Annotated in this window: 195 protein-coding genes and 10 pseudogenes (2 of these 205 only partly in view); 95 read left to right on the plus strand and 110 right to left on the minus strand. The window is 65.4% G+C overall.

The genetic code is table 11. The annotated features are described in order from the left end of the window. Positions 1-501, plus strand: the final stretch of a protein-coding gene (locus E7T09_RS08200; RefSeq protein ID WP_136388697.1) for an O-antigen ligase family protein. It extends 1,041 nt beyond the left edge of the window; 501 of the gene's 1,542 nt are visible here — the last part of the coding sequence; the start codon falls outside the window, past its left edge; the stop codon is at positions 499-501. After that, positions 498-1,337: a hypothetical protein gene (locus E7T09_RS08205; RefSeq protein WP_136388698.1), complete on the plus strand. Its 840-nt coding sequence runs from the start codon at positions 498-500 to the stop codon at positions 1,335-1,337. Before E7T09_RS08200 ends, E7T09_RS08205 begins: the two co-directional genes overlap by 4 nt. A gap of 28 nt (positions 1,338-1,365) precedes the next feature. Here the strand turns inward: E7T09_RS08205 and E7T09_RS08210 are convergent, their stop codons facing one another. From E7T09_RS08210 to E7T09_RS08260, 11 genes are all read right to left on the minus strand, one after another. After that, positions 1,366-3,183 (minus strand): nucleoside-diphosphate sugar epimerase/dehydratase, encoded by a 1,818-nt coding sequence (locus E7T09_RS08210; RefSeq protein WP_136388699.1) that lies wholly within the window; start codon positions 3,181-3,183, stop codon positions 1,366-1,368. 164 nt (positions 3,184-3,347) lie between these two features. Continuing rightward, on the minus strand, positions 3,348-4,559 hold the full coding sequence (locus E7T09_RS08215; protein WP_136388700.1) for a DegT/DnrJ/EryC1/StrS aminotransferase family protein: 1,212 nt from the start codon (positions 4,557-4,559) through the stop codon (positions 3,348-3,350). Beyond that, complete coding sequence (locus E7T09_RS08220; protein ID WP_136388701.1) at positions 4,556-5,179, minus strand: acetyltransferase; 624 nt, start codon at positions 5,177-5,179, stop codon at positions 4,556-4,558. Before E7T09_RS08220 ends, E7T09_RS08215 begins: the two co-directional genes overlap by 4 nt. A 3-nt stretch (positions 5,180-5,182) precedes the next feature. Continuing rightward, positions 5,183-5,779, minus strand: coding sequence for a sugar transferase (locus tag E7T09_RS08225; protein WP_304990887.1), 597 nt, complete (start codon positions 5,777-5,779; stop codon positions 5,183-5,185). 2 nt (positions 5,780-5,781) lie between these two features. Next, a complete protein-coding gene (locus tag E7T09_RS08230) occupies positions 5,782-6,900 on the minus strand; it encodes a glycosyltransferase family 4 protein (RefSeq protein ID WP_136388703.1) in 1,119 nt (372 codons plus the stop codon). Next, entirely contained in the window at positions 6,897-8,123 is a 1,227-nt protein-coding gene (locus E7T09_RS08235) for a glycosyltransferase (protein ID WP_136388704.1), read from the minus strand. Before E7T09_RS08235 ends, E7T09_RS08230 begins: the two co-directional genes overlap by 4 nt. Further along, positions 8,113-8,712 (minus strand): hypothetical protein, encoded by a 600-nt coding sequence (locus E7T09_RS08240; RefSeq protein WP_136388705.1) that lies wholly within the window; start codon positions 8,710-8,712, stop codon positions 8,113-8,115. Before E7T09_RS08240 ends, E7T09_RS08235 begins: the two co-directional genes overlap by 11 nt. 675 nt (positions 8,713-9,387) lie before the next feature. Next, on the minus strand, positions 9,388-10,524 hold the full coding sequence (locus E7T09_RS08245; protein ID WP_136388706.1) for a glycosyltransferase family 1 protein: 1,137 nt from the start codon (positions 10,522-10,524) through the stop codon (positions 9,388-9,390). Further along, positions 10,521-11,756 (minus strand): lipopolysaccharide biosynthesis protein, encoded by a 1,236-nt coding sequence (locus tag E7T09_RS08250; RefSeq protein ID WP_136388707.1) that lies wholly within the window; start codon positions 11,754-11,756, stop codon positions 10,521-10,523. Before E7T09_RS08250 ends, E7T09_RS08245 begins: the two co-directional genes overlap by 4 nt. After that, on the minus strand, positions 11,753-12,712 hold the full coding sequence (locus E7T09_RS08255; protein WP_136388708.1) for an SDR family oxidoreductase: 960 nt from the start codon (positions 12,710-12,712) through the stop codon (positions 11,753-11,755). The genes E7T09_RS08250 and E7T09_RS08255 overlap by 4 nt, the downstream gene beginning before the upstream one ends. Before the next feature lie 17 nt (positions 12,713-12,729). Next, complete coding sequence (locus E7T09_RS08260; protein ID WP_205746963.1) at positions 12,730-14,049, minus strand: nucleotide sugar dehydrogenase; 1,320 nt, start codon at positions 14,047-14,049, stop codon at positions 12,730-12,732. Positions 14,050-14,225: 176 nt separating this feature from the next. Here E7T09_RS08260 and E7T09_RS08265 point away from each other — a divergent pair. The 7 genes and pseudogenes from E7T09_RS08265 to E7T09_RS08295 all read left to right on the plus strand — a co-directional run bounded on the left by E7T09_RS08265 (position 14,226) and on the right by E7T09_RS08295 (position 26,055). Beyond that, positions 14,226-15,290: pseudogene (locus E7T09_RS08265) on the plus strand (IS4 family transposase). A gap of 259 nt (positions 15,291-15,549) precedes the next feature. Further along, positions 15,550-16,658, plus strand: a protein-coding gene (locus E7T09_RS08270) for an IS3 family transposase (protein WP_136388709.1) whose coding sequence is annotated in 2 segments (ribosomal slippage) — positions 15,550-15,802 and positions 15,802-16,658 — 1,110 coding nt in all. Because the reading frame shifts where the segments join, the coding sequence is not laid out codon by codon here. 117 nt (positions 16,659-16,775) lie between these two features. Then, positions 16,776-19,145 carry a hypothetical protein gene (locus tag E7T09_RS08275; RefSeq protein WP_136388710.1) on the plus strand — a complete coding sequence of 790 codons (2,370 nt, stop codon included), beginning with the start codon at positions 16,776-16,778 and terminating at the stop codon, positions 19,143-19,145. 16 nt (positions 19,146-19,161) lie between these two features. Continuing rightward, a complete protein-coding gene (wzy, locus tag E7T09_RS08280) occupies positions 19,162-20,589 on the plus strand; it encodes an O-antigen polysaccharide polymerase Wzy (protein ID WP_136388711.1) in 1,428 nt (475 codons plus the stop codon). Between the two features lie 187 nt (positions 20,590-20,776). After that, a pseudogene (locus tag E7T09_RS22075) lies at positions 20,777-21,784 on the plus strand (IS630 family transposase). Positions 21,785-22,017: 233 nt separating this feature from the next. Beyond that, positions 22,018-24,339 (plus strand): tetratricopeptide repeat protein, encoded by a 2,322-nt coding sequence (locus tag E7T09_RS08290; RefSeq protein WP_136388712.1) that lies wholly within the window; start codon positions 22,018-22,020, stop codon positions 24,337-24,339. Between the two features lie 675 nt (positions 24,340-25,014). Beyond that, positions 25,015-26,055 (plus strand): kelch repeat-containing protein, encoded by a 1,041-nt coding sequence (locus tag E7T09_RS08295; protein WP_240741689.1) that lies wholly within the window; start codon positions 25,015-25,017, stop codon positions 26,053-26,055. Positions 26,056-26,466: 411 nt separating this feature from the next. On the opposite strand, the gene E7T09_RS08300 is transcribed toward E7T09_RS08295, so the two are convergent. The 18 genes from E7T09_RS08300 to E7T09_RS08390 form a co-directional block, all read right to left on the minus strand. After that, complete coding sequence (locus E7T09_RS08300; RefSeq protein ID WP_136388714.1) at positions 26,467-26,772, minus strand: hypothetical protein; 306 nt, start codon at positions 26,770-26,772, stop codon at positions 26,467-26,469. Between the two features lie 920 nt (positions 26,773-27,692). Next, complete coding sequence (locus E7T09_RS08310; RefSeq protein WP_136388715.1) at positions 27,693-29,810, minus strand: ADP-ribosylglycohydrolase family protein; 2,118 nt, start codon at positions 29,808-29,810, stop codon at positions 27,693-27,695. Further along, positions 29,807-30,634: an esterase family protein gene (locus tag E7T09_RS08315; protein WP_168734759.1), complete on the minus strand. Its 828-nt coding sequence runs from the start codon at positions 30,632-30,634 to the stop codon at positions 29,807-29,809. Before E7T09_RS08315 ends, E7T09_RS08310 begins: the two co-directional genes overlap by 4 nt. Next, a complete protein-coding gene (locus E7T09_RS08320) occupies positions 30,627-31,835 on the minus strand; it encodes a CaiB/BaiF CoA-transferase family protein (protein WP_136388717.1) in 1,209 nt (402 codons plus the stop codon). Before E7T09_RS08320 ends, E7T09_RS08315 begins: the two co-directional genes overlap by 8 nt. Continuing rightward, entirely contained in the window at positions 31,832-32,698 is an 867-nt protein-coding gene (locus E7T09_RS08325; RefSeq protein ID WP_168734760.1) for a CoA ester lyase, read from the minus strand. The genes E7T09_RS08320 and E7T09_RS08325 overlap by 4 nt, the downstream gene beginning before the upstream one ends. An 11-nt stretch (positions 32,699-32,709) precedes the next feature. Beyond that, positions 32,710-34,020: an ADP-ribosylglycohydrolase family protein gene (locus E7T09_RS08330; protein WP_136388719.1), complete on the minus strand. Its 1,311-nt coding sequence runs from the start codon at positions 34,018-34,020 to the stop codon at positions 32,710-32,712. Then, positions 34,017-35,174 (minus strand): ADP-ribosylglycohydrolase family protein, encoded by a 1,158-nt coding sequence (locus E7T09_RS08335; protein ID WP_205746964.1) that lies wholly within the window; start codon positions 35,172-35,174, stop codon positions 34,017-34,019. Before E7T09_RS08335 ends, E7T09_RS08330 begins: the two co-directional genes overlap by 4 nt. A 15-nt stretch (positions 35,175-35,189) precedes the next feature. Further along, on the minus strand, positions 35,190-36,482 hold the full coding sequence (locus E7T09_RS08340; RefSeq protein ID WP_136388720.1) for a sugar ABC transporter substrate-binding protein: 1,293 nt from the start codon (positions 36,480-36,482) through the stop codon (positions 35,190-35,192). Between the two features lie 79 nt (positions 36,483-36,561). After that, entirely contained in the window at positions 36,562-37,395 is an 834-nt protein-coding gene (locus tag E7T09_RS08345) for a carbohydrate ABC transporter permease (RefSeq protein WP_136388721.1), read from the minus strand. Further along, the gene (locus E7T09_RS08350) at positions 37,392-38,309 is read right to left on the minus strand and encodes a carbohydrate ABC transporter permease (RefSeq protein ID WP_168734761.1); all 918 of its coding nucleotides are present in this window, start codon (positions 38,307-38,309) and stop codon (positions 37,392-37,394) included. The genes E7T09_RS08345 and E7T09_RS08350 overlap by 4 nt, the downstream gene beginning before the upstream one ends. After that, positions 38,306-39,463 (minus strand): LacI family DNA-binding transcriptional regulator, encoded by a 1,158-nt coding sequence (locus E7T09_RS08355; RefSeq protein ID WP_136388722.1) that lies wholly within the window; start codon positions 39,461-39,463, stop codon positions 38,306-38,308. The genes E7T09_RS08350 and E7T09_RS08355 overlap by 4 nt, the downstream gene beginning before the upstream one ends. Positions 39,464-39,717: 254 nt before the next feature. Continuing rightward, complete coding sequence (locus E7T09_RS08360; RefSeq protein WP_136388723.1) at positions 39,718-40,653, minus strand: glycoside hydrolase family 43 protein; 936 nt, start codon at positions 40,651-40,653, stop codon at positions 39,718-39,720. Next, positions 40,650-41,657, minus strand: a complete 1,008-nt coding sequence (locus tag E7T09_RS08365) for a glycoside hydrolase family 43 protein (protein WP_240741690.1) — start codon at positions 41,655-41,657, stop codon at positions 40,650-40,652. Before E7T09_RS08365 ends, E7T09_RS08360 begins: the two co-directional genes overlap by 4 nt. After that, complete coding sequence (locus E7T09_RS08370; protein WP_136388724.1) at positions 41,654-42,931, minus strand: family 1 glycosylhydrolase; 1,278 nt, start codon at positions 42,929-42,931, stop codon at positions 41,654-41,656. The genes E7T09_RS08365 and E7T09_RS08370 overlap by 4 nt, the downstream gene beginning before the upstream one ends. Beyond that, complete coding sequence (locus tag E7T09_RS08375) at positions 42,928-43,827, minus strand: carbohydrate ABC transporter permease (protein WP_136388725.1); 900 nt, start codon at positions 43,825-43,827, stop codon at positions 42,928-42,930. The genes E7T09_RS08370 and E7T09_RS08375 overlap by 4 nt, the downstream gene beginning before the upstream one ends. Then, entirely contained in the window at positions 43,824-44,759 is a 936-nt protein-coding gene (locus E7T09_RS08380) for a carbohydrate ABC transporter permease (protein ID WP_136388726.1), read from the minus strand. The genes E7T09_RS08375 and E7T09_RS08380 overlap by 4 nt, the downstream gene beginning before the upstream one ends. A 42-nt stretch (positions 44,760-44,801) precedes the next feature. Next, the gene (locus tag E7T09_RS08385) at positions 44,802-46,097 is read right to left on the minus strand and encodes an ABC transporter substrate-binding protein (protein WP_240741691.1); all 1,296 of its coding nucleotides are present in this window, start codon (positions 46,095-46,097) and stop codon (positions 44,802-44,804) included. Positions 46,098-46,747: 650 nt separating this feature from the next. Further along, entirely contained in the window at positions 46,748-47,992 is a 1,245-nt protein-coding gene (locus E7T09_RS08390; RefSeq protein ID WP_136388727.1) for an MFS transporter, read from the minus strand. Positions 47,993-48,034: 42 nt separating this feature from the next. On the opposite strand from E7T09_RS08390, the gene E7T09_RS08395 reads away from it, so the two are divergent. Further along, positions 48,035-48,730 carry a helix-turn-helix transcriptional regulator gene (locus E7T09_RS08395; RefSeq protein WP_136388728.1) on the plus strand — a complete coding sequence of 232 codons (696 nt, stop codon included), beginning with the start codon at positions 48,035-48,037 and terminating at the stop codon, positions 48,728-48,730. A 248-nt stretch (positions 48,731-48,978) separates the two neighbouring features. Here the strand turns inward: E7T09_RS08395 and E7T09_RS08400 are convergent, their stop codons facing one another. The 3 genes from E7T09_RS08400 to E7T09_RS08410 form a co-directional block, all read right to left on the minus strand. Further along, positions 48,979-49,851, minus strand: a complete 873-nt coding sequence (locus tag E7T09_RS08400) for an L-dopachrome tautomerase-related protein (protein ID WP_136388729.1) — start codon at positions 49,849-49,851, stop codon at positions 48,979-48,981. A 147-nt stretch (positions 49,852-49,998) separates the two neighbouring features. Next, the gene (locus E7T09_RS08405) at positions 49,999-51,138 is read right to left on the minus strand and encodes a glutathione-independent formaldehyde dehydrogenase (RefSeq protein ID WP_136388730.1); all 1,140 of its coding nucleotides are present in this window, start codon (positions 51,136-51,138) and stop codon (positions 49,999-50,001) included. Between the two features lie 92 nt (positions 51,139-51,230). After that, complete coding sequence (locus E7T09_RS08410; protein ID WP_136388731.1) at positions 51,231-51,530, minus strand: putative quinol monooxygenase; 300 nt, start codon at positions 51,528-51,530, stop codon at positions 51,231-51,233. Between the two features lie 843 nt (positions 51,531-52,373). Between E7T09_RS08410 and E7T09_RS22425 the strand changes: the two genes are divergently transcribed. Both E7T09_RS22425 and E7T09_RS08415 read left to right on the plus strand, forming a co-directional pair. Then, complete coding sequence (locus tag E7T09_RS22425) at positions 52,374-52,496, plus strand: hypothetical protein (RefSeq protein WP_255578413.1); 123 nt, start codon at positions 52,374-52,376, stop codon at positions 52,494-52,496. Continuing rightward, the gene (locus E7T09_RS08415) at positions 52,496-52,897 is read left to right on the plus strand and encodes a DUF2726 domain-containing protein (protein WP_136388732.1); all 402 of its coding nucleotides are present in this window, start codon (positions 52,496-52,498) and stop codon (positions 52,895-52,897) included. The genes E7T09_RS22425 and E7T09_RS08415 overlap by 1 nt, the downstream gene beginning before the upstream one ends. Positions 52,898-52,947: 50 nt before the next feature. Here the strand turns inward: E7T09_RS08415 and E7T09_RS08420 are convergent, their stop codons facing one another. Together E7T09_RS08420 and E7T09_RS08425 are read right to left on the minus strand one after the other, a co-directional pair. After that, complete coding sequence (locus tag E7T09_RS08420) at positions 52,948-53,742, minus strand: ATP-binding protein (RefSeq protein WP_136388733.1); 795 nt, start codon at positions 53,740-53,742, stop codon at positions 52,948-52,950. Between the two features lie 187 nt (positions 53,743-53,929). Next, entirely contained in the window at positions 53,930-54,151 is a 222-nt protein-coding gene (locus E7T09_RS08425; protein WP_136388734.1) for a hypothetical protein, read from the minus strand. A gap of 466 nt (positions 54,152-54,617) precedes the next feature. On the opposite strand from E7T09_RS08425, the gene E7T09_RS08430 reads away from it, so the two are divergent. After that, a complete protein-coding gene (locus E7T09_RS08430) occupies positions 54,618-57,740 on the plus strand; it encodes an HD domain-containing phosphohydrolase (protein WP_136388735.1) in 3,123 nt (1,040 codons plus the stop codon). 425 nt (positions 57,741-58,165) lie between these two features. Here the strand turns inward: E7T09_RS08430 and E7T09_RS08435 are convergent, their stop codons facing one another. Next, the gene (locus E7T09_RS08435; RefSeq protein WP_168734762.1) at positions 58,166-58,570 is read right to left on the minus strand and encodes a S8 family serine peptidase; all 405 of its coding nucleotides are present in this window, start codon (positions 58,568-58,570) and stop codon (positions 58,166-58,168) included. Here E7T09_RS08435 and E7T09_RS08440 point away from each other — a divergent pair. From E7T09_RS08440 to E7T09_RS08450, 3 genes are all read left to right on the plus strand, one after another. After that, complete coding sequence (locus E7T09_RS08440) at positions 58,545-59,141, plus strand: GGDEF domain-containing protein (protein ID WP_136388737.1); 597 nt, start codon at positions 58,545-58,547, stop codon at positions 59,139-59,141. The two genes, E7T09_RS08435 and E7T09_RS08440, sit on opposite strands and share 26 nt — an antisense overlap. Positions 59,142-59,621: 480 nt before the next feature. Further along, entirely contained in the window at positions 59,622-59,870 is a 249-nt protein-coding gene (locus E7T09_RS08445) for a hypothetical protein (protein WP_136388738.1), read from the plus strand. Positions 59,871-60,802: 932 nt separating this feature from the next. Further along, positions 60,803-61,123 (plus strand): hypothetical protein, encoded by a 321-nt coding sequence (locus tag E7T09_RS08450; RefSeq protein ID WP_136388739.1) that lies wholly within the window; start codon positions 60,803-60,805, stop codon positions 61,121-61,123. Positions 61,124-61,775: 652 nt separating this feature from the next. Here E7T09_RS08450 and E7T09_RS08460 read toward each other — a convergent pair. Further along, a complete protein-coding gene (locus E7T09_RS08460) occupies positions 61,776-61,982 on the minus strand; it encodes a hypothetical protein (RefSeq protein ID WP_136388740.1) in 207 nt (68 codons plus the stop codon). Between the two features lie 29 nt (positions 61,983-62,011). Here E7T09_RS08460 and E7T09_RS08465 point away from each other — a divergent pair, with 29 nt between their 5' ends. Further along, positions 62,012-62,248 (plus strand): hypothetical protein, encoded by a 237-nt coding sequence (locus tag E7T09_RS08465; protein WP_136388741.1) that lies wholly within the window; start codon positions 62,012-62,014, stop codon positions 62,246-62,248. 2 nt (positions 62,249-62,250) lie between these two features. On the opposite strand, the gene E7T09_RS08470 is transcribed toward E7T09_RS08465, so the two are convergent. Next, a complete protein-coding gene (locus tag E7T09_RS08470; protein ID WP_136388742.1) occupies positions 62,251-62,499 on the minus strand; it encodes a hypothetical protein in 249 nt (82 codons plus the stop codon). A 50-nt stretch (positions 62,500-62,549) separates the two neighbouring features. Between E7T09_RS08470 and E7T09_RS08475 the strand changes: the two genes are divergently transcribed. Next, positions 62,550-62,987: a hypothetical protein gene (locus tag E7T09_RS08475; protein WP_136388743.1), complete on the plus strand. Its 438-nt coding sequence runs from the start codon at positions 62,550-62,552 to the stop codon at positions 62,985-62,987. Positions 62,988-63,066: 79 nt separating this feature from the next. Here E7T09_RS08475 and E7T09_RS22430 read toward each other — a convergent pair whose 3' ends face one another. From E7T09_RS22430 to E7T09_RS08485, 3 genes are all read right to left on the minus strand, one after another. Then, positions 63,067-63,201 carry a hypothetical protein gene (locus E7T09_RS22430; RefSeq protein ID WP_255578414.1) on the minus strand — a complete coding sequence of 45 codons (135 nt, stop codon included), beginning with the start codon at positions 63,199-63,201 and terminating at the stop codon, positions 63,067-63,069. Between the two features lie 225 nt (positions 63,202-63,426). Continuing rightward, on the minus strand, positions 63,427-63,909 hold the full coding sequence (locus E7T09_RS08480) for a hypothetical protein (protein ID WP_136388744.1): 483 nt from the start codon (positions 63,907-63,909) through the stop codon (positions 63,427-63,429). After that, the gene (locus tag E7T09_RS08485) at positions 63,896-64,939 is read right to left on the minus strand and encodes a hypothetical protein (protein ID WP_136388745.1); all 1,044 of its coding nucleotides are present in this window, start codon (positions 64,937-64,939) and stop codon (positions 63,896-63,898) included. The genes E7T09_RS08480 and E7T09_RS08485 overlap by 14 nt, the downstream gene beginning before the upstream one ends. 52 nt (positions 64,940-64,991) lie before the next feature. On the opposite strand from E7T09_RS08485, the gene E7T09_RS08490 reads away from it, so the two are divergent. Beyond that, entirely contained in the window at positions 64,992-65,423 is a 432-nt protein-coding gene (locus E7T09_RS08490; RefSeq protein WP_168734763.1) for a hypothetical protein, read from the plus strand. A 20-nt stretch (positions 65,424-65,443) separates the two neighbouring features. Here E7T09_RS08490 and E7T09_RS08495 read toward each other — a convergent pair whose 3' ends face one another. Beyond that, entirely contained in the window at positions 65,444-66,031 is a 588-nt protein-coding gene (locus tag E7T09_RS08495; protein WP_136388747.1) for a hypothetical protein, read from the minus strand. Between the two features lie 775 nt (positions 66,032-66,806). Between E7T09_RS08495 and E7T09_RS08500 the strand changes: the two genes are divergently transcribed. From E7T09_RS08500 to E7T09_RS08540, 9 genes and pseudogenes are all read left to right on the plus strand, one after another. After that, positions 66,807-67,310: a helix-turn-helix domain-containing protein gene (locus E7T09_RS08500; RefSeq protein WP_168734764.1), complete on the plus strand. Its 504-nt coding sequence runs from the start codon at positions 66,807-66,809 to the stop codon at positions 67,308-67,310. Between the two features lie 108 nt (positions 67,311-67,418). Then, positions 67,419-67,748 (plus strand): hypothetical protein, encoded by a 330-nt coding sequence (locus E7T09_RS08505; protein ID WP_136388749.1) that lies wholly within the window; start codon positions 67,419-67,421, stop codon positions 67,746-67,748. After that, positions 67,727-68,469, plus strand: a pseudogene (locus tag E7T09_RS08510) (IS5 family transposase); the annotation flags it as partial. The gene E7T09_RS08505 and the pseudogene E7T09_RS08510, both read left to right, overlap by 22 nt. Positions 68,470-68,766: 297 nt before the next feature. After that, entirely contained in the window at positions 68,767-69,033 is a 267-nt protein-coding gene (locus E7T09_RS08515; RefSeq protein WP_136388750.1) for a helix-turn-helix transcriptional regulator, read from the plus strand. Next, on the plus strand, positions 69,030-69,431 hold the full coding sequence (locus E7T09_RS08520) for a hypothetical protein (protein ID WP_136388751.1): 402 nt from the start codon (positions 69,030-69,032) through the stop codon (positions 69,429-69,431). Before E7T09_RS08515 ends, E7T09_RS08520 begins: the two co-directional genes overlap by 4 nt. Next, on the plus strand, positions 69,428-69,829 hold the full coding sequence (locus E7T09_RS08525) for a hypothetical protein (RefSeq protein ID WP_136388752.1): 402 nt from the start codon (positions 69,428-69,430) through the stop codon (positions 69,827-69,829). Before E7T09_RS08520 ends, E7T09_RS08525 begins: the two co-directional genes overlap by 4 nt. Continuing rightward, entirely contained in the window at positions 69,826-70,233 is a 408-nt protein-coding gene (locus E7T09_RS08530) for a hypothetical protein (RefSeq protein WP_136388753.1), read from the plus strand. The genes E7T09_RS08525 and E7T09_RS08530 overlap by 4 nt, the downstream gene beginning before the upstream one ends. A gap of 24 nt (positions 70,234-70,257) precedes the next feature. Further along, positions 70,258-70,659 carry a hypothetical protein gene (locus E7T09_RS08535; RefSeq protein WP_136388754.1) on the plus strand — a complete coding sequence of 134 codons (402 nt, stop codon included), beginning with the start codon at positions 70,258-70,260 and terminating at the stop codon, positions 70,657-70,659. A 54-nt stretch (positions 70,660-70,713) separates the two neighbouring features. Next, positions 70,714-70,896, plus strand: a complete 183-nt coding sequence (locus E7T09_RS08540) for a hypothetical protein (protein ID WP_136388755.1) — start codon at positions 70,714-70,716, stop codon at positions 70,894-70,896. A gap of 749 nt (positions 70,897-71,645) precedes the next feature. Here the strand turns inward: E7T09_RS08540 and E7T09_RS08545 are convergent. Further along, entirely contained in the window at positions 71,646-73,520 is a 1,875-nt protein-coding gene (locus E7T09_RS08545) for a GAF domain-containing protein (RefSeq protein ID WP_168734765.1), read from the minus strand. Between the two features lie 650 nt (positions 73,521-74,170). On the opposite strand from E7T09_RS08545, the gene E7T09_RS08550 reads away from it, so the two are divergent. Then, complete coding sequence (locus tag E7T09_RS08550) at positions 74,171-75,874, plus strand: ATP-binding protein (protein ID WP_240741726.1); 1,704 nt, start codon at positions 74,171-74,173, stop codon at positions 75,872-75,874. A gap of 769 nt (positions 75,875-76,643) precedes the next feature. Here the strand turns inward: E7T09_RS08550 and E7T09_RS08555 are convergent. Next, on the minus strand, positions 76,644-76,853 hold the full coding sequence (locus tag E7T09_RS08555; RefSeq protein ID WP_136388758.1) for a hypothetical protein: 210 nt from the start codon (positions 76,851-76,853) through the stop codon (positions 76,644-76,646). Between the two features lie 571 nt (positions 76,854-77,424). On the opposite strand from E7T09_RS08555, the gene E7T09_RS08560 reads away from it, so the two are divergent. Both E7T09_RS08560 and E7T09_RS08565 read left to right on the plus strand, forming a co-directional pair. Further along, positions 77,425-78,687, plus strand: coding sequence for a carboxypeptidase-like regulatory domain-containing protein (locus E7T09_RS08560; protein WP_136388759.1), 1,263 nt, complete (start codon positions 77,425-77,427; stop codon positions 78,685-78,687). A gap of 10 nt (positions 78,688-78,697) precedes the next feature. Then, positions 78,698-80,116 (plus strand): DUF1565 domain-containing protein, encoded by a 1,419-nt coding sequence (locus E7T09_RS08565; protein ID WP_136388760.1) that lies wholly within the window; start codon positions 78,698-78,700, stop codon positions 80,114-80,116. A gap of 44 nt (positions 80,117-80,160) precedes the next feature. On the opposite strand, the gene E7T09_RS08570 is transcribed toward E7T09_RS08565, so the two are convergent. After that, positions 80,161-81,654: a sialidase family protein gene (locus E7T09_RS08570; protein ID WP_205746965.1), complete on the minus strand. Its 1,494-nt coding sequence runs from the start codon at positions 81,652-81,654 to the stop codon at positions 80,161-80,163. Positions 81,655-82,150: 496 nt separating this feature from the next. On the opposite strand from E7T09_RS08570, the gene E7T09_RS08575 reads away from it, so the two are divergent. Next, positions 82,151-83,365 (plus strand): alpha/beta hydrolase, encoded by a 1,215-nt coding sequence (locus tag E7T09_RS08575; protein ID WP_240741693.1) that lies wholly within the window; start codon positions 82,151-82,153, stop codon positions 83,363-83,365. 631 nt (positions 83,366-83,996) lie between these two features. Then, a complete protein-coding gene (locus E7T09_RS08580) occupies positions 83,997-84,254 on the plus strand; it encodes a hypothetical protein (RefSeq protein ID WP_136388762.1) in 258 nt (85 codons plus the stop codon). Positions 84,255-84,572: 318 nt separating this feature from the next. On the opposite strand, the gene E7T09_RS08585 is transcribed toward E7T09_RS08580, so the two are convergent. Both E7T09_RS08585 and E7T09_RS08590 read right to left on the minus strand, forming a co-directional pair. After that, positions 84,573-84,776, minus strand: a complete 204-nt coding sequence (locus tag E7T09_RS08585) for a hypothetical protein (RefSeq protein WP_136388763.1) — start codon at positions 84,774-84,776, stop codon at positions 84,573-84,575. Between the two features lie 293 nt (positions 84,777-85,069). Next, positions 85,070-85,579: pseudogene (locus tag E7T09_RS08590) on the minus strand (DDE-type integrase/transposase/recombinase); the annotation flags it as partial. 477 nt (positions 85,580-86,056) lie between these two features. On the opposite strand from E7T09_RS08590, the gene E7T09_RS08595 reads away from it, so the two are divergent. From E7T09_RS08595 to E7T09_RS08625, 7 genes are all read left to right on the plus strand, one after another. Continuing rightward, positions 86,057-87,379: a hypothetical protein gene (locus E7T09_RS08595; protein WP_136388765.1), complete on the plus strand. Its 1,323-nt coding sequence runs from the start codon at positions 86,057-86,059 to the stop codon at positions 87,377-87,379. After that, a complete protein-coding gene (locus tag E7T09_RS08600; RefSeq protein WP_136388766.1) occupies positions 87,376-95,244 on the plus strand; it encodes a PKD domain-containing protein in 7,869 nt (2,622 codons plus the stop codon). Before E7T09_RS08595 ends, E7T09_RS08600 begins: the two co-directional genes overlap by 4 nt. 60 nt (positions 95,245-95,304) lie before the next feature. Beyond that, positions 95,305-97,248 carry a fibronectin type III domain-containing protein gene (locus E7T09_RS08605; RefSeq protein WP_136388767.1) on the plus strand — a complete coding sequence of 648 codons (1,944 nt, stop codon included), beginning with the start codon at positions 95,305-95,307 and terminating at the stop codon, positions 97,246-97,248. A 395-nt stretch (positions 97,249-97,643) separates the two neighbouring features. Then, a complete protein-coding gene (locus E7T09_RS08610; protein WP_168734767.1) occupies positions 97,644-98,321 on the plus strand; it encodes a MerR family transcriptional regulator in 678 nt (225 codons plus the stop codon). A 182-nt stretch (positions 98,322-98,503) separates the two neighbouring features. Then, a complete protein-coding gene (locus E7T09_RS08615; RefSeq protein WP_136388769.1) occupies positions 98,504-99,754 on the plus strand; it encodes a VWA domain-containing protein in 1,251 nt (416 codons plus the stop codon). Positions 99,755-100,022: 268 nt separating this feature from the next. Beyond that, positions 100,023-100,400, plus strand: coding sequence for a helix-turn-helix transcriptional regulator (locus tag E7T09_RS08620; RefSeq protein WP_136388770.1), 378 nt, complete (start codon positions 100,023-100,025; stop codon positions 100,398-100,400). Then, a complete protein-coding gene (locus E7T09_RS08625; protein ID WP_168734768.1) occupies positions 100,397-100,771 on the plus strand; it encodes a type II toxin-antitoxin system PemK/MazF family toxin in 375 nt (124 codons plus the stop codon). Before E7T09_RS08620 ends, E7T09_RS08625 begins: the two co-directional genes overlap by 4 nt. 370 nt (positions 100,772-101,141) lie before the next feature. On the opposite strand, the gene E7T09_RS08630 is transcribed toward E7T09_RS08625, so the two are convergent. The 7 genes and pseudogenes from E7T09_RS08630 to E7T09_RS08660 all read right to left on the minus strand — a co-directional run. Further along, on the minus strand, positions 101,142-102,056 hold the full coding sequence (locus tag E7T09_RS08630; protein ID WP_136388771.1) for an ROK family protein: 915 nt from the start codon (positions 102,054-102,056) through the stop codon (positions 101,142-101,144). After that, positions 102,053-103,030: an SIS domain-containing protein gene (locus tag E7T09_RS08635; protein ID WP_136388772.1), complete on the minus strand. Its 978-nt coding sequence runs from the start codon at positions 103,028-103,030 to the stop codon at positions 102,053-102,055. The genes E7T09_RS08630 and E7T09_RS08635 overlap by 4 nt, the downstream gene beginning before the upstream one ends. Continuing rightward, the gene (locus E7T09_RS08640; RefSeq protein ID WP_240741694.1) at positions 103,027-103,872 is read right to left on the minus strand and encodes a carbohydrate ABC transporter permease; all 846 of its coding nucleotides are present in this window, start codon (positions 103,870-103,872) and stop codon (positions 103,027-103,029) included. Before E7T09_RS08640 ends, E7T09_RS08635 begins: the two co-directional genes overlap by 4 nt. Continuing rightward, positions 103,869-104,765, minus strand: coding sequence for a carbohydrate ABC transporter permease (locus E7T09_RS08645; RefSeq protein WP_136388773.1), 897 nt, complete (start codon positions 104,763-104,765; stop codon positions 103,869-103,871). The genes E7T09_RS08640 and E7T09_RS08645 overlap by 4 nt, the downstream gene beginning before the upstream one ends. Continuing rightward, a complete protein-coding gene (locus tag E7T09_RS08650) occupies positions 104,765-106,003 on the minus strand; it encodes an extracellular solute-binding protein (protein WP_136388774.1) in 1,239 nt (412 codons plus the stop codon). Before E7T09_RS08650 ends, E7T09_RS08645 begins: the two co-directional genes overlap by 1 nt. Before the next feature lie 28 nt (positions 106,004-106,031). Next, the gene (locus tag E7T09_RS08655) at positions 106,032-107,033 is read right to left on the minus strand and encodes an ROK family protein (protein WP_136388775.1); all 1,002 of its coding nucleotides are present in this window, start codon (positions 107,031-107,033) and stop codon (positions 106,032-106,034) included. 281 nt (positions 107,034-107,314) lie between these two features. Next, positions 107,315-107,683 (minus strand): annotated as a pseudogene (locus tag E7T09_RS08660) (IS6 family transposase); the annotation flags it as partial. A 106-nt stretch (positions 107,684-107,789) separates the two neighbouring features. Between E7T09_RS08660 and E7T09_RS08665 the strand changes: the two are divergent. From E7T09_RS08665 to E7T09_RS08695, 7 genes and pseudogenes are all read left to right on the plus strand, one after another. After that, positions 107,790-107,978 (plus strand): hypothetical protein, encoded by a 189-nt coding sequence (locus E7T09_RS08665; protein ID WP_136388776.1) that lies wholly within the window; start codon positions 107,790-107,792, stop codon positions 107,976-107,978. A 27-nt stretch (positions 107,979-108,005) separates the two neighbouring features. Continuing rightward, positions 108,006-108,239: pseudogene (locus E7T09_RS08670) on the plus strand (acyl-CoA dehydrogenase family protein); the annotation flags it as partial. Positions 108,240-108,261: 22 nt separating this feature from the next. Beyond that, positions 108,262-109,029: a hypothetical protein gene (locus E7T09_RS08675; protein ID WP_136388777.1), complete on the plus strand. Its 768-nt coding sequence runs from the start codon at positions 108,262-108,264 to the stop codon at positions 109,027-109,029. Then, a complete protein-coding gene (locus tag E7T09_RS08680) occupies positions 108,953-109,966 on the plus strand; it encodes an asparagine synthase-related protein (RefSeq protein ID WP_136388778.1) in 1,014 nt (337 codons plus the stop codon). The genes E7T09_RS08675 and E7T09_RS08680 overlap by 77 nt, the downstream gene beginning before the upstream one ends. 595 nt (positions 109,967-110,561) lie before the next feature. Then, the gene (locus E7T09_RS08685) at positions 110,562-111,092 is read left to right on the plus strand and encodes a DinB family protein (protein ID WP_168734769.1); all 531 of its coding nucleotides are present in this window, start codon (positions 110,562-110,564) and stop codon (positions 111,090-111,092) included. Between the two features lie 263 nt (positions 111,093-111,355). Then, entirely contained in the window at positions 111,356-111,667 is a 312-nt protein-coding gene (locus E7T09_RS08690; RefSeq protein ID WP_136388780.1) for a cupin domain-containing protein, read from the plus strand. Between the two features lie 172 nt (positions 111,668-111,839). Further along, positions 111,840-112,226 (plus strand): annotated as a pseudogene (locus E7T09_RS08695) (DDE-type integrase/transposase/recombinase); the annotation flags it as partial. 158 nt (positions 112,227-112,384) lie between these two features. Here E7T09_RS08695 and E7T09_RS08700 read toward each other — a convergent pair. Beyond that, on the minus strand, positions 112,385-113,395 hold the full coding sequence (locus E7T09_RS08700; RefSeq protein WP_136388781.1) for an aldo/keto reductase: 1,011 nt from the start codon (positions 113,393-113,395) through the stop codon (positions 112,385-112,387). Positions 113,396-113,775: 380 nt separating this feature from the next. On the opposite strand from E7T09_RS08700, the gene E7T09_RS08705 reads away from it, so the two are divergent. After that, positions 113,776-114,711 carry a diacylglycerol kinase family protein gene (locus E7T09_RS08705; protein WP_136388782.1) on the plus strand — a complete coding sequence of 312 codons (936 nt, stop codon included), beginning with the start codon at positions 113,776-113,778 and terminating at the stop codon, positions 114,709-114,711. Positions 114,712-114,816: 105 nt separating this feature from the next. Here E7T09_RS08705 and E7T09_RS08710 read toward each other — a convergent pair. The 6 genes and pseudogenes from E7T09_RS08710 to E7T09_RS08730 form a co-directional block, all read right to left on the minus strand. After that, a pseudogene (locus E7T09_RS08710) lies at positions 114,817-115,588 on the minus strand (IS3 family transposase); the annotation flags it as partial. A gap of 424 nt (positions 115,589-116,012) precedes the next feature. Then, entirely contained in the window at positions 116,013-116,135 is a 123-nt protein-coding gene (locus E7T09_RS22435) for a hypothetical protein (protein ID WP_255578416.1), read from the minus strand. Continuing rightward, a complete protein-coding gene (locus E7T09_RS22565) occupies positions 116,096-116,332 on the minus strand; it encodes a LuxR C-terminal-related transcriptional regulator (RefSeq protein ID WP_136389010.1) in 237 nt (78 codons plus the stop codon). Before E7T09_RS22565 ends, E7T09_RS22435 begins: the two co-directional genes overlap by 40 nt. A gap of 117 nt (positions 116,333-116,449) precedes the next feature. Next, positions 116,450-117,568 (minus strand): annotated as a pseudogene (locus E7T09_RS08720) (IS3 family transposase). Between the two features lie 327 nt (positions 117,569-117,895). After that, the gene (locus E7T09_RS08725; RefSeq protein ID WP_136388783.1) at positions 117,896-118,732 is read right to left on the minus strand and encodes an alpha/beta fold hydrolase; all 837 of its coding nucleotides are present in this window, start codon (positions 118,730-118,732) and stop codon (positions 117,896-117,898) included. A 122-nt stretch (positions 118,733-118,854) separates the two neighbouring features. Beyond that, positions 118,855-119,651, minus strand: a pseudogene (locus tag E7T09_RS08730) (IS5 family transposase). A 707-nt stretch (positions 119,652-120,358) separates the two neighbouring features. On the opposite strand from E7T09_RS08730, the gene E7T09_RS08735 reads away from it, so the two are divergent. Continuing rightward, the gene (locus E7T09_RS08735) at positions 120,359-122,137 is read left to right on the plus strand and encodes a family 43 glycosylhydrolase (protein ID WP_240741695.1); all 1,779 of its coding nucleotides are present in this window, start codon (positions 120,359-120,361) and stop codon (positions 122,135-122,137) included. 173 nt (positions 122,138-122,310) lie between these two features. On the opposite strand, the gene E7T09_RS08740 is transcribed toward E7T09_RS08735, so the two are convergent. Beyond that, the gene (locus tag E7T09_RS08740) at positions 122,311-122,766 is read right to left on the minus strand and encodes a globin family protein (protein ID WP_136388785.1); all 456 of its coding nucleotides are present in this window, start codon (positions 122,764-122,766) and stop codon (positions 122,311-122,313) included. A 128-nt stretch (positions 122,767-122,894) separates the two neighbouring features. On the opposite strand from E7T09_RS08740, the gene E7T09_RS08745 reads away from it, so the two are divergent. Continuing rightward, positions 122,895-126,449, plus strand: a complete 3,555-nt coding sequence (locus E7T09_RS08745) for an AAA family ATPase (protein WP_136388786.1) — start codon at positions 122,895-122,897, stop codon at positions 126,447-126,449. Positions 126,450-126,546: 97 nt separating this feature from the next. Here the strand turns inward: E7T09_RS08745 and E7T09_RS08750 are convergent, their stop codons facing one another. Continuing rightward, positions 126,547-127,308 (minus strand): hypothetical protein, encoded by a 762-nt coding sequence (locus E7T09_RS08750; protein ID WP_136388787.1) that lies wholly within the window; start codon positions 127,306-127,308, stop codon positions 126,547-126,549. A 793-nt stretch (positions 127,309-128,101) separates the two neighbouring features. Between E7T09_RS08750 and E7T09_RS08755 the strand changes: the two genes are divergently transcribed. Beyond that, a complete protein-coding gene (locus E7T09_RS08755; RefSeq protein ID WP_255578423.1) occupies positions 128,102-129,043 on the plus strand; it encodes a class I SAM-dependent methyltransferase in 942 nt (313 codons plus the stop codon). 349 nt (positions 129,044-129,392) lie between these two features. After that, positions 129,393-129,692, plus strand: a complete 300-nt coding sequence (gene yidD, locus E7T09_RS08760; protein ID WP_136388789.1) for a membrane protein insertion efficiency factor YidD — start codon at positions 129,393-129,395, stop codon at positions 129,690-129,692. A gap of 59 nt (positions 129,693-129,751) precedes the next feature. Here yidD and E7T09_RS08765 read toward each other — a convergent pair whose 3' ends face one another. Then, a complete protein-coding gene (locus E7T09_RS08765; protein ID WP_168734771.1) occupies positions 129,752-130,285 on the minus strand; it encodes an alpha-amylase family glycosyl hydrolase in 534 nt (177 codons plus the stop codon). Positions 130,286-130,599: 314 nt separating this feature from the next. After that, complete coding sequence (locus E7T09_RS08770) at positions 130,600-131,808, minus strand: hypothetical protein (RefSeq protein ID WP_136388791.1); 1,209 nt, start codon at positions 131,806-131,808, stop codon at positions 130,600-130,602. 222 nt (positions 131,809-132,030) lie between these two features. Between E7T09_RS08770 and E7T09_RS08775 the strand changes: the two genes are divergently transcribed. Next, complete coding sequence (locus E7T09_RS08775) at positions 132,031-132,840, plus strand: GNAT family N-acetyltransferase (RefSeq protein WP_240741696.1); 810 nt, start codon at positions 132,031-132,033, stop codon at positions 132,838-132,840. Between the two features lie 127 nt (positions 132,841-132,967). Here the strand turns inward: E7T09_RS08775 and E7T09_RS08780 are convergent, their stop codons facing one another. The 3 genes from E7T09_RS08780 to E7T09_RS08790 all read right to left on the minus strand — a co-directional run bounded on the left by E7T09_RS08780 (position 132,968) and on the right by E7T09_RS08790 (position 136,131). Continuing rightward, on the minus strand, positions 132,968-133,726 hold the full coding sequence (locus tag E7T09_RS08780; protein ID WP_136388792.1) for an META domain-containing protein: 759 nt from the start codon (positions 133,724-133,726) through the stop codon (positions 132,968-132,970). Then, positions 133,723-135,330: a carboxylesterase/lipase family protein gene (locus E7T09_RS08785; RefSeq protein WP_136388793.1), complete on the minus strand. Its 1,608-nt coding sequence runs from the start codon at positions 135,328-135,330 to the stop codon at positions 133,723-133,725. Before E7T09_RS08785 ends, E7T09_RS08780 begins: the two co-directional genes overlap by 4 nt. Positions 135,331-135,843: 513 nt before the next feature. Continuing rightward, positions 135,844-136,131: a hypothetical protein gene (locus E7T09_RS08790; RefSeq protein ID WP_136388794.1), complete on the minus strand. Its 288-nt coding sequence runs from the start codon at positions 136,129-136,131 to the stop codon at positions 135,844-135,846. A 612-nt stretch (positions 136,132-136,743) separates the two neighbouring features. Here E7T09_RS08790 and E7T09_RS08795 point away from each other — a divergent pair. From E7T09_RS08795 to E7T09_RS08820, 6 genes are all read left to right on the plus strand, one after another. After that, a complete protein-coding gene (locus E7T09_RS08795; RefSeq protein ID WP_240741697.1) occupies positions 136,744-137,466 on the plus strand; it encodes a DUF72 domain-containing protein in 723 nt (240 codons plus the stop codon). Between the two features lie 273 nt (positions 137,467-137,739). Continuing rightward, positions 137,740-138,897 (plus strand): N-acetylglucosamine-6-phosphate deacetylase, encoded by a 1,158-nt coding sequence (gene nagA, locus E7T09_RS08800; protein ID WP_136388796.1) that lies wholly within the window; start codon positions 137,740-137,742, stop codon positions 138,895-138,897. A 297-nt stretch (positions 138,898-139,194) separates the two neighbouring features. Then, complete coding sequence (locus E7T09_RS08805; RefSeq protein WP_136388797.1) at positions 139,195-140,169, plus strand: succinylglutamate desuccinylase/aspartoacylase family protein; 975 nt, start codon at positions 139,195-139,197, stop codon at positions 140,167-140,169. 536 nt (positions 140,170-140,705) lie between these two features. Then, complete coding sequence (locus tag E7T09_RS08810) at positions 140,706-141,266, plus strand: dihydrofolate reductase family protein (RefSeq protein ID WP_168734772.1); 561 nt, start codon at positions 140,706-140,708, stop codon at positions 141,264-141,266. Positions 141,267-141,341: 75 nt separating this feature from the next. Further along, complete coding sequence (locus E7T09_RS08815; protein ID WP_136388799.1) at positions 141,342-141,833, plus strand: hypothetical protein; 492 nt, start codon at positions 141,342-141,344, stop codon at positions 141,831-141,833. A 353-nt stretch (positions 141,834-142,186) separates the two neighbouring features. Then, positions 142,187-142,405, plus strand: a complete 219-nt coding sequence (locus E7T09_RS08820; RefSeq protein WP_136388800.1) for a hypothetical protein — start codon at positions 142,187-142,189, stop codon at positions 142,403-142,405. Positions 142,406-142,422: 17 nt separating this feature from the next. Here the strand turns inward: E7T09_RS08820 and E7T09_RS08825 are convergent, their stop codons facing one another. Next, entirely contained in the window at positions 142,423-142,689 is a 267-nt protein-coding gene (locus tag E7T09_RS08825) for a hypothetical protein (RefSeq protein WP_136388801.1), read from the minus strand. 131 nt (positions 142,690-142,820) lie between these two features. Between E7T09_RS08825 and E7T09_RS08830 the strand changes: the two genes are divergently transcribed. Beyond that, complete coding sequence (locus E7T09_RS08830) at positions 142,821-143,330, plus strand: hypothetical protein (RefSeq protein ID WP_136388802.1); 510 nt, start codon at positions 142,821-142,823, stop codon at positions 143,328-143,330. Here E7T09_RS08830 and E7T09_RS22570 read toward each other — a convergent pair. From E7T09_RS22570 to E7T09_RS08850, 4 genes are all read right to left on the minus strand, one after another. Next, positions 143,314-144,134, minus strand: a protein-coding gene (locus E7T09_RS22570) for an IS5 family transposase (protein WP_370293801.1) whose coding sequence is annotated in 2 segments (ribosomal slippage) — positions 143,314-144,095 and positions 144,095-144,134 — 822 coding nt in all. Because the reading frame shifts where the segments join, the coding sequence is not laid out codon by codon here. The genes E7T09_RS08830 and E7T09_RS22570 overlap by 17 nt on opposite strands. A gap of 36 nt (positions 144,135-144,170) precedes the next feature. Continuing rightward, positions 144,171-144,458, minus strand: coding sequence for a hypothetical protein (locus tag E7T09_RS08840; RefSeq protein WP_136388803.1), 288 nt, complete (start codon positions 144,456-144,458; stop codon positions 144,171-144,173). A gap of 354 nt (positions 144,459-144,812) precedes the next feature. Next, positions 144,813-147,734, minus strand: coding sequence for an EAL domain-containing protein (locus E7T09_RS08845; protein WP_136388804.1), 2,922 nt, complete (start codon positions 147,732-147,734; stop codon positions 144,813-144,815). Positions 147,735-148,458: 724 nt separating this feature from the next. Beyond that, on the minus strand, positions 148,459-149,196 hold the full coding sequence (locus E7T09_RS08850; RefSeq protein WP_136388805.1) for a hypothetical protein: 738 nt from the start codon (positions 149,194-149,196) through the stop codon (positions 148,459-148,461). A 373-nt stretch (positions 149,197-149,569) separates the two neighbouring features. Here E7T09_RS08850 and E7T09_RS08855 point away from each other — a divergent pair, with 373 nt between their 5' ends. The 14 genes from E7T09_RS08855 to E7T09_RS08920 all read left to right on the plus strand — a co-directional run bounded on the left by E7T09_RS08855 (position 149,570) and on the right by E7T09_RS08920 (position 167,782). Continuing rightward, positions 149,570-150,163, plus strand: a complete 594-nt coding sequence (locus E7T09_RS08855; RefSeq protein ID WP_136388806.1) for a TetR/AcrR family transcriptional regulator — start codon at positions 149,570-149,572, stop codon at positions 150,161-150,163. A gap of 82 nt (positions 150,164-150,245) precedes the next feature. Further along, a complete protein-coding gene (locus E7T09_RS08860; protein ID WP_136388807.1) occupies positions 150,246-151,670 on the plus strand; it encodes a TolC family protein in 1,425 nt (474 codons plus the stop codon). Then, positions 151,667-152,710, plus strand: a complete 1,044-nt coding sequence (locus E7T09_RS08865; RefSeq protein ID WP_136388808.1) for a TolC family protein — start codon at positions 151,667-151,669, stop codon at positions 152,708-152,710. The genes E7T09_RS08860 and E7T09_RS08865 overlap by 4 nt, the downstream gene beginning before the upstream one ends. A 2-nt stretch (positions 152,711-152,712) precedes the next feature. Next, entirely contained in the window at positions 152,713-153,960 is a 1,248-nt protein-coding gene (locus E7T09_RS08870) for an efflux RND transporter periplasmic adaptor subunit (RefSeq protein WP_136388809.1), read from the plus strand. Then, positions 153,957-157,379, plus strand: coding sequence for an efflux RND transporter permease subunit (locus E7T09_RS08875; protein WP_136388810.1), 3,423 nt, complete (start codon positions 153,957-153,959; stop codon positions 157,377-157,379). Before E7T09_RS08870 ends, E7T09_RS08875 begins: the two co-directional genes overlap by 4 nt. Before the next feature lie 124 nt (positions 157,380-157,503). Next, positions 157,504-158,037 (plus strand): MarR family winged helix-turn-helix transcriptional regulator, encoded by a 534-nt coding sequence (locus E7T09_RS08880; RefSeq protein ID WP_136388811.1) that lies wholly within the window; start codon positions 157,504-157,506, stop codon positions 158,035-158,037. Beyond that, positions 158,034-159,959 (plus strand): MDR family MFS transporter, encoded by a 1,926-nt coding sequence (locus tag E7T09_RS08885; RefSeq protein ID WP_136388812.1) that lies wholly within the window; start codon positions 158,034-158,036, stop codon positions 159,957-159,959. The genes E7T09_RS08880 and E7T09_RS08885 overlap by 4 nt, the downstream gene beginning before the upstream one ends. A 127-nt stretch (positions 159,960-160,086) precedes the next feature. Further along, positions 160,087-160,569: a hypothetical protein gene (locus E7T09_RS08890; protein WP_136388813.1), complete on the plus strand. Its 483-nt coding sequence runs from the start codon at positions 160,087-160,089 to the stop codon at positions 160,567-160,569. 107 nt (positions 160,570-160,676) lie between these two features. Next, positions 160,677-161,129 carry a DUF1775 domain-containing protein gene (locus E7T09_RS08895; protein ID WP_136388814.1) on the plus strand — a complete coding sequence of 151 codons (453 nt, stop codon included), beginning with the start codon at positions 160,677-160,679 and terminating at the stop codon, positions 161,127-161,129. 47 nt (positions 161,130-161,176) lie between these two features. After that, positions 161,177-161,575, plus strand: coding sequence for a copper resistance CopC family protein (locus E7T09_RS08900; RefSeq protein ID WP_136388815.1), 399 nt, complete (start codon positions 161,177-161,179; stop codon positions 161,573-161,575). 4 nt (positions 161,576-161,579) lie between these two features. Then, positions 161,580-162,416 (plus strand): copper resistance D family protein, encoded by an 837-nt coding sequence (locus E7T09_RS08905; RefSeq protein ID WP_136388816.1) that lies wholly within the window; start codon positions 161,580-161,582, stop codon positions 162,414-162,416. Between the two features lie 257 nt (positions 162,417-162,673). After that, a complete protein-coding gene (locus E7T09_RS08910) occupies positions 162,674-164,083 on the plus strand; it encodes a S8 family serine peptidase (protein ID WP_240741700.1) in 1,410 nt (469 codons plus the stop codon). Between the two features lie 14 nt (positions 164,084-164,097). After that, on the plus strand, positions 164,098-166,596 hold the full coding sequence (locus tag E7T09_RS08915; protein WP_136388817.1) for an HD domain-containing phosphohydrolase: 2,499 nt from the start codon (positions 164,098-164,100) through the stop codon (positions 166,594-166,596). 28 nt (positions 166,597-166,624) lie between these two features. Beyond that, the gene (locus E7T09_RS08920; RefSeq protein ID WP_240741701.1) at positions 166,625-167,782 is read left to right on the plus strand and encodes an O-antigen ligase family protein; all 1,158 of its coding nucleotides are present in this window, start codon (positions 166,625-166,627) and stop codon (positions 167,780-167,782) included. 10 nt (positions 167,783-167,792) lie between these two features. Here the strand turns inward: E7T09_RS08920 and E7T09_RS08925 are convergent, their stop codons facing one another. The 13 genes from E7T09_RS08925 to E7T09_RS08985 form a co-directional block, all read right to left on the minus strand. After that, complete coding sequence (locus tag E7T09_RS08925; protein WP_240741702.1) at positions 167,793-168,527, minus strand: NAD(P)-dependent oxidoreductase; 735 nt, start codon at positions 168,525-168,527, stop codon at positions 167,793-167,795. 1 nt (position 168,528) lies between these two features. Continuing rightward, positions 168,529-169,077 (minus strand): dTDP-4-dehydrorhamnose 3,5-epimerase family protein, encoded by a 549-nt coding sequence (locus tag E7T09_RS08930; RefSeq protein ID WP_136388819.1) that lies wholly within the window; start codon positions 169,075-169,077, stop codon positions 168,529-168,531. Next, positions 169,074-169,970, minus strand: a complete 897-nt coding sequence (gene rfbA / locus E7T09_RS08935) for a glucose-1-phosphate thymidylyltransferase RfbA (protein WP_136388820.1) — start codon at positions 169,968-169,970, stop codon at positions 169,074-169,076. The genes E7T09_RS08930 and rfbA overlap by 4 nt, the downstream gene beginning before the upstream one ends. Continuing rightward, positions 169,967-171,010, minus strand: coding sequence for a dTDP-glucose 4,6-dehydratase (rfbB, locus tag E7T09_RS08940; RefSeq protein WP_136388821.1), 1,044 nt, complete (start codon positions 171,008-171,010; stop codon positions 169,967-169,969). The genes rfbA and rfbB overlap by 4 nt, the downstream gene beginning before the upstream one ends. Positions 171,011-171,023: 13 nt before the next feature. Beyond that, positions 171,024-171,500, minus strand: coding sequence for a hypothetical protein (locus E7T09_RS08945; protein WP_136388822.1), 477 nt, complete (start codon positions 171,498-171,500; stop codon positions 171,024-171,026). Positions 171,501-171,542: 42 nt separating this feature from the next. Further along, the gene (locus E7T09_RS08950) at positions 171,543-172,511 is read right to left on the minus strand and encodes a glycosyltransferase family 2 protein (RefSeq protein ID WP_136388823.1); all 969 of its coding nucleotides are present in this window, start codon (positions 172,509-172,511) and stop codon (positions 171,543-171,545) included. Next, the gene (locus tag E7T09_RS08955) at positions 172,508-173,281 is read right to left on the minus strand and encodes a glycosyltransferase (protein WP_168734773.1); all 774 of its coding nucleotides are present in this window, start codon (positions 173,279-173,281) and stop codon (positions 172,508-172,510) included. Before E7T09_RS08955 ends, E7T09_RS08950 begins: the two co-directional genes overlap by 4 nt. Next, on the minus strand, positions 173,256-174,599 hold the full coding sequence (locus tag E7T09_RS08960; RefSeq protein ID WP_136388825.1) for an O-antigen ligase: 1,344 nt from the start codon (positions 174,597-174,599) through the stop codon (positions 173,256-173,258). The genes E7T09_RS08955 and E7T09_RS08960 overlap by 26 nt, the downstream gene beginning before the upstream one ends. Further along, positions 174,583-175,245, minus strand: a complete 663-nt coding sequence (locus tag E7T09_RS08965; RefSeq protein WP_168734774.1) for a DapH/DapD/GlmU-related protein — start codon at positions 175,243-175,245, stop codon at positions 174,583-174,585. Before E7T09_RS08965 ends, E7T09_RS08960 begins: the two co-directional genes overlap by 17 nt. After that, a complete protein-coding gene (locus tag E7T09_RS08970; RefSeq protein ID WP_136388827.1) occupies positions 175,242-176,420 on the minus strand; it encodes a hypothetical protein in 1,179 nt (392 codons plus the stop codon). Before E7T09_RS08970 ends, E7T09_RS08965 begins: the two co-directional genes overlap by 4 nt. After that, positions 176,420-177,856 carry an undecaprenyl-phosphate galactose phosphotransferase WbaP gene (wbaP, locus tag E7T09_RS08975; protein WP_136388828.1) on the minus strand — a complete coding sequence of 479 codons (1,437 nt, stop codon included), beginning with the start codon at positions 177,854-177,856 and terminating at the stop codon, positions 176,420-176,422. The genes E7T09_RS08970 and wbaP overlap by 1 nt, the downstream gene beginning before the upstream one ends. A gap of 3 nt (positions 177,857-177,859) precedes the next feature. Further along, positions 177,860-179,488, minus strand: coding sequence for a succinoglycan biosynthesis protein exop (locus E7T09_RS08980; protein ID WP_136388829.1), 1,629 nt, complete (start codon positions 179,486-179,488; stop codon positions 177,860-177,862). 379 nt (positions 179,489-179,867) lie between these two features. After that, positions 179,868-180,251 carry an HU family DNA-binding protein gene (locus E7T09_RS08985; protein ID WP_136388830.1) on the minus strand — a complete coding sequence of 128 codons (384 nt, stop codon included), beginning with the start codon at positions 180,249-180,251 and terminating at the stop codon, positions 179,868-179,870. Between the two features lie 238 nt (positions 180,252-180,489). Between E7T09_RS08985 and E7T09_RS08990 the strand changes: the two genes are divergently transcribed. Together E7T09_RS08990 and E7T09_RS08995 are read left to right on the plus strand one after the other, a co-directional pair. Next, positions 180,490-182,175: a long-chain-fatty-acid--CoA ligase gene (locus E7T09_RS08990; protein ID WP_136388831.1), complete on the plus strand. Its 1,686-nt coding sequence runs from the start codon at positions 180,490-180,492 to the stop codon at positions 182,173-182,175. Between the two features lie 192 nt (positions 182,176-182,367). Beyond that, complete coding sequence (locus tag E7T09_RS08995; RefSeq protein ID WP_136388832.1) at positions 182,368-183,057, plus strand: hypothetical protein; 690 nt, start codon at positions 182,368-182,370, stop codon at positions 183,055-183,057. Between the two features lie 353 nt (positions 183,058-183,410). On the opposite strand, the gene E7T09_RS09000 is transcribed toward E7T09_RS08995, so the two are convergent. The 4 genes from E7T09_RS09000 to E7T09_RS09015 form a co-directional block, all read right to left on the minus strand. Beyond that, the gene (locus tag E7T09_RS09000; protein ID WP_136388833.1) at positions 183,411-184,214 is read right to left on the minus strand and encodes an IS3 family transposase; all 804 of its coding nucleotides are present in this window, start codon (positions 184,212-184,214) and stop codon (positions 183,411-183,413) included. A gap of 44 nt (positions 184,215-184,258) precedes the next feature. Then, a complete protein-coding gene (locus E7T09_RS09005) occupies positions 184,259-184,525 on the minus strand; it encodes a transposase (RefSeq protein ID WP_136388834.1) in 267 nt (88 codons plus the stop codon). Positions 184,526-185,079: 554 nt separating this feature from the next. Continuing rightward, complete coding sequence (locus E7T09_RS09010; RefSeq protein WP_136388835.1) at positions 185,080-185,970, minus strand: ParB/RepB/Spo0J family partition protein; 891 nt, start codon at positions 185,968-185,970, stop codon at positions 185,080-185,082. Further along, a complete protein-coding gene (locus E7T09_RS09015; RefSeq protein WP_136388836.1) occupies positions 185,967-186,743 on the minus strand; it encodes a ParA family protein in 777 nt (258 codons plus the stop codon). The genes E7T09_RS09010 and E7T09_RS09015 overlap by 4 nt, the downstream gene beginning before the upstream one ends. A 748-nt stretch (positions 186,744-187,491) precedes the next feature. Between E7T09_RS09015 and E7T09_RS09020 the strand changes: the two genes are divergently transcribed. Then, positions 187,492-188,907, plus strand: a complete 1,416-nt coding sequence (locus E7T09_RS09020; protein WP_136388837.1) for a replication initiator protein A — start codon at positions 187,492-187,494, stop codon at positions 188,905-188,907. A gap of 83 nt (positions 188,908-188,990) precedes the next feature. Here E7T09_RS09020 and E7T09_RS09025 read toward each other — a convergent pair whose 3' ends face one another. Together E7T09_RS09025 and E7T09_RS09030 are read right to left on the minus strand one after the other, a co-directional pair. Further along, positions 188,991-189,446, minus strand: a complete 456-nt coding sequence (locus E7T09_RS09025; protein WP_136388838.1) for a MerR family transcriptional regulator — start codon at positions 189,444-189,446, stop codon at positions 188,991-188,993. Beyond that, complete coding sequence (locus tag E7T09_RS09030; protein ID WP_136389014.1) at positions 189,443-190,420, minus strand: NADPH:quinone oxidoreductase family protein; 978 nt, start codon at positions 190,418-190,420, stop codon at positions 189,443-189,445. The genes E7T09_RS09025 and E7T09_RS09030 overlap by 4 nt, the downstream gene beginning before the upstream one ends. A 152-nt stretch (positions 190,421-190,572) precedes the next feature. Between E7T09_RS09030 and E7T09_RS09035 the strand changes: the two genes are divergently transcribed. Then, on the plus strand, positions 190,573-192,369 hold the full coding sequence (locus E7T09_RS09035) for an acyl-CoA dehydrogenase (RefSeq protein ID WP_136388839.1): 1,797 nt from the start codon (positions 190,573-190,575) through the stop codon (positions 192,367-192,369). A gap of 13 nt (positions 192,370-192,382) precedes the next feature. Here the strand turns inward: E7T09_RS09035 and E7T09_RS22080 are convergent, their stop codons facing one another. The 8 genes from E7T09_RS22080 to E7T09_RS09075 all read right to left on the minus strand — a co-directional run bounded on the left by E7T09_RS22080 (position 192,383) and on the right by E7T09_RS09075 (position 202,988). Further along, positions 192,383-193,219, minus strand: coding sequence for a response regulator (locus E7T09_RS22080; protein WP_136388840.1), 837 nt, complete (start codon positions 193,217-193,219; stop codon positions 192,383-192,385). 9 nt (positions 193,220-193,228) lie between these two features. Next, positions 193,229-193,954 carry a hypothetical protein gene (locus E7T09_RS09045; protein WP_168734775.1) on the minus strand — a complete coding sequence of 242 codons (726 nt, stop codon included), beginning with the start codon at positions 193,952-193,954 and terminating at the stop codon, positions 193,229-193,231. Positions 193,955-193,965: 11 nt separating this feature from the next. Next, positions 193,966-196,737, minus strand: a complete 2,772-nt coding sequence (locus tag E7T09_RS09050; protein ID WP_136388842.1) for an Hpt domain-containing protein — start codon at positions 196,735-196,737, stop codon at positions 193,966-193,968. Between the two features lie 11 nt (positions 196,738-196,748). Then, positions 196,749-198,995, minus strand: coding sequence for a methyl-accepting chemotaxis protein (locus E7T09_RS22210; protein WP_240741703.1), 2,247 nt, complete (start codon positions 198,993-198,995; stop codon positions 196,749-196,751). Between the two features lie 36 nt (positions 198,996-199,031). Then, positions 199,032-201,245 carry a methyl-accepting chemotaxis protein gene (locus E7T09_RS22515; RefSeq protein ID WP_136388843.1) on the minus strand — a complete coding sequence of 738 codons (2,214 nt, stop codon included), beginning with the start codon at positions 201,243-201,245 and terminating at the stop codon, positions 199,032-199,034. Between the two features lie 85 nt (positions 201,246-201,330). Beyond that, on the minus strand, positions 201,331-201,756 hold the full coding sequence (locus E7T09_RS09065; RefSeq protein ID WP_136388844.1) for a chemotaxis protein CheW: 426 nt from the start codon (positions 201,754-201,756) through the stop codon (positions 201,331-201,333). Between the two features lie 7 nt (positions 201,757-201,763). Continuing rightward, on the minus strand, positions 201,764-202,126 hold the full coding sequence (locus E7T09_RS09070) for a PleD family two-component system response regulator (RefSeq protein WP_136388845.1): 363 nt from the start codon (positions 202,124-202,126) through the stop codon (positions 201,764-201,766). Between the two features lie 58 nt (positions 202,127-202,184). Beyond that, positions 202,185-202,988 carry an MHYT domain-containing protein gene (locus tag E7T09_RS09075; RefSeq protein ID WP_136388846.1) on the minus strand — a complete coding sequence of 268 codons (804 nt, stop codon included), beginning with the start codon at positions 202,986-202,988 and terminating at the stop codon, positions 202,185-202,187. A gap of 200 nt (positions 202,989-203,188) precedes the next feature. Between E7T09_RS09075 and E7T09_RS09080 the strand changes: the two genes are divergently transcribed. The 4 genes from E7T09_RS09080 (at position 203,189) to E7T09_RS09095 (ending at position 206,305) form a co-directional block, all read left to right on the plus strand. Next, entirely contained in the window at positions 203,189-203,965 is a 777-nt protein-coding gene (locus E7T09_RS09080; protein ID WP_136388847.1) for an SDR family oxidoreductase, read from the plus strand. A 299-nt stretch (positions 203,966-204,264) separates the two neighbouring features. Beyond that, positions 204,265-204,714 (plus strand): MaoC family dehydratase, encoded by a 450-nt coding sequence (locus E7T09_RS09085; RefSeq protein WP_136388848.1) that lies wholly within the window; start codon positions 204,265-204,267, stop codon positions 204,712-204,714. Continuing rightward, complete coding sequence (locus E7T09_RS09090) at positions 204,711-205,073, plus strand: hypothetical protein (protein WP_240741704.1); 363 nt, start codon at positions 204,711-204,713, stop codon at positions 205,071-205,073. Before E7T09_RS09085 ends, E7T09_RS09090 begins: the two co-directional genes overlap by 4 nt. Continuing rightward, the gene (locus E7T09_RS09095) at positions 205,070-206,305 is read left to right on the plus strand and encodes an acyl-CoA dehydrogenase family protein (RefSeq protein ID WP_136388849.1); all 1,236 of its coding nucleotides are present in this window, start codon (positions 205,070-205,072) and stop codon (positions 206,303-206,305) included. The genes E7T09_RS09090 and E7T09_RS09095 overlap by 4 nt, the downstream gene beginning before the upstream one ends. On the opposite strand, the gene E7T09_RS09100 is transcribed toward E7T09_RS09095, so the two are convergent. Then, on the minus strand, positions 206,298-206,639 hold the full coding sequence (locus tag E7T09_RS09100) for a cytochrome c (protein WP_205746967.1): 342 nt from the start codon (positions 206,637-206,639) through the stop codon (positions 206,298-206,300). The genes E7T09_RS09095 and E7T09_RS09100 overlap by 8 nt on opposite strands. Before the next feature lie 93 nt (positions 206,640-206,732). Between E7T09_RS09100 and E7T09_RS09105 the strand changes: the two genes are divergently transcribed. The 3 genes from E7T09_RS09105 to E7T09_RS09115 are packed head-to-tail and all read left to right on the plus strand — an operon-like array spanning position 206,733 to position 209,336. Next, entirely contained in the window at positions 206,733-207,527 is a 795-nt protein-coding gene (locus tag E7T09_RS09105) for an SDR family oxidoreductase (RefSeq protein WP_136388850.1), read from the plus strand. Beyond that, positions 207,524-208,648 (plus strand): phosphotransferase family protein, encoded by a 1,125-nt coding sequence (locus E7T09_RS09110; RefSeq protein ID WP_136388851.1) that lies wholly within the window; start codon positions 207,524-207,526, stop codon positions 208,646-208,648. The genes E7T09_RS09105 and E7T09_RS09110 overlap by 4 nt, the downstream gene beginning before the upstream one ends. Next, on the plus strand, positions 208,641-209,336 hold the full coding sequence (locus E7T09_RS09115) for a histidine phosphatase family protein (RefSeq protein WP_136388852.1): 696 nt from the start codon (positions 208,641-208,643) through the stop codon (positions 209,334-209,336). Before E7T09_RS09110 ends, E7T09_RS09115 begins: the two co-directional genes overlap by 8 nt. Before the next feature lie 85 nt (positions 209,337-209,421). On the opposite strand, the gene E7T09_RS09120 is transcribed toward E7T09_RS09115, so the two are convergent. From E7T09_RS09120 to E7T09_RS09140, 5 genes are all read right to left on the minus strand, one after another. After that, the gene (locus E7T09_RS09120; RefSeq protein WP_136388853.1) at positions 209,422-210,129 is read right to left on the minus strand and encodes a hypothetical protein; all 708 of its coding nucleotides are present in this window, start codon (positions 210,127-210,129) and stop codon (positions 209,422-209,424) included. Continuing rightward, a complete protein-coding gene (locus E7T09_RS09125) occupies positions 210,126-211,715 on the minus strand; it encodes a PQQ-binding-like beta-propeller repeat protein (protein WP_136388854.1) in 1,590 nt (529 codons plus the stop codon). The genes E7T09_RS09120 and E7T09_RS09125 overlap by 4 nt, the downstream gene beginning before the upstream one ends. A gap of 115 nt (positions 211,716-211,830) precedes the next feature. Further along, positions 211,831-212,208 (minus strand): cytochrome c, encoded by a 378-nt coding sequence (locus tag E7T09_RS09130; RefSeq protein ID WP_168734776.1) that lies wholly within the window; start codon positions 212,206-212,208, stop codon positions 211,831-211,833. Then, positions 212,208-212,822 (minus strand): TetR/AcrR family transcriptional regulator, encoded by a 615-nt coding sequence (locus E7T09_RS09135; protein WP_136388856.1) that lies wholly within the window; start codon positions 212,820-212,822, stop codon positions 212,208-212,210. The genes E7T09_RS09130 and E7T09_RS09135 overlap by 1 nt, the downstream gene beginning before the upstream one ends. Before the next feature lie 243 nt (positions 212,823-213,065). Then, a complete protein-coding gene (locus E7T09_RS09140; RefSeq protein WP_136388857.1) occupies positions 213,066-213,728 on the minus strand; it encodes a nucleoside/nucleotide kinase family protein in 663 nt (220 codons plus the stop codon). 118 nt (positions 213,729-213,846) lie between these two features. On the opposite strand from E7T09_RS09140, the gene zwf reads away from it, so the two are divergent. The 5 genes from zwf to E7T09_RS09165 all read left to right on the plus strand — a co-directional run bounded on the left by zwf (position 213,847) and on the right by E7T09_RS09165 (position 220,124). After that, positions 213,847-215,331: a glucose-6-phosphate dehydrogenase gene (gene zwf, locus E7T09_RS09145; RefSeq protein ID WP_136388858.1), complete on the plus strand. Its 1,485-nt coding sequence runs from the start codon at positions 213,847-213,849 to the stop codon at positions 215,329-215,331. Further along, positions 215,328-216,113, plus strand: a complete 786-nt coding sequence (locus E7T09_RS09150) for an ROK family protein (protein WP_136388859.1) — start codon at positions 215,328-215,330, stop codon at positions 216,111-216,113. The genes zwf and E7T09_RS09150 overlap by 4 nt, the downstream gene beginning before the upstream one ends. Continuing rightward, positions 216,110-218,455 (plus strand): glycoside hydrolase family 15 protein, encoded by a 2,346-nt coding sequence (locus E7T09_RS09155; protein WP_205746968.1) that lies wholly within the window; start codon positions 216,110-216,112, stop codon positions 218,453-218,455. Before E7T09_RS09150 ends, E7T09_RS09155 begins: the two co-directional genes overlap by 4 nt. Before the next feature lie 131 nt (positions 218,456-218,586). After that, positions 218,587-219,081: a hypothetical protein gene (locus tag E7T09_RS09160; protein WP_136388860.1), complete on the plus strand. Its 495-nt coding sequence runs from the start codon at positions 218,587-218,589 to the stop codon at positions 219,079-219,081. Next, complete coding sequence (locus tag E7T09_RS09165) at positions 219,078-220,124, plus strand: YncE family protein (protein ID WP_136388861.1); 1,047 nt, start codon at positions 219,078-219,080, stop codon at positions 220,122-220,124. Before E7T09_RS09160 ends, E7T09_RS09165 begins: the two co-directional genes overlap by 4 nt. 10 nt (positions 220,125-220,134) lie before the next feature. On the opposite strand, the gene E7T09_RS09170 is transcribed toward E7T09_RS09165, so the two are convergent. Then, a complete protein-coding gene (locus tag E7T09_RS09170; RefSeq protein ID WP_136388862.1) occupies positions 220,135-220,842 on the minus strand; it encodes a TetR/AcrR family transcriptional regulator in 708 nt (235 codons plus the stop codon). A gap of 105 nt (positions 220,843-220,947) precedes the next feature. Here E7T09_RS09170 and E7T09_RS09175 point away from each other — a divergent pair, with 105 nt between their 5' ends. From E7T09_RS09175 to E7T09_RS09185, 3 genes are all read left to right on the plus strand, one after another. Next, positions 220,948-221,823 (plus strand): aldo/keto reductase family oxidoreductase, encoded by an 876-nt coding sequence (locus tag E7T09_RS09175; RefSeq protein ID WP_136388863.1) that lies wholly within the window; start codon positions 220,948-220,950, stop codon positions 221,821-221,823. Between the two features lie 69 nt (positions 221,824-221,892). After that, positions 221,893-222,693, plus strand: coding sequence for a hypothetical protein (locus E7T09_RS09180; RefSeq protein WP_205746969.1), 801 nt, complete (start codon positions 221,893-221,895; stop codon positions 222,691-222,693). Between the two features lie 194 nt (positions 222,694-222,887). Next, positions 222,888-224,048, plus strand: a complete 1,161-nt coding sequence (locus E7T09_RS09185) for an MFS transporter (RefSeq protein ID WP_168734777.1) — start codon at positions 222,888-222,890, stop codon at positions 224,046-224,048. A 181-nt stretch (positions 224,049-224,229) separates the two neighbouring features. On the opposite strand, the gene E7T09_RS09190 is transcribed toward E7T09_RS09185, so the two are convergent. The 3 genes from E7T09_RS09190 to E7T09_RS09200 all read right to left on the minus strand — a co-directional run bounded on the left by E7T09_RS09190 (position 224,230) and on the right by E7T09_RS09200 (position 226,984). Continuing rightward, on the minus strand, positions 224,230-225,246 hold the full coding sequence (locus E7T09_RS09190; RefSeq protein WP_136388866.1) for an NADP-dependent oxidoreductase: 1,017 nt from the start codon (positions 225,244-225,246) through the stop codon (positions 224,230-224,232). A gap of 66 nt (positions 225,247-225,312) precedes the next feature. Next, positions 225,313-225,813, minus strand: coding sequence for a nucleoside deaminase (locus E7T09_RS09195; protein ID WP_136388867.1), 501 nt, complete (start codon positions 225,811-225,813; stop codon positions 225,313-225,315). 1 nt (position 225,814) lies between these two features. Beyond that, positions 225,815-226,984 (minus strand): BMP family ABC transporter substrate-binding protein, encoded by a 1,170-nt coding sequence (locus E7T09_RS09200; protein ID WP_136388868.1) that lies wholly within the window; start codon positions 226,982-226,984, stop codon positions 225,815-225,817. A 230-nt stretch (positions 226,985-227,214) separates the two neighbouring features. Here E7T09_RS09200 and E7T09_RS09205 point away from each other — a divergent pair, with 230 nt between their 5' ends. Both E7T09_RS09205 and E7T09_RS22225 read left to right on the plus strand, forming a co-directional pair. After that, entirely contained in the window at positions 227,215-229,332 is a 2,118-nt protein-coding gene (locus tag E7T09_RS09205) for a molybdopterin-dependent oxidoreductase (protein ID WP_136388869.1), read from the plus strand. A gap of 153 nt (positions 229,333-229,485) precedes the next feature. Next, positions 229,486-229,869: a plastocyanin/azurin family copper-binding protein gene (locus E7T09_RS22225; RefSeq protein WP_240741705.1), complete on the plus strand. Its 384-nt coding sequence runs from the start codon at positions 229,486-229,488 to the stop codon at positions 229,867-229,869. A 43-nt stretch (positions 229,870-229,912) separates the two neighbouring features. Here E7T09_RS22225 and guaD read toward each other — a convergent pair whose 3' ends face one another. Next, on the minus strand, positions 229,913-230,686 hold the 3' portion of the coding sequence (gene guaD, locus E7T09_RS09215; protein ID WP_136388870.1) for a guanine deaminase. The gene runs 531 nt beyond the window's last position; only the last 774 of its 1,305 coding nucleotides appear in the window; the start codon falls outside the window, past its right edge; its stop codon occupies positions 229,913-229,915.

The raw sequence follows: 230,686 nt of genomic DNA on the forward strand, positions 1-230,686 counted from the left end.
GACAACACGCTCCTGGTGCCGGGGCCCTTTGTCGGGGAGCTGTTCTGGATCACAGCCGGCACGGTGCTGGTGCGCCTCCCGGCCGTCTCTGCGGCCGTGGGTTGGGCGGGGGGCGTGGTCGCCACGGCGCTGCTCGGGGCCTTGTCAGCGCCGGTGATGAGCACTGCGTTGCCCCGCCTACCGTTGCCATCCTTTCGATTAAGCGCCTTGATCGCTCCCCGCACGGTGAAAGACCCGCAGGATTACGCAGCCTACGTGCGCCTGAATATACCGCCCGGACACTACCGCCTGGCTTTACAGGCATGCCAGATCAGTTGTGCCTGGGTTCAAATCGTTCCAGTCACAGTACCGGAAGGTGGGCCGGCCCCGGTGACCCGTCTGAGCGGACACCTGTACCGGGTGCCCCAGCAGCGCGTAGAACTCTCGCTTTATCCGGGGAAATCTGCCATACGCCCAGAGCCACTGGCGCAGTCCAGCTGGACGGTACGGTGGACGCCATGAGCACCACGACCCGCGCACTATCGCTGGGAGCGTTGCCATTGGTCGCAGTCCTGGGCCTGGCCGTACTGACTGGACGCTCAATTCAGCCCAGCGAGCTGAAGGTGGGGTCGCCTGCCGTGGCGGCCTGCGCCCAGCCCCCCGTGTTCAAGCCGGGTTACCAGCGCGGCAAGGATTACGTGGTTCGGCAGGGCAAGGGGTATCACTTCGGCGGCGAGGCGTGGGTGGAGGCTACAGTCTGCTCGGCAGGCACCCTGGCTGTGACGGCCTATGGGGAACTAGGTGGCGTCGAGGAGCCCCAGCTAACGGTGGCCCTCAACGGTGACATTCTAGCCTCCATTACTTTTGATCACGAACGCACCGTACAGATCCAGCTTCCTGAAGCTGGTGAGGTCATCGTGGCTTACCTCAACGACTTTTATGCCACAGATTCACGGGTGATTTTCCTGCGGGACATCAAGCTCAGCGGCACGGGTTGTCAGGATCTTCAGAAGATTCAGTTCGTTAAGGGTAAGGGAATTGACCTGGATCCGGCGGCTCACACTGCCTCGCTGGCTAGTGGAGTGCCGCTGACCTTCACCCCATGCCGCGCTGGGGAATTACAGGTATTGGCACTGGGTCGGAAGGGGAGAAGTGCCCTGCCCATCCTTAAGATTAGCGAGGGAGGTGCGGTGCTGTACCAGCGGCCTGTGGGAACCACATGGCGTCCTCTGCGTCTGAACGTGCAGCAGCGACCCCTTACCCTGCAGCTGGTCAACCCTTACTGGAAGACCCTGGCTGACCGGAACCTCATTGTCTCGAAGCTGAATTTTACCCCGAACCCGCCTTCAGCTAGGTAAAATAAGGAGATGGAGAGTTCATGGAGCGTTAGAGCTTCAACTGACTTTCGTGAATAGCTTCGTGTAACGTCCGGCGAATCCGACGGCCATCTTCGTGATTCGCGGCATCTTGGAGCTCTGCAAGCAGGCTACTCAGCGCAGCAGGCTCCAGTTGTTCCAGCTGCGCGCTGAATATCTCGCTGTGCTGCGTCGTGACGGTACCCTCGCTACTCGTCAGCAGTTCTTCGTAGAGTTTCTCGCCTGGCCGCATCCCGGAGAACACCACATCAATATCTCGCGCTCCCGAGAGGCGGATCACGTCCTGTGCAAGATCCACAATTCGTACTGGCTTGCCCATGTTCAGTACGTACACCTTGCCATTGTCAGCCAGCGCACCTGCCTGCAGCACCAGCCGACTTGCTTCCGGGATGGTCATAAAGTAACGGGTCATGTCAGGATGGGTCACGGTAATTGGACCTCCTGCACGGATCTGCTGCATGAATGTAGGCACCACACTGCCACGGCTGCCCAGTACGTTCCCGAAGCGCACGGAAACAAAGGATTGGTCGTTGCGCGCACGGCGCGCCGCATCGGCGATGATCATCTCGGCCACCCGTTTGCTGGCACCCATCACGGATGTGGGATTCACGGCCTTGTCTGTCGAGATATTCACTAGGCGCTGCACGCCGTGCTTCAGGCAGAGGTCGGCCACATTCCGCGTGCCGAAGATGTTATTCCGAATGGCCTCGCTCGGCGCGGCTTCCATGAGGGGCACGTGCTTGTGCGCTGCGGCGTGAAACACCACAGCGGGACACTGTTCACTAAAAATGGTGTCCAACCGCCCAAAGTGCCGGACATCTGCCACCAGGGCCAATACATCAATTTCTGGCCAGTCCCGCCGCATTTCCTGCTCGATCGCGAAGACCGAGTTCTCGCCACGTCCCACCAGGATCAGGCGTTGCGGATGAAACCGTGCCAGCTGACGCACGAGTTCAGAGCCGATTGACCCACCCGCGCCCGTGACCAGCACCGTCCTTCCCCGCACATACAGGGCAATACTGGCCTGATCGAGTTCGACCGGAGGCCGGCGGAGCAGGTCGTCCACACTGACTTGCCGCAGTTCGTTGACAGTCACGTGGCCGCCCAGCAGCTCGTAGAGGCCAGGTACCGTACGCGTCGGGAGTCCAACAGCACGGGCCGCATCGGCATACGCCCGGATCACCGCCCCTCCTGCGGAGGGCATGGCGATGATCAGCAGTTCCGGTCTGACCTGCTCCATCGCGTGCGGCAGATCCGCCCGGCCTCCCAGCACCGGCAGGCCCATCAGCTGCATGCCCAGCTTCGCGATCGCATCATCAATAAATCCGACCGGCTTCAGGCCATTCTGAGGGAAGCGGAGCAACTCTGCCGCCATGAGACGGCCGGCATCACCCGCCCCAGCGATGAGCACGCGCGTTCCAGGATTGTTCGTTCCCACTTGGTTGGATCGTCCGAACCACCAGCGGGTCACAAAGCGCAGTCCCGCCAGCAAAGATAAAGCGATAATGCCTTCACTGACCGCCAGGAACCAGGGCACATGCAGTCGCAGCCGCAGAAAGGGCGTGAGGCCTAGCATGATGACCGTCACCAGTCCCACCACCCGCGTCAGTCGGAACAGATCCTCGAAGGTGACGTACCGCCAGATCTGGCGGCTTTCACGTGATCGGGCCAGCGCCAACGCCTTGATCGGCAATCCGATGACCATATAGAGCAGGATGTCTCCCGTCACCGGTTGCAAGAACTGATCGACGCGCAGAAAGTAGGCGATTACCGCAGCCATGCAGTACGCGGTGATATCTACCAGTGTTTTCAGGACGGTTGTATTCATGAGTGAAACGGTGTATCGGTCGGTATGGCCATGAGCACCTCAGAACGAGTCCGCGTCAATGTAGCAGCTTCAGGTACACCCAGACGCTGAAAATCGCACATCCCTTGCCCCACGTGCAGCACAGGCAGGACTACCTGATCACCACACGGTGGGGGCCGGAGCCCTCACGACCCGCGTGCCTCCCGCGTCGCCTCGCCAAGCACGTCCACCACCACGTCCGCCACTGCCTGCATATCCTCCACGGACAGGGTCGGGTGCACCAAAAACATCAAGGATGTTTCGCCCAGCTCGCGGGCCACCGGCAACCGCTCGGCCGGGCCCAGGCCAGCGTCCGTAAACGCTCGCTCCAGGTAGACTTCCGAGCATGATCCCGTGAAACACGGTGCTCCCCTATCCACGATCTCGGCCATCACTCGGTCGCGCGTCCAGCCGTCTCTCAGGTTCTCCTGACGCACGTACACATAGAACTTGTACATTGCGTGCTGCTGCCCCTCACCGACCCTCGGAACGCGCAGGGCCGGCTGGTCGGCCAGACGCGAGATCAGAACCGCCGCGTTCCGCTGCCGCTGGCGCGTCCACCCCGGCAGCTTGCGAAGTTGCAGGCGACCGATCGCGGCCTGCACCTCCAGCATCCGCCAGTTTGTGCCGAAGGAATCATGCAGCCAGCGGAAGCCCAGCGGGTGTTCCCGGTGATACACGGCGTCGTAGCTCTTGCCGTGATCCTTGAACGACCACGCCCGGCTCCACACACCCTCATCCCGCGTGACCAGCAGCCCTCCCTCGCCGCCTGTGGTCATGATCTTGTCCTGGCAGAACGAGAAACAGCCCACGTGCCCAATAGTCCCCACGTGCTGCCCATGATCCATGGCTCCGTGTGCCTGGGCACAGTCCTCGATCACGAACAGGTCATGCTCGCGCGCCAGTTCCATGATCGGATTCATGTCCGCCGGCCAGCCTGCCAGGTGAACCACGATGATCGCCCGCGTACTCGGCGTGATCACCGCACGGATGGTCTCGGCTGTAATGTTCCCGCTGTCACGGTCGATATCCGCAAACACAGGTACCGCCCCGCGCATGACCGCCGCACTCGCCGACGCGATAAACGTCCGAGGTGTGGTGATCACCTCGTCACCTTCACCGACGCCCAGCGCCAGCAGCGCCAACTCGAGTGCCTGGGTACCATTGTGCAGCGCAATTGCATACGGCACACCCAGCACCGCCGCATACTCCCGCTCGAACTCGCGGCCCTCGGTGCCCGTCCAATAGTTTACCTTGCCAGAGCGCAGAACTTCCGAAACGGCCTCGACCTCTTCGGGTTCGAAGACCGGCCAGGCACCCAGTGCACGATCAAGTTTCCTACCGGCAACCTCAGTCATAGCTCTATTCTGCCGTGTTTTATCCGCGCTGGCAGTCCCATCGCCACAATGCCTGCCGGGAGTGAGTGCACCACTACACCTCCCGCCCCCACTGTTGACCACGCACCGATCCTTACACCCGGCACGGCCACCGACCCGATGCCCATGAAAACACCATCCTCCAGATGAACATTTCCTGCCAGATGCGTTCCCGGCGCGACGTGCACATAATCCCCAAGAACCGAATCGTGATCAACCGTCGCGCCGGTATTTACGATCACGTGACATCCTACGCTCACATCCGGCTGCACTACCGCTGAGGCAAACACCACACTCCCAGCACCTAAGTGCACACTCGCATCCACCACGGCCGTCGGGTGGCACACGCTCATCCAGGTCACCCCCGGGTACCGGGCAGCAATATCCCGCCGTACCGCATTGCTACCAATCGCGATGACCGCCCGAACCCCTGGCCTGCTCAGCAAGTTCACCCCACCGAGCACGTCTACGCCCAGCACCTGTTGTCCCCAAAGCACGCTCCGGTCGTCCAATATCCCGCGTACCTCCAGGCCAGCAGCCTGTAGTGTGGCAAGCACGACTTTCGCGTGACCACCCGCTCCTACTATCAAAGTCCCACTCATTCGTTATTCGGTCTGGGAACCAAGAAACTTCGGCATAGTCGCGTCACCCGCTGCACTGATGTTCTCACGTCTGACAACCTTCAAGATAGTCAGCCACAGTATATTCATGTCCAGCACAATACTGCGGTTGTCGACATACCACACGTCCAACTTGAATTTCTCTTCCCAGGAAATCGCATTGCGTCCGTTCACCTGTGCCCAGCCGGTAATGCCGGGCTTGACCTCGTGCCTCCGCGCCTGCTGGGGGGTGTAGCGATCCAGATATTCCATCAATAGCGGCCGTGGCCCCACCAGACTCATATCACCTCGTACAACGTTGAACAGTTCGGGAAGTTCGTCCAGCGAGGACGACCGAAGAAAGCGACCGAGCGGCGTCAACCGTTCACTGTCCGGCAAGAGCTGACCTGAGCTGTCTACTGAGTTCCGCATTGTGCGGAACTTGTACATGGTGAAGGGCTTTCCATTGAGCCCTGGACGTTGCTGAGAAAAAATAACTGGATATCCAAGGTGTAACAGGACTAATACGTAGATTAGCACAATAATAGGAGAGAACAGGGTGGTAATCACCGTTGCTAATAATTTGGTGGGCAGCTCTTTCATATTCATCGTTGACTCGCTATGGAAAGTAGTTGTAGGTAATATTTAATTGTGTTATTCAATGAATAATCTTGTATTTTTTCTAGCGCCTTTACGGATATGATGGATGCGAGATCAGCATCGTGCATCAACTGTATCATTTTCTCTGCTAAATCCCCCGGATTATCGACTTCGAATAGAAGACCTGCACCGTCCGTTAGCAGATCCCTGGTGCCTCTGATAGCTGATCCTATTACGGGCACCCCCGACGCCATTGCCTCTAACACGCACCGAGGCATGCCTTCTTGATTCGACGCCAGTATAAGGGCGTTTGAGTTCGATAACTCTTCTGCAACATTCTGCTTGAATCCCACAAACAAACAAAAGCTGCTAAGTTTCTCTAGATCGGCATACGCTTCCATCTCTTTAAGGAGCGGGCCATCACCGATAAAAGAAATTGTAAAATTTAAGCCAGCATTGGCACAAATCTTGGCGGCCTTTAGGATAATTATTTGGCGCTTCCGGGGTATGAACTCTGCAACCACGACGAATTTAAATGGCAGCCGTGTTGAATCCGGTATATTTCTCGATTTTGCATTATATTGATCAAGACTAATGCCGATCCCTGGCATATTGATGACGCGATCCTCCGGTATGTAATTGAATTTCCGAGCAGCAGCAAAGTCATCCTGATTCATTGTGATTATGTAATCAGTAAATCTTGAAAGAAGTTTTTCAACTGCAAAGAATACGGTGTTATTAGCTTTTTTTCCATATTGGTGAAAATGAAATCCGTGAGCAGTGTAGATTACAATTGGTCTCTTACGTTTTGGAATAGTAGCAATTGCCAATCTTGATAGAAATGAAGCAATTGGCGTATGGGTGTGCACAATACTGTATTTATTCCTAATTACTATGCTTCTCAGGAGATATAACGCTTTAATATACTTTATTACCGACTTGCCAGTTCTGTCCCACGGAATGGAGTGCACATCATTATACACTTCGTCCAAGTCACCAGCTTCTTCGAAAGAACTAGCGGCTGCATCAACTACCCATCCCTGCGATCTCGCCACTTCAGCATAAGGAGTCAGAAAAGCAGTATGGGTTCTAGCAACCGTTGTAATAACCAACATTGATTTCATTTTCTACCCTGGCTTTTGCTACGCGTTTCGCCCTGCCACGCCTCGGTTTCCAGGGCCAGGCATTCGTAGAAATCCTGCCGCTGCCGAGCCAGAACACTATCAGCATAAGAATGCGCAGTTTCCAGGTTACGATGCGACATCTCGCGTAAACGCTGCGGCGATATCGCGACCTCTTGTAATTTCTGCGCTAAGGCTGGTGCGTCACCCGGCGGCACCATATCCTCGGCAGGCAGCAATTCGGGAATACCACCCACGGTCGAACCGATACAGGGCATCGCGCGTGCCATCGCCTCAATCATGGCACGTGGTAATCCCTCGGTGCGCGAAGGCAAAACAAAGATATCTGCACGATCCAATTCCTCCCTGACGGCATCGCCGGAGGACAGTTGCCCAGCAAAGGTCACTTGATCCTGTACCTTCAGCTCACGTGCCAGGTTTTCCAGCTCAGAGCGATGTCTTCCATCGCCCACAATGGTCAGGTGGAGATGTAGGCCTTGATCGGCGCAGATAGCTATGGCACGCAGGATGACATCTGGGCTCTTATACAGTTGGGCCAGCGAGCCCACCAGAATCAGCCGGTAAGGCTGCTCAAGTTTTCCCAGGCCGTCCCAGTTGCTTCTAGGCTGATCCACAAACGCACCTGCAGGAAGTTGGACATTTGAAAATGAATTGCTAAACCTTGCCTGGCTGGGATACCGCTCTTGTAGAGACACACGAGTGACATAGCTAATGACGCTCGCGTGGCGGGCCTGAGTTTTAAGCTGTCGGGTAAACCACCAGCGGAAGAGAAACCGCAACGGATGCCGAACTCCTCCAGGAGCGAACACTTGATGTGGATCGGCGACGATCTGTGCGCCGTAGGGCTGGCCACTGGCTTTGAGGACTCGGTAGGCCACTGTACCCAGTGTGCCGGGAATTCGGAGCAGTACCGCTGAATCTCCATTGAGCGAGTTTTGCATTGCTCGCCGAACCTCGCCAAATTTCAGCAGGAACTGACGGGGACCGATAAAGTAGGGGACGGCGGTGAATGTGACTCCAGGGCCGCTTGATAGACTTAAGTCAATTGAGACCTGATCTATATTGTGTATACGAGCAATCACATTTACAGACGTAAATCTCTTCAAGTAGGGCTGCCATACGGAATAGGGAAGTGCTGCTTCAGTCCAGACACTGCCATCAGGTGTCCTAAAAAACCGATGTTCAAGGATGATTTTAAGTTTCATTAGTGTAATCCATTTTCAGGCTGCCTACACTAACATAGCGGTTTTTATAGATCAAATATATAAGATACGCAACAATTATAGGGTAAAAAGATACAATCTGGACAGCCAGTAGGAGGCTGGCTACTAGTACCGTTGACATACTTAGAATTAGATCACCCGGCCTATCGTCGTAGATACATAATACAAGTATCAACAAGGGGGCTAATACCATCCCAATCCAGCTAAAATTGCTTATTCCTTCTTCTAAAATGCTAGTTGTGATTCCGTACCCCCAAAGTTGGGGCGCGGCAAAAAATATGGCTGAAGTTACATATAGTGCATAAGGAAGAGGTTTTCCTGGCCAGGTACTTTTAGATATGAACGGAAGAATTGTAAAAACCGCACGCTGACCACGATACTCTAGAATTTTCACCTGATTCGGATGCAGCTCTGCATAGATTGCCAATTTCGTCACGCTGTTTATTCCATAATCGATGCGCTTGCCCGCGTAGCCATCTTCAGGGGACGTTGCATTGCTATCTATCGCTCTTACTGAGACCTGATAGATATCTGAATAACCGATAAATGCAAAAACCAAGACGAAGCCCACTATGACCATTTTATTTCCCCTAATTAATTTCTTGTAAATTAGCGAAGCTGCTAACCCCATAATTGATATTAGAACTTTATTTCGCTTACCGTTTAGCCAGATCGATAGTATAGACCATGGAACGAGTGAAATTAAACTGAAATACGAATTTCTCTGGGTCAGGAATATTAATATAATGGCAAATATACTCAAAAAGGTCAATATATTTACAACAGTACTAGTAGTCGACTCTAATTCTCCCGCTACCACTAGGTCATAGTCCGTTTGCGACAAAGAGTTGGGAAATACTATAAGTAAAAGGGCGGGCATTATGATTATTGTGTATTGGCAGTAGCTAAGAATAATACTGAAACTCGGTAATGAAAACCCCAGATGAGACTTGTGTCGCCTCGCATATACCAACCAAAGAGAAGCAATAAAACACAGAAAAGCTATATAAATGATGTTTGCAAACGAATCATCGCGTGATAACATAAGGCCGGGATACTTTTTGTATTCAGGTAACCCGTAGGTAAGGTCGAACAACATAGGCAATATGAAAAGAGCATAGAAAATAATATATACAAAATAGATTGATTTTAGATTTTGCCTAATAATATTAAATGTGGCGACAGATAAACATAAGGTTGTATACATCAATGCAGCGATCTTCAGTATCTCCACGGTCATGTAGAACTACGACCTACGCTTAGGGGTATAAACTCTAAGTAGCGCGTTTATGTTATTTTTGAGGCTAAAATTATGATTTTCACTGTGTAAGTTATCCGATGACATAGATAAAATACAATTACACCATTCTTCCGCGCTAGACTTCAACGAAACGAACTTGCAGTTCTCACTGATTTTAGCTTCGACGCTCACTTTATCTGAAGCAATACATGGAAGATTGGCAGCCTGGGCTTCAACAAGCGCTAAACCCAGACCCTCATGTTTAGATGGAAAAACAAATACGTTCATGGCACCTATCATGATTCTGGGAACATCGCTTCTAGAACCTGCAAAAATAACATGGTTTTGCAGGTTCATGGTATTCACTTTGTCTCTGATTTGACTTTGCAACTTACCGTCTCCCACAAGCAGCAATAAAGAATCCGGCACCCTTTTTTGCAAAACTGCAAAAATATCAATTAGGAACTGGTGGTTTTTAACTTCGTCAAATCTACCAACGTGACCAACAACGAACGTGCCTACAGATATATTTAATTCGCGCCTAACCTCGCTCTTGTCTACTGTTTCCTTGAAAGGATCGAAGTCAATGCCACAAGGTATTACGTCCCAACGATCATCTTTATTCCAATCTGAGCCGAATTGAGACAGAGCAGAGTTTATACTTACGGCTATGCCATTAGTAGCGAACCGGTTAATCATCCTCTTGGTAGATGCGACATAAAACCTACGCACGCCACCATAATCGCCCCTACTGACCAAAGTATCACTATGACTATGCGCTACTCTGATTGGAATATTTGCTATCTTTGCCAATAGCAGAACCATGCCGTTGAAATGATGGACGTGGCTATGAACTACATCGTATGGCCCGTTTTCTCTCAATATTTTTAGAAAGTTTCTCGCGTAAATCACGGGATTGTCAGGCCATTTACAGACATATCGTCCCGCGCCCAGAGCCAGCAGTTCTTCATCGTAAGCAGCTGCTTCCGCCTTATGCACCACAAAATCGAAAGCCAGCTCGTCACGCGAAACGTTTCGCAGCACGTTCATCAGCCATGTTTCCACGCCACCCCGGTTCATGGTGCCCACCACGTGGAGTACACGGATCGGGCGTCTGGACGGTTCAGGTGAAGCTGCACTCATGGGGTACTCCTCGATCTGAAGGCTAGGAAGAGAATCAGCACGCTCCCCAACAACTGAAAAACATTAGCACCCATCGTGGCCCACGCGGCTCCCACCAGCCCATACGCTGGGATCAGCCAGCGGCACAGTAGCCACAGCAAGACCACCATCAGCGCAAACAATGGAACCTGTTGCTTGAATTGTCGGGCGGCCGTCATGCCGAACCCCATGAACGAGGCTAGGTAACTGAAGGCTGCTGCGCCCATTAGCCATACGAACAGTGGCAGATCCTGGGCATAGTTGGGGCCATACATCAAGAACAGTACCGGGCGTCCCAGTCCAGCCGCGCCAAGCACGCCCGCCACACCCAGACCCAGCCCGGCCAGAAGCATCCTGCCCATCAAAACCCAGAAGGACTTCTGATTTCCGCTAGCAACGTATCTCGCCAGACGGGGACTGGCCGCTTGGCCCACCGCGCCCACCACGATGCCGAGCGCCACCATGAGGTACGCCAGCGCCGAGTAGATGCCCAAGGCACTGGTGCCAAGCGTGGCCTCGATCTGGTAACGCGGCAGATTCGCGCTCAGCGATACCAAACCCATCACCACACCCAGGGGCAAAGCAGTCCTGAGCAACCGTCCCATCACGGGCAGACCCCCTCTCCGTGAGTCTTCCGACGTGCTCAGTCGGCGAGCATTGGGCAGATCGTAGGTCAGCAGCAAAAGGAGCCAGCTAGTCGCCAGCAACCCTGCAGCCCCTGATAGACCGGCCCAAATAAAGCCAAGTAAGAGCGATAATAGCGACAGCGGTCCTTTGATCAGGGTGGATCGCGCGATCCGATCCATGCGCTCGCGGGCCTGCATACGTCCGTACAGTACGTCGCTGATGGACTCGAAGGCCTTGGCCAGCCCGATGAGGCCAATGACAAGGTGGGTTTCGGGGGCATAATTCTGGATCATGGCGACCAGCACGATCAGTGCCAGAACGGTGGTGATCAGCCTCAACGTCAGGTAATCCCCGAAACGGAAGTCCTGTGCCGCGTCGGTAGCCTGGACGCCACGCAGTTGTAGGTTCAGGGCCATGAACACCGGAGCACTGACCGCCAGCGCCAGCGAATACTGCCCCACGACCTGAGGCGTGGCCAGACGGGCCAACACCACCAGCATGCCCCACTGAGAGGCGGCGTACACCACGTTGCCCACCAGGGTCCATGAGATGTTTCGGCCCAGGCTCAGGCCCGCTGCGGCGCTCATTCGCTGCTTGACTCCTTCACCGCTTTCCGGCTCTGCTCGACGGTTACGCGAAGACCATCAGCAAAAGTCACTCTGGGTCCATAGCCCATAGCTGCTGCGGCCGCAGTTACGCCGGCCCGCGAGTGCTTCACGTCGCCGGCCCGCTCAGGCCTGAATTCTGGCTCGAGCGTGGTGCCCAACAGCGTATTCAATTCGGCCACAAGTTCCAGCAGGCTCTGCTGGTCGTCGCATGCGATGTTGAACGCGCAGCCCGCGACCTGATCAGCCGGGGCGGAGAACGCCAAGAGGTTGGCTTGCACGTTGTTGGACACGTACGTGAAGTCACGCGACTGCTGGCCGTCGCCGTTAATCACGGGCCGCTGGCCCTGGCTCATGGCGTCGATGAACCTGGGAATGACCGCCGCGTACTGGCTGTCCGGGCGCTGACGCGGGCCGAACACGTTGAAGTATCGCAGAGACACCGTTTCCAGGCCGTACACGCGGGTGAAGATCCGGCAGTATTCCTCGGCGGTCAGCTTGCTCAGCGCGTACGGCGAGATCGGCCGGGTGGGCATCGTCTCGACTTTAGGCAGGGTAGGAGTATCACCGTACACGCTGCTGCTGCTTGCGTACACGACGCGTTTGACTCCCGCCTGCCGGGCCGCCTGCAGGACGTTCAGGGTTCCAGTGGCATTCACGTCGTGGGTGGTTATCGGGTCTACCACTGAGCGTGGAACGCTGCCCAGCGCACCCTGGTGGCTTACATAGTCGATTCCGATCATAGCTTCCTGCACGGCAGTGAAATCGCGTAGATCACCTTGAATAAATCTGACACTGTCGCCGTGATGGGCAATGTTCTGAAGACGTCCGTTGGACAAGTCGTCAAAGACGGTGACGTGATCCCCACGTTGAACGAGGGCATCAACGATGTGACTCCCGATGAATCCGGCGCCACCAGTGATGAGATAGCTGGGCATTGTTAATATCCTTGGGGCTAAAGCAACGTGAGCTTGGGCGAGACGAGGCCTTTGGTGGCATTGCGGGTGTCGAACACCAATTTACTGTGCTCCAGCACCCAGCTGTAGTCCAGGCTTGTGTGGGGAGTAGTGATGAGAACGAGGTCAGCATTCTGAAGGTCGGCTGCCGTGAGTTCATCCAGGCCTTCGATTCTGAGAGAACCTTCCTCAACGACACGGACGTGAGGATCGTAGAAGCGGATGTCTGCGCCGAGGCTGTGTAGCTGTTCGTATACGTGTACGGCTGGGGACTCGCGGTAGTCGTCAATGTCCCGCTTATAAGCCATGCCGAGCTGAACGATACAGCTACCTTTGATGGACTTGCCTTGCTCGTTTAGTAGACGTGCCACTTTATTGACCGCAAAGTCCGGCATGTGCCTGTTGATCTCGCCAGCCAGAGTAATAAAGCGCGTTTCGAACCCGTACTCCCTGGCTTTCCATTCCAGATAATGAGGGTCAAGCGGAATGCAGTGACCGCCGACGCCGGGGCCGGGGTAGAACGGCATGATGCCGAAGGGTTTTGTGAACGCAGCGTCGAGTACTTCCCACACGGAGAGATCCATACGGTCGCACAACATGGCCAGTTCATTCACGAGGGCAATGTTGACGGATCGAAAGGTGTTCTCGTACACCTTTACCATCTCCGCTACCTTGGCACTGCTGACTGGCACGACATGTTGGATGGATTGCCGGTAGAACGCTGTAGCCACCTCTAGGCTGGCTGGATCATTGCCCCCGACGACCTTATTCGTATTGGTGGTGCTAAAGAGATGATTGCCAGGGTCGACGCGCTCTGGCGAATGGGCCAGGTAGAAGTCCACACCGGCACGTAAGCCACTCGTCTCTAGGATGGGTTTCATAACTTCTTCCGTCGTGCCTGGATAGGTGGTGCTCTCCAAGCTGATGAGTTGGCCAGGCCTCAGGTAACGAGCGATCTCCTGAGTAACGCTCCGCACGATGTTCAAGTCGGGACTGAGGTTCCGGTCGAGCGGCGTGGGAACGCAGATCACGATGACATCCATCCCGGGCACTGCGTCGAACGTCGTGGTAGTAGACACGAGGCCAGCATTGACAATATCGCGGAGATCCTGATCCAAGACATCCCCGATGTAGTTTTCTCCACGTGCAACCATTCCTGCACGTTCAGCGCTGAGGTCAATGCCGGTGACTTGAAATCCAACCTTGGCCTGCTCAACCAGGAAAGGCAGGCCGACATAGCCAAGGCCGACAATACCCACTCGCACCGCGTGTGCTTCAATTTTCTCAACGAGAGAAGAGACGGAATCGGTCTTGATCACCGCAGTATCATACTGGCACCAAAAATCGGTAGAGTTAGATTTTTCAAACTGTCGGTCAGTTGTCCAATTCCTCATCAAGTGCAACAGCCTGCTAAGAATGCCCTGGCGCACCCCTGACTACCCTTCAAAACTCGTGACCTGAACGAAAAGTCGGCTCCTGTAGCGTGTTTTCCGCGATGAAGACACACCAGCGCCGACCCCCTCACGATACCTTGCAGACCGCCCTGCGGTCTGCCTTTCCAATTGATGCGCGCCGCCTCGCCGTCCTGGCCGCACTCGTCCTGGCGATGATCCAAGCGCGTACCGTCGTGCTGTACGCCTTGAAATCCCACGTTCAGTTGCCAGGCGCCCTGGACATGCGCTACCAGCAGCTTCGCCGTTTCGTCCAGTTCCAGCTCCCAGACGGGCTGTTCACCCGGTTCGCGCTGGGCGTCCTGCCTGAAGGCGACCTCGAACTGATACTCGACCGCACCAATTGGCAACTCGGCCAGCAGGACATCAACATCCTGCTGCTCTAGGCCGTGTGGAGCGGGTTCAGTCTGCCCCTCATGTGGACCGTGCTGCCGCACGGCGGCAGCAGTTCCCAGCTGCTGCGGGAAGAGTTGCTGGCACGTTTTCTGTCGGTCTGCTCCGATCGCAAGATCACCGGTCTGCTCGCAGCCCGGGAGTTCGTCGGCAAGACCTGGTTCGCGTTTCTCGACCGGCACGGCATCAACTCCTGTAGTCGCTTACCGGCACGTGCGACGGTGGGAACCAGCACGATGCCCGTCTGGGCCTGCTTCAAAAATCTCCAGCCAGGCGAAGTTCGCCAGTGGCACCGAAGGGTTCGGGTCTATGGCGTCTCAATGCGCGTCTGTGCCACAAAAAACATGGCCGGCGAGATTCTGTACTTGGCGTATCGCGGGCGGGCCGACATCAATCTGGAACGGTATGCTCGCCGCTGGCAGGCAGAAAATCTTCATTCGGCTTTGAAGTCCAGAGGGTTTAATCTCGAGGACACGGGGGTCACGCAGGCCGAACGGATCTCGACGTTGCTCACGGCCGTGTCGATCGCGTTCACCTGGGCGTGTTTGACTGGCGAGCTGCTGGCAGCAAAGACGCCACCCAAGCTCAAGAAACACGGACACCGCACGGTGTCCGTGTTTCGGCTGGGGCTCGATCACCTTCAGGATCTGCTGTTGCACCCATCACGAGCGTCCTGGCGGGCCTTGAGCGGACTCATGCCGAGTTTTGGCTGGTAGTCAGGGCGCACCCATACCCAGCATGGATCTGCGAATCACGAGCCCTTCGGTTCGTATTGTACCGATTCCGCTCCTCACGGCCTATCCCCTGTGGAGTATCCACCGCCGCAACACCTCTCCCATGAAAACTGACCTGCTCCCCGCGATCAGTTCCGAACTGAATCGAAACATCTGGCACACTTGACCTGAACCCGGAAAACCTGGCCACGTGAGAATGCAGGGTCTGGCACACTTGGGGCATCCCCCCTGGAGGCCAGCCATGCGAGGAAAACGCTTTACCGAGGAACAGATCGCTTTCGCCCTGAAACAAGCGGAAACCGGCGTGTCCGTCACGGAAGTCTGCCGGAAGATGGGCGTCGCCGAGTCGACGTTTTACACCTGGAAGCGGAAGTTCAGTGGGCTGGGGGTCAGCGAGTTACGCCGGCTGAGACAACTCGAAGAGGAAAATAGGAAGCTGAAACAGCTGGTGGCGGATCTGAGCCTGGACAAGGTGATGCTCCAGGACGTGATTCAAAAAAAGCTCTGAAGCCGGCCCAGCGCAGGCAACTGGTCAACCACCTGCGTTCGGGCTACCGGGTGAGTGAACGGCGCGCGTGCGCCGTTCTGAACGAGTGGCGCAATGTCTACCGGTATCGGGGAAAACCGCGACTTGAAGAACCAGTCATCCTGGCCAGGATGACCGAGATCGGGCACACCCGGATTCGGTATGGGTACCGCAGAATTCACGTGCTGATGGCTCGCGAGGGCTGGCATATCAACCACAAGCGTTTCTTCCGGCTGTACCAGCTGGCCGGTCTGAACCTGCGGATGAAGCGACCGAGACGTCATGTGAGTGCGGCACGTCGTGCCGCACAGCCACCAGCACAACATCCCAATGAGGTATGGTCGATGGACTTCGTGTCAGACGCGCTCTTTAACGGGAAGCGGTTTCGGACGTTGACCCTCTTGGACGTATTCACGCGGGAATGCCTGGCCATTCACGTGGACACAAACATCACGGGCGAGCGCGTTGTCGCAGTGGTGACCGAGGTCAGCCGGCACCTCGGGGTGCCGGCGCGGATTCAGGTCGACAATGGCAGCGAATTCATCAGTAAGGTGCTTGATCTCTGGGCATACCAGAATGGCGTGACTTTAGGTTTTTCTCGTCCTGGGCGGCCTCAGGACAACGCGCACATCGAGTCTTTCAACGGGAGTTTCCGCGATGAATGCCTGAATATCCACTGGTTTTTGTCGCTGGACGATGCGGCCGAGAAGATCGAAACCTGGAGGGGCGACTATAATGATCTGAGGCCGCACTCCTCGCTGGAAAATCTTGCGCCCAGCGCATATCGAGCCAGGATTGCCTCGACCCTTCGCCCGCCAACCTGACCTGGCCACAATTCTGGGATCGGCTCAAGTGTGCCAGATTTTCCGATTCAGTTCGGAGCCGTTTGCGGGGAGCAGGTCAGTTCAGGTCAGGTGCTGACCGGAGCGGAGGCGTCGCGGGTGTTCGTTCGGGCGGTGGCAGGTGGAGCGCTGGCCCGGTCGCCCGCTCTGGAGGCGGTCAGCAACAGCACCACGGCGGCCATCAGCGTGGATTCCCTGGCTGCTCTGCGTGCCCGCGTGAACACCGGAGCGCCCGTGCGTACCCGCGGCTACTACGCGCCCAGGGACGGCGGCGGGGCCATCTACGACCCCATCCCCGGCGACACCACCAGCACGGACGACGGCCTGGGCCTGATCGTTGCCGCAGACGGCACCCGCTATCAGTTGCGGGACGCGGTGACGGCCCGCCGCGCCGGGGCAAAGGGTGATCTGCTGACGGATGACACGGCGGCGTTCCTGCGCCTGAGCCGCTACCGGCAGGTAACCATCGAGGCGGGGCGCTACCGGATCACGCAACCCATCCCGGTTGGGTACTATGGAGGTGTCACGCTGGCGGGCTGCGTGTGGATGGGGGAATCCCGCGCCAGCACCACCATCATCGGAGATTTCGGGGCGGGACAGGCAGGCCGCGCCGTGCTGGAAGTGGGCGACGGCGCGAGCATTCACAACTTCGGGCACCGCCTGTTGGACTTCCTGATCCGGCACGGGGCGAACACCCCGTCCAACTGCTGGGGTGTGCGCATCTACAACGCCTACGGCGGCAGTATCGCCCGCGTGGATATCCGCGCCCGCAACTGCCTCAATCTGGCGCGTCCGGGTGGGCAAGGGTTCACGTTCCTGAACTACCTTGTGGATGACTGCCTGCTGTACGCGAAGTACACAACCAACCTCACGACGGGCGATGAAATCTCACTCGGGCCGAGTGACAACGGCGTCAGTGTCGCCAATACGCCATACCTCGCGGGCATCCCTGGGCACCGCTGGGATGACGTGACGTTCCGCTACACCCGGCACAACGCCCTAGTGGATCTGGCCGGGAGCATGGTCACGTTCGAGTCCCCGCAGTTCTACAACGAGAAGAAAACCACCTGGACATTCGCCCAGGCCGGGTATACCCTCAGCGACCCGTCCACCATCTCCGTGTACTTCCGGGACGGATCCCTGGTGATGCGCTCCCCGAACTTCGAGGTCTACCAGACGGGCCTCGCCATCGGAACCTACAATCGCAAGGTGGAGAGCGTGCTGGTGGAGGATGCCCTGTTCAACGGCATTGTATACAGCAACGCCGAGGAGATGGCCGCGAACGCCGTGGTGCTGTACACCGGCGGGGTCGGCACCACCCGGAACGTGAACATCGTCCGCCCACGCTTCCTGCAGAACCGCACGGACGTGACCCTGGACAACGGCGGCGTGAACACGAACGGCGACCCCTCCGTGGACGGCGTGAAGATCATCGACCCGGTGGTACTGAAGAGTGAGTTTGCCATCTACCACACGGGCCTCACGGTGTCCGGCTCGGCCATCATTGACACCGGGGATGACCGGCTGCGCAAGGAATTCCGGCCCTTCACGACGGGCGCACGCATCCGCATCGCGGGTGATCTGTACAGCGTGGTCGCGTACTCGGGCTCGACTGGCCTGATCCTTGACCGCGCCCTGACGGTCACGAACGAGCCTTACATGCGCGTGAATACCGTCCCGGTGCGGCGGGTCATCACGGGCAGCTTCCGGCCTGGGCAGGAAATGGTGGAGTACACCGCCGACCTGAGCACCCAGCTCGAGAACTTCCTTCAGGGGGATCGGATCATCAACCCCACGCCCACCTCCGGTGGCGTGTACGCCAGCGTGGTCACGCGGGGCGGGCGCTACCATGGCAGCACCGGCAACCTCACGAGCGGCAGTCAGACCGTGACGAGCGTGACGCGGATCGAGACGTGGACGGCAGGGGACACCATTCTGGGGCCAGGGATTCCCGGCACTGCCGTGGTCAACAGCGTAAACACGATGGCGGGCACCCTGAACATCTTCCCCGCCCCAACGTCCAGCGTGACGGGCGCCATGCTGTTTGATGCGCTGCCACAGGCCATCGGGGCGATTCCCGTTGATCCGACCATTGTTCCCGCCGCTGCCCCCATGACACCAGCCGCGCCTACCCTAGCGTACAGCGGCACGGGCGTGAGCGGCACGCTGGTCACGAACCTGACGGAGGTGACGGACAGCGACCCGGCCCGCCCGCGCTACCACATCAACGCGACGTGGACGCCGGGCAGCAGCACGGCGACGTACACACGCTTCCGGCTGAGCGGGCCGACGAGTCCGGCGGGCGGGAAGGTCACGAGTATCAGCGTAGCGGCCATCAAGGCATCGGCGGCGCCGCGCACGGTGGCATTCAACGCGACAGGCGCCCCGGACATGTACATCTACATCGCCAACCCTGCCGGGGTGCTGACGGCCCTGACGCTGGATATCTACGTCGGGTACAAGTTCTGAGCCGGTATGGTGAGGTATGACCGTCCTCTCGGCCGGGGCTCCCCGCCCCCTCTCCCTGCCTGCCGTGCTCATGACGGCGCAGGCCGCTTGGCTGGCCGCCCTCCTGATCCCCCTGATGACGCACACGCCGGACTGGACGCTGCCGCTCGACACCGTGAGCCTGCTGGCGCTCGGGAACGCCGCGCTGGGCATAGGCGTGACAGCGGCCGTGACGCGTACCATCTGGGATGCGCGCATGCTGCTGTACATCTCCCTGACTATGTTCAATGTGGGCGCCCTTATCGCGCACGTGTTCGACCCAGCCGCGCCCATCGTCATCCGGTACTTCACGGACGTGCAGCTCGCGCACGCGGGGTACTACCTGACGGTCTGCCTCGCCGCGTGGACGCTCGCCACAGTGCTCACGGCCATCCTGATCCCCAGAACGGACGCCACCGCGACACCCACGCAGCTCCAGCGGTTGCGGACGGTGGGTATGCTGTTCCTGCTGGCGGGCACCGTGCCCGCCCTGCTGGAACTCATGGAGGCCGTACAGATCGTCCGGTCTGGCGGGTACATGGCGCTGTACCAGCAGGATGTGGTGGTGGGGGTGGGGAACTGGCGGGCCGTCCTGGCCGTGTTCTTCATTCCTGGCCTGCTGTTCCTGCTGGGGAGCGGTACGCTGACCGCGCGGGGGCGGCGGGGGGTGCTGCTCACCATCCTGCTGTACGTGGGCGTGCGGATCGCGCTGGGGCACCGGAGCGGCGCGCTGATGCCCCTGATCGCCACGTGGTTCCTGTGGCACCGGCTGGTGCGGCCCATCCCGGCGAGACTGACCGTCACGGTCGGCCTGCTGATCTTCATGGTGCTGCTGCCTGCCGTGGCCATCCTGCGGAACACGGCAGGCATCGTGGATCTCAGTCCGGACGCTGTGATCACCACCGTGACGGGCCTGCAATCCCCGCTGCTCAGCACGCTGTTTGAGACGGGCGCCAACATCATGCCGACCGCGTACACGATGGACTACATTCCTGGCGCGAGGACGTTCGGGTATGGCCTGAGCTACCTGACCTCCCTGTGGACGGCGCTGCCCAGCATCGGCGGCCTTAACCCTGGACTGGCGGGGGATGGGCCGTATGCCGTGTGGCTGGTGCGGGCGGTCGATCCTGGCGTGGCGAGCCTCGGTGGTGGCTACGGCTTTTCCCCGATGGCCGAGGCGTACGCGAACTTCGGCCTGGTGGGCGGCGTGATCGGGTTCCTGGCAGTCGGCCTGCTGGTGCAGGGCCTCCTGACGCGGTTCAGCCGCCCCACCAATGCGCTGCACGTCGTGCTGATGGCGGTCACGCTGAGCTTCCTGCTGCTGTGGGCGCGGGGCGAGAGCGTGTCCTACGTACGGCCCATCGTGTGGTTCGTGCTGCTGCCCGCGTTGTACGTCATGTACCGGCGCCGTGACCGCCTGACCTGATCGTCACCTAACCCCGCTGCCCCGCCTGAGTGCGGGGCTTTGTCATGCCCTGGAGGTCATTCACGATGCCCAACCCGACCGATTCACAGATAAAGCTGACGGCACTGCTCGCGCAGCTGTTCAACCTGCGGGGCACCGTCCCAGATTTATTGATGACGACGTAAGTCTGGGCTGATAGGCTGGAGGCGTGGCCGAATGGCATCCTTCCAAGTATTCCCGAGCCCAGCTGGAAGAACGTCGGCTGGCGGCGACGCCATGGCTTCAAGGGGGCCAGCATGTACAGCAGGAGATTGCCCAACACTTCGGGTGTCTGTGCACACGGTCAGGAACTGGAAGAAACGCCTGAAGCGCACCGGCAGTCTTCAGGCGACGGTGACCAGCGGACGCCCCTCCCGACTCACTGCCACTCAGCGTGAACAGGTTCGCACCCTCCTGCGGGAGGGTGCTCTGCAGCACGGCTTCCCCGACCAGACGTGGAGCACAAAGCGGGTCACAGACGTGATCGGGCGGCAGTTCGACGTGTGGTACCACCATGATCACGTCCGGAGACTGCTTCGGCAGTTGGGCTTCACGCCCCAGATGCCGGATGGGCATGCAGCTGAGCGCAATGAACTCCGGATCGCGTCCTGGCGGGAACAGGTCGCGCCGGAGCTGGGAAAAAAAGGTCGCTGAGGGCGCGACGCTCGTCTACGTGGCTGAGGTCGGCTTCTCCCTGAAGGGCGTTCGCCGACGAACCTGGTCGACCAGGGGCGTGACGCCCCTGGTCACGCTCCCAGCCAACTGGGAAAAGCTCTCGACCATTGGGGCGATCACGTCAGGTGGCAACTTCTTCCAGCAGACGAAGTCAGGGGCAATCCGCAGTGGGGATGTGATCCGGTTTCTCCAGCATCTCCTGCGTCATGTCCAGGGAGAGCTCGTCGTGGTGCTCGACAATGCCGGAATTCACCGGGCCAAAGCGGTACAGGCGTTCGTGGAGACCCACGAACGCCTGTCGGTGGTGTATCTGCCGCCCTATGCGCCAGAGCTCAACCCGATTGAGCTCGTGTGGGCGTACGTGAAACGGAATGTGCTGGGGAACTTCTGCGCCCGTTCCCTGTCGATGCCGAAGGAAAAACTCGTGGGGGCGTGGCAGCGCGTCAGGAACCTTCAGCTGCCCCGCCGATTGATGGACTCTAACTTATGCCGGAATCAATAAGGCTTGCCGATTTTGTTTGTGTGACGCTGGAGTTCTGGTGGGGATACCGCACATTTGAGGCCGTTGAGGTCTTTACAACCGGCAGCATAGCCAAACGCCACCGGCCGACTTGACATCCCACGAGTTCGGGCGCGAAGCTCAAGTAACCCGACCGAACATCCGAACAAGCGATCCAGTATCCACGTTGATACCCAGCAATTCGTTTTCTTGTGGACTTTGCACGCAAGGAGATCATGAAGCAGAGCAGCGTATGTGGTTGGCGTCGCCCGTCAGGCCTTCTAGTAGGCTGCCTGCTGCTGAGTACGGCAGCCAGCATCTCTGTGGTTCACGGCAACACCGATCTGAATAGCATTGCTGCCGCCTCGAGTCTGCCCTGCCTGACGTTCCAGGGGACAGGCGGTTCGCTCCCGACAGGTGCCGCTCCCGTCCCAGCAGCAGCAGCGACGGGGGACCTGGCCGAAGCCCAGACTCAACTGGCCACCCTGGAGCAGGAACTGCAACAAATGAAGCCCGGATCGGATGAATATGTCCAGTTGCAGGGCATGCTGCAACAGCTCAAGCAGGCCCTGGGGGCGGCCAGCGCTCAACTCCCGCCACCCATCCAGGCAGGAAAGCCGACAGAAGCCAAAGCGTTAAGTGTCAACCAGGCGCTGGGCAACCTCTACACGTCTCTGGCGTACCGGGTGTCGCCTCAAGCGTGGAAAGAGTTCCTGACTGCAGACGCCTTACAGGATCCGGCCAAAGCCAAAGTCGAGGCGTTGACCGCCGTGGCGCGCGGCCGTCCACTTGCCGCTGTCGCCACGTATCTCAAAGTCCTCGAGCAGCATCCGAAAGATGCCGACGCCCTGTACAATCTCGGGTCACTAGCCGCCTTCCTGAACGCCCCAAACGAAGCGTTGGCCCTGCTGGGCGCCTCCGAGGCGGCGGGTGGGCCCAGCAGCACCTTTTATCCCGCGAAAGCGCAGGTGCTGACCACCCGTGGATACGCCCTGATGCAGCTGGGCAACTCCTCGGAGGCGGAACGGGTGCTGAATCAAGCGGTGAGCCTGGCACCAGAGTTGCCGGAAGCCCAGCGCAATCTGGCCGCCGCGTTGGGGAACCAAGGCAAATGTGAAGCGTCGCGAAAAGCCCTGGTACGTGGCCTGCGCCGCAATCCCACCCCTCCACCCAGCAAACCTGTCAAGACCACGACTTCAATACCACCGACTGTCCCGATGCCGCCTCCACAGGGCACGGACATTGAGACCGAGGTGATGGCCCGCGATTTTCTTGATTTCAGTCGGGGTGTCGTCGGGAAATGGCCTTACTTTCCGGTGATCGCCGAGCCTGAGGAGAAAGCAAAACTCAGCCGCCTGACCACCGCCTACAACGACTGGATCCACAAGAACGAGCCGCAGCTCGCTGACGCCGAACGGTTGCGGGATGCGCTGTTCGACGCCTCGGCGTATGTGATCTCCCTCGCTTCCGCGCCGGGGCAGCAGATCAACCACCGCATGGCAGTCGCTCTATTTGCTGCCGTTTCTCAGATGTACCGCGATCCAGTCTACGCCCCTCTGTTCCAGAAGCAGTTCGAAGCCGACACCAACTATGCCAACACTGAAGAAGAGCGTCTGACCAGACTGAAAAGTAAATTCAGCGCCTCTCAAGCGCTGCTTGAAAAAGACCTCACCGCGTGTAGCACAGCAAAGGATCAGGTCTTCTGCCAGAAGAAAGCAAAGTACGACGATATGAACCGCCAGTGTACTGACCTCAAGGACTGGAACCACCTGTGGCAGGGCTCGATTTCGTATCTGGAAACAACCACACGCGCCAATGTGACGGAACTCGACCGCTATCTCAGCACCGTCAGTTCTTACATCTCCGAGCCTCGCTTGCTGCGCTTTGTGCAAGCGCACCATCAACTGATGCGGAAGCTGTGGATGGGGATGGTGCCTGACGCCATCAACCGCCACCTGTCCACCTTGATCGTCTATCAGCAGCCGTGTCTCTTCGTGGCTGGCACGCCCACGCCAACGCCCGACGAAACGGTGGGGGCCTACGAGCCTCCGGCAGACGCTGGCTGTCAGCCGACCGCCACGTTGAAAGCCAAGGCACTGATCTTTGAAGTGTCCGGCAACTGCGAGAAAGTGGGTTTGGAAGTCAGCGGCGAATTGCCGTGGATGGATATCGGCGTCTTTGTCAGCGTCGAGGAACAGTTCTCCGCAGGGAAACAGACGCCGCCCACCCCCAAGGACAAATTTCTGTCCAGCCAGGGGATCATCCGCCCGGAACGCATTCCGCAGTTTGGCGAGAGCCAGGGAAGTTTAAGTACCTTCGGGGTGAGTGTCGGGGTGAAGGAAAGTCTCGGCGTCGGCGGAACGGAAGTAGAAACCAAACAGGGCTTTTACCTGACCAGTGACGGGAAAGGCAATCTGGCCGACGTTGGCGTGAAGCTCGAGACGTCCGCCAGTGTGGGGGCAGAAGTCGATCTTGGCGTTGGGGAAATCGGGATCGGACTGGAATTCGAGGGGCCCGGCACCTCTCTCAGCTTCGTCCCGAGCACCGTCGTACCGTGAAGTGTGGAGACCAGCACGCGTTCGGGATCTTCATCTCGCGTGCTGGACGTCATTGTCGTACACACGCCAGGTGCGGCAGGAACTGATGCACGTGGCATCGTGGTCAGCGCCCTGCTGCCCGCCGCCGCGGCGCGTGACGGGCCCAACGCCCCCATGTTCACTGGTCAGTGACCAGCCAGCGACTGGGACTCGCAACCTCCGGGTGCCGTGGGCAGCAGCGAGAGCAGGGATGACCACCCAGCCCGCCTTACATCCGACCTGCCAGTCCAGGATGCGGATGACCGAGATCAGGAGTCATGGGTCAGTGGCACCGACCCGTCAACGGGTGGTGTGAGCATCCGCTGAAGTTCCCGTCCCAACCATCCGAAGGGTGGCCACGTTCACGCACCCGAAATTTCGAGGCCAGCCGACTACACTTCGCAATACCGGTAAGCTCTTCCAGCCGACGTTTGGTGAGGGTCAGAGTTGCTGGACATTGGTGAGGGCCACACTGTTTGGGCGCTTCTAGCCCCGGGTCATCGCCCGGCCGCCCACAGATCATGGTGCCTAGAGTCATGATCAATAACTTCAGGTGCAGTCTCATCCAGCGGAGGCACCGATTTTTTACACTCCACGCATCCTGGAAGCCGTTCCAGATGCTTTTCACCGGTGGTTACACACCGGCAGAGGTTCTCTGTGCCGACACGACTCCTGCCGCTTCATCAGTCCGCCTGCATTCTCCTGACCCTGCTGCTGACGGCCTGTACCACGCCGTCCAGTCCGGGCGCTGCACCTGGCCCTGCCGGCACGCTGACGTGGACGCCTGCCACACCCAGTCCCACACCCCTGTATGAAGGTCAGGGCGCCGTTGTAGACGGCAAACTCTATGTCTTCGGGGGATTTTCCGAGAACCGGGACGACAAGCCGATCGTCACCCGGGCTGCGCACGTCTATGACCCGGCCAACGAACACTGGGCGGCACTCAAGGACACGCCGGATCCCGTCACCCACGCCGGTACGGCGGTCGATGGCACGGACATCTATATGGCCGGGGGGTTTCTCGGCAACCATCCAGGCCCGCAGACCGACCACGTCTGGCGCTATGACACCCACACCGATACCTGGACGGCCCTCCCTCCCCTTCCAGGCGCGCGCGGGGCCGGTGCGCTGGTTCGGGTCGGCCGCGACCTCCACTATTTCGGAGGCACCGAGCGTACCGATGCGGGTCTATACCTGCGCGACGACAGCGACCACTGGGTGCTGAACCTCGATGTCCCTACAGCGTGGCAGTCCAGGGCCCCCCTTCCAAATGCGCGTAATCATATTGGAGCGGTGGTCCTGGACGGACTGATCTATGCGGTGGGTGGACAGCACCTGGGGGACGAGGCCCACGGTGACCTGAGGGATGTTCACCGCTACGATCCGGCGACGGACAGTTGGACATCAATAGCACCCTTGCCGCTGCCACTGGGGCACATCACGGCCTCGACGGTGATATGGAACGGCCGGATCGTGGTCGTCGGCGGCGTGACACTGGCAACGAACGGCGGCGCCATCGAGGGAAAGGAAAGCAACACCGTCCTGACCTATGATCCGTCCCTGAACAAATGGTCAGCCCTGACGTCCTTGCCAGGGCCCCGGCAATCCCCGGTGGCCGGAGTGATCGGCGGAAAGATGATCGTCACCACCGGCTCCACCACTGCGGGGCCGGTCGCCACGACCTTCATTGGCCATTGAGCCCACAGACACGGCAGGCGACTTGAGTGGCTAACCGCGCCGAACCGTTCGCCTCGCCGAGAACGTCGTGTAGGCTTGCCACGAGTGGTTCGAGGCCCATTGCAACGAACCGAAAATCCCCTGCTACCCGGTACGCGTCAGGGCGCCCGAACGGCAGGGCTGGAGCAGCCCTGCCACGTTCCTGAACCACCTTGCTTGAAGAACGTCGGCCGCACTCGGCCACGCCAAGACCTGCTTGAACTCCAGCCCAGGCGCGCTAGAGCTGGAATCGCTGGGGTCGCCACTCCCCTGCACCATTGCCCCTCCGGCACCTTCCTTAGGCCGGGCGACCTACCGACCCTGCTGCGTCGCCAGCCCCCGCGTGACTTCCATCACCTTGAGCCGCCTCCGTCCATCCGGCACCGACACGGACTACCAATCACCGCCGATGGAGATAGTGGGGATATTCACTCCATCGTAGTCACCGAAAAGACTCGCTCCACTGGCAAGGAAACCGACGTGTCGATTGGAATTCTGACTGACGAATGCCATCAGCGCGACCAGTTCCTCTACGGTGTTCAAGTCCACCGCCTTCAATTCAGCGTCATAGCTTTTTTGGATACAGTGAAGCGATTGTTGCTCAAGAACCATCTCCGTCCTGGTGACCGCAAGGTTGCTCACCGAGAAATGTTTCGCTATGCCAGAGGCCGCCACCTGTGGGTGAATGAGAACCTTCATCAGTCCATTCTAGAGACGGTGCTGTCAACTTGACCTCAGCGTGGCACAGGAGGTCAGCAGGCGGCTTCAGCGTCAGGCCCGTCTCCCCCAGCGGGGAATCGCCGCGGCTTGAGTGCTCCTGCCCACCGTGGCTGGGACGGTCATGCCGATATGGCGGTGAAGGTTCGAGACTCGGTCATTCAGGACGAGGAATTCCCGGGTGGGCCGTCGTCGTTTGATGCCGAGTTGCGTTCCCGCCGCCGTGCCGGTTGATGGAGCGCTCGATCAGATTCTGGCCGCGGGCAACAGAGACCACTTGACCGTGCTCCACCTTATTGGGCACGGGAGGTTGCCATTGAGCCGCCCGGTGGTTCCAGAGCTTGACCGTGCGGTTGATCTCTGAGACGTCCTTTCCCCAGCAGCCGCACGACGCAGGACTCAGCTGCGCCAGTAAGGTGATGGTGCTGAAGAAAGCTGTCAGGGACACCCCTCTGATCATCCACGGCCCTCCAGCGCCCAGGCTTCATCCCAGCGACCTCGACACACCCTTCATTGAGGTGGCGCCAGGGTTCCTGAAGCGGCGGCGCGGTCGTGGTGTTTCACGGCCGAGGCGTCTCGTGGCTGACGTCAATGCCACGCTCTTGGAGCAGTGCCCGGCCGTCCTGCGAGTTGAGCAGCAACCGGCGATCGAGCCGCAGGGCATGGCTTATGACGCTCAGAGCGCGTTTGGCTGTTGAGAACTGCGGCCGAGTTCAGGGCACGGGATTTGGCATGCGACGCCACGCCGGTACCGAGCAAGGTTGGGGAGCCAGTCGAGGTACGAGTCCGGCGGTCGCGCGGTGTTCAAAAAGTCGGCGTGCAGTGGCCACCGTGTACGTCTGAGGTGGCACATGGACAGAGTGGACGACCTGCTCCATACCAGTCAGCAACATGAAGAATCATCAGGTCACGGGAGAAACCGTCACATCGCCGCTCGACAGCCAGCCCTCGTCAATCAGGAGCGCGATCCCGCCAGACAGAATCGGTGCCTCGCCGTCGCGAGCCTCCACCACCAGCGTGCCGTCGACAAATCCCTGGACGTGCGGGCCGCTTACGACAAGCCGGAGGTGACGCCGCTCCAGATCCCCGTCCAGCGGGGCCTCAGCCAGGAGGCGTTCCGCCTGGCCTGGACGGGCCCGGATCAGGGTGACGGCGCCGCGCTGAATGAAAAGGGCATAGTAACTGTGCAGGCCCCGGAAGCGGGCGGCCAGCCCAGCGCGACGGCCCACCGGCACCGTCAGTTCTGCTGACACCTCATAATCCGTCCACTCCCGGCTCCCGGTGGAGACTGCCCCCCCAGTGCCGGCATGCAGCAGTCGGTACGGCTCGGGCGCGCGTATGTCGATCTTTTCCACCGCATTGACCCAGGCGCGACGCCACATGCGTCCCTCCCCGCCGCCAGAAGGACGCCCCAGCGTGACGGTCGGCGCTCCGTGCCAACGTACGCTGTCGAGGTACACGGTGCCGGGCTGACCGCTGGACACCTCCAGCCCGAGTTCGGCGATGGGCAGTCCGTCCAGGTCAGGCACGCGCCAGCTCACCGTCACGCGCTCACCGGGCGCGGCGGTGACGGAGGGTCCCGGGAGCGCCACCAGGGTATCGTCCCCGTCGTACTGCCTCACCATCAGGTGCATGGTGACCGCTTCCGCGTTCGTGGTGTCCGCCTCCAGTTCGGCGTGCACCTCCTGGCCGGGGTACACCCTGGGTGAGGCCAGTAACGTGTAATTGAAGCCCCCGCCCGGCCCCCTCGCAAAGGGCGTATCCGGCGGTTCGGGCACCTCAGGCGGCAGGAACGTGGCCACCCGTGCCCACGCCGACCGCCCCGGATAATGCAGGGCCAGGCTTCGTGAGCCCAGCCGGCTGTGCCCCGCGACGTTCTCAAGCGTCAGGCCGTCGCCCAGCCAGCCCTGCACCGCGCCCGGCGCGCAGAAGTGGAACTGGGCGCCGTCCTTGAAGGCGAGCGGTGCCTCCCCAGAAAGCGCCAGGCCATGGGATGCCACCTCGACCGCGACAGTGAGGGCGTCGGTGATGGCCCGGCCACCTTCAGGGCCAGGCAGGTAGAGTCGGTCGGCCAGGGGATCACGCCAGTCCCGGACCGCGTTGAGGGCAGCCAGGCCGCCCCGGATGGCGAGCAGGCAACCGACGTTGCCCGCATTGCAGTCGGTGTCCCATCCGCAGGTATTGGCGATGACCAGACTGCGCCGCAGGTCGCCGGCCCCGTAGAGCAGCGCCAACAGGATCACGCCGTGGTTCGGGATCACATGCACGTTCCCGGGGTACCGGTCATACCCATAGCTGGCCTCCAGCCGCTGCCGGGCACGCGCCCACTCGGGTTCCTCCCGGTGCCAGGCGCGCACCTCCCGGTACAGCCGGGCCAGCACGCCGCCTTCAGGCAACGCCGCTTGTGCAGCGTCGAGCAGGGTGTCGAGATCCGATTCGACAAACGCGAGCGCTTCCATGGTCGCCAGTGCCACGGCGGCGTCGACGGCCGCGCCGTCGTGGCTCACCTGCGCCGCGGCGCGGGCCAGCCGCGCGGCCAGGTCGGGACGACCGGGAGCGACCATGGCCCAGCCGTCGATGAAGATCTGCGCGCCGATCTGCTCGGCGACCGTCCGACCGTTTACCTCAGCCGAGCCGCTCAGCGGGGCGCGGAGTCCGGCGGTGAGCCGGTGGTAGGCGGTCTGCTCCGTCGAGTTGCCGAAGCCGCCCCACCACAGGCACGTGCGGCCCTCCACGATCTGGTCGAGCCAGGTGTCCCCGATGTCGGCGGCCGTCACGGCTTCGGCCGCGACGCGCTCCAGGGTCCGGAGAAAGGTGAAGGTGCCGGTCAGGTCATCGTCTGGCAGGATCAGCGGCCAGTCGCGGTGACCATGGACGTACCGGTCGAGTTCGCCGAAGGTCTCGGTGATGCGGGCATACGACCAGCCCTCGACGGGACGGCCCAGGCTGACGCCGATGATCTTGCCGAGGACACCCGCATAGACACGTTCAAGATAGTCGGCTGGGACAACGTGGTTCACAGGTCAGCTCCTGGAGTGAGGACACACCCGAGACCCTCAAGGAAGGCGGGGTGCCACACGTCCCAGTCGTGACCCCCCCGAACGATACGCAGGTGCGACGAAGCGCCGCGTCCGGTCAGGCGGGCGTGCAGAAGCGCCGCCTGAACCTCGGCGTTGGCCGCAGGGGACGGGTGCCGGAACTCCGAGTCCCCCGCGGCGATAAAGAAGCGGGTGGGCACCGTGGAGAGGCCAGACAGAACGCGCGGATAGTTCAGCGCTTGCCAGCGTGCGTCCCGAAAGGGCGTCCCGAATGCCGGCAGGCGGCGGGCGCTCGACCCGGCGGGCGGGAGCCCCGCGTAAATCGCCGGACTCAGCAACATGGCCGCGCCGAACAGGTGCGGACGTGTCAGGGCGTAGCGCAGCGCTCCGTAGCCGCCCATGGAGACCCCGGCCAGGATGCGTCCGGCGGGCGGGCCGACCTGGGCCTCGACGTGGGGCAGCAGGTCAGCGAAAAAGGCCCGCTCGAGAGGCTCGTCGGCGTCGACGTACCAGCTCGACCCGAAGTCCGGCATCACCGCGCGAACCGCGGGCAGGGTGCCGGCCCGGATCCGGGCGTCCATGGCCTCCAGCACCTTGCTGTTGTCCGCCCATGAGGTGTGATTCCCGCCGCGGCCGTGCAGGAGGTAGAGCAGCGGCAGGGGCTCCTGCACCGGCCCGGGCGGCTGGTACAGGCTGTAGTGCCATGCCCGGCCGAGCAGCGAACTGTCGACGCTGTGAACCGTCAGGCCGGGGCCACCGTGGGGGTCCCGCGTGTCGACGGTGACCAGCCCCACCGGTTCATCCATCCGTCCGCTCCGGCGGCTCCCGGTGCAGGATGTCGCGGTAGATCTCATCCGCGTCGGCCCCGATGGCCGTGCGGCCGGTGTGCCGGATGCGCCCCGGCGTCGCGGAAAGCCGGGGAAGCACGCCAGGCATCAGCACCGATCCGAGATCGTCGTCCGGCACCGAGACCACTGACTGCCGGGCCAGCACATGGGGATCCGTGACGATCTGATCGATGCTGTAGACCGGCGCGATGGGGGCCTCGATCTCGCGGAACCGGCCCAGGACGGTGTCCAGGTCGTGGGCCCCGATCCAGTCGGCGACCAGGGCATCGAGTTCGTCGGCGTTCGCCCGGCGCGCGGCGGCGTTGGAGAATCGGGGATCGGCGCGCAATTCGGGACGGCCGATCACGACCAGCATGCGGTCGACGATCTGCTGTGTTCCCCCTGACAGCGCGACCCATCGACCGTCGAGTGTCTGGTAGGCATTGCGCGGAGACGTGCGGCGCGAGCGGTTGCCCATTCTTGTCTGGACCGTGCCGGTCTGCTCGTACTCGGTGGTTTGCGGTCCCAGAATAGAGAACAGAGGCTCGTACAGGCTCAGGTCGATCACCTGCCCGCGACCGCCACGCGCATCTCGCCAGTACAGCGCCATCATCACGGCCGAGGTGCCGGCCAGCGCCGCCACGCCATCGGCCAGACCGAAGGGGGGGAGGGTCGGCGGGCCGTCCGGCTGCCCGGTGATGAACGCAAAGCCGGAAAAGGCCTCCGCGAGCGTCCCGAAGCCTGGCTGGGCGCTCAGCGGCCCGGTCTGGCCGAAGCCGGTGACGCGGACGAGCACCAGCCCGGGATTCACGGCGCTGAGTTCGTCGTAGCCGAGGTTCCAGCCCTCGAGCCGACCGGGGCGGAAGTTTTCAATGACCACGTCCGCCCACGCGCAGAGCTCCCGCGCCGTCTCGCGGTCGGCCTCGAGATGCAGGTCGAGCGAGAGCAGCCGCTTGTTGCGCGAGATGACCTTCCACCACAGCGGAATCTCGCCGCGCTCGGTGGCCTTGGACAGGCCCCAGCGCCGCGCGTCGTCCCCGCGGGGATGCTCGACCTTGATCACGTCCGCGCCGAAATCCCCGAGGTTCGTGGCGATCAGCGGCCCGGCATACAGACTCGAGAGGTCAAGGACACGCAGGCCCGCCAGCGGGAGCGGTGTGTCCGATCCGGCGCCGCTCACCGGGACGCCTGCCGTAAGGCGCGCCGCAGCAGGGCGCGGGCCCGCGCCGCGACTGGAGCATCGACCATCGTGCCCTCCAGAGCAAACGCGCCGGTGCCCTCCGCCGCGTGTACCTCGTACCCCTCGCTGACGCGTCGGGCCCACTCCAGTTCGGCGGCCGACGGAGCGAAGACGTCCTCGATCACGGGCAGTTGGGCTGGATGGATGGCATGCTTGCCGCTGAAGCCCAGGGCGCGCGCTGCCTCGGCCTCACTCCGCAGCCGCTCCAGATCGCGGAAATTTCCGGACGCCCCATCGTGCGGGGGTTCCAGCCCGGCGAGTGCCGACGCCTCCACCAGGGCCACCTTGGCGTGGAGCACCGCGAGGCTCAGCTGCCCGTCCGGGGGAGGCCAGGCCAGGCCAAGATCACGGCTGTAGTCGGCAGCGCCGAAGCAGAGCCCTACCACCCGTGGACTGGCGGCCGCAATGGCATCCGCCGCCCGCACGCCCCGCACCGTCTCGAGGGTGGCCATCAGCTGGATGCCCCCGGGAGCAACGCCCCGGCGCCGTTCGAGTTCGCCGATCAGCCAGTCCACCCGCCGGAGCTCGTCAGGCGACTCGACCTTCGGCAGGTTGATGCCCTCCACACCCGGCTGGATCACCGCGTGCAGGTCGTCGTACAGGTCCGGCGAGTCGGCCGCGTTGACCCGCACCCAGACATGCAGGCCGGGCGGGGCGGACTGCAGGGAGCGGGCCACCTGCTCGCGGGCCAGGGCCTTGGCCGATGGCGCCACGCCATCCTCCAGGTCGAGCAGCAGCGCCTCGGCGCCCAAGGTGCCGATCTTGGCGAGCTTGCGCTCATCACTGCCGGGCACGAACAACATGGTGGGCCACATCAGCGGATCACCGCCACTGGCTGCGGAATCACGGCCAACGTTCGGGCCGCGAGGTCGTCGATCCGCGCGTGATCGAAGCCCCGCAGGCTGGACCGCACCTCGCCGCGCAGGGGGTCGCTCCAGCGTGCAGGAACCTCGCCGGTCAGCGTGCCAACGATCGACCCCACGGTGGCCCCGTTGCAGTCGGTGTCCCAGCCGCCCATCACGGCAAGGCAGATGGACGTGGAATAGTCCCCGTCCCCATAGAGCAGGGCCGCGGCCACCAGCGCCGCGTTGTTGATGGCATGCACCCAGTGGTAGTGCCCGTAGCGGGCCTGCAGGAGATCGAGCGCGCCTTCCCAGTCCTGAGTCTGCCCCGGCAGTTCCAGAGCAAAGCGCACGGCCTCGGCCAGGCGGCTGCCATGCGGAATGACGCGCAGGCCCGCTTCCACCACCGCGCGGACGTCGGCGTGGGTGAAGGCCGCGGCCACCATCGCGGCCACCCACATCTCCGCGTAGACGCCGTTGCCGGTGTGGCTGAGCTGGGCGTCGCGCCGCGCGAGCGCCGCCGCGAGCGCCGGATCCCCCGGCGCGGCCCAGCCCCACACGTCGGCCCGGATCTGCGCGCCGATCCATTCCCGGTATGGATTGCGGTGCCGCGCGGTTTCGGGCGGCTCCCGCTTCTCGAGCAGATTCTGGTACGCCACGCGCTCGGCCGTGAAGGTGGTCAGCACCGGCATCATGGACAGCCACGCCGTGGCGACGTCCTCGGTCGTGAAGTCCAGGCCCGCGCCCTCCAGCACGGCGAGGTTCAGCATGGCGTAGTTGATGTCGTCGTCCTCGGGCATGCACGTGATGGTCTCGCGCAGGCTGGTCGGGGCGCTCGCGCGGTTCCAGGGCCAGCGCGCCAGCACTTCGTGCGGGATGCCCCGCGCGGTGAAGTAGTCGTCGAGCGGCCACTGCCCACCGGACTGCAGCAGTTCGCGGATCCCTTCGCGCGGGATCTTCTCGACCGGTTTGCCGAGCAGGCACCCGGCCATGCGTCCCGTCCAGCCGGCGTGCAGCCGGCGGAGCAGGTCGCTGCGGTCGAGGGACGGTGCCGGTTGCCCCTCAAGCAGGAGCGGAGCCTCCCCGTCATCGTGGACGGACGTGAGTTCCCTTGCCCGGTCGAGCAGCGCCCCGGCACCCTCGCGCCGGGTGGCGGCGGGCGCACCCTCCAGCTCGGCCCAGGCCCGCTCGAGCTCGCCCGGATCCAGGCCTTCTTCCCGCAGCTGCCGGAACTCATGTTCCAGACGCTCCTCCAGCGCGAGCCAGGTGATCCGGACGCTCACACGGGCACCGTCCCGGCCACCGGGGGGCCCGGAAAGGCGGCCACGCGACGGGCAAACTGCGCTTGATCCTGCTCGAACACCTCGCGGGCGACCGCAGCGAGCGAGACGGCCACGGCCCGCAGATCCTTGCGGCTGCGCTCCTGGATGTGCGCGGCCCAGTGGGCAGGGATGGCCTGCTCACCGTGCAGGGCTCCCGCGACCGCGCCGCCCATACTCGCGATGGAATCCGAATCCCGCCCGTAGTTCACGCCGCCGAGCACCGTGTCCAGGTACGTGCCGCGTGTGGCGACCAGCATGCCCAGTGCTACGGGCAGTTCCTCGATGGCGCGCTTGCGGCTGGGCTTGCGGGCGTCCAGGTCAGGATCGCGGTAGTCCTCGCCCACACTGTCGAAGGGACGCACGGCGTCGCGCAGCACAGGGATCGCGGCCCGCCAGTCGTGCACGTTCCGCGCCGCGGCGGTGACGGCCAGGATGGCCTCGCGGGTGCCGTCCCGCGCCAGGGCCACGCAGGCGGCCACGACCGAGTCGACCGTGGCGCCCGGCCGCAGCGCCTCGGCCACTGCCGCGGCCAGCACGCCGGCCGCCTCCCGCCCATAGCTGGACTGATGGGCCCCGGCGATCTCGATGGCCTCCTGATAGGCCCCGGCGGGATGCCCGGCATTGACGATGCCGACCGGCGCCATGTACATCGCCGCGCCGCAGTTCACGACGTTGCCCACGCCGGCCTCCCTGGGATCCACATGGGCCTGGCGCAGGCGCAGCAGCAGGTACTTTTCCGCGTAGAACAGCCGATTGACCAGCACGGTGTCCCGCTCGAACTCGGGCACGTACGTCACCACGTCCGCGATCTCGGCGACGAGGTGATCGGCCATGTCGTAGGCGCTGAGGTGCCCCCGCACCTTCCCGTAGACGTTGGCCAGCGCCATGACCATCAGCGTGTCATCGGTGACGTGCCCGTCACCCTTGTGCAGGGGCGACAGCGGCCGGGCCGTCTGCCAGTCCTCGTGGAAGGGACCCACGAAGTCCACGACGTCGCCGCCGTACCGGGCGCGGATGGCCTCAGGCGTCCGCCCCTCGGTCGGCCCCCCCAGCGCGTCACCCACCGCGCCGCCCAGAATGCAGCCCATGGCTCCGTCCTCAATACTCGTGGCCACGCCGCTCCTCCTGACTCACTTGTAGTACTTCGCGAGGATCTCGTTGCCCTGCTGCTCGATCTGCTTGGCCGCGTCATCCAGCGAGATGCGGTTCGCGAGGAGCTGCTGGAAGGTGGGCGTGAGCACCTTGCTCTTGACCTCGGTGAAGCCCTTGACCTCCTGGAACGGCGCCATGGTCAGGTACTTCGCCGACTCGGTCGCGGTCTTCCAGCCGTTGGCCTCGGTCTGGAAGGGCACGCCCCGCAGCGAGGACATGCGCGTCGGGAAGAGCCAGTCGCCGGCCGCGAGCTTGCCGTTGTTCACGCGGTTGACAAAGCAGCTGATGAACTGCATCGCCTCTTTCTTGTGGGTCGATACGGTCGGGATGCTCAGCGTCTGGGTGGCGGAACCCTGATCCTGCGTCACCGCCTTGATGGGCGGCAACACACCCCAGTTCAGGCCGGGGGGGCCACTTTCCGCGATGGTCTGCCGCGCCCACACGCCGATTCCCGGCAGCATCGCGTACTTGCCGGTGAAGAAGCCGTTGAACAGTTCCGGACTCTGCGCCGTCAGACCGTCCGGCGACGCGGATTTATCGGTGTAGTGCATGTTCAAGAGAATCTTCAGCAGCGCTTTTTCCTTGTCGCCGACCTTCACGACATATTTGTTGCCGCTCTTGTAGAAGTAATCGCCGCCGAAGCCCAGCGCGAGGTTCAGGATGCGGTTGGTGGGCGAACGCAGGCCGAAGGCCGAACCAAACTGGTCGGTCTTGCCGTCGCCGTTGGTATCCAGCGTGAGCTTCTTCGACGCGGCCTGGAATTCCTCCCAGCTCCACGGCTTGGCCACCGTGGGAGGGCGGATCCCGGCTTTCTTGAAGAGGTCTTTGTTGTACAGCGTAATCAGCGACTCCCACAGGAAGGGCACGCCATAGACCGCGCCGTTGTCGGCCGTCACGGTGGCCCACGCGCCCTTGGCGACGTCCGCCTTCATTTCCGCCGGGATTAGCTTCGACAGGTCCGTGAGGTACCCGCGGTCGCCGAATTCCATCACCTCGGTGGACTCGTAGTGGAAGATGTCCGGCACGTTCTTGGCCTCGAAGGACGTGGTGAGGTAGTCCTGGATGGAGTCCCAGGAGACCTGCTGGTAGTCGATCGTGTACGCGGCGTCCTTGGCGTCACACTCCGCGATCGCGGCCTTGGTCGCGGCGATCGCCTGCGTCTGCCACGCGAGGCTCACAAAGCGCAGTTTCACGGGGGTCTGGGCCTGGGCATGGATGCCCGGTTGAACGGCGGTGAGCAGGACGGCAGTGATCAGGGTCAGTCGTTTCATGGGAGGCCTCACGGAAGGGAAGTCGGGGAAACCAACAACGGGGAGCACACCGGTGGACGAACTGGGCTGGGCACACCTCCTAGGCTTTGACGCCGCCGGCCAGCAGCCCGGAGACCAGGCGACGCTGCATGAAGGCAAAGAGCACGAGGGTGGGGATGGTGGCCAGAACGCTCCCAGCCGCCAGCGGGCCCCAGCGGGCGAGGCCTTCGACGCCGCGCAGCCGGGAGAGGTTGACCTGAATGGTGGTGAGCTCCGGGGACTTGAGCAGGATCAGGGCGAAGAAGAACTCGTTCCAGGCGTTGATGAAGGCGTACAGTCCCGTGGCGACCAGGGCGGGCACGAGCAGCGGGACGAGGATATGCCGGATGGCCTGCCCCTGCGAGGCGCCGTCGACGGCGGCGGCCTCTTCCAGCTCGACCGGAATGCCGGCGATGTAGCCCTGCAGCATCCACAGCACGAAGGGCAGGCTCCACACGACGTACACCAGGATCAGGCCCGTGTGGGTGTTCACCAGGCCGGCGCGCGCCAGGATCAGGAAGAGCGGCACGATGATCAGGATCACCGGGAAGGTCTGCGTGACCAGAATCCAGACCATGACTGCGCGGTTCACGCCGGTGGCGCGCCGGGCGAGGGCGTACGCGGCAGGCGTCGCGATGCCAAGGGTGAGCAGGGCAGAGATCACGCTGACCTTGAAGGTGTTCGCGGCGCTGCGCATGATCCCCAGGTCATTGATGGCCACCGCGAAGTTGTCGAGCGTCGGAACTTTTGGGAAGAAGGACGCGACCGTAAAGATCTCAGCAGTGGGCTTGAAGGCCGTGGAGAGCAGCCACACCACCGGAAACGCCAGGAAGAGGACGAACAGCAGCAGCAGCGCCGACATGGCCAGCCGCGCCAGGGATCTCCGGGGCTTCATGCCTGCTCCTGCACGGCCGTGCGGAACTGGCTGCGGACGCTGTAGAAGAGCACCAGCCCGATGATCACCACGATGGCCATGCCGAGCGCGGACGCGTAGGCGATGTTGCCGTACTTGAAGGCCTCCTCATACGCGAAGAGCATGGGCAGCCGCGTCGTGCCGGCCGGCCCACCCTCGGTGAGGGTGTACACCAGGCCGAAGGAATTGAAGTTCCACATGAATTCCAGCGCACTGACCGCCAGCACCACCGGCATCATCAGCGGCAGGGTGACGTGCCGGAACTGCCCCCAGGCGCCGGCGCCGTCCAGCGCGGCCGCCTCCTTGAGCTCTCCGGGAATGGTCTGCAGGGCGGCCAGCAGCACCACGGTGGCCTGCGGGAGCCCCGTCCAGATGCCGACCACGATCACGGCGGGCAGCGCCCACGCGAAGTCGTTGAGCCAATCGACCGGCGAGTCGATCACGCCGGCCCACAGCAGGACGCTGTTCAGGAACCCGCTCGTCGGGTGGTACATCAGGCGCCAGATCATGCCCTTGATGACCGGTGGAATGGCCCAGGGGATGAGCACCAGCACCCGCGCCACCGCCTGGCCGGGCAGCCCCGCGTTGAGCAGCAGCGCCAGGCACATTCCGAGCACGATCACGCCGACCGTCACGCTGACCGTCCAGATGGCACCGATTTCGAAGGATGTCCAGAACTGACGGTCGGACAGCATCTTCGAGAAGTTGCCGAGGAAGATGAAATGCCGCTGCGCCGCGCCGAGGGTGTAGTCCGTGAAGGCCAGGTACACGCCCTGGAGCAGCGGCAGGATCGAGAGGATCACGACCGGCACCAGGGTCGGCAAGAACAGCCACCAGTTCGGCCGCGCGTACCCGCTGCCGCCAGGCACGGTCGCCTGCTCGCGCGGCATGGTCATGGGCGTTTCCCGGCCACGCGACTGGACTCGCGCACGATCAATGTGGGCGCCACCATGACGCTCTGCACGTCGTGTTCGCTGCCGCCGGTCAGTCGGTCGAGCAGCATGGTGGCCGCGATTCGGGCCCGCTCCGTGGCCAGGAGGGACACGGTGCTCAGGGTGGGCGTGCAGATCAGGCCCTCGGGGATGTCATCCATGCCGACGACGGCCACGTCATCCGGCACCCGTCGGCCAAGTTCGCGCAGGCGCTTCATGGCTCCGATGGCCATCAGGTCGTTGGCACAGAACAGAGCGTCGAGATCCGGGTGCTCGTCGAGCAGTGTTCCCGCCGCCTGGTGGCCCCCGGCCACGCTGTACTCCGCGTGGCACGTCCTCGGTCGATCCAGGCCGTGGCGCCTGAGCGCCTCGGTGTATCCCCGGCCGCGAATGGTCGCCGGAACCGTGTCCGCGGGGCCGTTGAGAAAGGCGATGCGCCGTCGGCGTTGCTCGACCAGGTGATCGATTGCCAGCGCGACACCATATTCGGAGTTGACCTGCACGTTATCGGTACGAATCACCTCAGCCAGCGCACCGATCACCGCGACCGGCCCTGGAGCACTCTTCAGGGCGGCGACCAGCGGTTCGGTCATCCGCAACGAACACAGGATCATGCCGTCCACGCGGCGCTGCGAGAGGGTACCCAGGGCGTGCACCTCCTCCTGGACGTGACCATCCGTGCTGATCAATGACAAGTGATAGCCGCGGGATTTGACGACCTCTTGCACCGCCCGGGCCATAGCCACGTACACGGGGTTCCCGATATCGGGGATCACCAGCGCGATGGTTTCGGTGGATTGGCTCCGCAGGCTTCGCGCGGCGTGGTTGGGCAGGTAATTGAGCGCCTCGGCGGCTTCCCGAACCCGACGCGCGGTCACGGGGGAGCAGCGCGTGCTGCCGTTGAGCGCCAGCGAGACGGTACCAATCGAGACCCCGGCACGCCGGGCCACCTCGTGAATAGTTGCCTTTTTTGCAAAGGCATCACTCACCTCAGACGTCATTTCGACCCCCGACACTTTGTTTTTGAAACGTTTTAACAGTAATGGTATGGAGCGCGGGAAGTCAAGCCCTGCTGGCGCGGACGGGCGGACGGTGAGGCCATCTTTGACCTCCCTCATCACGAGCCCTCACGGCCCGGCGGGCCGTGACATTCGCAACCGAACAGGGCATGCTGACCCCTGAGACGGTGAGCACCAGATCCGCCCGAGTGCCTCTGAAGGCAAGGATCCGCCTGGTTGGCCCAGGCGGATCCTTCACCGCGCTTCTCGCCGACCGGTCCGCGGAAGGGTCTGAGCAGAACAGTCGGGCGAAGCACAGTGCGGCGTCCATCACGCGGACGGCAAATCCCAGGCCGCCCAGCAGTCCCTTCGCCTTACTGCTTGTCCCCACCCAGATCCAGCTGGGGCGTTCCGTCGACCGTCCAGACCAGCGGCTCGATATGGAGTTCCCGCTGCGTGCCCAGAGCGTTCCAGGCATGGAACACGAGGTGATCGTGGCCCTGAGCGTCCTGCACCACACTGTTGTGGCCTGGCCCCCGCAGGCCTCCCAGGCCGGATGCCAGCACCACCGGCCCCTCCTGCGGCTCCTGCCAGGGGCCCAGTGGATGGTCGGCGACCGCGTGTCCCACGCCGTAGGTCTCATTCGTCCAGGCCCCCCCGGAATAGAAGAGGTGGTACTGCCCGCGCCGCTTCACGACGAACGGGCCTTCGAGGGTGTACCAGTCAAGCACCCGCCCATACATGGGGCGATCCCGCTCATAGCGTTGCCAGTCGCTGCTGGCGACCAGGACAGGCACAGGCGGGCCCACCAGCCGGGTCATGTCCTCCAGGCGCTGCACGGCCAGCACGGTGCCGGGGCGCTCGCCGGTCAGGTCATCGCGGGCGTAGTACAGGTACCAGCTTCCGTCCTCGTCCCGGAACGGGTGAGGATCGATGGCGAAGGGCTCGTCCGGCGTCAGGTTGAGCCCCTGGTCGAGGAAGGGGCCCAGGGGACTGGCACTGACCGCCACGCGCAGGTGATGCCCCTTATCCTCGATCCCCACCGAGTAGTACATGTAGAACGACCCACCGTGTTCAGCCACCTCGGGCGCCCAGTACGCGCGGGGTTCATCGGTGATGGGCACGAGCGCCCCGCCGTGCGACACCCACCTTCGGAGATCGGAGGAACTGAGCACCTCGAAGGCCATCCCGCCAAGCTCCTGACGGCCGTCCAGGCCCGTGGCGTAGGCATAGTACTGGTCACCGCTGCGCAGCACGAAGGGATCGGCAAAATAGCCGGGATGAACCGGGCCGATACTCGCGCGGCTCATGGGGTGGGCGCGGGCTGCGGGGTCAGGGTCACGCCGCCGAAGATGACCTTGCCATTCTTGAAGCCCACGCGGTCGAGGCGCATGCTGCGCTGTCCCCTATTGCCGTCCCCCACCGCGCCGAGCGTCCAGGCGTGGTACACCAGCCACGTCTGCCCCGCCCCGTCCTGCACCACCGACTGGTGGCCCGGCCCCACCACCCGGCCGCTCGTGACCACCAGCGGATCGGGGGCCTTGGTGTACGGCCCGGTCAGCGCCTTCGAGGTCGCGTACCCGACCGCGTAGGTCTCGTTGTCGTAGCTGCCGGCGGAGTACAGCAGGTAGTAGTACCCGTCCGAGTAATGCAGGGTCGGGGCCTCGATCACGGCGCCCTCCCAGAGGGCGCCGTTGCTGATCAGCAGGGTGTCCTGACCGACCACGGCCAGCCCGTCGGCGCTGAGCTTCTGCAGGTAGATGCCGGTGTTGAGGTTGCAGCAGTTGCCGTCGTTCTTCCACAGCAGGTACCGCTGGCCGTCGGTGTCCCGGAAGGGGCTGGCGTCGATACTGCCGCCCAGATCCGCCTGGCACACCAGGGGCCGCTCGCTGGCATCCGTGAACGGGCCCTCCGGGCTGCTGGCCACCGCCGCGCCCACGCACTGGCGGTCACTCAGGACGTCGCGGGTCGTGTAATACAGCACGAAGCGCTTTGGGCCGAAGGCCATGACTTCCGGGGCCCACGTGAGGCCGCCGCGGGCCCAGCGCGGTTGACTGGCGAGCGCGTCGCCCACGTACGACCAGTGCACCAGGTCGCGTGAGCGGTGCACCGGCACGTCGCCGCCGCTTCCATTGGTCACGTAGGCGTAGTACCAGTTGCCCACCTTGAGCACGAAGGGATCGGGAACATTCGCGTCGATCACGGGATTGGTGTACGTCCGGGTCACGGGGGGGCCTCCTCCACCGGCACGGGCACCCAGGCTGGCCATGACGGTCAGGCACAGAACGAGGACACAGCGGGCGATCCGGGTCATGACGAACTCCTTGGTGGGGCGGCGCGGCCGAGGAAGGGGAGCGCGTCCTGCGGAACGGGGGCCGGTTCAATGGTCGGGGCCAGCGGCTGCCGGATGAACTCACGGAAGGAGGGCACCACGGGATCCGGTTGACGGGCCTGGATGTCGGGCGTGAGGTGGTACAGGCCGCTGGGGCACACCCGGCCCTCCAACCGGGTAAGGCCGGTATGCCAGTCCACGTGATCGAAGAGCGGCCACCAGGTCGCCCCGAGCACTGTAGCTCCCAGTTGCTGCGCGCTGAGAATCTCGCTACCCAGCCAGCGCAACCAGGCCTCGCGGTGGGTGTCCGTGCTGGTCTCCGCCACGTACAGCGGAAGGCCGTAGCGTGCGTGGTATTCCAGCAGCGTCCGGGCCAGACCAGGGGGCTGCGGGTCGGGATAGAGGTGGTAGTCCTCCCGCCGGCCCCAGTCGCCCGGATGCGCTGGGGCGTCCGGCGGCAGGATCAGGTGCTCGCTGCCGGGATAGTAATCGAGGCCGATCACATCCGGCGGAGTGGGATCGCCAAGAACGGCTGCCAGGGTGGCCGGGCTCGCCACCTCAGCCAGCGCCGCATACAGCGGCGTGGTGGATTCCAGTCGGCCGCACAGGACGTCGAAGGCCACGTACCGCCACTCGGTGAGCTCGGCGGCCAATGGCATCAGTTCCGGGGTCGTGGCCCGGAAGCGATCGGCCCCATCGTTGAGCCAGATCTCCGCGCGGGGGTTGACCGCCCGAATGGCCTGGATGCTGCTCCGCAGGCCCGCGAGCACCGGCCACAGGCTGCGCGCGAACTCCTGAACCGTCTGCCCGTGGGGGGGCCAGGTGCCGTTGCCTCCAGTGAAGAACGACCAGATGTACGGCTCGTTGAAGGGCGTGATCTTGGTGATGTCCGGATAGCGGGCGCAGAACGCGTGGGCATACGCCGTCACGGCGGCCGGATACCCGGCATCCCGCAGCCCGCCGGGCAGCCACGCGGGCGTGCCGAAGTGCAGCAGATCCCAGATGGGTTCCAGGTTCAGGTCGCGCAGCAGGGTCACCACCTGGTCCGCCCACGCCCAGTCGAAGGTGCCCGCGGCCGGATTGAGATCGGGCCACGGCAGCCCATAGCGCAGGTGGGTGACGCCCAGACCGGCCGCGAGCCGCAGATCGTCTTCCCAGCGCTGCCGGTGGGCCGTCCAGGCGTACTCATCCCAGCCCAGCGCCGGATTCACCGTGTTCTCGATGCCCACCGCCCAGAAGAAGGCGGGCCCGCTCATTCCTTGAGTCCGGTCACGGCGATCCCCTGCTCGAGGTACCGCTGGGCCAGCAGGTAGGCCACCAGGACGGGCACGGCGGCAATGGCGGTGCCCGCCATCAGCTTGCCGTAGTCGGTGGTGTAGCGGCTGGAGAAGGAGTTGATGCCCACCGGCAGCGTCTGCAGGTCACCGTGAACGACGAACAATGGCCAGACGTAGTTGTTCCAGGAGGCCATGAACGAGAACACCGCCAGGGTCGCCAGCGCCGGGAGGCTGAGCGGCAGGATGACGAACCACAGCACCTGCAGGTGGTTGGCGCCGTCGAGCCGCGCGGCCTCCTCCAGCTCCCGTGGAATGCCCACGAAGAACTGCCTGAGCAGGAAGACCCCGAAGGCCCCCGCGACGCCAGGCCAGATCAGGGCGTGGAAGGTGTCGATCCAGTTGAGCTGGATCATCATGATGTACGTGGGGATCAGGGTGACGATGCCGGGCACCATCATGGAGCTCAGCACGAACCAGAACCACGCGTCGCGGCCAGGAAACGACATCCGGGCGAAGGCGTAGGCCGCCAGCACGCACACGGTCAGGTGGGCGGCGGTGAAGGCCAGGGACGTGAACAGTGAGTTCCACGCCCAGCGCAGGATGTTGCCGTCCGGCGAGGTCAGGATCTCGCGGTAGTTGTCCACGGTCGGGTGAGCGGGAATCCACTGGACGGGCACCGCGATGGTATCGGCTTCCGGTTTGAAGCTGGTGCTCACCATCCAGTACAGCGGGGCCAGGAACAGCAGGGCCAGCAGCAGCAGCAGCGCGAAGCGCGGCAGGTCGCGCGGGCCTCGCCGCCGCGACTGGCCGACCCGGGTGTCTGTCACGGGGAGCGGCGTGGTGGGCAGCCGCGTGGCTGGCAGCGGATCGGTCATCCCTTGTCACCGCCCCGGATGTCCCGCGCCATGGTGCGGAACTGAATCGCGGTGAACACCAGCATCAGCAGACCGAACACGAAACTCATGGCCGTGGCCGACGAGAACTGGTTGTTGCTGAAGGCCTCCTCGGTGATGTACATGATCACGCTCTGGGTGCCGCGCGCCGGGCCACCCCCGGTAATGACCTGCGTCTGCCCGAAGAGTTGGAGCGAGGCCAGCACCGTTGTCACGACCACGAACAGGGTGGTGGGTTGCAGCAGCGGGAACGTGATGTAGCGGAACTTCTGGGTACCGCTCGCGCCGTCGAGTTCCGCCGCCTCGTACACCGAGGTCGGGATGTTGCCCATCGCGGCGAGGTACAGGGTCATGTTGAAGCCGATCGTCCACCACACGGTGCCGACGGTGATCGGCACCCAGGCCCAGCCGTCCGTGGTCAGGAAGGGAATGGTCGGCTGGCCCATTTGGCCCAGGACGTTGTTCACCAGTCCACTCTGGTTCTCGAACATCCACTTCCACAGGATGCCCATCACCGAGACGCTTAGGATGCCGGGCATGAAGAAGATCGAGCGGAACACCGTGCGCAGCGCGATGGGCCGGAAGAGCAACTGTGCCAGCCCCAGGGCGGTCGCCACCAGCAGCGGCACGCTGATGACGGTGAACAGCAGCGTGTTGACCAGGGTGCGCCAGAAGAAATCGCGCTGCGGCGTGTCCCGGAACAGGTTCAGGTAGAACTCGGCGCCCACGAAGGGCTGGGTGTCCGACAGCGGATCCCAGCGGTGCACGCTGATGTAGAGCCCGAAGACGATCGGGTACACCAGGAACACCAGGAAAAAAAGGGCGTGCGGCAGCAGGAACAGGTACGGCACCAGCGGGTGGTTGTCGTGCAGGCCCCGCCGGCCGCCCGGAGCGCGGGGGTGGCTGGTCGTCATCGAATACCTCCGGGAAGGGCGGACGCGGCGCGGGGCGCGTCGTTACTTGATGGCCTTGCGGGCCTGCTCGATCTGCTTGGTGGCCTCTTTCTGCGCGTCACCCAGGGCCTGCGCGACCGTTTTCTTGCCCAGCACGGCCGCCTCGACCGCGCCGTCCCACGCGCCGCGCACCTGGCCGACCCAGGGGTAACCGCTGGTCGCGTAGACGTTGGGCAGCCCCTCGAACAGGCCGGAGACCGGGTTGTTGTCGTAGCTCTTGTCCTTGGCCACGGCCGGCTGGGTGGGCAGCCCGCCCGCGGCCGTCCAGGTCAGGTTCTGCGCGGGCTGCGTCATCCAGGAGACGAACTCCAGCGCCGCCGCCCGCTTGTTCTTGTCGTAGTTCGCCCGCTGCCGGGGCAGGGTCAGGTGGCTGGAACCGCCCCAGGCGGCGTTCATCTTGGTGCCCAGCTGCGGCACCGGCGTGACTCCGAAGTTCAGGCCGGTCTGCCCTTTGTACTGCTCGAGCATCCACACGCCGTTGAAGTTGAAGCAGGCCTTGCCCTGACGGAAGGCCGCGATCTCGCTCTGCTCGGTGGCGTTCGCGGGCGACACGTGGTACTTCTGCACCTGATCGACCAGGAACTGCAGGGCTTCCTGCGCACCTGGGCTCGTGAAGGCCGCGTCCTGGGCCTTGTCCACCAGATCGGCCCCGTTCTGCCGCGTCACCGAGTACGCGATGGTGCCGCCCATCCAGCCGTTGACGACCCCGGCCGCCCAGGTGTCCAGGTTCTTGGCATCGAAGCCAGCGTCGCCCGGATGTTTGCCGCCCTTGTCCACCGTGCACTTCTGCGCGGCCGCGAGGTACTCGCTGCGGTTGGTGGGCACTTTGGTCACCCCAGCCTTGGTCAGCAGATCCTTGTTGTAGTACATCGCCAGCGCCACCGAGTGAACGGGAACCCCATACGACATTCCCTTGTAGTCGGCCGTGGCCCACAGCGGCCCGTAGAACCGCGCCTTGTCGATGCCGGCAGCCGTCAGCTCGGCGGGCGTCAGGGGCGTCAGGGCGCCACGCGCGATGAACCCGGTGACCTGATCCTCGTTGATGGCGACAATGTCCGCCGCGCGCCCTGAGGCGACGAGTGGCCCCAGCTGCTGCCAGGTGGTGCCCCACGGCTGGGCCTGCCCTTTGACCTCGATGTTGGGGTGGGACGCGTTGAACTGGGCGATGAGCTTTTCCATGATCGGCCGATCTGGGCCGGTAAAGCCGTGAAGATACGTGAGCTGCACTTTCGGGCCGGTGTAGGCCGCCAGGGACGTGCCGGCGGAGAGCAGCAGGGCCAAACTCAGGGTACGCATCATTGTGAGCCTCCTTGTGAACCAGAGGACATGCCTCTGTGGAACGATGTCTGGAAGGTGCCAGGCACCTGAGGAGTGCCTGGCAACGTGAGTGTCAGGCCATGGGCCTCCTCTGCGCCCCTCCAGGCAAGCAGCCGGACGACCGGGCCACCAACACGATCACCCCTACCAGCTTGACCATCACGAAACCACTGGAGCGTTGAGCACTGTCAAAACCATCGATAGAAAATGACGACGATGTGTGCGGCGCAAACATAGAGCGCTCCTGACCGGATCTCGAGAACGGGTGCTGGAGGGATGTTTCGTGCTTGGTGCCGCGAATATAACCGTCGGCTCCCTCCAGCAGTGTTTTAACTCAGGTTCACATGATCTTCACGTTCAGAACCTCGCAGAGACAGGGAGGAGATCCACCAGGCCTGCGACCGTGTGGATGTCAGGAAACGCTCCCGTAGGCTGGGTGGCAAGGAGGTACTGCCGGAGTCGTATCACCCTGCGCTCCGCGCAGGTTCATCCCCCTATCAGTCTGTCCATCACGCTCGAAGTCGCCCGACGCGCCGACGGCGGATCCACCCACGGCGGGGCGGGCAGGATGGGCTCGACCGTTGCGTGATCAAGCCCTACTGCATTTCCCCGGACGCCGCTGAGGGCCGTGCTCACCCACCGCTGGGCACGCCGCCAGTCGCACGAACGCGCGCCGGCAGCAGCAGTATCGCCAGCACGCCCCCGAGCACTGTGATCGCCCCGGCCAGGATCAGCAGGCGCACCGGGCCCACCTGCGCCCCAACCAGCGCTGCCCCGCCCGTCGCCAGCACGCCCACCAGGGCGTTCGTGGTGCCCACCGTGCCGTACACCCGGCCCCGGTACGCGTCCGGCGTCGCCAACTGCACCATCGTCGAGGTCGCCACATTCGACACGACCATGGGGATGCCCAGCAGCGCGGTCAGCGCCACCACCACCGGCAGCGACGTCTGCGTGTAGATCAGGAGCATGAGCGCGCCGACCAGCAGCGTTCCACCCGCAATCTGGGGCCGCAGGGGCAGCCGATCCACCGCCCAGCCGGCGATCAACCCACCCAGCAGCGTGCTGACCCCCATCACGCTGCGGAGCAGGCCGATGGTGGCTGCGTCCGCGTGCAGCACGGCTTGCATCCACGGCATCGAGGCGGGATCGACCAGCGTCCCACCCAGACTCGTGAGGCCCAGCACCACCAACAGCGCCAGGATGACGCGGTCGTGGCGGATGATGCGCAGGCCCGAGAGCCACTCCTGGCCCAGGCGCTGCCAGGAACCCACCAGCGTCGTCGCGGGCGTGTCCTGCTCCTCTACCAGTGCTGGTGTGCGCGGCAACCGCATGAAACACAGGGCGGCCACGACAAAGGTCAGGGTATCGACGACCACGACGCCCCGCACCCCCACCCACGCCATGAGCACGCCTCCCAACGGTGGTCCCAGCAGGCGGGCCACGGTGCTGCCGATTGCCAACGTGGCGTTCGCGCGCCCCAGCCGCGCCTCCCCCACCAACGACGGCAGCAGCGCGGCCCCCGCGGGCAGGGCAACCAGACTCAGCGTGAGTTCCGCGAAGGTCACAGCGTACGCCACCCACAGCCAGCCGGGCCGGTCGGCGAGCAGCAGGAGCAGCATCACGGCCCCTTGCAGCACCTGGCTGATGACCAGCACCTGCCGGCGGTTCCAGCGGTCGGCCAGCACCCCGGCGACCGAGCCGAACAGCAGGCCCGGCAGGTACGTGGCCAGGGCCAGCAGCGCTGTGGCGGTGACCGAACCCGTCTCGCGGTACACGTAATACCCGAGGGCCAGGCCCAGGGCGCGGTCGCCGACCTGCGAGATGACCTGCCCGATCCACAGCGCCGCAAAGGACGGTACGCCCATCAGCCGGAACATCTGATCTCCATACGGTGCAGCGTGGCCGCTACCCTGGTGAACATGACACGCCCTGATTCACCTAGCTCCTGGCAGCGGCTGGACGATCCCCAGGCGGCCCGGGTGCTGGCCGACGCCTACACGCGACAGTTCTTCGAGCCCTTTATTTGGCGGGAGCGCCGGGTCTCGGAGGTGGCGCGCGAGGTCGGCGTGACGACGAACGCCATGCTCTACCGCGTGCGGCAGTTCCTGCGCCTGGGTCTGCTGGAGGTCACGCGCACCGAGGCGCGGGCCGGACGGGCCGTGCGGCACTACCGGTCGACGTCCAGAGGGTATTTCGTGCCGTTCTCGGCGACCGACGCGGCGTCCGTCCAGGCGCTGTACGAAGCGTCGCTCGACAACACGCGGCGCTCCGTGCTGGCGGAGCTGACGCGCGCGTGGAGCGACCTGGCCGAGGATCCGCGCTGGTTTGGGCTGTACACGTCTGGGGATGCGGATGGCCTGCACAGCCACGTGCTGCTGCCATTCCCGCCAGTGCTGGCTGCGCCCGGTGAACGCGTGAGCCTGATGGCGCCCTTGCTGGCCGACGGGCAGCCGGCCATCTGGGACAACACGACCTCGCTGCGCCTCTCACCGTCCGATGCCAAGGCCTTGCAGCGGGACCTGCACGACCTGCATCAGCGGTACCGTGCACGGGTCACGGCGTCGGGACGCGACCACCTCGTGCGCCTGACGCTGGCACCGCTCAGAACCGACTGACGCGGCACGCACGGCCAGCAGGGGCCAGGCAGCGTCGGCTGACCGCCGCCTCGAGACATCACTCAGGGTGGGGCGAAGCAGATCTCGGCTCCTGCTGGGCAATAAATGCTCCGGCCCGCTCATACACCGGCCCTGAACGCGGGACAAGTCCCCGAAACCGCTTGACCGCTGGGCCCCGCCGCGTCCCGCGAGCATCCCAGCGCAGTACCCAATGGAACACACCGATGGTGAACGTCTCACACCCGAAGTCATGGCCGTGTGCCGGGTCGAGATCCCCATACCAGTCCCAAGTTGCGCCGCAGGATGGCATTGTGTTCGTAGTTCCCGGAGTAGATATACCCGTCCGCGTCGGATTCCAGCCCGTCCGAGGCGCCGCCCCGATCTCCTTCGTCGCGGACGGTGGCGGAAACCTCGGTATCGTCCAACGCGCGGTTCGCGAGGGCATCTGTGCTCACGCTATACAGCCACCGACTGCCGAGCGGGCAGTAGTACAGGCGGGATCCGTCGGCCGAGATGGCGATGCCGTCCGATCCCATCCCCGCCCCCTGCTGGATCTGGCCGTCCTTGCGTTCCAGAAACGGCCGCCCCTCAACGAAGGGGAGAAAATCGTTCAGGTGCTGCGCCTTGGTGGAAATATGGTCATGCAATTTTCGCCAGCTCTCACCGCTGGCGAGGTCCACCACGACGAGGCCATTGGGGCCCTGTTGTGCCGAGTCGGTGATGAAGGCCATTCCCGCCTCACCGCGCCTCAGGTCGAAGCGCACGTCGTTGAGGTACGAGGTGGGCAGGGCCACGTCCTGTGGAAAGAGAATCTTCTGGAGCGCCTGATCCGTCTCCAGATCCACGCACAGGAGCTTTGGCCCTCCGTACTGCGTGGGCTGGAACATCGGACTGCCGGTGTCGAGGATCCACAGCCGGTTCGCCGGATCGACCACGACACTCTGCACCGATACCAGGGCGGCGGCAGGATCATCTGGATCGGTGTCGTTCGTCGCTTGATCCGGATAAGCCACCGGTTGGCCGTCCCGTACTTCTGCGACCGTGAATTGCACTTCGTCACCCCACTTGGGGAAGTTGATGAAGATGCGCCCCGTGTGGGACACCGTCACGCCGGTGGGCATCGCCCCGCTGAAGGTCGCTACGACCTCCAGCGTTGCAACGGGCTCGTCGGTGGCCAGGTTGTCCGCTTGATTCTCCTGATGAGTAGATACGGGTAATAGGAGGCGGGGCAGCAGAATCCCTCTGCTGCCCTCACCTTCGGCCTGAAGTCAGGCAGGGTGGAGGATCACCTTGGTCCACCCATCGTTGCGCTCGTCGAAGTTCTTGTAGGCGTCGGGTGCCTCATCCAGCGACAGATGGTGCGAGACGATGAAGGACGGTTGGGCCCGGCCCACCGCAATCAGATCCCGCAACTGCCGGTTGTACGCCTTGACGTTGCACTGCCCGGTGCCCACATGCTGTCCCCGGAACCATAACATGCCCCAGTCGAAGGGAATTTCGCCCTTCTTGGCAAGCTGGGTCGGGCCGCCCGGATCCTGCGGCACGAACACGCCCACCACACCGATTCCCCCGGTGAACTTTACTGACTTCACCAGGTTATTCATGGTCAACCCAGGAATTTCCTTGCCGTGATGGTCGTGGCACTGGTACCCCACGCACTCGCACCCCCGGTCGGCCCCCATGCCGTTGGTCAGTTCCAGCACTCGATCCACCGGGTTCACCTCTGCGTCGTTGATGGCGATGGCCCCAATGCTCTCGGCGAGCCGCAGTCGGTCAACGTGGCGATCGACCACCATTACCATGCACGCCCCCTGAATGATGGCTGAGTAGGCCGCCATCAGGCCGACCGGACCGGCACCGTAGATCACGATCGACTCGCCAGGACACAGCCCCGCCAGCCGCGTCGCGTGCCAGCCCGTTGGGAAGATGTCGGCCACCATCACGTAGTCAGCCTCTTTTTCCCGGGCGTCCGGGGGCAGCCGCAGGCAGTTGTAATCGCCGTACGGCACCCGCAGGAGTTCTGCTTGCCCCCCCTGGTAGGGCCCCATGTCGGCGAAGCCGTAGGCTGCACCGGCCATGCCCGGGTTGGCGGTGGTCAGGCAGTAGGCGCTCAGTCCCTTCTCGCAGTTCTTGCAGAACCCGCAGCCGATGTTGAAGGGCAAGACCACCAGGTCTCCGACCTTCACCCGGTCGACGGCCTGGCCGATTTCGATAACTTCGCCCAGGTTTTCGTGTCCGAAGGTGCGGCCTTTCTCGAAATCGGTGCGGCCCTCGTACATGTGGAGGTCGCTTCCGCAGATGTTGGTGCTGGTGATTCTGACCAGGACATCGGTGGGACGCTCGATCTGGGCATCCGGAACCTTCTTGACCGCGACGTCGCGGGGGCCGTTGTAGACGACGGCTTTCATCGTGATGCTCCTTCTGAACACCGCTTCTGATGAGGGCGTTGGAGAGGCTGCCTAAGGGCCGCTGTCTCGTCTGCTCTTCTTCGGGGCCTCCTCTAACCGGGGAGCTTGGCCGCCACGACATCAAGCTTCTCGATGTCGGGTGCCTGTGCGAACAGGTCGGCGTTCTCCTTGAGTCCCGCTGCGACGCGGCCCGACAGGTGCGCTTCCCGGCCTGACTCGTCGGGAAATACGTCGAAGATGCCGAAGGTCGAAGGTCCCAGGCGGATTGCGAACCAGGCGGTCGTTGCCGATTCCTGCTCAACCAGCGGCAGCCCTCCCTTCAGGAAGTTCTCGACGTCCTCCTCTTTTCCAGGCTTGGCCTCCAGCCGAACAAACAGTCCCAGGGTTACCATGTCCTCCCTCCTTTCTCAGCCTCATGCTGACCATCAGGGTGTGAAGACCGCGCACCATGCCGTCTTGCTTGGTCTTGAACATGTCACGCGCGGCCCGTTCTCCAGCGAGGAAACGAGCGGCGTTAGAGGCCGAGCGTCACCAGAACCTGCCGAGGATCAGGGTGACTCGGCGCTGCGCTTGACTTGCCTGGGCGACTCGCCAAGGAGGCGCCCCCTTGAGCGCGTCCGCAATCCCGCTTGTGGCCGGCCCTCCTACTGGGCTCCCCGCGTCCAAACCGCCTCCTCTGTGATGGCTTGCCCGTGCGCGAGGGCCACCAGCATCGTTGGTCTCGCACCACGCCCTGGGTTCCGCGCGGTCGCCCGAAACGGTCTGGGGAAGGTCACCCCCTGTGGTCGGTCATTCCTGAGCGAACCTGAGTTCTAGGCGGGCAAAGGAGGCAAGGCACCAGGACACCCTGACCAGTATGGGCAGCGGACGTTATGGCGCGACGTTGACCCGGTAGGTCTAAGGTGTTGGCCCCCCGATCTGTATTAATCCTTTCAATTGTTGGAAGCCTGTAGGTGCTGTTCAGATGAATTTCGGTTCACCTCTCCAATTCTGAAATCACCTAAAGGAAGTACATCTCACCTATAAAGAGTCGTGATGCTCAGGCTCTGCCGGGTGGACGATGAAGCTGTCTTGGAGCGGGAACACGGGGGGTGAGCAGGAGAAGCTGCGTCTGAAACGCGTCGTCCGTCCGGCCAAACGCACGGATTAACGCTTCATACCTGGATCCCGCCCGGCTGATCGCCGGGCGACTGCGCTTCATGCTGAGGACAGGCTGCTCCGCTCGCCAGCCACCGATGCGAACCATCGTCGTCAGCAAACCCATGACGCCCGAGGAGTTCGCGGCGACCGTGAATGCGGCCAGCCACTTCTGGTCGAACCTGTCACGCACCCGTTTGCCCCGCCCGATCCTGATTTGATGCCCCGGCGTCACGTGCTGCTGGTGGACGACCACAAGACGGACGTGATACTCGCTCAGGCCGCGCTTGAACTCTCCGCCCTGGACGCGCAGGTGACCGTGCGTCTGAACGACATTTTCTACAGTGCCACCCGACATCCCGGTCAGCAGCGCGCCGCCTACGCCCGGTTGCGGGACAAACACGTCGACTTCTTGGTCGTGGCCCTACCTGAACTGCGGCCGGTGCTGGCGCTGGAACTGGACGGCGACAGCCACGATAACGACGCACAGCGCTACCGTGATGCGGTCAAGGACGTAGCGTTTGCAAGTGCGGGCCTGCCGCTGATCCGAGCACGCGCGGAGACGGTCTGGACGCCGGAGGCGATCCGCTCCCACATCGAAGGCAGCATGGCCAGGCGATAGGCAACACGGAGAACCGTTCCGCCCCACCCATCAGGTAGACCCCACCATGTTCACGCCGGGACAGTTGGCGGCAATGCCTTGGGCCACGCCAGCCACACCGTCGCCCCTCGTCCCACTTCACCCTCGGCCCACGCCCGACCGCCGATCCGCTCCACCACCTGTCGCACAGTCACCAGGCCCACCCCGACCCCCTCATACTCCCTCGACGGGTGCAGGCGCCCGAACAACTGGAAGAGGCGGCCCACATGCCGCATATCGAAGCCCACCCCGTTGTCGCTCACGCCGATCACATGCTCCACGTCATTTTCCAGCACGTGGATGTGAATGCGCGCCGCGCTACATGTCCGCGTGAACTTCAGCGCGTTGGACAGCAGTTCGACCAGGATCCGCGTCAGGGCATGCCGGTCACCACTCAGGGTGGGCAGAGGATCGTACGTACACCGCACCCGCGAACCGTCCGGGGGCATCCGCACCTCGGCCAGGATGCCCGGTAGGAGGCGCGCGAGGTCGACGTGCTCCTCCCAGATGCTCCAGTGACGCAACTGCATGTAGTCATCCACCGAGCCCAGGACAGTCATGAGCTGGTCGAGGGTGTGCTCCACGTGGTGCGCGGCGTGCTCGGCGGCGGGCGGGGGTGTGCCCCAGGTGCGGCGCGTGACACCCAGAAAGTTGGTGGCCCGGGTGGTCATCATCCGCAACTGGTGGATCAGGGCATCGATGACGTGGGTGAGATCCTGATTGAGGCGCTGCACCCGTCTGAGGTGCAGCTGACTGGCCAGCAGGGCCATCTCGAGCTCGGCAATTCGGAGCGAGGGAGTGATCGGGACAGAGGAATGCTCCGTCATGACGCCTCCAGAACCCTGGGGCCAGGGTGAGGTGAGGGTACCGGAATCCGGAACGGTAGCATGACGGTGCCGTGGGGCGTCATGTGGCCTCGGAACGAGGCACCAGAGGCACGAGGAGATCGTGTGTCGGGCACCTCAGGATAGCGCCCCCTGGGGCACAGGGTGGACACCTCCAGACGAGGGCTGGTCACCTGTCAGCCCGGGTGAGGAGTGTTTCAACGGTGTGGAGTTGCCAGCTGAGGGTCGTGACGTGGGCCTGTATTTCGGCGCCGGTGCCGTGACGGATGGCGGGGATCAGGTCAGTCTGGGCCTTGAGCCATTCGGCCTGCAGGTGTTCAAGGATGAGGCCAAGTTCATCACGATCAGTGGGAAGGGTGCCCTGCCACTGCTCGAGCGCCGCAGCGTCCATGGCTCAGTGTAGGAAGCGGCCCAGCCACCCTGGCGCTCCATGAAGCAACGCTCCATTGCCCTCTGCAAGGAGACACGGCGGGAGTAGCGCCACCCAGCCCATCGACAAGCGGCTCAGCTGAGGCCGGGCCAAGGCGGGGCAAATCAGGTAATGCTGTTGCCCACCGTCACGTGACTGTCACGCACTTCGCGTTGTGGTCACTCCAGGCATCAGCGCAGCCAAGCCCATGAAGCCCGGTTCGAGGTCGCTGTCCTCCGTCGTCAGCACCCCCGAGGCAGGTCGATCCGGTATACCTGCCGCCGCTGAACCAGGACTGCGACCAGCATGACGACGGCTGGCAAGACGCCCCATGGGTGCCATTCTTGTGAGAGGACCTGACCTATCGTGCCCGTACCCCTACCGGCGGTTGACCTGTGCGCCAACCGCCGTCGGTATTCCTGTGAGGGAAGGGTGACGGGAGCAGGACATGAACGAGGCCGAACATCACTTTGAGTTTTTCCTACCAGTTCCCCACTGGTTGAGGGACTTTGTAAACGATGAGGTGGCCCGGATTACCCGCATCGCCGCCCAGTTGTTCAAGGTGCAACGGGCACACATCAGTCTGTCCGACCCGATCACGCAGGGGTTCGATCGGGCGGTTGACGCCGCTCCCCTCATGCGTCCTCAAGGGCTCCCCTTGGCCATGCCCTTTGAAGCTGGAGCCCAGCCGTCGTTCCTCGAGGTGCCCGACCTGGCCCTCCATGCCGACGCTTCCACACTTCCTCTCATAGACGGGTCAGCCACCGTGCGGTACTACGCAGAGGTGAGGCTGATGACGGATACCGGTGCGGCGCTGGGGACGTTGACGCTTATCGATGGTGCACCTCGCGCCCCGATGACGCCCGACCAGCAGGCCGTCCTTCGTGACGTTGCCGGAATGGCGGTGGATGTCCTGCAGCGCTACCGTACCCAGGCAACCCACACAGCCGAGGTTCAGCAGATGGCGTACGAGGATCACCTCACCCGTCTGCCCAACCGCCGGGCCTTCGAAGGCCACTTTGAGCACGACGTCACAACGGGCACCGAATTTGGTCTGGTGCTGCTTGACCTCGATGAACTCAAGCGCGTCAACGACGAGGACGGTCACGGGGAGGGGGATCGCCTGCTGTCCAGCTTTGCCCAGGCTCTGCAGGACGAGTTCTGTGCATATGGCCGCGTGTACCGGTGGGGCGGCGATGAGTTCGTGGTGCTCCTCACAGGACACCAGCTTTCCCTTCACGAGGTGCGTACGAAGGTCGACGACATCGAGCAGCGGCTCGTGAAGGCGGGGCTTCCCGGCACACTCGCCTCGCTTGGCATGGTCGAGTACCCCCTGGATGCGCTGGCTCCAAATGACCTGATGCGGCTGGTGGATCAACGCATGCTGCGGGAGAAGACCGCCCGCAGGGCGGCGCGTGGTCTCCGCACCCAAACACCGAACAGTCAGGCGACGCCCTGGGCGGGTGAGATGCTGTGGCAGGTGTTGCGCGCGACCGCCGCCCTCATTACTGCCGACGACGTGATGGGGCAGGCCGGGTGGCAGGCGTTCCTGGAGGCGGCGGTCGCTGCCCTCCCTGGCGCGGAAGCGGGATCCCTCTACGTAATCGACGACAAGCTGTTTGTGATGCAGGCGCAGGTCGGATACTCCGCCGCCCTGCTCGGCGCAGGACGTACCCCGGCCACCATGCAGCAGTGGCACGGAACAGCCGAGGGTTGGCGACACGGGGAGGCGCGGATGCTGCGCGGTTCGGCGGCCATACAGGCGCGAAGATATGAATACGACCGAGCACCTGAGTTGAGTGCCGCGCTGATGGATGACCTGTGCGCCATTCAACTCATCCAGGCCAACCTGCTGGTTCCGGTCATGGTGCGCGGTCGGGTTGTGGCCGCCTTGAATCTGGACAACCTGCGCTCCGCACAGGCCTTTGAACCGTACGAAGTGGAGATGGCCGAGGAGTTCGCGCGACAGGCGGCGGCAATCCTGGCCGCCCATGAGCGGCGTGGACGGGAGGCGGCCCGCACGCAGGAATTAGAGGTCATGGCGCATGCGACCGAAGCCCTGGCCGGCGTGCATACAGCCGAGGATATCGAATTGCTCCTGGTGGCAGAGAGCGTGGCGCTGCTGCGCACGGAGCATGCTGTCTACGCGCGTCACGATCCCGATGGGCTGCGTCTGGTGGCACCGTCGGGCATCTACGCCCACTCCTCCTTACATCAGATCCCCCCCGGCCAGGGCCTTGCTTGGCATGCGCTGCAGATCCAGCAGGTGATCCACGTTCCGACGATCTCGGATGATGCTCGGGTGTACTGGGGTACGGACCTGATCGACGGCGCCCTCATCCTCGCCCCTCTGCTGTCGGCAGCCGGCACGCCGTTGGGTGTGCTGGCCGCTGTCCGCGCCGCGCCGCAGTCCTTCAGCGATCTCGATAGCAGGTTGCTGCGTGCTCTGGCGTCGGCAGGTGCAACCGCCCTGGAGCGGTTGCAGGTGACGGCGCAGGAGCGCCGTCGTTCCCAGGAATTTCAGATGCTCGCAACGCTGTCCGAAAAACTTGGACTGGGTGATGACACCCGTGCTGTGGCGGAGGAATGCCTGGCAGCCTGTCGCTCCTTTCTGGACGCTGATTTCGCAGTCTTTCTGCGTCCTGACCGGCCCCTGGTGGTGACCCAGGGAACCAGACCCGTAGCGTTTATTGGCCTCCCACCCGAATGGCTCGCGGCGCGGGTTCATGAGCTGCGCGCCGGCGGCAAGGCGGCGACCTACTGTGCGACCCACAACTACCGGGCGACAGACAGTCCGCACGCGCCCCTCGTGGACGCGGGCGTGCACGCGCTGGTGAGTGTCCCCGTACTGGAACGGGGCCAGCCGGTCGGACTGGTGGCGCTGTTGTGGTTACGGCCCCTGTCCGCCCTGCCGGAATCGGCGGTGCCTCTCTTGACCCGAAGTGCGGAATTGATTGAGCAGGTCATGGATCGGGAGGCACATATTGCTGATCTGACGGCCACCCGGGAGGGGGCGCTCCTGGCGCTGGGCCGATCGCTGGAGCTGCGTGATTTCGAGACGGCCGGGCACACCGAACGTGTGGTCGCCCTCGCCCTGAACATCGCTGAGCGCCTGGGGGTGGATGAAGGCGTTCTCGCGGATCTGCGCGTGGGCGCTTATCTGCACGATATTGGCAAGCTGGCGGTGCCTGACGCCATCTTATTGAAACCAGGGAAACTTGACCCCGGCGAGTGGGCCACCATGCAGCGGCACACCACGATCGGGGACGAACTCGTGGCGCGGATTCCGACAGTAACGGCGCGGGCGCGGAGTGTGGTTCGGTCTCACCACGAACGGTGGGATGGGACGGGCTATCCGGATGGCCTGGCTGCGGAAGGTATTCCCGAGGGGGCGAGGATCTTCAGTGTGGCAGACGTGTATGACGCCCTGACCAGCGCGCGGCCGTATAAGGCCGCGTGGACGCCCGAGGAGGCATTGTCGGAATTGGTGGCCCAGACGGGTCGGCAATTTGATCCGGAGGTCGTTCGTGCAGCTGTTGAGGTCTTGACGCTTCCTCCCATGGAAGGCTGAACGCCTGGAATGGCTGTGGTCGTGGGCAGTGGGTGCCGTGCTGGTCGTCGAATGGGTACGCTCGCATCCCAAACACAAATACGCCCCCTGCTCCCGGCATAGGCCAGGGCAAGCGGTGTTTGGCCAGAGATGTCCGATAAATGGGAGCGCCCCCCACTGATTGGGTATCGTGGGCCCTTAAGAGAAGAGCTGTTCAGGTGTCTCTCTGGCGCCGCACAGAACCTACCGAATGACGACCGGCCCCGCCCTGGTATCGGCCAGGCGGGGCGGTCATCTCTGGTGGTTACGCCGCCAGGGGTTTGGTGCGGGTGTCCTTCCAGATCCCACGGGTACCCGCATGCACACTGCCAGGACGAGGAGCATGCGGCGCAGCGGGAAGCTTCAGACCAGGCTTCGGTCGGGTCGGCAGCACGAGTGTCATCATCTCACCGGTACCAGTTGGCAAGTGCACCCACATTCACGGTGCCCGCCCCCAACTGCGCATTGAACGTCGAGTCCTGGTTCGCCGTGGCGGTGGATTTCACGGTGGCGGCCACACTGGCGCTGGTCGCGCCAGTCGAGAGCGCCAGGGCCAGCGCGCGACTCACCGCGGGGGCCGCGAACGACGTCCCGCTCGCCTTCACCAGCCGGGCATCCGGGTACGACGTCAGCACCAGTTCCCCCGGTGCGGTCAGCGACAGGTTCTTGGCGTACTGCGTGAACGAGGACTTCTTCAGGCCCATGGTCACGCTCCCCACCGAGAACAGCCCGCTGTTCACGGGGAAGGTGCTCCCCAGTCCCGCCCCCGGATACACGAGCCCTTGGGTGCCCGCGTTCCCGCTGGAGTTCACGACCAGGATCCCCTGGGCCAGCGCGGCCGAGATGGCCGTCGTTCAGCGTCTGGCCATCACCGATCCCCTGACGGGTCTGGACAACCGGCGGGCAGCGTTGGAGCGCCTGACCAGCGCGTTCAATCATAGATCGCCCCTATCGGCCGTGCTGGTGGATGTGGATCATTTCAAGGACGTCAACGACATCTACGGTCACGACGTCGGTGACGAGGTGCTCCGCAGCGTAGCCCGCGCACTACGCCTGGCCGCCGGCCGAGGTGGGCACGTGGCCCGCTGGGGTGGTGAAGAGTTCCTGGTGACGCTGATTGCCGGCACCCAGGATCAGATCGGGGACGTGGCTGAGCACCTGCGCGCAGCGGTGAGCCAGATGGCCACAGAGGTGCCGCAGGTGACGGTCAGCATCGGCGCGGCCCGGCCGGAGGAGGCCACCACAGTGCGGGAGGTGTTGAAGCTGGCGGACGCGCGGCTGTATCAGGCGAAGGCAGGAGGACGGGATCGTGTGGAGTCGGGAACGACGGCTGGGCCGGATCACCTTCGGGGCCATCCTCAACGTGTGGACTTGTCCGCGTAGCCGTCGGATGTCTGAAAGGAGCAGGTGAGCCAGGGTGGTAACAGTCATCGGTCAGACTTCTGGGTCAGCAGTGGTACACGCCACCGAATGATGGTCAGGTCAAGGGCCAACCGTACGCCCTGACACATAACGTCAGAGCGCTGGTTAAGGTGACTCCGTGGAGGAGTCGGCGGCAGCCAGCCAGGTCTGGCGGTATCTGGAACGGCTGGGCTGTACCCGCGTCTTCAGCACCTTCGCTCCGTATGGGCAGGCCATGCATTGCGTACAGATCTGGCGTGCAGGAGTGGTGATCGCCTCCGGTCAACACGCCCAGATGGGCCTGGCACACTCGGAAGCCTTGCTAGCGGCCATGCGATCCCTGGGCCCACCAGACCGCACGCGCGAACCATCCCTACCCCGGTATGACCGCCCCGCCGACCGAAGCACGTTGCACCCGCACCACAACGACCCCTGCAAGTTCTGCCTCCCCACCCTGCGGGCATGACCTGCCGGGATGCCATCCTCGACGCCATCCGCGACCTGCTCCGAGGCCGGGAGGATCCGACGTTCACGCCCGTCGAGGTGGCTCAGTTCATGCGGGCCCAGGGCACGCCCTACCAGGAATTGACCATCCGGGGGCACCTCTCCCATCTCATGTGCGCGGACGAGCCGAACCCGGCAGGCAAGCACTCCCAGGATCTGCAACGGCTGGGCCGGGGCCGCTACCGACTGCGTGATGGTCACCTGTAACATCCCCGAGCGATGGCATTCGCCAGGGGCACCGTTGGGATTTATGCACCGCAAGACCACGGTAAGACCGCCGCGCGCAGCATCTGAACATGAGCTGCCGAGATGATTTACTGGACGTTATCTGCGAGCTTGTCGCGGATCGGACAGATCGGACGTTCTGGTTCTCCGAACTCGTCGAACACATGTATAAGCGGGCCTCGCCGCACTCCGCGACGACCATCCGCGGTGTCCTCACGCAGCGGATGTGCGTGAATGCGCCGAATCCACGAGACCGAAGCGGAATGGACGTGGAGCGCCTGGAGCGGGGACAATACCGGCTCCTCAGCAGCATCAGCACCCCTGATAGGGCCGAGAGATAACGTCATTCAGACCGAGCTCCCACAGATAGAAGGGCTCTTGGATGCGAACACGACCCAGCGTTTCGCGCTGGCACTCTGCGGTCAGCCGATCATGCTACTGCGGATCTGGCCCCTTTACGTTCTGCGGTTCCTGCCTACGTTTGCTGATGCGCTGCTGTGCGGCCTGACGGTCAGGGCGGCTCACAGCAGACCATCCAACTGCGCGGTGATGCGGTTGATGACCTCGATGGGCTTCGCCCTAGCCTCTGGCGTCACATTCTTTCCACGCGCCTCTCGTCCCGCAGCGCTTCGAGACCCTGCCGAAGGGTAGGCTGCGCGGGCCGCAGGGTGTTCGCCTCCTCGGTGATCATGGCGAAGTACTGCAGGCGCGTGAGGTTGTTGGCGAGCTCTCCAATAGGGCAAGTTCATCCGGCGTGGCGTCACGCGCGGCCCGCTGCCGACGCTACGTGGCAAGACGGTTATGACGGAGTAGGGAGGTCACCTCTGTCCCCAGAGCGAGTCGTCCGAGGTTCGGTGAGGGCAATGTAAGCCCCGATTACACGCCGCGCGCCAGAAAAGCCGCAGAGTGGACACATGAGCATCGTGAGTCACGTTGAATTGGGTGCAGACGCACCCCTCGATGTGCATGCGGCGCTGCTGCACGACATGGTGGCCTCGAAGGGCAGTGATATGACGGCCTGTATTCAGACGTTCCACCGCCTGTTGTTTGCCCTCGCAGCGCGGTATCCGTTCCCCGATCCGGAAGAAGCCGTCTACCTGGCGCTCTCGGATATCCGGCACTGCTGCCCAGGGTGGACGTCCTCACGGTTGCCAGCGAAGGTCTGGGTACTGGCCGTAGCCAAGCGCCGCTTCGACCAGGTGGCACGCGTGAACCCAAGCGACGAACGCTGCTGACCCTCCGGCGCGGGTGTCACGCCTGGTCATGAGGTTCTCCCCTCGAAGGGCATGCTGCTCAAGGATGTGATCACCACGTCCACCAGCCCGCCTGAGACCACCGGGCCACGCGTGACGCGCAGCCCGTCGACCAACGAGTCATCCGCCCATATATGCGCATGGAGTCAGGGCATCCACCAGAGCCTTCGGGAGATTGCTCAGGTCACGGGCGCAGTTGTCTGGCGGGCACACATACAGTCGCAGCCAGGCGGCGTGCCGGGATGACCGAGGCTGGAGATCACGGCCGCCACACTCCGGTGGTAGTCCCGCTCGTTCTGGCTGAGCAGAATTCGCGCCGTGGGCTTGCCCTCGACTGTGATCACAACGGCGCGCCAGATGCTGTAGATGCTGGTGGGTATGGCAGGGTGAAGTGCAAGGCGCCGGCGAGGCGGAAGGGCGATCGACCGTCTACATCCAATGGTGGGAGATTGCACCGGATGATGCCTGGGCCGTACGGTGGACGGGATCGTTGCTGATCGGGGGGTCAGCAATGCTCTGCCGCGTTGGGTCTTTCGGCATATCAAGTCTGAGTTTGCTCTCGTCGCGGCACGTTGGGAAGGACAGGGGATGCGGGTAAGGCAAGCCTCTCCAGCTCCCACCGAGGGGAACGGGTTCACGCGGTCACCGTCCGGAGCACACCTGCCGGCACGCTGGCCGCGTACCCGTCTGGCCACCGCACCAGCACGGTGCTGACCACACCCGGCCGGGGCCCGGTCACGACCTGACACACCGGACTGCACCGGACATCGTCACCCTTGCCGACCTTCGCGCCGTAACGGGAGGACTGGCCCCCCGCCAACAAGTGGTACAGGGAACTCATACCTGCCCCGCGGAGGTAACTATGGAGCCATGACGTACCGGGATGAGATCTTGAACGTGGTGCGTGATCTGGTTCGAGACCGGCCCACACGGCAATTCACGCTGGCCGAGGTCATATCGGGAATGCAGGCGCGCGGCTCGACGTGCAAGGTACAGACCATCAGGACGTACGTGTCGAACATGATGTGCGTGAATGCGCCACCCCAGCGCCGGAAACACTACGAAGATGTGGAACGTATCGGCCCTGGGAGGTATCGGCTGCTGTGACTTTATACCTTCACTTCCTCGGCGAGGTTCAGCACGGCCCGCTTCAGATACGGTGCCGGCTCTCCAAACGCGAAGGTCTGGTGCGGCTTCGTATCCTCGCCAAAGGTACGGTGCACGTCGCGGTACAGGCGCTGGTCGCGGATGGTCAGCAGGGCCTCGCCGACGTCAATGAAGTCCTGCCGGACGACGGCCTCTGGCTGGTGCAGGGCCTGCTGCTCTTCAGGCGTGATCGATTCGAGCACCGGGGTCACGCGCGCTCCGTACGGCTGGGCCGACGGAGCAGTGCCGAGTAGGCTGGGGCATGACCCTCCCCGAAGACGTCCGCGTGTTTGGCGTCACCCAACGCGGCAGCATGCTGCTCAGCCGGGTGGAACGTCAGGAAGACCGCGCGCGTCCTGGCACCACCGCCATCCGCCTGCATCTGGTGAACCTCGGGACGCAGCCCGTCACCGTTGACTACGTGACCTTTCACCATGAAACCTTGACGGTGACCCTGCCCATCAACAGGCGCGTTGATTCTGCGAGGTACCTGGTCGTCGTCGGCCCGGAGACGGCGGACACCCTGACTTTGCAGGCGAGTCGGCAGGGGCAGGCGGCCCACTTCAAGGCCAGCGTGCCCTTCGAGATGACGGTGTCGGTCACGACGCCGTACGGCCCGATCGCGTTGACCCAGCGGCTGTCCTGGGGCTTCTGGATAGAGGGTGGCTACGGCTTCACGCTGCTGGATCAAGACGACTGACGGCCCACGGTGTCGTAGGAACCGTTTCACTCGTTGATGGGTGGGGATCCATGGATGGTGAACGGCGAGTGCTGATCGGTTATAGCTCGACCTTGCGTTCCTCCCAGACACCAGGCATGAACGCCCACTTGCTCTCCGCGACCCAGCCGGTATCCCAGTCGTCCTTGATGCTCATACCGCGCGGGATTACTGCGAAAATGCCGTAGGTCTGCATAGTCGATCTCCTGCCCCGGTACGCTGGCCGGGTGGGTAAGTCAGGACTTCTTGCCGCACCAGTGGTCGGTCAGAATCCAGGCGATACCGTCCCGCGCGCCCGCCTTCACGGAGTGGTGCCTGCGGCGCTCCGCGCCTGGCGTACTCTGGCGAGTTGAGTTCGAGCGGCTGCCCGTCGCGGGTTCCGAGCGCCTCGCCGAAACTCACCGGGCGGTTCAGGCGCTGGTCACTGGAGAACACGGCCCACCTCCACCGTCCTTGGCAGCGCCGGGGTACTGTGGCGGGCCACGCCGCTCAGTTGCGCGGTGCGGCGCTCGATGAACTCCTTGCGCGCGAAGGCCAGGTCGCGTGCCGGCACCATGCCAAGTTGCTCGCCGTTGCAGACACTCCGGATCAGGTCGCGCACCAGGCCAGGAGCTTCCGTTGAGGGCAGTCCTCGCGCGACGCGGCTGATCGCCTCATCCCACTCCACGATGGCCCGCTCCTGGAAGTCGCCCTTCCCGAGGCCATAGTCCACGAGCTTCTGCGGCGTCGGGAAGAACGTCTCAAAGCGGAACGCAGCCCGGCACGCTTCCCCGAACTGGTCAGCGGTCAGTTCAGCATCGAGGATCTCACGGTAGATCTTGACCGTCTGGGAATTGTGCTTGCGGTTCCAGCGGTCTTCGAGGATCGTCCAGGCGGCGGCGAACTGTTCGTCAGAAAACGGCACGGGTGTCCTCCTGCAAGGCGGCGTAGATGTCGCTGGCCCGCTGCGCGGCCTGCTGGTTGGCGGCCTCGGTCGTCTGCGGGCGGGGGGTGAATCTCAGGACGTGGGGCCGTTCCTGCCGGGCCGGAAGTGACCCCCGCTGCCGGGCCCGCCACGCTGGCGCCTCGGCCTCGATGACGCTGGGCGTGATGCTGTCCCGCCACTGCTCCTGGCGCAGCTCCGCCACGATCAGACCGACGTCCTCGGCGGTGTATCCGGCCTTCGCCAGACTCTTGCCGACCTTGCCGATCCGGCTGCGGGTGATGTCCGTCAGGCCGTCGTGTCCGCCGTAGCAGGCGAGTGCAACTGCGCCGAACATGGCATGGTCTGCACTGGGCGCGGCGCGCGCCGCCGGAACTTTGTCCGTGCTCGTGGCTGGTTCAGTACGCCGTGTGGCGGCTGAAGTGGGAACCTGGAGAGGGTCTGGCAGGTCGGCGACGGCCGCGACAGCGGCCCCGCCGTCAGGCGGCTGAAGTGGTTCGGAGTTCTGAGCGGCGATCTGATCCTGACCCCCCAGTGCGGTGCCGTTCCGCGCCTCCCCCTGGGGGGTAGGGGGGTTCTTTGTCATCTCTTCTTTCCTTTCTTCATCACTTCCTTTCTTCAGAGAACCGGGAAGTGCGTTCTGATCGGTCTTTTGTGCCTGTCGGGGCGAGTCTTTTTGCAGACCCTTTGCAGAGGGCTTGCGCACCCCTTGCACACGCGTACTCGCCTCGGACGAGCAGAAGTGCCCGTCGATCCCCAGGATCAGACCCTGCACGATCAATCGTCCGGTGCTGGCCTGGATCGTGCGGAGGTCAATCTCCAGGGCGATGGCCAACTGTCGGGTGGTGTAGGTATTGCTCCGGTACTGCCGGTGCCGGGTCAGGAAGGTCAGCACGCGGATGTCCGCAGCCAGGATGAGGCGCTCGATGGCGTCCAGGGCCCAGTTGGGAATGACGGTGTCCTCGCCACGGCGCAGGGTGGTGTGGACACCAGGGATTTGGGTGGTGTCCATCAGGCCACCGCCTCAAAGGGAGTCACGGTCTGGCCTGCCTATGATGGTGCAGATGGTGACGTGGTCGCATCTTGAAGACGCCCAGCGTGACGGGCGCGTGACGGTCGAGGTGCCCTGTTACCGAATTGGCACCACGGGAACGGCGGTGGATCGCATCACCCGTGGTTCTTCGCGGGCGTATCTCACGCTGGCGCGTGCCACGCCAGCGGCTCCAAGGGTGTCTGTCGACGTGATCCTGTTGACCGAGGTCGTCGAGCGGGCGCCCATAGTGGTGAGCGAGATCGACCTTCCCTCCGAACGGGTGCATCCAGTGTGGCAAGTGATCGCGCTGAACCGGGAGACCGTGTTGATGCTGCTGTTGGCCCTCTCGACAGGGCTCGACGTGCAGTTTTTGTTCCACGAGGATCTGGTGTGGCTGCGGCCGATCCCGGAGGTGTGGTCGGCAGGATCGGAGGCGTGGGCCTTGGTGGCCGTGTACCGGTAGGTGGTGCGGCTGAGCACGCATCAGATCGGCGCGTCCTCTTCCGTACCGGTTTCAGGAGTGTTCAGTGCGGTCAGGCGACACAGCAGGTCGTCGGCCTTGACCAGATCCATGCGCCAGCCCTCGAACTCCTGGCCCAGCACCTCCAGGTCATGTCCCGCCCGCCTCGCCGCGTTGTAGGCACTGGTGAGCTCACCCTTGCGCTTCGTCCATTCCTTCACGCAGGCCTCGGCGGTCAGAACCAGGGCGCCCAGCAGGTCATCCCAGGTGCTGTAGTTGCCGGTGGGCGCGTTGTACCGCACGGTGGCGCGGCCCGTGGCCTTGCTGCGGCGTTCCTTGCGGATCACGGGGAACTCGGCGCGCTGGCCGTCACTGTGGCGGATGAGGGTGACGCTGTACTTCGCGGTGGGGCTCAGGGTGTCGAAGCCGCCAGTCTCCAGGCGTTCCACGCTGTAGGTCTCGCCCTGGTGGGTGAAGGTCTGCAGGGGGTGGAGGGGGAGCATGGGGCGGGCCTCGATGCGGGCCTGCAGCGCCTCGAAAGCCATGCGGCTCTGGAAGCGGCTGCGGGCGTGCTCGGCGGCGTGATCGAAGGTGAAGGGCTGTGTCATCATGGTCGTATCTCCACTCCCCCACCCGAGCCGTACGACCGGCGTTGATGATGGGGGTTTTCGTGCTTCAGAGAGCTTTGCGCTGCCCATACCCGGTATGGGCGGTCAGGATGGAGTGAGGGGAGCCACGTAGCCAGGCATCGAGGGCGGCGTGGTGGATCGTGTACTTCGCGCGTTGCCTCCCAAACAGGCTGGGCAACGCGCCGCGGCGGATGGCGGTGCGGATGTTCCAGGTGGTGCAGCCACTGATCTCGCCGGCTTCGGAATGATGTACGCGAGCTTCAGAGGGGTAGGTGCTGTGCGGGTTACCTGGATGCGCTGGGCGATCTGGTCAGCCAACTGCTCGGGCGAGTGAGTGACAGCGAGGCTCATGCGGTAGTGACCTCCTGGTTTAGCGTAAACTCGGAACCTTCCGATTAGGCAGGTAAAAGAGAGTCTGAGTCGCGACTTTGAGTGCTGCCGTAGGCGACTCCAGCGTTCGCCCAGAATGTCCAGAGCCTCCGCCTGCTCGAGCTTTAACATTGTCGCAGACGATATTCCCGCAGTAGCGGCCAACAGTTCCTGAGTCAGCCCAGCACGTATGTGGGCAACCTTGAGACTAGGTAGCAACATTGGCATGCTGATACAATACGGAATCTCCACCAGTAACGTCAATACGATACGGAGGTAACGTTTTGAAACGGAGGATCGACCACTCAGACTGTCCGTATAATGCGGCATGCTCCTAGTTTCGTCCTTGTGTCTCAGGCACACCATGCCTCGCGGGCCTGAGCCGAAAATGCCACGGCCCGCGTGGAGCACAGCTCTCCGCGCACGACGTGTCGCATTAGATCTGCGTCAAGAGGACATCGCGGCTCGTACGGAAGATGCCATATCGCAAGGAACAATCAGTGATCTGGAGCGGGGTAAGGTGCTCATCTCGAACCTTACGAGTACCCGCGTGAGTCACTTGGCAAGCGCCCTGAATTGGACGGTCGCAGAAATGCAGGAGGCCTTAGGCATCCGGCTGACTGCAGAAGTCGTCAAGCATGGCGGCTACCTGATCAACGAAGTTCCCGCGTCGGCTGTGCGAACCACGACGACCACGCCTCGCCGTGCTCTTCCGGAGGAACTGGAGGACATGATCCGCATGCGCCGCGACGACAATCCCGAACTAAACGAAGAACGCTGGCAGCAATACCTCGCCGGCCAACGCTTCGGCACCGGATCCGTCAGCGCCGAACGCTGGTGGCGCCTCTATCTCCTCCTCAAGGCAGAGGGCATCGAACCCGGAGGTCACTGACGTGAACGGCGACGGTCAACCCTGCATCACGCCACAGCCCACCACGGCATCCCTTCCACAGGGCGTGGCCCACCGCCTGAGATTCCTCCCCTGGCGTGCAGCCTTCTGATGGACGGCATCATCAGCGACCTGATGGACTACGGCGCCCAGTTGCACGCCCAACACGACCACCCAGATACCGCGCTCGCCTTCGCCCGGCGCATGGGCGTGCACGTTATCCCCGGCAACCTGCACAGTGCCAACGGTGGCCCACCCGCCCTGATCACCTACACCGCCGCCCTGGGCACCCACCGCCACCGCTTCGGCCTGTGGCATGAGGTGGCGCACGTGGTGATGCCCTGCCATGGCATCGATCGACATTACGAGTCTGAGCTAGGTTGTGTCCGCAAACTGCCATCTAGAGGCAAGAATGATGTGTGGTACGACGCTACGAACTGACGGATGAGCAGTGGAGCCATTTGGCTCCACTGCTCCCACCTCAACGCCAGCAAACAGGACGTCCCTCCCTGGATCATCGCACTGTCCTGAACGGCATCCTGTGGATCAAGCGCTCCGGAAGCGCGTGGCGTGACCTGCCCGAACGCTATGGGAACTGGAAAACAGTCAGTTCCCGGTTCTACCGGTGGCAACACCAGGGGCTGTGGGCACAGTTGCTCGCCCGGGTGCAGGAACGTGCCGATCATGCCGGACAGGTCGAGTGGGAGATCCACATGATCGACAGCACCATCGTGCGCGCCCATCAAAGTGCGGCAGGGGCAAAAAAGGGGACGGTGACGAAGCGCTTGGTCGCTCGAAGGGGGGTTTCGGAACCAAAATCCACCTGAAGTGTGACGGGCGGGGAAGGCCGCTGGCCTTCCTGCTCACCGCTGGACAGCGAAACGAGATGCTGATGTTCGAGGCGCTGTTGGATGCCGGCAAGGTCAAGCGGCGGAGTCGGGGCCGGCCCCGACTCCGCCCCACGAATGTCCTGGCGGATCGGGCGTACAGCAGCGACAAAGCCCATCGGCTGTGTCAGCGACGAGGGATTCATCTGGTCGTCCCTCCGAAGCGGGATCACAAACGGCCACGGTCGTACGACCGTGGCCTGTACCGACGTCGGAACGTCATTGAACGGTTGGTGGGCCGCCTGAAGCGCTCTCGAAGAATCGCCACCCGGTTTGAGAAGCGGGCGTGTTACTACGGGGCGATGGTGACCATCGCCTGCATCATGGAATGGCTGTGATGGTTTGCGGACAGACCCTAGGCGATGAGGCGGGGCCGGTGAACGAGCGCATCGCGAACCTGCTGGCGGTGGGGTTCATGTTCCGCAGCCAGTCATGGCGGATGCCGTCCAGATGTACGGGCACTCCATTGCAAAGCGGCCGTGGCCGGCGGGTTGTTGCCGTGTGGGAGGGGTCATGCTCGACACGAAATTGGATTCCGCGTTGGCTGCTGGGCGTGGTGGGGTGGTGAGCGCGTGACCCTCACGCCCCACGAGTGGCTGCGCTCCAAGCGCATGGGCCGTTACCTGCGGCAGAGCGACATCGAACAGCGCACCGCCATCCTCAATGGGAGAATTCACAAAGCCCAGGTCTCCCAGCTCGAAAACGGACGCCTTGCCCTCACTGATCTGCGACCCAATCAGATCGATGCCCTGTGTCACGTGCTCGACATCACCCCGCATGAGTGGCGAACGCACGCCACCTCGTCCGACCCCGCCGTCCGGCCAGGGGCAGACCTATGACGATCCCACCCCCGCTTGATGCCTGGGCGATCGAAGCAGACGCCGACCTGATCAAGGAGCACGGCCAGGAAACCGACTACCTCGTGACTGCCTGGCTCCGCCGCCACGTCCTGCACGACCGGGTCACCTACAGCACCGAGCACGTGATCGGGTCACGCAGCACGGGCCAGCAGGACACCATTACCCTCCCAGGTGAGGCCACCTACGAGCAGGTGCAGCAGCTCGCGCACACCCTGGGACGTGTCTACGATCTGAAGCTCGCCGTGCGACGTGTGCGCCTGCTACCTGGGCTGAAGGTCGACCCGTTGACGTTGCAACCCACTGGGGAGTACGAATACGTGGAAGCGGCCCTGAGCGACCATGGGACGCGTCAAGAATTGGATGAGGAGGAAGTGTGACCTATCCACCCTCCATTGATGCCTGGGTGATCGAAGCAAACGCTGACCTGATCAAGGAGCACGGTGAGCAAACGGACACCTTCGTCACCGCGTGGCTGCGCTCCCACGCGCTCCCCAACCTTGTGGTCTACAGTACCAATCACGTGACAGGCCCACGTCTCCTCGGCCAGCAGGACGCTATCAAACTTCCAGGCACAGCAACTTCCGACCAAGTGATGCAACTCGTTCTGGAACTGGAGCGCGCATACGACGTTCCGGTCATGGTTCGACGCGTTCGGCTGGGGCCATTTGCGTGGCTCGACCCCATCACCCGGCAACCCATGCGTGAGTACGCGTGCGTCGATGTGGCCAGTTGTGAGCTCGCGAGGCGTGGAGCGGCTGGTGGCACAGCCTCGTGACGCACCCACCTCTCATCGATGCCTGGGTATTGGAAGCCGATGCTGACTTGATCATGGCCCGCTACGACGACACGACCCAGACCGTGCGTGCGTGGGCTGCACAGCTGGGTCTGGCCGATGGCGGGTCGTTCAACATCCAATACTCCGGAAGCACGGCGGCTGGCGCGTTCGACGCCTTTTCCGTGACAGGTGAGGCCACTGCCGATCAGATTGAGCAGCTGGCGTCCCGCCTGAGCCGTGTGTATGACACGCGGATCTTCGTGAGCCGAAGGCAGTTGATTGCCGTGCCACATGTTGGGATGATGGATGGTCGGCTGACAGGGAAGTATTCATATTTTGACCCGGAGGTTGGGGAGCGTGCCCAGCGGCGGCTGGAGCGGGAGGAGAAGCGTGACCTCAACTGAGTGGTGGGGTGGGGTGGTGAATCCGTGACGCCCCCACTCCCTGTTGATGCCTGGATTCTCGAAGCGGATGCCGATCTGGTCATGGCTCGCTACGACGACACGACCCAAATCGTGCGTACCTGGGCTGCACAGCACAGCCTGCCCGACGACGCCTGGTTTGTCTTCCAGTACTCCGGGCTGACGGCCACTGGCCCGTTGGACTCGTTTTCCGTGAGCGGTGATGCCACGCCGGATCAGGTGTCGGAACTGGCGTCCCGGCTGAGTCGGGCGTATGACACTCGGATTGTGGTGCGGCGGACGCAGTTGATCCCGGTGCCGCAACTGAACATGACGAGTGGCCAGCCGAGGGGGAACTATTTGTATTTCGACCCAGAAGTAGCGGAACGGGCCTGGCAGCCGGAAGGAGACAAGCATGAACTCAACTGAGTGGTGGAGTGAGGTGATGATGGAAGGATCCACCAACCGCCCAATTCCGCCTGGGTGATCGAAGCAGACGCCGACCTGATCAAAGAGCATGGCGAGGAAACCGACGATCCCGTGACCGACTGGCGCCGCTTCGGCCTACTCAACTGGGTCAGTTACGGCACCAATCACGTGACCGGCCCGCGCCATACGGGGCAGCAGGACACCATCACGCTCCCAACTGAGGCGACCTTCCAGTAGGCGCAGCAGATGGCCCACACCCTGGAACGCGTATATGATCTGAAGCTCACCGAGCGGCGCGTGCGCCTGGTGTCGGTTCCAGAGGTCGATCCGATCACCCACACCCCACTGGAGCGTACGAGTACGTGAAAGAGAATCTGAGCGGCCGCACGAAGCGCCTAGAATCGGACGAGGACGACCTATAAGCCCTCCACCCTCCAACGACGTCTGGATGCTGGATGAGGGTGACCAGGTCAGATTCAGATGGAGACAAGCCTCGAAGATTTGAGGCGTCATGACCCCCGAGCTCTAGCGTTATGGCCGGGCATCTCGCGCGTACCAGCGGCAACTTTCAGGCACTGCCCGTAACCCGGGCATTCAGGTGTCCCTCGTTCGGCAATGGATGAACGCCAAGCAAAACGAGGGCAACGCTGCATCTCCAGGTCACGAACACCAGGTGTTGACGGTGGAGCAGCAGGAAATGCAGAACCTCCGCAAAGAGACCAAAATCAGGAGCCACGAGCGAGGGCTCCTGAATACAGCCACGGCCTTCTTCTTCAACAACACGCTGAGGGATCAGTTCATCAACGCACACTGGACGTCCTGTCCGGGTCTTGGACGTCTGGGCGAGCGGATACCGTAGCGGGCGAGGAAGGCCGCGTTCAACCCGCACCAAGCAATGCGTCCGAATTCTGGCAACGTTTTGACAACCCCGTCAGCGCCATGTCCAGCGTCCCAGCTGGTTGGGCAGGGCACGCTCGGGCACAGCGTCAGTCGGGAAGGGTGAAGGAAAAGACTGCGCCCTGGCCTGGCACACTCGCGGCCCAGACCTGTCCGCCATGACGCTGGATGATGCGCCGGACATTCGCGAGGCCCAGGCCTGTGCCCTCGAACTCGTTGGTGTGGTGTAGCCGCTGGAACGGCTGAAAGAGCTTGTGGGCGTACTCCGGGTCAAAGCCTGGGCCATTGTCCTGAACCGTTATGGTCGTACCCGTGTCCGAACGGGTGGCAGTCACTTCGATCACAGGATGCTCAATGCCCCTCGTGAACTTCACCGCGTTGTGAAGCAAATTCTGCACCACCAGGGTGAGGAGGCCGGCGTCACCTGCAACGGTAGACAACCCAGAGAGCCGCCATTCGACCGGATGGGTGGTCGTTTCGATGTTGAGGTGACTGATGACGCTGCCCACCACCTCATCCAGGCATACCGCGGTTCGAGCCAAGGGTTGCTGACTGGATCTGGAAAGGGTCAGCAGCCCGTCGACCGTGGCGCTGAGGCGCTGCGCCCCATGTTTGATCTGCATCAGGGCCTGAGCGGCACGGTCATTCTCAGATGGGAGATGACGGGTCAGCAAATCCGCGAAACTGGCGATGTGGCGGATCGGCGTGCGCAGGTCGTGTGAGACCGAGTGCGCGAAGGCCTGGAGTTCGTCGTTGAGCTGCTGGAGTTCCTCGGTGCGCTCGCGCACGCGGTCTTCCAGGTGGGCATTGGTGTCGTCGAGGGCCTGCTGCATGGCCAGGCGGGCGTGCAGTTCCCGCTCGAGTTCCTGGTGCAGTCGGGCGTTCTCGACGGCCTTACCGGCGCGGTTGGCCACCTGCTGGGCAAACTCCAGGTCGGCGGCGGTGAAGGCACGGTCTAGATCCGTGCGGCCCAGGCCAAGCACCCCGACCACGTGTCCGGCCGCGATCATCGGGACGGTGATGATCGACCGCAGTTGCAACCGGCGGACTTCCGCCTTCTCCGTCGCGTCCATCGGGCTGGCGTCGTACATCTCGTCCGTAATGGCTGGAAGCAGTTCCGCCTGCCCAGTCAGATACGCGCGACCGACGCCGCTGTCCGACGTGACATGGGTGGGGTGGGCGTGGGTGTACGCCTGCAGCAGGGCCACCATGGAGGGATCCTGATGGGCGATCGTGACGGGTTCGAGCTGGCCGTGATCCGGGAGGTAGATGACGCACCAGTCGGCCACCTCCGGAATGGCGAGTTGCGCGATGCTGGCCAGGATCTCGCTCAGGTTCAGCGAGCGGCTGAGGATGGTGCCGGCCTCCGCGAGAAAACGCAGTTGGGCGTTGAGCCGCTGGGCGTTCTCCAGGGCCGCGTTCCGCTGGAGGGCCAGGGCGCACTGCGACGCCAGAAACAGCAGGAACGCCCGGTCGGTGGGATCGAAGGTGCGTGGCCGGTGAAAGGCGAGGGACAGCACGCCGAGGATCTCATCGCCCGCCAGCAGGGGCAGGGCGGCGAGGCTGCCAGTGGTGGCGCCCAGCACGTCGCCCAGCGCGGGATAGGTGTCGATGGCCCCACGGATGGACTCCGAGTACACGGGTTGGCGGGTTCGGTAAGCAGCGGTGCTGGGCAACGATCGGCTCAGGGGGATGGTGTGCCACCCGTCGACGTACTGGGGCTCGTAGCCACGGGTACCTTTGACGATCAACGCGGTGTCGTCCGCGTTCGGCAGCAGGACGGTGCCGGCGTCGGCACCCAGGACGTGGACGCCCTCGCGGACGACGCTGTCGATGACCTCGTCGCGCGTCGTGGCGTGGCCCAAGGTTTGGGACAGACGCCACCAGGTCTGCATGAACGTCGCCGCGCGCGTTGCGTCGATCACCCCGTCAGTGAGGAGGGGCGGCAGATCAGGCGTCGTCATGTAGCCGAGCATACAGTCCGGCTCCAACGTGGCGAGGCTGGGCTCCAGGTCAGGTTCGCTGTCAGCTGTGCCGGATACCCACCCCCCATCCCATTATGTTATCGACGTAACTCCCAACCCACGTCATCCTGCCCAATAGAGTCGCGCCGCAGGCAATGCCCTCGACAACCGACCTCCGTAGCTACCCAGTCGACCTAGGGTTCCGACCTCATGGGACTCCATCTGCGCGACACCTCCTTCCCTGCCAGCGCCGGGCGCACCCGGAACCTGAACAATGCCCCGACGACCAAGGAGTTGCCAGCGCCTGCACCGTCCTGATTGAGATCGCCCTCAGAGGCGAACTGCCGCCCTCTCCCGCCGATCAACCCTCCCCTGTCTCGGTGGCCGCGCCAGCCCGAGCTGGCACATGCCAGGAGAGCCACAATCGGCCTGTCCTGCATCAAGCATGAACAGACCATCGTCTCCCATGGCCGTCAGCGTCAGAAAACGGCGCTGTGGAGTCGAATCCGCTATTTTGAGGTGTGACGTCTTTGCCCGGTGCTGATCTCGGGCCCTTCTCTCCCCTCGCGGAGGATCTGCAGGGCATCACCGAAACGCTCTCAGCGTCCCGCACCCACCGGGACGTCGTTGAGATCGTCCTGACCTCCGTTGTGCAGGCTGTCGGGGCCGCCGTGATCGTGCTCCTTGTCGACCAGACCCACCAGGAGTTGAAGATCGCCGGCAGCCAGGGGTACGAAGACGCTTCCCTTCCCTGTTGGCAGGAAGGGTCGATTGACAACCACCCGCTGATCTCGGATCTCCTGCGCACGCAGGAGGCGGTGTACTTCGAGCATGCCGGTGCCCTTGGAGCGGCCTACCCGGAACTTGAGAGTCGGATCGGGGGGCGTACGGCCAGCGCCAGCGCAGCGCTCCCCATGGTTCTGGATGGCCGTCCAGTCGGGATCATCGTGCTGGACTTCAAGGAACCGCACCACTTCACCCCGGCGGAACGGCGCTTTCTGGAGAGCCTGTCGGCCCAGTGCGCGGTGGCGCTGGGCCGTGCGGAAGCCAGCCGAGTACTCGAGGCCCGGGTCGTGGAACGGACGCGGCAGCTTGAAGAACGAACCCAGCAACTCGAGGAGGAACGGGCGGCCCTGGAGGCCTTCACCCGCTTCACAGAGCTGGTGGGCAGCGAGACCGAAGTTCAGGCGTTGGTTCACCAGGCCATCACCCTGCTCCACGAGACCTGTGCCGTGCAGGTCGCCCACTTCGAGCGTGAGGGCGAAGTGTTCAAGCTCGCAGCGTGGAGCCCCTCGATTGATCCCACCTTGCTGCCGCTCTTGCAGGACGGCTTTCCACTGCAACACTCTGGCATTGCCCAGGTGCTCCGACAAAACGCGGCGGCGTTTATTGACCACTGGCAGAAGACCGGGCTCCTGATCAAAGAAACGGGGATCTTTCAGGCCGTCGCCGGTTACCCCTACTTTGTGGAGGGTGAGCTGCACAGTGTGCTGATGATCGGGTCGCAGCGATCGGCGACCTGGGCAGAACGGGAGAAGGGGATCTTTCAGGCGGTCGGCCGCAGTCTGGATCTGGCGCTGAACCGTGCCCAGCAGACGTCCATGCTCAGAGAGCAGCGAGATGCCCTTGACGCCCGCACGCAGGAACTCTCGGTCGCCAACCAGGAGCTCGAAGCGTTCTCGTATTCCGTCTCGCACGACCTGCGCACGCCGGTGCGGCACATGCTCGGGTTCCTGCAGCTTGCCCGAACCTCGCTGGACGGCAAACTCGACGAGCGGAGTTCCCGCTACCTGGACGTGGTGGAGCAGGCGGGGACGCAGATGAACGGCCTGATCGACGCCATGCTGCATCTGTCGCGCGCGTCCCAGCAGCCCTTGAGGCCGCAGGTGGTCGACCTGAACGAGCTCATGATGCAGATCCAGACCACCCTGCTCCCCGACCTGCTGACCAGGAACGTCCAGTGGGAGGTTGAGCCATTGCCATCGGTATGGGGGGACTGGGACGCTTTGAAACAGGTGCTGACCGAGCTGACCGAAAATGCCCTGAAGTTCACGTGGAGCCGGAATCCGGCCATCATCCGGGTGTGGGCACAGGATCTGGGGGAGGCCTGGGGAGTCCATGTACAAGACAACGGGTTGGGCTTCGATCCGCGGTATCAGAAGCGGTTGTTCACCATGTTCCAGCGGCTTCACACGGTTGAAGAAGCAAACGGGACGGGCGTTGGGCTGGCCACCGTCCGCCGGCTGATTCTCAAACATGGTGGTCAGATGGTGGCTGAAGGCCAGGTGGGCCAAGGGGCGACCTTCGGCTTCACCCTTCCCAAGAGAAGTCCGGGAGGACAGACGGCAGGATGAGGACGAGGAATCTGACCCAGACCAACCCGCACCGGATGCTGAACACCTCAAGCCACGTCTTCCGGGAGTTCGGATCGTGGTCACACGCGTCACGTTGGTGATCCAGAAGCAAGGTGGTCTGGACGGGGGTGCTTCAACTGGGCCGTGGTGCTCCTTGGGCAGAGGTTGCCATACGGCACTCTGAATGTCTGGGTCTGTCAGGAAACGGGCCCAGATGGCACAGTCCTTTACAAGAGCACATGCCCCTGGCACCTGGAGAACGCGTGGGGGGATCCAGCTTGACCTTGAGTGCTCACTGCGGTCGGCGCGCATCTTAGGTTCAGCGATCTCCTCGCCGGTTGCCCAGGACAGCCCAGGATGACCCGCGAAGCTCCGCCCCCGGTACCAGCAGACGAACCCCGAGCAGTTTGCTGGTGCCGGGAGCATGTGACCCGCCGGCACCAGCGAGCCCGTTGCCATCCTGGAGTTAAGAGCAGGATCTGTTGGCACCACCGAAGGAATAATGCCGTGCCGGTGAGCGCGCTGATCGAGCCGCCAGAAGCCCAGCTGCGCCACAAACGAAAAGGCGACCCGGAGGTCGCCTTGATTTCTTCACTCTAGCGCAGTATTCACGGGCTGTCAATTCAAATATCCCTGCCGAGAATTCGTCGTGTCAGTCGCCAGAAAGGCGCGGTGAGTCTCGAGCTGAGTGCATACCAGGTCGCTCCTGAATACTGGCGGCCGGCACGCCTGATGGCCTCGCCCGACGACACAGAGGCCTCTGACAGCTTCAGCGGGCGTGAACGATGGCAACGAACTGCCCTGGTACGTTCGCCCGTTCCACCTTGGTGATGACGCGCGTGTGGGTGCCGATCCGGATGCGTTCGCCCACCTTCGGCGACAGGTTTGAGTCCTTGAACAGGTACCGGTGGTGAGACCCACCACTCCTGAACACCAGGCGTTGGCCCGGGTTCGCCAGATCGGTCGCGACGTACAGCATGCCCTCAGTGTGCATCATTGAAACCTTCGGAGCAGCGTGCCTCAAGCATCGATTGACTCTCGCGAGGCACCTGCACCTGTTTTCTCCCCAGGTGCCAGCGCTTGGCACACCACGCCACGATTCACTCCTTGCCCGAACGCCGCCGGGTCGGGGTGCTGGATGCGCGTCGTTGGGAACAAATGTCGAGAGGAGTTCTGGGCAGGCACGGCGACTCCGCCTTCCCTGACCCACGGACGGCAACGCAATCCAGCGGGCACAGGCTGATCATGCGTTGATCACGGCCAGTGCCGATAGTGAGGGAAAGGAGGGGAGTACATTCCCAAAGGGAAGTGCCGCCAGGTGGGTTCGTCATCCCTCGCTCCGGTCGGTTCAGGTCGACCGTTCTGACTGACAGCCGGAACCACGCCTCCGGCCCTGGGCCGCTGCTGGAGCCTCCCTGGAAGGCTGCCGCTCCAGTCCACGTCACCACTCGACTTTTGGGTTCCGGTGGCCGGCGGGATTCCAGTCACGCGCCACCCGCGGCGGCACGACAGGACGTGGAACTCCCGAAGCAATCTCACAGAGGTTCTTCATGCTTCAGACTGCTCTGCCGCGCCCCACTTCATACGCCCATTTCGCGCTGCTGGCCCTGCTGGTCGCCTGCAGTTCCGGCCCCTCTGGTTCCACGCCGACCGGTCTGACCGTCAGCGGCAAGGTGCTCGACACCAACACCGGCCAGCCTGCGGCCTTTCTTCCCGTCATGGTGGGAGGCAAGGTCACCTCCACCGATGCCGCCGGGAGCTTCAGTGCCACCTCGGTGGTCAGTCCCTACGAGCTGGTGATCCTCCAGCCCGCCCAGAAATACGCCCAGGTCTATGAGGGCGTCACCCGAACTGACCCCATCGTGCTGGTCTACGTGCCGGACACCACGCCCGTCCGCAAAGCCACCCTGACGGTGAATTTCACCGGCACCGGCACTGGGACTGGACTGATGGATGTCGGCAACCCGGTACGCACCAATGGGGGCGTCAGTGGGTCGGTGGCGACGCCAGGAAGCAGCTACACCACCACCCTGCAGTGGAACGGCAGCGGCCCAAGCAGCTTCGAGGGCAGCGTCTGCGCGATCCTGTCCCAGAACACCGGGCAGGTCGCCACGGCCATCACCAGTTACGGTCAACGGGATCAGGTCTACGTTCACGATGGGCAACCCACCACGACCACGGTGGTCATGAGCCCCGTACCGACCAAGACCATCTCTGGCACCGTCAATGCGCCACCCGGCTACAGCGTGAATGCCAAAACGCTGGGGTATGTCTGTGGCAGCACCTCGTCCTATCCGTCCTACCCCTTTACCTTCGACATGGGCGCAGAGACCAGTTTCTCCTACGTGACGCCGGCCATCCCCACCACGTTCTACGTGGGCGCCAGTGCCAAAAAAGGCGACAGCTACCTCTCGACGCAGCAGTTCGACGTCGCGCCGGATGCCAGCGGGATCAACCTGATTCTGCCCGTGCCGGCCGAGCTGAACGCGCCCGCCAGCAATGCCGTGGGGCTCACCAGCCCAGTGCACTTCACCTGGTCTCCACCCAGCACCGGCGTCAATCAGGTCTATATCAACCCCACGACTCCGGGCCCACTGGGCTTCACGGTGTATTCGCCGAATGCCAGCCTCACCCTGCCCGACCTGGGGGCCCTCGGTTACGCCGCGCCAAAGGGCACCACGTACAAGTGGTCAGTAGGGGCCGACAGCCGGGTGCCGAATGTAAACGCTGCGCTCAGTGGCGTGCCGCTGAACTATCTGACCACTTACGCCTCGAGTGCCAGCGCCAGCCGGCAGTTCACCACCGCCCCCTGAAGGAGCCCTGATGCGAAGACTCTGCCCTACCGGGCTGCTGTGTGGACTGACTGCGGTTCTCGCTGCCTGCTCCGGCCCGTCCTCCGGACCTCCCGCTGCCACCCAGCTGTACGTCGATCCGGCGAACGGCCTGGATGGCAACCCAGGCTCCCAGGCCAGGCCCTTCAAGACCATCCGGGCGGCCCTGGGAGCCGCTTCCACAGGAACCGTCAAGACCGTGGTGCTGGTGGCCGGCACCTACGACGGGGCCAGCGGAGAAACGTGGAGTTACACAGTACCGGACGGCGTGACCCTCAAGGCGAACTCCTCTGGCGTGCTACTGGCGGGTCTGCAAGGCAAGTCCGCGCTCACCCTGGCCGGTCACGCGGCCCTGAACTACCTCACCCTGCGCGGCTTCGATGTGGCGGTACAGGCCGCAGGGGGCACACCAACCCTGACTGGCGTGACGCTTCAGGAGAACAAAGTGGGGCTCAAGTTCTCGGGCAGCGCCCAGGCCACCCTCACCGACCTGACGGTCACCGGAGCGGCGTCCTTTTCACCAGGGGACACCCTTGGAACACTGCTGCTCGCCGACACCGCCCAGGCCACACTCAACAACGCGGCCCTGCACGACACCTTCCCGTCCTACGTGTCGGATCAGGCCAAGGTCAGTCTGGTGGGGGGCAGCGCCTCAGGGCTGGGATCCGCCGTGTTCCGCCTCCGGGGCTCCGCTCGCCTGACCTGCCAGGACTTCAGCGCCAAGGACATGTCAAGCAGCCAGACGGCGCTGGAACTGAGCGAGGCCTCCAGCGCTGACCTGAACAAATGCAGCTACGCGCTCAAGGACGGGGCCGGGAGCGCGACCTTCGCCTTCGTGTCCGGGTCGTCCCAGCTCACGGCGACGGAGGTGTCGGTGTATGGCGACCTCGACCTGGAACTGCGGGATCCCACCACCCACGCGGACGTCACTGGCGGCTTCCTCGGCCGCATCAATTCCAGTGGACTGTTGACCATCAACGGCAGCCGCCTGAATCAGCTGATCATCGGTGGCGGTGCGGCCACCGTGACCGCAGCAATCATCAACAACTCGGGCGGGGTCGCGCTCTACCTCGGCGGGGGTCACCTCAAGCTGCGCAGCAGCACGGTAACAGCAACCACACCATCCGGCACCACCGAGGGCATCCTCGTTTCGAACACCACGGGTATCGTTGCGCCGGATCTCGGCACCGCCGCCGATCCAGGGGGAAATACCCTGTCTGGCAGCGACGGTCCTGGCCTGGAGGTGGATGCGCCGGTGCAGGTTTCCGCGGTCGGAAACACCTGGACACCGGGCATCCAGGGGGCGGATGCCAGCGGACAATACGGCAGCACCCTTATCGCTGGGCCGACCGGCAACCGCACCAAGGACTTCAACTATTATCTCGTCTCCGGTTCCAGCGTTCGGTTTTAACGGCTGAGCCCTGGGCAGGATGACGCTGCGCTCGACACATGCCATCACTGCTCAAGTTGAACTGTTGCGCCGGTCAGCCCCAGACGGTGGCCCGCAAGCGGTCGTACGCTCAGCTCGTGCGGGCCCGCTGACAGCCCTCCGCTCTGGTAGGTTCCCGACACGGCGTGATCCGGGCCCCCATCGACCGAGACGCGGCCAGAGCCGGTGAGATCAACGGTCACGCCCGTACCGGCGAAGCGGAGGTTGACGTCCGCGTTCTGTGCATCACTGAAATGGTGCCCACTGTCAGCCTTCCACGCGCCAACGTACTCGAATTGCCCGAGGCCGGAGCCTCGGGTGTCGTGCGCCACGTGGTAGCTGCCGGGAATGGCGCCGGTGCCGTAATACGGTTTACACAGCGGCCCGTCATAGGCCGTGCCGAGTTCCAGCACCCGCCGCCCATCTGGGCTGGCCAGCAGCGGCGAGGCGTAGTTCGGGCAGTAGTTGTCGTACACATTGTCGAGGGCGAAGGGGGCGGGAATCTCGATCCAGTTGCCGGTACCGCCTGTGGTGTTCAGCATCAGGGTGCGTCCGGTGCCGGGGGTCGGCGCGAGTCCCGCGTCATCCATGAGCAGTTGGCCGCTCAGCAGCAGCGTGCCGTCCGGGCCGCCCCCTGGCGCCCATTCGAGTACCGGGGTGTGGGCGAAGGAGAGCCCGGTGTTGCTCATGATGCGGGTGCCGGGCGTCGCCGGGTCACCCCAGTCCAGGCCATCCTTCGAAAACCGGATAAAGGCCGCGCAGCTCGCGCCGGGCCAGTTGCAGATCTCGTAGGTCATCGCGTACCGCCCGGCCCCGAGGCGCCGAACCGTGGCCATGCCGGGTCGAAGGCTGGCGTCGTTCAGGGCGACCGTAGGCGCGCCGGCACTCCAGGTCTGGCCGCCATCTCTGGAGACGGCGTGCGCCAGAAACTGGCTGTGGTGTGTGGGGTCGGTTTCGTCACTGTAGTGGCAGACCAGGGAACCGTCGGCGGCCAGCGAGAAGTCTGGCTCCCACACCCCCTGTTGCGAGTCCGTGTGGGCGCAGCTGGAAAGAAAGAACCACGTCCGGCCCACATCGGTGCTGGCCCAGACACGCAGGGCCATTCCGTGAGGACTCCGGTCTTGCTGGCCCACCGAGCCGCTCCACAGCAACGATCCAGCTCGCAGTCGGCCCTGGCGGCGCGGGAGTTCAAACAGGGCGATGCAGCACAGGCCCCGCGCCGCCTCCGGATCGCGCACCGTACCGATGGGGGATTTCGTCCAGTGGTGCCCGTCGTCGAGGCTCTCGTAGATGGGGCTGAGGCCGGGATCGCTGCCGTCTGGGGGCACGACGACGGCCGCCAGCAGGTGGCTGTGGCTGGTACCGGTGTGCTGAAGGCGCACGACCCGGGGATAGAGGCCCGTGTCGTCGCGCAGCAGGGTTCCGGGGCCGGGCGGAGCGGCACTGGCGCACAGCAGCAGGCCAAGGCAGGTCAGGAGAACCGTCAGGAACGTGGCGCGGGCGTCTGAACGTCGGTTCATGGGTGGCCTCCAAGGCAGGGGCGGAACGTCTGATGCCCTCAGCGCTCCCAGCCTGCCGGATGACGGGGCTGCTGAGCGGCCAGGAGCCCGCAGGACGTCCCACCGAGGCCCGCAGGATCAGTGCGGCTGACCCTTAAAGGTACGGCGGTGCTGTCGCAGGCGTGGTGGGGTGCGACGTCGTGGTGGTGGCCACTGCGTGAGAACTTGAACGGGCGCGCTCCTGTGTCCGGTGCCACCCGGTCGTCCCTGTGGCCTCCTGGGGGAATCTTCAGACGCCCCTGCTCACAGACGTACCGCCCGCAGCTCCCATTCTGTGCCCGTGGACGTTTCCCGAAATCGTGTCGGAGTCGCTGGGGCCGGGGCTTAGGCTGGGGGCACAGGCCAGTGACCATAATGTCCGGATCGTCCTGGCGCCGCGGCCATCCGGTGGCCGATGTGTTACACCTCAAGCAAATCAAAGGGCGCCGCGTGGTTCCGCTGTGGCATGGTAACGGCTGTGGCTCGCCCGTTCACACGCGTCCATGTCCTGATCCTGATCGCGGCCAGCGCGACGCTCGGCAGCCTGCTCTGGGCGGCCTGGACGGTCGCAGACGCGCTGGTCTGGGCACCACCCGTGCGCCGACGCCTCCCGTCCACCCGCGTGCTGAAGGTGGACGATCCAGGTGGCGAGGCGTCACCAGCGCAACTGACCCTGACCCGCAACGCCGCTACCGTTCGGCCCGGGGTGCTCGGACTCGAATGGGAGGATGACCATGGGAACACCCACCTGGCGCAGGTGGGCCCGGTGCTCGGGCAGACCCGCCGAACGGTGACCCGCAGCCTGCACTGGCAGGACGCTCCCCTCGCGGCAAACCAGGCCGTACGGCCCAGCACCGAGGGCCTGGGCACGCCCGCCTCGCGCGGCCTGACGTACCAGGACGTCGTCGTGCCGGCCGAACATGGGCTGATGCCCGCGTGGCTGATCCAGGGCGATGCTGAGGCGCCCCTGGGGGGCCGCGACTGGGTCATCGTGACGCACGGGTACCACGGCCTGCGACGGGACGCCTTGCGGATTCTGCCGACCTTCGCGCGCCTGGGGCTGACCAGCCTGACCATCACCTTCCGCAATGCCCACGGCGCCCCGCGTACCCGCCAGGGGGTCTACCGCCTGAGCGCCGAGGAGTGGCTGGATCTCGAGGCTGCCGTCCGGTACGCGCGGGCCCATGGCGCGGAGCGCCTGCTCCTGATGGGGTTCAGCATGGGCGGTGCCATCACGCTCTCCTTCCTGCGCTACAGCGCGCTTGCCAGCCGGATCAGCGGCGTGATCCTCGATTCTCCCCCGCTGGAATGGCGGTCACTCATCCGGCACTACGCGCGGCGTTACCACCTGCTGCCCCTGGCGGGTCTGGTCGAGTGGCTCACGGCGGTCAAGAGTGGACAGGACTTTGATGCCATTGACCACCACAGCGTCATGGAGCATTTCACGACGCCGATGCTGCTGTTCCACGGCAGTGAGGATCAGACGGTACCCGTGGCGCACGTGGAACGGCTGGCACAGGCCCGACCGGACATCGTGGAATACCACCGGGTGGAGGGAGCAGAGCACGTGGGACCCTGGAACATCGATCCAGCAGCGTACGAAGAGATCGTCACCCGCTTCGTCGAGCGCATCCTGGGTTCTGGGAGCGTGACAACTCCGGAGTCCACTCGACACCCGACCGCCGAGGACTGACCATTCAGTCTGAAGGCACCATGGATGGCCACAAAGTCCAATCATCATGAGCAGGAGAGATACTGCGCTGAACGCGTCCCCTGAACGCGCTTAAAGCGAGGGCGCATGCCCCTGATCACCCCCCACCTGCCCGTCCAGGCCGCGGCCTGGACGGCCCTTCCACAGGAATGCTGGCGCCCCCCTTCCTCCGGTGACGGTCTCCCCTACCTGAACCGCCAGCTGACCACTCTCGACGCGCCACTGCCCGTATTGCACCACAGGGCGCCGGACACGCAGCCCAGTTGGTTGTTCCAGCCTGGGCGCAGAACGCCACGAACAGGGTGGTCTAGCACCATCGACACGCTGGACACAGAAATGAACCGTCGATCGCCCCGCAAGGTCTTCTGGGCAGCGCAACCCGATGACCATATCGACGTTGTTCCTGTGTGGTCGCCGAACGAGGCGGGCAGCAGAGGCCCCCAGCCATGCTTGACGACCTCTCGTTGGCCCCGGGCCAAGGGGGCGGGTCGGCCCATGCTGGGCCAGCGCCCCACACTGACTTGAGGCATATGACATCGCGCTGTACAGAGCTGAAGTCGCACTGTTGTCGGGGGGACTTGTGAACAGGGCTGTGCCGTTGCATCTCTCGTGGGTGCCTGGCACGATCGACCGTGTCCGCTTTCATCACCAGGGACGTACCTTCACCGTGTACCTGAAGGACGTACAGCGGCAAGACGCCCACAGTCTTGCGGCGCTGTACCTGAAGGGCCGGGTGACGCTGCGCGTGAGCCGACTTCACCATGCCGACCTGCGGGGGCGGCTGTCCCACAGCAGTTCGATCGGGGTGCAGCAACAGGACATTGACCGCTGGCAGAACGAGGGCGGCCCAGCGTTTGAAGACCTGCCCTGACCCGTGCAACTCGTGTCCCGCGTGCCTTGCCCTGTGAACCGTCATGGCCTCCTGAACAGTGTGCAGCCGGAGGTTGAAACGGCACTGCCACGAGCAGACAGGATCCCCGTCATCCCTGCCTGCGACCCGGCGGCGCCGAAAGACGTTGGTGCTCCGTGGGCCGCGGAAAGGCGAGACAGACCCGCTCAGCGCTGACTGAACGCTGCACCATGCACTGCGGGTTGCTGGAGAGCGGCCCGACCGGCGGATCCGGGGTTCGTGATCGAGCTACAAAACAACCCCGCTCGAACGGGGTTTTACAGTTCACAGGTTGACAGCTCAATGCAGGCGGGTGACCTTCACACAGCGCAGACCTTGGTGATCAAAATACGTCTTGCCAATCCGGTAGATCCCGGGGTGACCCATAATTTCCGCAACACTGGCCTCAGGGGGCTTGGGATCTCCTTTTCTGATGTGAATCGCTTTGATGGCTTCATCCACCATCAAGGTGCCAATCTGATCAATCTTGCGTGCAGTCATCATCCCATAAAGATATCATATTAAATGATAAACTGCACGCCGCCAAATCACCTCTGCAGCGCTGTCAACAGAAAAGTCGTCCTCATTTTTAACAACCGACAGGAACGGGCGCTCGTCTGTCTGGTGGAACCTCCATTGGCTGAATCTCTGATTCCAGGTGGTGTGAGCTTGATCATGCCCACGCTAAGCCAGGTGAGATTCCCCTGCTGAGAGCCTGCGTAGAAGAAAGTCACTACCACCGGTTCTGGCACCATAACCTCGTTATGGTCGGAGTTGCCCAGCTGGCCACCTGAAGATCAGGCGGCCAACCGCATGGCGCGGTTCCAATGGCGCAGCGCTGCGGAGTGGTTGATTCGTCTGGTCGTGGAGGAGACGGTCGTTCGGGCCTGGCGATGAAGGTGTGTGGTTCGAGCGTACAGCGAGAGGAATTCCTGAGTCCGCTGTCGTCGCGTGAAGCCGAGTTGGGCGCGTTCCTGCGGTCGAGTGGGTCGATGCGACTGCTCCACGAGCTTGTTGCTGCGGGCTGCGGAGACCACCTGGACGTGCTCCACGCTGTGGAGCACGGGAAGCGCCCGCCTCGCTGCTCCATCGCTCCACAGCGTGTCGGTCTGTCTCACCGTCGGGGCGTCATATTCCCGCAACAGCTGCGTGAAAAACGACGTTGCCACCTCGGTGTCACGGTGCTCCTGAAGCAGGATGTCCAGTACAGCGCCGGAGTCGTCCACGGCTCGCCACGACCAGTGGGCGAGCCCTCCCACCATCACGTGCACCTCGTCCAGAGGCCAGCGGGGGCGGTACGGCTTCCGGTCGGTCATGGCTCGTTGGCCTACCGGCCTTAGTTGCCAGAACCGGGCGCAAAACCCCGAGACCTGCAACGTCAACACCTTTGAGACCGTCAGCAGGCCCAGGGCCAGCCGCCATCGTGCCATTCGGGGAACCGGGGAGCCTCGGTGTCCACTCGTACAGTGTGCCGACAGGCAACCGAACGCTTCAGACAAGGTTGATGCAGCACTCCACCCACTCCAGAACGCCCCATGCGGTCACTTGCGGGGAGCTGATGACCGTTGTGACGGGGGCGTCAGAACGCATTTCTATAGTGAAGCGAATTTCCACACGCCCGCCGTCTGCTGCACCCTCGCGCTGCCGAGCCGCCCTCCACTCCCTTGATCGGCAGAACGCTTCCTTTCCACCCAGGGACTCTGTCGCGTCCGTGAGGTTCGAATGTCCCCTACTGCGTTTCCGCCGCCGACCGTCCCGCTGGCCTTGACACCGGAGGCGCGGAAATGAAGGCGCGAATCAAACCGGGCCTCGCCCGGATCCTGGCGCTCCTGACCCTCCTGAGCGCCACCGGTGTCGCCCGGGCCGAGGGCACCTTCCAGGTTCGGTTCTTCTCGGCCGAGGCGCCACTGACGCTGCTCGATGCGGTCAGCGTCGCGGGGCACTACCGGACGGCCCTGGCCGGAGGCGCGTCGACCACGCTCGACCTGAGCGCCGAGCACCACGCCCTGACCTTCGGGGTGCAGTACAGCCGGCCGCACCACAGTGTGCAGCTGACTGGCCGCCGCACCGAAGACTCGCTCGCCGGGCGTACCGACATCAGTCTCACCGGCGTCTACACCTACACTCCGGCGGTTCCGGCCGAGGGCACGGCGCTGACCTACGCCACCGCCCTCTACACCCTGTCCGGCAGCGTGACGCCCACGTTCGGCTACAGCAGCCAGACCTTCGGCAGCAGCTTCGGGGTGCGGTTCAACCGGGATCTGAATCTCTCCACCACGGCCACGGCCACCGCTGTGGCGCTCTCTGTTCAGCAGGCCCTGCTTTGGAGCGCCAACTTCTCCAGCAGCCTGACCTACGGGCGGGACGGCACCAGCCTCTACTTGGTTCCCGGCGTCAGCCTGCAGAACAGCTCGGCGCTGTTCAACGTCGCGGGTGGCGGAAGCACCCGGCTGAGCCCGAACCTGACCCTGACCGGCAACGCCTTCTGGTCCGCCGGCACCGTCCCGACACTCAACACCGCCCTGAACTACCAGACCGGCCCGTGGCAGTTCAGCGGCACCGCCGCGGCCGGCAGCACCGTCTCGTTCGGGGTGGCCACCCGGTACGCCACGCAGCCGAACCTGACCCTCGGCGCCTCGGCCGCCTACGCCTTCTCCACCGCCACCCCGACCTACGGCGCCGACGTCAGCACCCAGCTCGGCGGGCTGGCATTGGCCGCCGGGGTGACGCTCAGCACCCCGTCCATCTCCGAATCGACCCTCACCGCCCGAGCTTCAGTCAGCGGGCAGCGGAAACCCTGGCAGGGCAACCTGTCCGTGTCGTATGCCCGCACCGGCGAGCAGCAGACCGGCAATGCCAGCGGCACCCTGAGTTACGATGCCGCTCCTTTCGGCGCGCAGGTCGCGCTGGGGCTGAACCTCAACCCGACCTTCTCCAGGCCGTCTGTCCTCACCGGCCAGGGAGAAGTCACTGTCAACTACGCCGTCAGCACGCAGCTGGATCTCAACGCCACTCTCCGCTACGAACGCTCCGTCGCCACCAACGCCGACGCCCACCTCCGCTACGGGCTCGGCTTCCGCTACCGCTTCGACCAGGAGAACAAATGACCGTGCCCATTCACAAAGGCGGATGGCTGTTTCCGGGCTGGCTGGCCACGCTGATCTTCATGCTCTCGGGATTGAGCTTCGCCCAGACGACCGTTCCGGTGCTGGTCGTGACCCCCAACACCGTCCAACTGCGGAGCATCGTAACCGCCGACAGCACGAACCTCGACCCGGACCGGCTGTATACGCTGGACTGGGGGGATTCGGAAACCGACAGCCTGAACGCGGTCACGACCGCCCAGACGATCCACAACTACCGACAGCCAGGCACCTACACCGTCACGCTCTCCACCGACGGCGGGGTTCCGGCCATCCAGACGGTGACCGTGACCTTCCCGATGGCGACCGCGGTCGCCACTGCGAGCGCCCTGGACGTCACCCTGAACCTCGGGAATCTACTCGTCGACTACCCCTACGAAATTGCCTGGGGCGATGACGCGGTCGAGACCGTCTACCCCAACGACCGCGCAGTGCAAGTGCCGCACCCCTACCTGCAGCCGGGCACGTACGTCATCCGCGTCACCCCGCAGAACGCCGCCCCGGTGATCACCACCGTCACGCTGCTGTACCCCGCCCCGATCCTGGCGTTGACGCCCGGCCAAGTCGCGGCCGGCCAGCCGGTGACCGCCAACGTCAGCGGTCTGCAGCCGACCCTGCCGTATCGGCTGGATTGGGGCGACGGAACCGTAGAGACGCTGACCGGCGACACCACGTCCCAGAAGACCCACGTCTACGCGCAGCCGGGTGCCTACACCGTGACCGTCACCTCCACGGGCACTGCGCCGGCCACCGGCGTGGTCAGCGCGACGGTGCCCACGCCGGTGATCGTCGCCACCGCCTCGGCGCTGACCGCCACCCTGAACCTCAGCCACCTGTTGGCCGGATACGCATACAGCGTCTCCTACGGGGACGGCGTGACCGAGCCGCTCGTCCCGACGGCGGACACGGCCGTGCTGACCCACAGCTACGCCGCGCCCGGCACCTCCACGATCCAGGTGACCCCCACCGGCGCCGCCCCGGCGACCACCACCGTCACCCTGAGCGTGCCCACGCCGATCCTGAGCGCTACCTCCACGGCGCTCACCGCGACGCTGAATGTCAACACCCTGCTGGCCGGATATGGGTATGTCATCACCTGGGACGACTCCACCAGCGAACCGCTCACCCCGAGCGGCGCCTCGGCGCAGCTGACCCACAGTTACCGGATCCCCGGCACCTACACCGTTCAGGTCACCCCCCGAGGCAGCGCGCCCGCCACCACCACCGTGACGGTCAACGCGCCGAACTCGGTGATGACCGTGACGCCCAGCAGCGCGACTGTGCGTCAGACCATCACCGCAACCCTGGCGACACTGGTGCCGGGTCTGACCTATCGCCTCGACTGGATGGACGGAACCGTCGATACGCTCACCGGCGTATCCAGCGTGCAGAAAACCCATCACTACGCCCAGCCGGGCACCTACACCGTCACACTGACCTCGCCGGGAACCACCCCGGTCACTGCCATCGTCAGCGCAACCGTGCCGGCCCCAATGCTGACCGCGACCTTGTCGGCCCTGACCGCCAGCCTCAACCTTGGCACCCTCGTGAGCGGGTACCCGTACGCCGTCGCCTGGGGGGATCAGGCAACCGAGCCGCTGACCCCCACCAGCGACACGGCTGTCCTCAGCCACCCCTACCAGGCCCCCGGAACCTACACCATCCAGGTCACCCCCCAGGGCACGGCACCCGCCACCACCACTGTCCGGACGAATGTGCCGAACCCAGGGCTGAGTGTGACCCCAGCCCAAGCCTCGGTACGGCAGACCATGACGGCCAACCTGACCTCGCTCGTGCCCGCCCTGAGCTACACGGTCGACTATGGCGACGACACGAGCGAAACGATCACCGGTGAGAGTGCAACTCAGCGCACCCACCTGTACTACCAGCCGGGCACCTACACCGTGACCCTGTCCTCGCCCGGAACCACCCCGGCGACCGCCACCGTGACCGTGAGCGTTCCTGTTCCGGTGCTGAATGCCACGGCTTCCGGCCTGAACGTCACGCTGAACCTCAGCCGGCTGCTCAGTGAGTACGTCTACCAGATCGTGTGGAACGATGGAACGACCGAGTCGCTGCCGGCCACGTCCGACACCGCCGTGCTGACCCACCGCTACACCACCCCCGGCCCCTACACCATCCAGATCAGCACCCAGGGTGGCCCCCCGGCCACCACCACCATCACCGTGGCGGCGCCGAACTCAGTCCTGACCATCACCCCAGGCACGGCAGCCGTGCGGCAGACGATCACAGCCGACCTGTCGGCCCTGACCCCCACGTTGATCTACACGCTGGAGTGGAAGGACGGAACCACTGAGACCATCACCGGCGTGACCACGGCGCAGAAGACCCATGCCTATCAGGCCCCGGGGACATACACCGTGACCGTCTCTGCACCCGGAACCGCCCCCACCACCGTCACCGTGACGGTCAGCGTCCCCGCACCTGTATTGACGGCGACGGCCACCGATCTCACGGCCACCGTGAATCTCAGCAACCTGCTCAGCGGGTACGCCTATAGCATCGAGTGGAATGACGGGACGACCGAACCACTGACGCCCACCAGCACCGCCGCTCAGCTGACCCACACCTACCTGGCCCCTGGCACCTACACCGTGCAGGTTGCCGCTCAGGGCGCCGCCCCTGTGACCACCAGCGTCACCATCACCGCGCCGGAAATCGGCCTGAGCGTCACACCGACCACTGCCGCCCTCTTCCAGCAGCTCACCGCCACTGTCACCGGCCTGATTCCCACCTCCGGCGCGCGGCTGTCCTGGGGGGACGATACCGTCGAGCCATTGATTGGAACCGGCACCGTCCAGCGCACCCACGCGTACGCGGTGGCCGGGAACTATCTCGTTCAGGTGAACGCGAACATCGTCCCGGTTCATATCACCGTCCTGGCCCCGACCGCAACGGCCACCGCCGCCAACCTGGCTGTGACCCTGCACCTCGGCCACCTGATCCCCGGCTACACCTACCGGATCGACTGGGAGTTCAACGGCTCCGAGACGCTGGTCGCCACCGGTCAGACCGCAGAAGTCACGCACACCTATGCCAGGCCCGGCACCGTCACGCCGGTCGTCACCCCCCTGGGCGGCGACGGCGTCCCGACCACCCTGACCATCACCGCCACCTCAGCCGTGGTGAACGTCACGCCCGCAAGCCTGACCGTGGGCGGCACCGTCACCGTCGCCCTCTCGAACCTGTTGCCGATCACCTACAGCCTGGAGTACGGCGACGGTGCCGCCGAGTTTGTCGCGCCGGGCAGCGCCATGACCCGCAGCCACACCTACGCCACGCTCGGCACCTTCACCGTCACCCTGAGCGCCCCGGACACCGTACCGGTCACCGCCCCCGTCACTGTGACCGCCCCGACTCCAGTGCTGAGCGTCGCCCCGACTTCCGTCACCGTTCATCAGCCGGTCACCGCGAACCTATCCAACCTGCGCGGAGAACTGAGCTACGTCCTGGAGTGGCAGGATGGAACCACCGAGACGATCACCGGTGTGACCACGGCCCAGAGAACGCACGCCTACACCGCCGCCGGCAATTACACCGTGAAGCTGACCTCCAGCGGCACCTCACCCGTCACAGCCACCGTCACCGCCAGCCTGCCGGTTCCGACCGCCACGGTCAGCGACACCGCCCTCCTGGTCACCCTGAACCTCAGCCACCTGCTGAGCGGCAGCGCGTATCAGATCGAGTGGGGCGACGTCACAACGGATACCCTGAACGCCACCGCCAGCACCGCCAGCCTCACCCACACCTACGCGCAGCCCGGAACCTACACGGTGAAGATCAGTACGCCCGGAGTCGATCCGGTCAGCGTGACCACCACCGTCCGGGCCAGTGGGCCGGTGCTGACCGTCACTCCGGCGGAAGTCAACAACCGCGTTCAGGTTCAGGTCGGACAGACCGTCACTGCCACCCTGACCAACCTCGTGCCGGCACTGACTTACGAATTGACCTGGGATGACGGAACGGTCGACCCGGTCACTGGTGTCACCAGCGCCGCCCGCACCCACGTCTACCTGCGAGAGGGCAACTTCAGCATCCGCACCGCGCAGGCCCAGGGGTACACCACGCGCGACTTCCTGGTGGTCGTGACCCTGCCGGCCCCGGCCTTCACTGCCACTGCCGTCCAGCTGGACGCCACCGCCACCCTGAACAATCTGATCCCGGTGGTGACGTACCGCTTCGACTGGGCGGACGGCTCCCCGCCGGTCACCGTCACGGGTGTCACCACCGCCACCCTGATGCACCACTACACCACGCCTGGCGACTACTCGCTGCAGCTCCAGGCCAGTGACCGGGTCGGCGTTCGCCTGACGCTCAACGTTCACGTCGATGGTGCTGGCCTGAGTGTCAGCGCCGCCGGCCTGCAGGCCACTGCCCGGATCTCTGACCTTCAGCCGGAGCTGACCTACACGCTCAATTGGTCGGACGGCACCAGCGAGACCCTCACCGGGGTGACCACCGCTGAGCGCAGCCATACCTACGCCCTTCCCGGCACCTACACCGTCACCCTGGCCGCGCCGCGCGTGCCCGGTGTGAGCGCCTCCGTGACCACCGCCGCCGAAGCTCCGGTCTCGAAGGTCAGTGCGACGAACCTCACCGCCACGGCCGAACTGACGGGCCTGCTTCCCGGCGTCACGTACTTTTTTGACTGGGGCGACGGGGCCGGACAGTACCTCAAGGATCAGGCCACCGTGTCCCTGACGCACGTGTACGCCGAACCGGGAACGTACAGCATCAAGGTCGGCCAGCAGCCGTACGGTATCCAGGTGCCGGGCGTCCTCGGAGCCAGCAGCACCCTCACCGTGGGCCTGCCGCCCACAGAAGCGGTGCAGCTGACCTCACAGGACGACCAGGGGGCCACCTCCCACTTCCGCATGACTGGCCTGCTCCCCGAAGGCACCTACCGGCTCGATTTCGGCGACGGCTCCACCTCGGATCGCCTCAGCGGCGCAGCGGACGCGGCGGCCGATCATACCTACCAGCGTTCCGGCACCTACACCGTGACCCTGCTGTTCCAGACCTACACCGGCACCGTCGTACGGGCCACCCTCGTCAACCCGGTCAAGATCGCACTGAGCGTGCAGTTCGGCACCCTGATCTTCAGCCAGCCAAACCGCAGCACCGACCTGACCCTGTACAGCACCGACCCGATCGAGGCGGTCTTGACCGTTACCTACCGGGGCGGCGGACGACTGACCGGCCGCTGGATGCTCGACGGCCAGCCGGCCGGGGGCGCCGACGTGACGCTGCCGGACGTGTCCGGACAGGGCACGGCGGAAGTAAAGTTCGCCCGCACCGAGACCAAACCCGGGCCGCACAGCCTGAGTTTCGAAGTCACCTCGCCCTCCACCCTCAGCATCCGGCCGATCACCTACACCCTGTACGGCCCGGACACCCTGAACTACAACGGCTTCAAGGTCGCCATCAAGACCATCACCCGGCTGTCCAGCAATCCCGGCAGCAGCGTCACCGTGTCGGGCACCGGCACCGCCCGGCTGATTGTGAGCGGCACGCAGCTCAGCGACGTCGATGTCACCTTCGAGGGCCAGACCGCCGGCGAGAACGGCGTGATCAGAGAAGGAACTGTTACGGTCGACATGAACGGCGCAGCGGTTCGCAACGCCCGTCTCGGTGACCTGAAGGTCGGGCTGAGCCAGCTTCGCCTGAACCAGGACGGGGCGACCCTCGACGGGATCGTCACCCTTCCCGGCGCGGCCTCTCCCTATTCGTTCACCGGAGCCGCACTGAAGGCCGACACCGGTGACCTCATCGCCACGCTGAAGGCTGCCGTTCAGAACCTGAAGCTCCCCGAGGACGGCCTGAGTTTCAGCGCCGGTACCGCGGTGCTGGATTTGTCCGGCACCGAAAATCCCACCGGGCTGGCCGCCGCCTACAACGATCAGGCCGCTCAGCAGCACGACTGGATGGGCGTGGTCTTCCCTGCCGCCAGCCTGACCGTCGGTGCCCCGATCCTCAGCCAGCCGGTGACCCTCACCCTGCCGCTGGCCTTTAACCTCAGCGGCTACGTCACCACCCTTAATCTGCCGACCGGAACAACGGATCTGCTCGGCTGGAATGTGAACCTGTCTTCCCTGCACGCGAGCGTGCTGGCCGGCCGCATCGGCACGACCACTGGCGCGGGGCGCGTCATCCTCCCGCTGGTCAACGAACCGATGGACGTTACGCTGGGATGGAACACCAACGCCAGGGCCGGCGAGCGCTTCACCTTCACGGCTCCCAAGGATGCGTCGGTCAAGAGCCACAATTTCGGCCGAACCAGCCTCGCGCTCGGTGAGGGCGTCTGGACGCCAGGTCCCACTGGCGCGACGGTCACCTTCGCCAATGCCCACTGGTACCTCGACAACCAGGGCAACGATGTCTCCATGAACAACCTGATCATGGCCGGAAATGGCGACGTGTCCCTCGACGGTCGTCCGTGGGCCAGCATCAGCGGTAAGACCGCCCTGACGGTGCTCGGATATCCGCTCGCCGCCGCTGAAGTCGGCGTGCAGCGTCAGAGCGGCGGGGCGTACACCCTGGGCCTCAATGGCAAGCTGCAGGTCAACGAGCAGCTGCCGGTGGGCGCCACCAACGCCCCAACCCTGTTCTGGGTGCAGGGCGGCAAGGACGCCAAGGTCACCACCGAGGCGCAACACCTGACCGGAGAACTGGCCAACGTTCCGTACGACATCAACTTGACCCCGGCCTTCACCGATCAGGGACGCCTCGAGTTCACTGGCACTGGCAAGATGACCGTCGCGCACCTGCTCAACGTGGATGCCAAGGCCAGTTTCGGACGCTTCACCGGCACCAACTACGGGTATTTCCATCCCAACACCTCCGGTTCGGTCGGTTACGGGTCGGTGACGGCCATCCTGTCGGCCAACCCAGATCTCGGAAAACCACTGGTCAGCGTCAAGCGGGTGGAGCTCTACGAACTGCACGGCGGCCTGACCGTCAACATGGACTGGCCCAACGGACTGGACGCCGCCCCAGTGTTCCGGGAAGCCGGACCGAACCTGGTCTTCCAGGCTGGAGCGCTCCTGAGTGTCAAGCAGGATCCGGGCACGCCGGTCAAACCGTTCCTGAATGGGCTGTTGAGCGTGGATACCGGCGGGCAGTTCGACATGAAGGCTGACCTCTGGCTGGTCAAGGACGGTCAGAAACTAGCGCGCAACGCCCCGAACGGCCGCGCCCTGGTCAGCGTTTCCGGCGAGAGGGTCTTGATTCAGGCATGTGTCGGCCCGAATGGAGGCAGTCTGGTGGGCGGCCTGAACTGCGCGGGCGTGGCCGAACTGAACCTCTACGACCTGATGACGCTGCGCGGGTCACTGGAACTGTACGCACCCTTCTCGGGCAGCGATCAGCACCTGTACATCGGCACCCGGGCCAACCCGATCAGCGTCAAGGTTCCCAGTTACCCCGAGGGTCAGGGCTACCTGATGATCGACCCGAGCAGCGTCCGGGCCGGTGCGGGCGTCACCTGGGGCTTCGAGAAGGGCAACAGTGGCAGCCTCGTGTTCTGCAGCTGGTACTGGAACATCAAGGCCACTGCCAGCCTGAATGCCGACTTTGGTATCACCTACAACCCGGCCGCCCTGGATGGTCACGTGAACTTCAGCGCAAATGCTGCTGCCAGCGCCGGTGGATGCGGGATCGGGCTCAGCGCCAGTGCCGCCATGATCTTCGACGGCAACCTGCACGTGGCGAGCGCCGGCAATTACTTCGACGGCAGCGTGTCGGCCAGCGTCAGCCTGCCGGTCATTCCCAACATCGACTTCAAGGTCAACACCAAAGTCAAGTTCTGAGGAACCGGGGCGGGAGAGCAATCACACGCTCCCGCCCCCAACAGAATCCCAAAGGAGCCTATGCGTCCCACCCGTACCATCCTCAGCCTGACCCTGCTGACCCCCCTGAGTCTGAGCCTCGCCGAGACAGGCAACACCAATGCCCCTTCTCCCAGCACCAAGACGGGCGTCGCCGCCCTACCCACCCCGGATGGCGCGCTGCTGCGCTGGTACCTGCCGGGTGACCGGATTCCCGGCAATGGCTTCGTGGTGCAGATTTCCGGCACCTCGGGCGAGCAGAGCCTGCCGGTCGCCTCGCCGCAGCCGTTCAGTGCCGCGCTGGGCATCAGCCAGGAGGAGTACAAGGCGATCACGGCGATCTACCAGGGGGCGCCCACCGAAGACAGCCGGATTCAGCGGGCGATCTTCAACCTCAACGTGGTGGCGAGGCCGGGGTACGCCCGCGCCCTGGGCATTCAAGCAGCGCTGCACGGGCTGACCCCCGGTGCCTATACCGCCACGGTGTACGTGGTGAACGGTTCCGCCCGAACCCGTGTAGGCAGCGCGGCGTTCAGAACCGGGCCCACTCCAGCCGTACCCGCCCCGATTGCCCTGAAGGCCACCACGAACTTCACCGGCGCGCAGCTGACCTGGACGCCCCCCAGTTCAGACACCGGCCTGGTCGTCGCCTACAACGTCTACCGCGCGGGAGCGGCGGGCGGATTCACCCGTCTGGATCCGGCGCCCTTCTTCCGCACCACTGGCCCGGGCGGGGACGTGTTCCAGGACATGTCTCTGAACTCCGGCCAGACCGGCCGCTACCAAGTCACCGCCGTGGACCTGTTCGGCCGCGAGTCGGCCCCCACCACAGCGGTGACCGTGACCGCCACCGCCGGGCCGGTCAGCCCAGAGATCACCCGGGCCACCTCCGGGAACCGCACCGTCACCTTGGACTGGGCAGCGAGTCCTGACGCCCGCGTGAAGACAGTGCTGGTGCTGCGGGGAACCACGCCGGACAACCTGACGACGATTGCCACGGTCGCTTCCAGCAACCGGACCTATGTGGATCGCACGGTACAGGGCGGCGTGGACTACCTGTATGCCCTGGCGGCTGCGGATCAGAACGGTCAGCCAAGCGGGAGAAGCACCCTGACTGAAGCCACCGGGCGAAACCTGACCCCGCCTGCCGCTCCCAGAGGGCTGAAGGTCACCTCCGGTGAGAAGACGCTGGCCCTGACCTGGGCGGCCAATGCCGAACCCGACCTGCGCGGCTACCTGGTGTACCGTTCCGAAGGCGAGGGAACAGCCGCCCCGGAACTGCTACTCACCGGCCTGCCGATCCAGGTGACGAGCTACACCGATGCCATTCCCCAGGGTGTGCAGACCCGCTACCACTACCGCCTGGTTGCGGTGAACACCAGCCAGATCGGGTCAAGCCCTTCAGTCCCTGCCTCCGCCGCCCTGCTCGACACCACCGCGCCGCCCGCCCCGGTGCTGGCCGCCGTGAGCCTGTTGCCCGGTGGCCTGGGCCTGACCTGGATCCAGGCGGAGGTGCCGGATCTGGCCGGTTTCGAGGTCATCAGGCAGAGCGGAACGGCGCCGGCCACGGTGCTGAAGGCACTCGACGCCGGAAACCGAACCTACCTCGACACCAGCGCCGTGTCGGGTGTCCTTTACACCTACGGGCTGCGGAGCCTCGACCGGGCGGGCAACCGTTCGCAGGTCAGCGCCGGGGTGACGGCCAGCCGGCCGGCCGCCACGGGAGACCTGCACCCTACGGATCTGAAGGCGGTGCTGCTGCCGGACAAGGCGGGCGTGCGCCTGACCTGGGCCGCCGGTTCGGCTCAGGCGAGGTACGCGGTGTACCGCCTCAACGGCGCGGCCGAGGTGCAGGTGTCGGATCTCCTGAGCACCCTGAGTTTCACCGACCCCCAGGGACACGCCGACTCGCGGTACGTGCTGCGGTCGGTCAGCGCGGCAGGAGTCGTAAGCGAGCCCACCCCGGTCGCCGCACCAGGCCGCTGAGTGGAACAGGCGAACAGCTCCCGGCTAGAGCGGGCAGCGCTTGCCCCAGAGGGGCCGCCACCTGTCTTCCGCCCCCGCTACGCTGAATTCGGAGCCATACTTTCGCGCCCCCCTCGCGTTGCCCCGCCTGACTGAGGCCGCCTCCCTCCGAATGTCTTTCAGAACCCTGATGTTCAGGGGACGGCTCAAAGAGACGGTCTTGTCTCAGCTGGAGTGGGCCGACCAACCGGGGTCACATTAGACGGACTTAGCCTGAACTCCATCCGACGCGAGTTCTCAGGCGCTGAAAGCCACCCCAGATGCTTGGCAGGCCCTGGCTAGCACCGACTGACTTCCACCCTGAACCCTGCCAACATGCATTGTCATTGACAGGGCGACGCTGCTACGCTGGCCGCATGCTGGACATCGCGCCCGACTGGGCCGGCGGAATCGACGAGTTCGTCACCGAGGCCAACACCTGGCTCGCCCGCCTGCTCCCCGACGATCGGGCTGCCCGCCCCAAGGACGAGGTCAATCCCCGCCTGGTCCGGCACTACACCACCCTCGGCCTGATTCCTGCCCCACGCCGGGAAGGACGGGAAGCGCGCTACGACCGCGCGCACCTGCTCCACCTGCTGGCCCTGCGCCGCCTGATGGCCGATGGGCTCAGCGGCCGTGTCCTGGCAGGCACGCTGTCGGGCCGGTCACTGACAGAACTGGAACGCCTCGCCGAGTGGGGCGCCGGCGAACCTTCCGATCAGCAGGCGGTGCAGGCAAGCGCCTTGCCAGCCTTCATCCAGACGGCCCCGTCGCCAGCTCTGGACTATCTCCAGGCACTGAAGGAGCGGGATACGGACGTCGGTGCGGTACGTGCGGCGCCAGTTCAGTTCGCGTCCAGGCCAGCGCAGCGCCGGTCATCGCCAGCACAGCCCTGGACGCGGCTCAGCCCGCGTCCGGGTCTGGAAGTGCAAATCAGTGACCGCTTCCGCTGGCCGCGCGATGAGGCGGGCTGGGATGACCTGCTGTCGGAACTCCGGGAGTCACTCCTTGACGTGCAGATACAGCGCCGGCGTGCGTCAGCCAATGACGTGTAGGCGGGCAACACTGCGGGCATGACCGATCACAGAAAAGACGACACCGCCTACTGTTGACAATACAGACTGTCGGTGTAACACTGAGTGTGTTCGCCCCAGCCCGCCCATCCCGACTCACTGCTTCCCATCCTCCACCTGCTCCGTGCCGGTGGCCGTCCTCTCCCGTTGCTCAGGAGTCCACCATGCACGAATCCAACACGCCCAGCATCGAACTTCTGCCGCTCAAGACCTCTCTGCCCGCCGGCCAGGACAGCGAGCTCACCCTGCTCGTCCGCATTCACCCCGCCGCTGCACCCGTGACCAGTGCTCGGCGTCCCCCGCTGAACCTGTCGTTCGTCCTTGACCGCAGCGGCTCCATGAGCGGCACCCCCATCGCCATGGCCCGCACGGCCATCCAGGTCGCCCTGCGCCTGATGCAGCCCCACGACCGCGTCAGCGTCGTCGCCTTCGACGACCGCGTCGAAACAGTGGTGCCCTCGCAGCTCGCCACCGATCCCGAGGCGCTGTGCCGCGCCGTCGCAGGCATCACCGACCGGGGTTCCACCGCGCTGCACGCCGGCTGGCTGGAAGGCGCCATGCTGATCGCGCAGCACCTCGACCCGCAGGCGCTCAACCGCGTCCTGCTGCTCAGTGATGGGCAGGCCAACCAGGGCGAAACGCGGGCGGACGTCATCGCCCAGCACGTCAAGGGCCTCACCGCGCGTGGGGTCAGCACCAGCACCATCGGGCTGGGACACGACTATGACGAAGCCCTGTTGCAGGGCATGGCGGACGCCGGGGACGGCAACTACGAGCACATCGAGCACGACGACGCGCTGCCTGCCTTCTTTGCGGCGGAACTGCAGGGACTGACGCGCACGACTGGCCATACCGTCAGCCTTGGCGTGGAACCGAACCCGGCGCTGGGCAGCCTGCGGTCTGACGTTCTCAATGACCTGCCCCGCAATGATCTGGGGCGCTGGCAGCTCGCCAACCTCATTGACGGCCGGCCCCTGGATGTGGTGGTGACCCTGCACGTGCCCGCCCAGCCGCAGGGCACGACCGTGGGCGTGACCCGCCTCCGCCTGGCGTGGACGGATCGGCAGGGCGTGCGGCAGAAACTCCGGGCGCAGTTGACCCTGCCGGTGGTGGATCCGGCGGCATACGTCCAGCTGCCGGAGGACATCCAGGTGACGGTGGCGGCCGAGCGCCTGCGCGCCGCCCGGGTGCGCGAAGAGGCCGTGGCACACGCGGTGGCGGGGAACGTGCCGATGTCGCGCGAGGTGCTGTCGCGCGAACACCGCCGGCTCAGCCGGCTGGCGATGCCGGAACTGGCGTCGGAGGTGCACGGGCTGGTCAGCCTCGACCGGGACTTCGCCGAGGACGAGGTGATCGCCCGCAAGCGCGCGACCAGCCAGAGCTACAACACCCGCCGCAGCAAATCCGAGAATTAAACACTGGAGTGAACGAAGCGGCACAGGACGTCTTGAGGCTGATGACCAATCAAACCTCAGCATGAGTCGGCTTAAGACCCACCAGGACGCCCGCGGTGGGGTCAGCAGACCCTGAAGGTCATCAGGCTCAGTCACGAATCGGCACTTCGGAACAGCCGTGAGCATCGACCTGGGACATCGACCATCCCGCTCTGTGCATTTACGCTTGAGCGTAATACGGTTAACCGTACTGCGCTCAAGCGTGTACCGGCAGTATGCTGAGCGTCTGATGCAAGCCCAGTGGAAACTGCGCGACTACCTGCACGCGCACGGCATCACCCCCTACAAACTCGCCAAGGCCATTCCCGATGTCCGTCAGGCCACCATCTACCGCCTGGCCGCCGAAGACGCGCCGCAGTCGGTCAGCTTCGACATCCTCTCCAGGGTCATCACTGGCCTGCGCACGGTCACGGGTCAGGACGTCACGGTGGGCGACCTGATCACCCTGGTCGAGATTCCCACCAGCGAGGACGCCGCCTGGATGAACGCCGACCTCTCGGGGATGGCTGACCTCGACCCCTACGACTGGGGGAACGTGGATCCCCTGAGCCTCGGTGAAGCCGTCTCAGTGAGCAGCGACGGGCAGATTATCGTCGGCAAGCTGTGACCGCACGCCCACTCGGCGTCGGTGATGTCGTGGTCGCCCGACTGCCCGCCCAGAACCCCTCGGGTCACGAACAGGAGGGCTACCGGCCGGCGGTCGTCGTAGGTGTTCCAGCGCAGGCGGGAACGCCGCGAATTCCGATGCTGATCGTGGCGCCCCTGACGACCAATAGGCAGCTGGCCTGGGCCGCATCTGCGCCAGGGCTGTACCCCGCCCTCACCGCCGGCAGGGGCGGGCTCCCCGCAGACTCCATTGTCCTGGCCGATCAGCTCAGGGCACTCGACGCCACGCGCATTGTTCGGCAGATCGGCACCCTGGGCACCACCGAGTACGCCGGAATCAAACAGGCCATCCAGGCCATGTTCTCGCGCTGATCGACCACGGCGTCCTGGATCAGGCTCGGCCCTGAGGACACCGCCACGGGCCGAGCCTGCACTTCCCGACACAGGAGAACCAGCCCGCGCTGGGAGGGAGGCCACCACTCTCAGCGCAGAAGGGTGAATATCCTCCAGCGTTCTCCCCAGGTCATACCGACCTTCCCCGTCCAAACCGGGACAGGCTGACCGGACTCGCTCAGGACGCTTTCCGCTCGGGCTTCACTCCAGTCCCCTCACATGGCGCGGCCCCAGCGAACCGCCAGCAGAAGTGTTCAGGTCTGCAGGCTTCCCCGCTGCAGATCCCCGAGCAGGTCTTCCAGGGATCGACACGCCGAACTCTCCAGAGTGGGCTCACCACCGAAGAGGATCAGGGCGACCGCCCTCTTCTCGCCAACAGCGCCGCGCCGATAATGCCCGCATCCCGACCCAGATGGGAGGGCACCAGCGGCGTGAACTCGTCGAGCGCGCCGGTCTGCCGGCGCGCCGCCTCGATCATGGGAAGCAGCACCTCAAGATGCTGGAACAGTCCTCCACCCAGCACCACGCAGTCCGGGTCGAGCAGGAGCTGGAGGTTGTGGAGGTAGATCCCCAGATGCGCGGCCGCCTGCTGCAGGAGCGTCTGCGCACGCGCATCGGTGGCCGCGAGTCCAAACAGGTCTGGCACCGGTACCGCTCGTCCGAACACGAAGCCAGCGTCACGGGCCAGGGCAGCGCCACTGATCTGGGCTTCCAGCGTGCCGACGGTGCCACTGCCGTCCATCGGCCCCAGCGGAGTGATCCGGGTGTGGCCGACTTCGCCCGCCATGCCGTGCCGTCCAGAGTGAAGGTGTCCGTGGAGAATCAGGCCGCAGCCGATCCCGGTCGACCACGTCAGATACGCGCTTGTGGTGGTGCCACGGGACGCGCCACAGTGGAATTCGGCGAGCGCGGCGAGGTTCGCGTCATTCTCGATCACCACGGTGCGGTTCAGGCGCCGTGCCAGTTCCGATTCGAGGCGGGTGCCGTTGAGTTCCTGCAGGTTGGAGAAGAAGGTGGACTGACCATCACGCACGGGGCCGGGAAGGCCCAGGCCGACCCGGAGACGCTGCCGGGCACCCGCGTCATGAGCCTCGACCAGGCGCTGAAGCAGATCGAGCAGGTTCTCGAGGCCACGCGGCGTTGGCACTTCCTGCCGGTCGGCGATGACGGTGCCAGTCACGACGCCGGACGCGACCTTGGTTCCTCCCAGGTCGATGCCGATCACAGGGTCGTTCACGGGGGTGCCCGGGAGCACGCCCGTCATCGCGTGACTTTCGCACTGCGGACCGGGTCGCCCACATTCGGCACCCGTTGCAGGGCCAGGTCGATCACCAGTTGCTGAATGGCGGGACACAGCGCCAGTTCGCCACTCAGGTTCGCCGCGCTCCCCTGGTCGGCCGTGAACTGCAGGGTCGGACTGCCCGCTCCAGCGCACACGTCCAGGATGCGGGCCATGGTGGCCTGGCGGTACGTGTCGGGAGCACTGGACGTGATCAGTACGGTGCCCACCTGGGGGCTCAGGAGTTCTGGTGGCCCGTGACGAAACTGGCCCGCCTCGTAGCTGAGGGCCGGGAAGCGGGCGAGTTCGAGCGTGCCGAGTCCGGCCATGTGAGCGAGTCCGGACGCGCTGCCGGCACCGAGAAACACCACGGAGGTGACGTCCCGCAGCGGCGCCGCGTCGACGTCCGGCACGGGAATCAGCGCGTCGAGGGACAACCGTTCGGCTCCGAGCGCCTCCAGAATGACCTGATGAAGCGTCAGCGTGAGCACGAATGACCGCGTCGCGGCGAACGCGACCTCCGGGCCGCCGGCAGCGATCAGCGTGGGCACCCGGCGGGCCAGTTCACTGCCGGCGTTCAGGCTTGCTCCGAAGATGGATGCCGGGAGTGTCTGCGCCTCCAGGTAGCGGACGATCTCGCCGGACTCGCCGGACTGGCTGACGATCACGGAGACCCGCCGTAGATCCGCAGGCAGCGGCTGGACGAGGGCCTCGTCCAGCGTCATGGCCGTGGCGTGCAGGCCACGCTGACGGTACGCAGAGATCGCCGTCTGGTTGGCGTGGTGACTGCCGCCCATGCCAAGGAGCAGCAGGGACGCGCCGGGCGCGCGCAGGGCGTCGGCGACCTGGCCAGCGAGCCGCCGCGGCTCAGGGTCGCCCAGGGTGGCCTGGGCGTCCGTCCACTGGCGGGCCCGTTCGGCGCGCAGGAGCGAGAGTCCGGGGTGGGTGGTGTGCGTCATCCTTTGACCCCTCCTGAGGTCAGGCCGGCCAGCAGGCCCCGCTGCAGCGCCACGGCGATCAGGACGGGGGGCAGCGCCGCCAGCACGCCGGCCGACATGATCAACCCGTAGTCGGTGGCGCGCCCCGCTGTGAAATCCGCAATGGCCACGGGGAGGGTCTTGGCGGCCAGTCCATTGGTGAACAGCAGCGCGTAGAAGAATTCGTCCCAGGCGAGCAACACCGCGAAGATGGCGCTGGTGGTCACGCCGGGCAGGGCGAGGGGCACGACGATGCGGGTCATGCAGCCCATCCGGGACAGGCCGTCGATCAGCCCCGCCTCCTCGATCTCGGCCGGCACGGTGTCGAAATTGGCCTTCAACAGCCAGGTGGTGAAGGGCAGGATCACGCTGCAGTACACCAGGATCAGTCCCCAGACCGTGTTCAGCAGGTGCAGGCGGGCGAGCAGCTGGTACAGCGGCAACACCAGGGCCACCGGCGGCAGCATGTAGGTGGCGATCACCGCCGGGAGCAGTCCGGCCTTCCCATGTGGAAAGCGCGAGAGGGCGTAGGCGGCGGGGATGCCCAGCAACAGGGCCAGGGCGGTGGTGCTCAGGGCGACGGCCGCACTGTTGCGCAGGGCGTACAGGAAGGTCTGGCCGGGTGTGTTGTCGCCGACGGTGAGCAGCGACGCGTAGCGGCTCCAGTCCGGGTGCACCGGGATCCAGCGCAGCGGCCGGGTGGTCAGGTCGGTCGCGGGCATGACGCTGCTGACCAGCATCCACAGCACGGGCAGCAGCACGCTCAGGGCGAACACCATCACGCCGGCGTAGGTCAGTACCGTCTGCGTCCTCGTCGGTCTCACAGCGTGCCCTGCCGACGCGAGAGCCACAGGTACAGGGCGATCAGCACAGCGCTGACCAGCACCATCAGGTTGGCGTAGGCGGCGCCGCTGCCAGCCTGGAGGTACGTGTAGGCTTCCTGGTAGACCGTGAAGGACGCCGTCTTGGTGGCGTCCGCCGGGCCGCCACGGGTCATGACGTACACGATGTCGAAGACCTTGAACGCCTCGATGGTGCGCAGCACCACGGCCACACTGAGCGGGCCGATGATGGCGGGCAGCGTGATGCGCCAGAAGCGGGCCCAGGGTGACGCGCCGTCCAGGGCGGCCGCCTCATAGATCTCCGCCGAGACGCCCTGCAGCGCCGCCAGCGCGATCAGCGCCACCAGCGGATAGTTCTTCCAGACGTCCGCCAGGATCACCATGTTCAGGGCGCTGCCCGGTTCCCCCAGCCACGAGCGGTACCCGCCCAGCAGTCCCCACTGGGTCAGCAGGGCGTTCAGGGCCCCGTATTCCGGGTGGTAGATCCAGCGCCACATCACGGCGTTCACGATGGTAGGAATGGCCCAGGGCAGGATCAGCAGGGCCCGGGCCAGCGTGCGTCCCCGGAAGCGCTGGTTGAGCAGCAGCGCGACGGCCACCCCGATGATGACTTCCAGCGTCACGGACACGAGCGTGAAGTACGCGCTGTGCCACAGCGTGGCGTGGAAGTCCGGGTTGCCCAGGGCGTCGGCATAGTTCCGGGTGCCGATCCACTGCGGACGGGTGCCCAGGGCATTGAGGCTGGCATCGGTGAAGCTCAAATACACGGTGCGCAGCAGCGGATACCCCACCACGCCGATCAGCACCAGCAGGAGGGGCAGGAGCAGGCCCCAGCTCAACCGGCCGGCGGGAGCGGCGCGCGTCACTCGGGACATTACCGGAATCGGGCGGCGGTCTTCGCAGCGTCATCCAGCGCCTGCTGGGGAGTCTGGCTGCCCAGCAGCGCTTTTTGCAACGACGTCTGCAGTACGGTGCTGAGCTGCGGGTACTGCGCGATGGTGGGGCGGGGCAGCATCACGCCCAGGGAGACCTTGGCGGCCTTCACTAGATCCTCCTGACCGCGCGTGACGGCCGGGCTGGCGTAACTGGCCTTCCAGATAGGCAGGCTCAGCTTGGCATACTTCTCCTGCACCGGCTGCGACGTCATGTACCGGATCAGGTTCCAGGCCTCGTCCTTGTGCGCGCTGCCCGTGGGGATGCCCAGGGCCATCGAGCCGTTCATGGCGCTCGCCGTGCTGACGCCGGCCACCCCGGGCGCGGGCACCACGCCGACCTTCCCAGCGACCTTGCTCTGCTTGGGATCGTTGGCCAGGGCGTACATGTATGTCCAGTTCAGGGCGAACGCCGCCTCGCCGTTGGAGAAGGATTTGCGGACGTCCTCCTCCAGGTATTCCCGGCTGTTGGGATTGCTGAGCCCACTCTTGAGCGAGTCGCTCATGAACTGCAGCGCCTTGAGACCGCCGCCGGTATTGAAGGCAGGCGCGCTGCCCTTGTAGAACGAACCGCCGTAGGCAGAGAGCAGCGTCGTGTAGTCGCACACGAGCGCCTCAGCCTGGCTCCAGCTCCAGACCAGCGGGTAAGTCACGAGCTTCTTGGCCTTGATGATGGCCGCCTGCTTGATCAGTTCGTCCCAGGTTCTGGGCGGCGCGGCGATCCCGGCCCGCTTGAGGATGTCCTTGTTGTAGTACAGGTATTTCGTGTCGAGGATCCACGGCATGCCGTAGCGCTTCCCGCCCGCCTCCACGGTCTTCCACGCGCCGGCGAACACCTTGGCGTTGTCCGACGCCGGGATGCGGGGGGTCACGTCCTCGAGAAAGCCGTTCTTGGCGAATTCCGTGGGCCAGATGACGTCGTACAGGATGACGTCATAGCCACCCGCGCCGGCCGACGCGGCGCTCACGATCTTGTCATGGAGCGCTTCATAGGGCACGAACTCGAGCTTAACGGTCACGCCAGGCGTCCTGGCCTCGAAGGCCTTGACCATGCTCTGGATATCGGCCTCGCTGTAGGCCGCCTGTTTCATGAACAGGGCCGTCAGGGTGACGGGCGCGGCGGCGGCGCTGCCGAGGGTCAGGCCAAGGCTGAGGATCAGTGCTTTCATGGTTGCGTTCATAGGAAACCTCCGGAGTGTGGGGTGGGAATCACGTGGCGAGTTCGGCGGGCGGGGAGGTGAGGAGGGCGTGGGTAAAGCGGTCACGGCTGGCGATCAGAGCCCCCAGGGCTGGCCCCTCCTCCCCAAGTAAGGACGCCTCGACTCGCAGATGCGGGAGCAGTTCCGCCAGTGGCAGAAAGGACGGGGGGGACGCTGAGGCACACGAGGTGTCCTCCTTGATGACCAGCAGCGACACGTCCAGGGCGACCGCCACGGCACTGACGAGGTACGTCAGTGCTTGGGTGCGGACTGAATCAGGCAGATCTTCAATGGGTATGATCCGGCCCCCATCAGGCCAGCGCGCCAGCGACAGTTCGCCGGCGCGGCCCTGAGCGCCGCGGTACAGGGCCCCGTCGAGATACAGGCCCAGGCCGATGCCGCTTTTCCGCTGGATCAGCACCAGGAAATTCGGTGAATCCCGAGCGACGCCGTAATGCCGTTCGGCGAGCGCGTGCAGGTTGGCGTCGTTCTCCAGAATCAGGTCGGCTCCGCAGGCACGCAGCGTGTCACGGGCAGATCCGAGGGTGATTCCTCGAAGTGAGTTGGGTTCGAGGATCTCGCCCTGCTGTGAGATGGGCGCGGGAAAACTGACGGTCACGTGGCGCACCGGGCCGTGCGGGGAATCGTTCACGAGGGCGGTGAGGGCCGAACCGAACAGGGGCTCAAGTACCGCCGGATCGGGAACCGCGATGATGGTTTCGTGCCGCTGTTGTCCACGGACGTCGCTGCTGAGGAGTCGGATTTCGTGGGGCTGGACATCCGCACCGATCAGTGTGGCCAGGTGTGGGTGGAGGGCATAGATCCCGGCCGGGCGTCCGGCCTGGCCCGCGGTGCGGCCGACCTCGGCAATGTGAGCGCTTTCCTCCAGGTCTTTGGTGATCGCGTTGACCGTGACCACCGAGAGGCTGGTGTGCTGCATGAGCTCGGCGCGCGATAGAGCGCCGTGCTTCAGGAGGGCCAACAGCACCCGCTGCCGGTTGTGTTGACGCATGGAACCTGGAGTCGAGCCGCTCACGTCACCTCACTGATTTTTTAAGAAGGCTTATTTAATAAATGTACGAAGGGAACCGACTCCTGTCAAGCGGCAGCTTCGCCAAGAGCTCCATGGCCTCAATCGACGACCTCTAGGATCCCCGGGATGATCAGCAACAGGCCAGGCCACCCTAAGCTCGCAGGAACCATTCGGTGCCGCCGGTGCCGAGGTGTTCAGCCCTGGTTCGAACGGCTTCTGGCGCGACGGGACAGTGGCGGTCTCCCCTACCATGCAGGGCACAACAGCTGCGTGAAAAACGACGTTGCCACCTCGGTGTCACGGTGCTCCTGAAGCAGGATGTCCAGTACAGCGCCGGAGTCGTCCACGGCTCGCCACGACCAGTGGGCGAGCCCTCCCACCATCACGTGCACCTCGTCCAGAGGCCAGCGGGAACCCCGACGGGGTTCCCGTTGGCGCAGCTCTTCAGTCAGCAGGGAAGCACACTTTATGTTCCACTGCCGCAGGGTCTCATGGCTGACCTGGATGCCGCGCTCGTCAAGGAGTTCCTGCACGTCCCGCTGACTCAGGGGGAATCGGTGGTACAGCCACTGGGCCTAGCCGATCACGCTGAGAGGACAGCGGGGGCGGTACGGCTCCCGGTGGTTCAGGGCTCGTCAGCCTACCGGCGTTAAGGTGCCAGAACCCCAATGCTCTATGCTGCGGTTCACGTTTCCATGCATTCCAACCCCACACCCCATCCCGGCCGAGGTGTCCATGTTCGATGAAGTTCATCTCCACGCCCTGCTTACGCGCGACGCGCGGCCGATCCGTGAGAGTGGCCGCGCGTACGCCGAGCTTGAATTGCGGCCCGAGGTGGCGGTCTGGTGGGACAGCGCCGAACGGCCAGTTCGGAGGGTCATAAACGCCCTGAGCCTGCTCGAACCGACCATCCCCGAGGCCTGAGGTGGAGCGGGGGCAAGCCACAGCGCCTCAGGTGCCATGACGGACGTGCAGGTCAGCTACACCAACCGCCACAACGTACGCGTCGCTCTCAAAGGGGCCCGGCTGGCGCGCGCCGCGCACGGTGGGAACGGGATCACCACCAAGTACCCGGTCATCCGCCACATGCTGAACCTCGAAACGGTGGATACCGATGAGGGAACCCACGACAGCCACACCCTGCCCGTCGGCCGCTCCCTGACTGGCCTGGGCGCCCGGGAGTAGGGTGATCGATCGAGACCACGCCATGTCAGCCGCCCACGTGAGCCTGCGGCTGTGCCGCCCGGCCCACCCGGACGCCGCGTCGGCGGGTGGCCGCGTGGTCGGGCCGTGGGTTGCCGCGCTGGAGTATGCCGATCCGCAGGGCCGGCTCGTGACCCTCTGCGAACGGCCGGGCGTGGTCGCGGTGCTGCTGGGCACGCTGTACGACCAGACGCTGGACGGCGCCCTGAACCGGTACCGCACGGTCGGTGACGCGTTCGCCGCGCAGCTGGAGGGCTCGTTCGCGCTGCTGATCCTCGACCTGGAGGCTGGGCGCGCGCTGGCCCTGACCGACCGGGTGGGCCTCCGGACGCTGTACGCCCGGCATACGGGCAACGCCATCACTGTGTCCACTCGGCCGGATCACCCCGACTTCAGCGCCGGTTCGCTGAGCGTGGCGGCCGTGGCCAGCATGCTCGCGAACGGGTACCTGGCGTCTGGCCTGACGCTGTACGACGGTGTGCGGGCCCTGACCCCAAGCGACCTGCACGACCTGCGCGTGGAGGGGATCCTCAGCGCGCCGTACTGGACGCTGCCCTTCCATCCTGCCGAGCAGCAGCGTCCGGTGGCGGCCGACGCGGCCGACCTGATCGAGGTGCTGCGCGCGGCCACGGCGCGGCGCGTCCGCGCATCGGGCGAGCGGCCGTACCTGTCACTCAGCGGCGGCTACGACTCGCGTGGCCTGCTGGGTTTGTTGCGCCCGGCGTGCCCGAACCTGCGGACATTCGCGTACACCCTGCCCCCGGCCCGGTAGCGATGCGGACATTGCCCGCCGACTGGCCGAGCAGTACGGCACCGCGCACGAGGAATTCGTCGCGTTCCGGGGAAACGTGCCAGCCAGCGTGCGGCGCAACGCTGCGCACGGCCACGGCGTGGCCCCGTACGGCGAGGAAATCGACGCCCTGATGGATCTGGCGGCCCGGCAGCCCACCGACATCTTCACCGGTGAGCAGGTCTTCGAGTTGCGCACCATTCCGGCGGCCAGCACGGCGCATCACCTCGACCGGGTGCACATCAATGCCTTCACGGCGCTGGCGTGGCTGGAGCCGCTGCTGCAGGACGGCGTGTACACGACGCTGCACGAAGCATGGACGCCGGAATACCGCGCCGTGGCTGCGCAGAGTGAGCAGTGGACCCACTGGTATCACCGGGAACTGGAACTGCTGCTGCGGCAGTACGAACCGTGGGCCCTGTTGCCGTGGCGGGAACGGTACACCGGGCAGAACGCGAACGTGCACATGCCCTACCTCGACACGGCGGTTCTGGAGTTCCTGGGCCACCTGCCGGTGAACCTGATGGCCGACAAGAACGTGTTGAAAGTGGCGCTCCGACAGATGGAGCCGGCCTTGTTCCGCGTGCCGCTGGCCAGCACGCAGGGCTACGAAGCCAACTGGCGCCGCGAACTGCGGGCGCTGGATGCGGACGCCCTGAATGCCCTGCTGGGATTTCCGAGCCGCCTGGATGACCTCGTTGCACCTGACGCCCTCCGCCGTCTGATCCTGGCCCTGCCGCAGGGCGACCCCTCGGTGCGCGCGCGGGCCACGGCGGCCGTGCGCGGAACGCTAGGCACGTGGCGGCGTTCCGCCGTGGGCCAGCGGGTCTTCGGCCAGCCGACGCTCAAACCCAAGGTGCCGAACCTGTCGGCCCTGATCCTTACGCTGCTGACGCTGCGCGACGTGCTGCGGCGGTGACGACGCTTCCCCGCGCGCCGCTGTGCAGGCCGAAGGCCATGCCCCGAAGGCGAAGTGATCCGCGAGAGGCGTCAAGCGGCGCCCCCTGGGGCAGCCGGGTACGCATCAGAGGATCGACCCTGCTGCTGGAGCGATCAAACACGCGCCGGATTGGAGGAACACGTTCGCGATGCACTGGCTTTCCGCGGGAGTGTGGGCGTTCACGTAGGTCAGCGTGTGCGTGCCAACCATGTCCGTACGGAGCGCCGTGGCATAGACCGCGGCTCGCCCCTCGAGGGGTTCTCAGCCTTAGCCTCCTGAGCGGCCCTAACCAGCAGCACCAGTCATGGCGGCGCACTCAACCCGGAGTCCACTCCCTCCCGGCCAGGTCTCATTGTCACGCTCCCGTATACACTCTGGGCCAGGCACCCTCACCCTCGACGTCCCCTGGCCCCTGCTCCCGTTGAGCATCCCGGCCCACTGGCAAGCGGTACCGCACACGCTGACCGATCTGCGCCGCACCCCAAGCGATACCGTCGGCGCCACCAAGCACTTCCAGCAGGTGATCGCCAGTTGGTATCACGTTCCCTTGATCTGCGAATCCTCAGGAGCTGCCATGACGTCCACCCGACCAGACTCAAGTGAATACCTGCCATACTTCTCACGCTATATCGACCTGGTGCCCGCCGGGGACATCGTTGAGATCCTCGCCGCCCACGCGGTGTCCACCCCAGCTGTGCTCGAAGGGTTGACGCTCGCCCAGGCCGCGGTTCGGTACGCGCCCGACAAGTGGAGCGTCCGGCAGGTGATCGGGCATCTGAGTGATACCGAGCGGGTCTTTGCGTACCGCGCGTTGAGGGTGGCCCGGCAGGAGCCAGCGCCTGCCGAGGGCTTTGACGCACCAGGCTGGATGCAGGCGGCACACTTTGACAGGCGGGACATCCCCGATCTCGTGGCGGAGTGGCGCAGTGTCCGCGCGGCCAGCCTGAACCTTTTCAGAAGCCTGACCCCACCGGCGTGGGGCCGGACAGGCATGGCCAACGGTCATCCCATCAGCGTCCAGGCGCTGGCATACATCATTGCTGGCCACGAGCTTCACCATCTCGCCCTGCTGCAACGGTCGTACGGGGTGATCGGGGAGACGTAACGCCGCCTCTAAAAAGGCGTCTTTCCGGATGGAGCATTCCGCAACAAACTTCCCTTCTGCGAAGGTCATGGCCAAACATTCAGGCGTGACACTCGAGACCGTTAGCCATCAGGTACGGTAGAGCCACGGAGGTCGTTATGTCTGAAGGACGATCGGATCGACCGCAACCCATCGCTCTCAACCGCTATGACCTCGCAGGTCAACTCGCCCGCCTGCGGGCCAGCGCGCCCCTTCATGACCACGGACGCGATGCGCTCACACTGGTGCGCGACCCCACCTTCAATCTCCTGCTGATGGCCCTGAAGGTGGGATCAGGCTTACCAGATCACACCGCTCCCGGTCCCATCAGCGTGCTGGTACTCGATGGACGTGTCGCTTTCACCTCACAGGGTGAACGGCTCGAACTCGGCCCGCATGAGCTGGTCACGCTGCCCGCCCGCACCACTCACGCGGTGATGGCGCTTGAAGACAGCGCGATCCTGATCACCATCGCCAACCCCGTGACGCACACCAATCCGCTCGGGCTCGAGAGTGAGCGTCAGGTTGACGCTGAGCGAACCTTCGAGCAGGGCTGACGACAAACGTCAACTTGGAGCGGGCGCTTCAAGGCCAGAGCAGACGCTATCCCATTGCATCAGGAGCACCTTACATGTGTGGGCCGCGCGCCGCGCCTGCAGTGAAAGGGAAGCGGGCCCGAGAACCGACCCCTCGGTTGTTCAGATGTTGGCGAGGAGGTCGAAGTACTCGGTGCACGTGAAGGTCGGAGGGGTCACCCACTGGCTGTGGCGGGCAGTGGACGAGCACGGGGACGTGCTCGACATTTTCCTTCAGGAGCACCACGATACCGAGGCCGCGAGATCTTTTTTCGTGTGCTTGGTGGAGACATACGACGTGCCGGAGGTCATTCACACGGACAAGCTCTGGAGCTACGGGGCAGCGTTACGGGAAGTTCCTGTGGTCCACGGTGTGGAGCACCTCCAGGTAGTCTTCACCGCCCATTGCAATAACCTCGTGGAACAGTCACATTGACCGACCCGGCAACAGGAACGCAGCCAGCTCGGTTTCAAACGACGGCGACGAACGCAGGAATTCCTCGATCTGCACGCCAGAGTCTCGAACCTTCACCGCCACACGTGAACAACCGCACCAGCCCCATTGAGACGAAGCAACCAGACCACAGCCCTACTCCTCTGGAGAGGGGCGATGCAGCAGGCGGCTTAAAAATCAAGCCGCCTGCTGCAAAACTTCGGCCCCGTTGAGGTTAAGGTGCCAGAGCCCAACCAAGTTTGGTGTTACTCGCTCGAGCCATGTAAACGGGTTTCCTTGTTGCCCAGTGCCGCATCGATCGCCGCCATCACCTCGTCGGTGAGCTGGGGAACCACCTCGAGCGCGGAAAAGTTCTCCACCACCTGCGTGACTTTGGAGGCACCCGTGATCACGGTGCTCACATTTGGATTCTTCACGCACCAGGCCAGGGCGAGCTTCGGCAAGGTCGTGCCCAAGTCGTCGGCAATCTTGGCCAGGCCTCGGACTTTGACCAGGTTGGTCTGGCCTTCTTCACTCTCGAGTCTGGCTTTCAACCATTCGTACCCGGGCAGGTTCATGCGGGTGTCATTCGGAACCACATCGTTGTACTTGCCGGTCAGAAGCCCGCTCGCCAGCGGTGACCAGACCGTGGTGCCCAACCCGAGCGTGTCCGGGCGGTACAGGCGGCTGTATTCGACCTCGACCCGGTAGCGGGTGAGCATGTTGTATTGCGGCTGCTCCATGGTCGGGGGAATCAGGTTGTACTGGCGGGCCACGGCATAGGCTTCCATCAATTCCTGCGCCGACCACTCACTCGTTCCCCAGTACAGGACATCACCGCGCTGGATCAATTCGGTCATGGCCCGCACCGTTTCTTCGATGGGGGTGCTGCGGTCTGGGCGATGGCAGAAGTACAAATCCAGGTACTCGCATTGCAGGCGTTCGATGGCCTGGTAGCACGCTTCGTAAATGTGCTTGCGTGACAGTCCCCGCTGGGTCGGAGCTGGGTTTTCTACCGCGCCGCCGAACACTTTGCTTGACACGATGTAGCTGTCGCGCCGCCAGCCTGCCTTGGCCAGGGCCTGGCCCATGATGGTTTCAGCTTGGCCCCTGGCGTACACCTCGGCGTTGTCGAAGAAGTTGCACCCACGGTCATAGGCGGCGGACATCAGTTCCAGGGCACCATCCGCATCCAACTGCGTACCAAACGTCACCCAAGCACCGAAGGAGAGCTCACTGACCTGCAACCCAGATTGGCCCAATCGACGGTATTCCATAGCGTCACCTCGCGTTCCACCCTAAGCCTAAGCAGCACACCTGTTCTTGAACTTAGGTTTAAACATGCCCTTTTACTAAGCAGTGTTGCCATCCTGTGAGCGGAATGCGTGCCCTCGGCCTGCGCCCCGTCACCAGCGAGCCAGATGGCATCCTTGAGTACGCCCACAAGGTCTGTGCTCTCTACGAGCGCCGCTACGCCGTACCTGTCATACCACCAAGTGCATGAGCCTCAGGAGTTCCTGCTCTGCCGACCGTGGCCCGACCCTCCCCAGTGCCCCGGGATTCGCCGTGACCCCCGAATGAGTGGCACCAGACCGTGATGCCTTGTCCCAAACCTTGACCAAGGGCCCCGTCACCCACCCGTGCTGTACTGCGCCTCATGACTCCCCCACCGTCCGCCTTCAGGAGTGCCCTGATGATCGTCAACCCCACCAGCGGCCAGGGAGACAGCGGCACCGACCAGTTCGCCCAGTACCTCAAAGACGCCCAGGTGCGCGTCGAGGTGCGCGAAACCACGCCGGACGGCTCGGCCGAGGACTATGTCCAGGGCCTGGGTGACTTTGACGCCCTGGTCGGCGCTGGCGGTGACGGTACCGTCAGCAGCCTGGCCTACGCGGCCCGCTCCTTCGGGAAGCCTTACCTGCCGTATCCAGCCGGTACCGCCAACCTGATCGCGCAAAACCTCGACCTGCCCACCGAGCCCCGCGCCCTGGCCGACCTGTTCCTGTCCGGCCAGACCCTGACGCTGGATCTTGCCGAACTGGAGATCGAGGGCAAGACCAGAGGGTTTGCCATGCTGGCAGGACTCGGCGTCGACGCCGCCATGATCCGCGACAGCGAGGAGACCAAGGGCCGCTTTGGCGTCGGGGCGTACGTGATCAGCGCACTCAAGCAGCTCAATCCCACGCAGGCCCACTTCACGCTGACCCTGGATGGCCGCGTGGTAGAGGTCGACGGCATGGGCGTGATGGTGGCGAATTTCGGTCTGGCCAACTTCCGGGTGCCGATCACCGGGGACGTCAGCCCAGCGGACGGCAAACTGACCGTCATCGTCCTCAGGGGCGGTACCCTTGCCAGTCTGCTGCCCACCCTGATCGGCAGCCTGCGGGCCAAGCTCAATCTGGGCGACCCGGATCTCGGGGACAGCCTCGAGCGGTTCGAAGCCTCCGACGTCACCGTGCACGCCAGCGTGCCACTGCCCGCCCAGTACGACGGGGAAACGCTGGAGGCGAACCTGCAGGAGTTCCATGCCCGGGTGCTGCCGCGCGCTGTGCGGTACATCACCAGCACCACCCTGGCCGACCTGACCACCTGATCGTGCGTCCGGGAGCCTGCACAGACAGGGCCGGGCGGGTGGTGCGAACACGACCGTTGGAGCACAGCGCTGGACTGGGGTTGCCCCGATACCGCGTCGTTGAAGTTAAGCAGCTGCAGCTTGCCGTTCGAACTCCAGCGGCGTCAAGTATCCGAGCCTCGAGTGGCGGCGCTGCCGGTTGTAGAACACCTCAATGAACTCAAACACCGCCTGACGTGCCACGGCGCGACGTTCGAAGACTGCGTCTTCGAACAGCTCCCGTTTCAGGGAGCTGAAAAAACTCTCCACCACAGCATGATCCCAACAGTCTCCCTTCCGGCTCACGCTGCCTCTGGCCCGCAGGCGGGCCAGTTCATCCTGGACGATCCCGCTCGCGAATCGACTGCCACGGCCCTGCGTGGTGCAGTAGGCCAGGTGGGGGATCACGGCGCGAGGCGGCCATCTGTAAGGCCGCAAGCGGCAGGCTGGCGTGCATGTGGGCCTCCATCGCGTCCCCGACGACAGCACGGGAATGCAGATCCAGAGTCACGGCGAGGTACAGCCAGCCCACTCTGGTGGGCAGAGAGGTGATGTCGGACGCCCACACCTGATTCGGGTCAGGCACGTTGAACTGGCGCTCCAGCAGGTTCGGAGAAACAGCGAAGGCGTGGTCACTGTCGGTCGTCCGTACCCAGCGGCGTTGTTCCTTCCCTCGCAGTCCCGAAGTGCGCATCAGTCGGGTCACCCGCTTGCGGGAAACCCGGACGCCTTCAGCACGTCACTCCGCGTGAATGCGGGGCGCTCCGTATCGTCCCTTGGTGCGGACGTGGATGCCCTGGATGCGCTGCTGGAGCAGCACATCCTCTTGCGTACGGGGTGAAGGTGGCCTTCTTCGCCAAACGATAACCACAGATTCAATATGCGTTTCCGTGCCTACCGGGTTAACCAAGAGGAACCACAGCGGCCGGAAGGTCGCTTTCTTCATTGGGTGCCGAGACGGGCGCCGGATCGGCTGGCACGGGTACCCCCGCCGCGCGCAAGTACCTGGCGAGTAGCTCGACCAGTTCGGCATTCGCCTGCTGATGCACCTTCATCTCGACGCTGTCCTCCCTCATCCGTGCCACCTCACAGTCCGGTTTCCGCCCGTGATGCCACGTCTGCCCAGGAGCGAACCTGGGCCGGCCCCCATGGAACCAACCCCACTCCGGGCGAGTGACCCGGCCGTGCCGGAACACTCGAACGCCCTTTACGATGTGCGACTCCTGACGAGGAACTCACGACCCTGGCGACGGCCGCTTACTCCCCAGGGTCGCTCAGGACGGTCAGGTGTGCCCCCCCGCCTCCCGGGCGTACAGCAGCGCCGCGGAGACCCGGGCGTTCACCCGAGGATCGCGGGTATCGATGTTCAGGGCGGCGTACAGCCCCCCAGTGCGTTCTCGATCCATTTCGGACTCAGGCCCAGCTGCGCCGCGATGGCCCCGTTCGAATACCCCTGCGTGACCAGGCTCCACAGTTCCGCCTGGCGCGCCGTGAGGGGTGGAACGCGCGCCCCCGCTGGCTCGCCCTGGGCCTCCGGCTTCGTATGCCCGTCACCACTCTGTCCTCTGCCCGCGCACCGCCCGCTATCTTCACCCTCAGCTATGCCTTCACCCCGCGATTGACAGCTGGCGGCCTCGCTCGGCTAAACCGCACCCTCCAGCGCGAACATATCCGACTCGATGAAGCCCGGGAGTGAGCCGATCCCAGAATTGTGGCCAGGTCAGGTTGGCGGGTCTGACGGGCGAAGGGTCGAGGCAATCCTGGCTCGATATGCGCTGGGCGCAAGATTTTCCAGCGAGGAGTGCGGCCTGAGGTCATTATAGTCGCCCCTCCAGGTTTCGATCTTCTCCGCTGCGTCGTCCAGCGACAGAAACCAGTGGATATTCAGGCATTCATCGCGGAAACTCCCGCCCAGCGACTCAATGTGCGCATTATCCTGAGGCCGTCCAGGACGAGAAAAATCTAAGGTCACGCCATTCTGGTAGGCCCAGAGATCAAGCACCTTGCTGATGAATTCGCTGCCGTTGTCGACCTGGATCCGCGCCGGCACCCCGAGGTGCCGGCTGACTTCTCGTACGACCTCGACGACCCGCTCACCTGTCATGTTCGTGTCCACATGAATGGCCAGGCATTCCCGCGTGAACACGTCCAGGAGGGTCAACGTCCGAAACCGCTTCCCGTTAAAGAGCGCATCTGACACGAAGTCCATCGACCACACTTCATTGGGCTGTTGTGGTGGTGGCTGTGCGGCACGACGTGCCGCACTCACATGGCGTCGGGGTCGCTTCATCCGCGCCCCTCAGGCCCGCCAGCTGGTACAGCCGAAAGAAACGCTTGTGGTTGATGTGCCAGCCCTCACGAGCCATCAGTACGTGAATCCGCCGGTACCCATACCGAATTCGGGTGGGCCCGATCTCGGTCATCCTTTTCAGGAGAAGTTGCTCTTCTGGCCGAGGTGTTCCTCGATACCGGTACACGGTGCGCCACCCGTTCAGAACGGCGCATGCGCGCCGTTCACTGCCAGGGTAGCCCGACTGCAGGTGATCGACCAGCACGCGCCGCTGGGCCGGCTTCAGAGCTTTTTTTGAATCACGTCCTGGAGCATGACCTTGTCCAGGCTCAGATCGGCCACCAGCTGCCCCAGCTTGCGGTGTTCCTCTTCGAGCTGTCTCAGCCGGCGTAACTCGCTGACCCCCAGCCCACTGAACTTCCGCTTCCAGTTGTAAAACGTCGACTCGGCGACGCCCATCTTCCGGCAGACGTCCGGGACGGAGACACCAGTTTCGGCTTGTTTCAGGGCGAAAGCGATCTGTTCCTCGGTGAAGCGTTTTCCTCGCATGGCTGGCCTCCAGGGGGGATGCCCCAAGTGTGCCAGACCCTGCATTCTCACGTGGACAGGTTTTCCGGGTTCAGGTCACCCACGACACCCCACCGCGTTTGACGTCGAAGATAGCGTCCACACTGTCCCGGCGAGCGACGTGGGCTGGTCGCCCAAGTCATCGTGGTACAGGAATCAGCGGCTCGAGAATGGCCCACCCACACCAGCTGGTGTGGGTGGGGTACGTTGGCCGTCAGAGCCTTCAAAATAAGGCACCCATTCGAGACGCTTCCCCTCCCAGACGCGTTCCAAACAGTCTCTAACGTGCCAGAACCGTCGGCCGCCCTCTCAGGCTGTGGTGTCCAGAATCAGCCGCAACGTCTGAGCGGGCATGTCCCAGTGCGGGAAGTGGCCGCTGTGGTCGAACCACTGCAGCCGGGCGTCGGGAAAGACCTCCTGAGCCCTCGCTGCCTGTACCGGCAGACACACCCGATCCCAGCGGCCCCAGCCGATCACCAGAGGGTGCTCCAACCGTCCCCGGGGCACACCCTGCTGCACCTCGCCGAACGCCAGGTTGTACAGCAGTTCGTCGGTGGACGGCGAGGCGGCGAAGCTCCTCATTTCCGTCAGGGTGAGTTCCGGCGCCAGGGCCCAGGGATGCGAGGAAAACTGGGCGAACAGGGCGCTGCGGCCGACGGGCGACGCCGTCAGGGCGGGCATGGCCGGCTGAAGCGCACGGATCAGCCGGATGGACGCGGCCACCGTGCTGTAGAAGAAGCCCCGTTCCCAGCCCTGCCAGAACCCGCCCGGATCCAGCGACACCACCGCTCCCAGGACGCCCCCGCGCCGCGCGAGTTCCAGCACCAGTCGGGCGCCCATCGAGGTGCCCACGGCGTCGATGCCCAGGAGGTTCTCGCGGGTCAGAAAATCGGTCAGCGCGTCGGCGAGCGTGGCGATGGTCACGGCACCGGGCAGGGGGGGCGTGTGGCCGAAGCCGGGCAGATCGACGGCGATCACCTCACGCTGCGCTTCGAGTCCGGCCAGAATCGGTGCCCAGGTCTGCCAGGAACTGCCCAGCCCATGGATCAACAGCAGCGGCTTGCCCTGGCCGCGCCGGATGTGGTGGAGCGAAGAACCGGAGCGGGCCTGAGTGGTGGGTAGGGTGGCGGGCGTGGGCGAAGTCATCCCTTACTTTCGGGGCGTGCCGTGTGGCTGCACGCCCGATCATGCCAAGACCTCTTGAGCCTCCCGCCGGCGGGGCGCCTCCGACGGCGGGGGTGGACTGCGCCGCATCGCTCTTAGAACGCCTAACAAAAGCGCTGGTGTTGCTTAAACGTGATCAGGCAGCAGGACAACTGCGTGAACGCCAGGTGGACGTCCGCCCTTACCTCGTACCGCACCCGCAGCCTACAGAAGCGTCTGAACCACGCCAGGGTTCGCTCCACCACCCAGCGGTAGCGTCCCCATCGTTCACTGGACTCTCGACCCCGGCGCGCGATCCGCACCTTGATCCTGCGGTTATGGCAGGCCCGGCGGCACCGGGGAATGTCATACGCCTTGTCCGCATGCAGTCGATCCGGGCGGCTGCGGGGACGGCCACGCCGCCCGCCCGGAACGGGCGGCACTGCATCCAGTAGGGGTTCGAACAGCATGCTGTCATGTCGATTGGCCGGCGAGATCAGCACCGCCAGCGGTGTCCCCAGGGCGTCCACGATTACATGACGTTTGCTGCCTGGCCGGCCGCGATCCGTGGGGTTCGGGCCAGTCTGAGCCCCCCCCAGGCCGCGGGGACGCTCGTACTGTCCACACGTGCGCGGATCCAGTCGAGTTGATTCGCCTGAGCCATCCGGTCGAGGAGCACGTGATGCGGGCGGGTGAATACCCCCGCCGCATGCCAGTCGTCGCCAGCAGGTCATGCCGCTGCCGTATCCCAGCTCATGCGGGAGATGCTCCCAGCCGATCGCCGTCTTCAGCACGTACAGGATGCCTTCCAGAGCCGCTCAATCCGGCACACGGGTCGGCCGCCTTTGGGCTTAGGGACGTCCGGTGGGAGCAGCGGATGGATCAGCCGCCACAGCTCGTCGCTGATCAGTGACTTGGCCATGCTTGACCTTGCGCCCCCAACCTGAGGTTTCGTTAAGCGTTCTTACTGGGGAACGTTGAAACGCCGAACCAATCAACAGGTCAGACACCTGTCGCTCACTTCAGATTCGAATGAGGTGCGGGTGCAACGTACTGATCCCGAGGGGCGGCTCAGCAGTTGACTGGCTCTGACCTAGATCGGACGTCATCTGGGGCACCCTCAGAAGGAGTCTCGGGCCGGCAAGGATTTAACACACGACCTTGCAGGGTCGAAGTTGCCAGCAGGCTTGTCGGCCCGAGTGGGAGTGACGCGCTCAGCGTCCCACGGCTCAGCGCAACACACAAAATTGCCAGAACCGTTCCAGGAGGGTGTCTTACAGACAGATGGGCTTTTCCGGGTTCCTGCGGCTGCTCTCTAATACAGAGAGGTGTTCATGGAGTGCTCACTGACAGCAGCTGGCGACATCCCGCGTGTTAGCCTGAGCCCGTCCGATATCCTTCGTCCTGGTCACAGGAATCACGGTCTGTGAATCCTGGCTTATAACGCTCGCACGGCTCCTGTCCAGGGGGCCTTGCGTGTCATAGGGTACCCGGCGAAACCGCTCAGCCCACGGGCTGAACGAGCGGCATGGCCCGCGTCACCCCAGCGCCTCACCCCAACCAGGAGGTTCAGTCATGCGTCAACCGTTCCGTGGGTTCCCGTTCCGACGTCGCACAGCATGGCCCAGCGTGATCGCGGCTGCGCTGCTGTCCTCCTGCCATCCGGTGCCATCCCCCGACCCCACGGTGCGACTCACCTACACCAATCCACTGTCCATCGCGAAGGCCGATGGCACGCATGTGGAATCCTGCGCCGACCCGTCCGTGATCCACTCCCGTACCCCCGGCGACACCGCCTGGTACCTCTACTGCACCACCGATCCCCACACGGTCTCGGACGTCAACAGCCAGGGCGCCCTGAGATTCCACCTCATTACCATGGCCCGCTCGTCCGATCTGGTGCACTGGACGTACATCGGCGACGCGTTCGATCAGAAGCCGGCGTGGGTGAAAGACGACGCCGGCCTGTGGGCTCCGGACATCGAATACCTGAACGGCAAGTACTTTCTGTACTACACCGCCAGCGATACGAAGGCGGGTGGCAGCGCCATCGGCGTGGCGACCAGCGATTCTCCGGCCGGCCCGTGGAGCGACAGCGGCGCGCCCGTTGTGGAGCCGCAGGGCCCTCCCGGCGGCAATCCGGGTGACCGGCGCTGGGTCTATGACCCGGACGTGATCGTGGACGACTCGGGGCAGGGCTGGCTGTATTACGGCAGCTATTTCGGCGGCATCTCCGTGCGTCGGCTAAGCGCCGACGGCCTGAGCACCGATGCCGCCAGCCAGCAGGAGGTGGCCATCGACAACCGGTACGAGGGCGCCCAGGTGGTGCGGCATGGCAGCTGGTATTACCTGATGCTCTCGGCCACCAACTGTTGCAACGGGCCGCTGACGGGCTACAGCATTTTCGCGGGCCGCTCGGCCTCCCCCACCGGGCCCTTCGTGGATCAGGCCGGCGTGTCGCTGCTTGAACCACGCGTGGGCGGAACACCAGTCATCAGCATGAACGGCAACCGCTGGGTCGGGCCTGGACACAACGCCGTCTTCACGGACGCCGGCGGCCAGGACTGGACGCTGTACCACGCCATCGACCCGAACGACGCGTTCTTCACGCCAGGCGGCGTCAACAAGCGCCCGGCGCTGCTCGACCCGCTCGACTGGATCGATGGCTGGCCCACGGTACGCGCGGGAAACTGGGCGTCCGACGGCGTGATGCCTGCCCCCGCCGCCCAGTCCGGACAGGTGAGCGCCTACCGTCCGCACGCTCCAGCCCTGGATCAACCCGGAACCCTGCAGGCCAACTTCAGTGATGAATTCACGGGCACTGCCCTCGATGCCCGCTGGACCTGGGTTCGTCCGCCGGCCGACGGCGTGGCCGGGGTCGACAACGGAGCGCTGCGCTTCGCGACCCAGGCAGCAGATCTGTATGTCGACAGCAATTCCGCCTCGGTGCTCACCGAAGCGGCGCCAGCGGGCGACTACGTGGTCGAGGTCAAGCTGACCAGCGACCTGCCAGAGCAGGGGTGCTGCTACAACTACGCGCAGGGTGGGGTGCTGATCTACGGCAACGACGACAATTTCATCAAACTCGGCGTCGTGTCGATCTGGAACACCCGGCAGATCGAGTTCGCCAAGGAGCTGAGCCCGGTGCCGGCCCTGTATCCACGCTACGGCAACACCGTGCTGTCAGCCCCCGGGCCGGACACGTGGTTGCGGATCGTGCGCCGGGCCCGTTCGGCCACAGAGGGTGGGGAAACCTACACGGCCTCCTCCAGCCGCGATGGCGTGAACTGGACGCGGGGCGGCACCTGGACCCATGCGCTGGGCCAGGCCCGCATCGGTCTGTTCTCCATGGGCGGCAGCGGCTTCACCACGCGCTTCGACAACGTGCGGGTGTACACCCTGAAGTAGCGGCTGCAGTGGCCCGAACCATCCTTGGCCTCGGGCCTATTTCACACGACCGGCACTCCTCAACAGGCACCCGTCTCCTGCGCTGTCGCCGCCGTGCCCTTTCAGCACCCTGCGGAGGCTGGGCACACTGGGATGCCGGGCGGCCCGGCGTCAGGGCGTGACGCCGCAGCCACTCAGCGCAGACCGTGCTCGGGGGTGCGTGACCCCGGGCCGGGGGAACCGGAGGTTCGGCTGGCTTCCATCATCACGCCGGCCAGAACGCTGTAAGCGGCATGCCAGGCGTCGTGGACGTCTGGGGTGAAGGCTTCGCCCAGCCCGCGGTGCAGAGTCCACAGCAGCGCTTCCCCTACGGTGGAGTAGTGCTCGTCGCGCACCCCGTAGCCGGCGTGGCGTGCCCCAAGCGCGCGAAGGGCCGGCTGCAGGGTGTCCAGTCGGGTCAAGCCACCGACCACCAGACCCAGGGCCGTCATCAGTTTGTGCCCCTGGGTGTCCAGGTCGTGTCGAAAGAGGGGCCGCAGCGCGGGATCGAGTTCGAACAGCCGGGCATAGAAGAGCTGGGCGGCCGGGCCGGCGATGGGCTTGATGTCGGCAAACGAGCGCTGAATCAGTTCAATCTGGATATCATTCATGCTGGGGCTCCTGTCGAGGGGCGGGTTCGGCCGTTTCCTCTGTGGCGCACCTTAAAAGGTGTGGTGTTACACCTCCGTCAGGGTCGGGCGTTCGAGGACACACGCGGGCACCCACAGGGGGACGGGGGATGGACGGGGACACCACACTCAAGCTGCTCGGCGCTCCGCAGCTCACCCTGGCGGGCCGCCACATCCGTCCCCCGACCCAGCGGACATTGGCGATCCTGACCTACCTCGCTCTGGAAGGCCCCACGCGACGCGAGCGGCTGGCCGACTTGTTGTGGAGCGGATCGCGGCTGAGCGTTCGTCAGGAGCTGTACCGCCTCAGTCATTCGGCCGCCGCCCCCGCGCTGGTCATCGAGCCCGACAAGGTCGCCCTCGCAGGTGACGTGTGGGTGGACGCCACGGCGTTTCTGCAGGCCTGTGCGGGTGGGCAGGATGGGCCGGCACTGGCGCTGTACCAGGGCACGTTGCTGGATGATCTTCAACCAGACGGCGAACCCTTCGCCAGTTGGCTGGGGGCCTGGCGTGAACGGCTGGAAGACCAGTGGCGCGACGCCCTGACCCGCCAGGCGGCCGCGCAGGAAGCCGCGGGCGACCTCCGCGGCGCCCTGGCGCTGCTGCTGCAGGTTCTGTCGCGCGATCCGTTGCAGGAGCGTCACCAGCGCGACGTGATTCGCCTCCATGGACTGCTGGGGGAGCGCGAACGGGCGCTGGAACGGTTTGAACGGTTCCGCATGCTGCTGCACAGCGAACTGGGCCTTGAGCCGCTGCCCGACACCCAGCAGGTCGCCGAGCGCGTCCGGCAGGCGCCGCGTTCGGTGTCAGGCGAGGTGCCCGCGCCGCCCCCAACCGCCTTGCTGGATGACGCGGCCCACACCGGGCAGCCCTCCCTCGCCCCGCCCCTGATCGGACGCCGGGAGGCCTGGCAGGGCCTGGAGCGGGCCGGGCCGGGCCTGACGGTGCTGGTCGGACCACCCGGTGTGGGCAAGACCCGGCTGGCCAGCGACTTTGCGGCCACGTTCGGCCCCGTGCTGGTGGTGTCGTGCCAGGAAGTGGCGCAGGACACCCCGCTGTATCCCGTGGCCGAGACACTGCGGGCGGCCCTGAACGATCCGGCGGCGCGCGCCCGGCTGGAGGCGCTGGACGTTCTGTGGCAGGGCGAGGTGGCGCGGCTGGTGCCGGAGTTTCCGGCGGCGCCGCCACCCGAGGCCGAAGGGCGTGTGCGCTTCGTGGAGGGACTGGCGCGCGCCCTGACGGCCGCGGCCGGCCCGGGCGGCACGGTGCTGTGTGATGACCTGCACTGGGCCGATCCCTCCACCGTGCTGGTGCTGTCACATCTGGCCCGGCGTGTGGGCTCCGAGTCCGGACTGACCCGCTTGCTGGCCACCGCCCGTCCCGAGGAACTGGCCCAGCATCCGGCGGTGCAGGCGGCGCTGTCCGGACTTCGCCGCGAGGGCCGCGTCGTCGTTCACACCCTGACGGGCCTTGATGAGGCGGACGTATCCAACTTGGTGCAGGCGCTGTCGGGCATGGGCGGGGCGGTGCTGTTCAGCAGGCGGCTGCACCGCGCCACGGCGGGCAATCCACTGTTCGTCCTCGAAACGCTGAGGTTCCTGTTTGAAACCGGGAACCTGCAGGCGGGGGCCAGCGGCTGGAGTTCGCCGTTCGACGCGGCCACCCTCGATTACGCCGAGTTGCCCATCCCGCCGGAGGTGCGCGGCGTGGTACTGGAACGGGCCGCGCGGCTGGGCGCGGAGTGCCGTCGACTGCTGGAGGCCGCCAGCCTCGCCGCAGAGGGCTTCACGCTGATGGATCTGGCCGACACCCTGGCGCTCTCAGAGTGGGAAGCGCTGGGCAGCCTGGAACGGCTGCTGGACGCCGGCATGCTGGAGGCGTCTGCCGGTGGGTACCGCTTTAGCCACGATCTGCTGCGCCGCGCGGTGGCCGACGACCTCAGTCTCGAGCGCCGCCGCCTGCTGCACCGCCGCCTCGCCCAGAGTTTTGAACGCAGCGGGGCCGCCCCTGCCCGGGTGGCTGAGCACCTGGAAGCGGCCGGTACCCCTGCGCAGGCCGTGGTCTGGCGGCGGCGGGCGGCCCAGTCCGCCACCCAGGTGTACGCCTACGCCGAGGCCCTGGGCCACTACGCGCTGGCCATCCGCGCGTCGGACGATCCCGAGACGCTGTACGCGCTGCGACTGGCGCAGGTGGATCTGCTCTCCATTCTCGATGACCGGGTGGCCGCGGAGCGTGAACTGGACGCCCTGAGGGCCCTGGCCGCCCAGTTGGGCAGTGCCGAGAAGCGCGCCGAGGTGGCCGTCCGAACCTGCGTCCTGCTCGACCAGGCGGGCCGCTGGCTGGAGGCCCAGCCGGTGGCCGAGGCGGCGGCCCTCGAGGCGGGGCTGTCACCCGGCCTGCGCGCCGCCGTGCTGCGGTGCCTGGGGCAGGTCTATCAGCGTCAGCAGGCCTTCGGGCAGGCCGAGCGTCTGTTTCTCGAGGGCCTGGCGTTGCCGGAGGTGCCGGCAGAGCGCCGCGCCCCGTTGCACTCCTCGCTGGCGTACTGCGCGCTTGACCGTGGTGACCTAACCGCGGCCGCCGAACACAACCGGCAGGCTCAGGCCAGCTGGCAGCTGGCCCAGGATCGGCGCGGGCTGGCCATCGCGCACAACACGGCGGCGCGGCTGTTCATGCTGCGGGGAGAACTGGAACCGGCCCTGGGTGAGCTGCGGGCCGCCTGTGAGCTGGCCCAGACCATCGGGAACGTCTACATGCAGAAGTCCTTCCTGGCCAACCTCGTGCACGTGCTCGCAGAGGACGGACGCCTGGAGGAAGCGGTCGAAGCGCTCCAGCAGGGCCTGGAGATGGTGCGGGAACAGGTTGACCTGCAGGGCGAGGCGGTGTTGCAGCATCGACTGGGCGACGTCCAGTGGCTCCGAGGGCGCCTGGGCGCGGCGCTCCGTGCCTACCAGCAGGCCCGAAGCCTGGCGGATGCGTGTGGTCAGGTCGAGGAGCAGTTCTACGCGCGACTGGCTGAGGTGCACGCCCGGCTGGCCATCCATGATCTGCGTGACCTGCCGGATCAGCTGGAGGCACTCGACCGGCGCCTGCGGCCAGCCGAAGCGTTCACGGCGGGCCACCTCCTTCAGATGGAATGGGCCCGGCTGGCCCGCGTACAGGGCCAGCCGCAGGACGCCGTCGACCGGCTAAAGGCGCTGGAACTCGGTACCGGGAGCCTCAATCCACTCCACCGGGAGGGTGCCGCGCTGCTGCTGGGGCAAGTCCTGGTTGCGCTGGGCGATCTGGAGGGAGCCCGCGCGGCCGTAACGGGATGTGCGGCCACTCCGACCCTGCGGGCAGGAGCGCTGTGTGTGACGCTGCAGGCCGGGCAGTCCCCGGAAGACCTGCTGGACGAAGCGCAGCGCCTCCTCGCCAGCGGGAGGGTCGATCCCGTGCAGGAACTGGAGCTTCACTGGACGCTGGCAGGCGTCCTCGCCCCTGCCCACCCAGAGGCCGAACGGCACAGAGAGGCTGCGCGGAACCTGGCCCGGCAGCTCAGTGCCACGCTCGAAGCCCAGCAGCAGCAGCCATTTCTTTTGTATGTCCAGGCCATCGCATCGGCCCCTGGAGCAGGTATGGCTGTTCCCCAGGACAGCTTGTCGTCAGTTGTAAACCCCGACCACTAACGGCAAAGTCAATCCTCCAGGTGATGGAGAGGAGTCACCGCACCAACAGTGCAGCCCCAGCTTTCGCCGGGGCCAGGTCAGTCAGGGCACTGGGTGCTCAGAGCGTGGGCTTGTTGGTGGTGGCTTTGATTTCGACGTGGTACTTGATGTAGTAGTTCCAGTTGCTGTACCACGACCCGTTCTTGAACATGTGCAGTGTGGCGGCGCTCGTTCTGGCACCGTTGGCCGTGACGGACATCAGCCCGGCGTTCCCCAGGACGTCATCCTTGTCACCCGACATGAAGACATTCAGGATGCCGGTAGCCGCGCCGACAATGCCTGAGACGTAGGCCTGTCCCGTGAGCGACGAGATCGTGGCCGCGGTGGTGTTGGCCGTGGCCATCACCGAGGCGCCGACCACGGCCCAGTCTTTGGCACAGTCCTCGTCGTAGGCGGCCATCTGGCCGTAGACCTCGGCGTTGGCAGGCACCACCTCGTCGAACATCACGTACCCCAGCTGATGGATTTCGCCAGCGTGGTCGTTCACGTCGATGGGCGGCGCGTTGAGGAAGGAGCGGGAAACCTTGACGCCGTTGGGCTTCTGAACGGCAAGCGTCCCTAGGGTGTAGAACTCGTCGGCGCCCGACACGTCCTCGGTGTCCGTCGACTGCACCGAGTCGATGATGTACCGAACCCGGTAGTTGACCGGCAGGGCCTGAGCTCCGAGCCCCGCGGGCTGTCCGGTGGGGTCGACGCCTGCAGGCTCTGCATTCTGTACGGCGCCCTGGGGGGCAGGAGCGAGGGGCGCCGGGGCGGTGCCGCAGGCGGCGAGGGAGATCAGCAGGGCGGTGGCGGGCACAAGAGCGGTGAGTTTGAACATGATCGGTCCTTTTGACGCGGATGAGGGCTGTGCGGCTGCACAGACAGGAGGAAGGGCGCGCGGTGATGTCACTCCGGGTCGGTCTGAGGGCTTGGGCAGGAACAGTCCTCCCTGGGCACAGACCAGGAGGTCTGCACCGATGTGTGGGGGCGACAGGTCGGGGATGAAGGCGCTCCAGTTCGGATCTTGGCTGGGGTTGAGCGCTGAACACACCATAGGAACCCTCCCGTTACAGTGCCGTCGCCGCACCCGCACGCTCCTGTGACGCCCCTCTGACGTCCCGTGGGGCCATGGACAGGTGATTGGGAGCCCAGTGGGTTTCGTGACTGCCCACGATCGCCCACTGTGAAAGGAAGACCCAGGTCTGGAGATGGTCTGGAGTCAATGGCGATGACGTGCTGGACAGGAAACGGCCGTCAAGGGATCCAGCACAACACGGACACCGGAAAACGGAGGTCTATGGGCATCACTCCGAACATCGCTGATCTTCAGGGTGGCCCAACCGCCACATCAAGGCGATGTTTCCATCCATCGCCTGGATACGGCACAGCTCGTTTCGGACAGGCGTGTTGCCGTGATTACCGCCAGAACGGCGAGTCCCGACGACCTCAGTCCAGCTGAACCTGGCATCAGCGCACCTGACGCCAACAGACGTCTCGTCGACTGGGCCACCGGAATCCACCACTGACAGCCCAGGGGCTACTCCTCTGCCATCCTGGCGCCTTTGTCTCTAAGCAAGCTCCTGGTGAGCAGCACCCGCACTACCTTGAACTGGAGCGGTGTTCCTCTCCTGATGTCACCGGCAGGGAACCTCGACGCCCGGCGGCCATACGGCGGTCTGGTGCGGTTGAGAGGCGCCGGTGACGCCTACACTGCGACCCGTGAGCGAGCAGACGCACAGTCATACGGCGTGCGGAGTGGCGTTCCTGCGCGCCGCCCCACCTTGCTCGACCCACCGCCGCACCTGCTGGACGATGCCGTGACCCTCCAACTCCTCGCCCCGCAGGCCATCCAGCACCTTCGAGAGCACCGGGGGCAGTACCAGACGGAGGCCTCCCGGGCGCTGCGGGCCCATGTCGTGTTCCGCAGCCGCTTCGCCGAGGACCGCTTGCATGACGCCCTGAAACGCGATGTGCGCCAACTGGTTGTCCTGGGAGCGGGTCTGGACACCTTCGCATACCGGCAGCCCCACTGGGCCGATGACCTCCGCATCTTCGAGGTTGACCACCCCGGCACCCAGACCCTCAAGCGCCAGCGTCTTCAAGCGGCCCAGATCGGACTGCCGGACAACCTTCGCTTCGTCCCAACCGACCTGGAGGATGAGGCTTGGTCCGGCAGCCTGCACCTGGTCGGATTCCGGGCTGACCTCCCGACCTTCGTGTCCTGCCTCGGCGTCACGATGTACCTGACCCGCCCCTCCGTGGAGGGCCTGCTGCGCTGGGCCGCTCAGCTGGAGGTCGGAAGTGACGTGGCCGTGTCCTACATGCGCCGGGGCCGCCTCGGCCTTGAAAGTCAGGCGCTGGCCCAGCGTCTCGTTGAGGTGGGCGAGGCACTGAAGACAGCCTTTGATCCGTCTGAACTCTGCGAGCTCCTTCGAACCGTGGGCTTCGATCAGGTCGGCGGGCCCCCGCATGCGGAGGTGGTACAGCAGTATGGGCCACCCCATGCGCTGGCGTTGCCGCTCCCCCGGCATCCCGACGTGGCCTACGCGACCCGCGTGAACGCCTTCTTTTGACGCCGTTGAACATCAGATGGTGGTGTGACGGCTGCAAGGCGAGTCCTCGCAGCTGCACAACGTGGCAGAACAGCACCACCCCCACTTCAGATCTCGGAGCTCCTCCGCTTGACCAGGACTGACCCCTCCCGCTGGATGTACATCCACCGCACGTCGAATCAGCTCCGGTGCGCGCAGAGATGGTCATGTGCGTGTCCGACCGGCTCACTCTGGTGAAGGCGGACGTGAATCCGAGCAACGACAGTAACCGGCTGGGCTAAAAAGCTGGCCCCGTCCCGTGAGCGCATTGATGATGTGGAGTTCACGCAAGCCCAGGGTTCCGGGCAAGGCACGCACGGTACCGTCACGCATGAACCTCCTGACACCCGCCCTCCTGCTCTCCATCGACGCCTACCGGCAGTGGCTGTCCCCGCTCAAGGGCTTCCGGTGTGCGCACGCCGCGTTCTATGGCGGGGAGTCCTGTTCGGCTGCCGTGCAGCGCCTGATCGCACAGCAGGGTCTGGCTGGGAGTCGCCAAGCGATTGCGGCACGTTTCCAGGCGTGCCGTCAGGTGTCCGGGCACCTCCAGGCGGTGCAGGGGACGGGTGGCGCGCGGGTGCAGGGCATGTGCTGCTGTGGGCCAGTGCCCCTTCCCTTCCGCTGCGGTTGAGGCCCACGGTTGTCCGACGCGTTCCGCTCGGGGGCCAGTGATGAGCGCGGCGTCACCGCTTACCCAGCGTGTCGTGCTCCCGCTGGCCGGAGCACAGCCGTGCTGCGGGGCGCCAAGGCGCTCAGCTCCAGCTGTCCACCCGAAACCCGGAACCCTTGGCCGCTCAGCCGACCGGCCCACGGAGCGTCGGCCTCGCCCATCCACGGAACGCTGATCCCATTGGGCACGTAGGTGTTGTTCACCACCACCAGCGAGCGCGCATCTCCCAGGCAGCGCTCGTACACCACCATGCGGTCATCCGCGTGCCGCAGGTGGACGATGCCCCGGCGCAGTTCCACATGGGCACGGCGCAGGGCAATCAGTTGCCGCACGTGCTCCCGGAGCTCCGCATGCCACTGCGCCTGCTGCCAGACCATCGGCCGGCGGCAATCGGGGTCGTTGGCCCCCTGCCTGCCGTTCTCGTCGCCGCAGTAGATCAGTGGCGTACCGGGGGTGGTGAGCAGCAGCGTGTACAGGAGTTTCACGCTTTGGATGTCCCCACCGCACTCGGTCAGCACGCGGCCGGTGTCATGGCTGCCCTTCAGGGTCAGCATGCCGGCCTCCATGCCGCGCGGGGCGCGTTCGCGCAGGGTCTGCCAGGCGCGCGAAGGCGTCGGCGGTCAGGGCGTTCTTGACGCGGATTTCCCGCTTCTGGAACGTATTCACGCCCACGACGACCGGCTGGCTGAGCTGGCCCGCGATTAGGGAGGATTTCCGTGGATCTACACCATCTGAACCGCCCGCAGTCCAAGCGGCCCCAATCCAGCGCAGTCGTCAGCCCGCGGTGATGGAGCGATTTCCCTGCGCCAACCGCTCTGTGCCACCGACAGGAGCCGCTGCTGACGGTGAAGGTGTAGCCCCTACGTCTTCACGCGGGCAGGCAGGCGGGCTGGGTCGCGCCCGGGATGCGCTGCGTCACCATGCCCGTGTGCACGTCAATCACCAGCAGCGTGAACGTCGAGGTCGGCGGCATGAATTGGTTCATGGCGCTCAGATCGGCCAGTTTCGGCTGCGCCACGCTGATCGCCACGAGCCGACTGTCCGCGAGCCAGCATGCCCCGCCCAGCACGCTCGTCTGCCCCTTTGGCGGCGTCAGGGCCTTCAGGGCCAGCCGAGTCTTCGCCGTCACGTCTGCGATCTCGCCTGTCGTGGACACCTGGTCGTTGCTCACGTGCCGGGTGTTCAGCAGCAGCAGCGTCCGCCCATCCGGCGAGGGCACCACCTCCAGCGCGCTGCCCTCGAAGGTGCCCAGCCAGCCCAGGGCGCTCAAGGTCACGTCCGAGACCTGCACCTGGAACACCGCCATGGTCGTGGCGCCTCCACTGCCCACCCCCCACCCGGCGTTCGTGGCGAAATACACGCGCCGGCCGTCGCGGGTCACCTGCGGCGGCGTGACCACCCAGTTGCCATCCTGCGCCTGCGCCTTCGGGTCGAGGGCGGCTGTGAACGCCGTCAGGGCGGGCTGCCGGCGCAGCGCGGCCATCACGTTCCCCGGCAGGCGGCGGCTGAAGACCTCGGTGCCGGGGCGTGCCCCGGGGCCGTAGAGCAGCACGCCAGGGTCGTCCGGCGACTGGATGCTGCCCAGCGTGGCCGTCACGTCGCCATCCCTGGACGTCGTCTGGGACAGCGGCGTCTGGTTGGGAAGAACCGACTTGTGCGTGACGAGGTTCCAGCCGACGGTGCCGCTGTCCGTCCCGGCGATCAAGGTGCGGCCGTCGCCCTCCCAGGTCAGCCAGCGGGCCGGCAATCGGGCCAGGGATCGGTCGGGCACCAGGGTCGACAAGGCAGCGGCGGCCGTGTACGGCCGTTTGCTCAGGTAAGGGGTCAGAAGCGGTGCTGTGTCGGCGTTCACGTCAGCGCCGGGCGGGCCGGTCAGGAAGGCGAGGGTGCCACTGGCGGGCGACGCGGCCAGGAGCACCGCTCCCTGGGAGGCGGGCACCCGCGTGGCCGGACGGGTCGCCCCGGCGCTGACCCAGACCTCACCGCCTTTCAGGTAGGCGACACGGGGGGCTGGAGTCGCGTCAGCGTGGCCCAGGGCCGTGCCGACGGCCAGCAGGGTTGTCAGGAGTCGTGGCATGGGAGCACTGTGCCCTCACCAGCGTGATTGGAGCATGATGGACTACTGGCACCCCTATGGTGTACAGGCCAGTGGGGCACACACCACTGGATGGAGCTCTCACGACGCGCCACCATCCGCGCGCCGTCCTGACGACGCTACGGTATGGCCACCGCCGGTCATCCCGACCGCTGGATTCGCACGGTAGAGGTGCGCGGCACCGCCCTGTCCACTGAGGTTTTCATGACTCCCCTGCACCTGCGCTCGCTGGGCTACCGCACCGATTCGATCTTCACGCGTTTTCACGGTCAGGTTGTCGACCTTGGCGACGCCGTGGCCCTCACCAACCCCTCCAGTCCGTCACAGTATTTCGGCAATCTGCTGGTCTTCCGTGAGCCCCCGCGCCCGGGCGACCGTCCGCGCTGGGAAGCGCTCTTCGCGTCGCACGTCGGCCAGCCGCCGACCACGCCTCACCGGCTGTTCGGCTGGGACGTGCCGGCTGCGCGAGTCCCTGAATTCCAGGAGTTCCTGGATGCGGGCTATCGCCTCGAGGAGAACTTGGTGATGTCCGCCCCGGCCCTGTCCCCTCCACCGCAGCCGAACCGGGCCGCCGACTACCGCGTGGTGCCGGACACGGACGAGGCCTGGGCACAGGCGCTGGAGACCCAGGTGGCCAGCCGCGAGGATGACTATGAGGAAGCGCCGTACCGGGCATTCAAGGCCGCCCACCTGCGTGGGCTGCGGGCCATGTGCCGGGCCGGACTCGGTCAGTGGTACGGGGCGTACGTCGACGGCATCCTGGCGGCGGATCTCGGGGTGTTCACCGACGGTGCAGGGCTGCTGCGCTACCAGAGCGTCGGCACCCATCCGGCGTACCGTCGCCAGGGCCTGGCCGGGTCGCTGGTGCAGTTCGCCGGGGCACACGCGCAGGCGCACTTCGGCGCACAGACCCTGGTGATTGTGGCCGACGACCACGGCGCTGCGAAACGGGTCTACGCCTCGGTGGGCTTCAGCGAAGCCGAGCGCCAGCAGCTCCTCCTGCAGGTACAGTAGATGTTCGTCCGGGTAAGACGCACCTCGAGCCATGCCCGTGACCACAGTTGGCACCGCCTGCCTCCCCACGTCACCGTCGCGGCCGCCGCGCCTCCTCGGAAGCAGGAGCAGATCGGTCGACCGCGTCTCAGTGCACCGGCCGAGCGAACTGCAGCGCCTGTCCAGTCGACGTGACCAGGGTGAGCAGCGCGCCGCCGACCTGAAAGGTACGCACGTGCTGAAGGTCATTCAAATACGTCTGCTCCTGACGCTGCAGGTCAGGCGTCGCGCAGGCCCTCCGCGTCGCCGCCAGCGGGCCGATCGCCAGCGTGTCATCCTCCACGCTGAACCGGCCCATGAAGGTATTGCAGCCCCCGGAGCCGCTCACGCGGCCATCTGCGCCGAACCTGAGCGTCAGCGGCGTTCCCCCACCCGCGCCGACCAGCCGCCACTCCGTGATCAGGCTCCGCTCCGCGTCACTGCCATAGACGAAGGTGGCCCGCGCCTTCCCGGTCGTCAGGGTCAGGGTGGTGCCCTGCCGCACAAAGACCCGGGCCTGTGCCAGGACGTTCAGGTAGCGCTGCTCCGCCGCCATGACCTCTACTGGGCACAGGCGGCGGGTGGTGGCGATGGCGCGCAGCTGAAGCGTCTGTGCTGTAAAGATCCCTGTCGTCTTGAAGGTGTTGCAGCCCGCGAAGCCGGACACCTGCGTGCCTTCGGCCGTGCTGATCCCAGTGCCCAACAGCCGGAGGGTCGGCGCTCCCGGGCCACCGAAGGTGGACAGGCCAGACGCGTCCGTCAGACGGGTCAGTGTCCAGGTTCCGTCCGCAATCTGGCCACTCCCCGACTGGGCCGTCGCGGACACCCCCAGGACGCCTACGATCACCCCCCACCGGAGGCTGGTCATTTCACGTCCAGAGCGAGCCAGAAGGCGCACTTGTGATCCGTGGTGAAGTTCGTGCTCTCACGTACGCTGGTCGGTGTGAACACCTGAACGTTCGCGTGGGCCGGGTCGAACACCTGCCAGGTGGTCGCCCCGCTGGCGTTCGGTGTTCCGGTCTTCACGAAGTTCGCCCAGGCCCCACTGAAGGCGTCTGAGAGCGCCCGCTGCGCGGGACTGAAGGCCCCGGAATCGGCGACCCCGGCCAGCGGCGTCTGGAAGGCATAGACGAGGCTGCTGCTGTGGTAGGAGCCCAGCCCCGGCAGATCGGAGGGAGATTTGATCACGCTCACGGCCTGTGGATCATTGAATTCATACGCGTAGAGCGGCACATACTTCGACAGGGCGTTATCTACCCGGATGGCCGGACAGCTGAACACGCCGTCGGTGAACATGGTCGCGAAGGCCAGCGCAGGCGTGCCATACCGCCGGAATGGGTACTGCAGCAAGACCCGCTGCGCGCGCGGGGTGCCGACCAGCAGGCCCGCACTGGCCCAGTACTTCACCAGCGAGACGGGCGAACCGTCCGGAGAGGCCACCGGGACAAACAGGCGGCCCTCGTCATGGTTGGTCCCGGCCATGACCGGGACTCGATTGAATTTGCCCTGCGCGAACGCGTCGTGCAGCGGCAGCGGCAGAAGGGGCGTGCCGTAGGTGGGCGACCATACGAGGTTGCTGATGGGACGCAGGCCGGGCACCTTCGTGGTGAGTACGCTGGCCACGTCTGCGCGGCGCAGGCAGGCGAGATCGTCACTGCGGCAGCCGAGCTTGTCGGCGTATTTCACGTTACGGGCGGCCGCGTCCTTCTGCAGCACGGCGTTGCCGGGACTCGTGCACAGCCCGCTCTGAATGATGGCCTGCTGGAAGAGGCCGGCCGCCTGCGGGGAGGCCAGTTGCGCGCAGACGCTCATGCCGCCCGCCGATTCCCCGGCCACGGTCACGTGGGCTGGATCACCCCCAAACGCGACGATGTTTCGCTGAACCCACTTCAGGGCCGCCTGCTGATCCAGCAGTCCGTAGTTTCCCGACGCTCCCCCCTGGGCCTCCGCATCGAGGGCCGGGAGAGCCAGGAACCCCAGCGCCCCGAGCCGGTAATTCAGGGTGACCACCACGATGTCGTTCTTCTGGGCCAGGACGCTGGCGTCGTAACTGCTGCCCGCCCCGGCGACGAAGCTGCCGCCGTGCAGCCAGACCATGACGGGCCGCTTGCTTGCGGCGGTGCTTCCTTTGGGAGCGTACACGTTCAGGAACAGGCAATCCTCATTCCCGAGGATCTCGCCGGGCGTGCGGCCGGGCACGGGGAACAGGGCGATGACCACCTGCGGACAGATGTTGCCAGGCGTACGGGCGTCGCGCGGCGTCGTCCAGGTCGGCGCGGGCTGCGGGGCCTTCCAGCGGTTGGCCCCGGTGGGCGGCGCCGCATACGGAATGCCCATGAACTGCTGAAAAGTGCCGACTGAGCCGATCACAGGCCCCTGATCGGTGGGCACGGTGACCGTCTGGGCGGAGGCGGCGGACAGGGTCAGGCTGGCGGCGATGAGGACATGACGTAGACCAGGGCTGAAATTCATGGGAGCCTCCGTGTGATCGGCTTGGCGTCTCCGTCCAGCACGGCGACCTGACCATCAGGCCGCAGCCAAGGACAAGATTTAGTGACGTTGCCCACGATCTCAGTGAAGGGGTTCGCGCATCGGTAACGGAGTGTCGCTGGTTGCGCCCGTCATGAGGTCTGTCACATCAAAATGCCCCCGCTCCCGGCACGAGCCCGTGCGGGAAAGGTCGACGGTATCCGGCGGGCCGGTAGGCATCGTGTCGATCGTGGTTCCTTGACATCAACCAGAGTGAAATCCCTGGCGGATTCCCCGCTCCGAGTCGCTTTGCCATATATAGGGACACAATCCATAGTCAGGCTCCACCAGTCGTCGGCGCAGGGGACGGCCGGTCCACGACAGCGTTGGCCCACTCCTGATGTTGTTCCACCAGTCCCAGGTGCACAGCAGGTGACAGCACCACTTCCGTGGCGTGCGGCACGCTCCTGACCATCAACGCGGACGCCTCCGGCAGCGTAGCCTTGTCGCCACCACTCAAGCGGATACTGGGATGGTCGGGAGTACCGCCGTCGCGTCGTAGCGCAACATCGCCAGCATTCCACGCGCGAACACCGCCGGGTTGGCCCGTACCACCATGCGGATGATGAAGTCCAGTTGCTCGCGCGTCTCCCGTCCACCGAACTGAAACAGGTGAGTGCTGAGGTGCGCGCTACCATTCAGGTACGTCAACCAGACCAACATCCACACCAGGGGGGACAGGGCGATCGTGCATACACTGTCCACGACGCAATGTGACTTCAAATTGTTCGCGCGATCCAGCATCTCCACCGGATACATGTACTGGAGCGGCAGTCACCAGTTGGACTTGATCGTCGCGATCCACGCTCACTCGGTAGCCAGGGTCTGCAGCAGGGCGTGGGCCTCGTCTACGGCGGTGATGGCATCGAACTCTACGCAGGACGTGCCCGGCCCGTCGTGAGTGGTCACGTGGTACGGCTCCGTCCAGCGAGCGGGCATCAAGGCTGCAACTGGTCGAGACCCGGCTTAACGTGAGAGCATGGACGGCGCGCCGCACGGCACGGTCACACCGCGTGATAGTGAGGTCGCGGTCGCCCTCGTCATGGTGCAGGGACGACGCTCCAGCCCCTTGGCTGTCCGGCTGAATGTCTTCGCAGCAGTTCGATGTGAATGCGCAGGCGGTCAAGACGGCCAGCCACCTGCCGGGCGTGGCCCGCGAATCGATTGCCAAACTGACCTAGGCTGAACCACGGCCAACGCAACGCAGCCATTGCGATCGGCCGTCTCACCCCGCGTGGTGCCCTGAGAGAATGAACTTCAGAAGGAGTCCCTATGACGTCTGGTGTCTTCAGAATCGGGTGTGCGGGTTGGGGCGTGGCCAGCGGCAACGCTGCACACTTCGGAGGCGGCGGCAGTGTGTTGGAACGTTACAGCACGCGTTTTCCTGCTGTGGAGATCAATTCCTCCTTCAGCCGCCCTCACCAGCGCCGAACCTACGAACGGTGGGCGCACAGTGTCCCTCCGGGGTTTCGCTTCAGTGTCAAAGTCCCCAAAGCCGTTACCCATACGGCCCGGCTGCGCGAGAGCAGCGACCTCCTGCGTCCGTTTCTGGCCCAGGTGGAGGGCCTTGGGGCCACCCTGGGCTGCCTGCTCGTTCAGCTGCCTCCCAGCCTGGCCTTCGACGCAGCCGTCGCCTCAGCCTTCTTCGAGGAACTCCGGCAGCTCACATCGACTGCTGTGGCCTGCGAACCACGCCACTCTTCCTGGTTCACGCCACAGGTGGACGCCCTCCTCGCCGGATACCACGTCGGCCGAGTGGCGGCCGATCCAGCTGCCGTGCCGGACGCCGCCGAACCTGGCGGCTTCGCACAGACGGTGTATTACCGCTGGCATGGCTCACCGCGTACCTACTATTCACGCTATGCGCGGGAGGCACTCCAGCGGCTGGCGCGGGCGATGCACGCTGCGCCCGCCGGACACGACCTGTGGGTGATTTTCGACAACACAGCCGCGGGCGCGGCGTTGGAGAATGCCTTCGAGCTCCAGGCCTTGCTGGACAGCGGGGGCTACGACCCCCTCCACGAGGAGCGCCGGCTACCCGAGGCGCCCGCATGGCTCGGCCGACAGGGTGAGGACTGATCCCAAGTAGCGGTGTGTCCAGTCTGCCATCAGTGTGTGTCGCACTGGGCGGTGGAGCGGAACCCTGGGAGTGTCCCGCCCCCTGCCGATGCTCCAGCCATCATCGTTCTGCTTGGAAGCAAGGTGCCTCAGCCGCACGCCACGGTGACGTCGCTGGTACGATCGGATAGAACGGCCCCTCACTCCGCGCCCTGCAAGGTCGCGTTGTGGCGCCTCACGGGCGCTCGGCGCCCTGCCAGCGGCACCATTTCACCTACCTGACCGGAGGCAGTCATGACGTCCTTTTGGATCAATAACGTGCGCATCGTCGCCGAGCAGGGCGTGATCGAACGAGGCGCCGTTCAGGTTGATGCTGGACGCGTCGCAGCACTCCTGAACGAACCTGCGCCTCAGGCATCCGCCGAACCCACGGTGGATGGCCAGGGTCTGTGGTTGATTCCAGGGATGATCGACGTGCACATCCACGGCGCGAACGGCCGCGACATGATGGACGGCACCACCACCAGCATCGAGGAGGTCTCCCGGGCCTGCGCCGCCACCGGCTGCACGTCGTTTCTCGTCACCTCGGTCAGCTCCACCCTCGATGACCTGCTCGCCATGATCGGGTGCGTCAAGGCCGTCGTCGGCCGGGAGCCGGGGGCCAGGATCGCTGGCATTCACGTGGAAGGCCCGTACCTCAACGTCAAGCGCAAAGGCATGCAGAACGAGGCCTACCTGAGGCATCCCAGCCGGGCAGAGATGGAGCAGGTGCTCACGCACGCAGGGCCACTCCTGAAACTGGTGACCCTGGCCCCCGAGTTGCCGGGGGGACGCGCGTTGATTGCCTGGCTGCGGGAGCGCGAAGTGGTCGTGGCCATTGCACATTCGGACGCGACCTATGAAGAAGCGCTGCTGGCCTTCCAGGACGGCGCGACCCACGTCACCCACTGTTTCAATGGCATGCGCCCCATCCACCACCGGGATCCCGGGCTGGTGGTCGCGGCGTTCGAGCAGCCGCAGGTGAGCCTGCAGGCCATCGTCGACAACGTGCACCTGCACCCGGCGATTGTCCGGTTGATGCACCGCCTTAAGGGCGCGCCGGGGATGGTGCTCATCACCGACGCCTTACAGGCGATGGGCCTGGGGGATGGCGACTACCGCTTCGGCGGGCACGCGGTGCGGGTGGAGGGTGGGGTGGCCCGCCTGGCGGACGGGACGCTGGCCTCCAGTACAGTGACGATGAATGAGGCGTTGAAAAACACCGTCCAGGCCGGCATTCCCTTCGTGGACGCCGTGATGATGGCCACATCGAGTCCCGCGACAGTGCTCGGGTTGCGGCGAAAGGGCAGAATAGCGGTAGGGGCAGACGCTGATCTGGTGCTGTTGGACGACGCGTACCAGGTGAGGTGGACGATGGTCGCTGGACACGTCGTCTTCGTGGCACAGCCCTAACGGCGTTCAAGTGACGACGTCCAGGGTGAGGAACAATAAAACTCCAACTTATGCAGGAATACAACGCAACTTCCCCACATTGGCGCACGGTTTTTGCTGGGCGCACGACCCTGTTGCGAACCGACCCAGAGAGCGGTGGGCCGCGATGCAACTGGCGGCCTGAAATTCAAGCCACCGGTTAGACAACCCGGCCTCGCTAACGTTACGTTGCCAGAACCCAGGAGCCCATGCCCGTACATTTGGAGACGTGCATGGCCCCCCCACCGGAGTTCGCACCATCCATCACGAGGTAACCGCATGCACGACCTGATTCAATCCACGCCCAGCGGAACGACCACTCGCGGGGTGCTCGACGCCCCTCTCACGCCCGCAACACGCCTGCCCTACACCGTTGTGCGCGGCGCGGAGGCTGGGCCGACCCTGCTGGTGACCGCAGGCGTTCATGGCGCAGAGTACGCCAGCATGGACGCGGCCTACCGGCTCGCCGACACGGATCCAGGCACCCTGCACGGCACGCTGGTGGTGCTGCCCATCGTCAATCCCAGCGCCTTCTGGCAGCGCAGCATCTACGTCAATCCCATCGACGGGCGTAACCTGAACCGCCTGTTTCCGGGTCGGATCCGGGGGACGTATGCGGAACAACTCGCCGCCTGGCTCCACGAGGAGTTCCTGTCACGCGCAGACGCCCTGATCGACCTGCACGGGGGGGATCTCGTGGAAGCCCTGGAGCCCTTCTCAATCTACACGCGTGGCCACGAGCCGTCACGGCAGCTGGCCCTCGCGGTCGGGCTGCCACACCTGATCGCCAGCGAGAGCCGCGGTATGACGTACGAGGTCACCCGAACGCACGGGATCCCTGCCGTCATCGCTGAGGCGAGCGGCCAGGGCCTGCGCGGCGCGTCGGAAGTCTCACTGCTGGTGGAGGGCGTGGGACACGCGATGCGGCACCTTGGCATGGTGCCGGGTGACCCCGAGCCGTCGACCGTCACCGAACACGACGCCCTGGCCTGGCTCACGGCGCCCGCCAGCGGCCTGTGGCATCCGGGTGTCGCGGCCGGCGACGTGGTCGTGCCGGGGCAGGAAGTCGGGACATTACGAGACATGACCGGACAGGAGCCCCGACCATTTCACGCCCCAGCGGGCGGGATCGTCCTGTTCATCGTGACCAGCCTCGCCATGAACGAGGGGGATCCCTTGATCGGCATCGGTGTTCCGGCCTCCCAAACCACCGAGACGCCTGCCGATGAAAACGGCCAGGCCCCGGAGGCGTGAGATCGCGCGGTGGAGCATGACGCGCCGGGCCCGACATGTGCGGAGCTGAAGGCATCGGTGCGGCGTGAGGTGAACTGCCGGCCATGACGAGAATGGCTTCAAGTGAAGCGCATGACGACGCTGTGTGCCGTTCTGGTCGCCGTGCCGCCGCTTGGTTCAGAGGGTCACTCGCCGCGCTGTGAAATACACCAGTGACTCGTCCCTGAAGGTTCGGTGCTCAGGTAGGTTGTGGTCTACTCCGAAGGCCAGGTGGCCCTCGTGGAACCCATGGACGGCAACAGTGTGGACGGGCCGCTCACAAACCTGCCCTGCGGCGTGCGGGAGGAGGATGTGGTGACCCTGAACGAGGCGGGTGGGAAGCTGCACATTGAGGTCGGCCGTGACGCGAACCGGACGCCTCGGAGGGTTCCCCAGGCCCGGCACGGCGCGCGAGTTGCCGCGCCGAGGCGACCCAGAGCCAACAGCACTAGACTGGACGCACGACGATTACGGTATTTGACCGCCCTCTGCCCAGTCAGCAACAAAGGAGGCCGTCCGTGCGCCAGCTGTACTGCGACCTGTTCATTACACTCGACGGCTTTGCCAAGGGCCAGCACTCCCCAGCTTTTTTTGGCCTGCTGGGCCCCGATCTCGAAACCTGGATCCAGGATGAAATGGCCCGGCCGCAGGACATCGTCATGGGGCGGGTCACCTTCGAACTGATGGCCACCATGGCCGCCTCCGGTAGCGATCCCTCGTCGCAGCAGCTCACGGATCACGCGAAGGTCGTGTTCTCGGCATCCCTGCCCGAACCCCTGGCGTGGCAGAACAGCCGGAGGATCGGCGGAGCGAACCTGTCGTCGGTCACGGCGCTGAAGGCCGAACCTGGCCCGGCCCTTCGCACGATCGGGAGCGTGTCCCTGGTACAGAGCCTGCTCGGCATGGGCGTCGTGGATCGGCTGCGGCTGATCGTCTTCCCGCTCGTGCTGGGGGACACGGGCCAGGAGCCCCTTTTTCGCGGCCTCCCGGACATGTCGCTCGACCTTCTCGACTCACGGCTCCTGGATGGTCGGCTCCAGGTGCTCGACTACCGTCCACACCTCCTCCCCCGATCCTAGAGGCACGGCCTGACCCGGTGGACAGACTCGCCTCCATTCACCTGTGGCCCGAACTATCCAACGCTGGAGGTCACCATGGCACCCACACCATCCTCCCAGAATGGCCCTGAACCGCAGGATGTCCCGAGCGGACGTTCCCCCACGCTTGAGCCGCTCGAGGCGCTGGTGGGCCAGTGGTTTGTGGCCATGACCCACGTGGCGCTTCCTGAAACGGTCTACGGGTACAAGACCTACGGGTGGCTGGAGGGTCGGCATTTTCTGATCGAGCGCGCCCACTTCGGCCATCCCGACGTCCCGGACAGCCTCGCCATCATCGGCGCCGACGCCTCGGGCGTGGGATTGTCTGCACGCTATTTCGACTCGCGTGGCGTGGAGCGGGAGCTCAAGATGACGCTGGGCGGGGGGAAGTGGACGATGTGGCGGGACGCCCCTGGGTTCTTTCAACGCTTCACAGGCACGTTTGGTGAGGACGGCACGACCATAGACGTTGTGGGAGAGCTCTCGAAGGACGGGGTGACCTGGGCACCAGACTTCACGCATACCTATTCCAGGGGCAAAGCGGAGTGATGGTGGCCAACGCACCGACCAAGATCCGCCGCACCGCCTCCACGTGCGCTCCGCATGGTCGGCTCAGTTCCCAGCCCGCTACCGGCCAGCAGCCCATCGCCCGCCGTGCCGGTCGCTGAGCGACCGGCACGGCGGGCGGTGTTCGAGGCAGCGAGGAAGGTTCCGCATTCGCGTCTCGCTCCTTCCCGTGGTGAACGACCCGCTCCCCTGGCGAGACACAGGGAACGTCCTAGCGGAACCTTGGATGCCATCGGATATCTGTTCTTTGCCCTGCCCTATTCGTTCCCCTTCATTGGGAGTGGAGCCTTTCTTCACGTGAGACGGAACGTGTGGTGGCGCGCCTACACTCAGCCATGGATGCAGCCGAGCTCGAGCACTGGCAGTCCTCCCTCCCCACCGACCGGGATGAATTGGGCGTCATGCTCGAACAGTTGCAGACCGACTGGATGGAGGCTCAGGCGGCGTTGATCCCCGCCGTCAAGCTGGGCAACGGCTACCTGATTCAGCAGGTCGTCACAACGCTTGCCCAGCAGATCCAGATCATCGAGGCTGTGCTGGTTCATGCGGAGTGACGTCCCGCAGAGGCAGCTCACCGTGGTGCAGGCATGTCCCTGAGCAGGTCGACGCCCTGGCCGACCCGCCGTGCCAGATCCCGGGCGACCGCCAGATGCCAGGGCCGTACCGGGCGGGTGACCAGGAAGGTGACCGTTTCGTTGACGATACGGCCGATCGACACGGGCTGCGCGGCGACGTAATGAATGAACGCGTGCAGGCGCTGGACATCATGGGCATTCAAGCTGCCATCGGTGGCACCTTGGTGAAAGGCGTCCAGCAGAGCGTAGGCCTGCCGATCCATACGTGAAGTTTAATGGCAGATAAAGGGTGACACCGTGGTGCCCACTGCCCTGACCGATGTCGGGAGGAGGGCGAGTGAGTGGGTACACGCTAGGGCGTGTGCCCACGGCACGAGGGTCGGTACGCTGAGGCGTGCTGGAACCTGTCCAACATCCCGTCATCGCACAGCTCCAAGCTGAGCTTGCCTCCTACCCACGCCGGCACGGCTACTACCAGCTGGAGCTCGTCGCCATCCTGCGTTTGAGACAAGCAGGCGCCACCCAGGACGAGATCCTCAATCGGTTGTACAAGCGTTGGGCCGCCCATGATGCCGACGCTGCTTACCGCCTCGCCGCCCAGCCGATCCGGCCGCCCGTACTGGCCGAGCCCAGCCCGTCCTGGGACGACTACGAGTACGACAGCCAGGACGCGCATGAAGCGCTGGCGTATGAGCTCAAGGGCGGCTCGGGCATCGGGCACACCACAGACACCATCCCGCAGGGGAAAGCGAACGAGTTGGCATCACGCTTCTTCGCACTCTTCCACGCTCCCCGAGCGTACCGGGGACTGGGTCTTGGGGATCCGTTCTATGTCTTCGAGCAGGGCGTGGTGCTGCTCGATATTGAGCACGCCGGCTGCTTCCTGATCATCGAAGGCGACTGACCGGTCTCGCCCACTCCATGGCAACCGCCAACGTCACCAACGCCAGGAAGTGCTCCTGGCGCTCGTCATACCGGGTTGCGACACGACGAAAGCGCTTCAACTTGACGATGGCACGTTCCACCCGGTTCCGCTCACGGTCATACCTGCTCTGACGTCGTTGATCCCGCTTGGGTGGAACGACCGCCCGAATCCCTCGACGCCGCAGTTCCTTGCGGGTAACTCCGTTGCTGTAACCGCGGTCACCCACGAGCTGTTTCGGTCGCGATTTTGGCTGACCGGGGCCGCCACGCTTGACCCGCCCTGCGCTGAGTAGGGGCACCAAGCCGAGCATCTCGTGACGCTCTCCACCGGTCAGGAACACCGCCAGGGGTTTGCCGTTCCCTTCGCACTTGACGTGCAACTTGGTGCTGAAGCCTCCACGGGAACGGCCGAGCGCCTCGTGCTGCTGGCCTCCCTGTGCGCCGGCTGCATGGTGGTGCGTGCGGATGACGGTGTTGTCGATGAACTGCGTCTCCCAGTCGATGTGACCACGCCTGTGGGCGAGCTGTTGGAGGCGTTCGGGAACATGCTGCCAAACGCCCTGGCTGCTCCAGCGGTAGAAGCGGGTGGCAACGGAGCTCCAGTTGCCGGAGACGGGTGGGAGGTCACGCCAGGGTGCGCCCGTGCGGAGGAGCCAGAGAACAGCATTGAGAAAGGTGCGATCGTCGAGCCGGGGACGCCCTCCGAAGCTGCGTGCTTGGGGGAGATGGGGTTGGAAGGCGTTCCCTGCTCGTTGGTGAGTTTGTGGCGGTGAAGGGCACTCAAAGCCTGTCAGGCTACCGAATGCCCATGAGCACACCCCTAGTCGACGATACGGAAGATCTCGCGACTTCCGGCCAGCACTAACGGCGTGAAGCGGGCATACAGCGGGCTCCACGCTGGGTTCCCTACCTCCGCCCGGTACTGCGTTTCGAGGTCGGCCATGTCGGCCACCGTGATCTCCAGCACCATCGTGTAGAAGGATCCCGTGACGTCTGCCAGGATGCGGGCGCTGCCCTCAGGGGAGAGGGCCGCCATCTCCTTGAGGAGGGGAAGGGCTTCTTTGGCCTTGCCGAAGTGGAGCTGGAAGATGTTGCGGACAACGATCATCTCAAGCCTCCTTCCGGCCACCTGGCATCGGTGTGACGCGCTTGAGCCGGTACCGTCAGCGTACACTGTTGTCCCGCGTACAAGTTTGACTTCAGTGCATCTCAGGGAATGCCAACTGAGGAGGGCGGCGGCCATCCCGCCTGCGGTCGGCCGGACTGCACCGCCCTCGCTCACGCTGGGAACGGGTCGATGTTCTGGTACGGAGGAGGGAGCGCGATGTAGGGAAGCACCCGGCACAGTCAAAAATCTGTGCCCCGCCAGTTCACTACCCATCTCACACCAAGCCGGCAGCGGTCTTCTTCCAGTGCCGGAAATGACGTCTGGCCCGGCATTAGAACGGCGTGCCGGGCCTGTTCAGGCATCCTGCAGCCACGTCAGCAGCTCCTCGAATGGCTTCGCGCGGCTGATCAGCCAGCCCTGCAGCGCGCCGACCCCCAGGTCGCGCAGGTGCGCCGCCTGGGCCGGCGTTTCCACTCCTTCGGCGGTCAGGGTCAGGTGCAGCGCTCCGGCCAGTCCTACCAGTGCTCGAATAATCTGGGCGTCCACACCGTCCGGCTCGTCGTTGAGCAGCGTGACGAAACTGCGGTCGATCTTGAGTTCCTGCACCGGCAGCCACTTGAGGTAACTCAGCGAGCTGTAGCCGGTGCCGAAATCATCGATGCTCAGCCGCACACCCAGGTCATGCAGAACCGCGAGCCGCCCCGCCGCATCGGCGTCCATCAAAATGCCCTCAGTCAGTTCGAGGGTCAGCAGGTGTGCCGGACAGTTCGCCGTCTCCAGCGCATGCTGCAGGGCCGCCCTCAGATTGAGGTGATGGAATTGCCGGGCGCTCAGGTTGACACTCATGCGCAGGCCGGGCGTGACGGCCTGGAGCCGCACGGCGTCCTGACACGCCTGGTGCAGCACCCATTCGCCGATGCTGGCAATCAGGCCGCTTTCTTCAGCCACCGGAATCAGTTCCGCCGTTGACACCGGACCCAAATCAGGGCTGTCCCATCTCAGCAGGGCTTCCACCCCGGTGGGCCGGCCCGTGGCCGCGTCGACGATGGGTTGATAGTGCAGGGACAGCTCCGAACGCTCGAGGGCCCGGTGGAGAGCGGCCTCCAGGGCCACGCCGCGCGCCGCCGGCGCGTCCACCACCACATCACAGAACGCCCAGCCCTGGTGTCGCCGCTTGGCCTGGTACATCCCGATGTCAGCCAGGCGCAACAACTCGCCCGGCTGCGCCGTATCTTCCGGAAACACCGCCAGACCCAGGCTGCCACGCACGAAGAGTTCGTGACCGGCCACCAGGAACGGCGCAGCGAAGGCCTCCAACACCGCTTCAGCCAGCGCAGCGATCTCGGCGCGGCGCCGCTGCGGTGTGAAGATGAGCGTGAATTCGTCGCCACCCATGCGAGCGACGCTGCCTCGGCCTTCCAGGACCGTCTGCAGCCTGCGCGCGATCAGTTGCAGCAGTTCATCCCCAGCCGCGTGGCCCAGCGAATCGTTGACCACCTTGAAGCGGTCGATGTCCAGCAGACCGACGGCCACCACCTGTGTGGGGGGACAGCTGGTGAGGGCGGCCTCGAGTTGCTCGGCGAACCTCGAGCGGTTGGGAAGCCCGGTCAGATGGTCGTGTCGCGCCTGACGCTGTATCTCGTCGAGCGCGTGATGGCGTTCGAGAATCACGGCCGCGAGCCGCGCGGTGTCTTCCAGCAGCGCCACGTCCTCGGGCGTGGCCCAGCGGGGCTCAGACGCGTAGACCGCGAAGGTGCCCAGCACAGCCCGCTGCTGGCTGAGGATCGGGGTGCTCCAGCAGGCCAGCAGACCGTTGGGCAAGGCCAGGTGCCGGTAGGCCTCCCAGTGCCGATCACTCCGGATGTCCCCCACCACCACCGAGCGCTGCTGAAAGGCCGCCGCGCCACAGGAGCCGGCCACCGGACCGATTTCCAGCCCCTCGGTGCCCTGGAGGTAGGGCAGCGGCAGTCTGGACGGCGCACCCTGATAGAGCCGGTTCCCGCGCAGCAGGTGCAGACTGCCCGTCATGTCGCCCAACTGCCGCTCGATCAGCTGCACGAGCGCTTCCAGAATCTCCGGAAGGGGCCGGCTGGCCGCGCTCATTTCCAGCACCGCCCGGCGGTCATGCTCCAGTTGGAGCTGCTGTCGCGCGCGGGTCACGTCGCGCAGCACGCCGATCCAGTGGGTCAGCCGGCCGACGTCATCAACGACTGGTGTCAGGGCCAAGTCGATCCACAGGGGCCGGCCGAACCTGGCGGCGGCGAGGTAGGTCTCGTTGACCTGTTGACCGGCCGCCAGAGCCGCCACAATCCGCTGCACGGCCAGCGGATCACTGCCTGGGCCAATCAACAGGCTCTGGCGTTGACCGCTGAGCTCGTGGGCCTGGTACCCGCTCAGGTGGGTAAACCCGTGGTTGACGTACAGCACCGGGGCGTCCTCACCCGGTTGCTCCGGTGCGGTACTGATCACCACAGCGTCACTGGCGTGCAGGACGGCAGACTCGAGCACCCGCAGGCGCTCGTCCCGGGCCCGCCGCTCACCAATTTCACGGCTGAGGGTCAGCACGTACTGCACGTGACCGTCACGGCCCGCCACCGGGGTGGCCCGCGTTTCCATCCACGCGGGTGGCTGCCCAGGTTCGATCCGGCGCCACTCGGCCTGTCCCATCTCGCCGTGCAGCGCGCGGGCATGCACCTCGCGCCTGAACACGTCGCGGTCGTCCGGGTGGATGATGTCGTAGCCGCTGCGCCCGCGCAGGTCGGCCAGGTCATCGCCCGCGGCGCGGATGGACGGACGGTTGGTGTACAGGATGATGCCGTCGGGCGCATGCAGGGTCACGACTTCCTGCAGATGCTGAACGACCAACTGCATGAGCCGCTCATCCTTGTGCAGGGCCGTAATGTCGCGAACAAATCCCAGCGTGCCGCTCCGCGCTCCCTGTGCGTCATAGGTGGCACTCACGTGAATTTCGACGCGCAACGTCCGTCCGTCTGGCAGCACCTGCTGAACCTGCCCGGACCAGCTTCGGCCGGCCTGCAGCGCAGCGGCGGAAGCGGCATCATCGTCCGGGTCAAGCCACTCGTAGGTGAACAGTGACGACCCGGGCTGCCCGAGGACGGTGAGATCCACGCCGTACAGGTCACGGGCGGCGCGGTTGATGTAGACCACCCGCGCCGCGTTGTCGAAGGCCAGGAGCGGCAGGCCGCTGTCCTCGAAGCCCTGCAGGAGTTGGCGCTGGCGGGTGGCCGCGGCCTCCGTCTCGTATTCGTCAGTCATCAAGGCCGCCCGGCCATCTGAACGCGAGGCATGCTGGGCGCCCGGAGGCCACCCATGTGGTTCCTGCCTGACAGGACGCCAGACCCATCCGTCCAGACGTGATCCAGTGACTGCGGGCCGGAAAGTGCCGTTCCCCCGTCACCTTCCCCATACGGTTGAGAACAGGGCGCGGAAGCAGGGTGGTGCGGGCCTCTCTCTCGGGTGGTGCTCGACCCGCCTTCTCATGCCAAGATCCTGCGCACACCATCCAGGCGGCAGGCGCGTGAATTCGCTGAACGACCGGAAGGCTCACCGGTACGGGACACTGCCCATGACGACGTCGATGCCCGTTCATCGGCCTGGCCATCTCAGTGTTGCGGCCCGGCCGGATGTGACTCGGGGCTCGACCACACGACATGGCGCATGGGCACAGTGTACGGGGCAGGTGGCCGAACCACCCTGGCACATTCAGCGAAGTACTGGAAGCCAGTGTGCTGGTCAGGAGTGATCCGGGGTTCGCGGAGGGTGGCGCACCTACTGATCTGAGCGTAAGTCTGTAGCGGCCAGATCGTCAGAGGGCTCGGATATTCGACTTCTGGTTAGTAAACGGCTTCGGTCTATCGGAGGTTCGCTCTGGATGCCCTCCCACTATGAGTCAAGGCACGGATCAGTAGTGTCATCGCCCCGGAGGTGAGCACCCGCTCGACAGCTCGCGCGGCACGCTGCCACGAGGCGGCGGAAATGCTCAGCGATCGGGTTCAAACCACGCGGTCGCAAAGCCGGGGGGACGCACGCGCATGTACCGTTCCCAGTGCGGCGCCCAGGTTGCGGCGTCGGTGCGGGGCAGGCCGGTCGACAGCAGGCGGTACAGGGCGTAGCCAAGCAGTTCGAAGCTGCGGGCGAGTTCGGCATGGATGCCGGCATGCAGGCGCCAATGGTCGCCAGCGGTGACGAGCCGGAAGCCTCGTCGGGCACTGGCATCCGGCGCCATACTCGCGGCAACCTTCAGTTCGAGTGCGGCCCAGCGGTCTTCCGGGCTGTGGGATTCTCCCGCTGAACTCCAGGGCGACCGGTGCTGGGCCGCAGGACTCACGAGGTCGTCGAGGACGTCCAACGCGTCGCGCAGCCAGCGGCCGCCCCGCAGGTAGCCCTGGCCCCACCGTCCATCCTCGACGCGAAGGAAGGAGGGGGGGTAGAGTTCGGCGACCGCGTCGGCCAGTCGGGTCAGGTTCCCGCCGACACTGGCGGCCTCGCGCACTGAGGGCAGGGCGCCGCGTGCCTGCAGGGTGGCCAACGCCCAGGCGAGCTTCAGCATGCGCTCGGTGCCGCCGGCAAGATCCGTCATGAACAGGAAGCGGTCTGTGGGAGCCGCGTAGGTCTCCTGTGCAAGCGCCGCGATGCCCCGGTCGAGCAGCGCGGCGCCACGTTCCATTTCCTGGTGGACGCCGGACGCCCGGCGCTCCTGCGCCCCGATCTGAACCATGGCTCAGAGTAGCCCAGCACACCCCCAACCGGGGGCAGGTCGGAGCCTGCGTACCCCCGGATGATGAAGGCGTACAGCCCGTGTGGCACTGGCTCAACGGCTGGTCGGGAGGGACATGTCCTGCCCGTCCTGCCAGGAACGACCAGCTCGATAGGCGACAGCCTCCGACCTGCGACGGGTCGCAGCCCAGGGCCACTCGGACGCCCTGGTCGGAAGGTCAGGTTGATCGTGACTAATCGGCCGGCTCCGGTGACATCTCTCCCTGAACCTGCGGTCTGAAGGACGAGGGTGGAGCTGTGTCGCCAACGGGAGCGGACAGCGTTGTGCACTGGCATACAGACGGAGGCGGGTTAGCGAGTGGACACTCACTTATATGGCGCGCCCCCGGCAGATCACCGACGAGCAGATTGTGCGTGCCGCGCATGAAGCCTTTCTGGAGCAGGGCTTCGGGGCGACCACCGCCGAGATCGCCCGGCGGGCCGGCGTGTCCGAGGGCACCCTCTTCAAACGCTACGCCAGCAAGGAGGAGCTGTTCGAGGCCGCGCTGGGCCTGCGCGAGTACGGGCAGTGGCGGCAGCAGTTGCACTCCCAGGTGGGCCTCGGCGAGGTGAGGCGCAACCTGGAAAGCGCCGCGCTGGCCATCCTGGTGGAATCCAGTTCCGTCGTGCCGAAGCTGATGGCCATGTTCTCGCGGGGGCACGATCCGAGCCACAATCCCCTGCTGGGCCGCCTGGACGACCCGGTGCGGCGCGACGCCGAGGCGCTGGCGGCCTACCTGCAGGCCGAGACCTCGCTGGGGCGACTGCGGCCGCTGGACACCGAGGTCACGGCGCTGACGATCATGGGCGCCCTGACGCATTACATCCACCGGGAGCACATGATGCCCGCGCAGGGCCGTCGAGCCATCGACGCCGGTCGACTGGTGCGCAGCCTGTTCGACGTGCTGTGGCCGGGGTTGTCCCCGTAGCGGGAGGTTTAGTAAGTAAGTGATCACTCGATTATTCGACGTTCAACGCTCACGTTCGTTGGCTCCTCCCGAGGTTCCGTGCATGTCCCACAGTCCCCTCCACCGCGTTCACACGCTCCTGCTGACCGCCCTGCTGGGCGGCGGAGCCGTGGCGCAGACCTCCGCTCCTCCCCCACCCGCGGCCGCGAGCGCTCCGCTGGCCGACACCACGGCCTCCCTGCTGACGGCGCTGCGCGCCTCGCCGGACTGGCGCTCGGCCGACCTGACCTACCGCGCCGCACAGCTCACCCTGGAGAGCGCCCGCACCCGCGCGGGCCTGAGCGTGAGTGCCGGCGCGAGCGCCTCCCTCACCAAGGTGCCCTGGGAGACGGGCGACTGGAATGGTGCGGCCACCGTCACCGTAAGCGCCGGCCTGAGCGTGCTGCCCTGGTCGGCGGTCCAGGAAGGCGTTCGGAGCGCGCAGCGGGCCCTGGACAGCGCGGCCATTGCGCTGCGCTCCTCACGGGCCAGCCTGACGGCGCAGCTGCTCCAGGCCTACTCTGGCGCCCGCAGCGCCGCCGCGCAGCAGGCCCTCGCGGACGCGCAGGTGGCGCTGGCCACCCGGCAGCTGGCCGTCGCCCGCGACCGGCGGGCGCAGGGCCTGCTCTCCGCCGAGGGCGACCTGGCCGCGCAGGTCGCCCTTGAGAATGCCCAGGCCACCCAGGGCAGGGCCGCCCACGCCGCCGCCCAGGCGGCCCGAACCCTGACCCGGCTGCTCGGGCGGGCGGTGACGCTCCCCACCTCTGCGGGCGCGTTCGACGCCCTGCCGGCCGTCACGGACACCGGCACCGTCGAGGAACTCGTCGCCCGCGCCCTGCGGGGCCGGCCGGAGGTGGCCCGCGCCCGCGCCGCTCTGGCCGACGCGCAGGCTGGCGTGCAGGCCGCGCAGCTCGATGCCAGCCTGCCGGACGTGACGGCCAGCGCCATCTACGGCCAGCTGGCCGACGCCCAGGGAAACCCCGGGAAGACCCTGAGCGGCACCCTGAATCTGAAGGCGGGCACCCTCGGCGTGCAGGCCAGCATTCCCACCCGTGATACCAGCGCCATCCCCAGCGGCCTGTCCCTGTCCCTCAGCGCCAGCATCCCGCTGCTGGGCAGTCCGGCCGGCACGGCGCTGCGGCAGGCCCAGCTGGGTCAGGCGCAGGCGCAGCTGGCCCTGGACAGCGCGTCGCAGGCCGTCGAGCTCGATGTGCGCTCCCGCTTCGAAACCCTCCAGGACGAGCGAGCGGCCCTCATCGCGGCGCAGACCGCAGAGCGCCAGGCCCTCACCGCGCTCGAGTCGGCCCGCGCCCGCGTGGCTGCTGGACTCGCCACCGCCCTTGACCTCACGCAGGCCGACCTCACGGCGCAGCAGGCCACGCTGGCCCTGAGCACCCAGCAGGACGCCGTGGGGCTCGCCGCCCTGCAACTCTCGCTCGCCACCACCGACCTCGACCCCATTCTCCTGACCTCCGGAGGCACGCCATGATCACCCTGCTGCGCCCGACCCTGCTCCTGCTGCTCGCCACTGCCACGGGCGCGGCCGCGCAGGCCACGCCCCTGACGCTCGCGGGCGCCGTCACGCGCGCCCTGGCGAGCGGAACCGACATCACGACCGCCCGCGCCAACCTGCAAAAAGCCCAGGCGGCCGTGCGCGCCGCGCGCGCCGATCCCACCAGCCCCATCACGGCCCTCACGCAGGCGGATCAGGACGCCGCCGCGCAGGCCGCGACGCTGGACGCCACCAAACTCAGCGTCACCCAGACGGTGGTCGCGCAGTACCTCAGTGCCTATGAGACGGGCCAGAAGGCCCAGGTGAGTACCGCGCAGGTGGCCCTGGACGACCGGCAGCTGAAGATCGCGCAGGCCCGACTCGCGGCGCGGGTTGCCACGGCGCTCGACGTGAGCCGGGCGCAGAACACCCTCAATTCTGACCGGCAGGACCTCACCAACGCGCTGGCGCAGGTGCCGGTGCTCGAGGCGCAGCTGGCCCGCAGCCTCAATCTGCCCGCTGGAACCGACCTGACGCTGAGCGCGCCGCCCGCCCCTCCCAAACTCAGCGTGGGCCTGGCAGCGCTGCAGGATGGGCTGGAGAAGCGGCTGCCTACCCTGGTACAGGCGTCCAACGGCGCCGCCTTCGCGGCCCTGCAGGTCAAGCTGGCGGACAACGACTACACGCCCACCCGCACCCTGGACGACGCGAAGACGGCCCTGGCAAACGCGCAGCGCGGCCTCGACGACGGCTCACGTGCCGCCGCGACCGGCGTGCGGGACGCCTACCGGGCCGCGCAGGACGCACAGCAGCGGGTGGGCATCGCACAGGAGGCGCTCACCAACGCGCAGACGGCGCTGTCGAATGCGCAGGCGAAACTCAGGGCCGGCACGGCCGCCGCCGTGGACGTGCAGGCCGCGCAGGTGCAGGCGCAGCAGGCCGCCCTGGGCGTCACGCAGGCGCAAGGCGGCGTGTGGAAGGCCCTGGCAGCCGTGGGGGCCGCGTCCGGTCTGGACGTGACGGGGCTGGTCAAGTGAGCATGGCGCGCCCGCTCCTGTCCGGCGTGCTGGTCGCGAGCGCCCTGTTGGCGGGCTGCGCGCCGCGGGGGGGTAAGGCAGTCACGCCGGCGAACAACCTGGACGCCGCGCCGGCCAAGACCACCACGCTCGACGTGACGGCGGTGAGGGGCCAGGCCGGTACCCTCACCGTGCAGCGCACCGCGACCGCCACCATCGAGGCGCAGCGCGACTCGCAGGTCGCCGCGAAGACGGGCGGTACTGTCCAGGCTGTGCCGGTGCGCGAGGGCCAGCACGTCAGCGCCGGTCAGGTGGTGGTGCAGCTCGACGACACGCAGGCGCGCCAGGCCCTGCAGACCGCGCGGCTGCAGCTCCAGCAGGCGCAGATCACCCTCGACCAGACACGCACGACGTCCGGGCAGGCGACCTCGGCGCTGCAGGCGGCCGTGACGTCCGCGCAGGCCACGCTGGCGCAGGCGCAGAGTGGCGCCCAGAGCGCCGAGTCGCTGTACCGGCTCGGCGGCATCAGCCTCGCGGACGTGCAGGCAGCCCGCGCGCAACTCGCCCAGGCGCAGAGCGGGCTGGCCCAGGCCCGCAATACCTTGTCTCAGAACGGGCGCAGCGCCCAGAGCAGCGTGCCGCTCCAGGAGGCGAACCGGCAGAGTGCGCAGGCGGCGGTGTCCCAGGCCGAGGAGAACCTCACCCGCACGGCCGTACGGGCCCCCTTCGCCGGAACCGTCGCGACCATCGCGGTGGAGGTCGGGGAGTTCGCCGCGCAGGGCTCGGCGGTGTTCCGGCTGGTCGATCCGGGGTCGATCCGTGCGAAGTTCAGTGTGCCCAGCGGCGACGCGCCGGCCCTGGCCGACGGCACCCGCCTGAACCTCAGCTACGGCGGCGTGAATTACGTCGCGGTGGTCAGCGGGTCGCCGGGCATCGCCGGAAGCAACCGGCTCGTGCCGGTCACGGCGCGCGTGGAGGGCGGCGACAAGCTCCCGGTCGGCGCGACCGCCCAGGCGAGGTACCGCAACACGCTGGGGAGCGGCGTGCTGCTCCCCAGCGGCGCCGTGCAGGTCGAGGGCGGACAGAACACCGTGTACGTGGCCGCGCAGGGCAAGGCCGTGCAGACGCCGGTGACCGTCGTCGCCGAGAGTGGCGGGCAGGTCGCGGTCAGTGGCATCGCCCCCGGCACCCAGGTCATCACGCCGGTGCCCGCCAGCCTGCAAGGCGGCGCGGCCGTGAGGGTCACCTCTGGCGGAACAGCCACGCCATGAGCACACACGACAACGAGGAATTCAAGTCGCGTCCCGGCGCCACGCTGCCGGACGGCACGCCGGAACCCACCATCCATCCGCTGGTGCGCTTCAGCGTCAAGAATTACGTGTTCTCCATCGGGATCTTCGTGATGGTCGTGCTGGCCGGTCTGGTCACGACCTTCCGGCTGGGCGTGGAACTGCTGCCGAATTTCGAGGTGCCGATCCTGGCCGTGAGCACGTCCTACCCCGGCGCGAACCCGGATCAGGTCGACCGCGAGGTCAGCCGCAAGATCGAGGACGCCGTGAGCACCCTGGCGGGCGTGACGGACATCAATACGACCTCGGTGAGCAACCAGTCGGCCGTGGTGATCACCTTTAACGACGGCACGAACATCGACTCCGCCGCGAACTCGGTGTCGCAGGCGGTCGCGGCCATCCGCGCCACCCTGCCCGACGGCAGCGACGCGCCGGTCGTGCAGAAGTTCGACCCGAACGCCACCCCGATCCTGACGCTGGCCCTGCTGGGCGGAAGCGCGCCCCCGGCCGAAGTGACCACCTACGCCGAGGACGTCCTCGTACCGCGCCTGGAACGCGTGGACGGCGTGGCGGACGTCAGCGTGAGTGGCGGCCCGGCCCGCAAGGTGCAGGTGCTGCTCGACCCCTCGCGGCTGCAGGCCTACAACCTCTCGCCGGGCCGGATCACGCAGGCGATCGGGGCGAGCGCCCTGGACCTGCCCGCCGGCACGGTCGCCACCGGCGGCGTGCAGACGCAGTTCTCGACGCGCAACACCCCGAGGAGCGCGGCGGACGTCGCGCGGATCACGGTCGATGCCCAGACGGGCCTGCAGGTGTCGGACGTGGCCAGCGTGCGCGACGGCGCGGCCGACGCGACCAGCCTGGCGCGCGTGAACGGTCAGCCGGCCGTGCTGCTCAGCGTGCGCAAGGGCAGCGGCACGAACTCGGTGAAGGTCACGGACAACGTGCGGGCCGCCATGCAGGCCGAGCCGCTCCCGAAGGGCTACGCGCTCTCGCTCGCGAGCGACACCACCCGTGAAACGCGCGCGACGGTGCGCGACACCTTCAAGGAGTTCCTGATCGCCATCGCGGCGGTCGGCGTGATCGTGCTGCTGTTCCTCGGCCGCCTGAATACGGTGTTCGCCGTGATCCTGGCGATTCCGATCTCGATCAGCGCCGCGCCGCTGCTGTTCGGCATCACGGGCTTTACCTTCAACATCATCTCGCTGCTGGCGATCATCGTGGCGATCGGGATCGTGGTGGACGATTCGATCGTGGTCGCGGAGAACGTGCAGCGTTACCGAAGCCTGGGCTACTCGCGCCTGCGCAGCGTCCTGCTGGGCGGCAGCGAGGTCTTCTCGGCCGTGACCGCCGCGAGCTTCTCGCTGCTCGCCGTGCTGATTCCCCTGAGCCTGATGCCCGGCATTCTGGGGCAGTTCTTCAGCCAGTTCGGGCTGGGCATCGCGGCGGCCATCGTGCTGTCGTGGCTGGAGAGCCTGCTGTTCCTGACGGTTCGCATGGCCTACACCCGCGATCTGGAACCGCTCACATGGGCGGACGTGCCGCGCGTGCTGGGGCGCTTCCCGGCCCTGCTGCGGAGCGCCCTGACCGGCGTGAAGACGGTGCCGGGCGTGGCCTGGCTGGCCGTGACGGGCGCGCTGGTGAGCGTGATCCTTTCACGCACGGCCCTGCCGAAACCGGCGGCCCTGCTGATCGCGGTGGTCTTCGCCCCGCTGATCCTGGCCGCCGTGCGCTACGTGATCACCAGCGTGGTCGCGGTGCTCGAGGCGATCACCGACACCCTGCACGGTCTGACCAACCGCGCGGTGCAGGGGGTCGCGCGGGCGTATGCCCGGGGCCTGAACCGCGCCCTGACCCGCCCGTGGACCGTGATGGTGGTGGCGCTGCTGTTCCTGCTGAGTGCGCCGCTGGCCATGCGTGGCGTGGGCTTCGCGTTCACGCCCAAGAGTGACAGCGGCATCGTCACGGTGGCCCTGACCTTGCCGGTCGGAACGGATCTGGAGACCACCAACCGCGTGACGCGCCGCCTGGAGGACGCGCTGCTGGCCCGGCCCGAGGTGCGGCTGCTGGAAACCAGCGTCGGTGCCAGCGGACAGCTGGGCGGCGCGAACGCCAACGAGAGCAGCCTGACGGCCACCCTGGTGGACAAGGGCCAGCGCGCGCCCATCGACGAACTGATCGAGGGCTATACCCGGACGCTCACGCCCATCGGGGCGGCGCTGCCGGGATCGGAACTGCGGGTCGGGACGCAGCAGCAGGGACCGGCGGGCAACTCGGACATCTCGCTCGCGCTCGCCGCGCCGAACCAGGCCACCCTGATCGAGCGCAACCGGCAGGTCGTGCAGCTGCTGTCCCGCGATCCGAACCTGCGTACGGTGCAGAGCAGCCTCAGCGCCACCCGGCAGGAGCGCACCTTCGTGCCGGACACCACGAAACTCGCCGGCACCGGCCTGAGTGCCAGCGACGTCGCGCAGGCGCTGCGCACGTACAACGACGGCACGACGGCGGGCAGCGTGCGCGACGGAGACCGCAGCATCGACATCGTGGTGCGGCTCGATCCGTCGCGCATCCGGGACGAGCAGAGTCTGCTGTCGCAGACCATCTACTCCAGCGCGCTGAACGCCAACCTGACGCTGGCGCAGCTCGGCAGCTTCAGCGTGTCGCAGGCCCCCGCCACCCTGACGCGGCTGAACAAGGCCTACACGGCGACCCTGAACCTCAACGTGGTCAAGGGCGGCCCGAATGCCTTCGCATACCAGCGGGAGATCATCCAGCGCGTGCAGGACGCCGGGTTGCTCCGGGACGGGGTGACGCTCGGGAATGCCAGTTCCTTCGGCAGTGCGGGCCTGACCAGCGACCTGGTGTTCTACGGGCCGGTGCTGATGGTGGTCGCCATCCTGCTCACCTACTTGGTGCTGGGCAGCCAGTTCAACTCGTTCCGCTATCCCATCTACCTGCTGCTGCCCATTCCGCTGGCCATCGTGGGCGCGCTGTGGACGCTGCACCTGTTCGGCGTGAACCTCGACGTGATCACCGTGCTCGGCATGGTCATCCTGCTGGGGCTGTCGACCAAGAACTCGATCCTGTACCTGGAGTTCGTGACCGAGCGCGCCCGCAGCCTGCCGCTGCGGGAGGCCCTGCTGGAGGCGGCCGAGCTGCGCTTCCGCCCGATCCTGATGACGACCCTGACGGTGCTGGTGATCAGCATTCCGCTGATCCTCGGGCAGGGGGACGGCGCGGAGTTCCGCCGGGGCCTGGGCATCGTGATCCTCGGCGGCGTCATCACGTCCACGCTGCTCACGTTCTTCGTGGTGCCGAGCGTGTTCTGGCAGTTCGAGCGCCGGCGCGTGAAACCTGATGCCGCGCCCGTCGTGGAGGGCACGCCCGCGCTGGGCGATTGACGGGCGGAAGGGCGGAGCGCCTCCGCCGTACGGCCTATACCGCGACATATTGCTCTTTGCTACACTTCGAACGCAGAAATACTTTCATACTTGAGGGTATTGAGGAGGTAGAAGTATTTCAAACATGACCACATCACCGCACGCCAGTCACGACCTCCCGGCCCTGCGCCTGGGTCGGCAGATGAAACAGCTGCACAAGTACGTCTCCGGCCACATGATGAAGGCCATGCAGGAGCAGCTCCAGGGCGACGAGCTGAGTTTCAGCCAGGTCACCGCGCTGCACCAGCTGCGCGCCCACACCGCCCTGAGTATCGGTGGACTGGCCGACCTGACCGGCCTGAGCCTGCCCGCCGCCAGCCACCTGACCGACCGCCTGGTGCAGCGCGGCCTGGCCGAGCGCCGCGAGAATCCCGACGACCGCCGCGCCAAGATGCTGGCCCTCACCGCAGGCGGCCACGCCTTCCTCGACGACATGGATCGCCGCATCAACGAAACCTACCAGCAGGTCTTCGCGCGGGTCGGACAGCGCCTGATCGAGGCAGCCGCCGACAACCTGGAGGCCGTGCTGCTGGAACTCCAGGCCCAGGACACCGCCACCTCTTCCCTGCCCCGCTGCCCCGCGACCAGCCCCACGCTCCCCCCGGAGGAGACCGCATGACCCAGTCCGCACCCCCCCAGATGGCCCCCGAGGGCCGCATCAATTACGCCGACGTGCTGGACTTCCCCACCAAGCGGATCATCCTGATCGGCACGCTCCTCGGGCTGTTCCTCGCGGCGCTCGACCAGACCATCGTCTCGACGGCGCTGCCGCGCATCACCAAAGAGCTCAACGGACTGTCGCTCTACTCCTGGGTCACCACCGCGTACCTGCTCGCCAGCACCTCGATGGTGCCGATCTACGGCAAGCTCTCGGACATCTATGGGCGCAAACCGGTGCTGCTGTTCGGCATCGTGGTCTTCCTGATCGGCTCGATGCTCTGCGGCCTGTCCGGCGAGCCCTTCATGCATGACCTCTTCGGCAGCGGCATGATGCAGCTCGTCGTGTTCCGCGGCCTGCAGGGCTTCGGGGCCGCCGCGCTCACCAGCGTGGCCTTCGCCATCATCGCCGACATCTTCGCGCCGGCCGAACGCGGCCGCTACCAGGGCCTGTTCGGCGCGGTCTTCGGCCTGAGCAGCGTGATCGGCCCACTGCTCGGCGGCTTCCTGACCGACCACGTGTCGTGGCGCTGGGTGTTCTACGTGAACCTGCCCATCGGCCTGCTCGCGCTGGCCTTCATCTTCTCGAAGATGCCCCGCCTCGCCAGCGGCCTGAAGCCCAAGATCGACTACCTGGGCGCGCTGCTGATCATCGTGTTCAGCGTGCCGCTGCTGCTGGCCCTGACCTTCGGTGCGGACGGCAACTACAGCTGGACGAGCCCCACGGTGCTCGGCCTGTTTGCGTTGAGCGCCGTCGCGCTGGGCCTCTTCATCTTCGAGGAATCCCGCCACGAGAGCCCGATCCTGCCCCTGACGCTGTTCCACAACCCGACCTTCGCGTGGGGCGTGCTGGCCCGCTTCTTCATCGGCGCGGCCTTCCTGGGCGCCATCCTGTTCCTGAGCCTGTACCTCGTGAACGTGCAGGGCGTCTCGGCCACCAAGGCCGGCACCGCCACCATTCCCCTCACGGTGGGCCTGATCGTCGGGGCGATCGGCAGCGGTCAGCTCGCGTCGCGCCTCGGGTACTACAAGGTCATGATCCTGGTCGGCCTGTGCCTGATGATGGGCGGCTTCGGTCTGCTCAGCACCCTGAATGCCGATACCCCGTACGCGCGGGTCGTGATGTACATGGTCGTGCTGGGCCTGGGCCTGGGCCCCGCCCTGCCGCTCTTCAACCTCGCCATCCAGAACGCCGTGAAGCCCTGGGAGATCGGCGTGGCCACCAGCAGCGGGCAGTTCTTCCAGCAGTTCGGCAGCGTGATCGGCACCGCCGTCTTCGGCGCGATCCTCACGGCCATGCTGCCCTCGCAGATCAACACGCAGCTCGCGCCCGTCAAGGCCGCCGCCTCGCCCGCCATGCGCGCCCAGCTCGATAAGCTCAGCAGCGCTGGCAGTGGCAGCCGCAGTCCCCAGGCCACCTTCGACGTCGTCGCCGTGAAGGCGAGCAGCGCCGCCGGCATCACCAAGGGCTTCGACGGGGTGCTGGCCGCCGTGACCGGCGCGGTGAATTCCGGGAACATCGCCGCCATTCAGGGCGTCGCAGCCAGCCCGCAGATCCCGGCGCAGCTCGCCACGCAGCTCAAGGCCATTCCCGCGCAGGCCATCGCGACTCCCCAGGGCCGCTCCGGCGTGATCGCCGGCATCACCAAGGGCCTGGACACCGCCAAGGCCCAGACGATCAGCGAGACCAATACGACGCTCGACAAGGTCGCCCGCGCCATCAAGGTGGCGTTCGCGAACACCATCAGCCGTATCTACCTCGTGAGCATCGGCGTGGCCCTGCTGGCATTGCTCGCCGCGCTGCCCATGCCCAACCTGCGCCTGCCGCGCAAGGGCGAGCATCCGGGCGCCGAACCCAGCGGCTTGGCCGCCATGGAAGGCTGAGCAGCCCACCCAGTCCATCACCAGTGGCGGCCCGGACACCTCGTTCGGGCCGCCGCACCATGTCATGGGACATGGCCCGCGCACCGAATCATCTTCCGATCATGCGGCTCGGCCTACACTCGAGGGCATGAAGGCCCGCCGCGCCGCCACGCCGCTCCCGCACCGCTGGGTGCTGGCGCTGCTCACGGTGGTCGCGTCCTTCGCCTTCCTGACGCGGCAGCCAGAACCGAGCGGTGGGGGCGGTCTGCCTGCCGTCATGGGTGTCATGGCCGGCATGGCCACTCCCGAGCCGCCACGGGCGGCCCTCACGTCGTCGGCGATGGATCGAGCGCCGAAGGTGCGGGGGGACGCAACCCCACACGCGGTCAGGATGTCCGCGCCGCACGACCTGGCCCTGCTGGACACCTCTGCACCGAACGCGCCCCCGGCCTCACACGACCACGCCGCCCACTGCCCGTTCTGCTTCACGGCGGCCTTCGCGCTGGAGGCCGCCGGGGTGGCGCTGCCCTCCGTCGTCATCGGCGGGATGGAGTGGGCGGCCACGGCCTACCGGCGGCCGGTTCTGGCGGCGCCCGCGCATGCTGACGCCCGCGCGCCGCCACACAGCTGAATCCACACTCCCTCGCCTGTGGGTGAGGTCGAGTGTGCTGCCCGCGTCCCCGGAGCTGCACGAGCCGCGCTCGCTCCACGCCTGTTTCCATCCGGCCAGGAGGCCCCATGGCTTCACTCAACCCACTGCTCGCCCTATTGACCGCCGTCCTGTTCAGCGTCGCCGGCGCGCACGCCACCGTCCGTACTGACACCGGCCTGACCGAGTCTGTCGCCGGGAAATCCGAGACGTACCGCCTCAACGTCCCCACCGAGAAGGACATCGCCACCACCGGGATCCGCATGGTGATTCCGGCCGGCGTCGCCATCAGCCGCTTCCAGGTCACCCCCGGCTTCACCCGCACCGTCACGAAGAACGCCGACGGGCTCGTGACCGAGGTCGTCTGGACCGGCAGCGTCGCGCCCATGGAGTACGTCCGGTTCTTCTTCCAGGCCACCAACCCTGCGGCCGCCGGCGAACTCGTGTGGAAGATCTACCAGACCTACAGCGACGGCACGGTCGTCGCGTGGGACGACACCGATCCCGCCAAGACCCCGGCGTCTCACACCACCGTCAAGTGATCCATCCGGGGCGGGTTCCGGCCCGCCCCACGCCCTGGAGGCCCTCCATGAAATCCATCCTGTCCTTGGTGACCGCGCTGCTCCTGTCCACGGCGCTGGCCCACACTGAAGTGACCGCCATGACCCCCGCCGAGAACGCGACCGTGCACGCCCCGAAGACCGTGGCGCTGACCCTCAGCGAGCCCGTGAACCTGCGCTTCTGCACCTTCCGCGTGATGGCCATTCCTACCGGCAAGACCGCTGAGCAGGCGTCCGTCCTGGCCCTCGCCGCGAAGAACGGAGCGGCTCTGCTCGTGAACCTGCCCGCCCGCTCAACCGGCATGGCGGCCCAGGTCACCATTCCGCTGAAGGCGACGTTGGCGCCGGGCCAGTACGTCGTGGCGTGGAAGCTGCTGTCCGATGACGGTCACCCGGTGTCGGGATTCAGCACCTTCAGCGTGAAGTGAGCCCATGGCCGCGCTGCTGACCGGCCTGAGTTACGCCGGCCTGGCCCTGCTGCTGGGAAGCGCCCTGGCCCGTCGCTGGCTGACGCCGGGCCACCCGGACATCGGGCCGGGCCTGGCGGGGCTGGCGCTGCTGCTGCTCGCGTGGGCCGGGCAGGTGCTGGTGACGCTGGAGGTGCTGGGCCTGACCGGCCCCGCCGACGTGCTGGCCTACGTGACCGACACCACGACGGGCCGGGCCATGCTGACCGGCCTGCTGGGAGCCACCCTGCTGCTCGCGACCGAGGTGGCCGCGTGGCCCGCCGCCCTGTCGGTGCTGGCCGCCGGCGTGACCCTCTGGGGCGTTGCGGGGATCGGGCACGGCGACGGGCACGGCACGTGGATCCGCGCCCTGCATGCCGCCCACGCCGGAGCCATGACCGTGTGGGTCGGCGGCGTGCTGGCCCTGACGACCACCCGATCGCTCACGCCACCGCTCGCCCAGCGGTTCACACCCGCCGCGCTCGGGAGCGTCGGCGTCCTGGCCCTCACGGGCCTGCTCATGGCGACCGAACACCTGACGGTGCTGAGCGAATGGTGGAGCAGTCGGTATGGGCAGACCCTGCTCGTGAAGCTGGCACTGGTGGGCCTCGCCCTGCTGTCGGCAGTCTTCGTGCGCCGCGCCTTTGGTCGGCAGCGTGGTGTGCGCCTGCGGCTGGCACGCGAGGCGCTGATCCTCGTTGCCGTCCTGGGCGTGACCGCCGTCCTGAGCAACGCCGCGCCGCCGGGTGGGCACGGGGATCATGCCAGCGCAGCCGCCGGCCAGGACGGCGCCAGCCACAGCGGCATGGCGACACACCCCTGAGCGGGCCCACCCTGGAACGCTGGCTGGGCCATCCTGGCGTTGAAGCAGGCGGCCTGAGCGCCGCTGTGGGCTCCTTCGGGCCGGCGTCCCACATAGCCTCCGGAGCTCCGCGCCGTGGCCCACGTCCAGACGGCAACGAGTTCATGAAGTGGCCACCCGACGGCCCAGGTATGCCTGTCAGAGCGCTGTGAGACGTCCTGCACGACACTCACAGACAATCGCTGGCCAGCGCGCCACCTGCCCCTCTGGAGCCATTCATGAAGATCACAACTGCCGTCTCCGCTTTCCTCCTGACTGGCCTGCTGGCCGCGTGTGCCGGTACCAGCGGCAGTGGGGTGCCCATGCCCGGACCGGCGCCCATCACGCAACCCGTGACCACGCCCGTCATGGACGTGGCCCAGGAGCCGGTCGCGCCGCTGGCCGTTCCCGCCGAGCGCTTCGCGCAGCTGGCCGTGGTGAGCCTGCTGCCGGGCGACCGCTCCGACACGGTGGGTGCCGAGCTCAAGGGCAAGGTCATGGCATGGAACGCGGCCGGGTGCGCGACGGGCCAGATGGACGAATGCACGGCGACGGTGGGCCTGAACACGGCGCTCAGCCCGCAGCGTCTCGCGGCGCTGTCCGCGCGGAAGGTCACCACCGAGGTCAACCGGGACGCGTTCAGTGGCGGCGGCGCGCTGACCGCCACCATGGGCGGCGCCATCGGCATCTGGTCCGGTGGCGCCATCGGGATCTGGTCTGGCGGCGCCATCGGCATCTGGAGCGGCGGCACCTACAATCCGTTGCCGCAGAACAGCGCCGTGTGGACGAAGATCGGTCTTGAGAAGGCCCACACGCTCGCCCCGAAGCTGGGGGCCGGCGTCACAGTCGCGGTGATCGATACCGGCATCGACCTGAACCACCCGGCCTTCAAGGGTCTGCTGAGTGCGCCCGCGACGTGGCATGACTTCTACGCGAATGACGATCTCCCCGAGGAGGAAGGCACCCTGGGCACCGGGGCATACGGCCACGGGACGAATGTCGCGGGGATCATCTTGCAGGTCGCTCCCGCGGCAAAGGTCATGCCGCTGCGGGTGCTGGGCCCGGACGGCTCCGGCGACGTGGCCATGGTCTCGCAGGCGATCGACTGGGCCGTCTCGCACGGCGCGCAGGTGGTCAACCTGAGCCTGGGCAGCACGGAGAATTCCACCATCATCCAGGGGGCCATCGCGCGCGCCACGGCCCAGGGCGTGCTGGTCGTGTCGTCGGCCGGAAATGAGAACAGGGATCAGATCACGTACCCGGCGGCCCTGGCCAGGAATGAGGGGACGGCCGGCGACCTGGCCCTGAGCGTGGGCAGCGTCTCGCTGAGCGACGTCAAGTCCACCTTCTCGAACTACGCCAAGGCCCTGGAACTGGTCGCGCCCGGTGAGAACGTCTACGCGCCCGCTCCGGATGGGCGCATGGCCAGCTGGAGCGGCACCTCGATGGCTGCACCGATGGTGTCGGGCGGCCTGGCCCTGGCCCTGGGGCAGCCGCTGTACTTCCTGCCGAAGTACCTGCCCTCGACCCTGGCCTATACGGCTTCGGACGTGTACCACTCCGCTGGCAACACCCCGTACAAGGACAAACTGGGCGTGCGAGGCCGTCTGGACCTCGCGACCTTCCTCACGTTCAGCGTGCACCGCTGAGCCCGGCTCCACCGATGACGGCCGAGACGTCCTCCTTCCCTTCCCTGTCCGGGCTGCCGGTACAGCATGTCGAGGAGGCCCGGACGGCACTGGAGCGGGGCCGCGTTCTGACCGCTGAGGGCCACCTGGAGGAGGCCGCCCTCCACCTGCACGAGGCCGCCAGCCAGTTCGCGGCCCTCGATGACGTACCCGGACAGGTCGACGCCCTCGGGAGTCTCGGAAAGCTGCACCTCGACCGCGGTCAGGCGGACGCCGCCGCGGACACCCTGGAGCGTGCGGCCGCCCTTGCGGCGCAGGCCGGGAACCTCGGGGCCGAGGCGACTGCCCTGAACTTCCTGGCGGCCGCACGCCACCACCAGGGCCGGGTGGCCGAGGCGACGCAGGCGCTGCACCGGGCCCTGGACTTGCGGGAGCGGGAGGGCAATCCAGTCGGCCAGATCCAGTGCCTGACCAACATCGGCATGATCCAGGGCCAGCTCGGGCAGTACCGCGAGGCCGTGGGCAGCCTCACGCAGGCCTTCACGCTGTACCAGACGCTGTCCGAGAACTTCGCACTGGTCACCCCGATCCTGCACAACCTGGCGCACATCCACCACCTCAGCGGCGATGACCGGCTGGCCGCAGGGGTCATGCAGGCCGCGCAGCAGTCGGCCGTGGCCAGCGGCGACGTCCGGTACCAGGCCAGTGCCGCCCTGAACCTCGGCACCTTCCTGCTGGGCCTCGATGATTACGCGGCGGCGGCCCAGCAACTCGAGGCGGCGCTGGAGCTCAGCCGCGTGGCCGGGTACCGGGTCGGTGAACTCAGTACCCTCGACTGCCTGGGCACGCTGTACAGCCGCACGGGCGAGACCGCACGGGCCGAGGCGGCCTTCACGCAGGCCCTGCACCTTGCGCTCGACACCGGCTCGCTGCAGGGCCAGATCGACGCCCGGATCAACCTCGGGCGGCTCACCCTGGCGGCCGGTCACCTGGAAGCGGCCCGCGAGTACCTGGCCGCCGCGCTGACCCAGGCCAGCGAGGCCGGCCTGCCCCAGTCCTGCAGCGCAGCACATGAGGCGCTGTGGCGCCTGTGCGAACACGAGGGCGACCTGAGCGGCGCCCTGACGCACGCCCGTGAGCTGAGGACGCTGGAACGCAGCCTGTTTAACGCCGAGCGCGACCGGCAGACCCGCAACCTCAGTATCCAGTTCGAGGTGGAACGTGCCCAGCAGGACGCCCGCATGGCCCACGTCCGCACCCAGCTCGAACATGAGGGCCGCGAACTGGCCGAGCAGGAAGTGCGCGAACGTACGAACGAACTGGCCCGCGCACAGCACGAGGTCGTGACCCGCCTGGCCATGGCCGCCGAGTACCGCGACGACATGACCGGCGAACACACCCGGCGGGTGGGAAAGTCCGCCGCATTGATCGCGCGGGCGCTGGACTGGCCCGAGGCGCGCGCCAGCATTCTGGGCGTCGCGGCCCGCCTGCACGACGTGGGCAAGATCGGCATCCCCGACGCCGTGCTGCTCAAACCCGCCAAGCTGACGGCCAGCGAGTACGCCCACATGCAGACCCACACCCTGATCGGCGCGCGCATCCTCTCCGGCGGCCGCTCCGACCTGCTGCAGCTGGCCGAGGAGATCGCCCGGACGCACCACGAACGCTGGGACGGCGCCGGGTACCCGCTGGGCCTGCGCGGTGAGGACATCCCCCTGGCGGGCCGGATCGTGGCCGTCGCGGACGTGTTCGATGCCCTCACACAGGCCCGGCCGTACAAGGACGCCTGGACGCCCGAGCAGGCGCTGGCGGAAATCGCCGCGCAGGCTGGCAGCCACTTCGACCCGGCCGTCGTGGCCGTCGCCACGAAGGTGCTGCGCCACGGAGCCGACGACCCGGCCGTGGACGCCGCCCTCGGGGACGCGCCTGCGCTGGAACGCGAGGACCTGTCGAACATGCTCTCGGTCTTCGAGCATCTGCTGGCCGAGCGCAGCCGGGAGCTGGAGGCGGCGCGCCGCGAGGCCGAGCGGGCTGCCGAACGGCTGGAACGCATGGCGCTCACCGACAGCCTGACGGGCCTGGGCAACCGCTGGTCCTTCGACCAGGCCCTGGACGAGCTGCTGCCCCGCGATCCGGCACAGGAATTCACGATCATGTCGCTGGATGTCGACGGTCTGAAAGCGGTGAACGACACGCAGGGCCACGCCCAGGGCGACCGCCTGCTGCAGTCGGTGGCGCGGGCCTTCACGCGCGCGCTGCTGTCCCTGGGCACCGTCTACCGCATCGGCGGGGACGAATTCGCCATTATCTGTCCGCACGGCGCGTCGCCGGAGGCGGTGCGGGCGGTGCACGAGCATGCCACGGCGTCCCTCCGTGCCCAGGGCTTCGCGCACGCGGCCGTCAGCCTCGGGCTGGCCTCGTATCCCCACGACGCGGCCACCACCGGCGACCTGCTGCGGCTGAGCGACCAGCGCATGTACGCGCAGAAGGTCTCCACGCGCAGTGCCCGCGGGGGGGCGCCCGCTCCGGGCTGAGGAGTTCCCCGTCTCTATACTGGCGCGCGTGACCGATCCCACTGTCCGGCCCGCACACCCCTGCTGGGTGCCCTGGCTGCTCGCGCTGGTGCCGGTCTTCCCTCCCCTGTATCTCGCCGCCCTCGTGGCGCTGGGCGGGCTCCGGACGCTGCCGCTCACGGCCCGCCGCGTGCTGTTCTTCTTCACGGCCACCCAGCTGATCGCGGCCCTGTTCACACCGCAACCGCTGCTGTCCGTGGCCCTCGCGGCCGCCCGCACGACATTGATCCTCGCCATGATCGCGGCCGGGGCCTACCTGCGCGACAGCCGGGCCCTGCGCCCGGTGCTGTGGGGACAGCTCGTCATCTTTGCCAGCGCGTGGCTGTACACCCTGACCACCCAGGGCTTTGCTGGCGTGCAGGAGCGGCTGGGGCATCCCTACTACTACGTCGTCTCGCTGGGGCTGGTGGCAGTCGTGGCGCTGTGGTTCATCGCCTTCTGGCGGGGAGGCGGATGGTGGCGCTGGCCGGCCGGAACGCTCGCGCTGGCCACACTCCTCGCCGCGGGCAGCCGTGGCCCGCTGATCGCCCTGACGGTCGGCACCCTCGCTGCGGCGGCCTTCCAGCGGGAGCGCCGGCACCCCTGGGCGCTGCTGCCCGCCGCCGTGATCGTTGTGCTGGCCGCTGCCACCAGCACCTTTCACCTGCCGTTCAAACCGGTTGAGCGGCTGCTGAACGACCAGACGACTGGCCGGGAGGCTGTATGGCGGGACGCTTTGGTAGGCTGGCGCACCTCACCCATCGGAGGCGTCGGCCCATATCAGGGAGGGGCTTACCTGTCGTACCTCTCCAGGGATGGATGTCAGCTTACCCCGACCCTGGAACGCAACCAGATCACCTGTCCGGCAGCTCTGGGGCGCTGGTCAAGTACGTGGCTGATCGCCCACAATGCCTGGCTGCACTGGCTTCTAGAGAGCGGGATCCTGGGGCTTGCTGGTCTGTGCACTGTGATGGTCTACACGCTGTGGCGCGCCATGAATCTGGGCGATCCCTTCACCGTGGCTGTCCTCTTTGGATTTACGGCCATGAATGTCGTCGATGTCGTCATCGCCGTTCCGAGTCCTCATTTTGCAGAATTGTGGTGGTCTCTGGCCGGAGTGGTTCTTAGCGCGCAGGCGGGCAACCGCGTGACACCTCCACTGCCTTGAGGCAGCGACGTCATGCAGGTTCGGGCGCTGTCCAGAGCGCTGAGAGCTGGCGCCACTGTTCGGAATCGAGGCTCACATCCGCTGGCAGGGTCACACCGGCCTGGACACGGGTGCCCTCGCCAACATCCGGATGTCGGCGTCGGGCCAGTTCGTACACGCTCTTGCGTTCAGCAGCAATGTGCAGAAGCTCGGTAGAAATATCACCGACATGTAGGATAGCCAAGATCAGTTGAGGAGCGAGGATATCGACGTACTCCTGGCTCGTGTACATGTCGCTATACGCCACAGGGTGAATGAATTCGCGCGGTCGGAAGCTGGTTCGAATGATCAGGCGATTCTGCGCAATGCGAGCAGATTCTTCGGCGACGAGTTTTGTCAGCGCGTAGTAGTTTGCGACTGGGCCGGGTGTATCCGCCTCCCTGTATGTGCCCTTCTCGCCACTGAACACATAGTCGGTGCTGATGTGCACCAACTTGGCCCCCACAGCATTTGCGGCCGCAGCAACATGGCGAGTCCCGTCCACATTCACCGCCCAGCACGCGGAACGCTCCTTCTCGGCACGAACCACGTTGGTGTACGCGGCGGCATGTACGATCACCTTCGGACGTAGACGCTCGGCGACATCCAGAACCTGAAGGGCTTGTGTCACGTCCAGTTCAGAAGACGGGGGGGCCACTACACCCGGCAGGAGGGCCCGCAGCTCCGTGCCCAGCCGGCCACTCCCACCCGTCAGTAGAATCCTCACGTTAGCCGCGATCCTCTGCCCACAGATGAGCGCCGAAGGTGTCCCATGGCAGCCGTCCCTCGTCCGGATCTGCTGCATTGAACTGGGCGTCCGCTGAGTACAGTAGCGTGGCTCCCTGTGCACCCGCGCGGTACCCATGAGCCACACCACTGGGAATATGCAACAAAGCAGGCTGTTCAGCACTCAGGGTAAGCGACCGCTGAACTCCGAGGCTCCTGCTGCCGTCCCGGCAGTCCACAAGCCACACGCTGAGTTGACCCTGGAGCGTGCACCACAGTTCATTCTGTGGCTTCAAGTGGATGTGGAATGCGTTCAAGCGGCCTGGCTCCGCCCAGGACACGCTGAACTGCCGCGGGTCATGCGGTCCCGGCAGCTGCTGTGCGCCGCTCTGGTTCAGGCGCAGGATCTCCATGAACGCCCCATTCTCGCTGCGGTGCTTGCGCAGTTCACGCACCCACACGCCCTCGATCTCAGGCACGCCCGGGTACGCCTCGACCGTGAGAAGGCGGGCGTAGACCTCTGCCAGCCGCACCGGACGGTCACCACTCATACTCCACTCCTAGATTCACCCGCGAGCTTGAACAGATACGCGCCGTACCGGTTGTTCGCATACTTCTGCGCGTGGACAAGCAATTCATCCGTCGTGATCCAGTCCGAGCGCCACGCCGTCTCTTCAGGCGAAGCCACCTTGATGCCCTGGCGTTCTTCCATCGTTCGGATGAAGAGACTGGCCTCCAACAGTTGTTCGTGTGTGCCTGTATCCAGCCACGCGAAACCACGGCGCAGGATTTGAACGTCGAGCTGCCCCTGTTTGAGGTACGCGCTGTTCACGTCTGTGATCTCAAGCTCACCTCGACTCGAAGGGTGAATCGACCTCGCAATATCCACCACCTGCCCATCGTAGAAATACAACCCCGTCACGGCATAATCGGATTTTGGCTGCATCGGCTTTTCCTCAATGGACTGAACCCGACCCTGATGATCAAACTCCACCACGCCGTAGCGCTGCGGTTCGCTGACCTGATAGGCAAAAATCGTGGCCCCCTCAGGTCGGGCGTCGGCTGCACGGAGCAGGTCAGGCAGTGACACCCCATAAAAGAGGTTGTCGCCCAGTGCCAGGGCACTTGGATGTCCATCGAGAAAGGTCTCAGCAATCAAAAATGCCTGAGCCAGACCATCCGGACTTGGCTGTACGGCATATTCCAGGGTGATACCCCACTGCGAGCCATTACCAAGCAACTGTTTGAAGCGTGGCAGATCGAGAGGCGTGGAAATGATCAGGATGGTACGGATACCGCCCTGCATCAACGTAGTAAGTGGATAGTAGATCATCGGCTTGTCGTAGATGGGCAGCAGTTGCTTGCTGACCGCCAGCGTCGCTGGATGGAGGCGCGTCCCAGTTCCTCCGGCAAGGATGATGCCCCGACGATACGATGACCTCACTGTTCTTCACGTCCGGCGAGTCGATCGGCATACTGCCGGTCGTAATACTCGCGGAACACGCCTCTGCGGATCGGCTCCCACCACCAGCGGTTGTCCTCATACCACTTCACGGCCTCGGCCACCGCGTGTTTCGGGTCGAACTGCGGGGCCCAGCCCAGCCCACACAGCTTGTCCACGTTCATGGAATACCGGCGGTCATGGCCGGGGCGATCCGCGACGTGCCGAACCAGCATATGATCCGCCCCCAGCGTGTCCAGCACAATGTCTACCATCTCAAGGTTGGTCATCTCCCGCCCGGTGCCGACGTTGTAGACCTCGCCCATCTGGCCGTGGAGCAGCACCGTCTCGATGCCGGTGCAATGGTCGAACACATGCGCGTAATCTCGCATCTGCAGGCCGTCTCCGTACACCGGGATCGGCTCGCCCAGCAAGGCGTTCGTACTGAACAGCGGCACGGCCTTCTCCGGGTACTGATACGGCCCGACGTTATTGGCCCCACGCGTGATCGTGACCGGCAGACCGTAGGTGATCGCGTAGGCTTGCACCAGCTGATCGGCCGCCGCCTTACTCGCCGCGTAGGGACTGCGCGGAGCGAGCGAATCGGTCTCGACGCTCTGGTGCCCATCCGGGATATGCCCGTACACTTCGTCGGTGCTGATGTGGTGGAGCCGCATGCCCAGTTCCCTTGCGACTTCCAGCAGCACGTGCGTGCCCCGCACGTTGGTATCCGTGAACACCAGCGGCCCCAGGATGCTCACATCCACGTGTGTCTCGGCAGCGAAATTCACGATCATATCGATGCCGTGCGCCAGGCAGGTCTGCCGTACCATGGCCTGATCACTGATGTCACCCACCACCAATGAGAGGTTGGAGTGACTCCACAGATCCAGAAGATTCTCACGCCGCCCTGCATAGGTCAGCTTGTCATACACCACGATCCGAGAGGTCGGGTGGCGATCGAGCCAATACCGGACAAAGTTGCTGCCGATGAAGCCACACCCGCCAGTGATCAGCAGGGCATACGGCTGGCTGGTCGTCATGACGTGGTTAACACTAGCGCGGGCTGTCCCATGGGTGTAGATGCCGCCACGCCATGGTCAGAGCCAGTGCGCCGAGCAGCGCTGCGGGGAACAGCACGCTGGGCGCACCTGGATCACGGGGCGGCAATAGGCTGAGGCTCAGCCCCGGCACCAGCGCACACGCAGAGGTTGCCGTGGCACAGCGGGACTGCACCTGAAGCGTCTGGAACGTCCACGGTAACCTCGGCAGATCCGTCCGCGTCAGGGTACGCGTCTGGCCAGCTGGGAGTATCAACGTCAAGACAACTGTGCCGTCCACCAGGATCTCCAGTGTGCTGTCCTGGCTGGCATACAGCCGGAGCACCAGATCCGTCACGAAGCGCGCCACCCCGAGGTCTGCTGCCAGAGCGTGTCGGGAAGGAAGGCTCCAGGCGCTGATCTGCCCATCACGCGCGTAAGGGCTAGGCGCGTTCACCGTGACCAGAGTCGAGGGCACCGTCAGGTCAAGCACTATCCCAGAGAATCCACGCGGCGTCAGGGCAGCGCGGTACATCTAGCGGCGTATCCTTCGACGCAGTGTGTCTGTAAGGGCGGCACGGAAAAATCCCAGCGACCATCCCAGGTAGGTGATTGCTACCACGGCCACCAGGCGCATGGGGCTGAGGCGGCGGTGCTCATTCCATACCAGGGCTGCTGCAGCGACCAGCACGCAGAGCACAGCAGGCAGAAGCACCGGCACGGCAGGCGTGAGCAGGCACACCACCGTAAAGACCAGAGGAACGGCTTGCCGGAGGTGCATTGAACGGGGATGCTTCCGCACGACCGCGTACTTCCATGTGCCGTACCGAAACCGTTGGCGCCAGAAGGCCAGCAGGGTTTCGCGTGCATGCGCATGGTAGGTGGGAACCGGCAATGAATATACGGCGAATCGAGCCGCAGTGGCGCGGTAATCAAACTCGAAATCCTCATTTGACAGCAAGCGCTCGTCGTAGCCTCCTATGCGTTCCCACACTTCACGGCGGTAGCAGGACATCACCGTGTGAACGGTACGTACCGGCCGCGCCTGCCTGTTCCGAGACGGTGTCCCACCGTTGCCGACACGGTGGTTGAGTGTGGCGGCAATGTGCTGGCCTACCCTGGAGTGGCCGTAGTAGGTCACCGCCGGCCCGACGACGTCAGCGCCCGTCAAGGCTGCTCCAGCGAGGAGCTCCCGGATGTAAGACGGCTCGATCCGGCAATGTGCATCCAGCCGTACGATGAACTGTCCAGTCGCGGCGCGCACAGCAAGATTCAGGCCGCTGGGCGTCGAGACACCGGGATTGTCGAGAACCGTCAGAGTGGTGCCGCGCGCCAGGAAGGCTGCACGATATTCATGGAGTGTCGTGACAGTCCCGTCCGCAGATCGCCCGTCGGCCACAATGATCTCGCTCAGTTCCGGAGCATCCTGAACCAGCAACGATTCGAGCACCAGACCGATGGTGCCCGCCTCGTTGCGACATGGAATGACCACTGAAACCATCATCGGAACAGCCGTTCCTTCAGGCGATACAGCGCCCGGTAGCGCCTCAAGGCACCCAGGCGGGTCACGACGGCTTTGCGTATCCTCATCAGCATCAGATCACGTCGGCGGGCGAGCCCGTTGTTGGTCAGAGACTGCAGTTCCTCGGCAAAGCCCGAATACGAGGTCGAGGTGCCTCCCAGGTAGAAGTTGGAGGTGATGAGGGCAGATTGCTGGGGCAGAAATCCCCGAGAGATCAGCCGTACCCACAGGTCAAAATCCATTGCGCTACGGTACCTGGCATCGTAGCCGGAGAAGCTGCGGAGCAGGACGGTCTTGAGAATCACGCTGGGATGTACGATAAGGCAGCCGCGCATGACCAGCGCATCAACTGGCAGCGTAGTCAGGTCGCGGGTGAACGCGATCTGGCCGTTCTGCATGAAATGAGCGCCAGCGCACAGCCAGTCGTATTTATCCTGGTTCCATGCCGCAACCATCTGCGCCAGCGCCTCTGGAGACGAGAAGGTGTCGCCAGCATTCAAAAACACGGTGGCTTCGCCTGTTGCAAGCGCAATACCCTTGTTAAATGCGTCCGCAATCCCATCGTCCTTCTCGACGACCAAAGTGTCGATATCCGGGGTCGCGGCACGCACGGCCGCGGCGCTGTCGTCCGTAGACACACTGTCAATCACAACCCACTCCAAGTCGGGGTAGGTCTGCGCGCGGACAGACGAATGTGTGCGACCGAAACCGTCCTGGGAGTTGAAATTAATGGTGATGACGCTGACTTTCACGCTTGACCTCCAACAGCAGCACAAGGATGAGAGGGTACGTGATCAGCGCCAGCGAATCCAGAGACATAAAATCGATCCCGAGTGGAACAGCCATGAACAGGAGCAGCAGCCGACCGTCCCGGTGACGCCATGTGGTCATGAACAGCACCATGAAGAGTGTCAGGCCGATGACACCTGCTTCACTGAGCAGGCGCAGGGGCAGGTTCTTGGCGTTGGCCCGGTCAGCGTAAAGAGGACTGAGCCAGACCTGCACCTCAGGTTGATTGAGTGCCCACTGGGGCGGGTGCGCCGCAAAATACCGGTGTTGCAGTCCCAATCCTACCCCAGTCCACGGGTGCTCCAGGAAGGTGGTGACCGCACCCTGCCAAGCCGCGAAGCGCGGGCCCGCGTTCGCAGACGAGAATGCCACCTGAAGGTTTCCCAGTTTGGACACGCTTCCGAGAGCACTCGCAACGTAGGCATTGCCCGAAGACACATAGCCAACCGTGCCCACCAGGAAAATGGTCAGTAAGATACGGAGCAGATTCATGCGGTAGTGGATATGGCGGAGGAAATACAGGAACAGGCCGCCTAAGGCACCGACCAGCGCTGCCAGTCCCCCCCTGGAATTGGTGAACAGCAGGGCCAGCACGGCCAGACCCAACAGCGCCACCTCGATCGGCATCCGCACACGGCCCAGAGTAAAGACACCGTAGCTGCGCCGCACAGCAACCAGCAGAAACAAGAGAATTGGCACCATCAGAACGGTCAGTTGGCTGGCCAGCCAGGACGGTTCAAAGGCCAGCCCCCGCGCCCGGCCCACCCAGTCTATGGCCGATGCGGAGAACACAGATGTCAGGGCGTTGATCGGCTGCCCGAAACCCAGGATATCCGCGACACCCTGCACTACGGCCAGTGCCGCGGACAGTGACAGGCCCACCAGCGCATACCAGAGCGCGCGGCGTGCCCCCAGCACCTGGAAGGCTGTCTGGAACGCAAAGTAATGCAGGCCGAAAACGACAACGGTCAGCGCAGCGCTCACCAGATCCTGCTGAACAGTCTGACCCTTGAACGTAAAGGCCACTGCCGGGTCTGGATATTCCAGGGCGAACAGTTGACGAAGGAGCAGGAACGCCAGGAAGGCGACAACGGCCAGCACAGTCCGGGTATGTCGCAGCCTGCGCCCGGCCATCATAAATGCGAGTACAGACAGCGCTGCGAAGTACAGCGATAGTGGACGTGCGCTGCTGCCCGTCGGCACCAGCGGACTGCTTGTCACGCCAACCGAGAGGAGCAGCAGGACATAGGGCAGGCGGGTGACATCAATCACTTCGGTCACGGTCGAGCAGGTGCTCGAAGCGGTCGTTGTAGACACCGAAATCTGAGTCCTGCGCTGCAGTCACCAATTCACGCAGTTCCTCCATCGGAAGTGTCCACCACGTCGCGGCACTCACTTCCAGGCGCTGACGGATGAGCCGGGCGGGTACGCCACCCACCACACTGCCGTCCGGAACGTCAGCGGCGACCACGGCGCCGGCTGCCACAATCACGTTGTTGCCGACATTCACTCCATCGAGGACTACCGCGCCATACCCGATCCAAGTGTTATGGCCAACGGTGGTCGGCGCATACTCCTCATACAGGGATCGAGAAACGAATGAGAAACCCGCCTGCGCTCGCGGTGAATAAAAGGCAGGGTGGGACGTAAATAATGCCGACGGATGACGTCCCAACCCACCAATCCGGGCATGCTGTCCGATGCTGCAGTAGCGCCCTAGGCTGGCCTGGTGGATATGCGTGCCATACGCAACATACGTGCCCAGTCCCACGGACGACTGTGATATGACCACGGCCCCGTAGATGCGGTTGTGCCCCTCCAGCACTGAGTCCGTCACGCGGCTGCGGAAATCGACCAGGATGCCCCGCCGCCTATTTGAACGGAACAGTCCCAATGAGGCGATGGTTCCCAAGACCCGGCGGATCACACTTCTCTCCGTCCGAACAAAAACCACACGATCAGCACAAGGTTGATTGCATGCCCGGAGAGCACCGCGACCGGGTAAGCTGGCGTCAGTCCAGTCCGCAGCATGCATGCCCCGACCGCCCACGTGATTGTGGCGCAGACCACGGCATAAGCGAGATACACGCGATACCCCTGTGTCGTTGCCACGAAACTTGCCACCGCCAACGCCGGGATTGACATGACATTCGCCAGAGCGAAATATGGAATCAACGCCTCTGAAGCGCTGAATTTACCTGCAAGTAATATAGTATTGAACAACCCAAATCCCGCGTATACGACGCCAGTGGCGATCACGGCATAACCAGCCATAATGCTCATAATCCGGCGGACTGTGAGTGCGCTGTTCTGTGCATTGGCTGCAGATAGCCGAGGCAGAAGTACTCGGCTGACCGGATTGGCGAACATCAGGGGAATCATCATATACGTTTGGGCCATTAAGTCGATACCCCGCTGCTCAGGGCTGATGGCTGACAGAACAATGTACGCGAGCAGCAGATCCTTGAGCGCGAAGAGCACGAGCGACACCTGATGTTGAAATCCATTCAATGTCCGCCGCAGCACGCTCCTCACAGTTACCCAATCAGGGCTTACCCTCAGCATCATTCCGCCGTTGGCCGCGTAGGACAAGGGAATGCTGACGATCCGTGCAAAAACAGCCCACATCACGCCGCTGCGGACGTCATGGAATACACCATACACCCCAAAAAACACCACGAAGTACACCAAGACCTGCGTAATCTCTGCCGTTCCGATGGCAACGAAATTACCAGACCGTTCGCTCCGAGAAAACCAGCCGAATGAGCCAGAACCACTTAGGAAGAACAACACAATCAGGAGCGAACTGGGCAGATCCTGGTGTGCACTGTAAAACCCAGCAGCCAGCAGAAGGCCAAAGATCAGGCCTCCCCCAAGGTTGATCAGCCATGCCAGTGCCAGTTCTCCTGGAACCGGCTCGTTCTGAGCGCCAAGTACCGCCTTACCAAACCCTAGATCGGCCACAATGTACGTCAATCCGAAAACAAAGTTGAACAGCGTGAACGCTGCGAAATCTCTAGCCCCCGAGACCCGCCCGATAAAAGTGCTCATCAGGAAAATCAGCAGATAAACGATGATCTGCCTGATGGCAAAAAAAATCACTAATACGCGCCCTTACCAAGTAAGACAACTCGCACCGTCTGAATCAGGATGATTGTGTCCAGCCATGGAGACCAATTGGTGATGTAGAAGTTATCCATCCCTACCCGCTCAGAATAAGTGGTGTCACTACGTCCATTCGCTTGCCAATATCCGGTCATACCGGGGCGTACCTGCTTGTAAGTAGCGTAGATCTCACCATAACGTATGGTTTCTGCTTCTACGATAGGACGAGGACCAACTAGACTCATTGAGCCAAGCAGGACATTGGCCAATTGTGGAAGCTCATCCAAACTTGTTTTCCGCAGTAAGGCACCCACGCGCGTAACACGTGGATCATCCTTGAGCTTATGTGAGGATTCAAACTCATCACGCAGTGCAGGGCTGCTCGACAACATGCTTTCCAGAATTTCGTCCGCATCATTGTGCATACTTCTGAACTTGAAGCAATCGAAAGGTTGGCCGTGTCGTCCAAGTCGCCGTGCCCGGTAAACCACTGGCCCAGGGCTGTCCAGCCTAATCACTCCTGCGATTACGATCAGGAGCGGTAGAAGCAGCACTGCTGCTACCGTGGCGCCCAGGAGGTCTATCATACGTTTGAGCGCTCGCGCCTGATAGGATCCGAGGTTATTTCGGATCTCCAAGCTGGCCACGCTGCCGATACTGTGAGGATGCAGCGCCTGATTGGGCACGCCAAACAGGTCTGGTACCACCCATGTGTATGGGAACACCGCGTACACACTGTTGACGAGGCGCTGCTGCGTTTCTGCACGCGCACCCGGAATCGAGATAAGTGCCTGCTCCGTCTTTGGCTCCGTGAGGGCCAGATCGATAGAGCCAAGAACAGGCACTCCGTGAATGATCTGACCGTGCAACGCTGGATTGTCATCGTAGGCGGCGACTGGAATCAGACCATATGAGCGATGGTTACGAAGGTGGCTGATGGCGATGGCGGCCGTCTGCCCTGCCCCAATCACACTGATGCGTCGTCCATAGCGCCCAGCGCGGATCAGGATAGCCCGAACTGCATATCGCATCGGCATCGCTATAAGCAACAAGAGTATCCATGCAACCAGAGTACCCGAAGCGCCATCGAAGAATCGCTGGATGGCCAATGCGGAAGCCAGTTGCACGCCTACAAGTTGCACCGTACCGATCACATGCAGTCGCAACTCTGTCTGCGGCGCGCGCCCATAACCAGGATACAGTCCCTGATAAGCCCGCCAGATCAACCAGAGTCCGCCCCAGACCGCGAGGGCGAGCGGCGAGACTGGCGCGTTCAGACGACCATGCAAGGCGGCCGCGAGGATAAATGCAATCGCCAGGCTCAAGATGTCACCGGCAATCAGCGCCGCCGCTTGAGGCAGAGCTGACTGAAACCGCGTGCGCTGTTCCTCAGCCGCGTGTCTCCCCTGTTGAGTCGGACTCAGGACGCTCATATGTCAGGACTGAGGTCTGGGAAGCAGGCTGGAGCGGAGGACGGGGCGCAAACCGGGTGTGGCAGATTGGGTTGCCTTGTTTATCACGGTTCCCAGCACGGCAACACCAGCCTGTGACGCACGCCGCAATGCCTGCCGGACGGTCTGGATAGGCGTGGAGCCAGCCTCGACCACGAGCAACAAGTGACCGGTGTGACGCGCAATATCGAGCGCATCCGCCACATACAGTAGTGGGGGTGCGTCGATCAGCACGAGGTCATAGCCCTCTCCCAGTCCATCTGCAGCCCCAGTATCTCCCCCTCGCACCGGCCACCGACCGCCCATTCCAACAGTAACGAGTTGTATTCCTGGCGCCACAGCATTGTCCACGGCCAAGTTCTCGCCAGGAGAAACGACGGCACTATGCGTGGAGCCCCGTGCGTAGGCCCAGAGTTGGGCCTGCGTACCGTCTTCCCCACTGGCATCCACGATGAGTACCTTCATCCCGATGGCCGCAGCCGCGTCAGCCAGGATCGCTACAACACTGCTTGTGCCGGCCCCAGACGTGGCGGACGTCACCACAATGCGCTGATTCTGATGCGCACCTCCAGCCGCGTTCAGGTTCAGAAGTAAGAAGCCCACCGCTTCCTGCATAGCACTGCCGCGCGCCGCCAATACGATTCCCTGGCTCTCAGTGACCCTCTTCTTCAGCCGAGGGAACGCGGCCATGGTAGACAGGCCAAGGCTGAGCAGGTCATCTTCATTTCGCACACTGGTATCAAGCGCGGAGCGGACAGCGGCGAGACCACCCAGTAGCAATACGGACAAGGCAACGGCGATCAGGACATCCCTTACAGGGTGGGGAGCAGCAGCCTTCATGGGAATGACGGCTGGCGCTACCTGGCTAAGCAGACCCGTTACCCCTTGCGCTTGTATGGCCGCTTGAACAAGATTTCTCTGTACCTGAGCTCTTGAGGTCAGTAGAACCTGCCGGTTTTCCACAGGAAGTCCGGGACGTGCCAACTGACGGTTGACCTCCATCAGCTGCTCACGCAGACTCTGCTCAGCACGCCGCACACCACTGAGAGCGCGGCCTTGATCCCAATCCAGCAGGGCCTGAGCGGCAGTATCCGCCACCACGGCAGCTAAGGGACCTGTAGTAGCAAAGGCATTGACCTTGTAGACACCATTCCCGCTAAAATCTACCCGACTTGTGACCTTAATTGTGTTGTAACGCTGATTGAGGAGCTCCTCAGTTAACTGGTTCGCAAACGCCTTCCTCTGGGTTTCCGTAACAGTTGGGGCACGGTTCAACAGTTCAATGATGTGATTCACAACAACGGGTCCGTGCAATGCGTCTTCAAGCGTACCGTCCGGCAGCGCCACTGGAGCCACGAGTGTGTCTCGCAGGTTGCCTACCGTGGCTGGCGTGGTTGTGATCAGGTTTGTCGTAGCACTGAATGTTGGGGACAATGTACGCTCATAGAGCCCAACAGCCGCCCCGATCAAAATTGAACCCCCAAGGATCCAAGGCAGCGCGTGATAGAGACCTTCCCGCAGCCGGCCGAAATCTATTTCAGCCTCATCTTGACTGTCATGAGAACGAAGCTGACCCTGCTGGGGCTGGATGTCGTGATTCAGCGTCAGACGCATCGCCTCGCAATCACTTCTGTGGTGGCACGTCGGAATGGTGCCTGAAAGACTGCCCATACATACCGCAAGGCGCGCCTAAAGATCGTATTCGGAAATGTTGTCGTCACCATGAGGGGCTCCACCTACCAGCAACCATCGCCGCATGTTACGTCCTCGGCCATACATTACGGACAGCAGATCAGTTGATGACAATTCCAGCGGCCATGCCGCCACCCCCAGCAGATCATATTTTGGCTGCGCCGAAGCAACCGGGGTGCAAGAATCAAGATCTCATCAGCTAGATGAGAAATCAGCGCCGAGGCTCACTTCCTCCTGCAGAGGACATGGCCAGGGGGCACGGAGTCTCCCCCGTGCCCCCTGCGTGGCCCTAAACGAAAGTTTAGAGCGTGCCCTTGAGGGTGCTTGCGACCTTAAAGGCCACTTTCTTGCCGGCGGGAATCTGGATCTTCTCGCTGGTGCCGGGACGAACGCCGGTGCGCGCGGCCGTGGCCTTGACGCTCAGGGTACCGAGGCCGGGCAGCCCGACGCTCTGACCGTTCTTCACGGCGCTGACGACAGCGTCCAGCATGGCGCTGACAGCTTCCTCGCTCTGCTTCTTGGTGAGGCCAGTCTTGTCGGCCACCAGTTCCACGAGCTGGGTCTTGGCCACTTTGGTGCTGGCAGCTTTCGTCGCGGTTTTCTTCGCGGCGGGCTTGGCAGCAGCTTTAGCGGCAGGCTTCTTGGCGGGGGCCTTCGATGACTTTTTGGTCATGGTGAGCAGCATGACATATCTCAGGCGGCTTGGGAAGGGGGGTTTCTGTTAAGAACGCCCTCCAGCACGGAGATCCCTGCCGAGAATTAAAATATTTGTCGACCAGGACGCCATTATTGAATGCTCGGCTGTGTGTGGCCCCGTGCAGGAGGGCGACTTCCGGAACACTAGAGTGGCGCACGGTAGACTGCAGGTACTACACAGTCACAGGGGGGATCACCACCCCACACCATCCCCATGGAGGATTCAGATGACGCACGAAGCGAATGCTGCCACCGACCCGACCCTACCCATACCCGTGCGGTACTGGCCACCGAACAAACCGCGCTCCCTGACGTTGCCTCGGACAGGGCTCATGCACAACCTGCGCGTCAATGCAGAACGCTACCCGGATAAGGTCGCGTTGTGGCATTATGGGCGAACACTGACGTATCAGGAGTTGCACATGCAGGCCACCCGGCTGGCAGGACACCTGGCGTCACAGGGAGTAAGCAAGGGCGACCGAGTCGCCCTGTGGATGCAAAATTCGCCAGCATGGGTGATTGCCGCCTTCGCAACGTGGCAGCTAGGCGGCGTCGTGGTTCCTCTGGCCCCCATGCTACAGGCCCGCGAGTTCGCGTTCTTTCTTCAGGATGCGGGCATTCGAGTCGGCGTCGTGGGGGCAGAACTGTACGACCGGGCCGTTCAGGCGGGCCTCGGTCACGCTGTGGTGGCGAACGTCGTAGCGGGAACGAGCCGCTTGGCAGGGATTCCTGTCCCAGACGGCCTGGATGTCACGCCCGAGTTGAGAGCTGGTGATTCCACCCTGGAGGAAGCGTTGCAGGCAGCTCCCGCCCCAGCCGCCGAGGTCACTGCCGACGACCTGTGCGTGATGCCCTATACCAGCGGCACGACTGGACTTCCAAAAGGATGTATGCACACCCACCGGTCTGTTCAGGCAAACGTGTTCGGCGCTGGCGAGTGGGTGGACGGAAACGTGGAGGACGTGTTCCTGGCTGCTCTCCCCTTCTTCCATGTGACAGGGTTCGTCAATTCCATGTTGTCCGGCCTCACCGGAGGCGGGCGCTGCGTGATCATGTCGAGGTGGGATCGCGATGTGGCTCGCACCTTGATCAGGGATCAGCACGTCACGCTCTGGACGACGACTCCAACCATGGTCATCGACCTGATGGCCTCCCCTACCTTCACGCCAGCCGATATGGCAAGCATCCGCAACATCACCGGTGGGGGCGCCAGCCTGCCAGAGGCCGTGGGGCAGACACTGCTCGAGTCGACCGGCATTCTCTACCTCGAAGGTTATGGACTCTCGGAGACCATGGCGCAGTCCCATTCGAATCCCCGTGGGCGGCAAAAACTTCAATGCCTGGGTATTCCGCTGTTCAATGTCGACTCGAGAATCATCGACCTTGATTCCCATGAGGAACTTCCACCGGGGCAGGTTGGCGAGATCGTGATCAGCGGCCCACAGGTAATGCAGGGCTACTGGAACCGCCCGCTGGACTCCACCGCCGCCTTTATCGAACTCGGGGGCCAGCGGTTTTTCCGCAGCGGTGACCTCGGACGAATGGACGACGAAGGCTACTTCTTCTTCTCAGACCGTCTCAAACGCATGGTCAATGTTTCTGGTATGAAGGTGTGGCCTGCTGAGGTCGAGAACCTGCTTCATGCGCACCCCGCTGTGCAGGAAGCCTGCGTCATCAGCGTTCCAGACGAACGCACAGGCGAGCGCGCCCGTGCCCTGATCGTTCTCAAACCAGATCAGGTTCCGGACGCACTAGGGATTGAGACCTGGGCGCGTTTGCAGATGGCGTCCTATAAGGTGCCGCGGGAGTATGAGTTCGTCGACAGTCTGCCGAGGAGTCCCACGGGAAAAGTGGCCTGGAGACCCCTGCAGGAAGCAGCACGTGAGCGGCTAAAGCAGCACCTCTCGGAGTGATCACTTCAATGGTCTGCCCGATGCGGATTTGGGTGTACCGCTCTTCCAGGGCATCTACACTGCCCTGTATCCACGGTGAGCACAGCATCATCACGCCACGGTGGACAGAACCTCGAGATGAGAGACCACCCGCGGCGGGACTTGCTCGTCACGTGACGAGCAATCCAACCAAAGCTTCCCTACAGTAGGGCCATGATTGCCGCGTTCATCAATCCGGTGCCCATGCTCACGCCAGAACCTCTAACAACCACCGGCCTCAGCTTGGCGGGTGCCGTCACGCAGTTGTTGACAGATGCCGACCTGATCCCGGTGACTGGCCTCGATGAAAATGAACTTCTCGAGGTGTCAGCCGCATTCACGTCGTGGCAGGTGTTGCTCTATGGAGCGGTCGTCAATACCCCTGACGGTCTGGAAGATCCAGCCTGGCGGCGGCTAACCCATGAGTCGCAATCGCTCCACGTTACGGCTCTCACCCTGGCGGGCCAGGCAATCGAGCATATCTCCATGTTCGGGCACCTTGGGTTGACGGTGGAACGCGTGGTGCGCGGACACCTGCTGCTGCTCATCCGGGTGTCCCACCCCTACGATCTCCAACTGGCTCTGGATCAGGGGGAGCGCGCCTGGGCGGATTGGCTCGCCTCTGGCCCACTGGCAACAGATCTACACCTGGTTCGGGATGGCCTTCGAATGGTCATGATGCCGCGTGAAATCAATGTCGAGAGCGCCGTGAACTATGTGATCGGCTGCTTGGGTGATGAACGGCCAATGACGGTCGGCGTTGGTGCCAGTGCAGCCGATCGCCGCTTCCTCGAATTGTGTGACCTCGTTCTGATGCCTGGAGACTCCGCAATCAGCTGGCCTGAGGCCGTGGATGAAATCTGATGCATGGAAAGCAGCCACGCCCCAACTCAATACGCATCTCCAAGTTGGATGGGCCTGCCTTCTGAACTGAAGCGGCGCGGCGAGAACAATAACAATAACCAATGCTCTCCTCTGCTATGCACGACGTCAAAACGTACCGCTCCACTGCCGCCCTGATCACAGCGCTCGGGCAGCCGGTAGTGTTCAACCCTACGTGCAGCATCTGTGGAGAACCTGTTCGCACCGGCTGCTGATGGGCCATGGCCTGGCCTGGCCGTAATCATTTGGGGCTCACCGCCCTCCACCGTTGATCCGGCAGGCGGTTGAGGGTGCCCCAATCGCGGTGCCGGCTGATCTGCAAATCTCAGCGTACTTCAGCCCACCTGGATCAGGCGGGCGAATTCGTTCGGTGAGCGTCCACCGAGCGACGTGTGCGGACGAACCTGGTTGTCGTCCACGCGCCAGGTCGAGAGCACCACTCGAGCCTGTTCCAGGCTCTGGAACCAGTGAACGTTCAGACACTCGTCTCTGACCCGCCCGTTGAAACTCTCGATATACGTGTTCTCGACGGGCGTTCCCGGACGAATGAAGAGATGGTGGATGCCAGTCTCGTGTGTCCAGAGGTCGAGGGCCTTGCCCGAACATTGCGGCCCATTGTCCGTGATGATCGACACGGGGCAACCGCGGAACCGGATGACATCGGCGAGGTGGCGGATGACATCGTGACCAGTGATGGAAACGCTGGCGTGCATCACCAGACACTCGCGGGTAAAGTCGTCCACGACGTTCAGGACGCGAAACCGCTGCCCCGAGGCGAGCTGATCCGCCATGACATCCAGACTCCAGCGTTGATTGGGCGCAGAAACCACAGGTTTCTGCTGACGTTCGCCGAGGGCAAGCTTCCGGCGAGCGTTCTGCCTGACCGCCAGCCCCTCGGCGCGGTACACCCGGTAGACGCGCTTGTGATTGATCTTCAGGCCGTCCCGCCGTAGAAGCAGGTACAGCCGTCGATACCCGAAACGCGGTCGCTCGGCAGCGAGGGTGCGAAGACGCTCGACCAGCACGAGGTCTTTCACCCTCGTGGGGCTCTTTCTTCGTTGAGTGGTTCTCGAGAAGCCCAGCACCCGGCAGGCCCGACGCTCGCTGACGTCGAACGAGCCTTGCAGCAGACCAACCATCTGGTGTTTCAGCGGCGTCTGCGCCTGGGACGTCGTCCCAGGCGTCACCACTTTTTCAAGGCGACTTCCTTGAGCATGGCGTTGTCCAGCGACAAATCAGCGACGAGCTTCTTCAGACGGCGATGTTCGTCTTCCAGCTGGCGGAATGTCCGGGTCTCCTCCTTGGACATTCCGCCATACCGGGCGTTCCACCGGTAGATGGTCGTCATCGCGACTCCATGGAGTCGCGACAGATCGCTGATGGCCGTGCCGGCCTCAAGTTGCCCGAGGATGTCGAGGATCTGCTGCTCGGTGTACCGTGTTCCCTTCATGCGTCTCCCAGAGTGCCACTCGATGTGCAGTCAGGTTGGCACCGGAAACGGAGTGAGGGTCACGGTGCGTGACCGGTGACTGGACTCCGCAAGTGTCATATCACCCTCCAAGCCATCGATATGCAAGCAAAATGCCCTATATGACATCTAGGCGCATAAAACCTAAGGTTCCAGATATTGTCTCAGCGTAAACATTCAGCCACGGCGCCCGGCAAAGACAATTACACATCTCAACGCATGGTCGCGGGGTACCTGGCGTGACCAAGAAAGGGACGCCTTGCAACGGAGCACACGGTACCCGACAGCGATTTCAAACGCTACATGGGAAATCTCTACCCCGCAAGGCTGCAGGCCAAGTCAGGCATGCATCCACGGCTGGGCGTGAGGAAACCTCAGCACTGGCGGGCACGGTATACACGCAGGCATCCATGAAGAGGCCCAATGCAGTCTTGTGTGGCCGTACTCGATCCGGGAACCGATAGCACTTCGTGCGGTGACCACAGAGGCATGAAGTTCGAAATAGTCATTGAATCAAAAGGAGTATTTGGGACTCCTCACTCAGCCAGGATCGACGCCAGTTGGTGAAGCAACTTCTCAACGCGATTCCGTTTGACTTCAGTCAGCGTGGAGCGGCGTCGAGCGTCCATCAATTGCTTGGCCACGGTTGTCCACGTATCGGCGCCGCTGGGATCAGTGCTGCCCACGTTCGTCCCGCTCACAAGCGCCCGGAGCTCTTGTACGGTGATGCCTGTATGGGTGCGCTCCAGCAGCGTCAGGCGTTGGCCTGGATCTTTGACCCGTCCGATGATCATGGCCTTTCGATAATCCAACCCTTCGCGCACCGCAGCCTGCACATCCGACGGCAGGTTGAGTACCGCCGCACGGTTGCGAATGAAACTGCGCCACGTCTCGCGCCCAAGCGAACCAAACGCAGTGTCAAGGGCCATAATCGCTTCTGGTGCGGTTTCGGGATGGCGGTCTAGTGCAAACATCCTGGCTACGGCCTCTGCTTCTGGAACATCCAGGGTGGCCGCAGCGACCTGAAGGCGGGCGCGAACTTCCTCAATCACGTTGAGATTTTCGCGCTGCAGATTCTCGACTGCGGCGGCCATTCGAGCCTCGGCATCGCTCAAAGGCCGGATGAGAACCGGCACTTCGCTGAGGCCAGCCAACTGGGCGGCCCGCCAGCGGCGTTCTCCAGCCACGATTTCATACCGACCACTCACATCAGGCCGTACCAGAAGTGGCTGAAGGATGCCCTGCTCGCGTATTGAGCGTGCCAGGTCATTCAGGGCAGCCTCATCAAAATGTACCCGCGGCTGAAAGGTACCGGCACTGAGAAGACCCACCGGAACCGTCGTCGCCGCTGGATGGGAGAGTTCTTCAACGCCAGCAACCAGGCCCGTAAGTCTCGCCCCGATTACCGGTCTGGCTCTCCGGGTCATGCGGGCGCTCCCGGGATGGTGACGCCCAGTCCCACCGCATCACTGATTTCCTGCGTCACCCTGAGGACGTCCCGGTGAACTGGAGAGCCAGGAGCATAGACGCCGACAGGCTGTCCGGCGCTCGCACTGTCGTTCCACACCGCGCCACGGTCGGCGATCGGGCTGGCCAGCGGATGCAGCAGCTGTTTCAGAGCCTCGTAGGCTTCCCGGTCGTGCGAACGCCGGGCGTCGTACAGCGTGGGCACGTACAGGGCGACGGTCAGGTCTGGACGCAGCTTCCGGTAGGTCGCCATGGCCTCACTCAGACCTGCCAAGGCGTTCATTCCCTTTTGCCTGGTCGGGACAGGAACGATGAGGTGATCTGCAGCCAGAGCCCCGAGGATCGACAGTTGGCCGAGGCTGGGAGGACTGTCGATCAGAACGCTGTCGTACTGGTCTGCCAGTTGTGCCAGGGCCTGTCGAAGGTGCAGGTGGGCCCCGACGACCCCCATCATCTGCCCCTCTGCCAGGGCCAGCGAGACATCGCTGGGGATCAGGTGCAGACCGTGCACGGCAACGGGTAAGGGGAGTGGGGCACCTTTGGTTGCTGTGTCGTAGACCGTCGATACCTGCGTTACATCTGTGACCCCAAGCCAGTCTGTCAAATTGGCCTGTGGGTCGAGATCAACGAGCAGGACACGGTGGCCGGCCTGGGCGAGGGTGAACCCTACGTCACGGGTCAGGCTCGACTTCATGACCCCTCCCGCATGGTTGAACAGCGTCATCGTCCGCATTGCTTGTAGCGTAGCGCGCCACAGCGATCACAGTGCCGCGCTGGAGGAATACTCGTCACATGACGAGCAAAACGGCAGCGCGGTCATCAAGCCCAATACTATTCGTTGTGCCACACGATAAATATCTAAACGGGGGCGCATGCCCTGTATCGGACAACTTGCGCCGTTTCGAGGTTTGGATGGACGAAGACTATCGGACAACTTGCGCCGTTCGCACGAAACCTGAGCCATCTGAACATGTCATTCCTGGCGATTCTCACCGCCTACACCACATTGCCAGAGCACTATCGGACAACTTGCGCCGTTTCATGGATCGACCGTATCGGACAACTTGCGCCGTTTGATCCGAAATCATCGTTGCGGTGGCCGAAAGAGGCTCGGCCGAAGAGCTGACAAGGCACTATCGGACAACTTGCGCCGTTTCGCCTTCCGCTATCGGACAACTTGCGCCGAATCTTGGCTGCAGTACCGGACAACTTGCGCCGTTGCAGACACTTGGCTATCGGACAACATGCGCCATTGCTATCGGACAACATGCGCCATGGGCGTTCATGGCACGGACAACTTGCGCCGTCTGGGGGTCAAAACTATCGGACAACTTGCGCCAAACTATCGGACAACTTGCGCCGTTTGGGGTCACTAAGCCCGTCCAGCGCGCGTCTGGCTCGGTCGCCTGTTGTTGACAACATATATTCTTTTAACAGAGATAAAAGATCTACTAAAAGAAAAACAACAAACAGGGGGATCCGTGACCGACCGGGGAATCAAACGCTTCGACGAACTGAACATCGCCAGGCTCAGCCTGATCAGCGTCCAGGAGCGTATTCCTGCCGATTACCGGGATTGGGTGGTTGAACTCGAGGACGGCGACCGACGCTACCGGGTAACCTGTCAGGCCCTGCCTGAGTATGGCGTTCCACACGGCATCGATACGGACATCAGCGCGGCCCTGGTGAACCTCTACATCGACCAGGGCTCACCTAACGACGGCACCGTGACCTGCACGCCCTATCAACTGCTGCTGATGGCTGGTCTGGACACCAGTGGCCGCTACTACGCCTCACTTGACGAAAGTCTCAAACGATTGACCACCACGACCTACTTCATCGCAGAAGGGTGGCGGGATCACCCACGTGGTCGGTGGACGAATGTCAACTTCCGCTACATCGATCGTATCGAATTCACATCAGGTCAAGCGGAAAAACTGGACGCGTCCAGTGTATTGCGCATTACCCTGCCACAGGAAATCGCGCGCAGCGTGCGCGCCGGCTACATCAAGTCGCTGGATCTGTCGTTCATGCAGACCCTGAAGCGTCCTCCCACCCGTGCGCTGTATCGCCTGCTCGATGCGCAGCGACGCGATCCGGAAAACCCCGACGCGGTGGCCATGGCTTATCAGGTGGGCCTGATGGAGTGGGCGGAGGCATGCAAGATCGTGACGGACAGACCGAGCATGGCGCAGCGCACGCTGGACGCGGCGCACGATGAACTCATCGAGAAGGGGTTCCTTAAGAGCGTGGAGTACCTGGGGCGTGGCAAGAAGAAAATGCTCCAGTATACCTTTGGCGAGGCCTTCATTCCTCCAGATCCTGCCCTGCTGCACGAACTCGCGGATCTGGGGGTCACCCAGACACGGGCCCTCCAGCTGGTGCGGGAACATGGGGAAAATGGCGTCGAGGATGCCGTGGCCCGCTGTAAGGCCATACTCGCTGGAGGGTATAAACCGCGCAGCCGGCCCGCCTTCTACGTGGACGTACTGAAGAATCCGAGCAAGTACCAGATGCCCGAAGGGTCAGCCAAGCCCCCGAAAGCCGCCTCCAAGGCTCAGGAGGCCAAGGCACGGGGATCAGCTCAGCCGAGCCTGTTCGAGGCCCCTTCCTCGCCATCTCAGGAGCAAGTGCCGGATGAGGACGCCCTGCTGCGGACTCAGCCCCGCGAAAAGCAGGTTGAGGAAGTCATGCGTACCCTGACCTTCCTGCTGCGCAACGACCTCAAGTTGATGGAGCTCGACACCCTGCGGATGGCCCTCGACGAGGGGCTGGAGGATCCGCTGGAGATCAAGGCCTGGGCCATTAAAGGCATCGCCAGCGGCCAGAAAATCGCAATTGTGCGGGATCTGCGGATCCGACTGAGCCTCAAACCCCTGCTCGAAGTCGCCCGGTAGGGCTGAAGAGCCGCAGGCGGGGCAGGGGAGAGGCGGTGGGGGAATCCTACCGCCTCCTGTCATCAGCTCACCTGACGGTCAGCTCAAGCGTCCGAATCAGGCGCAGGCAAGGCGCCAGGTGGGCTACCCGTCAGGCGTTTGGTCAGCCAGCGGTCGAATCGCGCGAGATTCTCGGCCTGACGGGCATAGGCCTCGTTGATGAGGCGCAGCCGGGCGTGCAGGGCCTGTAACCGTTCGTCACTGATCGGCACGTCAGACCGCGTCCAGTCTCTTCGGTAGTGTCCGGAAACATCGTGGGTGGCGCGGCGCAGCGTGACCATATCCCGGGCTTCCTCAAGAGGCATCCCGAGCGAACGCAGATCGATCAGGTCACGCAGGAGGCGCAGGGAATACGGGCCGTACAGCGCCCGCCCCGACGCCGTCACCTGATCTGGCGTCAACAGGTTCAGTTCCGCATAGTGCATGACCGTTCGGCGCGTGACGCCAGCCTCGCGGGCCAGTTCAGCCGTGGTGTAGAACGCGACGGGCGCTTCCGTCACGACGGCACCAGCACGACCTTTCCCATGACGCGGCGTTCCAGCAGCGCCCGCAGCGCCTCGGTGCCGCGTTCCAGCGGATACCGGACGCTGACTAGGGGCGTCATGGTGCCCTCTGCCACCCAGGCGGCCAGCTGGCCCATGTTGCGGGCATTCCCGGCTGGATCACGCCGGGCGAACTCCCCCCAGAACACCCCGACGATGGACGCCCCCTTGAGGAGCGGCAGGTTCCAGGGCAAGCGGGGAATCTCCCCACCGGCAAAGCCCACCACCAGGTACCGCCCACCCCAGGCGATCGAGCGGAAGGCCGGTTCGGCCAGGGCGTCCCCGACCGGATCGAAAACCACATCCGGCCCTGCACCGCCCGTGAGCTCCCTCAGGTGATCCCGCAGGTTCTCGCTGGCGTAGTCGATCACGGCGTCGGCGCCGTGGGCACGGGCGACCTCTGCCTTGTCGGCACTGCTGACCCCGGCAATAACGCGCGCGCCGAGCGCCCGGCCGATCATGACCGCCGCGAGGCCCACGCCGCCCGCCGCGCCCAGCACGAACAGCGTCTCGCCTGCCTGCACCCGTGCGCGGTCGACCAGCGCGTGCATCGACGTGCCGAAAGCCAGGGGCAGGGTGGCCGCAGCTTCAAAGTCAATTGCGTCCGGCAAGGGCATCACGGCCGCCGCAGGAGCCAGCACGTGGGTCGCAAACGCCCCGGTGCCGGTGAAGGCCATCACCCGCTGTCCAACGTGCAGCGTGGTGACGGCACTCCCCAGCGCTGCGATGGTGCCGGCCGCCTCGGCTCCTGGCGTGAAGGGCAGGGGTGGGCGCACCTGATACTGGCCCATCACCATCAGGGCGTCCGGGTAATTCACGCCGGCGGCCCGAACCGCGATCAGCACCTCCGCAGGGCCAGGCACGGGATCCGGCGTGTCCTGGACGCGCAGCGCTTCGGGCACGTCGAAGGCCTCACAGGTCAGCGCGCGCACACGGGGCCTCGCGAGGTCAAAGGGCTGGGAATCATGCGACATGTTAACGCGGGCGTCCACAGTTGACGTGCAGGGACACCCTGGATAGGCTCGCCCCAGCTTCCCCGCTGCATTCCACTGGCCGCTGCCCACGTGGCCCAAGGAGACGACCTATGGCTCCCTTCCTCGACCGCCGAGACCTCCGCTTCCAGCTATTCGAGGTACTGGACACCGCGCACCTGCCGCAGCGCTCCCGCTTTGCCGAGCACTCCCATGAGACCTACCAGGACGTGCTGAATCTCGCGTATGCCGTCGCGGAACGCCACTTCGCCAACCACGTGCGCGCGGCCGATCTGAACGAGCCGCACCTCGAACACGGCAAGGTGGTGCTCCTGCCGGAGGCCGCGGCGGCCCTGCGCGCCTTCCGGGACGCCGGGTTCTATGCCGCCCACCACGATGAGGCGCTGGGTGGCCTCCAGCTGCCGTGGGTGGTCATGCAGGCGGTCATGGCCCACTTCCAGGCGGCGAACATCGGCACGGCCGGCTACGCCTTCCTGACCATCGGCAATGCCAACCTGCAGCGCGTCTTCGCGTCACCTGCCCAGCAGCAGACGTACATGCAGCCGCTCATCGAGGGCCGCTGGACGGGCACGATGGCCCTCTCGGAGCCGCAGGCCGGATCTGGTCTCGCCGACATCACGACCACTGCCACGCCGCGCCCAGACGGCACCTACTCCATTCGGGGCAGCAAGATGTGGATCTCCGGGGGAGCCCACGAGCTGACGGAGAACATCGTGCACCTGGTGCTGGCCCGGATTGAGGGCAGCCCGGCAGGAGTGAAGGGCATCAGTCTGTTCCTCGTGCCGCGCTACCGGCCCACCCCGGACGGCCAGCCGGGAGAGGACAACCACGTGGTGCTGGCGGGCCTGAACCACAAGATGGGGTACCGGGGCACCACCAACACGCTCCTGAACTTCGGTGAGGGAGGGGAGACCACCGGGGAACTCGTGGGCGAACCGGGCCAGGGCCTGTCGCAGATGTTCCACATGATGAACGAGGCCCGCATCGGCGTGGGCCTGGGCGCCGTGATGCTCGCGGGCGCCGGCTACCAGGTGAGCCTGGAGTACGCCCGCGAGCGCCGCCAGGGCCGCCCGCCGGGCCAGCGCGATCCCCTGAGTCCCCCGGTGCCGATCATCGAACATGCGGACGTGAAGCGCCTGTTGCTGCGCCAGAAGGCCATCGTCGAGGGTGGCCTCGCGCTGTGCCTGTACGCGTCCTCCCTGGTGGACGATCTGGCCACCGGCCCGCTCGAGACCAGGGAAGACGCATCCCTGCTGCTCGACCTGCTGACACCGCTCGTGAAGTCCTGGCCCAGCCGTCACTCGCAGGACGCCCTGAGCGACGCCATCCAGGTCATGGGCGGCGCCGGATATACCCGCGATTACCCGGTCGAGATGTACTACCGTGACAACCGGCTGAACCCCATCCACGAGGGCACGGAGGGAATCCAGGGCAACGACCTGCTGGGCCGCAAACTGACGCAGGCAGGCGGCCGGGGCCTCACAGTGCTGCTGGAGCGCATGCAGGCCGACCTGCAGGGCGCTGCACCCTTAGAGGAGATACACCACATCCGCTCCGCCCTTGACCTCGCCGTGACCCAGGCCACCGGGGCGCTCAAGACGCTCCTGGAACAGGCCGGCGACATCGGGCCGGAGCGGGTGCTGGCCAATGCCAACGCCGCGCTGGAGATGCTGGGGCTCACCGTGGTCGGCTGGATGTGGATGCGGCAGGCACTGGCTGCTGCCCGCGCGCTCCCCACCGCCCGTGGGGACGACATCGCCTTTTACCGCGGCAAGCTCCAGGCGGCCCGCTTCTATGCGCTGTACGAGCTTCCCACGGTACGAATCCACGCGGAGCTGCTGGCCCGCGCCGACCGAACCACCCTCGACATGCAGGACGCCTGGTTCTGAACCGCGCCGAGGCTCAGTTCAGGAGCTTGTTCGGTTCCGGCTCAGCGCGGGTGACGACCACCAGCGTGAAGTCTGCGTGCACGTGCAGGATCACGTCGCGTTGCTGGTACCGCAGGGTCACGGTCTGGAGGGACTCGGCCATGAACTGGTGCCCGATCACGCGGGCCGTGTTCACGAAGTAGGCGGCGAAACTCAGCAGCTTGGGGTCGAGCGGCCGGCCCTGGTGGCCGAGAAGCCTGTGGCCAGCGTCCAGCAGCGCGAGCGCCTCGGCCCGCTCACTCGACTGGTAGTGGCGGATCAGGCGCTGCGCCTCGCCCTCAGGGCGGTCTGGCGCGGTCGGCTGGGGGGGCGCTGTCACGTCCTCCGCGGCGACCGGCACCGGTTCCGACGGTACTGCTGGAGAGGCCGCAGCCGGGACGGAGTCCACCACGGGTGCGTCCGGTGCCGGTGCAGGAGCGATGTCGTCGGCCGCGGGAGCCCGTCCGGGCAGGAGGCCCTCGACCATGGGGATCAGCTCGTCCTGGCTGAACGGTTTGCGCAGCACGGCGTTCGCGCCGGCGTCTCTGGCCTGGGCGCGGATCTCATCGTCGACATTGCCGCTCATCAGGATGACAGGCAGCGACTGGAAGCGTTCCTGCTGGCGCAGCATGGTACACAGCTCCAGGCCGCTCATGCCGGGCATGATCACGTCCACCATCAGCAGGTCGAAGGAGGAGCGTTCGTTCAGGAGCGCCTCGAGGGCCTCTTCACCGCTCACGGCACTGTGGCTGGTCAGGGAGTGGCGCTTGAATGTGATCTCAAGTGCTTTGCGGACGGAAATGCTGTCATCGACGATGAAGATCTGTGGCATGAGGATGTCCTAGGCGAGCCGCGCACTGGATTCATCCAGGTCGACGGCCAGCTCGATGAGAAGTCGGGCGGTGGATTGAGTGAATGCGGCGGCGTCGTGCACGGGCACCGCCGGGGTGCGGAAGAAGCTGAACTCGGCGGCCGGATGCTGCTCGATGAAGCGCAACAGCCCGAGGATGGCGGCCTTGCCGGATCGGCCACCGAACTCGGCGTACACCACCTTGCCGTGGCTCATGGCGAGGTGACCGGTTCGCTGGCTGCCCCCGGTCGGCCGGACCGTGATCATCCAGTGACCGCTGAACTCGAGTTCCCCCACCCAGTTCAGAAACTCCGGCAGGCCAGGCGAGCCCAGCTGACCATCGAGCTCCGGCCGCAGGCGGGTATTCATGGGCACCGGATAGCGGGCCATGTCGACCCCCAGGTGCCGGAAGGCGCGGGCCAGGACTTCGGGGCCGGCGGGCAGGGTCACGAAGCGGTGGTCGCCGGCCTCGGGCGCGCCGGGAATCAGGTAGACCGGCAGCCGGCTGGTCGACTGGTCGCCCGCCACCACCGAACAGAACTCCGCTCCTGTCATCTCAGGCATCACGGCGTCGCAGACGATCGCGTCGACCAGGGTGCGTTCAAGCTGTGTCAGGGCGTGCAGCGCGCCCTCGGCATGCACGACCTGCACACCGACCTGGGTGGACAGGTGTTCGTACATCGCCGCGCGGGCGGCATTGTTCAGCACGGTCAGCATGATCGGCATGGTCAGGTGCCCGCTCCGGCCAGACTGCCCACGCGGCGCAGTAGCAGGGCCTCGTTGACGGGTTTGGTGAAGTAGTCGGTCGCCCCCAGGCTGAAGGCCAGGCGCTGGTGTTTCTCGCCGGCGCGGGTCGTCATGATCACGACCGGCAGGGCGGCGGTGGCCGGGCGGCCCCGCAACGCCGAGAGCAGCTCGAAGCCGTTCATGCGCGGCATCTCCAGGTCGCTCACGACCACGTCATAGCCGTCGTCGAGCTGGAGACGCTCATAGGCGTCCTGGCCGTCGTTCGCCGTCTCCACCGTGAAGCCCGCGCGTTCCAGCATGCGGCCCACGACGCGGCGCACGCTCAGGGAATCGTCGACCAGCAGCAGCCGGCCGCGCACGGCACTCTGCCGGGTGTCGTGTTCGGTGCGCAGCCACGCGTCCGGACGGCGGGCCAGGCGCAGCAGGCCCTGTGGTTCGAGCAGTGGCAACACCTCGCCCGTGGCCGACAGCGCCGTGCCGCTCAGGTATTCCAGCGTGCCGAGCAGGCTGCCCGGAGGCGCGACGGAACTTTCCTCGATGCTGCCGAAGGTATCCACCCGCGCGGCGACCTCTCCGGCCAGGGTCGAGAGGATCACCAGCGAGAAGGTGTCGTTCTGGGAGGGCACGCCCCACAGGTCGCGCAGGTCGATGACCGGGACCCAGCGGCCCTCGAAAGGAGCCTCGAAGCCGCTCTCCCCGATGCGCAGCTCGTGTTCCGGCAATTCACGCAGCGCCCGGATGCCTGCCACGGCGAAGGCCAGCGGCACCGCACCGACCTGCACCTGCAGGACGTCCATGATGCGCCGCGTGGTGGGCAGGCGCAGGGTGAAGGCGGTGCCCTCACCCGCCCGGCTGCGGATCAGCAGTTCCCCGCCGAGCTGGCGGGTGGTGTTCGCCACGACGTCCATCCCGACGCCGCGCCCGGCGAGGGTGCTGACCTGCGCCTCAGTCGACAGGCCCGGCAGCAGGATCAGGCGGGCCACCTCCTCGTCTTCCATGGCGTTGAGTTCGTGCGCGGATCGCAGGCCGCGGGCCAGCGCGCGCTCTCGGATGGCCACGTAATCCAGGCCGCGGCCGTCGTCCTGCACGGTGATCTCCAGGAAGGAGCCCTGCAGCGTGGCACTCAACTCCACGCGGCCCACGGCCGGTTTCCCGGTGGCGGCGCGCAACTCCTGGCTGCCCAGACCATGGTGCAGGGCGTTGGTGAGCAGGTGCAGCAGCGGTTCCCCCAGGCGCTGCAGGGTGGCGCTGTCGACCTTGAGGTCGTCGCCGCGCGTCACGAACTCCAGGCGATCCTTGTGCTCGCGCGCCCAGCGGCGCAGCCGCGCCGTGACCTGCGAGAAGGGTACGCGGGCCGTCTGCGTGACGTCCACGCGCAGGCGGCGCAGCAGCTTGCCCATGTCCTCGTGCTCGGTCTGCAGGTCGCTGATCGCGCCGTCGAGGCGGCGGCGGACCTCCGCGAAGTCGGCGCTCAGTTCGGTGATCGAGCGGGCCAGGATGTTGAGGTCGGAGTAGGTGTCGAGTTCCAGCTCATCGAAGTCCTCGGCCAGTGCGGGGCCGGCGCGGTCTGGGCGGGTATCGCCGGCGGCGCGCAGCATGTCCGGGTTGAGATAGCGTTCCTCGAAATCGCGGACAGCCCGACCGAACCGGTCCTGGCTGTCCTGCATGGCGCGCTGCAACTCGTCCAGGCGTCCAAGCGACTGTCCCAACCGGGAGCGGGACGTGACCAGGCTGCCCATCTGGTCGATCAGCCCCTCGAGCTGCCGGGCCGGGACGCGCAGGGTGGCCAATTCCGTCGAAACCGCGGGGGCTTCCGGCCGCGGGCCGGCGTCCGCGACGTGCACCGGTACGCTGGTCTCGCCGCTCGCGATCTGCGCGAGACGCGCGGCCTGGATGTCCAGGGCCGCCTGCACCTCCTCGCCCGAGCCCTCGGCGACGCGCAGCATGGTCTCCAGCAGGTCGGCGGAGCGGCGCAGGTCGTCGCGCAGGGGAAGGTCCATCCGGAGCAGTCCGTCGCGAACGGCGCCCAGGACGTCTTCCAGACGGTGCGCGAAGTCGCCCAGCGGCTGGAGGCCCACCATGAACGAACTGCCCTTGATGGTGTGGGCGGCGCGGAATGTGACGTCCAGGTCGGGTTCGGCGGCGTCCAGCTGGGCACGCAGGTTCCCCAGGTGCTCCCGCACTTCGGGCGCGAAGTACTCCCACACCTCGGCCTGTTCGGTCGCGAACGTCCGCAGGGTGCCTTCCAGCCCGTCCTGAGGCGTCGCGGCCGCTGTGGCTCCCCCGAAGCCGAGGTCGTCGAGGTCGGCCGCGCTGTTCATGACCGGGCGGGGCACGAAGGCCTGCGGCTGGGCCCGCAGCATCGCCTGCAGTTGCGTCGCGCCGCCGGCCCGGGTAAAGCGCAGACCCAGGTCGGATTCGCGGCGGCCCTGTTCCACGTCGTCCAGACCCTCGTCCAGCATCTGCACGGCGGTGCCCAGCAGCGTGGTAAAGGTCTCTCGGCCGTCGTGATCCAGCTGGGGCCGGGCTTCCAGCACCCGCTCCAGCAGGGCCGCCATCTTCGAGAGCTGCGGGAACCCGTACAGGCCCGCGCTGCCGCGCATGCGGTGCGCCACGATGGAGAGGGCTCCCAGCTTCACGGCGTCGTCCTCGCCGCCTGCGGGGGCGCGCAGGTCGTCCACGCCCGACCGGAGGGTGGTCACGTCGGCCCTGGCCTCGTTCAGGAAGGCCGGAAGAAGTTCGGCTCGCTCCATCGCATTCACGCTCAGGCCGGCAGCTGGAAGCGTTCCAGGCTGCGGTTGAGTTCCTCGGCCAGCTGCTCGAGCTGCTGGGCCGTCTGACGTCCCTGTTCCACCGACGACTGCGACTGCCGCGCGACCGTGGCGATCGACTGCACGGCCACGCCCATCTGCTCCACGCCCTGCACCTGCGCCTGCGTGGCCTGCGCGATCTCATCGGCGAGTTGCGCCGACTGCTGCGAGAGCATGCCGATCTGCCGCAGGCGTTCCCCGGCGGTGCCGGCCACGTGGTAGCCCTGCTCCACCTCGCGGGTGCCGTCCTCCACGCTGACGACCACGTCCTGAATCTCGGCCTGCACCGTCTTGATCAGTCCGGCGATGCGCGCGGTGGCCTGCGAGGACGTGTCGGCCAGCTTGCGCACTTCGTCGGCGACGATGCTGAATCGGCCGCCGGCCTCGCCGGCACCCGCCGCCTCGATCGAGGCGTTCAGCGCCAGCAGGTTCGTCTGCCGCGCGATCTGCGAGATGGTGTCCACGATTTCCTGAATTTCCAGCGAGCGGTCACCCAGCGTCTTGATGCGCTTGGCGATACCCTGCACCTCGCGGCGGATGTTCTGCATGCCGTCCAGCGTGCCGGTCACGGCCTGCTCCCCCTGCTGGGACGCCAGCAGCGCCTGCTGGGCCGTTTCGGCAGAAGCCTGCGCCGCCTGCGCCATGCTGCGGATGGCGTGCGTGACGGCGCGCACCCGTTCGGACACGCGCTGCGCTTCCTCGGCGGTGAGCTGCGCGCCCTGCTGGATCTCGGCGGTGCTGCCCAGCATCTCCTTGGAGCCCAGCGCGACCGACTGCGACGCCGACTGCACCGACTTCAGCACGCTGCCGAGCTCCTCGGTCATCAGGTTGATGGAATCGACGACGTTGCCCAGCACGTCCTCGGACACCGTGCCGCGCTTGGTCAGGTCACCCTCGGCGATGTCCATGGTGACGTCCAGGAAGGCGCCGATGTTGCGCTGCAGGTCCTCGGATTCCCGCAGGCTGACCTGGTTGCGCTCGTCGTTGGCGCGCAGCTTCAAGATGGCGTCGTTGAAGGCGCCGGCCACGACCCCCACCTCGTCGCGGGTGGTGACGGGCACCTCGGCATCCAGGTCACCGCGGGCCAGCTGACCGGCGGCGCGGGCCAGCCCTGCCAGCGGGCGGGTGATGGCGCGGCCGATCATCAGCAGCAGCACGGTGGCGGCCAGGGTCAGCAGCCCCAGGGCGGCGAGCTGCTGGAGCATCAGGCGCCGGGTATCGGCGAGGCGCGCGGCGAGCAGGCGCGAGATCTCGGCGTTCCCCGCCCGGACAGCCTGACCGACCTGGATGCTGGCCGCCTGCAGGGCGTCCGCCTGCAGGGCGCTGTATTCCGTCATGCCGGACGTGGCCCCGATGCTGAGCGACTGGCGCACCTCGGCCAGGTTGTTCACCACGGCCCCGAGGGAATCGGTCAGGGACTCGTCGGCCCGCTGGGCGCGTTTTGCGGCGCTCATGGCGGCGTCGAGCGCCACACCGGCACGGATGGCTTCCTCACGGAACTGGGGTTCGAGGATCGACACGACCGCCGTCTGCCCCTGGACGCGGGCCAGGGCGTCGGCCAGCAGGTACATGCTGGCCAGACGCAGCTGCACTTCAGGCAGTTTCACCAGGGCGCTCTGGATGGCGTTGTAAGAGGAGACTTTGGGATCGAGGCTCAGGTTCGCGTCCTGCAACAGGGTTTCCAGACCGGGCAGCAGCTGCTCCTTGGAGAGCTGGGTGAAGCTGGACACCGCGATCATGCCGCCGGAGCCGACATCGGACTTCTGCAGGGACGACCACCCGGAGGCCACCGACTCGAACGCGGTGCGGGTATCGAACAGCCCCTGGTTGCCAGCCTCGGTGGTCAACACGTTCAACGCTTTCTTGACCTGGGTGGCGGCGGCCGCGGCTTCGGCCGTCTTCTTCTCGGTGGTGGCATTGACGTAGGCCATCATGCCGGCCTGCATCTGCTGGAAGGCGCTGACCTGCGCGGTGCCCGCCACCTCGCGCTGCGCGAAGCCGATGTTGTCCTGGTGGATACGCACGGCCAGCACCATCACGGCCGCGATGGGCAGGGCGAAGGCCGCGGCGCTCAGCGCGAGCTTCTGGCTCACGCTCAGGCGTGCGAGCAGCCCGGCAGAGACCTGGGTGGTCGCTCCGAACAGCGTGTCCGGGCGCTTGACCGTGGGGGCGGGAAGGGGCGTGGTGATCTTGTGCAGCATGGGAAACTCCTCGGTGGTGGGCAGGGCAGACGGGGGTCAGCTCAGGCGGAAGCGGGCAAGGGTGGAGTCGAGATTCCGGGCGAGTTCCGTGAGCTGTCCGGCGGCCTCGCGGGCCTGGGCGGCGGAGTGCTGCGACGCGGTGGCCACGGAGGCGATCTGCCGCGTGCCCTCGGTCATCTGCGCGACGCCCTCCACCTGACGGTCGGTGGCGGCCGAGATGTTCTGTGCGAGCTGCGCGGTGATGCCTGCCAGTTCGCCGATCTCACGCAGGCGGTCACCGGCGCTGCCGGCCACCTCCACTCCGCGCGCGACCTGGGCGGCGTTTTCCTGGGCGCCGCGCGCGACCTGGGCGATGTCGCCCTGCAGTTCCGCGATCAGGGTGCCGATGCGGGCGGTGGCGGCCGTGGATTCGTCGGCCAGCTGGCGCACTTCCTCGGCCACGACCGCGAAGCGCGTCCCGGCCGCTCCGGCGCCGGCCGCCTCGATGGACGCGTGCAGCGCAAGGAGGTTCACCTGCGAGGCGATGTGCGAGATGGTCTCCACGATCTCCCCGATCTCGTCAGAGCGCCGCGCCAGGGCCTGCACCCGCTCGCCGGTATCCTGGGCGGACGCGCGGATGGTGTCCATGCCCTCCAGGGTGGCGCCCACAGCCTGCTCGCCCTGCTGCGAGGCGGCGAGGGCGCGGCGGGAGGCCTCGGCGGAGGCGCGCGCAATGGCGGCCATGGTGCGGATGCCCTGGCTGAGCTCCTGTCCCTGCGCGCTCATGCGCTGCGCCTCGGCGCTGGTCGTGCGGGTGCCGTCCTCGATCTGCTCGGCGCTGCCCAGCATGGCGTGCGAGCCGTCGGTCACGGTCATGGACGCCTGCCGCACGGCGCCCAGGGTCTGCGCCAGTTCCTCGATCATCAGGTTGATGGAATCGACGACGTTCCCCAGGACGTCCTCAGTCACGGCGCCACGCCGCGTCAGGTCGCCGTCCGCGATCTTCATGGTGACGTCGAGGAACTCGGAGATGTGCTGCTGGAGCTGCCCGGCCTCAAACAGCTGGAACTCGCTCAGCTCCTGGTTGCGGCGCATCTGCTGCGTGGCGGTGTTGAAGGTGCGCGACAGGGTGCCGAGCTCGTCGGCTGAGGTGACCGGCACCTGGACGCCGAACTGCCCCTGTTCCATGCGGTGCGAGGCGTCCGTCAGGTGCCGGATCGGCTGCGTGATGCGCCGGATGATGGTGAACAGCAGCGCGCCGGCGGCCAGCAGGGCGGCGAGCACCAGCGCGGTGAGCAGCCCGAGGTGCAGGAAATCCTGCCGCATCCGCGCCCGGATCTGCCGATCCAGGTCGGCGACCGTGGCCTGATAGCCCTTGCCCAGGCCGTCGAGGCTGGCGGTGTACGCCTGAACCAGGGCGGGCGTGACCATGCCGCTGTTGAGCACCTGCTGCGTCAGATCGAGCGCCTGTTGCGCGGCGGTGACCGCGGTGGTGTTCAGGTCGCCCAGCCGCTGCTTCAGGCTAGGATCGAGGCTGTAGGCATGGTTCAGGGCGATCTGGTAGGAGGCGAGCGCGTCGGAGGCCATGTACATGTTGCGCTGGGTCAGCTGGGCTTCCAGCCCGGCGGCCGAGGGCTCACGCAGCAGCACGGCGTCCATCGAGAGCAGCTGCAGCTGACGGGTCAGCAGCGCCGCCTGCTTGCTGGAGGCCAGCAGCGCCTCGATCTCCGGGGAACGTTCCAGGTCGAGACCCGCGTCCGAGAGGATCGCCTCGGTCAGCGGCTGCTGGTTGGTCTGCAGCAGTGTCTGGTAGTTATTGATGACCGTGAAGGTGTCGCGTGTCCGCGAGTACTCCAGCAGGCTGTTCCAGGACGTGCGCAGCGTCGGCAGCTCAGTGGCCGCCTGGCCACGCAGGCGGGCCGTCAGGGCATTGAGGTTGGCTTCCGTCTGCGTCTTGCCCTGCTGGGTCACCTTCGCGTTGCGGGCGACGTGACCGGACGTGAAGGTGTACAGGCTCGACTGCAGGGCCGTCAGGGTGGAGAGGTCCTGCAGGCCGCCCAGTTCAGCGACCGAGCGGCTGCCCGTCTGGAAGCCCTGGTACAGCTGCGAGGCGCTCAGGGCGATGACCGGGGCGCCCATCACCAGGGCCATCAGGCCCAGTTTCTGACTGACGCTGAGGCGGTCGAGCCAGTGTTCGCGGCGAAGCGGCGCCTCGCCCTGGTGTGGGGCCGCATTGGGCGCGAGGTTGTTCAGGTTCTGGATCGTGGTCATGCTGAGGGCTCCTTCAGGGGATCAGCGTCGGTGCGGAGGCCGGGATCGGGCGGCACAGGCAGCCAGGGGTAGTCGGAATGCACGGTTAGACCCGCTCCAGGTGCACCCGCAGCGAGGCCAGCAGCGCCGGGGCGTTCAGGGTGCGCACCATCACTTGCCCGGTGCCGTCCGGGGAGGGCAGCGGGGTGGGTTCGCTGAGCGGCGTGGCCTGGGTGGGCGCGTCCGGGAGGCGGATCAGGCCCAGGGTGCGGTCGGCCGGCAGGGCCAGTCCTTCACCGTCCACCTCGGTCAGGACGTTCAGGTCGGCCGTACCGTGTCCAGGGGTGCCGAGCAGGTGGGCGAGGTTCACGACGGGAACGGCGCGCCCGTGGATGACGGTGAGTCCCAGCAGCAGGGGCGCCGCTACGGGCAGGCCGGTGGTGCGGCCGGACTCCAGCACTTCACAGTGGACGCCCTCCGCGGGGATGGCGATGGCCACCCCGGCCAGTTCGACGAGCAGCGCGCGGGTCATGGACGCTTCAGTTCAGGTGCCGGGCGACGATGCCCAGAACCTGTTCAGGGGTGTAGGGCTTGACCACGTAGTCCACGGCGCCCTGACGCAGGCCCCACTTCACGTCGGTGTCATTGCCCTTGCTGGACACGAAGATCACCTTGAGATCCGAGAGTTCTGCGGTGCGCTTCATGGCGCGGGCGACGTCGTAGCCGCTGCGGCCGGGCATGACCACGTCGATCATGACCAGATCCGGCTTCTCGCGCAGCGCGGCGTCCAGGGCGGCCTCTGGATCAGTGATGGCCGTGACGGCGTGGTTGGCGGGGCGAAGGGCGGCTTCGAGGAAGTTCAGGTCGGCCTGCGAGTCGTCGACGATCAGGATGCGTGCCATGGTGGATCTCCTTTGGAATGAATGGTGTGCGGAATGTTGGGGTGGGGGGAAGCCGGGTTCAGTCGGTGGCGGCGGTGGTCTGGGAGGCCTCGAGGGTGCCCGTGGAGTCCATGGCGATGGTGGTCACGGCCAGGCCGATCAGCAGGAAGGACACCACCCCGATCACGAGGGCGAGCATCCCGGCGTCGGACGTCTGAACGGCCATCAGGTTCGCTTCGGCGGCGGGATCGATGGCGTACCGCAGGGCGGCCATGCCCGTGTAGTGCATGCCGGTGATCGCGACGCCCATGACCAGGGCGGCCACGGTCTTCACGCTGTAAAGCAGGACGCGCCGGCGCTGCGCTGCCCAGTCGCTGGCGAGCAGCCCGAACAGAAAGAGCGCGACCATGCTGGCGCCGATGGCGATCACGACCGAGGCGACCAGCGGAGCCCAGATGACCTGGACGGTGGTGCCAGGCATGCGGTAGGCCGCCATGCCCAGGTAGTGCATGACCACGATGCCGCTGCCGGCGACTGTGCCAGCCACGGCCAAGCGGCCCAGGCTCAGGGCGCCCGCATGCAGGATGCGCAGCGCCGGATAGACCAGGGCCACGGCGGCCAGACCGGAGAGCACCGTGGGCAGCAGCTGGAAGGAGGAGGGCATATTGCTGTGCAGCGCGAGCATGCCGACAAAGTGCATGGCCCAGATGCCGTAGCCCAGTAAGAGCGCCTGCGCGATCTGCCAGAAGTGGTTGGAGCCGATGTTGCGGTCACGCCCGGCCCGGCCTGCCAGTTCGAGTGACACGAAGGAGGTCAGGGTGGCGATCACGTAGGAGAGGCCTATGTAACCGAGGTTCCATGTCTGGATGAGTGGATGTTCCATGTGCTCCGACCCTAGGCGGGCGGGGCACACATCTTTCTTACATCTGCCGCTGTAGAGGGCAAATACCGATTTTTTCACACCAGCTCATTCAGGCGGTCGAGGCCATGTCCGTTCCCGTTCAAAATTGACGCGCACGTACATTTCTGGCTATGCTGGTGCCACCGTCAAGCCACCCGGAGGCACCCCATGAAGGCACCCCTATGTCCCTGAAGAGTCTCTTCGACCTGAGTGGCCGCGTCGCCCTGATCACTGGCGGGTCGCGCGGCCTGGGGCTGCAAATTGCCGAGGCGCTCGGCGAATACGGCGCGACCATCGTCCTGACCGCCCGCAAGCAGCACGAACTCGACGAAGCCCAGGCCCACCTGGTCGCCCAGGGCGTACCTACACACGTGTATGTGGGAGACCTCGGGGCCTTCGACACCCTGGATCCGCTGATCGAGCGCATCCACGCGGACGTCGGTGCCATCGACATCCTGGTGAACAATGCCGGGGCGACCTGGGGGGCGCCCACCGTGGATCACCCCCTGGACGCGTGGCAGAAGGTCATGAACGTGAACGTGACCGGCATGTTCCTGATCACGCAGTCGGTCCTGAAACGCTGCATGCTGCCGCGGGGCAAGGGACGCATCGTGAACGTCGCCTCCGTCGCGGGGCTGCAGGGCAACGACCCGCGCATGTCACCCACGCTGGCCTACAACACCAGCAAGGGTGCCGTGGTGAATTTCACCCGCGCCCTGGCCGCCGAGATGGCCGGACACGGTATCACCGTGAACGCCATCTGTCCCGGTTACTTCCCCACCAAGATGACCAGGGGCACCCTCGCCTACGGCGAGCAGCAGATCCTCTCGCACACGCCCATGCACCGGCTGGGCACGGATCAGGATCTCAAGGGCCTCGCGCTGCTGCTGTCCAGCGACGCCAGCGCCTACATGACCGGGCAGAACATCGCTGTGGACGGCGGCTCCAGCAGCGTATGACCGTCTCTGGATCGGACAGTGCCGCTGCGCTGGAACCCATGCGGCGCGGCACTCGAGCCAGTGCCCGCCCCACGGCCTGGAGGACGCGCTTGGGGCATGTCGAATCCAGCCGCGTGGAAATCCGCCCCGCCCTGCGCCCGGATCTGACCCCGCAGGACGGGTGGGAAGAGGTGCGGTGGGCACGTGGCGAGGGGCGGCGCGCCAGGAAATGCCATGGTGTCGCGCGCGCCGACAGGCCCGTTACGCCCGGTTCTCAAGACTCCACCATCGCCCCGGTCGGCGTCAGGGAGGCCTGAAAAATGCGTGCCGAGGAACTCGCGGCCCATGTCGGTCAGGAAGTGGCCCTCTCGGCCTGGATCGAGATCGATCAGGCGCGCATCGACGCCTTCGCCGCCGCCACCGGCGACCACCAGTTCATTCACGTGGATCCGGAGCGCGCCGCGCACGGCCCCTTCGGCGCCACCATCGCCCACGGCTTCCTGACGCTCTCGCTGCTCGCTGGCGAGTTCATGACGCGGGGTGGCGCCCCTCACATCGACGGGAGCCGCCTGACCGTCAACTATGGCCTGAACCGCGTGCGCTTCATCACGCCCGTGAAGGTCGGCTCGACCCTTCGTAACCGCGCCGTGCTCCTGGCCGTCGAACCCGGCGACGGGTACGTCCAGATCACGGTGCTCAACACCATCGAGATCGACGGTGAGCCGCGCCCTGCCTGCACCGCCGAAAGCGTGTTCCGGGTTTACGTGTGACCCAGGAGGCGTCGGCGCCCGGCGGGACGGTCTACCTGCTCGAGCAGGGCGGCGTTGCGCTGGGCCGCATGCCTCTGCGGCGCGTCGAGAGTTTCGCCATGTACTGCGACTTTCACCCGACCCCGGCCTTCGATGCCTACTGGGCCCTGTTCGATGAGGACGCGGCCATCGCTGAACGTCTGGCACACGACGACTCGTCGGAGCTGCTGTCGACGGCCGAGGCGACGCTGGAACGCATCCTCGCGCTGGGTCTGGTCATCCGGCGTGAAGGCGGCGGTGTGCACCGTGACGTTCTGATTGGCATCGAGGGCCACACGGCCCACTTCCGCGCCCTGAGTCCCGAGGAGGAATTCCTATGACCGTATTTGACGTCTCCGCCCGCTCGCGGGATCTGCGTGAGCGGCTCACCGCGTTCATGGCCGAGCACATCTACCCGAACGACGCGGATGTTCACCGGCAGATCGCCGAGGGCGACCGCTGGCAGCACCTGCCGCTGATCGACGAGCTCAAGCCCAGGGCGCAGGAAGCGGGCCTGTGGAATCTGTTCCTGCCGCCCGCCAGCAGCCGGAACGGGCAGTATGGGGCGGGCCTGAACAACCTCGACTATGCCCCGCTGTGCGAACTCATGGGCCGGGTGTGGTGGGCGCCGGAGGTCTTCAACTGCTCCGCACCGGACACCGGGAACATGGAGGTGCTGGCGCGCTACGGTACGCCGGAGCAGCAGGAGCGGTGGCTGGTGCCGCTGCTGAACGGCGAGATCCGCAGCGCCTTCTCGATGACCGAACCCGACGTGGCGTCGAGCGACGCGACGAACATCCAGTCCAGCATCGTGCGGGACGGGGACGACTACGTCATCAACGGCGACAAGTGGTGGACGAGCGGCGCGGGCGATCCCCGCTGCACCATCAGCATCTTCATGGGCAAGACCGACCCGTCCGCCGAGAAGCACCTGCAGCAGAGCATGATCCTGGTGCCCATGGACGCGCCTGGCGTGACCAAAGAGCGCATGTTGACCGTGTTTGGCTACGACGACGCCCCGCATGGTCACGCGCAGATGGGCTTCCGAAACGTGCGCGTGCCGGCGAGCAACATGCTGCTCGGGGAGGGACGCGGCTTCGAGATCGCCCAGGGCCGCCTGGGACCGGGACGCATCCATCACTGCATGCGCCTGATCGGGCAGGCCGAGCGCGCCCTGGAACTGATGGTGCAGCGTGCCAGCCAGCGCACGGCCTTCGGGACGACCCTGCTGGGGCACCAGCACGTGCGCGAGGCAATTGCCGAGAGTCGCATGGAGATCGACCAGGCACGGCTCCTGACCCTGAATGCGGCGCACATGATGGACACGGTGGGCAACAAGGCGGCGCGCGGACAGATCGCCGCGATCAAGGTCGTCGCGCCGAATGTCGCCCTGCGCGTCATCGACCGCGCCATCCAAGTGTATGGCGGCGCGGGCGTCAGTCAGGACACGCCCCTGGCCATGATGTACGCCCAGGCCCGCACCCTGCGCCTCGCGGACGGCCCGGACATCGTGCACACCGAGACCGTCGCGAAGGTGGAGATCAAACGTCAGGCCGGACTGAACTTCACTTGAACTTCAGGGTGTTCAGGTATGCCTGGAGCGCCTTCAGTTCGGCGGCGGTGGGCGCCTTCCCGTGATCTCCCGCAAAGCCCACCTTCCCCCACACCGGCATGGGGGCCTTGAAGACCACGCCCTTATCGTCTTTTCCCTGGAGCATGGCGCGTTTGAACAGTACATACGACCAGCCCGCCGCTTCTTTCAGATTCGGGCCGACCATGCCGGCGCCCGTCGGCGCGTGGCATCCCGCGCAGTTGGCGGTATAGATCGCCTTCCCTCTGGTGGCCGCCTGCGCAGCAGACGTGACGGCGGGAAGGACACCGACCGACCTCATCAGAATTCGCATCATTCAGGATGACCATAGAACTCTCAGGGAAGCGAACGACCGTCTGACATCCCAGGGGCCTGCCAGGTTCTGGAGTCGGCGCACAAGGAGACCAGCATGGAATTCAAGAGCAAAGTGATTGTCGTGACCGGCGCCGCCTCGGGGATTGGACTGGCGCTCGCCGCCCGCTTCGTTCAGGAAGGCGCGACGGTGATCGCTTCCGACCGCAATGCGGAAGGCGGCGCCGCGAAGGCGGCCGAGATCGGGGCGCGTTTCGTTCCAGCGGATGTCGGTCAGGAGGCGGACGTCAAGGCCCTGATCGACGACGTGCTGGCACGGGAGGGCCGAATCGACCTGTTCTGCTCGAATGCCGGCATCGGCATCGGCGAGGGGCCGGAAACGCCGGACAAGCAGTGGGATCTGATCCACCGGGTCAATGTGATGAGTCACGTCTGGGCCGCGCGGCACCTGCTGCCACACATGCTGGAGCGGGGTGAGGGGTACCTGCTGAATACCGCCTCGGCGGCGGGTCTGCTGACGGAACTGCACTCGGCCCCGTACGCGGTCACCAAACATGCCGCCCTGGCCTTCGCCGAGTGGCTGGCCATCACCTACGGCGACCGGGGCATCAAAGTGGCGGCCCTGTGCCCGGAGGGCGTATGGACGCCCATGATCCAGAACGCTCCCCTGCTCCAGCAGACGGCCATCAGCACCGACGAACTTGTCGAGAAGACGCTGGAGGTGCTGCGGGCCGACGGGTTCCTGATCGTGACCCATCCGACCACCCTGAAATCCTTCCAGACTAAGGCCAACGATTACGAGGTGTGGCTCAGCAAGATGCGTCACCTCCGCAAGAAGGCCATGGCCCTGCTGGGCGGACAGACAGTCTTCCCAGCGGGCAGAGAGTCGTGACCGGAACCGACACGGCGCCCGTCCGGCCCGGGGAGGAACTCCCCCTGGAAGCGCTGCGTGAAGCGCTGCGGGGACGGGTGGCAGGGAACGTGGATGACTTGAGTGTGGCGCAGTTCCCGGGCGGCTTCTCGAACCTCACCTACCTCGTCCGGGCCGGAGCGCACGAGTATGTCCTGCGGCGCGCCCCGCTGGGGCCGGTGCCGAAGGGGGCGCACGACATGGCGCGCGAGGCCCACCTGCTGGAACGCATCCATCCGGTGCTCCCGGTGGCACCCCAGCCTGTCTTGGTTGTCGAGGATCCTGAGGTGATCGGATCGCCCTTCTACCTGATGGAGCGGCGTCACGGGGTGGTCGTCAGAACGGCGCTCCCCGCCGCCTACGCGCTGATGCCCGACGCGCCCCGCCGCATGTCCGAGGCCCTGGCCGACACCTTGGCTGACCTCCACGCCGTGGACATCGCCGCCGCCGGGCTGACGGGCATCGGCAAACCGGAGGGCTTCAATGCCCGTCAGGTGGCCGGGTGGGCCGGCCGCTGGCGGCGGGCACGCGAGGCGTTGCACGGAACTGGAGACCTGCCGGCCCCGGCTGTCCTGCGCGACGAACTGGTCATTGCCTGGCTGGAGGCCCACACGCCGGTCGAAAGCGCCCATACCCTGGTACACAACGACTTCAAACTGGACAACCTGATGCTTGATCCCACCGACCCTGGCCGGGTGACCGCGCTGCTCGACTGGGAGATGACGACCGTGGGTGATCCGCTGGTGGATCTGGGCCTCACCCTGACGTACTGGACGATGCCTGAGCAGCCGGGGAGGGAGCCGAGTGCCGTGGGCGCGACCATTCCGGGATTTCTGAGCCGCGAGGAGCTGATCGCCCGCTACGAACAGTCCAGTGGTCGTCACGTGACGAGCAGCCTTTCGTGGTACGAGGTGCTGGGCCATTTCAAGCTCGCCGTGATCGTCCTACAGATCTACGCCCGCTACCGCGCCGGGCAGACCACGGATCCCCGTTTTGCGCCGCTGGCCGGTCAGGCGACGTGGCTGATCCAGGAAGCGTGGCGGCGGATCGCGGCCCACAGCGATGCGGTCGGCGGGGCAGACCTCGTGCCCACCGATGAGTGAACTGATTCTCGTCCGCCACGGTCAGGCCACGCCCTTCGACACCGACACCGACCGGCTGTCCCCTTTGGGTGAAGCCCAGGCCCGCGCCGTCGGCGAGGCGCTGCTGACCCAGGGCGTGACGCCAAGCGCGGTGATCCACGGCACGCTCGTCCGGCAGCGGAGAACCGCGGAGCTCGCCGCATGCCCCGACTGGCCAGAAGCTACCAGTGATCCCCGACTCGCCGAGTACGACGGTGATGGCCTTGTGCGTCTCCTGGCGCCTCAGCTGGAATCACGTGAGACTGCACTGGCGTCCCTCAGGCAAACCTTCCGTGATCCGGCGACCGGCGTCGAACGCAACCGGGCCATCCAGACGTATCTCGAAGCGGTGGCGAAGGGCTGGCAGGCGGGAAGCCTCACCCACCCCGACGTGGAGCCATGGACGGCCTTCCAGGCGCGCGTACAGGCGGCCCTGGATGACCTGATGTGCTTGCCCTCTGGCTCCACCGCGCTCGTCTTTACCAGCGGCGGTGTGATCGGCACGGTGGTCGCCCTGGTGCTCGGTGCACCGGACACGGCCGCCCTCGCCCTGAACTGGCGCGTCAAAAACGGCAGCATGACCCGGTTGACCTTCGGTGGTGGCAGGATCAGTCTCGATTCCTTCAACGAGATCCACCACCTGCCGCTCGCCCTGCGTTCCTGGCGCTAGGACAACTCGGGCGCAGACCCTCACCGTCCACCGAGAATTGAAGCAGGGGCGGCAGGCTCACGCCGCCGCCCCTGCTCTTCATGCCTCAGCGGTACGTCTGGAGGTTCCCGCTGATCGTGTAAGGCATCCCGCGGCTGTCCTTGAACGACAGCTTAAACGCGCCGCTGGCCGGCAGGCTCGGGACATCGAAGGTGTACGACACGACGCCAAGGTTCCGGAAGTCCGATTGACCGCTGGGCAGCGTGAAGTTGTCCCGGTACGGGCCGTCCACCAAGGGAGCGGCCGTGTACGTGCGCCCCGCGACGGTCATGGTCGCCGACTTGAAGAAGTCCAGGTAGCTCTTCTCCTTGTCGGGATTTGCGGTGATCTTGTTCGTCTTGTACGCCAGCTGCCACTGCTCTTCCTCGTCCGCGACGGAGTAGGGGCTGTGGGAGTACACGCGCACGGTGATCTTGCCGTTGAGGTTCTGCGCGAATGCGCTGGCCTGGGCTGTCGTGAGGGGCTTGCCCTCCAGGCGGGCCAGGTACGACTCGTAGCGCAGACGCTCGAAGGGAGTGCCGAGCACGATCCCGTCGATCTCCGGCGAATTGGGGCGCAGGATCACGTCCTGGTTGTAGGCCTTGAGCAGATACGAGCCGAGGATGTATCCGCCCTCCTTGATGCTCATGTCCTCGCCGGCCTTCAGGGCCTCAGTCACCACGGCGGGCGAGAGCGTCAGCGTCACGGCCTGCACGGTACTGCCCAGGGTCAGCGCGGCCAGCCCGAGCAGCCCCAGCAACGTCCGGCCGCTCATTTGAGACTGTAGATCGCGATGCGCGATCCGACGTTCTTCACGCCTGCAGTGCCCTTGGAGGTGTTGCCGGCCGCGATGGCCATGTACTGCTTGCCAGCGACCTCGTAGGTGGACACGCCGCCGCCGATCGGGGCGGTGTCGATGTTGTCCTTGAACAGCACCTTGCCGCTCTTGGAATCCAGGGCGTAGAACGTGCCGTTCATGGCGCCGGCCAGCACCAGGTTCCCGCCGGTGGAGGTCACGCCGCCCACGATGCGGATACCGGGCAGCTCGTACTTCCACATCGGCTTGCCGGTGGCGGCGTCATAGGCCGTGGTGTTGCCGACCGCCTTGTTCGCCGGGTCGAGCTGCATGGAGCCGCCGAAGAACAGCTGGCCCTTGATCAGGCGCACCTCACCGAGCTTCACGACGCCGCACCAGTCGACGGAGTTCACGAACAGCATCTTGTTCTGGGGATCGAAGGACGGGCCGGACCACTGCGAGCCGGCCGAGTAGTTGGGGCAGATCGGCAGCCCCTCGCGGGTGGTGGGCTTCTCCTGGTTGGTGGTCTTGATCATGGCCTGCTTGAAGACCTGGGACTTGTCGTCTTCGTTGTAGCCGAACAGCCAGCCGGCCTTCGTGGCGACCGCGAGGCGCTTCTGCCCGTCGAGGTCATACAGCACTGGCGCGGCGGCGGTGTCGTAGTCCTTGTCGTCGTGCGGTTGCTGCGAGTAGTGGTGGTCGTACTTGCCAGTCTCGGCATCGAGCACGGTCACGGTGTTCGTGAAGAGGTTGTCGCCGGGGCGGTACTGCGCGGCGAAGTCGGGCGCGGGGTTGCCGACCGAGATGTACAGCTTCCCGGTGGCCGTATCCAGCGTGTAGCTCGTCCACATGCTGCCGCCGCCGGTGACGGTCGATTCGGCCCGCTTCCAGGTGTCCGCACCGGTCTGGGTGCCAGTGGGGATCATGTCGAAGGTCCAGGCCTTCTTGCCGGTCTTGGCGTCGAAGGCGTACATGTGCGCCTTGATGCCCCAGTCCGCGCCGGCCTCGCCGATGAAGACCTTGCCGTTGTAGTAGATGGGTGCGGAGGAGAGGAAGTAGCCGACCGCCGAGTCCGCCACCTTGGTATCCCACAGCTGCTTGCCGGTGCCGGCATCGATGGCGATCACGTGGGCATTGGGCGTGCCGCGGTACAGGACGCCGTCGGCGATGGCCAGACCGCGGTTGGTGGTCAGCACCGAGGACGTGTCCATCATGTACTTGTTGACCCACAGCGCCTTGCAGGTGCGGGCGTCCACGGCGAAGGTGCGGTTGGCCTGCGTGAAGAACATCACGCCCTTGTAGACCTGCGGCGTCACCTGGAAGCCGCCGTCGTCACCGGTCTCGAAGGTGCAGACGCGCTGCATCTGCGAGACGTTGCTGGTGTTGATCTGGTCGAGCGGCGAGTAGCGCTGGCCGCTGTAGCCCTTGTTGTACATCAGCCACGAGTCGGTCGCCTGGTCGGCGTTGTTCAGCTCTTCCTGGCTGGGGCCCGTCATGGCGAGTCCTTGACCGAACAGCAGGGCAGTGCACAGCGCGATGCCAACCTTCATTCCTGATTTCCGCATAATTGCCTCCTGGGCAGGTAAATTTCGATGGCGTGTAGTCTTTGGAGGACGTAGTGACCCCCTGGCCACAGCGCATGGCCAGACTGAGTCCCAAACAGTCACGGGACGTGCAGGGTTATTTCTTGAAGGTGTACGACTTCAGATCTTTGACCGCGAGCGCCTTGGTGCCGGGCTTGAAGCCGTTTACCTGCAGGACGTACGCCAGCACGTTGATGTACTCGACGGGCTTGAGGCCGCCGGGGTTGGTCTGCGGCATGGTGCTGGACATGATGAAGTGGAAGTCGTCGAGGCTGTTGGTCGCCCATTTCTGGAAGAACATGGGGCCCGCGAGTTTCGGGGCCCCACCGTTGCTCAACTTTGTGCCGTGGCACATGGAGCATTGGGCCGTGTAGGTCTTGGCGCCCGCGGTCGCCTGCGCCTTGGTGTACTGGGGCGTGGCGGCCAGCGCCGGGCCGGCGAGGAGGAGCAGGGGCAGCAGTCGGGTGAGGTGCATCAGGGGGTCTCCTTCGGGGGGAGGGGGTGAAAGAGGGGAAGGAGCAGGCTCATCGCTTCCTGGACGGTGTCCCCGACGCTGCATTCCTGCGTGTACAGGCGGGCATAGAACAGGCGGTCGGTGATGGCGGTGTACGCCTGGGCAAGGGTCTCCGCTGGCGTCTGGATGATCAGGCGGTGGGCCTGGGCCTCCAGGAAAACCTGCGTGTAAATGTCGATGAAGGGCAGATAGCGGTCAGCGTTTTTCAGGTCTTCTCGCAGCACCATGTGGGTGAGTTCCAGATCCTCGACCAGCAGCGTGTACAGTCTCGAAAGGCCCTGTTCCATGCGCGGCCTGAGCGGCAGGGTTCTGGGGCCAGCCATGATCCTGGTGGCAGCTTCCCGCCAGCTTCTCAGCGTTTCGGACACGATCTGTTCGAAGGCCGCTTCCTTGCTGGGCCACGTGCGGTAGAACGAGGGCTGGGTCAACTGTGCGGCGGCCACGATGTTGCTGACCTTGGTGCCGTGCAGACCATGCCGCGCGAACTCCCGGATGGCGGCGGCGCGGAGCCGCTGCGAGTTGTGCAGATGCCGCTTCGTCTGGGGGTGAAGCGGGGAGCCGGGGTCACCCTGCATGCTCCTGAACCTCCTTTCACTTGTATGGGTCATGCTATGAGCGGGTAGATGTACTCTCAAGCCCAGTCTGAGTACCTTTGTCCCTGTTTTTCTCGTCTGCAATGGTAAGAACCACTCATTTCGAGGCGGGATTGGGGATGGGTTCATTCCCAGCTCACTTGACCTTGTACTCGGCGACAATGTGCTGTCACACCGTCTGGAACCCGCTGGTCGCCCGCTCGCCACCTGACTGCCGACGGTGGGCTACGTCAGCTGGATCACCCAATCGGCCCGCGACCGCGTGTCCTCGATGAGGGCGGCGTTTTTCTGGTCGACCGACGCGACCCAGGCCACGGCATCGTCATGCGAGCGACCGAAGGTCTCATGTCGCCGCACCAGGCGCCCGAGTCTCAGGTCATCCGGGATCTCCAGGTACCAGACCTCATCGATCGCGGCGCGCACGTCCCGCCACTCGCCCTCATCCAGCAGCAGGTAGTTTCCCTCCGTGAGGATCAGCGCCGTCTGCGGCGGAACCGGAATGGCGCTGCCGATGGATTCTTCCAGCGCCCGGTTGAAGAACGGCGCGTACACAACCTGGCCCGTATTTTGCCTGAGCCGGGTCAGGAGCGCGGCGTAACCACCCGCATCGAAGGTGTCCTGGGCGCCCTTGCGATCCTGCCGCCCCAGCCGCCGCAATTCTTCATTGGCCAGGTGAAACCCGTCCATGGGCACCACGCAGGCCACCTCGCCCAACGCCGAGGCCAGCGCCTCACATAGCGTGGATTTGCCGGCCCCCGGCGTCCCGGTGATGCCGAGGACACGCCGCTCACCAGGAACGATCAGCGCGCGCGCTCTGACGACGAGCTCGTCCACCGTGGCGTGCTGGACAGGGTTGGGTGAAGGAGCGGAGTGGATGGCGTCTTCCATGGCCTCAGGCTATGACGCCGGACGGCTCTGGACGTGTCGGTCAGTCAGGGTTGGGTGGTGGCCAGCGTGCGTTTCATCTGCCCAGGAGGCCCACTCCCTACCCTGACGTATGACACCCATGACTGGGACGCTTCCCTCGGACGCCCTGGTGTTTTTCGGAGCGACTGGTGATCTGGCGTACAAGCAGATCTTCCCGGCCCTGCAGGCCATGGTCGCGCGCGGGACGCTGACGATGCCGGTGATTGGTGTGGCCAAGTCCGGCTGGACGGTCGACCAGCTGCGGGCGCGGGCGCGGGCCAGCCTCACCGGGCACGGCGGCGTGGACGAGGCTGCCTTCGCGGCCCTGAGCGCGCAGCTGTCCTATGTCGACGGGGATTACAACGACCCCGCGACCTTCACGGCCCTGAAAGCCGCGCTGGGAACAGCGCAGCGCCCCCTGCACTACCTCGCGATTCCTCCCAGCCTGTTCGGCACGGTCACGCAGCACCTTGCACAGAGCGGCTGTGCAGACGGAGCGCGCATCGTGGTGGAGAAGCCATTCGGGCGTGACCTGGCCAGCGCGCGGGCGCTGAACGAGACCATCCATCAGGTGTTTGCGGAAGACCGGGTGTTCCGCATCGACCACTACCTGGGCAAGGAGGCCGTGCAGAACCTGCTGTATTTGCGGTTTGCGAACGGCGTGCTGGAGCCGCTGCTGAACCGCGACCACGTGCAGTCCATCCAGATCACCATGGCCGAGAGCTTCGGCGTGGCCGGACGAGGAACGTTCTATGAAGAGGCGGGAGCGATCCGGGACGTGGTGCAAAACCACATGCTTCAGGTCGTGGGCCTGCTGCTGATGGAGGCTCCCGCGCAGGGCGGTCAGGAAGCCATCCGCGACGGCGTGGCCCGGCTGTTCAAGTCGATCCGGACGCTGGCACCCGCCGACGTGGTGCGCGGCCAGATGAGCGACTACCACCAGGAACGTGGCGTGGCCCCGGACTCCACCGTCGAGACCTTCGCGGCGCTGCGCTTTCATGTCGATTCGTGGCGCTGGGCCGACGTGCCGGTCAACGTGCGCGTCGGCAAGGAGCTGCCCGTCACGTGTACCGCCGTGACCATCCAGTTCAGGGGGCCGCCGCAGGACGTGTTCGGCGCGGCCCCGGCCCTGAATTTGCTGCGGTTGCAGCTCACGCCGGGCGTGCAGGTCACGCTGGGCCTGAATACCAAGAAGCCCGGCGCAGGCATGACCGGCGAGGCGGCGCAGCTCGTGCTGCACCGGCAGGACTGGGACGGCCTGGCCCCCTACGAGCGGCTGCTGGGCGACGCCCTGGCCGGCGACGCCACCCTGTTCGCCCGCGAGGACGAGGTCGAGGAAGCCTGGCGCATCGTGGATCCCATCCTGGGCCCGGTCGTGCCGGTCTCCCCGTATCCGCCCGGTACGTGGGGGCCGCCCGAGTCGGACACGCTGATCGGCCCCGATGGCCCCTGGCTTGCGGTGCAGCCCGACCTGGGCGGCACCGGGGCCACGCCGCCCATCCCGCCGCGACCTGCGCCTCACGGCAGCGACGCGAATCCGCTGCCGGCAGTGCCCGCCACGCTGGCGGGCAGGGTGGGCGAATGACTCCTGCCAGGACAGTGGAGCGGCCTGCCGTGCCCGTGGCGTCCACGACGGCCCAGCGCACGCCGGGAGGCCGTCGCCCGCAGCCGTCGCCCGCGCCGCGTCGGGTGCTGGCGGTCGATATCGGCGGGACGCACGTCAAATTCCGGGTCAATACCGGGGACGAGGTGCGTAGATTCGAATCCGGTCCGGCCCTGACGCCCGCGCAGATGTGCATGCAGCTCCGGTCGATGTGCGCCGACTGGGCCTACGACGTGATCAGCGTGGGCTACCCCGGCCCCGTGTTACATGGCCGGCCGGTGCTGGAGCCGCACAACCTCGCGCCCGGCTGGGTGGGATTCGATTTCGCGGGTGCGCTTGGCCATCCGGTCAAGCTGATCAACGACGCGGCCATGCAGGCGCTCGGGTCGTACCAGGGCGGCCGGATGCTGTTCCTGGGGCTGGGCACCGGGCTGGGAAGCGCGATGGTCGCTGACGGCATCGTCGAACCCATGGAACTCGCGCACCTGCCGTACCGCAAGCACACCTACGAGGAGTATGTGGGCCTGCGCGGCCTGGAGAAGCGCGGCCGGAAGAAGTGGCGCCGGGAGGTCGGGGAGGTCGTCCACCTCCTGCGGGCCGCGCTGGAACCCGACGATGTCGTGCTGGGTGGCGGCAACGCCGAGCTCCTCCACGATCTCCCGGAGGGCGTGCGCCTGGGCGACAACGCGAACGCCTTCCCCGGCGGATTCCGGCTGTGGGATGACGACGTGAACGCCAGACCCGTCACTGGAGCCACCCCATGAACACCCTCCCTACGTTTGCCATGGTCGGTGACGGTGCCCTCGCGCCGGGCGCGCCCGGGATGAATCCCACCTGGGCGAGCAGCGACAAGGATTTCGTGACGACCAGCCTCGGCCCCGGGCGGGTGTGGGCCACGCTCGGGCACGGGGTGCTCAACGAGGTGTACTGGCCCTCGACTGGCGAACCCCAGTTGCGCGATCTGACCTTCTACCTGCTCGGTGAGGACGGCCGCTGGATCGACCTGAAGCGGGAACGGCGCTACGCGCTCTCCACGCCTGCCCCGTATTTGCCGCTGCCCACCGTCGTCCACACGGGCGAGGACTACACCCTGACCCTTGAAGTGCTCCCGGATCCGCTGCGCGACGCCCTGCTGATCCGCTTCGACCTGACCGGGCCGTACCGGCTGGGCATGATCGTCTCTCCGCACCTCGACACGAACGGACGCGAGAACGTGGCGTGGGTGGATGGCGCGCTGTTCGCCCACCAGCACCGGCACGTGCTGTGCCTGACGGCGGACGTCCCGCTCGCCATGGCGTCAGCGGGCATCGTGGGCACCTCGGACGGCTGGCAGGATCTAAACGCCCACGGCACGCTGACCTGGACGTACAGCAAGGCCGGGCCAGGCAACGTGGCGCTCAGCGCCGCGCTGGACGGCCCGGCCGGCGTGATCGCGCTGGCCTTCTCGAACACGGCGCGCGGCGCGTGGACCCTGGCCCGCTCCGGCCTCGCGGAGGGCTTCGATGCGGCAAAACGTGAGTTCCTCCGCGCGTGGTCGGCCTGGGGCAAGAACCTCCAGTTCCCCGCGCCCACGCCCGAACTGGCGAGTCTGGCGCAGTTCAGCGCCACCGTCCTGAAAATGCACGAGGATCGGACCTTCCCCGGCGCCATCGTCGCCAGCCTCAGCACGCCGTGGGGCGACAGCACCGATACCCTGGGCGGCTACCACCTGGTGTGGCCCCGTGACGCGACCCTGGCGGCCTTCGCCCTGATTGCCGCCGACCAGCTCGAAGACGCCCGGCGCATCCTGGCGCGGTTCATTGCCACGCAGCAGCAGGACGGGCACTGGCCGCAGAACAACTACCCCAGCGGCGACCCCTTCTGGACGGGCCTGCAACTCGACGAGACCGCCTTCCCGGTGCTGCTGGCCGCGAAACTGCGCGAGCTGGGCACCCCGGAGTTTCCGGGCACGCCCGAGATGGTGCGCCGCGCGGTGGGGTTCGTGGCGCGCACCGGACCCACCAGCGACCAGGACCGCTGGGAGGAGAACCCGGGCGTGAATCCCTTTACCCTGGCGGTGGCGATTGCTGCGTTGGTCGCCGGGGCTGAGTGGCTGGAGGACGGGGAGCGCACGGACGCGCTGCGCATCGCGGACGAGTGGAACGAGCGCCTGGAGACGTGGTGTTACGTGGAGCCCACGGCCCTGGCCCATGATCTCCAGGTGACCGGCTATTACGTCCGGCTGGCCCCACCCCAGGCGGACGGCGGCCTGGGCGGACAGGTGATGCTGCGGAATCGCATGGGCGAGACGGTCATGGCGTCGGCCCTGGTCAGCCTGGACTTCTCCTACCTGACGCGGCTGGGCCTGCGGTCCGGTACCGATCCGCGCGTCCGCGACACCGTGACGGTCGTGGACGCCCTGCTGAGGGTCAGCACGCCCAGCGGCGACCTGTACCACCGCTACAACAGTGACGGGTACGGCGAACATGACGACGGCCGCCCTTTCGACGGCAGCGGGATCGGGCGGGCGTGGCCGCTGCTGACGGGCGAACGTGGTCACCTCGCGCTGGACGCCGGCGAGGACGCCCTGAGCTTCATCCAGGCCATCGCGCGCTGTGCCAGCGCCGGCGGCCTGCTGCCCGAACAGGTCTGGGACGCGGCCGCCATCCCCGAGCGCGGCCTGTTCCCGGGGCGGCCGTCCGGGAGCGCCATGCCCCTGGTCTGGACTCACGCCGAATTCCTCAAGCTGCTCGTGGCCCGCGAGGCTGGTTTTCCCGTCGAGCGCCTGCGCGGCGTCGAGGCGCGCTACGCCCTGCCGCGTCCGGCCACGGAGTGGCGCTGGCGCAACGAGACCCCGGTGCAGGAGCTGCCCGCGGCCCGTGATCTGGTCATCGAGGCGCCGGTGCCCTTCACCCTGCACTGTGGCTGGGATGGCTGGCAGGACGCCCATGACCTCCAGGCCGTGAAGGGGGCCTTCGGGCTGTGGCTCGTGCGCTTCGGTGCGGCCGGGTTGCGCGTCCACGCCACGCTGGAGTTCACCCGCCTGTTTGGGACGGACTGGGAGGAGAACACCCACCAGGTGAAGCTGCAGCACCCCAGTCCCGCCTCGCTGACGACCCAGGAGTAACGGTGTGTGGGTCACCCGCGTCAAGCCCGCGTCCAGGCCTGCGCTCGCACCCCCGGACGCGCGGGTGAAGCGCTCCACCTTCGGGCCGCCCTTTCATGCCGCATTGACCCGGCGAGGCGATAACCGGGGCGATGCACCGATCCCTGCTTCTCCTGCTCCTCGGTTCCCTGTCCACGGTGGCGGGCGCCGCTCCCCTGAGCGTGGCCCTGGCGGCCACTGACCAGGCGCTGCCCTGCGGAGCGGCGCTCACGCCCGCGCTGACCCTCTCGGGCACGCCGCCCACGGGCACGCAGAGTGTGGCGCTGATCTTCTGGGATCAGCAGCCCCGCGCGCTCAGTGGCCGCTGGCTGGTGTACGACCTGCCACTGGGAGCACGCACCCTCAGGGCCACGCCCGCGACCTCCCTGACGCCCTCCGGCGGAAAGGCCGCCACGAACGAGGCCGGGAAGCCCGGCTACACGGCCATCTGCTCCAAGGGGAAGCATGACATCTACGTCGATTTTTACGCCATCGACGTGCCCAGCCTGAATGTGCCGGCCGGCACGCCCCTGCAACGCCTTCATGCCCTGATCAAGCGGCACAAGCTGCTCGAGGCCAAAGCGCACCTGAGCTGGACGGTTCGATGAACCGCCTCCTGGCCCTGCTCGCCCTGCTGGCCGGCGCTGCGCGCGCGGTGGACATCTATCAGTACACGCACGCGGGCATGCTCGCGCCGAACGTCCGGAACCTGACTCCGCGCGTGTACGTGCCCAACGGCAAGGACGCCACCGTCAGCGTGATCGACCCGGCGACCTTCAGCGTGATCCGCACCTTCAAGGTCGATGAGGAACCGCAGCATGTGGTGCCCTCGCACGGCATGGGGGCCCTGTACGTCGCGAGCGACCAGGGTCGCCAGTCCTTGACGCCCATCAACCCGGTCACGGGCCTGCCGGGGCGGCCTATTCCCACACCCGATCCCTACAACCTGTACTTCACGTCGGATGGCCGCTACGCCATGGTCGTGGCCGAGAATGCAAAGGAACTGAACTTTCTGGACGTGAAAACCATGGCGCCGGCCTTCAGCCTGCCGGTGCCGTGCAAGGGCATCAACCACATGGATTTCAGCCCGGACGGGCAGCATGTCCTAGCCGCCTGTGAATTCAGTGGGGACGTCCTGAAAATCGACCTCGCCGCGCGGCAGATCACAGGGAAGCTGCACATCGGCGGCATGCCGCAGGACGTGCGGATCTCACCGGACGGCACGTACTATTTCGTGGCCGACATGATGAAGAACGGCGTGCACGTGATCAATGCCTCCGGCCGGCAGCCGCGTGAGGTGGGTTTCATCCGCACCGGGAAGGGCGCGCACGGTCTGTATCCCAGCCGGGACGCCACGCGCCTGTACATCTCCAACCGCGACGAGGGTTCGGTCAGCGTGATGGACTTCAGAACCCGGCACCTGATCGCCAAGTGGCGGATTCCTGGCGGCGGGAGCCCCGACATGGGCAGCGTCTCGGCCGACGGAACGCAGCTGTGGCTCTCTGGGCGGCGAAGCGACGTGGTGTACGTGTTCGACACCCGCAGCGGCGCGGTCATCCACACCATCCGCGTCGGCAACGGCCCGCATGGCCTGACGTACTTTCCGCAGCCCGGCCGCTACTCGCTCGGCCACACCGGCAACTACCGCTGACGGCCCGTGCTCAGCGGGAGTCGGCGAGGCGTCCTAGCCACTCGAGGAGCAGCGTCCGTTCGGCGGCGCTGAGGGTGGTGTTCAGCTCCGGGAGCAGGGCCGCGAGGGCCACGGCGTGCGCGGCCACCTGCGCCGCCGGCGAGGCGTCCGAGAGTTCCGCACCCGGGGGGGCAAGGATGGCCGTCAGGATGGTGTCGCGCATCGTCGCGGCGAGGTGGCGGTCACGCTCGGGGGCACCGAGCAGGGTCAGGGTCACGCCGACGGCGGAGGCGTGCAGGAGGGCGGCGGCGCGCTCCACGCTGACGCCCAGGCGGCCCTCGGTGGCCACCCGGCGCAGACTCCTGCGCAGGAGTTCGGCGCCCTGCTGCGCGGCGTCCTGGCCACCGGGCCGGACGGGAGCGCTGTACATCAGGGTGTACAGGTGCGGGTGGGCCAGGCCGAAAGCCACGTGGGCGTCCCAGCCGGCCTGCAGGTCGGCAACCGGATCGATCCCGGGTTCCCGGGCTTCCTTGATCTGCATGTAGGAGGCGTAGCCGACGCCCGCCACGGCGTCCAGCAAGCCCTGCATGCTGCCGTACAGGCGGTAGATGGTGGGGGCCTGCACGCGCGCGGCGGCGCTCACGCTGCGGGTGGAGACGGCGTCCACGCCGCCCTCTTCGAGCAGGGTCAGGGCGGCGTGCAGGATGCGCTCCCGGGGAGACGCGGCGGACAGCGGCATATACAGATGATAACAAAAAAACGCTATCACCTTGACATATCGGTATTACCGGGAATATGTTAGCGGCGCAAACAGATCCCGACCCCTGCTCAAGGAGACCCCACCATGACCACCCCCACCCTCCCCGACACCTATCGCCTCGGCGACCGCTCCGTGCGGCGGCTCGGCTACGGCGCCATGCAGCTGGCCGGCCCCGGCGTCTTCGGACCGCCGCGCGACCCCGACGCTGCCCGCGCGGTGCTGCGAGAAGCGCTGGATCTCGGTATCAACCACATCGACACCAGCGATTTCTACGGCCCCCACGTCACGAATCAGTTGATCCGCGAGGCGCTCCATCCGTACCCGGATGGGCTGGTGCTCGTCACCAAAGTCGGGGCCCGCCGCCCCGCCGACGGCTCCTGGGTGCCCGCCATGAGCGCGGCTGAATTGACCAGCGCGGTCCATGACAACCTCCGTAACCTCGGCGTGGACGCCCTGGACGTCGTGAATCTGCGCTCCATGGGCGACGGACATGGCCCCGCCGAGGGCTCCCTGGCCGAACCGCTCTCGACGCTGATCGACCTGAAGACCCAGGGCCTGATCCGCCACATCGGCCTGAGCACCGTCACGCCCGCCCAGGTGGCCGAGGCGCAGACCATGACCGAGATCGTGTGCGTCCAAAACCACTACAACGTGGCGACCCGACAGGACGACGCCCTCATTGACGACCTCGCCCGGCAGGGCGTCGCGTACGTGCCGTACTTCCCGCTGGGCGGCTTCACCCCCCTGCAGTCCACGGCCCTCGACGGGGTGGCGGCCACGCTGGGCGCCACGCCCATGCAGGTCGCCCTGGCCTGGCTGCTCCAGCGCGCTCCCAACCTGCTCCTGATTCCCGGGACGTCCTCGGTAGCGCACCTGCGCGAGAACGTAGCCGCCGCCACCCTGACGCTCCCCGAGGACGCCCTGTCCCAGCTCAACGCCATCGGCACGCCGCAGGCCTGATCCGCCGGGCGAGTCCTCCCTGACGGGTGGTTTCAGCTGGACGTGACTTTGGCCCGGCACCCTGGGTGGGTGACTGCCCGCGCTGCCCCGACCGCCGCTTCTTCCCCGGCTGGATTTCCGTTCAGTAAGGTGCCGCGCATCACGGCGGCCTTCTGGATCATCAAGGTGCTCACCACCGGCATGGGGGAGACCGCCTCCGACTTCCTGGCGCACCGGCTGGGGCCGGTTCCGGCCGTCGGCGTGACCGGCCTGCTGCTGCTGGCCGCGCTGGTCTGGCAGCTGTCATCCCCCTGCTACCGCGCGCCCGTCTACTGGACGGCCGTGGTCATGGTGAGTGTGTTCGGCACCGTGGCGGCGGACGTGGTGCACATCGGCCTGGGGGTGCCGTATCTGATCTCGACCGTCGCCTTCGCGCTGGTTCTCGCTGCGGTGTTCTGGCGGTGGCGCAGCCGGGAGGGCACCCTCTCGATCCACTCGATCCACACCCGGCCCCGCGAACTGTTCTACTGGCTGACGGTGCTGACCACCTTCGCGCTGGGAACGGCCGCCGGCGACATGACCGCCCGTACCCTGAACCTCGGCTGGCTGAATTCGGCAGTTCTCTTCGCGGCCCTGATGATGGTTCCGGTGCTGCTGCGCCGCCCGCTGGGCGAAGTCGCGACGTTCTGGATCGCGTACATCCTCACGCGGCCGCTCGGGGCGTCCGTGGCCGACTGGATGGCGGTGGGGCACGCTCAGGGCGGCCTGAACCTCGGCACCGGCCCGGTCACGCTGGGCTGGGGGGCCGTGATCATCGTGTTCGTCGCGGCGCTGGCTATCACGCGCCGCGACGTCGAGAACGGCACGGCAGGCGTGACGGCGGTGTCCTGACGCCGCTGCGGGGCCAAACGCGTGGCGCGAGCCGCCCCTGTCCTGTGTCCGACACACGCCATAGCCGCACAGACCGCGTTCCATTCTCCCTCTGCCTGTGATTTCGCCGGTCTGTGGCCGGACCGCACGTCCGTCCTGTGGAGGTTTCCTGTGATCACTCCGATTCAGCCCCCATCACGTCGCTGGCACGACCGGTGAAGCGCTGGAGCGTGCTGGCCGCCTACGCCCTCGTCACGGCCAGCACCCAGCTGCTGTGGATCACCTACGCGCCGATCACCAAGGAGAGCGCGGCCGCACTGCACACCACAGTGGAGAACGTGGGCTGGCTCTCGGCGATCTTCCAGCTGATCTACATCCTGCTGGCCCTGCCCGCCGGACGCTGGCTCGACCGACGCTTTCCGGCGGCGCTCGGAACCGGGGCCGTGCTGCTCGCCCTGGGCGCGCTCCTGCGCGTGATCGCGCCGCAGAGCTTCGCGCTGCAACTGGCCGGGCAGGTCGCGGTCGCCGTGGCCCAGCCCCTGGTGCTGGGCGCCCTGACGGGTCTCGGCACGCGGTACTTCCCGGCAGCGGAGCGGCCCACGGCCGTGGCCATCGGCAGTGCCAGCATCTTCGTCGGCATTCTGCTCGCCACCCTGAGTGGCCCCGCGCTGTACGCCGCAGGAGGCCTTGGGCGCGTGCTGCTGGTGCAGGCCATTCCGGCGCTGCTGGGCGCAGCGTGGCTGCTCGCGTCCCTGCGGACTCCCGCACCGTATCCGGCTCCCGCCGGAGAGGACGGCAGCCTGGCCTGGCTGCGCCGGGATCCGTTCATGTGGCGGCTGGGCGGGCTGCTGTTCCTGGGCTTCGGGATCTTCATCGCCCTGAGCACCTGGATGGAGGCCATCCTGGGGTTCTACGGGGTGACGTCGGTGATGAGCGGCACCCTGCTGGGCGTCATGGTCTTCGCGGGTATCCTCGGCTCGGCGCTGCTGCCGCCGCTGGTGGCCGCCCGTGACCAGCGGCGGCCCCTGATGGTCGTGGCCCTGCTGCTGTGCGGCGTGGCCCTGGCGGCCATCGCGTGGCGGCACGGCCTGCCGTGGCTGGGCGGGTGGCTGTTCGTGACCGGATTTTTCCTGCTGGCGACCCTGCCGGTGGTGCTGGAATGGGCAGAACGGCACGCCGGTCCGGCCCGCCAGGGCGCGGCGGTGGGCTTCCTGATGCTGCTCGGGAACGCCGGGGGCCTGGTGCTGGTACTGGTGGTGCAGGGCCTGATTGCCGGGCCGTCCAGGCCGCTGCTGGCGCTGGGCGTGGCCGTTCTGGTCGCGCTGCCCTTCGCGCTTGGTCTGCCCGGCCAGACGCGCGGCATTCGGGCCGCCTGAAAGGGAGTCCCGTTCATGCCTGCGGATCCAGGACACCATCGGAGCGATTCCGCGCCATGGCGGCGCAGGCCAGATGGCGCGGGATGGTCGAACTCCGCAGGGTAGTCCGGCAGGCACCGGTGTTGAGCGCCCTCCGGGGGTCGGCCGAGCGGAATCCGGTGGCCGTTCTATCGACGGGCGTTCAGAGCCTGACGATCATCTTGCCGGTATTCCCACCGCCCAGCAGATCCATGAAGGCGCGTGGCATGTGATCGAACCCGTCGACGACGGTTTCCTGGTAGTGCAGGTCACCGCTGGCGATCCAGCCGCCGACCTCACGGATGAATTCCTGGTAGTGCCGGGCATAGGTGCCCACGATGAATCCCTTGAGGGTCAACTGCTTGCCGATGGCCAGGGCGAGGTTGCGGGGGCCGGGAGCCGGCTGGGTGGCGTTGTAGGCGCTGATCGCTCCGCACAGGGCCGCGCGCCCGAATAGCCGCAGCGCCCCGATGGCCGCTTCCAGGTGCTCGCCGCCCACGTTATCGAAGTACACGTCAATGCCCTCCGGAGCGGCCGCCTTGAGCTGCGCGGCCACGGGGCCGTTTTTGTAGTTGAAGGCGGCGTCGAAGCGCAGTTCCCCGGTCAGCCACGCGGTCTTCTCGTCGGTGCCGGCGCTGCCGATCACGCGTGAGGCCCCCTTCAGACGGGCGATCTGTCCGACCACGCTGCCGACCGCGCCTGCAGCGCCCGACACGAACACCACGTCGCCCGGTTTGAAGGCGGCCACGTCCAGCAGGCCGGCGTAGGCCGTCAGGCCGGGCATGCCGAGCACGCCCAGGTAGGCGCTTGGTGACATGCCGGCGATGGCGTCTACCTTGCGGGCCTGGTTCTCGCTCAACAGGGCGTGCGTGCGCCAGCCCTGGTCGTGCAGTACCAGGTCGCCGGGCTGCAGCGCGTCGGTGCCGGAACGGAGCACCTCGCCCAGCGCGCCGCCCGTCATCGCTTCGTTCAGCGCGTAGGGCGGCGAGTAGGATTTCACGTCGTTCATGCGGCCGCGCATGTACGGATCGACGCTGAGGTACAGGTTGCGAACCAGCACCTGTCCGGGAGCCGGCGCCGCGAGTTCCCGCTGCACGAGCGCAAAATCGCTGTCCCTCGGAGCGCCGTCTGGCCGGGCTGCAAGCTGGAATTCACGGGAGGTGGTCGAGGTGGAGGTCATGAACCTATTCGGCACGCACCGGTGTGTGCAGAGTGTGAGATTGGCTGCGCTGCCCGGGCGACCCGCTCAGCTCCAGAAGCCCTCGTGTGCCTGGGCCGCCTCGTCCTCCAGCGTGGGGCCGATGATCTGCACGGTTCTCTGACCGTGTGCGAAGACCTCACGGCAGGGCAGGGCCAGCGTGGGGTTTTCCGGGTGGCTTCCCGTCAGGGTCAGCAAGCGCTGCTCGGACAGGGCGTACACGACCCGCCCCACGCCGCACCAGTACGCGGCTCCGGCGCACATCGCGCAGGGCTCCGCGCTGGTGTACAGCGTGCAGCGCCGCAGGTCGGCGGGGGCCAGGGCGCGGGCCGCCTGCGCCACGGCCACCAGTTCGGCATGACGGGTCGGATCGCCGTCCGGCGGCCTGGACTCGTTCATGGCCGTGGCGATTACCCGGCCGCCCTCGTCCACCACCAGCGCGGCGAAGGGATGACGGCCCCGGTCGCGGGCCTCCAGACTCAGGGCGATTGCCTGCCGCAAAAACAGCAGGTCATCGCCCGAGGGGGCCGGGGAGGACTCCCCGGTCATGTCACTTCTTGGGTTCGTCCGCGACCTGTCCGACCACGCCGGGTACCACCCAGGACATGGTGTTCAGGTCGGCGACGCTGATGACCTTCCCGGCCGGAATGCGCAGGATGCCATTGCGGTCCTTGATCGGGCCGGTGTACGGATCGAAGGTGGGCGTGGGCTTGTTCATGTCGGCCAGCACCTGCATCACGCGGTCGTACACGGTCACGGACTTGCCGCCAACCATCATCTTGGCGGCCTTGAGCTGCGGCACCCACTTGGGGTTCACGACCATGCCGTAATCCGCGCCGACCTCGACAGCGCCCTTGTTCAGCAGCCACCAGTAATCGACGTTCGCCAGGTTCTTGGTGGTGTACGTGCCGTCGTGCACTTTGGTCAGGAAGTCGATGTAGATCTTGTCCCAGTGCACCAGCTGCCCGGACACCGTGTAGTCCGGCGCGTACTTGATCATGGAGTTGTAGTGGCTGAAGCCCGGCAGTTTCTTGCTGGCGATCGTCTGGAGACCTGTGGCGCTGTCCTCGCTGCTGGTCAGGACGTCCGCACCGGCCGACACGAGGGCCTCGGCGGCCTCGCGGGCCTTGGTGGGGTCGAACCAGGAGTTGATCCAGGTGACGTTCACGTTCGCCTTGGGGTTCGCGGCGCGCACGCCCATGGCGAACCCGTTGAGGTGGCGTTTGAGTTCGGGGATCGGGAAGGTGCCCAGGAAGCCCACCTTGCCGGACTTGGTGAGCGCTCCGGCGATCAGGCCGTTGACGTAGAACACCTGATAGAAGTCCGCCATGTAGGTCGCCATGTTGGCATTGCGCTTGTAGCCGGCGTTGTGCGCGAAGATCACGTTCGGGTACTTCTTGGCGGCGGCCAGCGTGTCGTCCATGTAGCCGTAGCTGGTCGTGAAGATGACCTGGCACTTGTCGGCCACGAGCTTGTCGAGCACTGGCATGGCCTGGCCCTCCGCCACGCTCTCCACGGTCTTGGTCTCCAGCCAGGGCAGGGCCTTCTGCGCGATCAGGCGGCCCTGTTCGTGTGCGTAGGTCCAGCCGCCGTCACCGACGGGACCGGTGTACACGAAGCAGGCCTTGAGCTTCGCGGTGCCCTGCGCCTGGGCGGTGGGGGAGAGGGTCGTGGTGGTGCCGAGGAGCAGCGTGAGCGCAGCCATCAGGGATCGTTTCATGGAAGACCTCGTTGAGGAGTGGAGTACAGGAAGCAGCGCGACTGGACGGATGATGAACTATGTCTAAATCTACCGTTACAAACTGCTGGATGTATAGCCGAACGCACGCGGCAAGCAGCTGAACCGTGCAGGACGTCGGGCGATTGCGACACGTCAGTCCGGCGGCCCACCCCGTCCAATAGGCCGCTCCGCGCGTGACACACTGGAGTCACCATACTCCGGAGGTACCCATGACCCAGCCCGCCCTGCCCGCCGACGGCGTGTACTTCCGCGCCTGCAACCTCTGCGAGGCCATCTGCGGCCTGCAACTCACGGTCGAGGGGGGCCGCGTGACCGATGTGCGCGGCGATCCGGACGATCCCCTCAGCCACGGCCACCTCTGCCCCAAGGGCGCGGCGCTGCCCGACCTGCACGCGGATCCGGACCGCCTCAAGCGTCCCCTGCGCCGCGTGGGTGACACCTGGGAGGACTTAGGCTGGGACGAGGCGCTCGATCTGGTGGCGACGCGCCTGAGGGCCATCCGTGACGAACACGGCCCGGACGCCGTGGCCAGCTTCCAGGGCAACCCCAGCGTGCACAACAGCGGCACGCTGCTCTCGGCCGGCAGTTTCCTGAAGGCCCTCGGCAGCCGCAACCGCTTCACGGCCACCAGCACGGATCAATTGCCACACCACTTCGCGGGCGCCGAGATGTTCGGCCACCCGCTGCTGCTGCCGATCCCGGACATCGACCGCACGGATTTTCTCCTGATGCTCGGCGCGAACCCCGCCGCCAGCAACGGCAGCATCATGACCGCGCCCGGCATGCGTGGTCGCCTGAAGGCCATCCGGGAGCGCGGCGGACGCGTGGTGCTGCTCGACCCGCGCCGCACCGAGAGCGCCGCGCTCGCCACCGAGTACCACGCCATCCGTCCCGGCACGGACGCGCTGCTGCTGCTGGGGATGTTGAACGTGATCTTCGTCGAGTTCCGGGAACGCCTGGGCCACCTGGAAGCCTTCACCGACGGCCTGGAGGCGCTGCGTCAGGCGGCGGCTCCTTATACCCCCGAGGCGGTCGCGCCGGTCACGGGCGTACCCGCCGACGCGATCCGCCGCCTCGCCCGGGACTTCGCGCAGTCGGAGCGCGCGGTCGCCTACGGACGCATCGGCCTGAGCGTGCAGGAGTTCGGCGGCCTGTCGCAGTGGCTGGTGAACGCCCTGAACGTCGTCACCGGGCACTTCGACACGCCGGGCGGCGCGATGTTCCCCCGGCCCGCCTTCGACCTGCTCCAGCGTGCGAAGAAGGGCGACGTCCACCACGGCCGCTTCACGTCCCGCGTGCGCGGCCTGCCGGAATTCGACCATGAACTCCCGAACGTCACCATGGCCGAGGAAATGCTCACCCCGGGATCGGGGCAGGTGCGCGCCCTGGTCACCATCGCCGGAAATCCGGTGCTGTCCACCCCGGACGGTGCGGGCCTCGACCGGGCGCTGCAGGGACTGGAGTTCATGGTCAGCATCGACCCCTACCTGAACGAGACGACCCGCCACGCGCACGTGATCCTGCCTCCTGCCACCGGTCTGGAGGTTGCGCATTACGACGTGATCTTCCATCACTTCGCGGTGCGCAACACGGCCCGCTACTCCGAACCGCTCCTTCCCATCGGCGACGACCAGCGCTTCGACCACCAGATCCTCGGCGGCCTGACGCAGCGCCTGACGGGCAAGGCAGGCAGTCCACCCGCGACCCGCCTCGACCTGGGCCTCCAGCACGGCCCGTACCGGACGTCGCTGGACGACCTGCGCCAGCACCCGCACGGCGTCGACTTTGGCCCCCTGACGCCCTGCCTGCCGGAGCGGCTGCTGACGGCCGACAGCCGCCTGAACCTCGCACCCGCCGCGATGCTCGCCGATCTGCCCCGGCTGCACGCCACCCTCAGCTTCCCCGTGCCACCCCTGGTGCTGATCGGCCGCCGCGACCTGCGCAGCAACAACTCCTGGATGCACAACACGCCCCGCCTGATGCGCGGCCCGTCCCGCTGCACGGTGCAGCTCAATCCCGCCGACGCGCCAGGGCTCGAACCCGGACAGGACGTCGTGATCCAGTCCAGGGTGGGCTCGATCACCGTGCCCCTGGAACTCACGGACGACGTCATGCCCGGCGTCGCCTGCCTGCCGCACGGCTTCGGGCATGGCCGCGCCGGGGTGAAGCTCAAGGTGGCGCGGGCGCACGCCGGGGCCAGTCTGAACGACCTGACCGATCCGGCGCGCGTGGACGTCCTGACCGGCAACGCGGCGCTGAGCGGCCTGCCCATCACCGTGCGGGCGGCCGTGCCCACCAGCGGGCACGAGGCCCTCCCGGCCGACTGAGCGAGGGACGTGCGGGTGCCTGCACCGGACGGGAGCTCAGACCTTAGTCCGTAGCGGCGTGCCGTGGCGGGGCGTGTAATGGGGGGGTCGGCCCCACTCCAATCCAGCAGGTTCGTCTGTGCGAACCCCTCTTCAGAGTTCACCAGGAGCGCCATGAACAAGCGAATGATCGTCGGTACGCTTTCCGGGCTGGCCCTGCTCGCCGTGGCCATGCCGTCTCATGCGCAGGACAGCACGCCCGCTCAGCCCACGGCCATCGCGCTCAAGCTCAGCGAGTGGACGATGGGCATGGACATGGCCCCCATGAAGGTCAAGGGCGCCGTGATGTTCAACGTGGAGAACGCGGGCAAGTTCCCCCACGCCCTGGCCATCGAGGGCAAGATCGGCGGTCAGGACTTCGAGATCTCCACGCCGGTGCTCAAACCCGGCGAGAAGACCACCCTGATGGTGAAGCTCCCGGCCGGCACGTACAACATCTACTGCCCGGTCGGCAAGCACGAGGCACAGGGCATGAAGGCCGATCTGGTCATCGAATAAGCGCCCTGACGCAGGCGGCCGCTCCGGACAGGGCGGCCGCCTGCTACGGTTGACGCCCGTACACCTCGTCGCCGCCGATCCACACGCGGGCGACATCGGCGGGCGTCCCGGTGGCGAAGGCGGCGGCCAGCGCGCGTTCAGGGGTATCGGTGTGACGGAAGACGGCGTCCAGGGTCGTCCCCGGCCGGGGAGAGAGGTGCACGGCGTCGAACTGCTGACCGACACTGAAATCACCGGTGACGCCATCCAGTCCGAGGGCCTCAGCTCCGGCCCGCGTGGCAAGGTACAGCAGGTGCGTGGGCGTTAGGGCCACCCCGTCCGGCATCAGGTTCTGCATGAACAGGGCCTGCAGGCCCTCTTTGAGCAGGGAGAAGCCCGTGCCGCCGCCCACGTCGCTGCCCAGCGACACGTGCACGCCCGCCTCCAGATGCCGCCTGAGCGGAAAGAAGCCGCTGCCCAGCGCGGCGTTGCTGCACGGGCAGTGTGCGGCCGTGCAGCGGTGCGCGGCCATCACGTCCAGCTCGCGGTCGCTGGGCCACACGTTGTGCGCCAGCACCGAGCGGCCGCCGACCAGACCGGCCCGTTCGTAGGTGTCGAGGTAATCGCGCGCGGCGGGGAACAGCCCACGCACAACCTCGATCTCACGGCTGTTCTCGTTGATGTGGCTGGTGAAGCGCACGTCCGGGAACTCGCGCATGAGCGCGCCGCACGCGTCGAGCATGCCCTCGGACGCCGACAGGCTGAAGCGCGGCGTCACGGCGTACTGGGCGCGGCCCACGCCATGCCAGCGTTCGATCAGCGCTCTGCCCTCGGTGTA

Source organism: Deinococcus sp. KSM4-11 (assembly GCF_004801415.1).
GTDB lineage: Bacteria > Deinococcota > Deinococci > Deinococcales > Deinococcaceae > Deinococcus.

What these genes read in the sequence shown, in the direction of transcription:
- E7T09_RS09070 (WP_136388845.1), bottom strand. Translation starts at nt 202,126, where the DNA reads ATGGCACGCATCCTGATCGTCGACGACTCGCAGGCCGACCTGAACTTC.
- E7T09_RS08740 (WP_136388785.1), bottom strand. Translation starts at nt 122,766, where the DNA reads ATGAATGATATCCAGATTGAACTGATTCAGCGCTCGTTTGCCGACATC.
- E7T09_RS22435 (WP_255578416.1), bottom strand. Translation starts at nt 116,135, where the DNA reads ATGGATCGAGAACGCACTGGGGGGCTGTACGCCGCCCTGAACATCGAT.
- E7T09_RS22225 (WP_240741705.1), top strand. Translation starts at nt 229,486, where the DNA reads ATGAACAAGCGAATGATCGTCGGTACGCTTTCCGGGCTGGCCCTGCTC.
- E7T09_RS08465 (WP_136388741.1), top strand. Translation starts at nt 62,012, where the DNA reads ATGACGTACCGGGATGAGATCTTGAACGTGGTGCGTGATCTGGTTCGA.
- E7T09_RS09085 (WP_136388848.1), top strand. Translation starts at nt 204,265, where the DNA reads ATGCGTGCCGAGGAACTCGCGGCCCATGTCGGTCAGGAAGTGGCCCTC.
- E7T09_RS09165 (WP_136388861.1), top strand. Translation starts at nt 219,078, where the DNA reads ATGAACCGCCTCCTGGCCCTGCTCGCCCTGCTGGCCGGCGCTGCGCGC.
- E7T09_RS09140 (WP_136388857.1), bottom strand. Translation starts at nt 213,728, where the DNA reads ATGGAAGACGCCATCCACTCCGCTCCTTCACCCAACCCTGTCCAGCAC.
- E7T09_RS22515 (WP_136388843.1), bottom strand. Translation starts at nt 201,245, where the DNA reads ATGACCACGATCCAGAACCTGAACAACCTCGCGCCCAATGCGGCCCCA.
- E7T09_RS08980 (WP_136388829.1), bottom strand. Translation starts at nt 179,488, where the DNA reads ATGCGTCTGACGCTGAATCACGACATCCAGCCCCAGCAGGGTCAGCTT.
- E7T09_RS08840 (WP_136388803.1), bottom strand. Translation starts at nt 144,458, where the DNA reads ATGATCGTTGTCCGCAACATCTTCCAGCTCCACTTCGGCAAGGCCAAA.
- E7T09_RS08610 (WP_168734767.1), top strand. Translation starts at nt 97,644, where the DNA reads ATGCTGGACATCGCGCCCGACTGGGCCGGCGGAATCGACGAGTTCGTC.
- wzy (WP_136388711.1), top strand. Translation starts at nt 19,162, where the DNA reads ATGACCGTCCTCTCGGCCGGGGCTCCCCGCCCCCTCTCCCTGCCTGCC.
- E7T09_RS09000 (WP_136388833.1), bottom strand. Translation starts at nt 184,214, where the DNA reads ATGGTTGGTCTGCTGCAAGGCTCGTTCGACGTCAGCGAGCGTCGGGCC.
- E7T09_RS22430 (WP_255578414.1), bottom strand. Translation starts at nt 63,201, where the DNA reads ATGCAGACCTACGGCATTTTCGCAGTAATCCCGCGCGGTATGAGCATC.
- E7T09_RS09195 (WP_136388867.1), bottom strand. Translation starts at nt 225,813, where the DNA reads ATGACCGGGGAGTCCTCCCCGGCCCCCTCGGGCGATGACCTGCTGTTT.
- E7T09_RS08445 (WP_136388738.1), top strand. Translation starts at nt 59,622, where the DNA reads ATGACCTGCCGGGATGCCATCCTCGACGCCATCCGCGACCTGCTCCGA.
- E7T09_RS09005 (WP_136388834.1), bottom strand. Translation starts at nt 184,525, where the DNA reads ATGAAGGGAACACGGTACACCGAGCAGCAGATCCTCGACATCCTCGGG.
- E7T09_RS08750 (WP_136388787.1), bottom strand. Translation starts at nt 127,308, where the DNA reads ATGTTCAAACTCACCGCTCTTGTGCCCGCCACCGCCCTGCTGATCTCC.
- E7T09_RS08370 (WP_136388724.1), bottom strand. Translation starts at nt 42,931, where the DNA reads ATGAGCGGGCCCGCCTTCTTCTGGGCGGTGGGCATCGAGAACACGGTG.
- E7T09_RS22210 (WP_240741703.1), bottom strand. Translation starts at nt 198,995, where the DNA reads ATGCTGCACAAGATCACCACGCCCCTTCCCGCCCCCACGGTCAAGCGC.
- E7T09_RS08885 (WP_136388812.1), top strand. Translation starts at nt 158,034, where the DNA reads ATGACCCAGTCCGCACCCCCCCAGATGGCCCCCGAGGGCCGCATCAAT.
- E7T09_RS08500 (WP_168734764.1), top strand. Translation starts at nt 66,807, where the DNA reads ATGCCACGGCCCGCGTGGAGCACAGCTCTCCGCGCACGACGTGTCGCA.
- E7T09_RS09170 (WP_136388862.1), bottom strand. Translation starts at nt 220,842, where the DNA reads ATGCCGCTGTCCGCCGCGTCTCCCCGGGAGCGCATCCTGCACGCCGCC.
- E7T09_RS08385 (WP_240741691.1), bottom strand. Translation starts at nt 46,097, where the DNA reads ATGATGCGTACCCTGAGTTTGGCCCTGCTGCTCTCCGCCGGCACGTCC.
- wbaP (WP_136388828.1), bottom strand. Translation starts at nt 177,856, where the DNA reads ATGAGCGTCCTGAGTCCGACTCAACAGGGGAGACACGCGGCTGAGGAA.
- E7T09_RS08400 (WP_136388729.1), bottom strand. Translation starts at nt 49,851, where the DNA reads ATGCCCACCGGCGTGACGGTGTCCCACACGGGGCGCATCTTCATCAAC.
- E7T09_RS09205 (WP_136388869.1), top strand. Translation starts at nt 227,215, where the DNA reads ATGACCCAGCCCGCCCTGCCCGCCGACGGCGTGTACTTCCGCGCCTGC.
- E7T09_RS09065 (WP_136388844.1), bottom strand. Translation starts at nt 201,756, where the DNA reads ATGACCCGCGCGCTGCTCGTCGAACTGGCCGGGGTGGCCATCGCCATC.
- E7T09_RS08425 (WP_136388734.1), bottom strand. Translation starts at nt 54,151, where the DNA reads ATGGACGCTGCGGCGCTCGAGCAGTGGCAGGGCACCCTTCCCACTGAT.
- E7T09_RS08290 (WP_136388712.1), top strand. Translation starts at nt 22,018, where the DNA reads ATGAAGCAGAGCAGCGTATGTGGTTGGCGTCGCCCGTCAGGCCTTCTA.
- yidD (WP_136388789.1), top strand. Translation starts at nt 129,393, where the DNA reads ATGAACCTCCTGACACCCGCCCTCCTGCTCTCCATCGACGCCTACCGG.
- E7T09_RS08725 (WP_136388783.1), bottom strand. Translation starts at nt 118,732, where the DNA reads ATGACTTCGCCCACGCCCGCCACCCTACCCACCACTCAGGCCCGCTCC.
- E7T09_RS08865 (WP_136388808.1), top strand. Translation starts at nt 151,667, where the DNA reads ATGATCACCCTGCTGCGCCCGACCCTGCTCCTGCTGCTCGCCACTGCC.
- E7T09_RS08520 (WP_136388751.1), top strand. Translation starts at nt 69,030, where the DNA reads ATGACGATCCCACCCCCGCTTGATGCCTGGGCGATCGAAGCAGACGCC.
- E7T09_RS08845 (WP_136388804.1), bottom strand. Translation starts at nt 147,734, where the DNA reads ATGACTGACGAATACGAGACGGAGGCCGCGGCCACCCGCCAGCGCCAA.
- E7T09_RS08315 (WP_168734759.1), bottom strand. Translation starts at nt 30,634, where the DNA reads ATGGATGAACCGGTGGGGCTGGTCACCGTCGACACGCGGGACCCCCAC.
- E7T09_RS08890 (WP_136388813.1), top strand. Translation starts at nt 160,087, where the DNA reads ATGAAGGCCCGCCGCGCCGCCACGCCGCTCCCGCACCGCTGGGTGCTG.
- E7T09_RS08775 (WP_240741696.1), top strand. Translation starts at nt 132,031, where the DNA reads ATGACTCCCCTGCACCTGCGCTCGCTGGGCTACCGCACCGATTCGATC.
- E7T09_RS08790 (WP_136388794.1), bottom strand. Translation starts at nt 136,131, where the DNA reads ATGCTGGATCGCGCGAACAATTTGAAGTCACATTGCGTCGTGGACAGT.
- E7T09_RS08605 (WP_136388767.1), top strand. Translation starts at nt 95,305, where the DNA reads ATGCGTCCCACCCGTACCATCCTCAGCCTGACCCTGCTGACCCCCCTG.
- E7T09_RS08850 (WP_136388805.1), bottom strand. Translation starts at nt 149,196, where the DNA reads ATGGTTCAGATCGGGGCGCAGGAGCGCCGGGCGTCCGGCGTCCACCAG.
- E7T09_RS08600 (WP_136388766.1), top strand. Translation starts at nt 87,376, where the DNA reads ATGACCGTGCCCATTCACAAAGGCGGATGGCTGTTTCCGGGCTGGCTG.
- E7T09_RS08770 (WP_136388791.1), bottom strand. Translation starts at nt 131,808, where the DNA reads ATGCCACGACTCCTGACAACCCTGCTGGCCGTCGGCACGGCCCTGGGC.
- E7T09_RS08785 (WP_136388793.1), bottom strand. Translation starts at nt 135,330, where the DNA reads ATGAATTTCAGCCCTGGTCTACGTCATGTCCTCATCGCCGCCAGCCTG.
- E7T09_RS22080 (WP_136388840.1), bottom strand. Translation starts at nt 193,219, where the DNA reads ATGCCACAGATCTTCATCGTCGATGACAGCATTTCCGTCCGCAAAGCA.
- E7T09_RS08880 (WP_136388811.1), top strand. Translation starts at nt 157,504, where the DNA reads ATGACCACATCACCGCACGCCAGTCACGACCTCCCGGCCCTGCGCCTG.
- E7T09_RS08345 (WP_136388721.1), bottom strand. Translation starts at nt 37,395, where the DNA reads ATGAAGCCCCGGAGATCCCTGGCGCGGCTGGCCATGTCGGCGCTGCTG.
- E7T09_RS08475 (WP_136388743.1), top strand. Translation starts at nt 62,550, where the DNA reads ATGACCCTCCCCGAAGACGTCCGCGTGTTTGGCGTCACCCAACGCGGC.
- E7T09_RS09125 (WP_136388854.1), bottom strand. Translation starts at nt 211,715, where the DNA reads ATGCGGAAATCAGGAATGAAGGTTGGCATCGCGCTGTGCACTGCCCTG.
- E7T09_RS09150 (WP_136388859.1), top strand. Translation starts at nt 215,328, where the DNA reads ATGACTCCTGCCAGGACAGTGGAGCGGCCTGCCGTGCCCGTGGCGTCC.
- E7T09_RS08565 (WP_136388760.1), top strand. Translation starts at nt 78,698, where the DNA reads ATGCGAAGACTCTGCCCTACCGGGCTGCTGTGTGGACTGACTGCGGTT.
- E7T09_RS08705 (WP_136388782.1), top strand. Translation starts at nt 113,776, where the DNA reads ATGACTCCCCCACCGTCCGCCTTCAGGAGTGCCCTGATGATCGTCAAC.
- E7T09_RS08620 (WP_136388770.1), top strand. Translation starts at nt 100,023, where the DNA reads ATGCAAGCCCAGTGGAAACTGCGCGACTACCTGCACGCGCACGGCATC.
- E7T09_RS22425 (WP_255578413.1), top strand. Translation starts at nt 52,374, where the DNA reads ATGCGAACCATCGTCGTCAGCAAACCCATGACGCCCGAGGAGTTCGCG.
- E7T09_RS08210 (WP_136388699.1), bottom strand. Translation starts at nt 3,183, where the DNA reads ATGAATACAACCGTCCTGAAAACACTGGTAGATATCACCGCGTACTGC.
- E7T09_RS08560 (WP_136388759.1), top strand. Translation starts at nt 77,425, where the DNA reads ATGCTTCAGACTGCTCTGCCGCGCCCCACTTCATACGCCCATTTCGCG.
- E7T09_RS08390 (WP_136388727.1), bottom strand. Translation starts at nt 47,992, where the DNA reads ATGTTCCGGCTGATGGGCGTACCGTCCTTTGCGGCGCTGTGGATCGGG.
- E7T09_RS08905 (WP_136388816.1), top strand. Translation starts at nt 161,580, where the DNA reads ATGGCCGCGCTGCTGACCGGCCTGAGTTACGCCGGCCTGGCCCTGCTG.
- E7T09_RS08225 (WP_304990887.1), bottom strand. Translation starts at nt 5,779, where the DNA reads ATGAAAGAGCTGCCCACCAAATTATTAGCAACGGTGATTACCACCCTG.
- E7T09_RS08220 (WP_136388701.1), bottom strand. Translation starts at nt 5,179, where the DNA reads ATGAGTGGGACTTTGATAGTAGGAGCGGGTGGTCACGCGAAAGTCGTG.
- E7T09_RS08555 (WP_136388758.1), bottom strand. Translation starts at nt 76,853, where the DNA reads ATGCTGTACGTCGCGACCGATCTGGCGAACCCGGGCCAACGCCTGGTG.
- E7T09_RS09130 (WP_168734776.1), bottom strand. Translation starts at nt 212,208, where the DNA reads ATGCACCTCACCCGACTGCTGCCCCTGCTCCTCCTCGCCGGCCCGGCG.
- E7T09_RS08450 (WP_136388739.1), top strand. Translation starts at nt 60,803, where the DNA reads ATGAGCATCGTGAGTCACGTTGAATTGGGTGCAGACGCACCCCTCGAT.
- E7T09_RS09095 (WP_136388849.1), top strand. Translation starts at nt 205,070, where the DNA reads ATGACCGTATTTGACGTCTCCGCCCGCTCGCGGGATCTGCGTGAGCGG.
- E7T09_RS08410 (WP_136388731.1), bottom strand. Translation starts at nt 51,530, where the DNA reads ATGGTAACCCTGGGACTGTTTGTTCGGCTGGAGGCCAAGCCTGGAAAA.
- E7T09_RS08250 (WP_136388707.1), bottom strand. Translation starts at nt 11,756, where the DNA reads ATGAGCGCCGCAGCGGGCCTGAGCCTGGGCCGAAACATCTCATGGACC.
- E7T09_RS08545 (WP_168734765.1), bottom strand. Translation starts at nt 73,520, where the DNA reads ATGACGACGCCTGATCTGCCGCCCCTCCTCACTGACGGGGTGATCGAC.
- E7T09_RS09135 (WP_136388856.1), bottom strand. Translation starts at nt 212,822, where the DNA reads ATGCAGGGTGACCCCGGCTCCCCGCTTCACCCCCAGACGAAGCGGCAT.
- nagA (WP_136388796.1), top strand. Translation starts at nt 137,740, where the DNA reads ATGACGTCCTTTTGGATCAATAACGTGCGCATCGTCGCCGAGCAGGGC.
- E7T09_RS09160 (WP_136388860.1), top strand. Translation starts at nt 218,587, where the DNA reads ATGCACCGATCCCTGCTTCTCCTGCTCCTCGGTTCCCTGTCCACGGTG.
- E7T09_RS08765 (WP_168734771.1), bottom strand. Translation starts at nt 130,285, where the DNA reads ATGCTGACCCTGAAGGGCAGCCATGACACCGGCCGCGTGCTGACCGAG.
- E7T09_RS08255 (WP_136388708.1), bottom strand. Translation starts at nt 12,712, where the DNA reads ATGCCCAGCTATCTCATCACTGGTGGCGCCGGATTCATCGGGAGTCAC.
- E7T09_RS08355 (WP_136388722.1), bottom strand. Translation starts at nt 39,463, where the DNA reads ATGAGGGAGGTCAAAGATGGCCTCACCGTCCGCCCGTCCGCGCCAGCA.
- E7T09_RS09155 (WP_205746968.1), top strand. Translation starts at nt 216,110, where the DNA reads ATGAACACCCTCCCTACGTTTGCCATGGTCGGTGACGGTGCCCTCGCG.
- E7T09_RS08930 (WP_136388819.1), bottom strand. Translation starts at nt 169,077, where the DNA reads ATGAGTGGTGACCGTCCGGTGCGGCTGGCAGAGGTCTACGCCCGCCTT.
- E7T09_RS08230 (WP_136388703.1), bottom strand. Translation starts at nt 6,900, where the DNA reads ATGAAATCAATGTTGGTTATTACAACGGTTGCTAGAACCCATACTGCT.
- E7T09_RS09035 (WP_136388839.1), top strand. Translation starts at nt 190,573, where the DNA reads ATGGCTCCCTTCCTCGACCGCCGAGACCTCCGCTTCCAGCTATTCGAG.
- E7T09_RS08825 (WP_136388801.1), bottom strand. Translation starts at nt 142,689, where the DNA reads ATGGATCGGCAGGCCTACGCTCTGCTGGACGCCTTTCACCAAGGTGCC.
- E7T09_RS08340 (WP_136388720.1), bottom strand. Translation starts at nt 36,482, where the DNA reads ATGAAACGACTGACCCTGATCACTGCCGTCCTGCTCACCGCCGTTCAA.
- E7T09_RS08405 (WP_136388730.1), bottom strand. Translation starts at nt 51,138, where the DNA reads ATGAAAGCCGTCGTCTACAACGGCCCCCGCGACGTCGCGGTCAAGAAG.
- E7T09_RS08375 (WP_136388725.1), bottom strand. Translation starts at nt 43,827, where the DNA reads ATGACCGATCCGCTGCCAGCCACGCGGCTGCCCACCACGCCGCTCCCC.
- E7T09_RS09080 (WP_136388847.1), top strand. Translation starts at nt 203,189, where the DNA reads ATGTCCCTGAAGAGTCTCTTCGACCTGAGTGGCCGCGTCGCCCTGATC.
- E7T09_RS08895 (WP_136388814.1), top strand. Translation starts at nt 160,677, where the DNA reads ATGGCTTCACTCAACCCACTGCTCGCCCTATTGACCGCCGTCCTGTTC.
- E7T09_RS08910 (WP_240741700.1), top strand. Translation starts at nt 162,674, where the DNA reads ATGAAGATCACAACTGCCGTCTCCGCTTTCCTCCTGACTGGCCTGCTG.
- E7T09_RS08585 (WP_136388763.1), bottom strand. Translation starts at nt 84,776, where the DNA reads ATGATGACTGCACGCAAGATTGATCAGATTGGCACCTTGATGGTGGAT.
- E7T09_RS08505 (WP_136388749.1), top strand. Translation starts at nt 67,419, where the DNA reads ATGGACGGCATCATCAGCGACCTGATGGACTACGGCGCCCAGTTGCAC.
- E7T09_RS08595 (WP_136388765.1), top strand. Translation starts at nt 86,057, where the DNA reads ATGAAGGCGCGAATCAAACCGGGCCTCGCCCGGATCCTGGCGCTCCTG.
- E7T09_RS08650 (WP_136388774.1), bottom strand. Translation starts at nt 106,003, where the DNA reads ATGAACGCAACCATGAAAGCACTGATCCTCAGCCTTGGCCTGACCCTC.
- E7T09_RS08635 (WP_136388772.1), bottom strand. Translation starts at nt 103,030, where the DNA reads ATGACGCACACCACCCACCCCGGACTCTCGCTCCTGCGCGCCGAACGG.
- E7T09_RS08915 (WP_136388817.1), top strand. Translation starts at nt 164,098, where the DNA reads ATGACGGCCGAGACGTCCTCCTTCCCTTCCCTGTCCGGGCTGCCGGTA.
- E7T09_RS08645 (WP_136388773.1), bottom strand. Translation starts at nt 104,765, where the DNA reads ATGTCCCGAGTGACGCGCGCCGCTCCCGCCGGCCGGTTGAGCTGGGGC.
- E7T09_RS09175 (WP_136388863.1), top strand. Translation starts at nt 220,948, where the DNA reads ATGACCACCCCCACCCTCCCCGACACCTATCGCCTCGGCGACCGCTCC.
- E7T09_RS08780 (WP_136388792.1), bottom strand. Translation starts at nt 133,726, where the DNA reads ATGACCAGCCTCCGGTGGGGGGTGATCGTAGGCGTCCTGGGGGTGTCC.
- E7T09_RS08745 (WP_136388786.1), top strand. Translation starts at nt 122,895, where the DNA reads ATGGACGGGGACACCACACTCAAGCTGCTCGGCGCTCCGCAGCTCACC.
- E7T09_RS08485 (WP_136388745.1), bottom strand. Translation starts at nt 64,939, where the DNA reads ATGGACACCACCCAAATCCCTGGTGTCCACACCACCCTGCGCCGTGGC.
- E7T09_RS08365 (WP_240741690.1), bottom strand. Translation starts at nt 41,657, where the DNA reads ATGACCCGGATCGCCCGCTGTGTCCTCGTTCTGTGCCTGACCGTCATG.
- E7T09_RS08655 (WP_136388775.1), bottom strand. Translation starts at nt 107,033, where the DNA reads ATGCGTCAACACAACCGGCAGCGGGTGCTGTTGGCCCTCCTGAAGCAC.
- E7T09_RS09045 (WP_168734775.1), bottom strand. Translation starts at nt 193,954, where the DNA reads ATGCTGACCGTGCTGAACAATGCCGCCCGCGCGGCGATGTACGAACAC.
- E7T09_RS08350 (WP_168734761.1), bottom strand. Translation starts at nt 38,309, where the DNA reads ATGACCATGCCGCGCGAGCAGGCGACCGTGCCTGGCGGCAGCGGGTAC.
- E7T09_RS08675 (WP_136388777.1), top strand. Translation starts at nt 108,262, where the DNA reads ATGTCAGCCGCCCACGTGAGCCTGCGGCTGTGCCGCCCGGCCCACCCG.
- E7T09_RS08325 (WP_168734760.1), bottom strand. Translation starts at nt 32,698, where the DNA reads ATGTTGTTCGTGCCCGGCAGTGATGAGCGCAAGCTCGCCAAGATCGGC.
- E7T09_RS08235 (WP_136388704.1), bottom strand. Translation starts at nt 8,123, where the DNA reads ATGAAACTTAAAATCATCCTTGAACATCGGTTTTTTAGGACACCTGAT.
- E7T09_RS08380 (WP_136388726.1), bottom strand. Translation starts at nt 44,759, where the DNA reads ATGACGACCAGCCACCCCCGCGCTCCGGGCGGCCGGCGGGGCCTGCAC.
- E7T09_RS08630 (WP_136388771.1), bottom strand. Translation starts at nt 102,056, where the DNA reads ATGACGGGCGTGCTCCCGGGCACCCCCGTGAACGACCCTGTGATCGGC.
- zwf (WP_136388858.1), top strand. Translation starts at nt 213,847, where the DNA reads ATGACTGGGACGCTTCCCTCGGACGCCCTGGTGTTTTTCGGAGCGACT.
- E7T09_RS08700 (WP_136388781.1), bottom strand. Translation starts at nt 113,395, where the DNA reads ATGGAATACCGTCGATTGGGCCAATCTGGGTTGCAGGTCAGTGAGCTC.
- E7T09_RS08615 (WP_136388769.1), top strand. Translation starts at nt 98,504, where the DNA reads ATGCACGAATCCAACACGCCCAGCATCGAACTTCTGCCGCTCAAGACC.
- E7T09_RS08950 (WP_136388823.1), bottom strand. Translation starts at nt 172,511, where the DNA reads ATGATGGTTTCAGTGGTCATTCCATGTCGCAACGAGGCGGGCACCATC.
- E7T09_RS08665 (WP_136388776.1), top strand. Translation starts at nt 107,790, where the DNA reads ATGTTCGATGAAGTTCATCTCCACGCCCTGCTTACGCGCGACGCGCGG.
- E7T09_RS09120 (WP_136388853.1), bottom strand. Translation starts at nt 210,129, where the DNA reads ATGAGCGGCCGGACGTTGCTGGGGCTGCTCGGGCTGGCCGCGCTGACC.
- E7T09_RS08430 (WP_136388735.1), top strand. Translation starts at nt 54,618, where the DNA reads ATGAACGAGGCCGAACATCACTTTGAGTTTTTCCTACCAGTTCCCCAC.
- E7T09_RS09200 (WP_136388868.1), bottom strand. Translation starts at nt 226,984, where the DNA reads ATGAAACGATCCCTGATGGCTGCGCTCACGCTGCTCCTCGGCACCACC.
- E7T09_RS08820 (WP_136388800.1), top strand. Translation starts at nt 142,187, where the DNA reads ATGGATGCAGCCGAGCTCGAGCACTGGCAGTCCTCCCTCCCCACCGAC.
- E7T09_RS08415 (WP_136388732.1), top strand. Translation starts at nt 52,496, where the DNA reads ATGCCCCGGCGTCACGTGCTGCTGGTGGACGACCACAAGACGGACGTG.
- E7T09_RS08985 (WP_136388830.1), bottom strand. Translation starts at nt 180,251, where the DNA reads ATGCTGCTCACCATGACCAAAAAGTCATCGAAGGCCCCCGCCAAGAAG.
- E7T09_RS09015 (WP_136388836.1), bottom strand. Translation starts at nt 186,743, where the DNA reads ATGCGGACGATGACGCTGTTCAACCATGCGGGAGGGGTCATGAAGTCG.
- E7T09_RS08995 (WP_136388832.1), top strand. Translation starts at nt 182,368, where the DNA reads ATGATTGCCGCGTTCATCAATCCGGTGCCCATGCTCACGCCAGAACCT.
- E7T09_RS08460 (WP_136388740.1), bottom strand. Translation starts at nt 61,982, where the DNA reads ATGAGTTCCCTGTACCACTTGTTGGCGGGGGGCCAGTCCTCCCGTTAC.
- E7T09_RS08875 (WP_136388810.1), top strand. Translation starts at nt 153,957, where the DNA reads ATGAGCACACACGACAACGAGGAATTCAAGTCGCGTCCCGGCGCCACG.
- E7T09_RS09075 (WP_136388846.1), bottom strand. Translation starts at nt 202,988, where the DNA reads ATGGAACATCCACTCATCCAGACATGGAACCTCGGTTACATAGGCCTC.
- E7T09_RS08755 (WP_255578423.1), top strand. Translation starts at nt 128,102, where the DNA reads ATGTCACCGGCAGGGAACCTCGACGCCCGGCGGCCATACGGCGGTCTG.
- E7T09_RS08490 (WP_168734763.1), top strand. Translation starts at nt 64,992, where the DNA reads ATGGTGACGTGGTCGCATCTTGAAGACGCCCAGCGTGACGGGCGCGTG.
- E7T09_RS09100 (WP_205746967.1), bottom strand. Translation starts at nt 206,639, where the DNA reads ATGATGCGAATTCTGATGAGGTCGGTCGGTGTCCTTCCCGCCGTCACG.
- E7T09_RS08360 (WP_136388723.1), bottom strand. Translation starts at nt 40,653, where the DNA reads ATGAGCCGCGCGAGTATCGGCCCGGTTCATCCCGGCTATTTTGCCGAT.
- E7T09_RS08245 (WP_136388706.1), bottom strand. Translation starts at nt 10,524, where the DNA reads ATGAGTGCAGCTTCACCTGAACCGTCCAGACGCCCGATCCGTGTACTC.
- E7T09_RS08300 (WP_136388714.1), bottom strand. Translation starts at nt 26,772, where the DNA reads ATGAAGGTTCTCATTCACCCACAGGTGGCGGCCTCTGGCATAGCGAAA.
- E7T09_RS08805 (WP_136388797.1), top strand. Translation starts at nt 139,195, where the DNA reads ATGCACGACCTGATTCAATCCACGCCCAGCGGAACGACCACTCGCGGG.
- E7T09_RS09010 (WP_136388835.1), bottom strand. Translation starts at nt 185,970, where the DNA reads ATGACCCGGAGAGCCAGACCGGTAATCGGGGCGAGACTTACGGGCCTG.
- E7T09_RS08420 (WP_136388733.1), bottom strand. Translation starts at nt 53,742, where the DNA reads ATGACGGAGCATTCCTCTGTCCCGATCACTCCCTCGCTCCGAATTGCC.
- E7T09_RS09050 (WP_136388842.1), bottom strand. Translation starts at nt 196,737, where the DNA reads ATGGAGCGAGCCGAACTTCTTCCGGCCTTCCTGAACGAGGCCAGGGCC.
- rfbB (WP_136388821.1), bottom strand. Translation starts at nt 171,010, where the DNA reads ATGACGACCAGCCAGCCGTATGCCCTGCTGATCACTGGCGGGTGTGGC.
- E7T09_RS08870 (WP_136388809.1), top strand. Translation starts at nt 152,713, where the DNA reads ATGGCGCGCCCGCTCCTGTCCGGCGTGCTGGTCGCGAGCGCCCTGTTG.
- E7T09_RS08495 (WP_136388747.1), bottom strand. Translation starts at nt 66,031, where the DNA reads ATGATGACACAGCCCTTCACCTTCGATCACGCCGCCGAGCACGCCCGC.
- E7T09_RS09105 (WP_136388850.1), top strand. Translation starts at nt 206,733, where the DNA reads ATGGAATTCAAGAGCAAAGTGATTGTCGTGACCGGCGCCGCCTCGGGG.
- E7T09_RS08215 (WP_136388700.1), bottom strand. Translation starts at nt 4,559, where the DNA reads ATGACTGAGGTTGCCGGTAGGAAACTTGATCGTGCACTGGGTGCCTGG.
- E7T09_RS08685 (WP_168734769.1), top strand. Translation starts at nt 110,562, where the DNA reads ATGACGTCCACCCGACCAGACTCAAGTGAATACCTGCCATACTTCTCA.
- E7T09_RS08900 (WP_136388815.1), top strand. Translation starts at nt 161,177, where the DNA reads ATGAAATCCATCCTGTCCTTGGTGACCGCGCTGCTCCTGTCCACGGCG.
- E7T09_RS08990 (WP_136388831.1), top strand. Translation starts at nt 180,490, where the DNA reads ATGACGCACGAAGCGAATGCTGCCACCGACCCGACCCTACCCATACCC.
- E7T09_RS08570 (WP_205746965.1), bottom strand. Translation starts at nt 81,654, where the DNA reads ATGAACCGACGTTCAGACGCCCGCGCCACGTTCCTGACGGTTCTCCTG.
- E7T09_RS08395 (WP_136388728.1), top strand. Translation starts at nt 48,035, where the DNA reads ATGACACGCCCTGATTCACCTAGCTCCTGGCAGCGGCTGGACGATCCC.
- E7T09_RS08860 (WP_136388807.1), top strand. Translation starts at nt 150,246, where the DNA reads ATGTCCCACAGTCCCCTCCACCGCGTTCACACGCTCCTGCTGACCGCC.
- E7T09_RS09190 (WP_136388866.1), bottom strand. Translation starts at nt 225,246, where the DNA reads ATGACCTCCACCTCGACCACCTCCCGTGAATTCCAGCTTGCAGCCCGG.
- E7T09_RS08855 (WP_136388806.1), top strand. Translation starts at nt 149,570, where the DNA reads ATGGCGCGCCCCCGGCAGATCACCGACGAGCAGATTGTGCGTGCCGCG.
- E7T09_RS08815 (WP_136388799.1), top strand. Translation starts at nt 141,342, where the DNA reads ATGGCACCCACACCATCCTCCCAGAATGGCCCTGAACCGCAGGATGTC.
- E7T09_RS09115 (WP_136388852.1), top strand. Translation starts at nt 208,641, where the DNA reads ATGAGTGAACTGATTCTCGTCCGCCACGGTCAGGCCACGCCCTTCGAC.
- E7T09_RS08205 (WP_136388698.1), top strand. Translation starts at nt 498, where the DNA reads ATGAGCACCACGACCCGCGCACTATCGCTGGGAGCGTTGCCATTGGTC.